Source organism: Paenibacillus xylanilyticus (assembly GCF_013359935.1).
In the GTDB taxonomy this organism is placed as follows: Bacteria; Bacillota; Bacilli; order Paenibacillales; family Paenibacillaceae; genus Paenibacillus; species Paenibacillus xylanilyticus.
Map to the genome: position 1 here is coordinate 288,358 of NZ_JABMCB010000201.1, position 230,686 is coordinate 519,043.

At 47.7% G+C, this 230,686-nt stretch carries 209 protein-coding genes, 6 tRNA genes, 2 pseudogenes, 2 riboswitches and 2 other annotated features (2 of these 221 running past the window's edge); of the genes and pseudogenes, 152 read left to right on the forward strand and 65 right to left on the reverse strand.

Going from position 1 to position 230,686, the window contains the following annotated elements; genetic code table 11:
- On the forward strand, positions 1–590 hold the 3' portion of the coding sequence (locus HP552_RS25550; RefSeq protein ID WP_175398196.1) for an AI-2E family transporter. The gene continues 487 nt to the left of window position 1, outside the view; only the last 590 of its 1,077 coding nucleotides appear in the window; its start codon lies beyond the left edge, outside the window; its stop codon occupies positions 588–590.
- 103 nt (positions 591–693) lie between these two features.
- Here the strand turns inward: HP552_RS25550 and HP552_RS25555 are convergent, their stop codons facing one another.
- Entirely contained in the window at positions 694–2,043 is a 1,350-nt protein-coding gene (locus tag HP552_RS25555; RefSeq protein ID WP_175398197.1) for a hemolysin family protein, read from the reverse strand.
- Between the two features lie 367 nt (positions 2,044–2,410).
- Here HP552_RS25555 and cls point away from each other — a divergent pair, with 367 nt between their 5' ends.
- Both cls and HP552_RS25565 read left to right on the forward strand, forming a co-directional pair.
- A complete protein-coding gene (cls, locus tag HP552_RS25560) occupies positions 2,411–3,850 on the forward strand; it encodes a cardiolipin synthase (RefSeq protein ID WP_175398198.1) in 1,440 nt (479 codons plus the stop codon).
- 345 nt (positions 3,851–4,195) lie between these two features.
- Complete coding sequence (locus tag HP552_RS25565; RefSeq protein WP_095360683.1) at positions 4,196–5,104, forward strand: YitT family protein; 909 nt, start codon at positions 4,196–4,198, stop codon at positions 5,102–5,104.
- 69 nt (positions 5,105–5,173) lie between these two features.
- Here the strand turns inward: HP552_RS25565 and ligD are convergent, their stop codons facing one another.
- The 5 genes from ligD to ku all read right to left on the reverse strand — a co-directional run bounded on the left by ligD (position 5,174) and on the right by ku (position 10,430).
- On the reverse strand, positions 5,174–6,064 hold the full coding sequence (ligD, locus tag HP552_RS25570; protein ID WP_175398199.1) for a non-homologous end-joining DNA ligase: 891 nt from the start codon (positions 6,062–6,064) through the stop codon (positions 5,174–5,176).
- Positions 6,065–6,106: 42 nt separating this feature from the next.
- Entirely contained in the window at positions 6,107–7,063 is a 957-nt protein-coding gene (locus tag HP552_RS25575; RefSeq protein ID WP_175398200.1) for an ATP-dependent DNA ligase, read from the reverse strand.
- A gap of 44 nt (positions 7,064–7,107) precedes the next feature.
- The gene (locus HP552_RS25580; protein ID WP_175398201.1) at positions 7,108–8,205 is read right to left on the reverse strand and encodes a GerAB/ArcD/ProY family transporter; all 1,098 of its coding nucleotides are present in this window, start codon (positions 8,203–8,205) and stop codon (positions 7,108–7,110) included.
- 178 nt (positions 8,206–8,383) lie between these two features.
- Positions 8,384–9,253, reverse strand: a complete 870-nt coding sequence (locus tag HP552_RS25585; protein WP_175398202.1) for a VOC family protein — start codon at positions 9,251–9,253, stop codon at positions 8,384–8,386.
- A 274-nt stretch (positions 9,254–9,527) separates the two neighbouring features.
- Complete coding sequence (ku, locus tag HP552_RS25590) at positions 9,528–10,430, reverse strand: non-homologous end joining protein Ku (protein ID WP_175398203.1); 903 nt, start codon at positions 10,428–10,430, stop codon at positions 9,528–9,530.
- Positions 10,431–10,623: 193 nt separating this feature from the next.
- Here ku and HP552_RS34715 point away from each other — a divergent pair, with 193 nt between their 5' ends.
- The 7 genes from HP552_RS34715 to HP552_RS25625 all read left to right on the forward strand — a co-directional run bounded on the left by HP552_RS34715 (position 10,624) and on the right by HP552_RS25625 (position 16,769).
- On the forward strand, positions 10,624–10,920 hold the full coding sequence (locus HP552_RS34715) for a hypothetical protein (protein WP_217506571.1): 297 nt from the start codon (positions 10,624–10,626) through the stop codon (positions 10,918–10,920).
- Positions 10,921–10,924: 4 nt separating this feature from the next.
- Complete coding sequence (locus tag HP552_RS25600; protein ID WP_127538296.1) at positions 10,925–11,101, forward strand: H-type small acid-soluble spore protein; 177 nt, start codon at positions 10,925–10,927, stop codon at positions 11,099–11,101.
- A gap of 187 nt (positions 11,102–11,288) precedes the next feature.
- Entirely contained in the window at positions 11,289–11,771 is a 483-nt protein-coding gene (gene tsaE / locus HP552_RS25605; protein WP_175398204.1) for a tRNA (adenosine(37)-N6)-threonylcarbamoyltransferase complex ATPase subunit type 1 TsaE, read from the forward strand.
- A 2-nt stretch (positions 11,772–11,773) separates the two neighbouring features.
- The gene (tsaB, locus tag HP552_RS25610; protein WP_175398421.1) at positions 11,774–12,622 is read left to right on the forward strand and encodes a tRNA (adenosine(37)-N6)-threonylcarbamoyltransferase complex dimerization subunit type 1 TsaB; all 849 of its coding nucleotides are present in this window, start codon (positions 11,774–11,776) and stop codon (positions 12,620–12,622) included.
- A gap of 28 nt (positions 12,623–12,650) precedes the next feature.
- The gene (gene rimI, locus HP552_RS25615; RefSeq protein ID WP_376768991.1) at positions 12,651–13,163 is read left to right on the forward strand and encodes a ribosomal protein S18-alanine N-acetyltransferase; all 513 of its coding nucleotides are present in this window, start codon (positions 12,651–12,653) and stop codon (positions 13,161–13,163) included.
- Positions 13,160–14,215, forward strand: a complete 1,056-nt coding sequence (gene tsaD / locus HP552_RS25620; protein ID WP_175398422.1) for a tRNA (adenosine(37)-N6)-threonylcarbamoyltransferase complex transferase subunit TsaD — start codon at positions 13,160–13,162, stop codon at positions 14,213–14,215. Before rimI ends, tsaD begins: the two co-directional genes overlap by 4 nt.
- A gap of 87 nt (positions 14,216–14,302) precedes the next feature.
- Positions 14,303–14,643 (forward strand) — a binding site (T-box leader).
- Positions 14,644–14,697: 54 nt separating this feature from the next.
- Positions 14,698–14,999: a binding site (T-box leader), on the forward strand.
- 213 nt (positions 15,000–15,212) lie between these two features.
- Complete coding sequence (locus HP552_RS25625) at positions 15,213–16,769, forward strand: 2-isopropylmalate synthase (protein ID WP_175398206.1); 1,557 nt, start codon at positions 15,213–15,215, stop codon at positions 16,767–16,769.
- 575 nt (positions 16,770–17,344) lie between these two features.
- Here HP552_RS25625 and HP552_RS25630 read toward each other — a convergent pair.
- Positions 17,345–19,300 (reverse strand): ABC-F family ATP-binding cassette domain-containing protein, encoded by a 1,956-nt coding sequence (locus HP552_RS25630; protein ID WP_175398207.1) that lies wholly within the window; start codon positions 19,298–19,300, stop codon positions 17,345–17,347.
- Positions 19,301–19,582: 282 nt separating this feature from the next.
- Here HP552_RS25630 and HP552_RS25635 point away from each other — a divergent pair, with 282 nt between their 5' ends.
- From HP552_RS25635 to HP552_RS25730, 20 genes are all read left to right on the forward strand, one after another.
- Positions 19,583–20,206 carry a 5-formyltetrahydrofolate cyclo-ligase gene (locus HP552_RS25635; RefSeq protein ID WP_175398208.1) on the forward strand — a complete coding sequence of 208 codons (624 nt, stop codon included), beginning with the start codon at positions 19,583–19,585 and terminating at the stop codon, positions 20,204–20,206.
- A 29-nt stretch (positions 20,207–20,235) separates the two neighbouring features.
- Positions 20,236–20,727 (forward strand): cyclic pyranopterin monophosphate synthase MoaC, encoded by a 492-nt coding sequence (moaC, locus tag HP552_RS25640; RefSeq protein WP_175398423.1) that lies wholly within the window; start codon positions 20,236–20,238, stop codon positions 20,725–20,727.
- A 37-nt stretch (positions 20,728–20,764) separates the two neighbouring features.
- Positions 20,765–21,250 carry a MogA/MoaB family molybdenum cofactor biosynthesis protein gene (locus HP552_RS25645; protein ID WP_024630749.1) on the forward strand — a complete coding sequence of 162 codons (486 nt, stop codon included), beginning with the start codon at positions 20,765–20,767 and terminating at the stop codon, positions 21,248–21,250.
- Between the two features lie 184 nt (positions 21,251–21,434).
- Positions 21,435–21,683, forward strand: coding sequence for a twin-arginine translocase TatA/TatE family subunit (locus HP552_RS25650; RefSeq protein ID WP_175398209.1), 249 nt, complete (start codon positions 21,435–21,437; stop codon positions 21,681–21,683).
- A 78-nt stretch (positions 21,684–21,761) separates the two neighbouring features.
- The gene (gene tatC, locus HP552_RS25655) at positions 21,762–22,544 is read left to right on the forward strand and encodes a twin-arginine translocase subunit TatC (protein WP_175398210.1); all 783 of its coding nucleotides are present in this window, start codon (positions 21,762–21,764) and stop codon (positions 22,542–22,544) included.
- A gap of 397 nt (positions 22,545–22,941) precedes the next feature.
- Positions 22,942–23,223 carry a co-chaperone GroES gene (groES, locus tag HP552_RS25660; protein WP_090918205.1) on the forward strand — a complete coding sequence of 94 codons (282 nt, stop codon included), beginning with the start codon at positions 22,942–22,944 and terminating at the stop codon, positions 23,221–23,223.
- 73 nt (positions 23,224–23,296) lie between these two features.
- Entirely contained in the window at positions 23,297–24,928 is a 1,632-nt protein-coding gene (groL, locus tag HP552_RS25665; RefSeq protein WP_175398211.1) for a chaperonin GroEL, read from the forward strand.
- A 775-nt stretch (positions 24,929–25,703) separates the two neighbouring features.
- Positions 25,704–26,192, forward strand: coding sequence for a DinB family protein (locus HP552_RS25670; protein WP_175398212.1), 489 nt, complete (start codon positions 25,704–25,706; stop codon positions 26,190–26,192).
- A 179-nt stretch (positions 26,193–26,371) separates the two neighbouring features.
- Positions 26,372–26,659 carry a hypothetical protein gene (locus tag HP552_RS25675; RefSeq protein WP_175398213.1) on the forward strand — a complete coding sequence of 96 codons (288 nt, stop codon included), beginning with the start codon at positions 26,372–26,374 and terminating at the stop codon, positions 26,657–26,659.
- 211 nt (positions 26,660–26,870) lie between these two features.
- Entirely contained in the window at positions 26,871–27,446 is a 576-nt protein-coding gene (locus tag HP552_RS25680; protein WP_175398214.1) for a GNAT family N-acetyltransferase, read from the forward strand.
- Positions 27,447–27,756: 310 nt separating this feature from the next.
- On the forward strand, positions 27,757–28,608 hold the full coding sequence (gene rhaD / locus HP552_RS25685) for a rhamnulose-1-phosphate aldolase (RefSeq protein ID WP_175398215.1): 852 nt from the start codon (positions 27,757–27,759) through the stop codon (positions 28,606–28,608).
- Positions 28,609–28,915: 307 nt separating this feature from the next.
- Positions 28,916–30,355 carry a 6-phospho-beta-glucosidase gene (locus HP552_RS25690; protein ID WP_175398216.1) on the forward strand — a complete coding sequence of 480 codons (1,440 nt, stop codon included), beginning with the start codon at positions 28,916–28,918 and terminating at the stop codon, positions 30,353–30,355.
- 364 nt (positions 30,356–30,719) lie between these two features.
- Complete coding sequence (gene licT / locus HP552_RS25695; RefSeq protein WP_175398424.1) at positions 30,720–31,550, forward strand: BglG family transcription antiterminator LicT; 831 nt, start codon at positions 30,720–30,722, stop codon at positions 31,548–31,550.
- 208 nt (positions 31,551–31,758) lie between these two features.
- Positions 31,759–33,639, forward strand: a complete 1,881-nt coding sequence (locus tag HP552_RS25700; RefSeq protein ID WP_175398217.1) for a beta-glucoside-specific PTS transporter subunit IIABC — start codon at positions 31,759–31,761, stop codon at positions 33,637–33,639.
- Positions 33,640–33,936: 297 nt separating this feature from the next.
- Positions 33,937–35,754 carry a potassium transporter KimA gene (gene kimA, locus HP552_RS25705; protein ID WP_175398425.1) on the forward strand — a complete coding sequence of 606 codons (1,818 nt, stop codon included), beginning with the start codon at positions 33,937–33,939 and terminating at the stop codon, positions 35,752–35,754.
- Between the two features lie 346 nt (positions 35,755–36,100).
- Positions 36,101–37,063, forward strand: a complete 963-nt coding sequence (locus tag HP552_RS25710) for a carbohydrate ABC transporter permease (protein WP_175398218.1) — start codon at positions 36,101–36,103, stop codon at positions 37,061–37,063.
- Positions 37,060–37,881: a carbohydrate ABC transporter permease gene (locus HP552_RS25715; protein WP_175398219.1), complete on the forward strand. Its 822-nt coding sequence runs from the start codon at positions 37,060–37,062 to the stop codon at positions 37,879–37,881. Before HP552_RS25710 ends, HP552_RS25715 begins: the two co-directional genes overlap by 4 nt.
- A gap of 273 nt (positions 37,882–38,154) precedes the next feature.
- Positions 38,155–39,519 carry an ABC transporter substrate-binding protein gene (locus tag HP552_RS25720; RefSeq protein ID WP_175398220.1) on the forward strand — a complete coding sequence of 455 codons (1,365 nt, stop codon included), beginning with the start codon at positions 38,155–38,157 and terminating at the stop codon, positions 39,517–39,519.
- A 470-nt stretch (positions 39,520–39,989) separates the two neighbouring features.
- Positions 39,990–45,548, forward strand: coding sequence for an S-layer homology domain-containing protein (locus tag HP552_RS25725; protein ID WP_175398221.1), 5,559 nt, complete (start codon positions 39,990–39,992; stop codon positions 45,546–45,548).
- 212 nt (positions 45,549–45,760) lie between these two features.
- Entirely contained in the window at positions 45,761–45,973 is a 213-nt protein-coding gene (locus tag HP552_RS25730; protein WP_095289042.1) for an immunity 17 family protein, read from the forward strand.
- Between the two features lie 178 nt (positions 45,974–46,151).
- Here HP552_RS25730 and HP552_RS25735 read toward each other — a convergent pair whose 3' ends face one another.
- Positions 46,152–48,740, reverse strand: a complete 2,589-nt coding sequence (locus HP552_RS25735; protein ID WP_175398222.1) for a glycine betaine ABC transporter substrate-binding protein — start codon at positions 48,738–48,740, stop codon at positions 46,152–46,154.
- Complete coding sequence (locus tag HP552_RS25740; RefSeq protein ID WP_175398223.1) at positions 48,706–49,935, reverse strand: quaternary amine ABC transporter ATP-binding protein; 1,230 nt, start codon at positions 49,933–49,935, stop codon at positions 48,706–48,708. Before HP552_RS25740 ends, HP552_RS25735 begins: the two co-directional genes overlap by 35 nt.
- A 493-nt stretch (positions 49,936–50,428) precedes the next feature.
- Here HP552_RS25740 and HP552_RS25745 point away from each other — a divergent pair, with 493 nt between their 5' ends.
- The gene (locus HP552_RS25745) at positions 50,429–51,004 is read left to right on the forward strand and encodes a GbsR/MarR family transcriptional regulator (protein ID WP_175398224.1); all 576 of its coding nucleotides are present in this window, start codon (positions 50,429–50,431) and stop codon (positions 51,002–51,004) included.
- Positions 51,005–51,101: 97 nt separating this feature from the next.
- Here HP552_RS25745 and HP552_RS25750 read toward each other — a convergent pair whose 3' ends face one another.
- The 5 genes from HP552_RS25750 to HP552_RS25770 all read right to left on the reverse strand — a co-directional run bounded on the left by HP552_RS25750 (position 51,102) and on the right by HP552_RS25770 (position 56,298).
- Complete coding sequence (locus HP552_RS25750; protein WP_175398225.1) at positions 51,102–52,730, reverse strand: helix-turn-helix domain-containing protein; 1,629 nt, start codon at positions 52,728–52,730, stop codon at positions 51,102–51,104.
- Between the two features lie 149 nt (positions 52,731–52,879).
- Positions 52,880–54,166, reverse strand: coding sequence for a DUF5050 domain-containing protein (locus HP552_RS25755; RefSeq protein WP_175398226.1), 1,287 nt, complete (start codon positions 54,164–54,166; stop codon positions 52,880–52,882).
- Between the two features lie 61 nt (positions 54,167–54,227).
- Positions 54,228–54,545, reverse strand: coding sequence for a MurR/RpiR family transcriptional regulator (locus tag HP552_RS25760; RefSeq protein ID WP_175398426.1), 318 nt, complete (start codon positions 54,543–54,545; stop codon positions 54,228–54,230).
- Between the two features lie 21 nt (positions 54,546–54,566).
- Entirely contained in the window at positions 54,567–55,400 is an 834-nt protein-coding gene (locus tag HP552_RS25765) for an ABC transporter permease subunit (protein ID WP_175398227.1), read from the reverse strand.
- A complete protein-coding gene (locus HP552_RS25770) occupies positions 55,393–56,298 on the reverse strand; it encodes an ABC transporter ATP-binding protein (RefSeq protein ID WP_175398228.1) in 906 nt (301 codons plus the stop codon). Before HP552_RS25770 ends, HP552_RS25765 begins: the two co-directional genes overlap by 8 nt.
- A 459-nt stretch (positions 56,299–56,757) precedes the next feature.
- Here HP552_RS25770 and HP552_RS25775 point away from each other — a divergent pair, with 459 nt between their 5' ends.
- Both HP552_RS25775 and HP552_RS25780 read left to right on the forward strand, forming a co-directional pair.
- Entirely contained in the window at positions 56,758–58,593 is a 1,836-nt protein-coding gene (locus HP552_RS25775) for an HSP90 family protein (RefSeq protein ID WP_175398229.1), read from the forward strand.
- The gene (locus tag HP552_RS25780) at positions 58,590–59,648 is read left to right on the forward strand and encodes a hypothetical protein (RefSeq protein WP_246311049.1); all 1,059 of its coding nucleotides are present in this window, start codon (positions 58,590–58,592) and stop codon (positions 59,646–59,648) included. Before HP552_RS25775 ends, HP552_RS25780 begins: the two co-directional genes overlap by 4 nt.
- Before the next feature lie 96 nt (positions 59,649–59,744).
- Here HP552_RS25780 and HP552_RS25785 read toward each other — a convergent pair whose 3' ends face one another.
- On the reverse strand, positions 59,745–61,859 hold the full coding sequence (locus HP552_RS25785) for a serine hydrolase domain-containing protein (RefSeq protein ID WP_246311050.1): 2,115 nt from the start codon (positions 61,857–61,859) through the stop codon (positions 59,745–59,747).
- Positions 61,860–62,115: 256 nt separating this feature from the next.
- The gene (locus HP552_RS25790) at positions 62,116–63,360 is read right to left on the reverse strand and encodes an MDR family MFS transporter (protein ID WP_175398231.1); all 1,245 of its coding nucleotides are present in this window, start codon (positions 63,358–63,360) and stop codon (positions 62,116–62,118) included.
- 132 nt (positions 63,361–63,492) lie between these two features.
- Between HP552_RS25790 and HP552_RS25795 the strand changes: the two genes are divergently transcribed.
- Positions 63,493–65,352, forward strand: coding sequence for an ABC transporter substrate-binding protein (locus HP552_RS25795; protein WP_175398232.1), 1,860 nt, complete (start codon positions 63,493–63,495; stop codon positions 65,350–65,352).
- A gap of 39 nt (positions 65,353–65,391) precedes the next feature.
- Here the strand turns inward: HP552_RS25795 and HP552_RS25800 are convergent, their stop codons facing one another.
- Complete coding sequence (locus tag HP552_RS25800; RefSeq protein WP_175398233.1) at positions 65,392–66,894, reverse strand: serine hydrolase; 1,503 nt, start codon at positions 66,892–66,894, stop codon at positions 65,392–65,394.
- 287 nt (positions 66,895–67,181) lie between these two features.
- On the opposite strand from HP552_RS25800, the gene HP552_RS25805 reads away from it, so the two are divergent.
- From HP552_RS25805 to HP552_RS25830, 6 genes are all read left to right on the forward strand, one after another.
- Positions 67,182–68,396, forward strand: a complete 1,215-nt coding sequence (locus HP552_RS25805) for a DUF4367 domain-containing protein (RefSeq protein WP_175398234.1) — start codon at positions 67,182–67,184, stop codon at positions 68,394–68,396.
- Positions 68,397–68,833: 437 nt separating this feature from the next.
- Positions 68,834–70,021, forward strand: a complete 1,188-nt coding sequence (gene alr / locus HP552_RS25810; protein WP_175398235.1) for an alanine racemase — start codon at positions 68,834–68,836, stop codon at positions 70,019–70,021.
- A gap of 262 nt (positions 70,022–70,283) precedes the next feature.
- Positions 70,284–70,565 (forward strand): CopG family ribbon-helix-helix protein, encoded by a 282-nt coding sequence (locus HP552_RS25815; protein WP_056699650.1) that lies wholly within the window; start codon positions 70,284–70,286, stop codon positions 70,563–70,565.
- A gap of 3 nt (positions 70,566–70,568) precedes the next feature.
- Positions 70,569–70,919 carry a type II toxin-antitoxin system PemK/MazF family toxin gene (locus HP552_RS25820; RefSeq protein ID WP_024630714.1) on the forward strand — a complete coding sequence of 117 codons (351 nt, stop codon included), beginning with the start codon at positions 70,569–70,571 and terminating at the stop codon, positions 70,917–70,919.
- A 232-nt stretch (positions 70,920–71,151) separates the two neighbouring features.
- Positions 71,152–73,341, forward strand: a complete 2,190-nt coding sequence (locus HP552_RS25825; RefSeq protein ID WP_175398236.1) for an alpha-galactosidase — start codon at positions 71,152–71,154, stop codon at positions 73,339–73,341.
- A 277-nt stretch (positions 73,342–73,618) separates the two neighbouring features.
- Entirely contained in the window at positions 73,619–75,838 is a 2,220-nt protein-coding gene (locus tag HP552_RS25830) for a Tex family protein (RefSeq protein ID WP_246311051.1), read from the forward strand.
- A 145-nt stretch (positions 75,839–75,983) separates the two neighbouring features.
- Here the strand turns inward: HP552_RS25830 and cmpA are convergent, their stop codons facing one another.
- A complete protein-coding gene (gene cmpA, locus HP552_RS25835; protein ID WP_095289070.1) occupies positions 75,984–76,127 on the reverse strand; it encodes a cortex morphogenetic protein CmpA in 144 nt (47 codons plus the stop codon).
- 216 nt (positions 76,128–76,343) lie between these two features.
- A complete protein-coding gene (locus HP552_RS25840) occupies positions 76,344–76,700 on the reverse strand; it encodes a hydrolase/acyltransferase (RefSeq protein WP_175398237.1) in 357 nt (118 codons plus the stop codon).
- Positions 76,701–76,820: 120 nt separating this feature from the next.
- On the opposite strand from HP552_RS25840, the gene HP552_RS25845 reads away from it, so the two are divergent.
- From HP552_RS25845 to HP552_RS25855, 3 genes are all read left to right on the forward strand, one after another.
- Positions 76,821–77,291: a SprT family protein gene (locus tag HP552_RS25845; RefSeq protein ID WP_175398238.1), complete on the forward strand. Its 471-nt coding sequence runs from the start codon at positions 76,821–76,823 to the stop codon at positions 77,289–77,291.
- A 149-nt stretch (positions 77,292–77,440) separates the two neighbouring features.
- Positions 77,441–77,516 (forward strand) — tRNA-Asn (locus HP552_RS25850).
- Positions 77,517–77,522: 6 nt separating this feature from the next.
- Positions 77,523–77,611, forward strand: a tRNA-Ser gene (locus HP552_RS25855).
- A gap of 216 nt (positions 77,612–77,827) precedes the next feature.
- On the opposite strand, the gene HP552_RS25860 is transcribed toward HP552_RS25855, so the two are convergent.
- Entirely contained in the window at positions 77,828–78,526 is a 699-nt protein-coding gene (locus tag HP552_RS25860; protein WP_175398239.1) for an ArsR/SmtB family transcription factor, read from the reverse strand.
- 157 nt (positions 78,527–78,683) lie between these two features.
- Between HP552_RS25860 and HP552_RS25865 the strand changes: the two genes are divergently transcribed.
- Together HP552_RS25865 and HP552_RS25870 are read left to right on the forward strand one after the other, a co-directional pair.
- Positions 78,684–79,283: a flavin reductase family protein gene (locus HP552_RS25865; protein WP_175398429.1), complete on the forward strand. Its 600-nt coding sequence runs from the start codon at positions 78,684–78,686 to the stop codon at positions 79,281–79,283.
- Between the two features lie 196 nt (positions 79,284–79,479).
- Positions 79,480–80,151: an MgtC/SapB family protein gene (locus HP552_RS25870; RefSeq protein ID WP_175398240.1), complete on the forward strand. Its 672-nt coding sequence runs from the start codon at positions 79,480–79,482 to the stop codon at positions 80,149–80,151.
- Between the two features lie 31 nt (positions 80,152–80,182).
- On the opposite strand, the gene HP552_RS25875 is transcribed toward HP552_RS25870, so the two are convergent.
- Positions 80,183–81,079, reverse strand: coding sequence for a Cof-type HAD-IIB family hydrolase (locus tag HP552_RS25875; protein WP_175398241.1), 897 nt, complete (start codon positions 81,077–81,079; stop codon positions 80,183–80,185).
- Between the two features lie 4 nt (positions 81,080–81,083).
- On the reverse strand, positions 81,084–81,860 hold the full coding sequence (locus tag HP552_RS25880; protein WP_175398242.1) for a DeoR/GlpR family DNA-binding transcription regulator: 777 nt from the start codon (positions 81,858–81,860) through the stop codon (positions 81,084–81,086).
- Positions 81,861–82,172: 312 nt separating this feature from the next.
- On the opposite strand from HP552_RS25880, the gene HP552_RS25885 reads away from it, so the two are divergent.
- The 4 genes and pseudogenes from HP552_RS25885 to HP552_RS25900 all read left to right on the forward strand — a co-directional run bounded on the left by HP552_RS25885 (position 82,173) and on the right by HP552_RS25900 (position 83,141).
- Positions 82,173–82,244 (forward strand) — tRNA-Glu (locus HP552_RS25885).
- 88 nt (positions 82,245–82,332) lie between these two features.
- Positions 82,333–82,408: transfer RNA gene (locus HP552_RS25890), tRNA-Lys, on the forward strand.
- Between the two features lie 17 nt (positions 82,409–82,425).
- Positions 82,426–82,508 (forward strand) — tRNA-Leu (locus tag HP552_RS25895).
- Between the two features lie 217 nt (positions 82,509–82,725).
- Positions 82,726–83,141, forward strand: a pseudogene (locus HP552_RS25900) (helix-turn-helix domain-containing protein).
- A gap of 89 nt (positions 83,142–83,230) precedes the next feature.
- Here the strand turns inward: HP552_RS25900 and HP552_RS25905 are convergent.
- The 6 genes from HP552_RS25905 to HP552_RS25930 all read right to left on the reverse strand — a co-directional run bounded on the left by HP552_RS25905 (position 83,231) and on the right by HP552_RS25930 (position 88,336).
- Complete coding sequence (locus HP552_RS25905; protein WP_175398243.1) at positions 83,231–84,193, reverse strand: urease accessory protein UreD; 963 nt, start codon at positions 84,191–84,193, stop codon at positions 83,231–83,233.
- Positions 84,108–84,830, reverse strand: a complete 723-nt coding sequence (ureG, locus tag HP552_RS25910) for an urease accessory protein UreG (protein WP_175398244.1) — start codon at positions 84,828–84,830, stop codon at positions 84,108–84,110. Before ureG ends, HP552_RS25905 begins: the two co-directional genes overlap by 86 nt.
- Before the next feature lie 64 nt (positions 84,831–84,894).
- The gene (locus HP552_RS25915) at positions 84,895–85,590 is read right to left on the reverse strand and encodes an urease accessory protein UreF (RefSeq protein ID WP_175398245.1); all 696 of its coding nucleotides are present in this window, start codon (positions 85,588–85,590) and stop codon (positions 84,895–84,897) included.
- Between the two features lie 320 nt (positions 85,591–85,910).
- Complete coding sequence (ureC, locus tag HP552_RS25920) at positions 85,911–87,629, reverse strand: urease subunit alpha (RefSeq protein WP_175398246.1); 1,719 nt, start codon at positions 87,627–87,629, stop codon at positions 85,911–85,913.
- The gene (locus tag HP552_RS25925) at positions 87,626–88,015 is read right to left on the reverse strand and encodes an urease subunit beta (protein ID WP_175398247.1); all 390 of its coding nucleotides are present in this window, start codon (positions 88,013–88,015) and stop codon (positions 87,626–87,628) included. Before HP552_RS25925 ends, ureC begins: the two co-directional genes overlap by 4 nt.
- An 18-nt stretch (positions 88,016–88,033) precedes the next feature.
- Positions 88,034–88,336 carry an urease subunit gamma gene (locus HP552_RS25930; protein ID WP_175398430.1) on the reverse strand — a complete coding sequence of 101 codons (303 nt, stop codon included), beginning with the start codon at positions 88,334–88,336 and terminating at the stop codon, positions 88,034–88,036.
- 260 nt (positions 88,337–88,596) lie between these two features.
- Between HP552_RS25930 and urtA the strand changes: the two genes are divergently transcribed.
- The 5 genes from urtA (at position 88,597) to urtE (ending at position 93,459) form a co-directional block, all read left to right on the forward strand.
- Entirely contained in the window at positions 88,597–89,847 is a 1,251-nt protein-coding gene (gene urtA, locus HP552_RS25935) for an urea ABC transporter substrate-binding protein (RefSeq protein ID WP_175398248.1), read from the forward strand.
- A 148-nt stretch (positions 89,848–89,995) separates the two neighbouring features.
- The gene (gene urtB, locus HP552_RS25940; protein ID WP_175398249.1) at positions 89,996–90,901 is read left to right on the forward strand and encodes an urea ABC transporter permease subunit UrtB; all 906 of its coding nucleotides are present in this window, start codon (positions 89,996–89,998) and stop codon (positions 90,899–90,901) included.
- A gap of 21 nt (positions 90,902–90,922) precedes the next feature.
- Positions 90,923–92,014, forward strand: coding sequence for an urea ABC transporter permease subunit UrtC (urtC, locus tag HP552_RS25945; protein ID WP_175398250.1), 1,092 nt, complete (start codon positions 90,923–90,925; stop codon positions 92,012–92,014).
- Positions 91,977–92,786, forward strand: a complete 810-nt coding sequence (gene urtD / locus HP552_RS25950; RefSeq protein WP_175398251.1) for an urea ABC transporter ATP-binding protein UrtD — start codon at positions 91,977–91,979, stop codon at positions 92,784–92,786. The genes urtC and urtD overlap by 38 nt, the downstream gene beginning before the upstream one ends.
- A complete protein-coding gene (urtE, locus tag HP552_RS25955) occupies positions 92,764–93,459 on the forward strand; it encodes an urea ABC transporter ATP-binding subunit UrtE (protein WP_175398252.1) in 696 nt (231 codons plus the stop codon). Before urtD ends, urtE begins: the two co-directional genes overlap by 23 nt.
- A gap of 22 nt (positions 93,460–93,481) precedes the next feature.
- On the opposite strand, the gene HP552_RS25960 is transcribed toward urtE, so the two are convergent.
- The 3 genes from HP552_RS25960 to HP552_RS25970 form a co-directional block, all read right to left on the reverse strand.
- Positions 93,482–94,135: a nitrogen regulation protein NR(II) gene (locus HP552_RS25960; RefSeq protein ID WP_175398253.1), complete on the reverse strand. Its 654-nt coding sequence runs from the start codon at positions 94,133–94,135 to the stop codon at positions 93,482–93,484.
- Between the two features lie 56 nt (positions 94,136–94,191).
- Complete coding sequence (locus HP552_RS25965; protein ID WP_175398254.1) at positions 94,192–94,395, reverse strand: XRE family transcriptional regulator; 204 nt, start codon at positions 94,393–94,395, stop codon at positions 94,192–94,194.
- Positions 94,396–94,664: 269 nt separating this feature from the next.
- Complete coding sequence (locus tag HP552_RS25970) at positions 94,665–95,366, reverse strand: urease accessory protein UreF (RefSeq protein ID WP_175398255.1); 702 nt, start codon at positions 95,364–95,366, stop codon at positions 94,665–94,667.
- Between the two features lie 424 nt (positions 95,367–95,790).
- Between HP552_RS25970 and HP552_RS25975 the strand changes: the two genes are divergently transcribed.
- A tRNA-Leu gene (locus tag HP552_RS25975) sits at positions 95,791–95,873 on the forward strand.
- Positions 95,874–96,014: 141 nt separating this feature from the next.
- On the opposite strand, the gene HP552_RS25980 is transcribed toward HP552_RS25975, so the two are convergent.
- Entirely contained in the window at positions 96,015–96,491 is a 477-nt protein-coding gene (locus HP552_RS25980; protein WP_175398256.1) for a glutathione peroxidase, read from the reverse strand.
- A 377-nt stretch (positions 96,492–96,868) separates the two neighbouring features.
- Positions 96,869–97,042: riboswitch (cyclic di-AMP (ydaO/yuaA leader) on the forward strand.
- A gap of 116 nt (positions 97,043–97,158) precedes the next feature.
- On the opposite strand from HP552_RS25980, the gene HP552_RS25985 reads away from it, so the two are divergent.
- Both HP552_RS25985 and HP552_RS25990 read left to right on the forward strand, forming a co-directional pair.
- Positions 97,159–97,557 (forward strand): hypothetical protein, encoded by a 399-nt coding sequence (locus HP552_RS25985; RefSeq protein ID WP_246311052.1) that lies wholly within the window; start codon positions 97,159–97,161, stop codon positions 97,555–97,557.
- 147 nt (positions 97,558–97,704) lie between these two features.
- Entirely contained in the window at positions 97,705–98,388 is a 684-nt protein-coding gene (locus tag HP552_RS25990) for an HAD family hydrolase (RefSeq protein WP_175398257.1), read from the forward strand.
- A 158-nt stretch (positions 98,389–98,546) separates the two neighbouring features.
- On the opposite strand, the gene HP552_RS25995 is transcribed toward HP552_RS25990, so the two are convergent.
- Entirely contained in the window at positions 98,547–99,842 is a 1,296-nt protein-coding gene (locus tag HP552_RS25995; protein ID WP_175398431.1) for an Nramp family divalent metal transporter, read from the reverse strand.
- Between the two features lie 433 nt (positions 99,843–100,275).
- Between HP552_RS25995 and HP552_RS26000 the strand changes: the two genes are divergently transcribed.
- The 16 genes from HP552_RS26000 (at position 100,276) to HP552_RS26075 (ending at position 114,618) form a co-directional block, all read left to right on the forward strand.
- On the forward strand, positions 100,276–100,695 hold the full coding sequence (locus tag HP552_RS26000) for an organic hydroperoxide resistance protein (RefSeq protein WP_175398258.1): 420 nt from the start codon (positions 100,276–100,278) through the stop codon (positions 100,693–100,695).
- Between the two features lie 205 nt (positions 100,696–100,900).
- Positions 100,901–101,146 carry a zinc ribbon domain-containing protein gene (locus tag HP552_RS26005; protein WP_024629326.1) on the forward strand — a complete coding sequence of 82 codons (246 nt, stop codon included), beginning with the start codon at positions 100,901–100,903 and terminating at the stop codon, positions 101,144–101,146.
- A 150-nt stretch (positions 101,147–101,296) separates the two neighbouring features.
- Complete coding sequence (locus HP552_RS26010) at positions 101,297–101,575, forward strand: hypothetical protein (RefSeq protein WP_175398259.1); 279 nt, start codon at positions 101,297–101,299, stop codon at positions 101,573–101,575.
- A gap of 151 nt (positions 101,576–101,726) precedes the next feature.
- Complete coding sequence (locus HP552_RS26015) at positions 101,727–102,149, forward strand: thiol-disulfide oxidoreductase DCC family protein (RefSeq protein WP_175398260.1); 423 nt, start codon at positions 101,727–101,729, stop codon at positions 102,147–102,149.
- A 97-nt stretch (positions 102,150–102,246) separates the two neighbouring features.
- Entirely contained in the window at positions 102,247–103,110 is an 864-nt protein-coding gene (locus tag HP552_RS26020; RefSeq protein ID WP_175398261.1) for a DUF6612 family protein, read from the forward strand.
- A 225-nt stretch (positions 103,111–103,335) separates the two neighbouring features.
- Positions 103,336–103,719: a VOC family protein gene (locus HP552_RS26025; protein WP_175398262.1), complete on the forward strand. Its 384-nt coding sequence runs from the start codon at positions 103,336–103,338 to the stop codon at positions 103,717–103,719.
- Between the two features lie 171 nt (positions 103,720–103,890).
- Positions 103,891–105,114 carry a P-loop NTPase family protein gene (locus tag HP552_RS26030; protein WP_175398263.1) on the forward strand — a complete coding sequence of 408 codons (1,224 nt, stop codon included), beginning with the start codon at positions 103,891–103,893 and terminating at the stop codon, positions 105,112–105,114.
- Positions 105,111–106,415, forward strand: coding sequence for a TadA family conjugal transfer-associated ATPase (locus HP552_RS26035; RefSeq protein ID WP_175398264.1), 1,305 nt, complete (start codon positions 105,111–105,113; stop codon positions 106,413–106,415). The genes HP552_RS26030 and HP552_RS26035 overlap by 4 nt, the downstream gene beginning before the upstream one ends.
- An 18-nt stretch (positions 106,416–106,433) precedes the next feature.
- On the forward strand, positions 106,434–107,198 hold the full coding sequence (locus HP552_RS26040) for a type II secretion system F family protein (RefSeq protein ID WP_175398265.1): 765 nt from the start codon (positions 106,434–106,436) through the stop codon (positions 107,196–107,198).
- A 12-nt stretch (positions 107,199–107,210) separates the two neighbouring features.
- Positions 107,211–108,080 (forward strand): type II secretion system F family protein, encoded by an 870-nt coding sequence (locus HP552_RS26045; RefSeq protein ID WP_175398266.1) that lies wholly within the window; start codon positions 107,211–107,213, stop codon positions 108,078–108,080.
- Between the two features lie 11 nt (positions 108,081–108,091).
- Positions 108,092–108,280, forward strand: coding sequence for a Flp1 family type IVb pilin (locus tag HP552_RS26050; protein ID WP_175398267.1), 189 nt, complete (start codon positions 108,092–108,094; stop codon positions 108,278–108,280).
- Positions 108,264–108,935 (forward strand): TadE/TadG family type IV pilus assembly protein, encoded by a 672-nt coding sequence (locus HP552_RS26055; RefSeq protein WP_175398268.1) that lies wholly within the window; start codon positions 108,264–108,266, stop codon positions 108,933–108,935. Before HP552_RS26050 ends, HP552_RS26055 begins: the two co-directional genes overlap by 17 nt.
- 68 nt (positions 108,936–109,003) lie before the next feature.
- Positions 109,004–111,148: a hypothetical protein gene (locus tag HP552_RS26060; protein WP_175398269.1), complete on the forward strand. Its 2,145-nt coding sequence runs from the start codon at positions 109,004–109,006 to the stop codon at positions 111,146–111,148.
- Positions 111,149–111,176: 28 nt separating this feature from the next.
- Positions 111,177–112,208: a TadE/TadG family type IV pilus assembly protein gene (locus HP552_RS26065; RefSeq protein ID WP_175398270.1), complete on the forward strand. Its 1,032-nt coding sequence runs from the start codon at positions 111,177–111,179 to the stop codon at positions 112,206–112,208.
- 16 nt (positions 112,209–112,224) lie between these two features.
- Positions 112,225–112,734, forward strand: coding sequence for an A24 family peptidase (locus HP552_RS26070; RefSeq protein WP_175398432.1), 510 nt, complete (start codon positions 112,225–112,227; stop codon positions 112,732–112,734).
- A 99-nt stretch (positions 112,735–112,833) separates the two neighbouring features.
- Positions 112,834–114,618 carry a DUF6382 domain-containing protein gene (locus HP552_RS26075; protein ID WP_175398271.1) on the forward strand — a complete coding sequence of 595 codons (1,785 nt, stop codon included), beginning with the start codon at positions 112,834–112,836 and terminating at the stop codon, positions 114,616–114,618.
- Here the strand turns inward: HP552_RS26075 and HP552_RS26080 are convergent.
- Together HP552_RS26080 and HP552_RS26085 are read right to left on the reverse strand one after the other, a co-directional pair.
- Positions 114,607–115,518, reverse strand: coding sequence for a TIGR01777 family oxidoreductase (locus HP552_RS26080; protein ID WP_175398272.1), 912 nt, complete (start codon positions 115,516–115,518; stop codon positions 114,607–114,609). The genes HP552_RS26075 and HP552_RS26080 overlap by 12 nt on opposite strands.
- Before the next feature lie 149 nt (positions 115,519–115,667).
- Positions 115,668–116,138 carry a DUF2621 domain-containing protein gene (locus HP552_RS26085; RefSeq protein WP_175398273.1) on the reverse strand — a complete coding sequence of 157 codons (471 nt, stop codon included), beginning with the start codon at positions 116,136–116,138 and terminating at the stop codon, positions 115,668–115,670.
- 167 nt (positions 116,139–116,305) lie between these two features.
- Here HP552_RS26085 and HP552_RS26090 point away from each other — a divergent pair, with 167 nt between their 5' ends.
- Positions 116,306–117,433: a deoxyribonuclease IV gene (locus tag HP552_RS26090; protein ID WP_175398433.1), complete on the forward strand. Its 1,128-nt coding sequence runs from the start codon at positions 116,306–116,308 to the stop codon at positions 117,431–117,433.
- Positions 117,434–117,455: 22 nt separating this feature from the next.
- The gene (gene purU, locus HP552_RS26095) at positions 117,456–118,349 is read left to right on the forward strand and encodes a formyltetrahydrofolate deformylase (RefSeq protein WP_175398274.1); all 894 of its coding nucleotides are present in this window, start codon (positions 117,456–117,458) and stop codon (positions 118,347–118,349) included.
- Positions 118,350–118,426: 77 nt separating this feature from the next.
- On the opposite strand, the gene HP552_RS26100 is transcribed toward purU, so the two are convergent.
- Complete coding sequence (locus tag HP552_RS26100; protein ID WP_175398275.1) at positions 118,427–118,912, reverse strand: hypothetical protein; 486 nt, start codon at positions 118,910–118,912, stop codon at positions 118,427–118,429.
- Positions 118,913–119,345: 433 nt separating this feature from the next.
- Here HP552_RS26100 and tkt point away from each other — a divergent pair, with 433 nt between their 5' ends.
- From tkt to HP552_RS26125, 5 genes are all read left to right on the forward strand, one after another.
- Complete coding sequence (gene tkt / locus HP552_RS26105; RefSeq protein WP_175398276.1) at positions 119,346–121,388, forward strand: transketolase; 2,043 nt, start codon at positions 119,346–119,348, stop codon at positions 121,386–121,388.
- A 145-nt stretch (positions 121,389–121,533) separates the two neighbouring features.
- Entirely contained in the window at positions 121,534–121,851 is a 318-nt protein-coding gene (ppnP, locus tag HP552_RS26110; RefSeq protein WP_175398277.1) for a pyrimidine/purine nucleoside phosphorylase, read from the forward strand.
- 183 nt (positions 121,852–122,034) lie between these two features.
- Positions 122,035–123,390 (forward strand): glucose-6-phosphate isomerase, encoded by a 1,356-nt coding sequence (locus HP552_RS26115; RefSeq protein ID WP_175398278.1) that lies wholly within the window; start codon positions 122,035–122,037, stop codon positions 123,388–123,390.
- Between the two features lie 168 nt (positions 123,391–123,558).
- Positions 123,559–124,191 carry a YigZ family protein gene (locus HP552_RS26120; RefSeq protein ID WP_095289361.1) on the forward strand — a complete coding sequence of 211 codons (633 nt, stop codon included), beginning with the start codon at positions 123,559–123,561 and terminating at the stop codon, positions 124,189–124,191.
- Between the two features lie 5 nt (positions 124,192–124,196).
- On the forward strand, positions 124,197–124,799 hold the full coding sequence (locus tag HP552_RS26125; protein ID WP_175398279.1) for a TetR/AcrR family transcriptional regulator: 603 nt from the start codon (positions 124,197–124,199) through the stop codon (positions 124,797–124,799).
- Between the two features lie 158 nt (positions 124,800–124,957).
- Here the strand turns inward: HP552_RS26125 and HP552_RS26130 are convergent, their stop codons facing one another.
- A complete protein-coding gene (locus tag HP552_RS26130) occupies positions 124,958–125,359 on the reverse strand; it encodes a secondary thiamine-phosphate synthase enzyme YjbQ (RefSeq protein ID WP_175398280.1) in 402 nt (133 codons plus the stop codon).
- A 404-nt stretch (positions 125,360–125,763) separates the two neighbouring features.
- On the opposite strand from HP552_RS26130, the gene cysT reads away from it, so the two are divergent.
- The 8 genes from cysT (at position 125,764) to clpP (ending at position 132,697) form a co-directional block, all read left to right on the forward strand.
- Positions 125,764–126,579 (forward strand): sulfate ABC transporter permease subunit CysT, encoded by an 816-nt coding sequence (gene cysT / locus HP552_RS26135; RefSeq protein ID WP_175398281.1) that lies wholly within the window; start codon positions 125,764–125,766, stop codon positions 126,577–126,579.
- A complete protein-coding gene (locus HP552_RS26140; RefSeq protein WP_175398282.1) occupies positions 126,576–127,373 on the forward strand; it encodes a sulfate ABC transporter permease subunit in 798 nt (265 codons plus the stop codon). Before cysT ends, HP552_RS26140 begins: the two co-directional genes overlap by 4 nt.
- A gap of 1 nt (position 127,374) precedes the next feature.
- Entirely contained in the window at positions 127,375–128,439 is a 1,065-nt protein-coding gene (locus HP552_RS26145; protein ID WP_175398283.1) for a sulfate/molybdate ABC transporter ATP-binding protein, read from the forward strand.
- Positions 128,440–128,464: 25 nt separating this feature from the next.
- On the forward strand, positions 128,465–129,529 hold the full coding sequence (locus tag HP552_RS26150; protein ID WP_175398284.1) for a sulfate ABC transporter substrate-binding protein: 1,065 nt from the start codon (positions 128,465–128,467) through the stop codon (positions 129,527–129,529).
- A 143-nt stretch (positions 129,530–129,672) separates the two neighbouring features.
- The gene (locus tag HP552_RS26155; protein WP_175398285.1) at positions 129,673–130,119 is read left to right on the forward strand and encodes a hypothetical protein; all 447 of its coding nucleotides are present in this window, start codon (positions 129,673–129,675) and stop codon (positions 130,117–130,119) included.
- A 170-nt stretch (positions 130,120–130,289) separates the two neighbouring features.
- The gene (locus HP552_RS26160; RefSeq protein ID WP_175398286.1) at positions 130,290–131,072 is read left to right on the forward strand and encodes an MBL fold metallo-hydrolase; all 783 of its coding nucleotides are present in this window, start codon (positions 130,290–130,292) and stop codon (positions 131,070–131,072) included.
- A gap of 159 nt (positions 131,073–131,231) precedes the next feature.
- On the forward strand, positions 131,232–132,098 hold the full coding sequence (locus HP552_RS26165) for an RNA polymerase sigma factor (RefSeq protein WP_175398287.1): 867 nt from the start codon (positions 131,232–131,234) through the stop codon (positions 132,096–132,098).
- 17 nt (positions 132,099–132,115) lie between these two features.
- Positions 132,116–132,697, forward strand: a complete 582-nt coding sequence (clpP, locus tag HP552_RS26170; RefSeq protein WP_175398288.1) for an ATP-dependent Clp endopeptidase proteolytic subunit ClpP — start codon at positions 132,116–132,118, stop codon at positions 132,695–132,697.
- Between the two features lie 132 nt (positions 132,698–132,829).
- Here the strand turns inward: clpP and HP552_RS26175 are convergent, their stop codons facing one another.
- On the reverse strand, positions 132,830–134,254 hold the full coding sequence (locus HP552_RS26175; RefSeq protein WP_376768988.1) for an aminotransferase-like domain-containing protein: 1,425 nt from the start codon (positions 134,252–134,254) through the stop codon (positions 132,830–132,832).
- Between the two features lie 120 nt (positions 134,255–134,374).
- On the opposite strand from HP552_RS26175, the gene HP552_RS26180 reads away from it, so the two are divergent.
- On the forward strand, positions 134,375–135,313 hold the full coding sequence (locus tag HP552_RS26180) for a DMT family transporter (protein WP_175398289.1): 939 nt from the start codon (positions 134,375–134,377) through the stop codon (positions 135,311–135,313).
- Positions 135,314–135,353: 40 nt separating this feature from the next.
- Positions 135,354–135,668, forward strand: coding sequence for a hypothetical protein (locus tag HP552_RS26185; protein ID WP_175398290.1), 315 nt, complete (start codon positions 135,354–135,356; stop codon positions 135,666–135,668).
- A gap of 157 nt (positions 135,669–135,825) precedes the next feature.
- On the opposite strand, the gene HP552_RS26190 is transcribed toward HP552_RS26185, so the two are convergent.
- Together HP552_RS26190 and lplA are read right to left on the reverse strand one after the other, a co-directional pair.
- The gene (locus HP552_RS26190) at positions 135,826–136,629 is read right to left on the reverse strand and encodes a Cof-type HAD-IIB family hydrolase (protein WP_175398291.1); all 804 of its coding nucleotides are present in this window, start codon (positions 136,627–136,629) and stop codon (positions 135,826–135,828) included.
- Positions 136,630–136,867: 238 nt separating this feature from the next.
- Positions 136,868–137,869: a lipoate--protein ligase gene (gene lplA / locus HP552_RS26195; RefSeq protein ID WP_175398292.1), complete on the reverse strand. Its 1,002-nt coding sequence runs from the start codon at positions 137,867–137,869 to the stop codon at positions 136,868–136,870.
- Between the two features lie 212 nt (positions 137,870–138,081).
- Between lplA and cobD the strand changes: the two genes are divergently transcribed.
- The 11 genes from cobD (at position 138,082) to HP552_RS26250 (ending at position 149,605) form a co-directional block, all read left to right on the forward strand.
- Positions 138,082–139,212: a threonine-phosphate decarboxylase CobD gene (cobD, locus tag HP552_RS26200; RefSeq protein ID WP_175398293.1), complete on the forward strand. Its 1,131-nt coding sequence runs from the start codon at positions 138,082–138,084 to the stop codon at positions 139,210–139,212.
- The gene (locus HP552_RS26205) at positions 139,209–140,003 is read left to right on the forward strand and encodes an adenosylcobinamide amidohydrolase (RefSeq protein ID WP_175398294.1); all 795 of its coding nucleotides are present in this window, start codon (positions 139,209–139,211) and stop codon (positions 140,001–140,003) included. The genes cobD and HP552_RS26205 overlap by 4 nt, the downstream gene beginning before the upstream one ends.
- 41 nt (positions 140,004–140,044) lie before the next feature.
- Complete coding sequence (gene cbiB, locus HP552_RS26210; RefSeq protein WP_175398435.1) at positions 140,045–141,025, forward strand: adenosylcobinamide-phosphate synthase CbiB; 981 nt, start codon at positions 140,045–140,047, stop codon at positions 141,023–141,025.
- A complete protein-coding gene (locus HP552_RS26215; protein WP_175398295.1) occupies positions 141,016–141,663 on the forward strand; it encodes a histidine phosphatase family protein in 648 nt (215 codons plus the stop codon). The genes cbiB and HP552_RS26215 overlap by 10 nt, the downstream gene beginning before the upstream one ends.
- Positions 141,664–141,834: 171 nt before the next feature.
- Positions 141,835–141,963: riboswitch (cobalamin riboswitch) on the forward strand.
- A gap of 404 nt (positions 141,964–142,367) precedes the next feature.
- Positions 142,368–143,366 carry an ABC transporter substrate-binding protein gene (locus tag HP552_RS26220; RefSeq protein ID WP_175398296.1) on the forward strand — a complete coding sequence of 333 codons (999 nt, stop codon included), beginning with the start codon at positions 142,368–142,370 and terminating at the stop codon, positions 143,364–143,366.
- Positions 143,363–144,409: a FecCD family ABC transporter permease gene (locus HP552_RS26225; RefSeq protein WP_175398297.1), complete on the forward strand. Its 1,047-nt coding sequence runs from the start codon at positions 143,363–143,365 to the stop codon at positions 144,407–144,409. The genes HP552_RS26220 and HP552_RS26225 overlap by 4 nt, the downstream gene beginning before the upstream one ends.
- Entirely contained in the window at positions 144,406–145,239 is an 834-nt protein-coding gene (locus HP552_RS26230) for an ABC transporter ATP-binding protein (RefSeq protein ID WP_246311054.1), read from the forward strand. Before HP552_RS26225 ends, HP552_RS26230 begins: the two co-directional genes overlap by 4 nt.
- A 46-nt stretch (positions 145,240–145,285) precedes the next feature.
- Positions 145,286–146,413 carry a nicotinate-nucleotide--dimethylbenzimidazole phosphoribosyltransferase gene (cobT, locus tag HP552_RS26235; protein WP_175398298.1) on the forward strand — a complete coding sequence of 376 codons (1,128 nt, stop codon included), beginning with the start codon at positions 145,286–145,288 and terminating at the stop codon, positions 146,411–146,413.
- Positions 146,410–146,970, forward strand: a complete 561-nt coding sequence (gene cobU, locus HP552_RS26240; protein ID WP_175398299.1) for a bifunctional adenosylcobinamide kinase/adenosylcobinamide-phosphate guanylyltransferase — start codon at positions 146,410–146,412, stop codon at positions 146,968–146,970. Before cobT ends, cobU begins: the two co-directional genes overlap by 4 nt.
- Positions 146,967–147,962: an adenosylcobinamide-GDP ribazoletransferase gene (cobS, locus tag HP552_RS26245; protein ID WP_281366157.1), complete on the forward strand. Its 996-nt coding sequence runs from the start codon at positions 146,967–146,969 to the stop codon at positions 147,960–147,962. Before cobU ends, cobS begins: the two co-directional genes overlap by 4 nt.
- A gap of 95 nt (positions 147,963–148,057) precedes the next feature.
- Positions 148,058–149,605 carry a cobyric acid synthase gene (locus HP552_RS26250; protein ID WP_175398438.1) on the forward strand — a complete coding sequence of 516 codons (1,548 nt, stop codon included), beginning with the start codon at positions 148,058–148,060 and terminating at the stop codon, positions 149,603–149,605.
- Between the two features lie 181 nt (positions 149,606–149,786).
- On the opposite strand, the gene HP552_RS26255 is transcribed toward HP552_RS26250, so the two are convergent.
- Positions 149,787–151,487 carry a methyl-accepting chemotaxis protein gene (locus tag HP552_RS26255; RefSeq protein WP_175398300.1) on the reverse strand — a complete coding sequence of 567 codons (1,701 nt, stop codon included), beginning with the start codon at positions 151,485–151,487 and terminating at the stop codon, positions 149,787–149,789.
- Positions 151,488–151,820: 333 nt separating this feature from the next.
- Between HP552_RS26255 and HP552_RS26260 the strand changes: the two genes are divergently transcribed.
- On the forward strand, positions 151,821–153,218 hold the full coding sequence (locus tag HP552_RS26260; protein ID WP_175398301.1) for an L-cystine transporter: 1,398 nt from the start codon (positions 151,821–151,823) through the stop codon (positions 153,216–153,218).
- Between the two features lie 227 nt (positions 153,219–153,445).
- Positions 153,446–154,129, forward strand: coding sequence for a queuosine precursor transporter (locus HP552_RS26265; protein ID WP_175398439.1), 684 nt, complete (start codon positions 153,446–153,448; stop codon positions 154,127–154,129).
- A 125-nt stretch (positions 154,130–154,254) separates the two neighbouring features.
- Here the strand turns inward: HP552_RS26265 and HP552_RS26270 are convergent, their stop codons facing one another.
- Positions 154,255–155,343, reverse strand: coding sequence for a M24 family metallopeptidase (locus HP552_RS26270; RefSeq protein ID WP_175398302.1), 1,089 nt, complete (start codon positions 155,341–155,343; stop codon positions 154,255–154,257).
- A 339-nt stretch (positions 155,344–155,682) separates the two neighbouring features.
- On the opposite strand from HP552_RS26270, the gene HP552_RS26275 reads away from it, so the two are divergent.
- On the forward strand, positions 155,683–156,888 hold the full coding sequence (locus tag HP552_RS26275; RefSeq protein ID WP_175398303.1) for a PQQ-dependent sugar dehydrogenase: 1,206 nt from the start codon (positions 155,683–155,685) through the stop codon (positions 156,886–156,888).
- A 163-nt stretch (positions 156,889–157,051) separates the two neighbouring features.
- Here the strand turns inward: HP552_RS26275 and HP552_RS26280 are convergent, their stop codons facing one another.
- Both HP552_RS26280 and HP552_RS26285 read right to left on the reverse strand, forming a co-directional pair.
- Positions 157,052–157,798: an MBL fold metallo-hydrolase gene (locus HP552_RS26280; protein WP_246311055.1), complete on the reverse strand. Its 747-nt coding sequence runs from the start codon at positions 157,796–157,798 to the stop codon at positions 157,052–157,054.
- Between the two features lie 39 nt (positions 157,799–157,837).
- The gene (locus HP552_RS26285; protein WP_175398304.1) at positions 157,838–158,335 is read right to left on the reverse strand and encodes a hypothetical protein; all 498 of its coding nucleotides are present in this window, start codon (positions 158,333–158,335) and stop codon (positions 157,838–157,840) included.
- Positions 158,336–158,471: 136 nt separating this feature from the next.
- Here HP552_RS26285 and HP552_RS26290 point away from each other — a divergent pair, with 136 nt between their 5' ends.
- Positions 158,472–159,335 carry an SDR family oxidoreductase gene (locus HP552_RS26290; protein ID WP_175398305.1) on the forward strand — a complete coding sequence of 288 codons (864 nt, stop codon included), beginning with the start codon at positions 158,472–158,474 and terminating at the stop codon, positions 159,333–159,335.
- Positions 159,336–159,422: 87 nt separating this feature from the next.
- On the opposite strand, the gene thrS is transcribed toward HP552_RS26290, so the two are convergent.
- From thrS to HP552_RS26305, 3 genes are all read right to left on the reverse strand, one after another.
- Complete coding sequence (gene thrS / locus HP552_RS26295) at positions 159,423–161,354, reverse strand: threonine--tRNA ligase (protein WP_175398306.1); 1,932 nt, start codon at positions 161,352–161,354, stop codon at positions 159,423–159,425.
- A gap of 475 nt (positions 161,355–161,829) precedes the next feature.
- On the reverse strand, positions 161,830–163,593 hold the full coding sequence (locus HP552_RS26300) for a sensor histidine kinase (protein ID WP_175398307.1): 1,764 nt from the start codon (positions 163,591–163,593) through the stop codon (positions 161,830–161,832).
- Entirely contained in the window at positions 163,590–164,351 is a 762-nt protein-coding gene (locus tag HP552_RS26305) for a response regulator transcription factor (protein WP_175398308.1), read from the reverse strand. Before HP552_RS26305 ends, HP552_RS26300 begins: the two co-directional genes overlap by 4 nt.
- A gap of 251 nt (positions 164,352–164,602) precedes the next feature.
- On the opposite strand from HP552_RS26305, the gene HP552_RS26310 reads away from it, so the two are divergent.
- The gene (locus HP552_RS26310) at positions 164,603–165,745 is read left to right on the forward strand and encodes a M23 family metallopeptidase (protein WP_312884345.1); all 1,143 of its coding nucleotides are present in this window, start codon (positions 164,603–164,605) and stop codon (positions 165,743–165,745) included.
- Positions 165,746–166,035: 290 nt separating this feature from the next.
- Here the strand turns inward: HP552_RS26310 and HP552_RS26315 are convergent, their stop codons facing one another.
- Together HP552_RS26315 and HP552_RS26320 are read right to left on the reverse strand one after the other, a co-directional pair.
- Entirely contained in the window at positions 166,036–166,698 is a 663-nt protein-coding gene (locus tag HP552_RS26315; RefSeq protein WP_175398309.1) for an MBL fold metallo-hydrolase, read from the reverse strand.
- A 324-nt stretch (positions 166,699–167,022) separates the two neighbouring features.
- Positions 167,023–168,345 (reverse strand): PepSY domain-containing protein, encoded by a 1,323-nt coding sequence (locus HP552_RS26320; RefSeq protein ID WP_175398310.1) that lies wholly within the window; start codon positions 168,343–168,345, stop codon positions 167,023–167,025.
- 299 nt (positions 168,346–168,644) lie between these two features.
- Here HP552_RS26320 and HP552_RS26325 point away from each other — a divergent pair, with 299 nt between their 5' ends.
- The gene (locus HP552_RS26325) at positions 168,645–170,783 is read left to right on the forward strand and encodes an immunoglobulin-like domain-containing protein (protein ID WP_175398311.1); all 2,139 of its coding nucleotides are present in this window, start codon (positions 168,645–168,647) and stop codon (positions 170,781–170,783) included.
- A gap of 241 nt (positions 170,784–171,024) precedes the next feature.
- A complete protein-coding gene (locus HP552_RS26330; RefSeq protein WP_175398312.1) occupies positions 171,025–171,258 on the forward strand; it encodes an XRE family transcriptional regulator in 234 nt (77 codons plus the stop codon).
- Positions 171,259–171,454: 196 nt separating this feature from the next.
- Here HP552_RS26330 and HP552_RS26335 read toward each other — a convergent pair whose 3' ends face one another.
- Positions 171,455–172,072: a stalk domain-containing protein gene (locus tag HP552_RS26335; RefSeq protein ID WP_175398313.1), complete on the reverse strand. Its 618-nt coding sequence runs from the start codon at positions 172,070–172,072 to the stop codon at positions 171,455–171,457.
- Between the two features lie 311 nt (positions 172,073–172,383).
- Between HP552_RS26335 and HP552_RS26340 the strand changes: the two genes are divergently transcribed.
- The 12 genes from HP552_RS26340 (at position 172,384) to HP552_RS26390 (ending at position 183,105) form a co-directional block, all read left to right on the forward strand.
- On the forward strand, positions 172,384–172,803 hold the full coding sequence (locus HP552_RS26340) for a VOC family protein (protein WP_175398314.1): 420 nt from the start codon (positions 172,384–172,386) through the stop codon (positions 172,801–172,803).
- A gap of 105 nt (positions 172,804–172,908) precedes the next feature.
- Positions 172,909–173,415: a GNAT family N-acetyltransferase gene (locus HP552_RS26345; protein WP_175398315.1), complete on the forward strand. Its 507-nt coding sequence runs from the start codon at positions 172,909–172,911 to the stop codon at positions 173,413–173,415.
- A 454-nt stretch (positions 173,416–173,869) separates the two neighbouring features.
- Positions 173,870–174,289 (forward strand): hypothetical protein, encoded by a 420-nt coding sequence (locus tag HP552_RS26350; protein WP_175398316.1) that lies wholly within the window; start codon positions 173,870–173,872, stop codon positions 174,287–174,289.
- Positions 174,286–175,575, forward strand: coding sequence for an ammonium transporter (locus tag HP552_RS26355; RefSeq protein ID WP_175398317.1), 1,290 nt, complete (start codon positions 174,286–174,288; stop codon positions 175,573–175,575). The genes HP552_RS26350 and HP552_RS26355 overlap by 4 nt, the downstream gene beginning before the upstream one ends.
- Before the next feature lie 148 nt (positions 175,576–175,723).
- Positions 175,724–176,665, forward strand: coding sequence for a DUF1963 domain-containing protein (locus HP552_RS26360; RefSeq protein ID WP_175398318.1), 942 nt, complete (start codon positions 175,724–175,726; stop codon positions 176,663–176,665).
- Between the two features lie 184 nt (positions 176,666–176,849).
- The gene (locus HP552_RS26365) at positions 176,850–177,308 is read left to right on the forward strand and encodes a DinB family protein (RefSeq protein ID WP_175398319.1); all 459 of its coding nucleotides are present in this window, start codon (positions 176,850–176,852) and stop codon (positions 177,306–177,308) included.
- Positions 177,309–177,609: 301 nt separating this feature from the next.
- Positions 177,610–177,744: a hypothetical protein gene (locus HP552_RS35485; RefSeq protein WP_281366158.1), complete on the forward strand. Its 135-nt coding sequence runs from the start codon at positions 177,610–177,612 to the stop codon at positions 177,742–177,744.
- Between the two features lie 84 nt (positions 177,745–177,828).
- Positions 177,829–178,560, forward strand: a complete 732-nt coding sequence (locus tag HP552_RS26370) for a response regulator transcription factor (RefSeq protein WP_175398320.1) — start codon at positions 177,829–177,831, stop codon at positions 178,558–178,560.
- A 67-nt stretch (positions 178,561–178,627) separates the two neighbouring features.
- Complete coding sequence (locus HP552_RS26375; RefSeq protein WP_175398321.1) at positions 178,628–179,764, forward strand: sensor histidine kinase; 1,137 nt, start codon at positions 178,628–178,630, stop codon at positions 179,762–179,764.
- Positions 179,765–179,888: 124 nt separating this feature from the next.
- Entirely contained in the window at positions 179,889–180,611 is a 723-nt protein-coding gene (locus HP552_RS26380; RefSeq protein ID WP_175398322.1) for a HAMP domain-containing protein, read from the forward strand.
- Positions 180,605–182,467 (forward strand): transglycosylase domain-containing protein, encoded by a 1,863-nt coding sequence (locus HP552_RS26385; RefSeq protein ID WP_175398323.1) that lies wholly within the window; start codon positions 180,605–180,607, stop codon positions 182,465–182,467. Before HP552_RS26380 ends, HP552_RS26385 begins: the two co-directional genes overlap by 7 nt.
- A gap of 92 nt (positions 182,468–182,559) precedes the next feature.
- Positions 182,560–183,105, forward strand: a complete 546-nt coding sequence (locus tag HP552_RS26390) for a DUF2569 domain-containing protein (RefSeq protein WP_175398324.1) — start codon at positions 182,560–182,562, stop codon at positions 183,103–183,105.
- A 127-nt stretch (positions 183,106–183,232) separates the two neighbouring features.
- Here the strand turns inward: HP552_RS26390 and HP552_RS26395 are convergent, their stop codons facing one another.
- The 13 genes and pseudogenes from HP552_RS26395 to HP552_RS26455 form a co-directional block, all read right to left on the reverse strand.
- Positions 183,233–183,682, reverse strand: coding sequence for a threonine/serine exporter family protein (locus HP552_RS26395; protein WP_175398325.1), 450 nt, complete (start codon positions 183,680–183,682; stop codon positions 183,233–183,235).
- Positions 183,683–183,700: 18 nt separating this feature from the next.
- Positions 183,701–184,462, reverse strand: a complete 762-nt coding sequence (locus tag HP552_RS26400) for a threonine/serine exporter family protein (RefSeq protein ID WP_312884351.1) — start codon at positions 184,460–184,462, stop codon at positions 183,701–183,703.
- Between the two features lie 271 nt (positions 184,463–184,733).
- Positions 184,734–185,039 carry a hypothetical protein gene (locus HP552_RS26405; RefSeq protein ID WP_095289295.1) on the reverse strand — a complete coding sequence of 102 codons (306 nt, stop codon included), beginning with the start codon at positions 185,037–185,039 and terminating at the stop codon, positions 184,734–184,736.
- Between the two features lie 196 nt (positions 185,040–185,235).
- On the reverse strand, positions 185,236–187,635 hold the full coding sequence (locus tag HP552_RS26410; RefSeq protein WP_175398327.1) for an Ig-like domain repeat protein: 2,400 nt from the start codon (positions 187,633–187,635) through the stop codon (positions 185,236–185,238).
- A 320-nt stretch (positions 187,636–187,955) separates the two neighbouring features.
- Positions 187,956–188,999, reverse strand: a complete 1,044-nt coding sequence (locus tag HP552_RS26415) for a S66 family peptidase (protein ID WP_175398328.1) — start codon at positions 188,997–188,999, stop codon at positions 187,956–187,958.
- Positions 189,000–189,092: 93 nt separating this feature from the next.
- Positions 189,093–190,430, reverse strand: a complete 1,338-nt coding sequence (locus HP552_RS26420) for a DUF4179 domain-containing protein (RefSeq protein ID WP_175398329.1) — start codon at positions 190,428–190,430, stop codon at positions 189,093–189,095.
- A gap of 3 nt (positions 190,431–190,433) precedes the next feature.
- Positions 190,434–190,943, reverse strand: a complete 510-nt coding sequence (locus HP552_RS26425) for an RNA polymerase sigma factor (protein ID WP_312884346.1) — start codon at positions 190,941–190,943, stop codon at positions 190,434–190,436.
- A gap of 203 nt (positions 190,944–191,146) precedes the next feature.
- Positions 191,147–191,674 carry an ankyrin repeat domain-containing protein gene (locus tag HP552_RS26430; protein WP_175398330.1) on the reverse strand — a complete coding sequence of 176 codons (528 nt, stop codon included), beginning with the start codon at positions 191,672–191,674 and terminating at the stop codon, positions 191,147–191,149.
- Positions 191,675–191,690: 16 nt separating this feature from the next.
- Positions 191,691–192,092: an NUDIX domain-containing protein gene (locus tag HP552_RS26435; RefSeq protein WP_312884352.1), complete on the reverse strand. Its 402-nt coding sequence runs from the start codon at positions 192,090–192,092 to the stop codon at positions 191,691–191,693.
- 156 nt (positions 192,093–192,248) lie between these two features.
- Positions 192,249–192,740: pseudogene (locus tag HP552_RS35160) on the reverse strand (GNAT family N-acetyltransferase); the annotation flags it as partial.
- Between the two features lie 174 nt (positions 192,741–192,914).
- Complete coding sequence (speD, locus tag HP552_RS26445; RefSeq protein WP_175398331.1) at positions 192,915–193,751, reverse strand: adenosylmethionine decarboxylase; 837 nt, start codon at positions 193,749–193,751, stop codon at positions 192,915–192,917.
- 112 nt (positions 193,752–193,863) lie between these two features.
- Positions 193,864–194,442, reverse strand: a complete 579-nt coding sequence (locus HP552_RS26450) for an SLOG family protein (protein ID WP_175398332.1) — start codon at positions 194,440–194,442, stop codon at positions 193,864–193,866.
- 57 nt (positions 194,443–194,499) lie between these two features.
- A complete protein-coding gene (locus HP552_RS26455; RefSeq protein ID WP_175398333.1) occupies positions 194,500–195,570 on the reverse strand; it encodes an RluA family pseudouridine synthase in 1,071 nt (356 codons plus the stop codon).
- Between the two features lie 189 nt (positions 195,571–195,759).
- On the opposite strand from HP552_RS26455, the gene HP552_RS26460 reads away from it, so the two are divergent.
- A complete protein-coding gene (locus tag HP552_RS26460) occupies positions 195,760–196,167 on the forward strand; it encodes a hypothetical protein (protein ID WP_175398334.1) in 408 nt (135 codons plus the stop codon).
- 242 nt (positions 196,168–196,409) lie between these two features.
- Here HP552_RS26460 and HP552_RS26465 read toward each other — a convergent pair whose 3' ends face one another.
- Positions 196,410–197,120 carry a GT-D fold domain-containing glycosyltransferase gene (locus HP552_RS26465; RefSeq protein ID WP_175398335.1) on the reverse strand — a complete coding sequence of 237 codons (711 nt, stop codon included), beginning with the start codon at positions 197,118–197,120 and terminating at the stop codon, positions 196,410–196,412.
- A gap of 251 nt (positions 197,121–197,371) precedes the next feature.
- Here HP552_RS26465 and HP552_RS26470 point away from each other — a divergent pair, with 251 nt between their 5' ends.
- The 25 genes from HP552_RS26470 to HP552_RS26590 all read left to right on the forward strand — a co-directional run bounded on the left by HP552_RS26470 (position 197,372) and on the right by HP552_RS26590 (position 225,739).
- On the forward strand, positions 197,372–198,061 hold the full coding sequence (locus HP552_RS26470; protein ID WP_175398336.1) for a glycosyltransferase: 690 nt from the start codon (positions 197,372–197,374) through the stop codon (positions 198,059–198,061).
- A gap of 18 nt (positions 198,062–198,079) precedes the next feature.
- Positions 198,080–199,069, forward strand: coding sequence for a polysaccharide biosynthesis protein (locus HP552_RS26475; RefSeq protein ID WP_175398337.1), 990 nt, complete (start codon positions 198,080–198,082; stop codon positions 199,067–199,069).
- Between the two features lie 34 nt (positions 199,070–199,103).
- Entirely contained in the window at positions 199,104–200,609 is a 1,506-nt protein-coding gene (locus tag HP552_RS26480; RefSeq protein ID WP_246311056.1) for a nucleotide sugar dehydrogenase, read from the forward strand.
- Positions 200,596–201,342, forward strand: coding sequence for a class I SAM-dependent methyltransferase (locus HP552_RS26485; protein WP_175398338.1), 747 nt, complete (start codon positions 200,596–200,598; stop codon positions 201,340–201,342). The genes HP552_RS26480 and HP552_RS26485 overlap by 14 nt, the downstream gene beginning before the upstream one ends.
- A gap of 147 nt (positions 201,343–201,489) precedes the next feature.
- Positions 201,490–202,608: a glycosyltransferase family 2 protein gene (locus tag HP552_RS26490; protein ID WP_312884347.1), complete on the forward strand. Its 1,119-nt coding sequence runs from the start codon at positions 201,490–201,492 to the stop codon at positions 202,606–202,608.
- A gap of 313 nt (positions 202,609–202,921) precedes the next feature.
- Positions 202,922–204,802, forward strand: coding sequence for a DNA helicase RecQ (gene recQ / locus HP552_RS26495; protein ID WP_175398339.1), 1,881 nt, complete (start codon positions 202,922–202,924; stop codon positions 204,800–204,802).
- A 525-nt stretch (positions 204,803–205,327) separates the two neighbouring features.
- Positions 205,328–207,370 (forward strand): B12-binding domain-containing radical SAM protein, encoded by a 2,043-nt coding sequence (locus tag HP552_RS26500; protein WP_175398340.1) that lies wholly within the window; start codon positions 205,328–205,330, stop codon positions 207,368–207,370.
- Between the two features lie 754 nt (positions 207,371–208,124).
- Positions 208,125–209,378: a threonine synthase gene (gene thrC / locus HP552_RS26505; RefSeq protein WP_175398341.1), complete on the forward strand. Its 1,254-nt coding sequence runs from the start codon at positions 208,125–208,127 to the stop codon at positions 209,376–209,378.
- A 39-nt stretch (positions 209,379–209,417) separates the two neighbouring features.
- Positions 209,418–209,921 (forward strand): hypothetical protein, encoded by a 504-nt coding sequence (locus tag HP552_RS26510; RefSeq protein ID WP_175398342.1) that lies wholly within the window; start codon positions 209,418–209,420, stop codon positions 209,919–209,921.
- 9 nt (positions 209,922–209,930) lie between these two features.
- The gene (locus HP552_RS26515) at positions 209,931–210,482 is read left to right on the forward strand and encodes a thiamine pyrophosphate-dependent enzyme (RefSeq protein ID WP_175398343.1); all 552 of its coding nucleotides are present in this window, start codon (positions 209,931–209,933) and stop codon (positions 210,480–210,482) included.
- 44 nt (positions 210,483–210,526) lie between these two features.
- Positions 210,527–211,540 (forward strand): hydroxymethylglutaryl-CoA lyase-like TIM-barrel protein, encoded by a 1,014-nt coding sequence (locus HP552_RS26520; protein WP_281366159.1) that lies wholly within the window; start codon positions 210,527–210,529, stop codon positions 211,538–211,540.
- A gap of 11 nt (positions 211,541–211,551) precedes the next feature.
- Complete coding sequence (aepX, locus tag HP552_RS26525; protein WP_175398345.1) at positions 211,552–212,454, forward strand: phosphoenolpyruvate mutase; 903 nt, start codon at positions 211,552–211,554, stop codon at positions 212,452–212,454.
- Positions 212,455–212,474: 20 nt separating this feature from the next.
- Complete coding sequence (locus HP552_RS26530) at positions 212,475–213,314, forward strand: phytanoyl-CoA dioxygenase family protein (protein WP_175398346.1); 840 nt, start codon at positions 212,475–212,477, stop codon at positions 213,312–213,314.
- A gap of 21 nt (positions 213,315–213,335) precedes the next feature.
- Complete coding sequence (locus HP552_RS26535; RefSeq protein ID WP_175398347.1) at positions 213,336–214,427, forward strand: phosphoenolpyruvate carboxykinase (ATP); 1,092 nt, start codon at positions 213,336–213,338, stop codon at positions 214,425–214,427.
- Between the two features lies 1 nt (position 214,428).
- The gene (locus HP552_RS26540) at positions 214,429–215,571 is read left to right on the forward strand and encodes a nucleotidyltransferase domain-containing protein (RefSeq protein ID WP_175398348.1); all 1,143 of its coding nucleotides are present in this window, start codon (positions 214,429–214,431) and stop codon (positions 215,569–215,571) included.
- Between the two features lie 15 nt (positions 215,572–215,586).
- Positions 215,587–215,826 carry a hypothetical protein gene (locus HP552_RS26545; protein WP_109998201.1) on the forward strand — a complete coding sequence of 80 codons (240 nt, stop codon included), beginning with the start codon at positions 215,587–215,589 and terminating at the stop codon, positions 215,824–215,826.
- Positions 215,827–215,849: 23 nt separating this feature from the next.
- Complete coding sequence (locus tag HP552_RS26550; RefSeq protein ID WP_175398349.1) at positions 215,850–216,257, forward strand: YjbQ family protein; 408 nt, start codon at positions 215,850–215,852, stop codon at positions 216,255–216,257.
- Between the two features lie 16 nt (positions 216,258–216,273).
- Entirely contained in the window at positions 216,274–217,422 is a 1,149-nt protein-coding gene (locus HP552_RS26555) for a pyridoxal-phosphate-dependent aminotransferase family protein (RefSeq protein ID WP_246311058.1), read from the forward strand.
- Complete coding sequence (locus tag HP552_RS26560; protein ID WP_175398350.1) at positions 217,415–217,684, forward strand: glutaredoxin family protein; 270 nt, start codon at positions 217,415–217,417, stop codon at positions 217,682–217,684. The genes HP552_RS26555 and HP552_RS26560 overlap by 8 nt, the downstream gene beginning before the upstream one ends.
- Positions 217,681–218,352, forward strand: a complete 672-nt coding sequence (locus HP552_RS26565; RefSeq protein WP_175398351.1) for a metallophosphoesterase family protein — start codon at positions 217,681–217,683, stop codon at positions 218,350–218,352. The genes HP552_RS26560 and HP552_RS26565 overlap by 4 nt, the downstream gene beginning before the upstream one ends.
- A gap of 16 nt (positions 218,353–218,368) precedes the next feature.
- Positions 218,369–219,598 carry an ATP-grasp domain-containing protein gene (locus HP552_RS26570; protein ID WP_175398352.1) on the forward strand — a complete coding sequence of 410 codons (1,230 nt, stop codon included), beginning with the start codon at positions 218,369–218,371 and terminating at the stop codon, positions 219,596–219,598.
- Positions 219,591–221,900: a hypothetical protein gene (locus tag HP552_RS26575; protein ID WP_175398353.1), complete on the forward strand. Its 2,310-nt coding sequence runs from the start codon at positions 219,591–219,593 to the stop codon at positions 221,898–221,900. The genes HP552_RS26570 and HP552_RS26575 overlap by 8 nt, the downstream gene beginning before the upstream one ends.
- Positions 221,901–221,994: 94 nt before the next feature.
- Positions 221,995–223,224 (forward strand): ATP-grasp domain-containing protein, encoded by a 1,230-nt coding sequence (locus HP552_RS26580; protein WP_175398354.1) that lies wholly within the window; start codon positions 221,995–221,997, stop codon positions 223,222–223,224.
- The gene (locus tag HP552_RS26585; RefSeq protein ID WP_175398355.1) at positions 223,217–224,470 is read left to right on the forward strand and encodes an MDR family MFS transporter; all 1,254 of its coding nucleotides are present in this window, start codon (positions 223,217–223,219) and stop codon (positions 224,468–224,470) included. The genes HP552_RS26580 and HP552_RS26585 overlap by 8 nt, the downstream gene beginning before the upstream one ends.
- 126 nt (positions 224,471–224,596) lie before the next feature.
- Positions 224,597–225,739, forward strand: a complete 1,143-nt coding sequence (locus HP552_RS26590; RefSeq protein WP_175398356.1) for an aminoacyl--tRNA ligase-related protein — start codon at positions 224,597–224,599, stop codon at positions 225,737–225,739.
- A 48-nt stretch (positions 225,740–225,787) separates the two neighbouring features.
- On the opposite strand, the gene HP552_RS26595 is transcribed toward HP552_RS26590, so the two are convergent.
- Positions 225,788–226,393 (reverse strand): hypothetical protein, encoded by a 606-nt coding sequence (locus HP552_RS26595; protein WP_175398357.1) that lies wholly within the window; start codon positions 226,391–226,393, stop codon positions 225,788–225,790.
- A 122-nt stretch (positions 226,394–226,515) separates the two neighbouring features.
- Here HP552_RS26595 and HP552_RS26600 point away from each other — a divergent pair, with 122 nt between their 5' ends.
- The 6 genes from HP552_RS26600 to HP552_RS26625 form a co-directional block, all read left to right on the forward strand.
- Entirely contained in the window at positions 226,516–227,082 is a 567-nt protein-coding gene (locus tag HP552_RS26600; RefSeq protein WP_175398358.1) for a histidine phosphatase family protein, read from the forward strand.
- A gap of 154 nt (positions 227,083–227,236) precedes the next feature.
- Positions 227,237–227,962 (forward strand): hypothetical protein, encoded by a 726-nt coding sequence (locus tag HP552_RS34720; protein WP_217506555.1) that lies wholly within the window; start codon positions 227,237–227,239, stop codon positions 227,960–227,962.
- A gap of 78 nt (positions 227,963–228,040) precedes the next feature.
- Positions 228,041–228,637 (forward strand): chloramphenicol phosphotransferase CPT family protein, encoded by a 597-nt coding sequence (locus HP552_RS26610; protein ID WP_175398359.1) that lies wholly within the window; start codon positions 228,041–228,043, stop codon positions 228,635–228,637.
- Between the two features lie 463 nt (positions 228,638–229,100).
- A complete protein-coding gene (locus tag HP552_RS26615; protein WP_175398360.1) occupies positions 229,101–229,379 on the forward strand; it encodes a hypothetical protein in 279 nt (92 codons plus the stop codon).
- Between the two features lie 138 nt (positions 229,380–229,517).
- A complete protein-coding gene (locus HP552_RS26620) occupies positions 229,518–230,558 on the forward strand; it encodes an ABC transporter substrate-binding protein (protein WP_175398361.1) in 1,041 nt (346 codons plus the stop codon).
- A 1-nt stretch (position 230,559) separates the two neighbouring features.
- Positions 230,560–230,686 carry the start of a (2Fe-2S)-binding protein gene (locus HP552_RS26625; RefSeq protein ID WP_175398362.1) on the forward strand. It continues 650 nt past the right edge of the window, so the window shows 127 of its 777 coding nt (coding positions 1–127); its start codon is at positions 230,560–230,562; the stop codon falls past the right edge of the window.

Consider the following 230,686-nt stretch of genomic DNA (forward strand, 5'->3'; position numbering starts at 1 on the left):
ATCTGGTCATCATTTTGGCGACATTTCCGATTATGCTGTATTACATGCTGAAGGAAGGCAGCAAGTTTGGCACCAATCTAACCCTGCTTCTGCCGAGAGGTTACCGGAAGGACGGGGAAGAGACCGTTCATGAAATAGATGAAGCGCTGAGCAATTTTATTGTAGGGCGAGTGATTGTCAATGTCGCGCTGGGAATCCTGATGTACATCGGTTTTCTTATCCTCGGATTGCCTTATGCGCTATTGCTGACGGTCGTATCCATCATATTAAATTTCATTCCTTATGTCGGTGCGATCCTGGCAGCCATACCAATTGTTATTGTAGCCTTTATTGAATCTCCATCCATGGCGATCTGGTCGCTGGTCATTATCGTGGTGGCGCAGCAGATTCAGGATAATCTGATATCTCCTTATGTCTATGGCAAGCAGCTGGATATCCATCCGCTGACAACCGTCATTTTATTGCTGGTAGGTGCTGACCTTGGCAATATCCTCGGCATGATCATTGTGATTCCGTTGTATATGATTATCAAGATCATTTTCCGCAAGATTCAGAATCGAATTGTGGAGGATAGAGCAGAGAATACGTGAAGATGAGCATATCTTTTTTGATGAAATACCAAAAGAGCACTTCCGCGAGGGAAGTGCTCTTTTATATTCCAATACGGCATTAACGTGTGATTAACTGTATCGCTTATGAACTCTTTTCGGATTCGTCATCCGTATACTCAGACATAACGAGCGGCTCTTTAGGTACAACTGCCACTTTATAGAACCGGTTTTTGTCTTTTTCCAGAAGAACAAAGGTCAGGTTCTCGAACTCATACTCATCCTGCTCGTTCATCTCCGGACGGTGGCTGTAGAGCCATCCACCAATCGTATCCCATTCATCGGCATCGAGGTTCGACATAAACATGTCGTTAACCTTGGACAGGGATACCTTACCATCCATAATGACATAGTTTTCGTTGATGACCTGGATGTCTTCCACTTCGTCCGCATCGAACTCGTCGCGGATCTCGCCGACAATCTGTTCAAGCACATCTTCAATCGTCACAATACCTGATGTTCCGCCGTATTCATCGACCAGCACGGCGATATGAACGCCATCCTTTTGCATTTTCTTGAGCAGATCCTTAACCGGAGTCGTTTCATGAACAGCAGATACGGGCTGGATCAGTGAAGAAAGATCAACAGGTTCATCGTTTCCGTAAAGCTCAAGGAAGAATTGTTTGGTATTGATGATACCGATAATATCGTCTTTGCTCTCGTTCACAACCGGGAAACGGGTGTACTGCTCTTCACGAATGATCTCCAGGTTTTCCTCGTTCGTTCTATTCACATAAAGGCAGACCATATCGGTCCGGGGTACCATGATTTCTTTGGCTAACATTTCATCAAAAGCAAAGATCCGGCTTACATAACCGAACTCAGCTTGGTTGATTTTACCACTTTCAAAGCTTTCATTAATAATGATCTGCAACTCTTCTTCGGAGTGTGCATCTTCATGTTCAGAGGCAGGTTTGATTCCGAACAGTTTCACCAGTTGGTTCGCTGAGCCGTTCAACAGCCAGATAAAAGGATACATAATTCGGTTAAACCAGATGATAGGTGTAGACGTCAGCAGTGCAACAGTCTCGGCTTTCCGGATTGCAATCGTTTTTGGAGCGAGTTCACCAACCACAACATGCAGATACGTGATGGAAGCAAACGCGATAACAAACGATAAGAACGAAGAAACCGCCTCAGGCATTTTCAAGCTTTCAAACACAGGGTGGAGAATCTTCTCTACCGTTGGTTCACCCAGCCAGCCCAGTCCCAGAGATGTGATCGTGATTCCAAGCTGGCAGGCGGACAAATAGCCATCCAGATTGGCAACGGCCTGTTTAACAGCCAGCGCACGCTTGTTCCCTTCTGCAATCATTTGGTCGATCCGGCTCGGACGAACCCGTACCAGAGCGAACTCCACTGCAACAAAAAACGCCGAAAGTCCTATCAAAAACGCAACCATTACTAAATTTATCGCATACCTCTCACTTTCCATTCACTGCTCTTCTCCTTTAGGTAATAAGTTTTTAACGAATATTATATCGAATTTAACGCCAGAAGACCACCTCCTGCGGAGCAAAAGAGGAAGACTATGGAAGGTGAAATGCTCTAAATGGCGGTGTGATGCGGTTTCTCAGACTTGATGGAGAATATGTAGATGCAAACACAGTCAGAATAGACAGCCATTTCAGCATAGCAGGCGGGCAGTAAACCCTAAGATTAGTTTGCGTATGTAAAGTTTTATCTATACGGACGTTACGAATAGGTCCAACATTGGGTATCTATGATTAGCTATATGCTTTATCGTCAAAACTGATGAAGTGAGAGAGAAAGGCAAGATTGTCATCGAGGGGGAAGCCGGAATGTTTTGGCTGGTCATTATTTTACTCGTTTTTATTTTCCAGGCAGCCACCATTATCATATTGGAGTTCAGAAATCCGTCCAAAGCGGTGGCCTGGCTGTTTATTTTGTTTTGTGTGCCTCCGATTGGTTTTATCGTGTATTACTTCGTGGCACAGGATTTCAACAAACGAAAAAAAGTACGCAAAGCCGGATCGAGAATTTTCAGGGAGATTAAGGAAACGATATGGGAGCAGGCTCATATTGTGAAGGAAGCAGCCGAAATGCCTGACAATCGCTTTATGCACCAGCAGCGGTTGTTTAATCTGCTGTCCCATCTGTCGGAGAGCCCTATCACGGGCTGCAACAGAAGCAAAGTGTTAACGAACGGGAAAGAGGCCTTCCCGGCCATGTTAAGGGAAATGGAGAAGGCGAAGCATCATCTGCATGTGGAGTTTTACATTTTTCGTGATGATGCAATCAGTACCAAGTTTCAGGAAGTGATGATTCGCAAGGCACGTGAAGGTGTAAGAGTCCGGTTTATCTGTGACGGTCTTGGCAGCCACAAAATGAGCCTGGGTTTTATCCGCAAGCTTCAGGATGCCGGGGTGGAATTCCATTATTTCCTTCCTCCGCTGATTGCCACCATTGATCGCAGGGTCAATTACCGGAATCATCGGAAAATTATCGTCGTGGATGGAAGGGTTGGATTTGTGGGCGGCATTAATGTCGGGGATGATTACCTCGGAAAATACCATAAAATGGGGTTCTGGCGGGATACGCATATGCAGCTGGAAGGTGACGCCGTTTATTTCCTGCAAAACACATTTCTTAACGACTGGAAGCTTGCTTCCGGTGAGCAGATTACCGAAACGCAGTTAAAAGAACTGTTTCCGCCTCATATATGCAGCGGGGACGAAAAAATTCAGATTCTGGCCAGTGGACCTGACCAGGAGTGGGATGCGATTCAGGAAATGTGTTTTGGAGCCATCTCGGTAGCCTGTGAACGCATTTATATTACGAGTCCTTATTTCATTCCGGATCCTGCCCTGTATGAAGCGCTGAAGACTGCTGCTGTAAGCGGGGTGGATGTGAAGATCATTATTCCCTATCAGTCTGATTCACGGCTTGTGCATCTGGCTTCCCTCTCGTATGTGGAGGAATTGCTCCGTGCTGGGGTGGAGTTTTATCAGTATCGAAAAGGATTTGTACATGCCAAAGTCATGATTGTGGATGAGCTGCTTGCCACCGTGGGGACAGCCAACATGGATATGCGCAGTTTTTTCTGCAACTTTGAACTTACAGCCGTTCTGTTTGAATCCTCCTCCATGGATCGTTTGATAGCGGATTTTGAAAAGGATTTGAAGGTGTCCAGCAAGATCGACCTTAAGGCATTTCAGGGACGTTCACGAGGGCAAAAGGGGGCAGAAATCCTTTCTCGCATGCTTTCTCCGCTGCTTTAGCCGTTTTAGGTTCGATTTCTGAAGATAAATTCACTTTTTTTGAATTTATCTTCTTTTTGCTAACTATTTTGCTCAAATTTGATCTTTTATGATATAATAAATATATAAATCATGTCTTGGCGAAGGAGGGGGGTCTGCGGGAAACAGGCTCCCTTTTGCTCTCTTTTCGAAGTGTAAACCGGAATTAAGACATATTTGAATCCATTTCATATTGCCTTTAGTTACTTATAAGAAGGGTACTTATAGAGTTAAGCGAGATCGTTTTCTACTATATGTAGGTTCCCCTTTCAGTATTTAAATGCTTTATGAAATTGATTCACATATCAATCAAACGGGGGGGATACCATGTCCAATGTAACGGTTAAAGAAATAACATCGAAGCCGGATCGGAATGTAAAAAGCTCGGTATTTACGCTTAAGCTCCTGCAACGTATTGTGATGATTCTGATCGGTGCTGCACTGATGGCTGTTTCACTTGAAATATTTCTCGTGCCCAATGGCGTAATTGATGGAGGAATCACGGGGATCTCGATTATGGTGTCAGAGCTTACGCATCTGCCGCTGGGGATTTTCCTGACTCTGCTCAACTTGCCTTTTCTGATTCTCGGCTATAAACAAATTGGTAAAACATTTGCGTTATCCACGCTGCTCGGGATCGTGGTGATGTCCATCGGGACCTCATTATTGCACCATGTGCCGGCATTGACACCGGGTGAACCATTGCTCGGAGCGGTATTTGGCGGATTGATTCTGGGTGTGGGTGTCGGGCTCGTTATCCGTTCTGGCGGATCGCTGGACGGTACGGAGATTGTAGCCATTTTGCTGAGTGAGAAATCACCGCTGTCGGTAGGACAGATTGTTCTGTTTATTAACGTCTTTATTTTCGCAGGTGCCGGATTTGTATTCGGTTGGCCGAATGCCCTGTATTCCATGATTGCCTATTACATCGCCATGAAGATGATCGATATCGTCAATGAAGGATTGGATCAGTCCAAATCGGTATGGATTATCAGTGAGAAGTACCGCGATATCGGTTCAGCGCTGACGGACCGTCTCGGTCGCGGCGTTACTTTCCTGGATGGAGAGGGCGGATTCAGCGGGGATGAGAAGAAGATCATCTTTGTTGTTATCACTCGTCTGGAAGAAGCGAAGCTGAAGTCCATCGTTGAAGATTGGGACCCGCAAGCATTTGTGGCGATCGGTAACATTCATGACGTCAAGGGCGGACGTTTCAAGAAAAAAGGTATCCATTAGCGAGTCTTACTCGATGTAACATGCATATAATAAAAAAATGGCCGGCACCCTTGGTTTGAGGGTTGCCGGCTATTTCTTTTTCAGATGCTGAGTGATCAGCTCAACAGGCTGGGGCTCAACGGATGCAATGAGATCGCCTACCTGCTGCAACCGCTCCACAATATTCATCAAATGATAGTCTTTGACCGAGACGTTGTTTCTTACTTCTTCCCAAGTGAGCGGAGTGGATACGGTACCCCCGGGTTTTGCACGTGGCGTATACGGAGCTGCCAGGGTTTTGCCGCCATAATGCTGCAGATAGTCAAAATAAATCCGGTCCCCGCGATCCTTTTTGAGTCGCTCCAAGGTGAACAGGTCAGGATGCTTCTGGGTAACATACTTGCCAACAAAATGACCAATATACCGCAGTTCATCGAAAGTAACACCCTGACGGATCGGAACGATGATCTGTATACCTGTTGCCCCAGAGGTTTTGGGTACAGATCTCAATCCCAGGGAAGTCAGCGTTTCTCCAACAATCAAGGCGGCCTGCATAATGCGGGGTTCCTCTTCAAGTGAAGGGTCCAGATCAATCATCCATTCGCATGGCAGATGGCTCCCCACGGCATGCAGAGAGGGATGAAACTCTAGGGCAGCAAGATTGCCAAGCCACAGCAACTCCGGCAGGCGATCCATCACGACATAGCGGATGCCTTCGTGCATCTCGGTGCGCACAAAATCCGGAATCGGTTCAGGTACATTTTTCTGATAAAAAAATTCACCGCCTGCGCCATGCGGATAACGAATAGTGGTTAGAAGCCGATTTCTTGTGTACGTAAGCAAAAAGGGTGCGATGGCCGCAAGCTTTTGCAAGTAGATGGCTTTGGTTACCCCTGCCTCAGGCCACAGCAGCTTGTCCGGATTGGTTACGGTAAGCTCCGTGCCTTCTATAGTAATGGTACCTTTTATCGTACGGGCCATATAAACACCTCCTCTATACAACATGAACGCGGTAATATAAATTCACACTTCGATAACGAGTTGACTGGCAAGACAATCATCACGTGAGACCTCTGCGAATGTTTGTATACTCGGGTGGCGCAGGGTCCGATGCTGAGTCAGTTCCATGTACTGCACCTTGACGCCGATTCGGGGCTCTATCCACGTAGTCTCTGCACTTCGCTCGGGCACATTGTAAAAGGGTCTTTCCTTTTGAATCAGAGGTTCAACTTCTTCTGTAAGTTTACGCCAGGTGGCGGAGTTCAGCTTGCCAGTGCCCACATGACCAATATAGACAAAATGCGGTCCATCATATACGCCAACGGCAATGGCATTAACGATGCCGCTCCGGTAGGTGACCCCGCCAATCATGGCGTAGAGATCATGCATGATTTTGACTTTCTGCCAGCGTTGATCCTTGCCGTTGATAGCATAGGTGCTTGTAAGATCTTTGCAGACAATACCTTCCATCTGGTGCTGCCTCATAACCGTGAGCAAAGAGGAGGCATCGGAGGTGTTGGTCACTTCCTGTACGTGTGGGCCCGTGTTAAGCACCTGGTGCAGGAGGCGCTGGCGCTCTGCAAGCGGCTGGTCGGTGACCCATGTTCCATCACAGAACAAAATATCAAAAACCATATACGTCACCGGAATCTGATGCACGGCTTGGGCAATTCCGTCAGGTCTGCTCATGCGGTCCCGGCGCAGTACATGGTAAAAGGAAGGTTTTCCCGTTTCCGGGTCTAGCGCAATAATTTCGCCATCCAGGATATAAGAGGGAACGCTGCACAGGTTTCGTGCGGAAACCAGCTCGGGATATTGGACAGTTCGATCATGCAGTCTGCGATTTATCAATTTGAGTTCATTGCCATCCTCGTAAGCAAGCATGCGAACGCCATCCCATTTCACCTGAGCAATCCAGTTGGGTCCGGTTGGAATGTTATCCCGGGATATAGGCTCAAACGGGGTCAAAGGTGTGAACATGTGCAGGCTCCTTTCTGTCATAATCTGCTGCGGGCTGTGGATATTTATATTTTGGATAAACGTGATTTGAATTGATGTACCAGAATGAGCAGTACAGGGAGTGCGATACCGCAGGTAAGATCCCAATCAATCCAATAGGGAATAATCACCTTGAGGTAGAAAATTTGATTTGGAGAAACCAGAACGGACATGGCCAGAATTAGAAGAGCTGACGGCAGGATAAGTGAACGGTAGCTGGATAGGCTGAACAGATGTGTAATTCCTAAGACAAAACTATAGAAGAACAGAATGCTTTTGAAAAAAACAGCGATAATCCACACGGATGCCATGAAGGCTTCAATCCGCTGCAGAAAGTTGCCTATATTAATCTTTTCCGACAGTTGAAATGAAGCGAACCAATGATGCTGTGTCATAAAGGGCCCCATCACGAGAAGACAAATGGTCAGCGTCAGTGTTAGCATCAGACCGCCAATAAGTCCTGCCAGAAGGATATCCTTCTCCAGGTGTGGCTCCTGCTTGGCGTAAGGAAACAGCATCATGAAAATACATAACTCACAGTACGGATAAGTAAGTACTGCAATGAAGCCCCGGAATGGATCAAGGAAGCCTTGGGCGAGAACAGGCTGGATATTTTCCAGTTTGAGATGAGGAAGGAGACACACCGTCAATATAAGCAGAAACAATACAACTAATGGGAGAAAAACCTCGGCACTTCTGGCTATACACTCCAGACCGCATATAAGTCCCCATACCAGAGGGCAGACAAAGAGCAGATGTACAATCCACAGTGGTGTATCGTGTAAGATCTGGGTGGACATGAAATCGCCGATTTCCCTGACGAATGTGGATGTACTGATCAGAAAATAAAACAAATAAAAACAGCTGAACAAACCCCCGATCCAAGGTCCTAATGTTCGAAGTGCATTCTCAACCAAATTCAGCCGGGGATGAAGTTTGTAGGCTGCCAGCATGATGGACAGAATCCCGATTCCCCCAGCGACGCCCAGCAACGCAGATATCCAGGCATCTTCGTGCGCGAACGAAGTGATCATGGCTGGAAATACGAGAATCTGTTCACCAATTGTACAGAGGAACAGTAAGGCGCCAAGCTGCCTTACCGTCAAACGTCCCTTTTCAACCATTTGGATTCTCCTTCGTTTGTCGAGCTGGATATTAGGTTAGGATGCGCCAATTTCACCAAATATATAATAAAAAAGCCCGGACATTGGCAATCTCATAGAAAAGAGCTGCACACTGTCCGAGCTGTCTCGGTATAACATGGGATTTATGAATTTATAAGAAAGTCATCAAATAACAGGTTTATCCGGCTGTGATCAAGCGAACACGTATATTTTGCGGGTCGGTGGTAAACCAGCTGCCATCATGTTCTTCAAGAGCGGCACCTTGCTGCCGCAATTGTTCCAGAGCTTGCTGCAATGGTTCCTGTCCGGCGTATACGATGGTAAAATAGTCGATCCCTGTGGCACGGTCCGGATTCACCGGCGCGCCTGTCCCAGCCCAGATATTCAGGCCAATGTGGTGGTGATACCCGCCGGCGGAAACAAATAGAGCTGACATACCAGCGAAATTGCCTACGACATCAAAACCGAGCACACCTGTATAGAAGCGGCGGGATTCTTCCAGGCTGCGTACATGAAAGTGTACGTGACCGATAACGGTTCCAGCAGGCAGGCCATTCCAAGGCTCATTCTCGGAGAGGTCAAACAAACTCTGCACATCCACCGGATCGCTTGACATGATGTAGTTATTGTCTGCATCCCGTCTCCAGGTATCACGCGGACGGTCTGCATAAATTTCAATTCCGTTCTGGTCCGGATCAGAAATATAGAATGCCTCACTCACCAGATGATCGCCCTGACCAATCTCAATGCCGGAGGCAGCGAGGTTGCGAAGGGCAAGACCAAGTGACTTGCGGTCAGGCAGCAGAATGGCGAAATGATACAATCCGGCGTGTGAACGAACAGGCAGAGTCACCGCATCGGTTAGCTCTTCAAGACGCACCAGGGACTGTTTGCCGTCAGCAGTCATCGTTGCCACCCCTTCGTGACGTTCCAATACTTGGAGTCCGACCACTTCCGTGTAAAATTGAATGGATCGCTCCAGGTTGCTGATTTTCAGGCTTACTTCGCCCAAATGGGTGGTGCTGGGGATTTGATATGGGGTAGTCATAAGAGTATCCTCCTAATAAATAAATGGTTTTATTCATCTCATCTAAATGACAATGAAGGTATGGTAACGTTAATGAATTCTGAATCATAAAGGCTAAACTTTATAATTATAAATAAGTTACTTTTCATAAGTTAATATAAAATATAAATTATCTTTCGTCAATTGATTTTTCAGATTGGAAAGAGGAGTCACTGTTTTGGTAATGGAAGTCTGAACAACAAAAATCCGGCTGCCAGAGCCGGACGGATCGTGCTGAACTCGATTATATTTTTCGTTATGTTTTGGATTTGGACGCGGCTCTTTTCTTTTTGGGGGGAGCTTCTGTGTCCCCTCCGACAACAGCTTGAACGGTCTTTTTGGGAGCGCGTTTTTTGGGTTTGGCTGTCGTTGTTCCAGGGTCAGCCGGAATGGGCTTGACAGCCTCGATACTGGCCTGCAGTGCAGCCATGAGATCCATGACATTTGCTTCCGGTTTGGCCGGTGCAATCTTGATTTCTTCACCTGCAACTTTGTGATTAATAAGTTCCAGCAGTTTTTCACGGTAGTCGTCTGTATATTTGCCGGGTTCAAAAGGCGTAGACAGCTGGTCAATCAGCAGTTTCGCCATCGTCAGCTCTTTATCATTGACATTTTGGGCTTCGGGCAGGTTTGGCACCTGGGAAACGGGACGAATTTCATCCGGATAGAAAATCGTTTCCATGGAAAGACAATCCTCTAGCACGCGAATTGCAGCCAGGCTGCTTTTCGAACGAATGGAAACCTTGGCTATGCCAATTTTTCCGGTATCGCGCATGGCGGTCATCAGCAGCTGATAGGCGTTTCCGCCGGCCTGGTCCGGGGACAGATAATATGTTTTCTGAAAATAGATCGGATCGATCTCGGTCAAGTCCACGAAATCCAGAATGGTGATGGTTTTGCTGGCCGAATCATTCAGTGCCTCCAGCTCGTCTTTCTCGAAGAGTACAAATTTTCCTTTTTCGTATTCATAACCTTTGGTGATTTCTTCCCATTTCACATCCACTTCACAGGAAGGACATTGTCGTACATAAGCGAGCGGACTGCCGCAGACTTTATGGATGTATCGCATGGAGATGTCTTTGTCTTCGGTAGCCGAGAACATTTTGACAGGGACATGCACGAGACCGAAGCTGATTGCACCTTTCCAGACCGTATGCATGGGTCGGCTCCTTTCCGGGGTACCTTTTTATTAGTAGTATGGGCATCTCGGTGCCGGGATAATCGTCATCAGTACGAATTCGTATGGTTCAGGCTGACTGGGGGATGATAACAGAAACATGCTTGAAAAGCAGAGGGTTTTTAAGCATGTGAAGCAGGAAGTGAACGAAATGAACAAGCCGGGAGGTGCCGAAATGAAGAACAGAAGGGATGAAGAAGAAGCACACAAGCATGCCTTTTCTCCATATCCCATTGCCGGGGCTGAGGATTCCGAAGCGTTCCATACGCCAGCTAGTGCGGTGAACTGGGAAGCGGTGACTTCTGAAAAGCTGCCACTTGACCGGGAATCATTCATGCTCGACATCGATCGGATGGTCAATGAAGGGCTAGGTGGAGGTCAGGTTACCGAGGATAACGGCTTTATTGGTGAGAGTACGACTGACACGATGATTCGTGAACCACATGATGATCCGGAAGGAGAGTATGAATAAGATGATGGATGTGAAACGCGCCAAGGCAATCTACGATTCGAAAGATACCATTGCCGTGACACTTGAAGGGGATCCGGTCTGGATCGAACATGTGGATGAGGCCAACGGAATGGCAACCGTTCAGGTGGGCAGCAATCCCGGTAATACACAGACGGTTCGTGTGGATCGCCTGGAGGAGTAGAGAGTAAACGACAGGAAGAAGGATGTTCAGGTAAAGCCGGTGCCGTCAGGTGCCGGTTTATTTGTCTTTGGGTCTGGCCGGTCTCGCTTTCGCTTCCAATCCCCGGTGTTGCGGGGGAAGAAAGGGACCGATATAATAAGGTTCAAAGTGAACTCAGGCGGCTGGACCGCCAAAGGTGGGGCGTATATTGAATCAGAAGCATGAGCAGTGGGTGTATCACTCCCATGGCATTGCAGATACAGAAGCGCTCGCGTCCGCACTTGCCGAACAGGCAACCGCCGGAATGGTAATTGCACTGGACGGTGATTTGGGCGCGGGCAAAACGGCATTTTCACAAAAGTTTGCCTGGCATTTGGGTATACGTGAAGTGGTGAACAGCCCGACGTTTACGCTAATCAAGGAATATGAAGGGCGTTTGCCTTTATATCACATGGATGTGTACCGTATTTCACTGGAAGAAGCGGACGAGCTTGGACTGGATGAATACTTCTATGGTGCCGGAGTCAGTCTGGTGGAGTGGGCCAGTATCATTCCCGAGCTGCTGCCTGAAGAGCATCTGCATGTACAGATAGAAACGACCGGTCCGGAGGATCGCACGATTACGCTGGATGGATACGGTGAGACTTATGCCGCCATATGCCGGCAGTTCAGACAGAATGGAGTCAAATGATGATGGAAGATTTACAAAAAAAGCCGCGTCAGCGGTTTTTGGCGTTGGATACGTCCACCGCGGTGATGGCTGCCTCGGTGATGGAAGATCACGCGCTGCTGGAGGAGCGTAATGAACGTGCCGAACGGAATCACTCCGTGCACGTCGTGCCTGTAATGGAACAGCTGCTGGCAGCCAGCGGCACAGAGCCAGGCAGGCTGGACGGCATTGCCGTCGGCATTGGCCCAGGCTCATACACGGGCATCCGCATTGCGGTGACCGCGGCGAAAACGCTCGCCTGGGCATGGGACATCCCCGTTGCCGGGGTGTCCAGCCTGCAGGCAATGGCCTGGGGCGGCTGGCACCGCGGCCTCACGGCCAAGGCCGAAGCTGCGGCAGAGGATGCCGCAGCAGGGGCTGGCGGAACGCCATCCGCGGACCAGGGCGGCACAGGTGCCGCCCCTGTCCACTGGATCGTTCCGCTCGTGGATGCACGGCGCGGTCAAGCCTACACCGCGCTGTTTGCCTCCGCCGGGAGCGATGCGCCCCGGCGGCTGGCGCCTGATGCCATCCGCCTGGTGGACGGATGGCTGGAAGCCCTCGCCGCCCGCATGGCGGAGGCGGCGCCGGAAGAGCGGCCCGCTGCCGTCTGGATTGTCGGCGAGACGGGCCCGCATGCGGCAGCAGCGGCTGAGCTCCGCTGCCCCGCAGGAACGGCGCTCCAGCTCGTTCCCTATGAGCTGGAAGGCCGCTGGATCGGGCGCCTCGGCGCCGAAGCGCTGCTTGCAGGGCAGCGCGATGACGTACATGCGCTGGTGCCGAATTACACCCAGCTGGCTGAAGCGGAAGCCAATCTACTGCGCAAAGGCTGAAGAAAGGGTGGCGAGCCGGATGGACGGTATGGAAGCGTACGGGCAGAATGCAGCGCTTCAGTTCAGACTCATGACATTGAATGATATCCCTGATGTTATGATTATTGAATATGAGGCTTTTACAATGCCCTGGACGGAAGAAGCATTTCGAAACGAATTGACGAATAATCATTTTGCCAAATATATGGTCATGGAACTGGACGGTACGGCCATTGGATATGCCGGAATGTGGACCATTATGGATGAGGCCCACATTACAAACATTGCTGTCAGACAGGCTTACCGTGGGCGCAAGCTAGGCGAAAAGCTTTTGGATGAGCTCATGAAGACAGCGGCATATCTTGGCATGGAGCGAATGACGCTGGAAGTCAGGGTGTCAAACCTTGTTGCCCAGCGTTTGTATGAGAAAAAAGGGTTTGAATCGGCAGGTCTTCGCAAAGGCTATTACTCCGACAATCAGGAGGATGCGATGATTATGTGGGCGAATTTGCCGCCTGCTGGCCGGAGCGGCGAAGAGGAAGGAAGCGTAACGGATTCATGAATGAACTGAGTGATAAACAACAATCAGCTCCATCCTATATTTTGGCGGTGGAGACCAGCTGTGATGAAACATCGGTTGCCGTGGTCAAGGATGGAAAAGAAGTGCTGTCCAACCTGATCTCCAGCCAGATTGAGACACATAAGGCATTTGGCGGAGTTGTGCCTGAGGTCGCTTCACGCAAGCATGTCGAAGTAATCACCCTGATGATGGAGCAAGCCATTGACCAATCCGGCATCCGCCCCAGAGATTTGAGTGCAATTGCGGTGACCCAAGGACCGGGACTGGTTGGTGCATTGCTGGTCGGTATCGTTGCAGCCAAAACGCTTGCCATGGCCTTGGGCAAACCGCTTATTGGCACACATCATATTGCCGGCCATATTTATGCCAACCGGCTTACGCATGAGCTGCAGTACCCTGCGATGGCACTTGTTGTGTCTGGCGGGCATACGGAGCTTGTGCATATGGAATCTGAAGGCAAGTTCAAACTGATCGGCCGCACACGGGATGACGCTGTAGGTGAGGCCTATGACAAGGTAGCACGAGCACTGGGGTGCCCATATCCAGGCGGCCCTCATGTGGACCGGATGGCGTCCGAAGCAGAGCAGGTTGTGCCATTACCTCGGGTATGGCTGGAAGCCGGTTCATATGATTTTAGTCTCAGTGGTTTGAAATCGGCTGTGCTGAATGCACTCAATCAGGCCAAAATGCGCGGAGAAACACTGGAGCCATCGGCCGTTGCACGCGGGTTCCAGGAAGCTGTCGTGGAGGTTCTGGTGGAGAAAGCAGTAAGAGCCGTTCGTGAATATGGATCACGCCAATTGCTGCTGTGCGGAGGTGTAGCGGCTAACCGCGGCTTGCGCTCTGCATTGCAGGAGCGTTGTGCCAAGGAGGGACTCGAATTGTTGATTCCGCCGATGGAGTATTGTACGGACAACGCAGCGATGATCGGAGCTGCCGCATATCTGAAATGGCAGCGGGGCGAAATATCGGAATTTGATGCCAAGGCAGATCCGGGATTATCCTTGGAGGCCTGGTCTGTCCAGTCCGTGTAGACAAGCATTTGAATTAAAGAGTTGACAGCCGATATGTGAAGAATGTATATTAGTTACAAATTTAAACAGGATATTGAAGTCCTGAATTAAAACGCAATGAACAGGAACAGTAGGGTACATCCGGGTCATAGAGAGCTGCGGGGTGGTGCAACGCAGTCGAAGGAAACCTGAAACTCGCCTGGAAGCGGAATGATGGAACACGGTAACTCTCTGGAGATTCCGAAGTACATCGTTACGGGTCGCCTCCGTGATTGGGCCATTGTAGGGTGAATGATCTGCATTTTGGATATGAGCTCTGCAATGACTAAGGGGACTTTTAGTCATCCTTGGGGAATAGAACCGTATGGACGCATACCGGAATCTGCCTCAGGTGAATGGAAAAGTCAACAAGAGTGGTACCGCGAAGGTTATAGCCTGTCGTCTCTTGCAATATTGCGAGAGAGGGCAGGCTTTTTTGATTGGAAAAATGGTTTTTACATACGATAAATGTAATGAACGGGAGCAGTAGAACGATGAAGCGCTCAGAGAGCTGCGGGGTGGTGCGACGCAGTGGCTGATATCGTTTGAATCTCGCCCGGGAACGGAGCTGTGGAAGCAGAAGTCCTGTGTACACGGCAACGGCTGACCTCCGTTATAGGGTGTTTCTCCAGAACAATCCTTTACACGCTTCAAACAGCGTACTAATGGTGAGACTGGAGACGACGAGGTGGATGATTCACGGCGCAGGCCGGGATCGTCAAGCAAGAGTGGTACCGCGGAGGGGAAATAACCCGCCGTCTCTTAGATGAGATGGCGGGTTATTTGTGTTTGCTGCCGGCAGCAGGGTGGGCAATGGGATTCCAATAATCATGGTTTGAAAAAGAAATGAGTCCGGCGTGCAAGTCGACGTGCACATCGGCATGGAATGCGAATGAATAAACATAGAAAACGGGAAGCGAACGCCTCGTTCCGATCCCCAAATCCAATATACAATTAAATTTGATGGAGGTTGATGAATATGACAACGAACAATAACAAACGAATGATTGAGATTTTTGATACGACACTGCGCGATGGAGAGCAGGCACCGGGAGCGAGTCTGCAGCCTGAGCAAAAAATTGAACTGGCACATCAGTTGGCTTCTCTGGGTATTGACGTCATCGAGCCTGGATTCCCGATCTCAAGTCCGGGTGAGTTCGCGGCGGTCCAGGCGATATCGAGACAGCTGCAAAACGTGGAAATTTGCGGATTTGCCCGTGCGGTCAAAGGAGACATCGATGCCGCGGTGAAGGCAACTGCTGATGCAGCACGTCGCCGAATTCACCTGTTCATCTCTTCTTCGGATATTCATATTGAGCACCAGTTGCGTCGTCCGAGGAGTGAAGTCGTCGCTACTGCACGTGAGATGGTGTCTTATGCACGCCAATTCACGGATATCGTGGAATTCACTGCCATGGATGCAGCCCGCACCAAGATGGATGATCTGATCGAGATGGTTGAGGTAGCTATTGAAGCTGGCGCCAGCATTATCAATCTGCCGGATACGGTCGGTTATGCGCTTCCGCATGAGTACGGAGAAATGTTTCGCCGTGTCCGCGAAGGGGCAAGAGGCGGCGATCAAGTGAGGTACAGTGCTCACTGTCACAATGATCTGGGACTTGCGGTGGCAAATAGCCTGGCTGCGATAGCGAATGGGGCTTCCCAAATCGAAGTAACGATTAATGGGATAGGAGAGCGTACAGGAAACTGTGCCTTGGAAGAGCTGATTATGGCACTCGAAACGCGTGGAGATGCCATCGGTGCCACGACGAATATCAAATTGAATCAGCTGTACGAAACCTCCCGCCAGATCAGCCGGGCCATGCATTTCCCGATTGCTTACAACAAACCGGTCGTTGGACGCAACGCGTTCCAGCATGAATCCGGAATCCATCAGGATGGATTGCTGAAGAATCGGAACACATATGAAATCATGGATCCTGAAGCACTGGGTATTCCGCGCAGCATGATTATTCTGGGTAAACATTCGGGTCGTCATGCGCTGAAAGACCGTGTTCGCAAATACGGATTTGAGCCTGATGAGCAGCAAATGGAGCAGCTGTACGAAGTATTCAAAGAAACTGCCGATCAACAGAAGGTGGTCAGTGACGATCAGCTGCTGCAAATGGTCAGCCAGACGATGAACATCCCTGCGCAGGATTATGAGCTGGTCGAACTGCAGGTAACGGCAGGCAGCATGACTGATCGGATGGCAGCTGTTCGAATCCGGACAGGTGCAGGCGAACAGACGTATTCTGCGGTTGGCAGTGGTCCGGTAGAAGCGGCCATCCGTGCGATCGGTCAGAGTATTTCCGATGATATTACCTTCGTGGACATGGAGATCCATGCACTGAGCGGGGGAGAAGAAGCAACGGCAGAGGCGGCTGTTGCGGTGGAACGTGCAGGGCGGGAATTCAGGGGGACTGCTACACACAATGATATCGTTATGGCGGCGGGTCTTGCCTATGTCGCGGCATGTAATGCAGCTGGGCTCAAGGCAGAGTCTTCTGAAAGTGACAAGTCGGTACACGTTTAAACAGGTTGATAGTTGATGGTTGATGGAGCTAAATAAAGAATGATGTGGTTCATTACGATTCTGAAGAGCAGACCTTATTTACAAAGGTCTGCTTTTGTCTTATTATGTGTAATAATCTATATGGGTAAAAAACGATCTGTCAAGATGTGATTATAGTTATCCACATATTCAGGATAATTTGTGGGTAACTAATGCGAAGTCAATCCAGCAAAGTTTTCGAAAATAAAAGGGTTTAGGGGATAGTGTGTAGTAATAATATCCACAAAACTGTGGATAACGTGGATAACTCGGTGGATAAATATGGTTTTTATTCAAAAATGCGATTCTACCGCTGTATAATTAACTTGAGTGGTTTGCTTGCTATCTTGCTTACCTGTGGATAAATAGGAGAAGAGTCAGCTGAAAAATATTTTTCAAAATTCGAGTAAATTTGACAAATGAAAAAAGCTGAATATAAATTCATATGTTTATTAATAAATTAACAAAAAAGCCGATCCCATCAAGGAATCGGCTTCTACTGTTTCTTTATTTTGCTTGCGTAAGTTGAATGTTCTGGAATCATAAGAAATGAGAGCTCAGGATTCCATAGCCAGGGCTTCCCAGTCTTCGTATGCCTTGGCGAGCTGAAGCTTGCGTGTTTCTGCATCATTCTGGAGATCCTGCAGTTTCATATAATCCTGATACACCTCTGGAAGGGCCATCTGGGCTTCAAGCTCCGTAATTTCTGTTTCAAGATCGGCAATCTGCTGTTCCAACGCTTCCTGTTTCCGTTGCCGGTTTCGCTCCTCGCGTTTGGCTTGCTTGTCGGCTTCGAATGAAGCGGCTCCCGACTTTTCCGTTGTTTCCTGTTCGGATTTGACAGACCGCTTGGAAGAAGCGAGCGTTGCTTCTGCAGCTTCACGTGCAATGTCCTCCAGCTCCTGCTTTTTCTCCATATAGTCATCATAGTTCCCGAGGTAATGCTCTGTTCCTCCGGGGTGCAGCTCCACGATACGTTCGGCCATTTTGTTGAGGAAATAACGGTCATGGGAGATGAACAGCAGTGTGCCTTCATAGTCCATGAGTGCCGCTTCCAGCACTTCTTTGGCGAACAAGTCGAGATGGTTCGTAGGCTCGTCGAGAATCAGCATATTGGCTTCCTTGAGCATGAGCTTGGAAAGGGAGACCCGGGCTTTCTCCCCACCGCTCAGCGATGAAATCTTTTTGAGTACATCATCTCCGCTAAACAAAAAGTTGCCAAGCACGGTGCGGATTCTCGCTTCCTCCATGCCAGGATAGGCACTCCAGAGCTCTTCCAGCACGGTATTGTTAGGATTCAGGCCCGTCTGTTCCTGATCATAATAGCCGATCTGGACTTTGGTTCCCCACTGGATCTCGCCGCTTACCGGACGCAGGCTTCCGGTGAGGCATTTTAGCATCGTGGATTTCCCGATCCCGTTGGGGCCAATCAGGGCCACCGTTTCCCCGCGCCGCAGATCAAATGACACATTTCGGAATAAGGGAGAAGCTTCGTCGTAAGCAACAGAAAGATCGTCAACACGAAGCACTTCCTTGCCGGACATGACCGCGGTCTCAAACGAGAAATGTGCCTTTTTCAAATCACCCATCGGCTTATCCAGACGTTCCATCTTGTCCAGTGCTTTGCGGCGGCTTTGAGCACGTTTCGTTGTGGAAGCACGTACAATATTTTTCTGAACAAAGTCTTCCATCTTGGCAATTTCGTCCTGCTGCTTCTCGTACTGCTTCATCTGACTCTCATACTCAGCAGCCTTCAGTTCCATATACCGGCTGTAGTTGCCTGTATATTTTTTGGAGCGATGCCGTTCGATCTCCACAATGGTAGTCACAAGCCGGTCAAGGAAATACCGGTCATGGGACACAACCAGCAATGCCCCCGAATAACCTCTCAGATAATCTTCAAGCCAGGTTAGCGTCGGGATGTCCAGATAGTTGGTAGGCTCGTCCAGCATGAGCAGATCCGGTGCCTGAAGCAGAATGCGGGCAAGAGCAAGACGTGTCTTTTGCCCACCACTCAGCGTGGCAATCGGAGTATCAGGCGAGAATTCACCAAAGCCCATCCCGTGTAAAACGCTGCGAATGCGTGTTTCCATCGCATACCCGCCGTGGTCTTTAAACCAATCGGAGCGCTGGGCGTAGCGTTCAAGCAGGTCCGCATATTTTTTCTCGTCCTCCATCTGGGCGGGATCGGCAATATCCTGCTCCATTTTGCGCAGTTCCGTCTCAGCCTGGGTGAGATGGGCGAAAACATGCATCATCTCTTCCCATATGGAACGGTCGGATTGCAGGCCGCTGTTCTGGGCGAGATAACCCAGTGTGGTTTCTTTGGATTTGAAAATTTGCCCGCCATCATAGGACATTTCGCCTGCAATGATTTTGAGCAGGGTGGATTTGCCTGCACCGTTTACACCGACGAGTCCGATGCGTTCACGCTCTAATATTTGTAGGTTCACGCCGTCCAGAATCGGATCGACACCATAACGTTTAATAATTCCGGATACTTGCAGCAGCATATAATTAAGTTCCTCCATAGGTCCTGTTCTTGATTATTCAACTACATTCCAGTTTACATGAAATACAGATCAAATGCACCGATTAGGAGAGCCCCCGCGTGTAGTCTTTTTGTTCAATCAGTGATAAACTGAAAGAAGGCATGTTATTACATGAGGATTTTGCAGAAAATCACTCATTTTAATGATTTCAACGAGATGACAACTGGTCTTAACATATAATTGTTTTTTTGTATTGACGCTTTTTTAATTACCTTCCACATCAACAGGAGGTTATTCAGGGACATGCAGGATCGGACGGAACAAAAAAGCCAGCTTCGTTCCAGACTAAGGCAGAGTCGTGATCGGATGGATGAAACGCTTCGTCAGCACGCGATGATGGAAATCAGCCTTGTAGCCAAACGTGAGTTGCGGCGGCTTCGACAAGATAAACAGAGACTGACCATTTTCAGCTACTTGTCTTATGGAAGCGAAGCACCCACGACCTTTCTGTTTGAGTATGGCTGGAAGCATGGCGACAGGATGTTCGCACCGAAAGTGCTGGCCAATCCAGTACGAATGGAATTGCGGCGGGTGAGAGGCGAGAAGGATATCGAGCCTGGCGTGTGGGGGATTCCTGAACCCAAAGACACCTGTGAAGTGCTTCACCGCGAGGACTGGCCGGACATTGATCTCGTCATTGTACCGGGTCTGGGATATGATCCTCACGGTGGGCGAATCGGTTACGGAGGCGGTTATTATGATCGCTTTGCCGAGATACTTGAAGCGGAGTGTTATACGGCGGGTAGAAGGCCGCTTCTTGCTGCATTCGTCTTGCCGGGACAGCTGCAGGATGAAATCCCGATGGACCCGCTTGATCTGCGTATGGATCTGTTGATGACAACCGAAGGTATACTACATATCGAATAAAGGGTTGTGATGTATTGAGCTCAAATGCAATGAATGGATCGGATTCGGGCGAAGGAAAGCTGACTCATTTTAACGAGCAGGGACGTGCCCGAATGGTGGATATTTCGGGAAAGGAAGTCACTGTGCGAACGGCAGTGGCCGTATCCAAGGTAACGATGAACCCCTCTACGCTTGAAGCGATACGGGAGGGCCGCATCGGAAAGGGCGATGTCCTCGCCGTAGCTCAAATTGCGGGGATCCAAGGTGCCAAGAAAACGTCCGACTGGATTCCCATGTGCCATCCGCTCGCGCTGAATGGTGTGGATATCCGTTTTGAGGACAATGGCCTGGATGAATTATCGATCCAGGTTACCGTCAAAACCGAAGGCAAAACCGGAGTCGAGATGGAGGCACTTACGGCGGCCTCGGCGGCGGCATTAACGATCTATGACATGTGCAAAGCATTGCAAAAAGACATGATTATCGGACCAACCCTGCTGCAATCCAAGAGTGGTGGTAAAAACGGTGATTTCAACCGATAAGGGACATTTATTTTCATAGAGGAGAAGGGTGATCTTTATGGTGTGGAGAACAGCAATCCTGACAGCCAGCGACAAAGGGGCCCGCGGGGAACGTGAGGATACAAGTGCACAAGTGATCCGGGAGCTTGTGGAAGAAGAACTGGGTGGGGAAATCGTGGAGTACCGCATCGTTCCGGATGAACCCGATGAGATTATTGCGGCTTTGATTGAGATGACTGACTATTTTCATGCCGACCTGGTACTGACAACCGGAGGTACGGAGCTGGCGATTCGTGATATTACGCCGGAGGCCACACGTCGGGTCATTGAACGTGAAGTTCCTGGAATGGCCGAAGCGATGAGATACAGCGTCATGGGCAAAAATCGTTCAGCGATGCTGTTCCGGGGTGTGTGCGGTATTCGTGGACGTACGCTGATTGTTAATTTGCCGGGTACGCCGAAGGGAGTGCATGAACATCTGGCAGCGATCATGGATCAGCTTCCTGAAGCACTTCTGATGGTTACAGGGCAATTCAAGCAATAACAGAACCACTCACCCAACAGCAGCGTAAAAGAAATGTTCATTCATACTCCTTAGTTGATTTTGCGGGTTATGTAAGTGGTTACATCTGTGGTATGATGGGCTTAATTCAAAATACAGCAGAGGCATCTATGAGTATATGGCCGAGTGTACGCATCTTCGAAGCTTGAAACGAGGAGGAATATCAATGTTTAGTTCCATTGGACCAACAGGTTTTATTTTGCTGGCCGTGATCGCGTTGTTGTTGTTTGGACCCAACAAGCTGCCGGAACTGGGACGTGCAGTCGGACGTACCTTCCGTGAATTCAAAGAAGGCGCACGTGACATTATCTCTGATGATGATTCGTCCACTCGCAAAGAGCAGGATAAGGACAAACCGCTGGCAGCGGAAAGTCAGCCCGCCCACAAGCCTGCGGACAAGCGCCTGCCGGAGTAGTCTTGACGGCAATGAATGAGAAATCCCTTCCTGCCGGAAGGGTTTTGTATTTTAAGCTGGCAACAATGGAGGGCAGGAATGACGCAGCAGAATGAAGAAATGACCATTGCGGAACATTTGAGCGAGCTGCGCAAGCGGCTGATCTATGTGTTGAGCGTTTTTATTTTGGGCCTGGTGGCAGGCTTTTTTGTAGCAGACCCGGTGTACCGTTATTTGACCAAAGCAGAATCGGCTCAGGGTTTTGTGCTGCATGCTTTCTCTTTCTGGGATGGAATTGGAATCTACATGAAGATTGCCGGGTTGTTTTCCTTAATTATTACATTGCCGTTTACAGTATTTCAGATTTGGAAGTTTGTCAGTCCAGGCTTGAGACCGCGTGAGCGAAAAGCCACGTTGAAGTATGTGCCTTATGTATTTCTGTTATTTCTGGTTGGACTGGCCTTTGCGTACTATGTGGTGTTTCCGATGGCACTTGCCTTTACATCTACGATTACGGAAAAGATGGGGCTTGTGGAGACGTACGGGATGAAGCAGTACTTCAGTTTCCTGTTTGGCATTGTGCTGCCGGTATCGCTGTTATTCGAGCTTCCGCTGCTCATCATGTTCCTGACAGGGTTGCGAATATTGAATCCGATCAGGCTTCGCAAAATGCGCCGGGTAGCCTATTTTGTCCTTATTTTTATCGCAGTGGTCGTGACACCGCCGGATTTCATATCCGATCTGCTCGTCATGATTCCCTTACTGCTTTTGTATGAAATCAGTGTGTTTCTGTCCGCCATTGTATATCGCAAGCAACTTGCAGCCGATGAAGCGGCAGAGTCCCGATATGTTCGTGCCAAAAATGAGCAGAGCGCAGGTTAAGAGGCATTTTCCTGTGCTCTTATTCTTATCTTCTTTTAGACAGGATGCTTACATTGTACTGAGATTTTGGTGTATTAGTTCTGGGACAGGCAGGCATATTTTGTCCAGCAATGGATACAATGGAGAAGGGCAATCTGCTGGTTCGGTTGTAGGGTTCACTTGTGGCTCTGAACCGGGGGCTATTCAACAAGGGATACAGTACTTAAGCACGTCATTTCGGTGTCCTGATGTTAATGCAGCGTAAATTCTCATATGAATTCATGAAAAGGACTTGAAATCATGCTTCAAGTTGAGTATCATAAAGTTGGTTGTTAGCACTAAACACTGTCGAGTGCTAATACATATGGCTACAACCTACAATGCAACGTTATATAATTTCAAAAGGAGGCTATTTTTCATGATCAGACCTTTAGGTGAACGCGTATTGGTAGAACCACTGGAGCAAGAGCAAACAACTTCTTTCGGGATCGTACTTCCGGACTCTGCTAAAGAAAAACCGCAAGAGGGCAAAATTATTGCCGTTGGAGCGGGTGCACTGAAAGACGGCGTACGTGTAGCTCTGGAAGTGAAAGAAGGAGACCGCGTAATCTTCTCCAAATATGCCGGAACAGAAATCAAATTCGAAGGTAAAGAATATTTGATTATGAAAGAGAGCGATATCCACGCGATTCTCGACTAATTCAAATTTAATCGGTTAACCGAACCATATAGCAATACCATTTTACACAATATACTAGGGAGGTTTTCTTACCATGGCTAAAGACATTAAATTTAGTGAAGACGCTCGTCGCTCCATGCTTCGCGGTGTGGACGCATTGGCTAACGCAGTAAAAGTAACACTCGGTCCTAAAGGCCGTAACGTGGTTCTGGAGAAAAAATTCGGAAGCCCGCTCATCACGAATGACGGTGTTACCATTGCAAAAGAAATCGAACTGGAAGATGCATTCGAAAACATGGGTGCACAACTGGTTAAAGAAGTAGCAACCAAAACCAACGATGTTGCCGGTGACGGTACGACAACAGCTACTGTACTCGCTCAAGCGCTGATCACAGAAGGTCTGAAAAACGTAACTGCAGGCGCCAGCCCAATCGGTATCCGTAAAGGGATCGACAAAGCGGTAAAAGCGGCTGTTGCTGAGCTGCAATCCATCTCCAAACCGGTTGAAACCAAACAATCCATCGCACAAGTTGCAGCAATCTCTGCAGCTGACGAAGAAGTAGGCGAACTGATCGCTGAAGCTATGGAAAAAGTGGGTAAAGACGGCGTTATCACTGTTGAAGAATCCCGTGGATTCGCAACAGAGCTGGAAGTGGTTGAAGGTATGCAATTCGACCGCGGTTACATCTCTCCATACATGATCACGGACACGGACAAAATGGAAGCTGTTCTGGACAACCCGTACATCCTGATCACAGACAAAAAAATCTCCAGCACACAGGACATCCTGCCATTGCTTGAGAAAATCGTACAACAAGGCAAACCGCTCGTACTGATCGCTGAAGATATCGAAGGCGAAGCGCTGGCGATGCTGGTTGTGAACAAACTGCGTGGTACATTCAACGCTGTAGCTGTTAAAGCTCCAGGCTTTGGTGACCGTCGTAAAGCAATGCTGCAAGATATCGCTGCCCTGACTGGTGGCCAAGTAATCACGGAAGAACTGGGTCTGGACCTGAAATCCGCTGTTGTGGAACAACTGGGTACAGCTCGTCAAATCCGTGTAACCAAAGAAAACACAATCATCGTTGACGGTGCTGGTAACAAATCCGATATCGATGCACGTGTTAGCCAAATCCGTACACAACTGGAAGAAACAACTTCCGAGTTCGACAAAGAAAAACTGCAAGAGCGTCTGGCTAAATTGTCCGGCGGCGTAGCAGTAATCAAAGTCGGTGCGGCTACTGAAACAGAATTGAAAGAACGCAAACTGCGCATCGAAGATGCCCTGAACGCAACTCGCGCTGCGGTTGAAGAAGGTATCGTATCCGGTGGTGGTACAGCGCTTATGAACGTATATCACGCGGTTGCAGGTGTAAGCCTGTCCGGCGATGAGCAAACAGGCGTGAACATTGTCCTGCGCGCTCTGGAAGCTCCAATCCGCACGATCGCGGCTAACGCTGGCGAAGAAGGTTCCGTAATCGTGGAACGTCTGAAAAAAGAACAAGTGGGCGTAGGCTTCAACGCTGCTACTGGCGAATGGGTGAACATGATTGAAGCAGGTATCGTTGACCCTGCGAAAGTAACTCGCTATGCGCTGCAAAACGCAGCTTCCGTAGCAGCTATGTTCTTGACAACTGAAGCGGTTATCGCTGACAAGCCAGAACCTGCAGGCGCTGCTGGCGCTCCTGACATGGGCGGCATGGGTGGAATGGGCGGCATGATGTAAGCAAAGGTGTAAAAACCTTGTCATACATCTAGCAACTCATATTCATGAGTAAAAGAAGATCCCAAGAGATGTGCACTTGTATAAGTGACCTCTTTTGGGATCTTTTTGTTTTGTTCCGTGACAAAAGGATGGGCAGGCTAAAAACGGGAAATCCAATTTGATGTACCTTTCATCTGATTTTCAGATTCACTTAAGGTAGCCAAGGTAAGATGAATCTTGTAAACCCCTTCTCGTGTTAAATAGATGTGTGACTGGCCCTATCGGATTGTCCTCCGGTAGGGCATTTTTTTCCTAAATTATCCTTTTGATGATATGATATAGAATGAAATAGATGGATAGAAAAAAACTATACGATGGGGGAGGGAGGCCAGCAGTGGACGCCAGGTTGCATCCGTTGTTTTAACCGATTCAGATTAACGGAATGGATCTACAAACGTATTACATTGAACAACCACCATCTCCCGTGTTAACAGCTTATATAGCGTGCTTCGGGGAATCGGGCATAACTCCTTATGCCGGTTATAACTTGACGGAAGGTGTGCCCAGCTGGGTATTACCGGATGGTTGTACGGATATCCTGATAACATACAATGCTGTCTGTGAGCAGCACTCATTTGCTTACTGTGGCAATTATACAGAGCGGAAGTTGTACGGCGAAACCCCGTTGACCGCTGCCAGAGAGCATCGAAGGAGGTTGTCCGAATTGTACAATAGACCAACCGAGCCTTCGTTTATACTGGAATCGAGAGAATATAACATAAAGGAGACTTAATCTATGAATGGAACAATGCAAATTAGGGATCACTTGTTGGACGAACTGGAGACAGGCGTAAGAACCGGAGCGTCTCTGATTCGCCTGATTCGTCCGGAAGAATGGGCTTACCGTCCTCAGGAGAATATGCGTTCACTGGTGGAGCTGGTCCACCACTGGATCCAGATCACGGCATCAGATCTTGCCATTATGCAGGAGAAGAGTGAATCGGAAGTAGGAACGATAGAGAATAGTCTATCCGGCATAGAGGATATTGAACAACTGGAAGCCACGTTGTGGCGCAATTTTGAAACGTACAAAGCGTATATCGTATCACTGAGCGAAGAGGATCTGTTGAACCGCTCCACCAAAGCCTTCTATATGGAACATGGACATGTACAGGTTAAATGGCAAATTGAGACGGTAACACATGTATTTCATCATCGTTCCCAGTTGTACAACTATCTTAAGCAACAAGGGCATGAGTTAAACTTCTTCATGTTATATGCATAATAGTGAGGCCCCGAAGGCAGACACTTTCTTGTGTCGCGCCCTCGGGGGCTTTTGTGTTATTAGTCTATACAAACTATGAAGTCTAGCAAAAATAGACGTAATTCCTCGGTCAATTTACCGTTACAATGCTAGATTTCAAACATAGAATACCGTATCAAAGCAAAAAGGAGGTGATTTCGATGGCCATCCTTTTACCACAACAGTTTTACAACCTGGCTGCAAGCGTAGGGAAATCGTATTACGAGAATCTGTTTGGAGGTACAAATGCCAGCATCACGGTCAACAATTTTGGTCCTTTTCCGGTAGACCTGGTTGTAACCCGTGTCAACGCACCCGTTATAACGTATACGATTCCTGCGGGTAACAGTCTTACGTTGTCGGTTCATTTGCTGCTCGTCGCTGCTTTGTTGACTACGGCGGCAGGTGCTTCTACAGGTACGATCCAAATCGCAACATCTGATTTCTAATTGATGCAGCATGCTTTGATGAGCTCCTTGCCCGACATGATGTGGGCAAGGGGCTTTTTTTATCTTTTAGAAGATCTTAGTTATATATATGAATATAGTCCACAGCATGCTACTCCTATATATTCCCTCGTTTTGTTTACGATGGAGGCAATTCGAGTAATTTATAGTAGAGGCATTCGGTAGGGATGCACAGAGGCAGGAGGGGTAGAATATGAATCAAACAAATGGAAGCAATATCAAGACGAGAGATACGTTTCTTGAAACGGAACGGCTCGAATTCTCTACATGGAGCGAAGAAGACCGCCCCTTGGCTTCGGCGCTATGGGGCGATCCTGAGGTGACAAAATGGATTAGCAGGAAAGGGTTTCTGAGCGAGGATGAGATTGAGGCCAGACTTGCACAGGAAATGGAAAGGCAGCAGGAAATGAAGGTACAGTACTGGCCTCTTTTTGATAAGGAAACAGGTGTGTTCGTGGGGTGCTGTGGATTGCGGCCTTACGCACCAGATGAAAAAATCTACGAACTGGGTGTCCACCTGACCAGGGATCACTGGGGAAAAGGATACGCACTGGAAGCATCTAAGGCGGTGATCCGCTATGCATTTGAGGAATTGGACGCCCATGTGCTCTTCGCAGGGCATCATCCTGAAAATAGCGTCTCTAGACGTCTGCTGCTGAAGCTCGGTTTTATATATAAGAACGATGAATTTAACGAACTGACTGGCAAAATGCATCCGTCCTACATTTTGACGAGATCAGACATGGAATCGTTGCACTTAAACGGTTGATCTTCCGTTTTTCATTGTTTTTTTATTCGATTTTCAGCTTCTATTAAGGTAGAAGGGGTAACATATTTCTTGTAAACCCCTTCTCGTGTTAGATAGATGTGTGACTGACCCTGCCGATATTCGGCGGGGTATTTTTTTGATTTATTTTTGAAACAAACAAAAAAACAAATATAAACAAAACATAATAAAGATATATTATGGTTTAATCATTGACTAGTGAAGATAATCAAAGGTATAATGAATGTGAAAAAAGGAACTTACTATGTGCGTGAGAAGTATCATCATCTTTCAAAATGAGGAGAGAATGATCATGAACGTGACCCTTACCAACGAAACGACGCAAGTGGCAGGTTGGAATATACCTTTTGTCCGTGAGATGGCAGAGATTACACAGCATATGTGGAAAAATGGCTGGGATGAGCGCAATGGCGGCAATGTCAGCTATCTGCTGGAAGAAGAGGAAGTCACGAGATATATCGATGTCAATCAGGTCATACGCCGAATCAAACCGGCATTTTCGGTACATGAATTGGCAGGCAAGTACTTCATCGTGACCGCTTCGGGCAAATATTTCAAAAACGTGCTTGCTGATCCGGAGAGCAATCTGGGTTTGCTGCGTGTATCGAATGATGGACAGGAGCTGGAAGTACTGTGGGGCCTGAAGACTGGTGCGAATCCGACAAGTGAGCTGCCCACACACTTTATGAGTCATATTGAACGTCTGAAAGTGGACCCAAACCACCGGGTAGTCATGCACAACCATGCCACTAACGTGCTGGCGATGACGTTTATCCACGAGCTGGATGAAGCGAAATTCACAAAAACCCTGTGGCAGATGTGTACAGAATGTGTGGTCGTCTTTCCGGACGGCGTAGGTATTATTCCTTGGATGGTGCCAGGGTCGAATGAGATCGGCCGTGAGACAGCGAAGAAAATGAAGGAGTATCACGCGGTCATCTGGCCGCAGCATGGGATCTTCGGGACAGGAACAACCATCGATGAGGCCTTTGGTCTCATTGAGACGATTGAGAAAGCAGCCCAGGTCTACATGCTGGTTGCGGGTCATGAGATCCGGCAGAGAATTACGGATGAACAGCTGACAACGTTGGCTCAGTCGTTCGGGGTTACCCCGCGACCAGGCATATTGGACTCGAATGTTTAGCGAAGAGACAAGTAGAGATTGCGATTCTTGTGGAAGGAGCGCTCCCCGAGAAACACCTAAGAAGCTTCTAATTGGTGAGAAAAGCATAAGGAAAACATCTATACTAATAGAATTGACAACTGCCCTAAACCTTGGTAAAGTTCTATAAAACCGCAAAATGCATTCTGGGAATGTTACCGATATGGGCATAACCTGAGCTGGCTTGTTTACGCTATATGTGTAGACAGGCTGGTTCGGGTTTTTTTGTTGCCTTGGATCGGAAGACGTGGTTGTACATTAGTTAATGGAGCTGAAAGGAGAGTTCGGTATGAGTAATTTCAAATTTCCCGAAAACTTTTTATGGGGTGGTGCGATTGCCGCCAATCAGGCGGAAGGGGCTTACCTGGAGGGTGGCAAAGGGCTGAGCATCGTGGACCTCCTGCCTTCCGGAGAAAATCGCAGAAGCATCATGAAGGGGAACGTACCGGGATTTAAGCCACAGGAAGAAGAATTTTATCCTTCACATGAAGCAATAGATTTTTACCACCGTTATCCCGAGGATATCGCGCTATTCGCTGAAATGGGGTTCAAGGCGCTCCGCGTTTCCATTGCATGGGCACGCATTTTTCCGAGTGGGGAAGACGCGGCGGCAAACGAAGCTGGGTTGCAGTTCTACGACAACCTTTTCGATGAAATGCTTAAGCACGGAATTGAACCGGTTGTTACGCTTGCCCACTTCGATGTACCAGTCAACCTCATTGAGAAGTACGGGAGCTGGAGAAACCGCAAGCTGGTGAATTTGTTCGAAACCTATGCCAAAACTGTATTTACGCGTTACAAGGGGAAGGTTAAATATTGGATGACGTTCAACGAAATCAACATGTTGTTGCATTTGCCGTTCCTGGGTGCCGGCTTGGCTTTCAAGGAAGGAGATAATGTAAAAGAAATTCAGTACCAAGCGGCTCATCATCAGCTGGTCGCAAGCGCACTAGCAGTTAAGGCCTGCCATGAGATCATTCCCGGGGCAATGATTGGCTGCATGCTAGCAGCGGGCAGCTTCTATCCGTATACCTGCAATCCGGAGGATGTGTTCCAGGGTATGGAGAAGGACCGGGAGTCTTACTTCTTCATCGACGTGCAGTCGCGAGGAGCATACCCAGGCTATGCGAAACGCTTCTTTAAGGATCATGGTCTGAACATCGTGATGGAACCGGGGGATGCTGACATTCTGAGAAATCATACCGTTGATTACATCGGATTCAGCTATTACTCCAGCCGAACGACGAGTACGGATCCGGAAGTGGTCAAAAACATGACCAGCGGTAATGTATTCGGTTCTGTTGCCAACCCTTACTTGGAGAAATCCGATTGGGGATGGACTATCGATCCGAAAGGTTTCCGCATAACAGCGAATCAACTTCATGATCGCTATCAAAAACCACTCTTCGTGGTCGAAAATGGCCTTGGCGCTAACGACGAAGTTGGGCCAAACGGAGAAATTCACGATGATTACCGTATTGATTACCTGAAGCGGCATGTTGCCGAGATGGGAGAAGCGCTGCAGGATGGCGTTGAAATTATCGGTTACACCAGCTGGGGGCCAATCGATATCGTGAGCGCATCGTCCGGCGAGATGAAAAAACGCTACGGTTATATCTACGTAGATCGCGACAACGCAGGTCATGGAGAATTGAAGCGAATCAAGAAAAAAAGTTTTCATTGGTATAAAAAAGTAATTGCATCCGGGGGTGCCGATTTGGAGGCATAAGACAATAACTTGTTCATTAGGAAGGTTCACCACGGCTGGTGGATCTTCTGAGTAACAGGGTTCCTGTGAAAGCGTTGACATATCCTTGAGTTCGCGATATACTTTACGCAATTATATCGTTTTGGGATTGTTACTACATACCATGTAGGCAAAACCTAAGCATGCAAAAGTAGGCGTCGGTTTATTTGTCGTTCGTACCGGTTGGTCAATCTCTATGGGCGTACTAACCTTGCGGCAAAAAGCTGTCCGTCTTCCGGGAATAACGTTTCAGGACGTTTATCCGTTTTGTGATGCTTCAGGTTTTTTTGCATTTCCAAAAGGCGATAGGTTGCAGTTACGAGTGGATCGTGAATGGGGGATGGAAGTGAAAATAGCCAAGGTCATTAACAACAATGTAATCAGCACATATCAGACAGACGGGGCTGAGCTTGTCGTGATGGGACGAGGAATTGCCTTCAAGAAGAAACCGGGAGACAAAGTAGACGAGACCCGCATCCAGAAGGTATTTGCCCTTAAGAACAAGCAGACTTCTGATAATTTCAAAATGCTGCTGCGTGAAGTTCCGATCGAACTGGTCGAAATTGTAGAAGAGGTCATCACCCATGCTAAGGATAACATGGGTAGAAACCTGAATGAAAATATTTACGTGTCCTTGACGGATCATATTAATTTTGCGATCGAGCGATATCGCGAAGGCGTCGAGATCAAAAATGTGATGCTATGGGAGATCAAGCAACTCTATAAGTCTGAATTTATTTTAGGATTGAACACGCTGGAACAGATCAAATCCAGACTTGGATACGAACTTCCCGAAGATGAGGCTGCCTTCATTGCGCTGCATATCGTTAATGCCGAAATGAATGAAGAAGTCGTGACCACGATGAACATGACCAAATTCATTCAGCAAATCATCAATATTGCGAAATATCATTTCAAGATGGAATTTGACGAGGAATCCCTTAGCTATTTTCGGTTCATCACCCATCTGAAGTTCTTCTCGCAAAGGGTATTAAATGGAACGCACTACGACAACAACTATGACCATATCTACGACATGATTAAAGAGAAACATCAAGAAGCAGCGGCCTGCACGGAAAAAATCCAAATGTTCGTCAAAAAGGAATACGATCACGACCTGACGAACGAGGAAAAACTGTATCTGACTGTGCACATTGAAAGAGTGGTTAATCGTTAATAAATAAATGTTGACAAATATGGTTTTATAATTATATTATGTGATTAACAGGAAGAGAATATGATTTAACTGGGATTGTTACTGGTTATGCAGGCAAAACCTAAGCCATGAAAAGGTATGCATCGTTTGTGCACCTTTCTTCAAGGCTTAGGTTTTTTGCGTGCAAAAAATCAAAGACCTGTCGCCAAAAAACATGGGGGTGCAGATTATGAGTCATGAAAAGCTGGCCAAAGAAATCGTTCAGCTGGTCGGTGGAGAGAAAAATGTCGTTTCTCTGGTGCATTGCGCAACGCGGTTGCGGTTTGTATTAAAAGACGATGCTAAAGCCGACAAGAGCAAATTGGAAAAATTGGATGGTATCATTGCCGTAAAGGAGAACGGTGGACAGTTCCAAGTTGTCGTTGGCAATACGGTACCAGAGGTATACAGCGCTATCGGAAAAGTGAGCAACATTTTGGAAGATTCCTCACCCAAGGAAAAATCGGGTAAATCCGTCAAAGGCATTGGCGGCATTATCGACGTGATTTCAAGCATCTTTGCTCCGCTTTTGGGTGTCATGGCTGGAGCCGGTATTTTGAAGGGACTTTTGCTGATCGCCAGCAATGCAGGCTGGCTTGAAACAACGGATACAAGCTATATCATCCTGTATGCTGCTGCGGATAGCCTATTTTACTTCCTGCCGATGCTGTTAGCGGTTACAACCGCGCGTAAATTTCAGGGTAACATTTTCGTTGCGCTGACCATTGCAGGCGCATTAATATATCCGACCATTATTACGTTGAAAAACGAAGGAACACCAACCGATTTCTTTGGCATTCCGGTGGTTATGATGAGTTATTCATCGACTGTTATTCCCATCATCATCTCGGTTATCGTGATGAGTTTATTGGAGAAATGGTTCAATAAAGTTATCCATCAGAGCGTGAAGAACTTCATTACGCCGCTGCTGCTCTTAGTCATCATGGTACCGCTGACGCTAATTGCATTTGGTCCATTCGGTGTGTATGTAGGTAACGCCATCGCCTCAGCTCTGGTTGCTGCATTTGGTTTCAGTCCTATGCTTGCGGGAGCCGTAATGGGTGCGGGCTGGCAATTATTCGTTATTTTCGGGGTGCACTGGGGCCTGGTGCCAATCTTCATCAACAACGTTGCAGTGCACGGCCGTGATGGCATTAAGCCTGCCGCAACAGCTTCGGTATTCGCTCAGACGGGAGCTGCTTTTGGGGTCATGCTTAGAACGAAAAACAAAAAGCTGAGAACTCTTGCAGGGTCCTCCACGTTAACTGCTTTGTTCGGAATCACTGAACCTGCGATCTATGGAGTTACGCTTCCGTTGAAACGCCCATTTATCGCGGGACTTATTGGAGGAGCGATCGGAGGCGCGATTATCGGTCAAGCGGGGACTCAAGCTTTTGCATCCGGTGCGCCGGGGTTGCTCACCCTACCGATCTTTTACGGCCCAGGCGGCCAAGGTTTCCCGGGATTGATTATCGGAATAGTCGTTTCCTTTATCGTATCGGCAGTATTAACGTATATTATGGGCTTCAAAGATCCTGTGGGTGAAGAAGAGGACAAGGGCGGTACAGCAGAGAAAACCGTTCAATTGGTACCCTCGACACCAGCAGCAGATCAACTGGTGCTTAGCCCAATCGAAGGCAAAATCGTTGATCTGACGGAAGTTCCAGACCCGGCCTTTTCATCCGGCGCTATGGGTCAGGGCGTTGCCATTGAGCCAAGCGTAGGGAGAGTGGTTGCTCCATTTGATGGTACGGTTACTGTTGCTTTCAAGAAAAAACACGCTCTGGCTGTCGTATCCGACAGTGGTGCGGAAATATTGGTTCATGTCGGTGTGGACACCGTCAAATTGGATGGGCAGCATTTTGTCTCGCATATCCAGGAAGGCGATCGGGTGAAAGCTGGAGATCTGCTGCTAGAGTTCGACATTTCACAGATCAAGGCTGCCGGGTATCCTACGGTAACACCGATCATTGTAACGAACTCGGCTAATTACCAGCAAGTGCTGCCAGTTAAAGCGGATGGAGAGGTTAACACGCAAGAACCGCTGCTGTGCCTTTACGGCTCAAAGTAAAACTAAATTTCAAAGACGTTCCCTATATTCAAACCGTTAGCAATCACCTTCAACAACCTAAATGGCCTTTGGTTCTTTGAACCGAGGGTCATTTTCTTTTTTTCGGCTAACAAACGTCGTTTTGGTTCAAAAAAGTTCAAAACGCTGATAAAGAACAGCTTTGTTATTCATTATTGAATCGTAGGATGCATTATCACACGCTGGCGATTTTCGGGTGAAATGACGTATTGTCATTGGCCCTGCGATTTTGCATAATAACAATGCTTCACAGATGAGAGATGGAAGGAAGTTATGATGATGCTTGGCAAAATGAAGAGAATCTTAATCGGCAGACCGATGAAATCGACTGAACTGGATGCAGAAAAATTGGGGAAATGGAAGGCACTCGCCATTCTGTCCTCTGATGCGCTATCCTCCGTTGCTTATGGTACGGAACAGATTTTATTGGTGCTGGCAGCAGCCGGATTTGCGGCCCTATGGTATTCTGTGCCTATCTCCATTGCTGTGCTGGGATTACTCGTCATTTTAATTTTTTCCTATCGACAGACCATATTTGCTTATCCAACAGGGGGCGGCGCTTATATTGTAGCCAAGGATAATTTGGGTACAACACCGAGCCTGATTGCCGGTGGATCTCTGCTGGTCGACTATATTTTAACGGTTGCCGTAAGCTCGTCCGCGGGGACGGATGCCATCACCTCGGCCTTTCCCGTGCTGCATGACTACAGTGTTGTGATTGCGCTAATTATGATTATCTTTCTAACCATAATGAACTTGCGGGGAGTCACGGAGTCGGCGTCAGTCCTGGCCATCCCGATTTATCTGTTTATCTTCTCGATTGCCATTTTGATTATATCAGGCGGAATTAAGTTTCTTGCTGGTGGCATGGAAGCAGCCGCGCCTGAGTTCGGAACAAGTCTGTCTCATGTGAGTATGTTTCTGCTGCTAAAAGCATTCAGTTCAGGCTGTTCGGCTCTGACTGGCGTGGAGGCAGTAAGTAATGCCATCCCGAACTTCAAACAACCTGCAGAGAAAAATGCAGCCGGAACGCTAATGCTCATGGGATGCATTCTCGGGGTTATGTTTATCGGAATCACCTTGCTGGCCTTCGGTTACGGGGTGAAGCCTGATCCCCACGCCACGGTCATTTCACAGATTGCCGAAGCGACTTTTGGCAGGGGATGGATGTACTTTATCATCCAGGGTGTGACTGCGCTGATCCTGTTCCTGGCAGCGAATACTGCCTATTCCGCATTCCCTCTGCTGTCCTTCATGATGGCCAAGGACAAATATATGCCTCATATGTTTATGGTTAGGGGAGACCGGCTGGGCTTCTCGAATGGCATTATTTTTCTGAGTGTTATGTCGGCCTTGCTTGTTGTTGGATTCAAAGGAAATACGGAAAGCCTGATCCCGCTCTACGCGGTGGGTGTGTTCATTCCATTCACGTTGTCACAGCTCGGCATGATGATTCGGTGGATCAGAGTCAAGCCGTCTGGCTGGCAGATGAAACTGTTGGTAAATACAATTGGTATGCTGACTACACTGTCAATTACATTGATCTTCATTTTCACTAAGTTCACGCAAACGTGGGTCATCTTTATCTTTTTACCGCTCGTCGTATATGCCTTCATGCGTATTCACCGCCATTACTGCAACATTGCAGATGAACTGCGCATTGATATCAAACTAGATAAGCCGGCCAAAAAAGGCAATACCATCGTCATTCCTGTAGCTGGCATCACGCGGGTCGTCATGAACACAATCAGCTACGCGCAGACCATGTCGGATCACGTAGTCGCCTTGTATATCGGGTTCGATGATGAGGCTATTCGCAAAATGGAGTTGAAGTGGGAGGAATGGAATCCTGGCGTTCGGCTGGTTGTTATTAAATCGAGATATCGCAGCATTATGGGTCCGCTGAAGAAATTCATAGATACCGTGGAATGGAAAACGGCCGAGACTGATCACATCACGATTCTAATTCCGCAATTCATCACCAAGCATTGGTGGCAAAATGTACTGCATAACCAGACCAGCTTCATGATCCGCGCCTATCTGATTAACTACAAGGACGTCATCGTGACAACGGTCCCGTATCATCTTAATCGGTAGATTGCTGCGTCTCCCCTTTGTCGACAGGTTCATTTGGACTTATTGTAGATTATTGTAAAAAAAGGATGAGGATATTACGGCATCCCTGTTAATATTTTGTTTACACAACGAACCACAGGAATACCCCGGAATGGGGGTTCTTGCGGTTTTTTTCGTTCGTTTATAAGTAATCAATCTGGCTAGGTGAATGCTCGCTCATCGGGTAAAGTCCCTTGCCACGATTAACGCTGCGTTGATTCTGAGTGAATTCTGCTGTGACATTTGAGTTTTACACTTGATCATGTGGTGTTGAAGTTCAAGCGAAGTTCACACACCGAATGCGTAGACCAAGGGGGAAGAAAATCCGATGAGTGAACTTGACAACCGGATCAGCTTGCCCGCCGCCAGACGGCGCGTATCCGATACCAAAGAGCGCCGGACAGCTTCGCTGCGAGTGCAGCGGATGCGGGAGAATTTGCTGGCCTATGGTTTCCTGGCACCATCGCTGCTTTTGTTTGCAGTGTTTCTGTTTTATCCGATGTTCAAGTCTGTATATCTGAGTCTGCACTCCACAGACCCTACCGGGCAGATCGCGGCCTATGTGGGATTGGACAATTTCAAAGCCGTGTTTCAGTCAGGACTGTTTCTGCAGGGCATGAAAGTAACGCTGCTGTTTGTCCTGTTCACCGTGCCAACCGGCATCCTGGCTGCTTTGATCCTGGCTGCATTGACCCACAACCGTTTTAAAGGCATGCGCTTGTTCCAGTTTGTATTTTCTCTGCCCGTTGTATTATCTGTCGGTTCATCGGCCGTCATCTGGAAATTTCTGTTCCACCCGACTCTGGGCATGTTGAATTATCTGCTTAGCAAGGTGGGTATCGATCCCATCCCTTGGCTGACCAGCCCGGATTGGGCGTTAATCTCTATTTCCATCATGACGATCTGGATGAATCTTGGATTCAATTACATTATCTTGTCCAGCGGACTGCAGGGCATCCCGGATGAAATTTACGAAAGTGCGAAGATTGATGGTGCAGGTCCTCTGCTTACGTTTCGTAAAATCTCCATGCCGCTGCTTTCACCAACTCTGTTTTTTGTTACGGTCGTATCGATCATTGGTGCATTTCAATCGTTTGGACAGATTAACATATTAACCCGTGGTGGTCCAATGGACAGTACCAATGTATTCGTCTATTCCATCTATCAGGAAGCCTTCGTTAATTTCCGCTTCGGAACGGGAAGTGCACAGGCACTCATCCTGTTTGCGGTCATTATGCTGCTGACCCTGATCCAGTTCAAGTGGGTGGAAAGGAAAGTACATTATCAATGAAAACACCTTGGACGAAGACGCTATTGTATGTACTGCTTACGATCTGTGCAGCGCTTGTGCTCTATCCGGTGCTGTATACCTTTTTCATGGCAGTCATGACACCTGAGGATGCGAGCGCCTATCCGCCGCATATCATTCCGCAATCGATCGATTTATCCAACTTTACCGAAGTGTTTGATATCGTTCCGATTGGTTCGTTTATCGGTAATACGTTCCTGGTTGCGGGTCTGACGATGCTCGGGCAGCTGATAACAGCCAGTATGGCTGCATATGCCTTTGCCAAAATGCAGTTTAAAGGAAAAAACATCATCTTCAGCATGTTCGTTGCAACGATGATGATCCCTTGGGAAGTCACCATGATCCCGAATTATCTGACTATACGCAGTTGGGGGTGGCTGGATAGTTACCAAGGGCTTACCGTACCGTTTCTGGCAACGGCATTTGGCACATTCCTGCTGAGGCAGTTCTTCATGCAGCTGCCGAAGGAGTTATTTGAGGCGGCGAAGATCGATGGATGCGGACATATCCGGTATTTCGTATCGCATGTCCTGCCACTTTCCCGTCCTGCACTTGGAACACTGGCCATCTATTCATTCCTGAATATGTACAACTCCTATCTGTGGCCACTGCTTGTTACAAACACCCCAGAGATGAGAACGGTACAGATCGGAATTTCGATGCTGGAATTCCAGGAGTCCACGGCATGGAACCTGGTGTTTGCCGGAACTGCACTTGTCATCTTGCCTTCCCTGTTGCTGCTGGTTTTCGGTTTGAAACAGCTTGTCCGCGGTATGGCTGCAGGCGCGCTGAAAGGCTAATTAAGTCAGGTTGGCGGTTTTGATACCAAGGAACGAACAAATAAGGCTCACTCTTAAAATAAGTTCTTTAACGGCTGCAACTAGTGAAGGGAACGAAATCGATTCTGTAGAAGCGGAGCGTTCGCCTTTGTCTCAAGATTTATACAACTAAAACTAATTCAAATAAATCTGGAGACAACAGCGATCGAAAGAACGATTCGTAACCGGAACGACTAAATTGCAGGACGTAAGTACTTAATTTTTAAAATGAGCCACAAAAAAAGGAGAGAGATTATGCGTTTGAAAAAAAGAGGGACATTTGCTTTAATGCTGGCTGCACTAATGTTGGTTATATCCGCCTGCGGCGGCAAAACAGAGACAAGCAGTCCGGCGAGTGGTGCTCAAGCGGATGCGGCAGCTGCCGAACCGACTCAACTGACATGGTGGCACTCGATGTCTGGAGCAGGAGAGAAAGCCATTAACCAGCTCGCTTCCGATTTCAATGCAAGTCACCCGGACATTCAGGTGAAAGCAATCTATCAAGGGAAGTACGATGAGAGTTTGAACAAACTGAAAGCATCCATGGGATCGGACAGCGGTCCGGACATCATTCAGGTATACGAGATCGGCAGCAAGTTTATGATCGATTCAGGCATGATTACACCAGTACAGGACTTTATCGACAAAGACAAGTTTGACCTGTCCAAACTGGAGCCGAACATCATCCGTTATTACACGATTGATGGCAAACTGAACGCGATGCCTTTTAACACTTCGAACCCGATTCTGTACTACAACAAGGACATGTTCAAGGCAGCAGGTCTCGATCCGGAGAATCCGCCGAAGACCTATGAAGAGTTTGAACAGGCTGCGAAAGCTCTGGCGAAAGACGGCAAGCCGGGTGCATCCATGGCGATCTATGGCTGGTTTATGGAGCAGTTCTTTGCGAACCAGAATGCAGATTATGTAAACAATGGTAACGGAAGAGATGCTGCAGCGACGGAATCCCTGCTGAACTCCGAAGCGGGTGTGAAAACACTGACGTGGTGGAAGAAGATGATTGATGAGAAGACCCTCTCCAATCTGGGTCGCAGCACAGACGATACAACCGCAGCATTTACGGCAGAGCAAATCGGCATGACACTGGATTCTACCGCTGGATTGCGCAAAATTGTAGAAGGCGCTGGCGACAAGTTTGAACTCGGAACAGGCTTCCTGCCTCGTCCGGCAGATGCCAAAGAAGGCGGCGTTGTAGTTGGTGGCGCAAGCTTGTACATCATGAACAACAAGTCGGAAGCACAACAGCAAGCTGCTTGGGAATTCATCAAGTACTTGGCAACACCTGAAGTACAGGCCAACTGGAGTGTTGCGACAGGATACTTCCCAATTACGACAGCAGCCTACGATCAGCAAGTATTAAAGGATAATATGGCGAAGTACCCGCAATTCCAGACAGCAGTCGACCAATTGCACGCTTCCGCTGATTCGACAGCAACATCCGGGGCCGTAATGGGCGTGTTCCCCGAAGCTCGTCAACTTGTCGAAACAGCGATCGAAACTGTATTGAATGGACAAGGTACACCGCAAGAAGCGCTGGATGCTGCAGCAAAACAAATTACAGACAAGATTGCACAGTATAACAGTACAGTGAAGAAATAAGAAAAGTGTAGTAATCCAACGGAATCATCCGTTAGGTACAGTATCGAAGTATTATATAACAACACAGCGTATGCGGCGCTCATAATGGAACGTCGCATCGTTTTGCTGTGTCTAAAAGTATGATCAAGATTCGGGTTAACACTTCTTTTAATATTAAAATGTTATCAGTTTATGTCGAGAAAAATATTTGATTGAAACAGTATGTAATAATACCTAACTTAAAATGGTCAAATGCGCATGGCTTAATGATTATTTTGAGTCATAAAGTCACGTTTTTCATTCAAACATGGTCCTATAATTGATTTTAAAACACTATTTATTAAAACTGTGTAAAGTATATGTCCTAATTTATATCAAAATACAAGAATATAGTTTACATCATAAAGGAGTTCATTTATCTTATATATGAACCAATGTACAAGCTCTTTGAACAAATGATTGCAAATTCGAAACATGGGGGTAGGAAAAGGATGTATAGTAAGCAAATAAGGAGTTGGCTCAGATTATTCTTAGCCATGGTACTGCTGATCACAGGGGCTATTCCGGTTGGGTTATTTAACAGCAAGGCAGCTGCTGCGGACGAGCCGTTGACGGTTGCTCAGGCGCAAGCCAAGAATTCTGACGGATCTACAGCGACTGTCGAAGGATATGTTGTTGGCTACTACAATAGCGGAACTTCCGTCCAATTAAGTCCTCCTTTTACTTCTGACACCAATTTTGCACTCGCAGATCGTCCGGATGAGACGGATGTGACCAAAATGATGCCAGTCCAAGTCCCTACAAATGCTCCGCTTAGTACCTTTGGATTACAAAGCAATATTTCCTTATATCATTCCAAAGTTCGCATTAATAATGGTACATTAAGCTTGTATTTTACAGTTAATGGTATTAAAAGCGCCACCTCCACCTCCACCACCTTCCAACTGATTGATGAGACACCTGAAACCAAAGCGGCAAACGTTACCGCTAGTCCCTCCTCAGGTACGGTTCCAGCTGGAACAAAGGTTACTCTTGCAACAACCACAGTTGGTGCCGCAGTCTACTACAAGCAAAATGACGACACCGACTACCTCCCATACACCGTACCCATTACAGTAAATGATGCAACTTATATTGAAACCTATGCAGCAAAAGACGGTCTAGAAAATAGTGATGTTACCAATTTCGATTATACAATCGTGGATAGTACGCCAATCTCCATCTCCAGTGCCAGGAACCAATCGGAGAACACCCCGGTTACCGTTCAAGGGATTGTGACCTACCGGGAAGAGTCTGGAGGTATGGCCAATCTGTACATCCAGGATGAGAATGCCGGAATCGTCGTTCGGGGAACGGATTCCACAGTAGAGCCGGGAGACCGTATTGAAGCGTATGGCCCACTCACTATTTATAACGGTTTGCTTCAGATAGAGAAAGACAAGGCCGGGTTCCCAGGCGGTTACATCAAAATTCTGGACAAGAATCAAGAAATTCCAGCACCGATCACTCTGACATCCAAAGACTTCATGCCGGCTGAGGGCGGAGGCAAGGGTGCAGGCGGTATTTTTGAGGGGATGCTTGTCGAAGTGAATGAAGTCACAGTGACAAGAAGCAGCAGTTCTACCTTTTATGCGACAGATGCCGATGGTGCAGAAATCACGATCTATGCGAAGAATAGTCCAACTGCACTGGCAGCAGGCAAAACATACGAAAAAGTGACAGGCGTCATGACATATCACACAAGCTATGGCCTTGAGCTGATTCCACGTACAGCAGCAGATGTTGTCGAAAATTTGCTCTCCGTAACAGCCAGTGCCCAGTCCGGTGGTATTGTCAAAGGATCAACCGTGACCTTATCCTCACCAACAGCAGGAGCTGAAATTTATTACACGGTTGATGGAACAGAACCAACCCAAACATCTATCCTTTATAGTGGCCCAATCACAGTAGACGAAGATACGGTTGTTAAAGCGATCGCCGTATCAGATGGAAACACAAGTGATGTATATAGCTTTACGTACACCGTTCTTCAGGAGCTGGACAACCTGAGAATCCACGATATTCAAGGAGCATCTCATAACTCTCTGTATGATGGTCTGGCTGTCCAAAATGTTGAAGGTATCGTGACTCATGTTGTCAATGCAAGTTCGTTCTATATGCAGGAGATTCCTGGCATGGAAGATGACGACATAAATACATCCGAGGGTATCCTTATTTATAAATCTACTCATGGCATGGCGGTAGGCAACAAAGTCAGCGTATCCGGTCAAGTGAAGGAATATGCGACAGCAGCGACCGAGCTGGCGACAACTGAAATTGTTGCTACAGCAGTTACGGTTGACGGTGAAAATCAGACGCTGCCTGAACCTGTAATCCTTGGGAAGAATGGCCGTATGATCCCTACCGTAATTGATTCCGATCAGTTCGGTGAGTTTAACCCGGATATGGATGCAATTGACTTTTACGAAAGTCTGGAAGGCATGAGAGTACAGCTTGATCAAGCCACGATTATCGGTCCGTATTCTAGTGAACCAGGACTGGCAGTCGTAGTAGATAATGGTGAAAACAATCCGTTACGAACGCCTGCAGGAGGCGTCATTCTGACAGGAGATGGTGCGGAACCATTCGAGAGCTCCCTGAATCCACAGCGGCTGTTTATCAATAAAAAGCCTTCTCAGGCCGTTAAAACGGGGGACAAACTCGCGGATTCTGTCAAAGGTGTGATGACTTACGCTAACGGCAATTATAAGGTAGCTCCGGAAGGGAATTTGCCGGCAATTATTTCGAGTGACCTTAAACAGGCAACAACGGTCATTAAGCAAGCTGATGATAAACTGACGATTGCAACCTTCAACGTGGAGAATTTCAGTCAGAAGGATGCTGCAAGAGCAGTGAAAATCGGTGGTATTGTGGTCAACAACCTTAAGAATCCTGACGTTATTGGTATCATGGAAGTACAGGATAACGATGGAGCAACCGACAGCGGAACAACTGCTGCGGATGCGAGCTTCCAGACCTTAATTGATGCAATTGCTAGTAATGGTGGTCCTACTTATAAGTACACGGATATTGCTCCGGTAAACAATCTGGATGGCGGGGCTCCGGGTGCCAACATTCGTGTAGGCTTCCTGTACAACGAGGCGCGTGTTTCCTTGAAACAAGGAAATAAGGGAGATGCTGCAACAGGAATCCAAGTGGAATCGGATGGAACGCTGTCCCTGAATCCAGGGCGTATTGATCCAACAAACGATGCATTTGCAAGCTCACGTAAACCTCTTGCAGCTGAGTTCGAATTTAATGGAGAACGAGTAGTCGTGATTGCGAATCACCTTAATTCCAAAGGTGGCGATCTGAAACCGTATGGAAGTATACAGCCTGCGACACGAAGCAGTGAAATTCAGCGTGCCAGACAGGCAGCGGCAGTGAATGGTTTTGTGAAAGAACTCTTAGATAAAGATCCTAACGTAAATATAGCTGTGCTTGGGGATTTCAATGACTTCCAGTTCTCCAAGACTTTAAATATCATCGAAGGCAGCGAATTGGACAATCTGGTGAATAAGCTCCCAGAAAATAAACGCTATTCCTACATCTATGATGGCAATTCACAAACACTGGACCACATTTTGGTGAGCAAAAATCTGTCTGAAACGGCAGCCATTGAAGTGGTGCATGTGAATGCGGATTTTGAAACAGCTGATGGACGCGTCAGTGACCATGATCCACTGCTTGCACAATTAAGCATTGGCAGCAGTGAAGAAGAGGGCGACTTCAACCTTCGTGTATTGCATACCAACGACACGCACGCGCACTTGGATAACATTCCGCGCCGCGTAACGGCGATCAAAGAAACACGCAACGAGAACACCTTGGTGCTGGATGCCGGAGACGTGTTTTCTGGAACCTTGTATTTCAATCTCTTCAATGGTCAAGCGGATCTGGAATTCATGAACATGATCGGATACGACGCAATGACCTTTGGTAACCATGAGTTCGATAAAGGCACAAACGTGCTCAAGGAATTCATTGAAAAAGCGGAGTTCCCATTTGTAAGTGCCAATATCAACTTTACGAAGGATGCCAACCTGGGCAGCTTATACAAAGATACCATCGGACAACCAGCTGAGAATGCTGAGATCTATCCGGCTATCATTACGGAAGTAGACGGCGAGAAGGTCGGAATCTTCGGCTTAACGACTACGGATACCGTATCCCTGTCCTCACCGGGAGATGATCTGAAGTTCGAGAATTACATTGCAAGTGCACAGGCAACAGTTGCCATGCTGGAGCAAGAAGGCATTAACAAAATTATTGCACTGACTCATCTGGGGTACTCGGAAGACCTGAAGCTGGCAGAAGCCGTGGAAGGCATCGACATTGTAGTGGGTGGTCACTCACATACGATTCTAAGCGAGCCAGTTGTGGTCGAAGCTCATGCTGAACCGATTCTGGTTGTCCAAACAGGAGAATATGATGTGTCCCTGGGTCAACTGGATGTCACGTTCGATGCAGAGGGTGTGTTGAAAACGTGGAATGGCAAATTGCTGAGCCTGGATGCAAAGGATTCCGCGGGTAAATATGTATATCAAGATGACCCGGCAGCAAAAGCAAAGCTGGCAGAATATGCACCACTGCTGGAAGACTTCAAGAAAGAAGTTATCGGCAAAACGAACGTATTCCTCGATGGAGAACGTGGTAACGTGCGTAAGCAGGAAACCAACCTAGGTAACCTCATGACAGACGGCATGCTGGAAAAAGTGAAATCCATCGTCAAGGAAAACGACGTGAAAGGATATGTGGCCATTCAAAACGGCGGCGGTATCCGGGCATCGTTCCAGAAAGGTGACATTACGTTGGGTGATCTGCTCACCGTTATGCCATTCGGTAACAATCTGTCTGCACTGAAAATGACAGGTAAGGAAATTACAGCTGCACTCGAAAATGGTGTAAGTGGTGTGGAAACAGCTGAAGGACGCTTCCCGCAAGTATCGGGCATGCGCTTCTACTATGATTCCACCAAACCGGGCGAGAAAATTGATTCTGCGACCAATACCGTGACGCAAGAGGGTCAACGCGTAGTGAAAGTGCAAATCAAAAATGCGGATGGTACGTACACGGATATTGATCCAAACGGAAATTATATCGTGGCAACGAACTCCTTTATGGCGAATGGGGGAGACTTCTACCGCGCCATGAGAGCAGCGAAGGATGCCAACCGCTTCTATGAACTAAATCTGGTAGACTATGAGGTCTTCCATGAGCATCTGGATCGAGTGGGTGTAGTCAATCAGACAACAGAAGGACGCAGTACGGATCTGAAAGGATCTCCGCTTCCAGGTGATGGAAACGGAAGTAATCCTGGTAATGGTGGAGGCAACAATGGCAGCAATCCGGGCAGTGGCAATAGTGGTGGAGGCACAACGACACCAACAACACCGGTAACGCCAACCAATCCGACCACTCCAACAACGCCATCAGCTCCGGGTAATGGAAATGGTGGAACGACAACACCGAATCCGGGCGTCATTCTCAAGGATATCGGCAATCACTGGGCAGCTGCTGCAATCGAGCAGGCCATTTCCCGGGGAATTGTGAACGGATATGCAGACGGTAATTTCCGTCCTAATGCTTCGGCTACACGTGCTGAATTTGCGGTAATGCTTGCGAGAGCATTCGAACTTCCAGCCAGCAGCAAAGCGTTAACGTTCAAGGATGCTGATAAAATCCCGGCGTGGGCACAATCGTTTATAGCTCAGGCGGTTGAGCAAGGCATTATCAGCGGATATACCGATGAGACATTCCGTGCATCAGGCAAAGTATCACGTGTGGAAATGACAGTCATGCTGGTAAGAGCGCTGGGACTTCCGATCGAATCCAATGCAACGTTAAGCTTCACAGATGCAAATCAAGTTCCGGCATGGGCAGTTCCTTACATTGCAGCAGCTTATGAAGCAGGATTGATTAAGGGCACAGGCAATAACAAGTTTAATCCGCTTGCGAATGCAACCCGTGCAGAAGTGGTGACGCTGCTGATGTCGGCAAGTGAGCTATAACCAGAATCCGTATTAAAGAAATGATGCTTCGCAATCAGAAACAGGTCAGGTTTGGTCAAATGCCTACAAATCTTAAAAGAGTTTAACTTCTAGCACTCGATTAAACGGCTTGCAGATCATAATCTGTAAGCCGTTTTTTTTACTATTAATTACTGTTCATTTTCACCATGAGCGAGTATAGTAAACAGGATTATATTGGAAGGGGTGATGATATGCAGGATCAACCAATCTTGCTTGCATTGGTTGCCATAATCGCAGGGATTTTCAGCATGTTGGGTGGTATGAAAAATTGGGATTGGTTCATGAGTACCTTTCAGGCAGGACTTTTCGTGAAAACGATTGGGCGACAGGCAGCAAGGGTAGTCTATGGCATTTTGGGTGTAGTACTCATTACAATTGGTGTGTTATTGTTACTTATCGGATAAGGTAGTAGTTCAGTTCAAAGTATACCTACATAGCTCCACTAGAAGTACATCTCAAATGAGATCTAGCCTTAATGAAATCAGGTTGCTCGAATTCCAGAAAAAGCAGCATATAAAAAAAGACCACCGAAAAATTCGGTGGTCTTTTTTCCAAATTGAGGTTGATTCAACTCGATCTGGTTTAATTATCTTTTAAATCTGCAATGGAATTGATGTCCATGTAGGCTGGTACAACCAGACCTGTTTTGGCACCGTCCATATTCGGACCCAGATCATCGATCTGATCCTTATATTTGTTGTAATAATCTGATGAAGTAAGTGGCAACCATGCGGCTGGCGTAGCATCTACATCACCGTTGGCGATGCCCGTCCACATTGGACCGATTTCAACTTGAAGGGAAGTTACATTGTAACCGAGTTTTTCCTTCAGAATATACTCCAGCAAGTTGGTACTTGCAATTTCGGAGTCCCAGGCCACATAACTTAGTTTGATGGATTCGCCATTCACTGGAGTCAGACCTTTGGTCCACTCAGCCACTTGGTCACTATGCTTCTCTGAATAAGCAGCAGCAGCTTGCTGAGCATCTTCTCCATTTTGAATAGCGATCATCATTTCACCCATCTCTTCAGTTGTCCAAGAGAAGCGATCCAGGAATTCATAAGCGACCGGTTTGTCTTCCTTTAACCCTTTACGGGCAATTGTATGAATTTGTTCGGCTTCACCGTAGACACCTTCCGGATCCTCCAGGTATTTCAGGTCGTATGCGTTGAACATCCAATGGGGTGTCCAGCCAGTAACGATAACCGGTTCCTTATTCTTAACAGCTTTATCCAGCGTAGCTGTCATTGCGGCTCCTGAACCTTCAACCAGTTTCCAGTTGGACAAACCGTATTTCTCAATGGCACTTGCTGTGGATCTCATAATGCCTGCACCTGGATCGATACCGATGATCTGATGGTTCACTTCATCGCCTACATTGGCATTAGCTGTTGGCGCGGAGGAAGCAGCACCGGTTTCCAGATCTTCAATCGAATTCACGTCCGTCATGTAACTAGGAACCACGAGACCTGTACGTACTCCCGTCATATTAGCACCCAGATCATCGACCTGGTCTTTATAACGATCCCAGTAGTCAGCGTGAGTTAACGGAAGCCAAGCTGCTGGCGAGGCGTCTACGTCGCCTGAGGCAACACCCGTCCACATCGGTCCGGCTTCAACCTGCAGGGCGTTTACTTTATAGCCCAGTTTGTTTTCCATCACATATTTCAGCAAATTGGTGCTGGCGATCTCGGAATCCCAAGCAACATAGCTCAGTTTGAATTCGTCGCCATTAACAGGAGTCAGACCTTTAGTCCATTCGGCAATCTGATCGGCATGTTTCTCCGCATAATCTTTGGCCGCTTGCTCTGGAGAAGTACCGCCCTGAATGGCAATCATCATTTCGCCCATTTCATCCGATGACCATTGGAAGCGGGACAGGAATTCATAAGCGACAGGATGATCTTCTTTCAACCCTTTACGTGCAATGGTGTGAATTTCTTCAGCATCACCGAAGGATTTCTGAGGATCTTCCAGATATTTCAGATCATATTTGTTGAACATCCAGTGCGGAGTCCAGCCTGTAATAATGATCGGTTGTTCAGCTTTAAGCGCTTTGTCCAGTGTCGCAGTCATGGCTGCACCAGATCCTTCAATGAGGGTCCAGTCGGATAGATTGTAATCTTCAATCGCTTTTGCAGCAGACTTCATGATCCCTGCACCTGGATCAATACCAATGATCTGGTAATTGACTTCTTCACCTACAGCGTTTGCTGCTGTGTTGCTGCCACCGGCAGAAGAACTGTTACCAGTGAAATATTGGGAAAAGCCTGCAACGAGTACAACGAGTGTAGCAGCTGCAGCAATCCATGCTTTCTGTTTGCCTGATAAACGAGAGGTCTTTTTGCGACCAGGCATGAACAGATTTTGTGTGAAACGATCGAGTACAATCGCGAGTACCACGACAGCCAGACCCGCTTCAAAACCCTTACCAATTTGAAGCTGTGTTACCGCACGGTATACTTCAGCACCAATACCCTGTGCACCGATCATGGATGCAATGACAACCATGGACAGCGACAGCATGATCGTTTGGTTGATACCCGACATGACAGTAGGCAAGGCGAGTGGAAGTTGTACTTTGAACAACTTTTGCATGGAAGTTGAACCAAACGCATCAGCAGCTTCGACCAGTTCGCCAGATACCTGTTTGATACCCAGGTGAGTCAAACGAATGGTTGGCGGAATCGCAAATATGACAGACGCGATTACACCTGGAACTACACCAAGACTAAAGAACGTAACGGCTGGCAGCAAGTAAACAAATGCAGGCATCGTCTGCATGAAATCAAGCAGAGGCGTAATAATGCGTGATGCGGTTTTGCTGTATGCGAGCCAGATTCCGACCGGTACACCAAGCAGGATGGAGATCAATCCTGATGTAATAACCAGGCCGAGTGTATCCATGGATTGAGCCCAGTATCCCAGGTTATCTACAAGCAAGAAACCGATAACCGTAAACAGGGTAAGTGGCAGCCGGCCAACAAGGAACGCCAGTACACCAAGTATGGCAATAAACAGGAGCGGATGTGGGAGCATGAACAGCCCTGAGAAAAATCCGACAACTTCCTGAATAATGATAGAAATTACATTAAATAATCCGGAGAGCGAGGAGCTCATCCAGTCAACGATGGCTTCAATCCACGACGCTAGTGGTATTTTGGGAATCATTCACGAGTTCCTCCTTTACTGCAACTTCACCGCTAAGAGCACCCAGCAGGGCACCGCGGACGATAACACCTTGCAGACGGCCATTCTCACCGACCACAGCGAGAGGCACATGGGCTGAACTTGTAATTTCAAACAATTCGTGGATCAGAGTTTCAGGTGGAACCGTTGGTCCATCTGTAATCAGAATGTCATTCAAAGTTTTGCTCTCGCGCATCGCACGGGATGCATCTTCTGCAGTGATGACACCAAGCAACTTCTTCGATCGGTCAATGACAAACAGGTTGGATATACCACGTTCGCGCATTAATTCGAGGGCAACACGAGGACCACGGTCAAGCGTAATCGTTTCAGGGCGCCGCATAACATGAGCAGCCGTGAGGACTTTGGACAAGTCCACGTCTTCGACGAAGCGGGCCACATACGAGTTGGCCGGTTGAATCATAATTTCTTCCGGAGTACCGATCTGCACGACAGCGCCGTCCTTCATGAGGGCAATACGATCGCCGATGCGCAGCGCTTCGTCCAAGTCATGGGTAATGAAAATAATGGTCTTTTTCATTTTATCCTGAAGCTCAATCAGTTCGTCCTGCATATCTCGGCGAATCAGTGGGTCAAGCGCACTGAACGCTTCATCCATTAAAAGCACTTCCGGGTCATTGGCAAGTGCACGAGCCAGACCAACACGCTGCTGCATCCCGCCACTCAGCTCATCCGGCATCTTGTCTTCCCAGCCTTTGAGCCCAACCAGTTCGAGTGAGGTTTTCGCTTTTTCCCGGCGAACGGCTTTATCAACCTTTTGGATTTCAAGTCCATACTCCACATTATCAAGAACGGTACGGTGCGGGAATAACGCAAACTTCTGAAATACCATGCTGATCGTTTTCCGGCGCACTTCGCGCAATTGTTCTTTGTTCATTTTACGTAGGTCCTTGCCATGGACGAGAATTTCTCCGGATGTCGGTTCAATCAGGCGATTGAACATACGAACCAGCGTGGATTTACCACTCCCCGAAAGTCCCATGATGACAAAAATCTCACCTTGCTTAATCTCCATGTTGACCCGGTTGACACCAACCGTTATCTGTTTTTCTTTGGCCAACTTTTCTTTTCCCCAACCTTGCTCCAGTAATTGCAGACCTTGCTCGGTTTGGGGGCCAAACAGTTTACTTACATTCTTTACTTCAAGTATGGTCATGTTTTCACCCCTTCTGATGTGTTGTGCACTTCGAACGGCTTTCAGCATCCACAAGCCCATACACTTGTGCGCCCAGCCACGAAATCCGGTAATTGTTGCTTCGCTTCCCGTCTTTCTGGGTAACGTTATAAATTGTAACAATACTTAACCAGTATAGCAACCGAATAAACAGTACATAATGTTTGTACAGTAAAAACTGTACAAAGTTTTCCGTCCGAATGCTCTATTTTACTCCTTATTATGGCTAATAAGCCGCCTTTACATTTGATATTGCTTTTCCTACAATAGAAAATGAGCTAATTTAAGCTGTTTTTGGTTAAAAGATAGTCGTAGGCAGATGCAACCGGTTAAGGTTCCATTTTCATACATTGGGTGAACGAAGCCCTCTGGCATATAGGATGTCCGGCCGGATGCTTTCCCATGTAAGCAGAATCTTGTATGGTTGCAATTATTTGTGCCAAGACTGGGAATGTTCAGAATGGAGGTTGCAAGCATGGGCTTGGACCATTTACAAGAAGAACAGCAGGCAACCGTTCTTAGAATCCGGAAACGCGTCATTGAAGCTATCGGGCGCAATATGGATCTATACGGCGTTACGCTGTCCACGGGACACTTATATGGATTGCTTTTTTTTGCAGACAAACCAATGACCCTTGACGATATGGGCCGGGAAATGGAAATGAGCAAAACAAGCATGAGTACCGGCGTACGTACACTGCTGGATCTGAAAATGGTAAATAAGGTATGGAGCAAAGGCTCACGGAAAGACCTATATGAAGTGGAGTATGACTGGCACCAGACGTTTACGGATTATTTTGCGATCAAATGGAGAAAAGCTGTGGAGAGTAACCTTCAGGTACTGCGCAAGTCAGTTGAGGAGCTAAATCGATTGATTAAAGACCTGGACGAGCATGCAGATGCCGAACTTCTTCACATTCTAAAGGAAGACAAAAATAAAGTGTTACAGGCGGAAGCATATTACAAATGGCTGGATCGACTGATCGACACCATGGAAGATGAAGAAATCTACAAACTGGTTCCGCGGGAAGAAATTCAAGACAACTCCTAGCACGAAACCAAAAGGCGCTCTCCTGAAATGGAGGCGCCTTTTTTTTGCTTGTCTATTTATAATGAAGAAAATAGATCAGACATCATTCCTAAATCGACTAGAATTGTACAATTAATCCAGTTTGAGACAGGGCAGCATGCTGTTCTGCGATATGTACAAGTTCGTCCATAATCTGGTGGCGTCCCGAAGGTGTCCAGCTCTTAGTGAGCCAACTCGAAATATCATGCACATTGCCGCCCAGTACAGCAGGCGAACGGTTCCATGAAGACGTTTGTTTCATACGTCTGAGCAGTTTTTCACTGGCTGGATGCATCGAGAGGCGGTGGATAAACAGGTGGTCTGTGTCCAGTAAAGGAATGCGCTCCGCAGGGTAATCGACCCACTGGTGTTCTGGCGGAGCAATCTGTGCAGGCTTCAGCATTAATTCATTGTACAACAAATGACTCAGGGGGTGATTGATCGTCCCCTGAAGCCGGATCATTGGCGGCTTAACCTCGACAAGTGTAACTCGTTCATGATCGAAAAACTGCTGTAGACGTCGGGCTACATCCAGCGTTCTGAATGCGAGCTGTTTGAGATTGGCCAAAGCCTGTTTTTCCCGTCCAACCAGTTCGGCAATACGGACATGATGCTGCTTCCAGTCCTGGACGTGCTCAAGGAGAATGGTTGGAGCAATGCTTTTCAGCTTATCGTAATAGGGTGCATGGTATGAGTCAGCAATAATCAGATCGGGCCTCGATTGACGCAGCTTGTTCCATTGCAATGTGAGCTCACGCTGCTGTTCACTCTCGCTTGGTTCCTGATCATTGAATCCGTTTATACTCGCTATCGCTTCCACCCCAAGAGAGGACAAATGGTTCTCCAGACCGAGGATGGATGCCGTAGCTATCCGTAATTGATCTCTCTTTATATATACACTGGGCGCAATGCCCACGGCTTGTTTGAATTTGCGGTTAAAATAATACTCGTTACCGTAACCTACGGATTCAGCGACATCTTTGATTGAGCGATGCTCCTGCTGCAGCTGTTTTTTGGCTTCGTCAATTCGCAGGCGATTCAGGTAATCTGTAGGTGACATGTCTTTGGCCTTCTTGAAGCTGCGGGAATATGAGCTCGGTGTAAGTCCGGCGATTTTGGCCAAATGGTCCATACTGATTCCTTCACCCATGTGTCGGTGCATATACATAATGCTTCGCTCCAGTGCAGGATCGACCTTCTCCTGGTTGACTTCTAGGCGACTCTCGGAAATGTACTGCAGCAATTCGTGAAGCTGGGTGTGTATGTTAATAAAATGTTCCTGCTGAACGCCCTGATAGGCTGTGTATAATTGTTCAAAGCGCGACACCATCTGCTGTTCATGGCGAACAGGCATTGGACCTGTTGACCATTGGAATGGTAAACCGGGCTCGGATGCCATGGTCCATTCACCCCGTACTTTCTGCAAACTTACCGTGTTTATGCTTAAGAGGATACATTCCGTAATTTCGGAGCGTGAGGCGGCCTCAATGGTTGTACCTTTTTCCAGAACAAATAATTGGTTGGTGTGAGCTGTGTGGACTTCATCATTCAGTACCAGAATACCTTCTCCTTGCAAAATAAGACACAGCATAGGCCGGGAAACCGTCATGCCATGCACACGGAAATTCTCCCCACGGCGCACACGGCACATGGAAGAGAGGAGTGGTAGAGTTGAGGTTTCAGCAATGAAGGGAAGCTGTTCATTCATACGGACCATCCTTTGTCTCATTTTTTTAATGATAACAATTATCATTCTCATATGGAAGATATTTTTGAAAAATAGTTGTGAACATAAAAAAGAGGTTACCGAGAGCCACAGGGCTTCAGGGTAATCCTCTTTATGTTTATTAAAACAGTTTAGTTTGGTGTTACCAATAGGATATCGTCCAGGAATACGTCGCTTAACACGTGGTTGCCTGTTCCATTTGCCTGAATATGATACAGGCGATAGAGATCATTCGCGTTGACATAGAACATGCCTGGTACGCCATCTCTAAAATGGAAGCTGTCCCATTCGTCGCCAACCAGTTTGGTCACTTTGAGCGCCGAACTTACGGAGTAGAGACCGTTGTTGCTGGAGATGTAAACAAGTGTTGCCGTACCATTGGTCAGCTGGTTCGAAACGTAATTGACGTTGCTCAAATTCAGATTCGCTGTTTTGGAAACCTTATTGCCGGAGACCGTTTTGGCGTACGCTTTTTTATCTGCATCAATGATGACGGCCTTGTCTGTGCCAAGTGCACTTATTTCTCTGATGCTCTTGCTGTGGAGCTGGAGTGTTTTGCCCGAGGTCGTAAGGGCAAAAGCTTTGCCTGTCGCATAGTTGTAATCCTTGTTACTGTCCAAACTGATGCCTTTGTTGTATACATAAAACGAGTTACTCCAGCCCCCGGAATAGACCGCATTGACATCCAGTTTTGCTTTTGGATTAACCGCGGTGGCCTTTCCTGTACTGTAGTTCACTTTGTACATCACCACTGCATTGGTGGAGTAGTAAGTTTCATAAGGATTGGTGTTGACCATCAGCTGCAGAGCATTTTTTGCCGGATTCATAAAGTAAGTGCTCTCTACTGCGCCTGCGGCAATCCGCTGCACCGCTCCGCTGCCATTGGTCGCTTTGGAGACAATCCAAGTGTTACCGTTAACGAGCGAGTTATAATATACACGACCATTTATGACAGCAAGCAGTGGGAAATCCGTATCCGCTTTGTCTGCAATCTTTTTGACGGAAGAGGGTGCACCATCACCATTTGCACGATAGATCGAACCTTTGGCATCCATATAATAAATGAACCCGTTGTCCGTATCGTAACGCAGAATGTTTGTTGCAAACGTCTCGGCGGTATCACGCGACCCGTCATTCGGCACCCGAAGCAATGTTGTGGAAGTTTCGGATGAAGTGTAGTAAAGGTGTGACCCTGCTGCAACAAGGTCAACGCCCTGGAAATCAAGCAAAACTTCTGTGGTACTGCTGCCATCACCGGATACTTTGTACAATACGCCGTCAGAGTCGTAATACACGGTGGATTGACTGAGGGAAGCTGCATGTGCGGCGGTTCCTCCACCCAGCATGGCTGCAGTGATCAGTGTAAACAATAGAAATGTACTAATTGTGCGCTGCATGCCTGTAAACCATTTGTTCATAAAACCATCGACACCCTTCATCAATATGTATGTAGTTCATTCCTTAAGTTATATCGGTAAACTAGGGAAAAAATGTTATATCACAGACAGACCAAAACCTCAGCCTGATTATAAAGGGAAGGAACGGAATCAATCGCTGCAGCACATCTCCTTGTTCGGTGAATGAATGATGCAGAGGAGGGATCGGGGCAGGAGCCCGTTGGTAATCGAGGGCAAGCTTTAACTGAAAGTCTGGGTACCCTTTGGTACCCAGCTTTTTGCATAAACGAACAATGGTTAATAAGCTTGTATAGGTGGCTTGAGCCAGTTCATGAGCAGTAGAATCAAAAACGACTTCGGGATTGCTAAGAATATAGTCTACCGTCCATTTGGGAGGAATATGATCCCACTTGTGCCATGGTCAGATCTGACTCTCAGCCAACTGCTGGCGGCTGTTCCATAGCGTAACCAAACGAAGCAGTACGAAGCTGATGAGCAGAAGTGCGGCCCCGATCAGAAGAAGCACCAATGGGCTGATGAGCAGCATGCCGCTGGCCTGACCAGCAATGAGTGCCAGCAGTGGAATAACGACTAGACCTCCGAGCTGATATGCTTCCTGAAATCCACGGACTTTGGCCGAGATCAACACATTGAACAGAATAACCATAAGACTGCATGTCGGAACAACCCACAGTACGAGAATGACCCAATTCAGATTGGGAAACATCATTGCTTCGAACATGGGGTACATCAGGATGTTGGCAATGATCCCATAAATGAGAAAGGTAATCCAGGACAGTATGATCGAAGGAATCAGAGCAGCAAGTACCTTGCCTTTGAACAGGGTATCCATGCTGATTGGTGTGAATAGAAGGCCTTCGAGTGTTTTGCGTTCCTTTTCACCCGCGAAGCTGTTAGCCGTCAGAATGCTGGAAGCCATCACTGGAATAATGAGAAACAGCGGTGCAAACATGTATAAGGCCAGATAATAGACGATGCGATGGTTATCCGTAGGCATGGAAGCCAGCTCCGGAATCTGTCCCGAACTGCTCAATGTATCCAGACTGTCGAGCAGGAACCCGAGATTTCCAATGGAACGAAGTTCAACTCTGGAGGCCATCCACATGAGTACGGCAGGCATGATCACCCCAACAATGAGTGGAACAATCAACATGGGGAGCCAGAGCTGGATGCTGGCTGTGATGGCCCGGATATCTTTGCGCACAAGTGCTTTTATCGCTTGACGGTTATTCATGATGGTGTGCCTCCCTAATGGCAAAATAGATGCTCTCCAGATCACTGCCGATAATGCGTGCCTGATAAACTTGTCCATGCGTGGTTAATTTCCTTAACAGCATGGGAATTTCATTACGGGACTGGAGCTGAAATACCGCTTTGTCAGCGGAAATGATCTCCGGATTGAATCCTGCTACCACACTCCACCCTTCAGGCATGGCGACTTCCACCTCGAGTCGTGGTGTGGTGAGGTACCGGTTCACGATTTCCTGCTCGGATCCTTCTTCAACCTTTCGACCCTTTTCCATAAAAATATAACGATCACATACGGCCGAGAGCTGGGACAGTACGTGGGATGAGACCAGAATCGTCATCTTCTCCTCCTGGTTCAACCGACGAATAATGCGCAGTACCATCTGGATTCCATCTGGGTCAAGTCCATTGGTGGGTTCATCCAGAAACAAAATGGACGGGCGATGAAGCAGGACTCTCGCAAGGCCCAGTCGTTTCTTCATGCCTGTGCTGTAGGTGCCCACTTTCCGGTGCTGATACGCCTGCAATTCGAACAGTTCCACAAGCTCATCAATTCGTTTATTGTGATGCTGTACACCAAAAGCCTCGGCGAAGAAAATCAGGTTGTCGCGTCCGCTCATATTTTCATACAATCCGCTCTGTTCGGTGAGTGTACCGCACATCGCCAGCACCTTCTCCGCTTGGACGGAGGGATTCAACCCGTTGATCATTACGGACCCGCTGGAAGCCCCGAGAACGCCGTTCATAATCCGGATCAGTGTGGTTTTGCCCGATCCATTGGGACCAATCAGCCCGGTAACACTGCCTGGTTGAATTGTGAAGCTGACATCACTCAGCGCCTGATGCCCCTTGAACTGCTTGGATATGCTGTGAACTTCAATCATATGCCTTCACCATCCGTTCTGAATTTGAAGATATTACGTCGGGCCGGACAAAATCGTTCAAATGAATCGAAAAAAAGATAAATATTCAGTCTAAAGACCCAGGAGGGAGAGGGCATTTCTACCCTAAAGTCCGGCAAAATCGGGTCTCAGGTTTGTTTTCAGTCTCTCTTGTTCATTGTATTGTGATAAAAAGGATGCAATATCCCGTTTCATTGCCAACCATAACTTGGTAATCAAACAGGAAGGCCTTATTCGTATGATGTATGCCTGAATATTCATCTAACGCCGGTCTTGGTTACCACCAGGGCCGGCTTGACGTTGCAAGTTTACGTTTCCAAGCGATGAAGTGCCAATGTTTTAGAAGTACATAACTACTATTTTTTAATTCGTCTAACACATCATATATACGTATACTGTATTGGCGATCCGATGTGTTTAGACTAGAGGAAGGTGAACGAAATGGCAGCATCCAATGAGTACCGTTTTCAGGTGAACCTGAGTGGTATGATCCAGATTTTATCGAATCATCTCTATAGCAGTCCCAAAGTATTCCTGCGTGAGCTAATGCAAAATGCGACCGATGCCATCACGGCACGAAGCGAAGCAGAGCCCGGATTTCAGGGAGAAGTGCGCGTGGAGCTGACTGGTGCAGGTGAGCAGTTAACGATGATGGTGGAGGACAATGGCATCGGATTGACCGAAGCGGATATACACGAATTTTTGGCGATGATCGGACAATCCTCGAAGCGTGGACAGCAAGCCCTGCTGGACGGTGAGACTTCATTTATCGGCCGATTTGGGATCGGCTTGCTGTCCTGCTTCATGGTGAGCAATGAAATTGTCATGCTGACCCAATCCGCGAAGGGTGGGCCTTCGATGGAGTGGAGGGGCAAGCCTGATGGCACCTACACCATTCGGCAGCTCGAGACACAGTTATCTCCGGGGACGAAAGTGTATTTGCGCTGTACGCCAGAGGCCGCTCATTATTTTGAACCGGAATATGTAAAAGAAGCCTTGTTCTATTATGGGGCCTTATTGCCTTATCCAGTGACACTTCAGAGCGGAGGAGTACAGGACATCGTCAATGCCGAGTCGCCTGCGTGGCTGACGCAGCCGGAACTTGCCAAAGGGCGCAAAGCGGAAGTGCTTGCCTTTGGTGGACGCCTGCTCGGGGAGACGTTTGAAGATTTCATTCCGCTGACAACAGCTTCAGGTCGTACCGGCGGGATTGCATTTGTCCTCCCACATGCCGTAAACCTGAATGCCAAGCGATCCCACCGGGTCTATCTGAAGCGAATGCTGATCTCGGAGAAGGCAGAGAATATTTTGCCGGAGTGGGCGTTCTTCGTGAAGTGCCTGATCTGGACAGATGAGCTTCAGCCGACAGCTTCGAGGGAACATTTTTATGAGAATGAAAAGCTGGAAGAAGTACGCACGGAACTTGGCGATGCACTTCGTCAAGGGCTGGCTGACATGGCAGAGAATCAGACGGAACGTCTAAAGAAACTGATTCGCCTGCATGCACTCTCGATGAAGGCACTGGCTGTGCAGGATCAGGCGTTTTACGCGATGATTCACCGCTGGCTGCCATTTGAGAGCACTCGGGGGCACCGGGAACTCGGGGAGTTAATGGATGAAGGAGAGACGTTATACTTCACCACGACAGTGGATGAGTATCGCCAGATTCACCATGTGGCCTCTGCACAATCCCTGTTGGTTATTAATGGCGGGTACATCTATGACAACGAATTAATGGCTGCGCTGCCGCTTGCGGTAAGGAATGTACATACCGAGCGATTGCAGCCGGATCAGGTTTCGCTCAGCTTTACCGATGTACCGCCAGCTGAACGCAATCAATATTATGACGCTTTACGTCTGGCTGATGCTGCACTTCAGCGTTTCCGCTGCCGGGCTGAGGTGAAAGGGTTCAAGCCGGAAGACCTGCCGGTCCTATTCACCCTATCGCAGGAATCTTCTACGCTTCGTGCATTGGAAAAAGCGAGTGAGGAGAGTACAGACCTGTTCTCTTCCGTACTTGGCTCGTTATCCGCTGGAATCAGCTCTGCTGGATACTCAACCTTGTATCTGAACGTGAATAATCCAATCATTCAGCGGGTGTTAACGACGCCAGATTCCCAAATGACGCCGATTGCCATCGAAATGCTCTATGTGAACGCCCTGATGATGGGGCATTATGCCATGAACCGACAGGAGCTTGAGGTGCTGAATCAGGGTATCGTTCGTTTTATTGATTGGGGTTTACGCGCAAATACGGATCGCAAGGGGGATGCATGATGAATACAGAGATGGATTTTGAGGATTTGATGGATGAGGCTTATGGCTTGCCTAACGGAACTGCGAAGCTGGGCATGCTTGAAGAAGCGGCCCGAGTGGCTGACGTAAACGGCATGGAGGAAGAAGCATACGAAGCACGATCCGAGATTGTGGAGACAGCCACGTTCTGTGGATATCCGATGAAAGCTCTTATTGCTTTTTCCTGGCAGCTGGGCAAGTTTGATCAAGAGCCGGAGCGTTATGATGAAGAGACACTAATGTGGTCATACAAATGGATCTTGGGCGAACTCTCCAGTTTTCCCGAGGTTTCTCGCGATAAGATGATGGAGCTGCTGGAGGACTTTGGACGGCGTTTCAAATCCTTTGGATACAGTGAGCGTTCCTACTGGTATTATCGCTTCCGCATATCCATGGATCTGGGGGACTTGGAGGAAGCGGGGAGCAGCTATGCCAAGTTCAAAACGATGGACCGCGACTTTATGAGTGATTGTGAAGCTTGTGAACAGGATGAAATCATGCGCTACTGGATCCTTGTGGGAGACGATGGGAAGGTCCTGGAAGCGGCCAAGCCAATCTTGAAGGGACGGATGAGCTGTGCAGAGATTCCGCACCTGACTTTATCTGAAGTGCTGATGCCGCTTTATCGGCTTGGACGGATTGAGGAAGCGGACAAGCATCAGCAGAAGGGTTACCGGTTGATTAAGGGTCAAAATGATTTTGTACAGAGCTTTGCAGAACAGATGGATTATCTGGCACGAACCAATCCGTCGAAGGGAATCGATGTGTTGGAAGAAAGTTTGGTACTGGCAGTGGATCATGAGGACCCTTTTGCCAAAATGATGTTCTACGCCAGAGCAGCCCAATTGCTGCGCCGCTGGGCGGACGAATCGCCAGAATACCGATTGCGCCTTCCTGCTTCCTTCCCGTATGAAGGGGATCCCGGAGACCTGCGCACATTGGCTGATTATTTTGCGGACCATGCCAATGCAGCTGCAGCCAAGTATGATCAGCGTAATGGCAATCACCATGTTTCTTCAATGTTGATCGGAGTATAGCTAAAACAGGATAAGAAACAGGCTTGTTCGAAGAAGGAGATACTCCTTCCGAACAAGCCTGTTTAACGTGTCTGCATATGAGTTATGCAGCTGTAATTATGGTGTCTCCGTATTGGCAGATGAAGGCTGCTCCTCAACAGCTTCATCAACATTGGAGGTTTCTGGTTGAGGCTGCTGAGCCATAAGTTCAGACACAATCTTATCTGTTGGTTGCGTAAACAGTTGATACATGATGGCTGCCTCTTCTTGACGAATAAGCGGTTTGTGAGCGAGGACATCCACAGAGCCATCCTCCAATACTTTCACTTCGGGTCCGTGGATACCGAGCTTAACCATCATCTGGATTGCGGGTACAGCCCATTTATCCGAATGGCCAGCAAGTTTCACATCCTGGAACAGCTCATTTGGATATTGCAGCTGCAGTGATCTCCAGATCATAACCATGGCTTCCTGGCGGGTAATAACTTGATCCGGCTTGAACTGTTTCGAATCCGCACCTGTGATCATGCCGGATTCATAACCGAGCTGGATGTAGCCTGCTGCTGCATGATTGGCCCAGTCCGTATCAGCTGGCGGTGTTGTTTTGCTTGGCTTGAGTCCGCTCATTTTCAGAACGTCTTCAATGAATTCAGCACGTGTAACGGCTGACTTGGGTTGAAAAGCTTCGCTTGCATCATTTTCATAGTGACCAAGCGACTGTAATCCATAGATGGCCTCGGCATAAGGGCTCTCCGGACGAACATCCCGGAATCCCTGAGGCTGCTGTCCTTTTTTCTCATATCCCAGCGGATTGAGGTAAGGCTCCTTCATATAAATCGTTCCGTCTGCATTCTCCTTAAAGGCTGTGAATTGACCAGTTAACCCATCCTTGAACAGGTTCTCATCCACTTGAATCAGGGGGCGTTGGCCCAGGAAGGCATCCGAAATACTCAGTTGGCCCAATTCTGTGCCGCCTTTCAGAGAGCTAACAATCGTGCTAAGTCTTAGATCGGCGTACAGCCCAGCAAAGCGCTGCAGCTCATCTGTAGATTGGGGTGTGAACTCATTGAATTCGACCGGCTCCGCATATTGTGGGAAGAAGGTCTGGATGAAAGCCGGGTAGAACAGATTGCGAAGAGCTCCCGCCTGGTTGTACGTAAGGAAGACGCCTGTATTTTGCTCAGGGATGAGGAAGAGATAAGAGCTGAAACCGACCAGGTCGCCTGCTTTGGTAATAATTTCGGGACTGCTGCCTGCACCAGGCAGCTGGAATGCAGCTTCAAATCCATACGTTGTATCCGGAAGTACCGGATGGATGGAAGAGCGATATTGCTCCATGCTTTTGACAGTGGATTCCTTCAGAATACGCTCATTGTCCTTCACACCATCATTCAGGAAAGCGATCATGAAATCCCCAATGTCTTCTGCTGTGGACAACATGCCTCCTTGCGGCATCGGCGTTGGGGAGAGGGTGTACAGATCAAGCGGATTATGTAACGCGTCATAGCCTGTTGCAAGCTGGTCCTTGAACTTGTCACTCAGCACAAAACTGCTGTTATCCATACCCAGTGGTTTGAAAATGTGCTGCTGCATGTATGTTTCAAATGGTTCGCCGCTGACATTTTCTACAATCATACCGAGCAGCAGAAAAGAGAAGTTGTCGTACATGTAGGCGCTGCCAGGTTCTCTAACGACAGGAGGCATGTGCTGCTGTGCATATTCCTCCATGGTGACCGTTTTGTTGAAATCAGCGTGGATGTCTTCCTGCTGGGGATCGCGAATCTCGAATCCGGTGGTGTGTGTAAGCAGGTTTTCCACAGTGACGGGTTTGTCGAAAGGATTATCGAATTCAAGTCCCTTTACATAGGTCTGAAAATCCGCTTGCAAATCAACCTTGCCCTGCTCTACCAATTGCATAACGGCTGCTGCCGTAAATGTTTTGGAGACCGAGGCTACGCGAAAAGCAGTACTCTTCGGATCGACAGGTGTTTTGTCCTCTTGATCGGCATAGCCATAGCCTTTTTCCGCGAGTACTTTGCCATCCTTGACCACAACAACGGAAGCGCCAACATACTGGGCCTTGGCTTCGGGAGAATCGAAAAACGTATCGAGAAATGCTGATGCTGATTCGTTCGTCAGCGCTTTGGTTTGTCCTTTTTCACTGACCGGGGCTGCTGCGGTTTCCGCATGAACCGCTGGTGCCCAGAGACTTAACGACAAGATGAAGGCCATGAAAGCTCCTGTTAGCGAGGTGGTTCTGAAGCGGGTCCTTCGATTGGGTAGATGCATGTAAACACTCCTTAACGTAAATTTTGGAAAAAAGCCTGATCACTGTGTATTACTTCCTATTGGCAAAGTAGGTTTCACAAAAGTGGATTGCGATGTGTTTTTCATTCCATCCAGATTGCAAACAGAAGCGAATTAGAAAAGGGAACAAAGCCGTATAGCAAAAGGGAAGCCAAAAGGCTTCCCTTTCTCTGTCATCAGCTCATGATGCACATGGCAAGGACTCACTGGGCCCCGTTAAGGGCTTGAGCGATTGTCGGAAAAATATGAGTGCAGAGGCACCAATGATGACATACAGGCCTGCCATAGCATATGAAGGCAGAAAAGCTCCAATCGTTAATCCCAGGCTGCCAAGCAGGGCAGCTGCATTATAACTCATGCCATCTGCGGCCATATAAGCCGCCCGATTCGAATCGGGAATCATCCCGGCAAGAAGAACCTGGCGTACCGGCGAATACATGAGTTCGCCAATCGTCAACAGAACAGCAGACCCGATTAGGAGAAGAGCCCAGTTGCTGAATGCTAATACGGCAAACCCGGCCGTGTAGAGGCACATGCCGACTGTCATGATGGATCTGGACTGGAAACGTGCCATCCATTTCGAGAATGGGATAGCGACCAAGGCGACCATTACCGTGTTGATGGCCATGATTAGACTGAACATGTGCAATCCTGAAATATCCCAATGGAGCAGTTGGGCACTGAATTCACTTTTGAGACGGACAGCGATGTATTTATCCATTTGGAACTCGAGAGAGACGGCCAGCACCGATGCAGTGAAAAAGACCATGAACCGTTTGTCCCTGAGTACACTTCCATAGGTCTTCAGCATGTTTTTTCTGATCGGGGTGGCGACCTGACTGGAGTCCGTTCTTTCCATGCTTTCCTGAATGAAAAACATTAGGATGAACAACGTGATCAAGCTCTCTGCAAATACCAGACTGAACAGGACGAATCGGAAGGAGTCGAATAATAATCCGCCCATCAAAGCTCCAAACGTAACAGCTACATTGGTCGTCCAATACTGTAATCCGTATACATAATGTCGCTCATGTTCACTGCTTACGTCCACGATCATCGCACCTGCGATCGGAATGGTGATGCCGGAGCTTAGACTGCTAAGAAAAAACATGACGCAAGTCAGTTCTACCGAATTCAGCCAGGGTGAATTCGCTGCAGCCAGCCAGAACAAGGCGAATACTTGCGCACATTGAGCAATAACCATCATTTTTTTGCGTCCAATCCGATCTGACCAGTACCCTGCGCCCAAGCCAGCGATCATGGAGGAAACAATATTGACTGTCAACAGCAGGCCAGCCCAACCTGCCCCCATCTGTACGCTCAGATAAATCGCCATAAAAGGGATGATGGATTTCTGTGTCAGGTCCGTAAAAAAATCAGTGATAATACGAATTTTGATATTGCGGTGCAAATCGGCATATTTCATCAGATGCAATTCTTCCTTCCCGTTGGTCATGTGGATGTTACTGAGTATAATGGAGGAAAACCTGAAGAAAAACTGTAGAAGCGTGTGAAAGGATTTCGTATTTTAGCAAGGGTAGAAGGGCAGGGGGATTCAGTGGAAGTAGCAGACCATTATATTCAATTGCGTATGACCTTTTCGAACGTTCATGATGAGGAGGAATTGCATACGACAATTGGTGAACTGGCACAACATTTGTGCTGCACCATGCGCAATATGAATCTGATTATGAACAAGTTCATGGATAACAACTGGATACAATGGAATCCGAAGCGCGGCAGGGGCAAAAAGTCTGTACTCGTCTTTTGTGTACCCCTCCTTGAGGTAGCCAGAGAGAGGTTTGATCGCCTTCTGCAAGGCAACAGGCTGGAAGAAGCATATGAATTGGCCGCCAGACTGCCGTTTTCGTTACGGGAAATGTTGATGCAAGGATTACAGGACCAGTTTGGTCTTCGTTCAGACCAGGGTGCTATGGGAAGGATTGACACGCTGCGGATACCACAGAACTTTCCGTTTGAGACATTGGATCCGACCCAGGCTGCCATGTGGGGAGAAGTGGGCATTGTAGCTGAGGTTTTTGATCGATTGGTACGTTACAATGCTGAGCGTCAGATGTGTGAGCCGAGTCTTGCCGTGGCATGGGAGAGCAACCCGGAAGGGACGGAGTGGACATTTTATTTGCACAAAGGCGTTCTTTTTCATCATGGCAGGGTACTCGAAGCAGACGATGTAAAGTTCACGTTTGAACGAATTATTTTGGATATCGACAATCCCTGCCGGCCGCTGTTTGGCACGATTGCGAAAATAGAGACGTTTGATGCTCTGACCGTACGTTTTGTGCTGCATAACCCAAATTTCATGTTTCCGGATCTGATGAGCAGCATGTGTGCATCAATTTTGCCCCGGGATGTGGAGCCCGACCGGATGCATCCCATTGGAACAGGACCTTATCGTTTAACGCGTAATCACCCCAGACTGCTGGTTCTGGACGTATTCCCTTCCTATTTCAGAGGGCGTGCCTACATTGATCGGGTTGAGGTGTGGCAGCTTCCGCAGTCCGGACTGATGGAGTCGGTAATCAAGCAGGACTTGTTTCCGGATGGACAGCCTCATGCAGTTCAGCATGAAGTTCAGGGCGGAGTCTATATGACATTTAATATGCGAAAAGAAGGTCCGCAGCAGGATATATATTTTCGCCGGGCTGTGCAGCAGCTGTTGAATCAGCAGGAGATGATGGATGCGTTTCCGGGTACGGGCACACAGCCTGCATATAGTCTGGTACGGGAGCATTTTTGGGAACCAACGGATGCAGAAATTGTGGGCTGCTCTATACAACAGAAGCGACCGGAGACGTTGGAGTCCAACACGAGAACCTCGTTGATCAGAGCTGAAGAGCTGTTGAAACGAAGCAGCTATGCAGGCCAAACGCTGCGGTTATGGGTGGAGGATGGAAAGAAGATGGAGACGGACATGCTCTGGTTCGTTCAACGTTGTGAACAGATCGGATTGCATGTAACCGTAGTGCCAGGTGATCCGGTTAGTGCGGTGTATCATGATGAATTCGGATCATGTGATCTCGTATACACAGGAGAGGTATTCGATGAGCATGCCATGCTGGGCCTGTTGACCATGTATACTTTTCAGAATACGCTGTTCCTTGTTGCCATGGATGATGTTTGGAAAAGGGAATTGGATCAGGAGTGCAGGCGCATCGTAGGAATTCAGGATGGTGGCGAGCGATTGGGAGCATTGCTGGAGTTGGAAGCCAGACTTGTTGACGAGGCTTTGCTGCTTCCCGCATACAGTTTCAGGGAAGAACACGCCCATCATCCCTCACTCCGTGATTACAAGGTTGTCGGATTTGGGATGCCGGATTTGCGCCGGTTGTGGGTGAAACGCAAACCGGACGCCAAGAATGAGGAAACGAGTTATCCGGCTTACATCCCGCTGTGGTAAGGTGAGCCACAGGCGGGATGAGCCTTGAAGAGCGAACGGTTATTCTGTGCTTTTCTTAGTAAACTCAATAGGTTTCGTACCTGGTTCCATTAGAAATGGAATGGAAATGGAACGAGCTTTATTCTGTTCATCCATCTGAAAAGTGAACGTGATCTTCAGTCCAAACAGAACAAGCAGGACAGAGAAGGTGTCATTTCCGGTGTATTCCATAGGCATTTCCATGTCATTGAAAATAGCCTCTAATCCATCCTCTTTTTGTTGAATGGACATCTCTCCGTAGCCAGAATGATTGTAAATGCCTACATAAGTAGTTATAGGCCGGTCAAGGGGTTCGGCTTTCACTTCATCCTCTTTTTCCTCCGTGCTGGCTGCTGGTTTCGCTTGCGGATCTAAGGTATCTTGAGTTTCCGTTAATTCAGACTCAGGCGATTCCTCACCCCCCATCAATTTGGCCAATTTACCGCTCCAATCCACGGGTTCCTTACCAAGGAGACGATCCATGATGTTGAACGTAACGGTATATGGAATGATGCTCCCATTGGTATTACATAGCACTACGATCCCAATCTCTTCCTCTGGCATAAAGGCAACCTGCGAACTAAAGCCATCAATGGCGCCGCCATGATGAATCAGCTGATGGCCGCGGTAAGGTTCGATGAACCAGCCCAGTCCGTAAGTGCTGACAGGCAATTCTGGGCCTTGAAAGGGAGAATCACACGGCATCTGGGGACTGTACAATTCTTCCATTTGTTCCTTGGAAACCAATTGTTGCCCATCATGCTGTCCCTGATTCAATTGCAATCGCAGCCAGGCGATCATGTCTTCCAGATTGCTGTTGATGGAACCTGCCGGACCCACGGCATCGATGTTTCGATAAGGAATTCGTAGATGTTCGCCGTCTTTTTCCATATATGGAGCGGCAAAATCAGGCTGAAGCTGCATTTGATCCACCGAGAACAGGCTGGACTTCATCCCCAGCGGCCCAAACAGGTGATCCTGAACGAGCTTCTCCCAGGAAGTTTCCTTCAACTTACCGACCAAGTAGCCTGCTGTCATGTACATCAGGTTTTGATATTGCCACTTATTCCTGAAATCCTCATTCGGTTCAAGATACTGTAGAGCGTTTACGAGTTCCTCTCTGGTCCGTGCAGAGTTGTACCATATCATCTCATGTCTGGGGAGTCCCGAACGATGGCATAACATATCGCGAATGGTCAGGCGCTCTGTGGCCACAGGGTCGAACATTTTAAAATCTTCCATATATGTTTTAACTGGCGTATCCCATTTCAGCAGTTCCTGATCGACAAGCATGGCAGCTGTTGTTGCTGTAAAAGCTTTGGTACTGGATCCGATGGCAAACAGGGTATGTGGAGTCACTTCAAGTTTGGAGTCCAGATCGCGGTACCCGTAGCCTTTTTGCCAAATGACTTCATCCTTGTGAATGACAGCGACCGCTGCGCCAACACCTTTCCATAATTGCAGCTGCTCAGCTACAAATTCATCCAATCCGTCCAGCGATGAGTGAAGTTTTGTTATGGTCATTAATTTCCCTCCAATGTAAATGTGAAATAAGTTCAAAAGAAAACACAAATCGTATGTAATGTCGTGCATGAGATTGTTCCATATCAACTATGCCTTTTTTGGATAAAGTTAACATCCGACCCGAGACTGATTTGTCTGGCAGCACTTGTCCTAACAAGGGGATTGAAAGCTTGTCAAACCAGTCCGCATAAATCGAACAAGTCCCTCATAGACATGTACTAATCAAGTAGGGGTTCTGCTGTACGCACAATCCTGAAGTGAAAACATGTGCTAAAGGGGATGATGTCATGCGCCGAATATCATGGATGCTTGCCATGGTATTGGTCTTATCGGCCTTACTTGCCGCCTGCGGGAAGAAGGATGCGGCAGCCGTGGTCAAAGATCTGAACGAAGTCGTAGGAGAGATGGAAAGTTACCAGGGAGCAGGTGTCATGACACTGCACACCGGAGATACGCCGCAGCAGTATAAGGTCGAGGTGTGGCATCAGAAGCCTTCATATTACCGAATTGCTCTTACCAATGCCAAAAAGGATGTTACCCAGATTGTACTGCGGAACGATGAGGGCGTATTCGTCCTGACACCAAGCCAGAACAAAAGCTTCCGCTTCCAGAGCAACTGGCCGGATAACCAGGGTCAGGTCTATCTCTATGAGACGCTGATTCGCAGCATTACAGGCGATACAACCCGTCAGTTTGCGGATGAAAAGGAAAGTTATGTATTTGATGTAGCTGCCAATTACAATACGCATGCGCTGGTCAGACAGAAAATCTGGCTGAACAAAAGTGATTATGCGCCCAAGCAGGTGGAGGTATCCGACTCCAACGCAAACGTAGTGGTTGATGTCAAATTTGATAGCTTCAAATTCGGTGCCGAATTCGGCAAGGATGCATTTGATATGCAGCGGAACATGACAGCTGGGACAGAAGGAAACAGCGGAACGGATACAGGCAGTAATCCGGCTGAACAGGCAGGGGAGAATGGCACCAAGGAGCCGGCAAGCTCTGAGACTGACCCGGGCCAAGAACCTGCTACTGGTTCCAGTGAAGGAGTCAGTGACGGACAAACTGGTGTGAACGAGAACAACGAACAGCAAGAAGCTCAAGATCAGGCCAGTGCCGATCCGGGTACAGAGGAGCCTACCATGACGGAACCGGAAGGGTCAGACAGTTTTGGCGTGATTGAACCGACATACGCTCCGGAAGGGGTCAAGCTGAAAGACGATCAGATTGTAGAGGAGTCCGGCGATTATTCTGTCATGCTCCGCTACGAAGGAACGTATAATTATACGATTTTTGAAGCCAGACCACAGGACAGAGCTGTTTCCCTCGCCCCATCTCGCGTTGTGGATCTCGGATTCACGCTGGGAATGCTGAGCGGAGATGCATTACAGACGCTGACATGGATGACGGATGGAATCGAATACAGAATAACAAGTGCCGATCTGCCTGAGAGTGAAATGGTCCAGATTGCAACATCCATGCAGGAGCAGTCAGGCAAATGATGTTAAAGGTATAGTAGACAGGGCATTAGGAATGATAAAGAGCATCGGGGACTTGTTCTCCGGTGCTTTTCAATGTACACAGATAGGTTCCTGCAGCATAGTATGAGAATAAAAGCTTCCTATGCCGTAATGTTTACAGCCTCAGAAGGTGAGCAGAGACTGGGCAGGTTGACCCAATAATACAAAACACGCTTCTATGCGGGAGGAACCGGGTAAGTAATCGGTATAGGCAGATAGGACATGACGTGAAGATGCATTTAGTATTCATGTTGTATCGCTTATCAGCCTGTTTCTTCATCCGTCTCCGGCTTCGAAATCATGTTTGGCACGTGTTTGGAGTAGCTGTTCTTCTGTTCATTTGACAGTCACATGCTTGAGCATTACGATGGAGTCTGATATGTGAGCCGGATTAAGATGACTAGAGAAGGTGACAGAACGTGCAAGGACAATATCGGCCAACCCAAGCGGAAATCAACTTGGATCATTTGAGAAACAACGTGGATGCTTTCCGCTCAGCCCTGCCGCAAGGCATGAAGTTTCTAGCTTGTGTCAAGGCCAACGCCTATGGACATGGTGCTGTGGAGACGGCCAGAGAACTGGAACGAATCGGAGTGGATTATCTGAGTGTCGCTTTTCTGGATGAGGCGATTGAACTGCGGCAAAACGGAATCAAGGCTCCGATCTTGGTATTGGGTTATACACCGCCTGAAGGCATTGCTGTGGCCAGGGAACATGATGTGACCATAACCCTGTTCAGCAGGGAAGTGCTTGAAGCGATTCGAGATCTGGATACAGGATCTTCCCATAATAAACTGAAGGTTCATATCAAAATCGACAGCGGTATGGGACGGCTGGGTCTGCTTCCCGGTGAGGAAGCTCTCGCTTTCATACAGGAAGTGGCAGCCATGGAGCAGGTCCTGCTCGAAGGCATGTTTACCCATTATGCCAAGGCGGATGAAGAAGACAAGACCTATACACTGGAGCAGTATCGACGGTTTCGAAGCGTGGTTGAAGCGCTGCGGGATCAGGGATGTGTCATCCCGATTATACATACGGCGAACAGTGCCGCTGCCATTGATACACCGGAATTATCCTATAACATGGTTCGAGTGGGCATCAGTCTGTATGGGCTGTACCCTTCAGCCGAGGTGAATCATCAGGTAGTGAAGCTGATCCCGGTATTGACACTGAAGACGAAGGCGGTTCTGGTCAAAACGCTGCCGCCTCATTGGGGCGTCAGCTACGGAACCCGTTATGTGACTCAAGGGAACGAACGAATTGCGACCCTGCCTATCGGCTATGCAGACGGATTTTCAAGAATGCTGACAGGTAAAGCTCAAGTGCTTGTACGTGGCCGCCGTGTTCCCGTCGTCGGTACGATCTGCATGGATCAGTGTATGGTGTCGCTGCAATCTTTCGCTGAAGAGGCGGAAGAAATTCAAGCCGGCGAAGAGGTTGTTCTCATCGGTCACCATTCTGATGGTGTCATCACCGCAGATGAAGTGGCTACCCAGCTTGGTACGATTGCCTACGAGGTGATCTGCATGATGGCCCACCGGATTCCGCGAATTTATTTCCGGAACGGTGTGGAAGTCGTCAAGGTTAATCCTCTTTTGACATCCTGACAGGTCAACTGGACGCTATTTCCATTAAACTTTTTTTCGGAACAGAAGGAAAACTGTCGGAGCATCTCGAATGTTGTTATATTGACGAGGATGAAAAATCCTGAAAAGAGATGTTTGGTCTGTACGAATATTGCCCCCCATGTTTATAATGGAGTACAGCATACTTGATATACTCGGGGCATATATATTCCTTTGTATAAAAGTTCTGGAAAAACGTAATACTGGTTCACAATGGCGAAAGGTTTGTGGGGGTGGAAGATAGGTGGCCAACTTGCAGAACACCAAGCGGATTATGATCAGTTTGCCTGATCATCTCCTGCAGGAAGTGGATGGCATCGTAGCGCTGGAGAATTCCAACCGCAGCGAATTGATTAGGCAGGCCATGAAGCTGTATTTGACGGAGCGGAAGAAACGTTACATCCGTGAGTCCATGCAGCGCGGGTACATGGAGATGGCAAAAATTAATCTAACCATGGCATCCGAGGCCTTTCACGCGGAGGAAGATGCGGACAGCACTCTGGACCGCTTAGTTAGCGGGGTGTAGACATTGATCGTAAAACGCGGTGACGTTTTTTTTGCGGATCTTTCTCCCGTTGTCGGTTCCGAGCAAGGTGGAGTCAGGCCGGTGCTGGTCATCCAGAATGACATCGGTAACCGGTTCAGTCCAACTTGTATCGTGGCGGCTATTACCGCCCAGATTCAGAAGGCAAAGCTTCCGACGCATGTAGAGATTGATGCTGCAGCACATGGCTTTGACCGGGACTCGGTTATCTTGCTCGAGCAAATACGGACGATTGACAAACAAAGACTGACTGACAAGATTACCCATCTGGACGAGGAGACCATGAAATTGGTCAATGAGGCGTTGCAGATCAGTCTGGGTTTGATCGATTTTTAGGGTGCAAGGCAGTCCGTTTGGGCTGCCCGCCATCCGCCCGTAACGGGATGTTCCTTGCGGGGAACACACAATTACAGACAACAGATCATAGGAGCGTATTGCAGCCCAAGGGCAGCGGTACGCTCTTTTGATTAAACAAAAAATGAAAGCGTAGAACATTGGCAGGCTTTTCGTTATAATGGAACCTGAGAAACCGTTTACGCCATGACGTATATAGAGGTGGAGGAGACATATGAGCATTTATATTAACCAGGAGAAATTACAATTTCATTTACAGACCCGCAAGGCGAGTTATGTATTCCTGGTGCTGCCTTCGGGATATTTGGTACAGCTGTATTATGGCAAGAAATTACGCGACACGGACCTGAGCTGGCTGCATGTTCGGACCGAGCGTGCTTCCTTCAGCCCGAATCCGGTACCGGAAGATCGGACGATTTCATTTGATACATTGCCACTGGAACTGCCAGTCTATGGAACAAGTGATTTCCGTAACCCTGCAGTTCAGCTTCAACTTGAGAATGGTTCAAGCGTTTCGGAATTCACATATGTTGGCCACCGATTGGAAAAAGGAAAACCTGCCCTTCAGGGTTTGCCGGCAACCTACGTGGAAGCTGCAGATGAAGCGGATACGCTGGTGATCGAGATGGAAGACCGCGTGGCAGGAGTCCGCATTGAGCTCTCCTATACAGCTTATTCGTCCTTCAACGCCATTACGCGGTCCATGCGTATCATAAATGAGAGCGCTGCCTCGGTGAACGTGGCGCGCGCACTAAGCACATCCGTAGACTTCCCGCATGCCGATTATGAGCTGCTGCAGCTATCGGGTGCATGGACGCGGGAACGCGATATTGTCCGTCGCCCTCTTGCTTCCGGCCTGCAAGGCGTGGAGAGCCGTCGTGGTTCAAGCAGCCACCAACAGAACCCGTTTATCGCGCTGATGACTCCTGGTACGGATGAAGATCAGGGAGAAGTGTACGGCTTCAGTCTCGTTTACAGCGGAAGCTTCACAGCCCAAGCGGAAGTGGATCAGTTCCACACTACGCGTGTATCACTTGGCATTAACCCGTTTGAGTTCAGCTGGAAGCTTGAATCCGGAGAAGCTTTCCAGACGCCTGAGACGGTCATGGTATATTCTGATGCAGGACTGGACGGCATGTCCCAGTCTTATCATGAACTGTATCGCGAACGGCTTGCCCGCGGCAAGTTCCGCAATGCGGAGCGCCCGGTACTGGTGAACAACTGGGAAGCAACGTATTTTGGCTTTAATGCAGACAAGATTGAACAGATTGCGCGTGCAGGACAGAAACTCGGTATTGAGCTGTTTGTGTTGGATGACGGCTGGTTCGGACATCGCGACAGCGACAACTCCTCGCTGGGTGACTGGATTGTGGACAAGAACAAGCTGCCTCAAGGTCTTGATGACCTGGCGAGCCGGGTAACCGGACTCGACATGCAGTTTGGACTGTGGTTCGAGCCTGAGATGATCTCGCCGGACAGTGAATTGTACCGCAAGCATCCGGACTGGTGCCTGCACGTGCCTGACCGTCGCCGGACAGAGGGCAGACAGCAGCTGGTGCTGGATTTCTCCCGTCAGGATGTCCGGGATGAAATCGTACGCATGCTGAGTGACGTGTTGGGATCTGCACCGATCTCTTATGTGAAGTGGGATATGAACCGAAATATGACGGAAGTGGGTTCTGCGCTGCTGCCAGCGGATAGACAGCGTGAGACGGCACACCGCTACATGCTTGGATTGTATGAAGTGATGGAACGAATTACATCCTCATTCCCTAATATTCTGTTTGAGAGCTGTTCTGGTGGCGGCGGCCGCTTCGATCCGGGAATGCTGTATTACATGCCACAAACGTGGACAAGCGACAATACGGATGCCGTGTCCCGTTTGCGTATCCAGTACGGAACGAGTCTGGTATACCCGGTAAGTTCCATGGGATCACATATCTCTGCAGTACCGAATCATCAAGTGAACCGAATCACTTCGCTGGAGACTCGCGGACATGTTGCCATGTCAGGCAACTTCGGATATGAGCTTGATCTGACTCGGTTCACTGAGGAAGAGAACGCTATTGTAAAGGCTCAGGTGGAGCTGTACAAAGAGATTCGGAATACCATTCAGTATGGAACGTTCCGTCGTTTGCTCAGTCCGTTTGAGGGGAACGAAACGGCATGGATGTTTATTGCACCGGACGGCAGCGAAGCGGTTGTATTCTATTTCCGTGTGTTGTCTGAACCGAATGCGCCGCTTCAACGTCTCAAGCTGAAAGGACTAGATCCGGATGCGGATTACCGTCTGAAAGGCAGCACCGAGACGTATACAGGGGATGCATTGATGTATGGCGGAATTTCTGTAGGCCGTGCATCAGGTGATTATCTGAGCGAGATGTTCCGATTTGAACGGGTATAGTTAATTCAGCGTTTAATGCAGTGCTTTTCGGGGAAGACCGGGATACGTCGGGGTGACGTTTTTCGGTCTTTTCTCATGGGTTAGGCGAAGTTATGAAGCAGGATCTGGATTGTAAGAACTTGTAACCGGGATGAATGCTGGAAAACTGAACGGAATTTTGTGATAATATAGGGAAGAGCAATCTGCTTGAATGCAGGTTTGATACTGTGATTACTGCAGCATAGCTGCCCTGAACATGCTTGATCTGAAACGATTCAGGAAGGAAAGAGGGATTTATTTGTCTGAACAGGGAACGGTTCTGGAACCCAATGAAGAAACAATAAAGGCGGAACGCCAGGAAAGAATCATCAAACAGGTAGCCAAGGAACTGTCACTGTCCTTGAAGCAGGTGCGCACGACGTCGGAGCTTTTGGACGAAGGCAATACGATTCCGTTTATCGCCCGCTACCGTAAAGAAATGACAGGAGAGCTGGATGAGAACCAGCTGCGGTCCATCGAGGAACGCATCGTATACTTGCGTAATCTAGAGGATCGCAAAGTGGAAGTCATCCGTATTATAGAAGAACAAGGCAAGCTGACTAAAGAACTGAAACAGTCCATTACCCAAGCGGTCAAGCTTCAGGAAGTGGAAGACCTGTACCGTCCATATCGTCAGAAGCGGAAAACGCGTGCCAGTGTCGCCAAAGAAAAAGGGCTTGAGCCGCTGGCTGTATGGATTTGGAGCCAACCTAAACAGGGAAATGCTCTGGAAGAAGCCTCGCGTTACATCAATGCTGAACTCGGAGTCGAGGATGCTGAATCAGCTCTCCAGGGAGCCAAAGATATCCTGGCCGAGAATATTGCGGATGACGCAGCGATACGTGCATGGATTCGCCGGTACACATTGGATCACGGCATGCTGACTTCGGAAGCGAAGGATGCTGAGCAGGAATCTGTATACGAGAACTATTATGACTATCGTGAATTGGCCAAAAAGATGCCTCCGCACCGGATACTCGCCATTAACCGCGGGGAGCGTGAGAACATTCTGAAAGTGGGTCTCGATGTACAGCCAGAGCCTGCCCACCGTCATATGGAAGGTCAGATTATCAAAGGAGCATCTGCGGTACAGGATATATTGCGCGCTGTGATTGAAGATGCCTATAAGCGCCTTATTGCTCCGTCGATTGAGCGTGAGGTTCGAGCTGAACTGACGGAAAAGGGTGAAAGCCAGGCGATCTCGGTATTTTCTGCCAATCTGCGCAATCTGCTGCTTCAGCCGCCAATTCACGGCAAACGTGTGCTTGGTGTCGATCCAGCCTACCGTACGGGCTGTAAACTGGCCGTAGTGGATGACACAGGTAAACTGCTGGAAGTGGCTGTCACTTATCCGACACCGCCGCATAACAAGAAACGTGAAGCGGCTGAAGTGTTCCATCGGATGATCAAGCAGTACGACATCGGCCTTATCGTTATCGGTAACGGGACGGCTTCGCGTGAAACGGAACAGTTTGTGGCCGAGATCATTCAGGAAAATGGTGATGAGAGTCTCGTGTACCTGATTGTCAATGAAGCCGGAGCAAGTGTGTATTCCGCCTCCAAGCTGGCACAGGAGGAATTTCCGGATCTGGACGTGGCGGAACGCAGCGCAGCTTCCATCGCCCGTCGTGTACAGGATCCGCTGGCTGAACTGGTCAAAATTGATCCCAAAGCCATTGGTGTAGGCCAATACCAGCATGACGTTTCCCAGAAGATTCTGGAGGAAAGTCTGAAAGCAGTCGTAGAATCTGCGGTTAACCATGTCGGCGTGGATGTTAACACGGCTTCGCCGTCCCTTCTGTCCTATGTTGCCGGCGTGAATGCCACCATTGCCAAAAATATTGTGAAGTACCGCGAAGAGAACGGACGGTTCACGAACCGTCGTCAATTGCAGAAGGTACCTCGCCTGGGTGCCAAAACCTATGAGCAATGCGTAGGTTTCATGCGGATTGGTGAAGGCGAAAATCCGCTGGATCGTACGCCGATTCACCCGGAATCCTATAAGGTCGTCGATCAGCTGTTCAAGGAACTCCAGGTTGAACTGGACAAGCTGGGAAGCAAGGAACTATCCGTGCTTCTCTCGGAGCAGCAGCCTGAACAACTGGCTGTCAAACTGGACGTGGGTGTGCCTACACTTCGCGACATTCTGGATAGCTTACAGCGTCCTGGACGTGACCCGCGTGAAGAAATGCCTCTGCCTATTTTCCGTACGGATGTGCTGAAAATTGAGGATCTGGTCGAAGGCATGGAACTGCAGGGTACCGTTCGCAACGTTATTGATTTTGGGGCTTTTGTGGATATCGGAATCAAAAGTGATGGGCTTGTCCATATTTCACAACTGAGTAACGGTTATGTCAAGCATCCGATGGATGTAGTTTCTGTTGGTGATAATGTAACGGTATGGGTTATGAATGTGGATACCAAAAAAGGCCGGGTCGGCCTGACGATGAAAAAGCCTGCCTCGCAGCAGTCTTCCTAATCCAAAGATCGGAGAACAGCCTTCCCTGTAATGGGAAGGCTGTTTGTTGTCGGCTTTAATGGTATTGTCGTCCGTTCCATATTCTTCGAATGAGTTATTGAAGGGAGAGAGACTTGTATGTGGACATAAAGAGTGAGGTCAGGTTCTAGAGTTCACGATCCGCGCTGCGCGGTGTGCCATTGGCAGGTTTGTTCCGGTAAAAAAACCAGCATTCGTTCAGCAGCTTGATCTGTCTGCTGTCCTTTTTGTGAAATGCACGCATCAGTTGATTGCAAAGCCATTGAGGCAAGGGTATCTCCTCCTCTTGCATAATTCATCTGTACGTTAGCATATGTGGCAACAGCCTGGACTGTGCGGATTAACCCGTGGTGAGCCAGGAAAAATCAATATCCAGCCTCGTCATTCGACGATGTCGGTTCAGAATATGATAAAAAGCGCAAAATCCCGTTTAGGAAAATGCGCTTTCAAGTTCGGTTATTCAGGTGAAAAGATGAGGAATAATGAATCAGAGCGATTCCATTTCTTCTTCGTACCATTGTTCCAATTGGGCCTGAAGCGCCCGAATTTCAGTGAGTAAGGAAATCAACGGATAGTGAGTCTCACGCAGTGCGGCGAAACTTTGCTCCAGCGCATTGATATAATCCAGCCCGCCGATGATGCTCAGCTGCTCGTTCAGAAGATCAAGATTGTCACATTCAGCGATGGCCCAGGGCAGCACAGGTACATCTGCTGCGGTAAGTTTATCAATCTCTTTGTGCAGGCGCAGGTTGAGTGCACTGAGCTGATAGGCGTAATCGGCAGGCATTTCCACAAACTGCAGTTGATGTTCCTGCTGCAGGATGACATAGCGCATTGTAGGCATAACGAGTAATAATCTCCCCTCATACATTCTACTTGACAGTGTAGCCTACGAAACGGTTAAAATTCAAGTATTATACCGGAAATTGAAACGGTCCGAGGGGTGTGAAAGGAGGGGAAACGGTTGGATAATGCCGAATTGCAGCGGTGGATTGAGCAGGTATCTCTGGAGCATTTCGGGGTTCCGTTCACCCACGAGGCGCTGTTTAACCGACGTCTGACGACAACCGGCGGGCGATATATGCTTAAGAGTCATCGAATTGAGATTAATCCACATCAGCTTGAAGCGTACGGGCGGGATGATGTCGAGAAAATCATCAAGCATGAATTGTGTCACTACCATCTCCATATTCGTGGACGAGGTTATCGCCACAGGGACCCGGAATTCAAGGCACTTTTGCAAAAGGTAGGGGGTTCGCGGTTCTGTCAGTCCCTTCCGGACGGCAAGGGCAGGAAGCCGCTGCCATATCGTTACAAGCTTGTATGCAAGAGCTGTGGTACGGAATATTTGCGCAAACGGAAAATGGATCCCAAGCGTTACAGATGCGGCAGGTGCGCCGGCAAGCTGGGTCTTCATCATATTACTAACGAGTAGCTACTTATATAAACAGATCCTGCTGAAGATGGGGATAATGCACCTCATGGATTGGCGTTTTTCCGGGTATTTACAGTTGGGAAGAAAGTGTAGACAAGGCTGTTGACTTGGCTTATTAATCATGATAAATTAAGTTTATTCGAGATTATTCCCTGATAGCTCAGTTGGTAGAGCACTCGACTGTTAATCGAGTTGTCACAGGTTCGAGTCCTGTTCGGGGAGCCATTTCTTGGAGAGATACCCAAGTGGCTATAAGGGGACCCTCTGCTAAGGGGTTAGACTGCGTAAGCGGTGCGAGGGTTCGAATCCCTCTCTCTCCGTTTTGATATACTTCACTGCAAGGGATGAGAACCCTAGAGGTTCGTCGGAGCATAGGCTTCGATAGCGATACATCGCAGTCTCGAACGAAGTGAGAGTATCCCTCTCTCTCCGTTTTGATTTACACGAATAGAATCCCCTTCACGATGAATCGTCTAACGAGTCATCGTGAAGGGGATTTTTTTCTTTTTCTCATTTGGTGATCGTCACCGCTTCATCTACAGTGAGATTCCCAAGACCTCGTATAAACCCTTCTTGCCGGCTTCCGTAACTTCAACCGAACGGCTGCCTGGTTTCTTGCGTGTCCAGTTCAGCTGAGTGAGCCTGCGTTCCAATTGTTCTCCCAGCAGTCCGGATATGTGATGACGTCGTTCGCTCCAGTCCAGACATTTACGGGCAATGGCCCGCCGGGACCCCGGTTTCACCTGAAGTTCAATTCCGAATGAAGTGAACCATTGAACTCCTTTCTCCGTAATGTGATAATCCTTGGCCTGGTCTTCTTCTGGCTCTACGAGGTATCCTTCTCGCAATAAGGCATCGCACAAAGAGACCCCAAGCTTTCCAGCCAGATGACCATAACAGGTACGAGCAAAACTCAGGTGCTGCAGCTGATTGGACTGTTTGAGAGACCGCACCTGAACAGGAGGGGCGATACTGCCCATCGTTTCAATCAGAAAAGCAATCTCCTGGCCTGCCAAACGATAGTAGCGGTGTCTTCCTTGCCGTTCAACGACAAGCAGTCCGCCTTCAACGAGTTTGGCAAGGTGATTACTCGCCGTTTGGGGTGTGACACCAGCCATATAGGCAAGCTCACCCGCTGGCAGTGCCTGTCCACCCAGCAGTGCTTCGAGAAAAACAGCGCGACTCGGATCAGCAATTAATGAGGCGATAACAGATATATTTGGATATGCATTCATACTTCGATGATACTTGAACTATTGGCGTATTACAATCAGGACAGGCTTTCGCAGGGGTAGAGCTCTCCATGGTGAAGGCCCGAATGAAGGAGACAGGAGATGGAGTATACACATGAATCAGAAAAATATGAGAGAACGATCTTCCGAAGGATCGGAAATGGATCAACACGAAACGATTAACCCAAGCATTTTATACTATGGAACACCAGTCTTGATACTGAGCACGCTGAACGAAGATGGGTCAACCAACCTGTCTCCATTGTCCTCTTCCTGGGCACTCGGAGATTGTCTTGTCATTGGCTTGGGCATTCAGGGGAAAGCGTATGAGAATTTAAGAAGACACCCTGAATGTGTAGTTAATTTGCCGGATGCGTCCATGTGGAGGAAAGTAGAATCTTTGGGACGGTATACGGGTACATATCCGGTTCCAGAGGAGAAGAAACAAATGGGTTACGAATTTTGTTCCGAAAAATTTAAAGCAGCGGGCCTAACCGCACAAGACTCGACTCTGGTTCAACCTCAGAAAATAGCGGAGTGTCCGCTTCAGATCGAGGCATCGGTGCAGCATATCCGCACGCCGGAGCATACGCCTTATATGGCTGTTGTTGAGGTAAAAGCACTGAAGGTACATGCACAACAGAAGCTTATATCTGGACCGAATAAAATTGATCCGGCGAAGTGGGATCCGCTAATTTATAATTTTCGCCATTACTTTGGTTTGGGGGAGAGACAAGGGGAGAACTTCCGTGCTGAATAGGATCGGGGTAAAAGAAAGAATAGAAACATCCTATGTAATGCAGAATGTACAAGTGGAGGCCATGCAGGTCTTCACTTTTTTATGTGCCATTTTGAATCGGAAGCAAGCCGGCATAATTCATTATTTTATTGGACAAGGAATGGGTAAATAGTAAAGAAAGATGCATGTAAGCATATACATAAGAGAGGTGATGAGTATGGAAATGGAATATCTAATGCGAGTTCTCATAGCGGGGATTTGCGGAGTACTTATCGGGTATGAACGTAAAAACCGGATGAAAGAAGCGGGGATACGGACTCATTTTGTGGTTGCTGTAGGTGCAGCACTTATGATGATTGTTTCGAAATATGGATTTCAGGATCAGGCCGGCTGGGACAATCTGTCGCTGGACCCTTCCCGAATTGCGGCCCAGGTCGTTAGTGGGGTGGGCTTCATCGGAGCCGGGATGATCTTCACGCAGCGTCACACGGTCCGGGGATTGACGACAGCCGCGGGCATCTGGGCAACGGCGGGAATGGGACTGGCTGTAGGTGCTGGGCTTTACTGGACGGGAGCGGGTGTAACCCTGCTGATTGTCCTCGCTCAGATGCTGCTGCATCGGCCCACACGCTGGCTTGTTTCGGCGAGAACAGAAACGCTGACCATTCATCTGGGACAGGAATCAGAGAGCCTGAAGGCCATATTGGCACTGCTGGGGCAGGAGAAAATTTCGGTCATCGGATTCAAAACGGAACGGCAAACAAGCGCAGACTCGGGTGAGGAGACTGTGCTTGAGTTCACCGTGCAGATGCCCGGTTCGTACCGGGGAGAGCAATTGATCGTTATATTGCAGGGTGTGCCACATGTAAAAACAGTAGAATTGAAGTGAAATAATCACCATTCCCTGGCAGCAGCAGGGGTTATTGACCGCCTTCAACCATGCTTTCAGGTCGGGAAACCGGTTTTCCATCCAGTACACAGTGAATGGCATGAGCGACACCATGCTCCACATTGGTCAAAGTTATAGCCTTGGCAAGTGCCTGGATTTCCGGTTCGGCATTCCCCATGGCGATGCCGAGGCCTGCCATTTTCAACATGGAAACATCATTGAAATTGTCACCGATGGCTGCTGTATCTTCCATAGGTATGTTGAGATGAGCCGCCAGTTTGGTCAAGGCATTGCCTTTGGATACATCGGGATGCTGCATCTCGAAATTGTGTTCAGAGGATACTACCATGGCGACATCGGATCTAGAAGCAAAGTACGCTCTTCCTTCCTGCAGTTGATCTGGGTCGAGTGAGAAGGCCATGATATTGTAGATATGGGCTTCCGCAGGAATCTCCTGATGGGAATGGACACGATGGTAGTCTTTCTTGTCATAGTGCTTTTTAACGGCGCGAATCAGGCGCTCTACATCCTCGCCAGGGCTTGTGCCCAGAATCCGGTCCATCTCGGCGAGCATGGCTTCGTGGCTGCTAATGGGAGCGTAGATCCCCTGCTGGGTAGATGCTTCATAATAGCACTCATGATCTTCCAGCCATTGCATAACGGATGCTGCTGTCTCACGTTCAAGCGGAAGATGATACAGACGTTTCCCGTCGGCATCATGAATGGTAGCTCCGTTTGACCCGATGACAGGTGTATTAATCCCGCCTTCCTGGCAAATACCCACAACGTCAGAGTAGACGCGTCCTGTTGCAATCGTAACCTTTAACCCTTCTTGCTGGGCCCGCTGAATGGCAGCTGCATTTTCCGGACTGATCTGACTGTCTCTGTTCAATAGTGTTCCGTCCAAATCCGTGGCAAATAATTTCATATATTTACAACTCCTTATCTTCTGTTGGTTCAGGAATGAGAATCTCGACCTGTTGTTCAGCTAGAAAGTTACGCCAATCGTCTGAAGGCCATTGATCGGTAATCAGTACATCCACCAGTGACCAGTCGGCAAAACGATAGCCATACCGTTTATCAAACTTGGAACGGTCAGCGAGCACGATGACCTCCTTGGCAGCCTGCATCATTTTTTGCTTAATCTTGCCTTCTTCTTCGGAAGCGCTGAATCCATCCATCGTAATCCCGCCAATTCCGATAAAAGCTTTATCCACATAGTAATGGGAGAGCGTCTCTATAACCGAGGCTCCATAGACATAACGCTGTTCCTTGTCGACTTTACCGCCGAGTAAACGAATATGGACAGCCGAGTGATTGGAGAGAAGATCAGCAGAATGAATGGAGTTGGTGATGACCGTGCAGGATTTTCCATCCAGATGTTCAGCACAGGCCTGCACCGTGGTGGACGAATCCAGAATGATGTTCTCGCCTTGGCGCACCATGGCTGCAGCGAGTTTCCCAATGGCCCGTTTTTCTTCCGAAACATAGAGCAGGCGATCCTTGTAGGAGATATATTCACGTGGAGGAGAGGGGAGGATCGCCCCACCGCGTGTGCGGATAATGGCATCCTGTTCTTCCAGCTTGATTAGATCCCTGCGAGCCGTATCCCGCGAGACGTCAAAGAGGGAGACGATCTCGTCGGCCGAGATTCGGTTATGTTTGCGAAGATGTTCGATAATCAGCTGCATTCGTTCTTCTTGAAACAAACATGCCGCCTCCTTGCTAATGATTGACCGTGTAATAACTGATATTCTAATTATAAGTATTTGTAATTGTATTTGCAATATTGTAAGTGAATATAAGTTTTTATAAGTAGTTTGTTCTTTCTTTTACAAAATGTCAGCATTCTGATGACATTGGTATGATAGCCGATATAAGGGGGGGGCTATATAGCAGCCAATCAAGGTCATTGTTTTTGAAAAAAGCTCATAAAGAAAAATTTCAAAAAAAGTGTTGCACTATTTTATTTTATTGTGGTATACTCATTCTTGTCGCCAAGAAAGACAACTTGTTAATAAGGCCCGTTGGTCAAGGGGTTAAGACACCTCCCTTTCACGGAGGTAACAGGGGTTCGAATCCCCTACGGGTCATATCTTCACCACCTTTTTATAAGGAAACCTCGCAAGTCATTGTTCTTAAAACAAGAGATGATATGGCACATCGGTGAAGTTACAGCAAGAGCCATTAGCTCAGTTGGTAGAGCACCTGACTTTTAATCAGGGTGTCGAAGGTTCGAGCCCTTCATGGCTCACCATTTTTACATTTGAATATGCGGTCGTGGTGGAATGGCAGACACGCTATCTTGAGGGGGTAGTGGGCGTACGCCCGTGGAGGTTCGAGTCCTCTCGACCGCATTACATGAACAACATCGAAAATAGACTCTCATGGTTATCCATGAGGGTCTATTTTTGTATTCTGCTATATGCCGAGATGCCGAGTGAAATGCACCCTGGCGATTAAGGGGCTGAGGATTCATAGACGTTGTGGTATAATTATCTATATTGTGTTGCTCGAGGATAGGTTATGTTTAAGATGAAATTTTAGATTATTACGGTTGGAAGGCGGTCCTGTATGCAGTCGATATATGAGCGAATTGAACACCTGATTGCCGAACGAGGGATGACGAAGAAAGCGTTCTGTCAACAACTGAAGATTAGCACCGGAAATTTGGGTGATTGGAAACGCGGGAAGTCTATTCCGAGTACGAATAAACTGATTGAGATCGCTTCGTTTTTTGATGTGAGTCTGGATTGGCTCATGATCGGGCGTCCATCCAAGGAAGCGATGGTGCGGGAAAAACGGGAAGATTATTTTTTGACGTGTTGCGGCAATTGGATTGCCAGGAGAGTGAATTATCGACTGTGGAACAGTCTTTTATTAGTGAATATATTGAATTTACCCGCTATCGCAAGTCCAAGGAGAGCAGAAATGCTGATGACTATCGGTACAAGGAAGATCATAAACCTGAATCAGATGAATCGGTCTAATGCAAAACCTCTGAACAACCCGGATATATATTCCGGAGCTGCTCAGAGGTTTTTTCATTGTTCCCATTGTGCCTAGTACCATGCACAGTTCATTTGCGGAATGCAAGAATCTCACTGCCTAATAAATCGGGTCGAATCGTATTCCAGATCTGCAGGCATTGTTCCTGAAGTTCCCAGGCAGCCATGCCGAGCAGACGAACTCCTATTCCTCCACTGGCGAGCAAGCTGGCACCGGCAAGCATTCGGCCGTCTGGAGGCAAGGCAGACCTGATGCGTTCCAGTTCTGCAGCTCCGAGCCCGGGGGCGATCATCCAGAGTGCGGCAGTATGGGTGAAACCCAGCAATGCAGCTGATTGTTTTGGAGCATCGCTCTCCGGCTCCATGCCGAATCGATCCCACACTGCCAGCTGATCACCTTGCCATATCTCGGTTAAATTTCGATATTTGTTGAACTGGAACGATTCACCTCGGTGAATCCGTCCAGCTGACCAGACGTCTGCATAAGCGAGAATGGCCTGCTCTTCCAGATGGAAGGTGGCGGTGAGTGAAGAGGAACTGCCTTTGAATGGAATAACGCATTCCGGAAAATATTCAAGCACAGCCCCCTTTTGGATCTGGAAGTGATGATTAACCGACGAGGGAAGCGAAGGCGTGGGATGGAGCCGTGTAGCTGACGTGCTGCTCAGCATCACATGGGTGCCTTCGTCCAAATGCCACTTGGAATGATAATGGTCTCCGTTAAGAACACCGGGGGAGACGTCGGATGTGTAGATGCATAAACCACCCCCGCCGCCCGGAGGGCGAAAGGATCGACTAAATCGGAGAGGGGCGCTATAAAAACGATCCGTCATGACCGTGCGTCCCCCTTGAAGAGCGAATGTGGCTTGAAGCTCGCTGCGTCGCATCACGGCTCCTTCAGCATGAGTGCCCGCCTTAGTCGTGGTTCCTTCCAATACGGAAGATGAATTAATGGGTGTGAGCTGAGCCGTGGTCATGGCTGTGTGAATGCTGATGCGCAGCGGCAGCATCGTCATCCATGTATTGATGTTCAAGCCAGTGCACGATCTCGGATACGCCTTCACCGCTCATCAGGTTCGACATTACATATGGGCGTCCTTCCCGTACGCGCTCGGTATCATCCTTCATGACTTGCAGGCTTGCGCCAACATAAGGGGCGAGGTCGGTCTTGTTGATCAGCAGAAGATCTGAGCGTGTGATTCCGGGACCGCCTTTGCGGGGCAGTTTTTCCCCTTGGGCAACGTCAATGATGTAAATGAAGACATCAGCGAGTTCCGGGCTGAATGCAGCAGAGAGGTTATCGCCGCCACTCTCGATGAAGATGAGTTGCAGATCGGGAAAACGTTCGACTAATTCATCCACAGCTTCGAAATTCATCGAAGCATCCTCACGAATGGCCGTATGTGGGCATCCGCCTGTCTCTACGCCGATAATGCGTTCAGGTGCAAGGGCATTTTGACGCAGCAAGATCTCGGCATCTTCCTTGGTATAAATGTCGTTGGTAATGACTGCCAGACTATAACGGGTACGCAGTGCCTTGGAAAGCTTCTCCACGAGAGCGGTTTTACCTGAGCCTACCGGGCCTCCAATGCCGATTCGCATAGGTCTGCTGCGATCGAATGCCTTACGTTCCCACTCCGGATGATGCGTATGATTAGCTCCTCCACACATAACAAATTCCTCCTTGGTTATCTTCTTTATTTTAAAAGAAAGTCGATATTGATCATGATTGCTGTTAGGACATAAATAGACGGGCAGGTAAGCTTTCATGCCGCATGGCATAGATTTCCTGGGCAATACCGAAACTGTGCATGTCTTCCGGGTCGTGGTCCCGAATCCGAATCCATTCGGACTCGATATCGTTTAACAGTTTTTGTATGAGCATCTGGGCCTCGGTCTGCCCGATCGGCAGGAGACGCAAAGCACTGTTTACATAAGCATTCACAGAGGTATACAAATGTCCGGTAACCGCCTCGTCCAATCCAATCTCCAACTGATAGTTGATATACCCATGAATGGTGGTTATGCCGCAAAAAGCACCGTGTTCCAGCACGGCTTCGTCAATGAGTGAGAAGTCCATCCAAGGGTAGAGAGAACGGGCGAGTTTCAGAAGTCGCTTGCCCATCTTGTGTCCGCTTTCCCTGATTTCGCGGGGGGTACGCTGGGCATGCACTCGCTTGTCATAGAGCGCAAGTAGGGCTGCATTCCGTTCCTCCAATGCGTGGTAGACTCCTTTAATAGCGAGCCCGTCAAGCCGAACAAGACTGGAATGAAGCTGGCTGCGAATAAATTGTTCGAGCTCGGCGGTTGTTCGAATGGTACCGTCATGAGTGTATGCTTCCAGGCCAAACGAGTGGGAGAACCCGCCAATGGGCAGGGCAGAGTCGAGCAGTTGAACATAACGAAGCAGCTTCGTACCGCTATGCATCATGACGAGTGTCCTCCCTTTTTTTTTTTTCTATCTTATTTCCCTCTTCCCAATCAAAATCTAATATAAAAATAATTTGAGAATATAGGATGGACATAAGTTAACACGATAACGAAGAGGCAGGACGAACCTGAAGAAGCGGAGCTGAAAGCTTTCTGCAAGAAAGCTGCATCGAAAGCATTGACTTCGCCTTTATCACAAGATCTACCTCTATCAAAAAGGGTTCAAAGAAATCTGGGGATAACAGCGATCGGAAGGTTGTTCTGCCAGCGTAGTGGCAAGTGTAACAGTCCTTGTATATTCTTGTTATTTTATATTAGATCTCAAAACATGAAATAACGCTGTGCCATTGGCAGCTCCTCTGCAGGTTCACAGGTGAGCAATACTCCATCAGCGCGAACCTCATAGGTTTCGGGGTCCACTTCAATATGAGGTGTCACGTCGTTGTGAATCATGTCCTTTTTGCTCACCGAGCGGCAACCTTTGACGGGTTCCACCCGCTTGTTCAGTCCAAGCGTTTCCTTGATGCCGGCATCAGCCGCAGCCTGGGAGACAAAAGTGATGGATCCTTTGGCGATCGCGCCACCATATGATCCGAACATCGGTCTGCCGAACACGGGTTGAGGTGTCGGGATCGAAGCGTTTGGGTCACCCATTTGGGCGAAGGTAATCATGCCGCCTTTGATCACCATTTCGGGTTTAACCCCAAAATAGGCTGGGTTCCAGACGATCAGATCAGCTAGCTTGCCCACTTCCACAGAGCCGACGAGGTGGCCGATTCCGTGAGCGATGGCTGGATTGATGGTGTATTTGGCGACATATCTCTTGATCCGATCGTTGTCGGATGGTGAGCCTGGCTTTAATTCCAGCTTGCCGCGCTGTTTCTTCATTTTGTCCGCAGTCTGCCACGTACGAATAATGACTTCGCCTACCCGGCCCATCGCCTGGGAGTCCGAACTGATAATACTGAACACACCGAGATCGTGCAAAATGTCTTCAGCTGCAATCGTCTCGGGACGAATCCGGGAATCAGCAAAAGCAACATCCTCAGGGATTGCCGGATCCAGATGATGACACACCATCAACATGTCGAGATGTTCTTCAACCGTATTTCGCGTATATGGGCGTGTCGGGTTGGTAGAAGAGGGGATCACGTATGATTCGCCAGCAGCTCGGATGATATCCGGTGCATGTCCACCCCCGGCACCTTCGGTATGATAGGTGTGTATGGTGCGGCCGTTAATGGCAGCGAGTGTATTCTCCAAAAATCCCGTCTCATTCAAGGTATCGGTATGAATGGCTACCTGGATATCATGTTCTCCGGCGGCAGTCAGGCAGGCATCTATGGCGCTTGGTGTTGTGCCCCAATCTTCATGCAACTTCAAGCCGATCACGCCAGCTTCAATCTGTTCAATGAGCGGGGCTGTGGTCGAACTGTTGCCTTTGCCAAGATATCCGATATTCATGGGGAAAGCCTCAGCGGACTCCAGCATGCGGTGAATATGCCAGGCTCCGGGTGTGCAGGTGGTTGCTTTCGTACCTGTTGCAGGTCCTGTGCCTCCGCCAATCATGGTCGTTACGCCTGAAGACAATGCCGTTTGAATCTGCTGTGGGCAAATAAAATGAATATGGGTATCAATCCCGCCGGCAGTTACGATCATGCCTTCGCCGGCAATGATTTCCGTGGAAGCGCCGATTACAAGCAGGGGGTCAACCCCATCCATGGTATCCGGATTGCCGGATTTGCCGATGGCACAGATGATTCCGTCGCGGATACCGATATCCGCTTTTACAATACCCCAATGATCAATAATAATGGCGTTGGTAATCACAGTGTCCGGTGTGCCATGGCTGCGAAGAGCCGATGCGGACTGGCCCATGCCATCCCGAATGACTTTTCCGCCTCCGAATTTGCTCTCATCTCCATATACAGCGTAATCGTGCTCAATCTCTGCCCAGAGCTCCGTATCTGCCAGCCTTACGGCATCCCCGGTGGTGGGTCCGAACATGGAAGCGTATTGTTCGCGAGACATGCGTTTCATGATGGATCGCCTCCGTCCTGTACAGGAGGTGGTGCGAATGCCTTCAGGAAAGTTTCAAGCTTCTGCGGATCTGGCGGCTGGTCAGCCGATCCTTCCGTTAATCCGTTAAATCCATGAATCTGACGTTTGCCGCCAAACGTGGTCAGTTCAACCGGCTTCTCCTCGCCGGGCTCGAAACGAACTGCGGTACCTGCCGGGATATGCAGACGATGTCCGAAAGCCGCCGTACGGTCGAAGTCGAGCGCAGCATTCACTTCATAGAAATGAACATGAGAGCCGACCTGTACAGGGCGATCTCCGCGATTCAAAACAATGAGTCGTATCGTTTGGCGATCAGGATGACAGACAATCTCATCCTGTTTTAATCGATATTCACCTGGGATCATGGCAATCTCCTGCCTTTCTCAGCGTATGGGTTCATGCACGGTAACCAGTTTTGTCCCATCAGGAAATGTGGCTTCCACCTGCACTTCCGGGATCATATCCGGTACCCCTGCCATGCAGTCGTCACGTGTAAGAATAGTACCGCCATATCTCATCAATTCCGCTACGCTCATTCCGTCTCGTGCTCGTTCCATGAGCTCGGAGGTTAACAAGGCGATAGCTTCGGGGACATTTAGTTTAAGTCCGCGTCCTCTGCGTTCGCGCGCGAGATTGGCGGCTACAGTAATCAGCAGTTTTTCTTTTTCCTGCTCCGTCCAGTGCAAGGGCAATCCGACCTTTCCCATAAGAGTATATAGCTTTATGGATCGTGTTATATGTTAAATATACTCACACAGGGTGAATCCTTTGTCAATACGGTTTGAAACATATTAGCAGCATGCATGAAACGAGTAGGCGTGAAATAAAATTATGTAAGCATTATTGACATGGAGAGTCGGACACTCCATAATTTGGATCAACGAACATTTCGGGATTAAATGTCCTTAATGTTCGTCAATAGACTAAAAAAAGGGAGTGTAGGCTATTGAAGAAGAGGTCGGTCAAATTATGGGGTATTTTGCTCGGTGCGGTCATTGCTTTGACGGGATGTGTAGAAGGGGGAACACCACCTGAAACTTCAGGTTCCGGTGGAACGGGAGAGACTGCTGCATCCAATGAGACAATCAAGGTAGGCATTCTTCATTCCTTAAGCGGAACGATGGCGATCAGCGAGGTGTCTGTCAAGGATGCCGAGATGCTTGCGATCGAAGAGATCAATGCAGCTGGTGGTGTCCTGGGTAAACAGATCGAGCCTGTCGTTGAAGACGGCGCTTCGGATTGGCCGACTTTTGCGGAAAAGGCCGGAAAATTGCTTCAGCAGGATAAGGTAGCCGCTGTATTTGGCGGGTGGACCTCGGCGAGTCGGAAGGCCATGCTCCCGGTGTTCGAACAGAATCAAGGTCTCTTATTTTATCCGGTGCAATATGAAGGACTGGAGTCATCTCCCAACATTTTTTATACAGGAGCAACAACGAATCAACAAATCGTGCCGTCAGTAACCTGGTTGCTGGAGAACAGAGGCAAGAAATTTTATCTGCTTGGCTCGGACTATGTTTTCCCGAAAACAGCCAATCAGGTCATCAAAGCTCAATTGGCAGCTGAAGGTGGAGAGGTGGTTGGTGAAGAATATACGCCGCTGGGCCATACTGATTACAGTACCATCATTAGCAAAATCAAGGCTGCTAAGCCGGATGTAGTTTACAACACACTTAACGGAGACAGTAATGTAGCCTTTTTCAAACAACTGAAGGATGCGGGCATCACTTCGGAGCAGATGACGACGCTGTCGGTAAGTGTGGCGGAAGAGGAGATTCGGGGAATTGGTGCTGATGTGTTAAAAGGGCATCTGGCTTCATGGAACTACTATCAGACAACAGATACTCCTGAAAACAAAACATTTGTTGAGAAATATAAAGAAAAATATGGTGCGGACCGGGTAACGGCTGACCCGATTGAAGCGGGATACGTAGCAGTGTATCTGTGGAAAGCAGCTGTCGAAAAAGCGGGATCAACCGATGTGGAGAAGGTTAAAGAGGCGGCAAAAGGACTGGAGTTTGATGCTCCGGAAGGAAAAGTGACCGTAGACGGAGAGAATCAGCATATCTACAAAACCGTCCGGATCGGGGAAGTGCAGGAAGATGGTCAGTTCAAGGAATTGTGGAACTCCGGTTCACCTGTCAAACCAGACCCTTATTTGAAAACCTACGAATGGGGAGCTTCTCTTAGCAGTCAATGACACGATGCTTCATGTCCAAACTTCTGAACTCAAGGATGAGGGTGGGACAACACACCCTCTCACAACGTTACATTAAAGCGTTAATGCGAGTTTCTGTGATATTTATATCTGTAATGAGAGGCTTTCGGCATGGGAAAGGGGGATGGCAATGGATATGTTTGTTCTGCAAATGTTCAATGGGCTCAGCATCAGTTCGATCCTGCTGCTGATTGCGCTGGGGCTCGCGGTAACGTTTGGTCTCATGAATGTCATCAATATGGCTCACGGTGAGTTGATTATGATTGGTGCCTATGCAACATATGTGACGCAAAATCTGTTCATTTCGTATGCTCCGGCAGCGTGGTTTGAAGTGTACTTTATCGTGGCTCTGCCGATCGCGTTTGGTGTGGCGGCACTTGTCGGCTGGCTGCTTGAAGTGGTATTGATTCGACATTTGTATGGAAGGCCTCTGGACAGTCTGCTGGCTACATGGGGAGTGGGGATGATGCTGCAGCAACTGGCACGTACCATTTTCGGGGCGCCAAACGTTGGTGTGTCCAGCCCATCCTGGCTTAATGGTGGTCTTGCAATCTCTGACGGCATTATATTTCCGTATAAACGACTCTTTATCATCGTACTCGTTGCAGTGGTTCTGCTGTGTATGTATCTGTATATATACCGCACTTCTTCCGGGAGACGGATGAGGGCTGTCATGCAGAATCGGAGCATGGCGGGCTGTCTTGGGATTTCTACCCGACGGGTGGATGGCATGACCTTTGCTATCGGATCGGGAATCGCAGGGGTTGCGGGCTGTGCTCTGACGTTAATCGGGCCGATTGGTCCTTCGCTCGGAACCTATTATATTGTAGATGCATTTATGGTCGTGGTTCTCGGAGGGGTTGGCAAACTGGTAGGAACGGTCTGTGGCGCACTTGGGATTGGCATGTTCAATACGTTATTCGAAACCTACACATCTGCTTCAATTGGGAAAGTGCTGGTGTTTGTATGTATCGTTGCTTTTCTGCAATGGAAGCCGCGCGGGCTGGTTGCCATGCGGACGCGCAGTCTCGATTAACACGAAAAAGGGGGTTATCTGATGTCGGCACTTCTGAAGTCAGGCAGTTTGAAAACGAGAATCATATGGGCGGTCGTGCTTATCCTGATGTGTCTTGCCCCATTAATCTCTACGGAATTTCGGCTTAGTTTGCTGGCCAAATTCCTCGCACTTGCCATTTTGGCGATAGGACTTGATCTGATCTGGGGTTATGGTGGGGTTCTTAGTCTGGGACATGGGGTGTTCTTTGGGCTTGGAGGTTACGCCATGGCCATGTATCTGAAGCTGCAGGCCAGTGGTACTTCCCTGCCTGATTTCATGGGATGGAGTGGTCTGACGGGTCTGCCCTGGTTCTGGGAACCGTTCCGGTCGTTTCCGGTGGCGCTATTTCTGGGCATTGCCCTTCCGGCGTTACTAGCTTTTGTTTTAGGTTGGTTTACGTTCCGTAACCGGATTACCGGTGTGTATTTCACCATTTTGACTCAAGCGCTTGTGCTCATCACGGTCACCTTGTTTATCGGCAAACAAGAGTGGACTGGTGGTACGAATGGTATAACCGGATATAACTCGATCTTCGGTTTCACGCTGCATTCTGCAGGGACAACGATTGCGCTGTACTATATCACACTTGCGATCCTGGTGCTCACATATCTGCTGTGCAGGAAACTGGTGAACAGCCGGTTTGGTCAGGTGTTGGAAGCTTCACGGGACGGAGAAAACCGGGTACGTTTCCTTGGATATGATCCAGCAGGATACAAAACGCTAACGTTTGCCCTTTCCGGGGCACTTGCGGGGATAGCAGGTATGCTTTTTGTTCTGCAGGTTGGTATTATCTCGCCTTCCATGATGGGGATTGTCCCCTCCATTGAAATGGTATTGTGGGTTGCCTTGGGCGGTCGCGGCACACTGATTGGAGCTGTGATCGGGGCGGTTGTGCTTAACGCTGCCAAAACGGGGATAAGTGAGGCGTACCCTGAAGGTTGGCTGTTTGTTCTGGGCGGGCTGTTTGTAACAGTTGTTTTATTTATGCCTAACGGACTTGTCGGAGTTTATCGTAATGTCATTCGATTGCTGAAGCGGAGAGGAGAGGTTGTGCATGTCCCAGTCAGTCAGGAAAAACCTGAAGTCTACTGAGGCCGCATCTGTGTTGCTGGCTGAGGATATTACCGTGGCTTTTGGCGGATTCGTTGCAGTTAAAGGCATGAACTTGAAGCTGCATGCGCATGATCTGCATTTTCTGATCGGCCCCAATGGTGCGGGGAAAACGACAATGCTGGATGTGATTTGCGGAAAAACAAAACCTCTCTCCGGCACTGTGCGGCTGAATGATGGCACGGAGCTGACACGTTTGAAAGAGCACCAGATCGTCCGGAAAGGCGTGGGGCGCAAATTCCAGGCGCCGTCCATCTTCGGAGGGCTGACTGTACAGGAAAATCTGGCTTTGGCAGCGGAAAGTCAGCGTTCCCCTCTACGGACTCTTCGAATTCCGCGGTATGGGAAAATAAGTGCTGCGATGGAAAGGGTTATTCAGCAGATCGGATTACAGGATCGTGTGTATACACGAGCGGGAGCACTCTCTCATGGAGAGAAGCAGTGGCTCGAAATTGGCATGCTGCTGCTTCAGGAACCACGTGTGTTGCTGCTGGACGAACCGGTTGCGGGAATGACCGATGAAGAGACGCATAAAACGGGCCGTTTGTTACAGGACATTGCACAGGAACGTTCGGTTGTGGTTGTGGAGCATGACATGGAGTTTGTCCGTGAGTATGCGGCAAAGGTGACGGTGATGCATGAAGGCAAGCTGCTGAAGGAAGGGACCATGGCGGAGGTACAGGAAGATCCTCGGGTAGCTGAAGTCTACTTGGGCAAAAGGAGGGATGATCATGCTGTCATTGCAACGAATTGAATCTGGTTACGGAGAAAGCAATGTGCTGCGTGGTGTGAATCTCGATGTGCAGGCTGGACAGGTGGTATGTCTGATGGGCCGTAACGGTGTCGGCAAAACAACACTGATGAAAACACTGATGGGGCTGCTCAAAACCCGGAAGGGGAACATTCAGTGGAAAGGGCGGGATATATCCACTTTGGACCCGGCAAAACGGGCCAAGGCCGGCATTGGATATGTTCCTCAGGGGCGCGAGATTTTCCCGCAGCTCACAGTAAAGGAGAATCTGCTGCTCGGTCTTGAGACAGCCGCACCGGGAGTGAAGGTGTTCCCTGAGGATGTGCTCGCGATGTTCCCGGTCCTTGCCACCATGTATGGACGTCAGGGTGGAGATTTGAGTGGTGGCCAGCAGCAGCAGCTTGCCTTTGCGCGAGCGCTTGCCTCGCGGCCCGGTTTGTTATTGCTGGATGAACCAACCGAAGGCATACAGCCTTCAATTGTTGAGGATATCCGGCAGGTCATCCTGCAAATCAAGGCAAAAGGCGACATTTCGGTGCTGCTCGTTGAACAGAGCATCGACTTTGTGCGCGGTGCTGCGGATTATATTTACGTCATGGACAAAGGTGCAATTGCATTGCAAGGTTCACCGAAGGAACTGGATATGTCTCAATTTGAACACCATCTGTCGGTATAAACCAGAGTGTGTCTGGTCCCGGTCATGATCGTTTGTCCAAAATATTGGAGTACTTAGGGTATAGGCGTCGAATGCAGTCTGGACAGATGTCGTGCGTAAATTCGGCGTGCGTGTGTTTCTCCAGGTAACTTTCAACTGAATTCCAGATGTCTTGTTCATCCTTGATTTGTTTGCAGACCGCGCATATGGGAAGCAGTCCGCGTAGTGTGCGCACCTCTGACAGAGCTTGCTTCAGTTGCTGTTCGATCTGCTTCTGCTCCGTGATGTCTGTGTGCGCAATCAGGGCAAGTTCTATTGGAAGCGAAGGATCTGACTGGGGCAAAGGCGTTAGTTCTAGACGGAACCACCTTATGTCCAAGTTCGCAAATTGCAAGGATATGTCGTATGTATGGCAATGGTCAAAGGAGTGCTGAATCTTCTCAAAATGCTGGATGATTGCCTCGATTCTCGTTCTCTCCTCATAAGCTGCCCATGTCTGAAGCAGATGAAGATAATGAAACGTTTCGGAAGACAAACGGTAGATGTCTGATCTATTCTGTTCCGAATACAATTGCCCAAGTCCATTTTGCCATGCGGTATTGCAGCTGCGGATTCTCCAGTTGCGGTCGACGATAATGAGTTGATGTCGTATGGACTGGAAGGACAATCTTTCCAGGTCAGTCGTAAAGTAGCTCATGAATGGGCCCTCCTTGGCAATCAGTTAAAGGATAGGGGCGGCATGGTAATGGCGTGTCATCGCAGTTCATCCGGAATTTGCAATAGATCTGCGACCTGGTTTCGGAACCGGGTTGCTTTTCGTGTGCCATGAATGAGGTTGGATAAACGGTACGGCGGGATGCCATGCTGTTCACAAAAGGTTTTTTGATCCATCTGAAGCTCAGTCAGGCGTCGTTTGATGGCCCATCCGAACGGAGTCACGGGTTTCTTTTTGTTCAAAAGGGTTCACCCCTTATCGAAGTATTCAACCCGCCTCCGGTTGTGTGAAATAATGGAAGATACGAGCTGTGTATCTTATTATATACGTAATTACGTCATGTAACAATTATAAAATGATGAATTTTAGTGTCTTTGTGTCATTTAATGACGTAAAAACGTGTATAAGACTAGGGGGAATGACAAAAAAAGCACGTCAGCAAGGAGGTTGCTGCGTGCTTTTTTATCGTCCGAGGAAGTGTGAGGAAGCGAGTGTCTTGGGGTGAACGGGGTTAGGCCCGGTAGGCATGAAGCCCTGCGCCAAGCATATGGAAGCTGGGGAACAACGACTTCATGGACATTGAGGTTGGCTGTGCCGGTCCATCCGCAGCAGAGGCGCTAACGGTATTCCATTCATGCTCCAGGTCTGCGGCCAGGCGAACCAGCAGTTCCTGCGTAGTATCATTATCCAGAGGGAGGACTTTAGATGCTTCGGATATACATGCACTCATGGCTGAGTGCAAATAACCCATGACCGCTTCCTCGACGGGGATTTCGAGGTGGTGGTTGATCCAAGCGTGAACAGTGGAGAGGCAGCCTACAGACTCGTATTTGGCAAGGGTGTGTTCGAGCTGGCTGAATTCAATCCAGGGATGAAGAGCCCGGGCCAGCTTGATCAGTCTTTTGCCCATGGCGGTGGCTTGATCCCTTAGATCAGCAGGAGTTCGCTGAACGTGAACCAATTTGTCAATGAGAGCCGTTCGCCATGTGTCGTTATGATCTGTTGCACTGTAGATGCCCTTGATTGCCATACCTTCAAGTCGAACAATGCTGGGGTGCAGCTGGCAGCGCATAAAGGATTCCAGATCTGCAGCATTTCGAATACTACCTTCAGAGATATGCACATCCATACCAAAGGAATGGGTAAACCCTCCGACCTGGATGGAGGAATCAAGCAGTTTGACATAATCGAGCAGCTTATTCCCACGGTTCACGGTCTTTCGCCTCCTACGTTCGTTAAATGTTATATTAAATAACATTTATACTCCTTTTTGGTTCCTCTTATGCTTTTAAATCCGAATTATATGATATATATATTCACATAAATATCCGTATTTTGTCAATAAAATCTTTGGAATTCAGTTAAAACAATTTAAATGTTAACATACATAACTTTTTAGGTAATGTAAATGTAGGGAAAGGGATGGGGACTCGAGAGATCATCTTATTGGGATGCTAAATTACATGAATATAGATGGAAAATGATTTGAAATTTAATGTATGCAATCGGTAAGCGATCATGACGATAAGAACCGGTATTTGGAGAAAAAACACAGGAGAATGACACTTTTTAGAAAGTGCTTTACTTTTATATCATAACCCTGTATAATCATTTTTGTTGCCGATTATTTACGACATGCGGTCGTGGTGGAATGGCAGACACGCTATCTTGAGGGGGTAGTGGGCGTATGCCCGTGGAGGTTCGAGTCCTCTCGACCGCATCATAAAGTACGATAAGAAGAGGTTTTCCGATGGAGGAAAGCCTCTTTTTTTGCGTTTGTAGATAGCGTAAAAAAAGGCCATTCCCAGTAGAACCTGACATTCTATGGTTCTGTGCTGATGATGGCCGCAGTGTGGTGCCTTTATTTCAACAACTTCTCGATATCTGCCTGAATTTGGTCAGGAGTCGTTTTTGGAGCGTAACGCTTCACGACACGTCCGTCCTGATCGACAAGGAATTTGGTAAAGTTCCATTTGATGGCTTTGGAGCCGAGCAGTCCCGGTGCTTCTGTAGTCAGATGTTGGAAGAGAGGATGAGCGCTTGAGCCGTTTACGTCGATTTTCTCAAACATGGGAAAGCTTACACCGTAATTCATCTGGCAAAACTCGGCAATATCATCGGATGATCCTTTTTCCTGGGCGAACTGGTTACTCGGAAATCCCAATACTTCAAATTGACGGTCTTTGAATTTGTCGTAGAGTTCCTGCAAACCTTCAAATTGCGGGGTCAGTCCGCATTTGCTCGCCGTATTTACAATCAGCAGCACCTTATTGCGATATTCGGACATTTCCACTTCCTGTCCCCGAAGGGTGTTGACTTTGTAGTCATAAACGGTCATGATGTGTCGCCTCCATATAATAATAGTTGAGTTCATTATTCGTATACTTATATTATATTGTTTACAATTAGATAATGCAAAATTAATAAAAAGATATTCGCCCTTTATTGGATGTTTAAATGATCCTTAAATTCCAGACATTTTTCATAAAGACGAGAATTAGTGAGCTTGATCGAGATGGATGGAGAATGGGGATGTTGTAAGCGCTATTATTAATAAGTAATGGCATAAATTCGTCAATTCGATGATCTGTACAGACTTTACATCAACATGGCGCGGGTGTATGATTCATATCGTAATTTCTATTTCAATTAAACTTAACATGAAAAACGAAACAAACGATAATATCGCTCTGATCAATACACGAAACTGGAACGATGTTTTAATCGCTGAGTTTCCATTCATTCATGGGTGGGAAACGGGGGAACCAATCGGAATGGCTGTGCAATGCAGCTGGTCCATGGGGTGAATTTTTCGGTGCAAGCCGGAAATAGGGCGACTCTCGCGCCCGAATCCGTCAGCTAACCTCGTAAGCGTTAAAGGGAGAGGCAACAAGCCGTACGCATATTCATGGCGTCTTCGTCATGGGTTATTTAAGAAGCGTTCGGGGAGGCCTTGGTCCCCCACGCTTCTTTTTTGTTGTCTTTTCACGCCAAGGGAGGAACGAATGATGGATAATGAGATGATTTTAGTAACTGCACCGAATGAAGCGGGGCGCAAGTTTATCAAGCTTTTGATGTACAAAAAAATGCCGTTTGCCGTTCTGACCAACAGTGCTGGGGAAGAGCGGAAACTCCGGAGAATCGGAGTGGAGAACGTGATCCGCATGAATACAGCGGAAGCGCAGAAATGGTTTCTGCCGCAGTCCAGCGTAGGCAACGTTTTTATTTTTGAGAACAGTCTGAACCTGACCTGCCGGTATTTGCAGATCTGCCGTTCATGGACCTCGAAATCGCTATGCGTGATCACCGAACAGAGCCATCCCAAAGGGATTTACCGTGGAATGGGAGCAGACCGGATTGTATATTCCCTCAATGGAGAGGTTGGCTTTTTGCTCAATGGTTAATGTGATGACTGCCGATTGATCCGGTGTGAGGTGCCTGTTATAATTGAATTTATGGAAAAATGGAATTCTGAGGAGACTCATGCATGATGATGGGTCTTCTTTTTTATTGATCAAGGTTGCGTTCATGGCTAACAAGGAGGAATAGGCGTGCCGGATGTACGTGGATTAAAGTGGTTGTTTTTTGATGTAGGAGACACGTTGGTAGACGAATGGGAGCCGGTAGATGATATTATCGGGCAGTTCGTAAGAGAAGCCTGTTCACTTGGATATCCGGTGAAGATTGAGATGGTGCGAGAGATATTCGCCTCCTGTTACCGTAAATATGAGCAGTGGCCCATGAAGGTAGCGATTCGGACATTAATTAGTGATGAACGTCATAGGGAGCAGATTCAGGAGAAGCTGAAGTTCCGAAAGGAGCTGGAGAAGCCTTTCGCTGCTGCTGATGCTGTGCTGAAGGAGTTGTCACGCCATTATCGGATTGGCATTATTGCCAACCAGAGCCCGGGGACAGCTGAGCGACTGGAGAGCTATGGTTTGCGCAGGTACGTCGATGTACTGGCCTGTTCGGCAGAAGAAGGCGTATCCAAGCCGGACCCGGAGCTGTATGCAGTGGCCCTGAAACAGGCTGGATGCGAGCCCGGGGAAGCTGTAATGATTGGAGACCGGATTGATAACGATATCATTCCTGCCAAGAAGCTGGGGATGCGAACAATTCGGATCCTGCAGGGTTATGGACGGTTTCAGCCTGAACTGGAGGGTCAGGAGCACGCGGACTGGACGATCGAAAGTTTGGAACAGCTAATTCCTTTACTCGTGCCTAATGAAGAATAGCGGGTAAAGTATATTTATAGAAGCCTTGCGAGCGTCATCAAATTGTGGACAAGGCAAATGTACGGCATTATAAAAGGCTGATCGCTTCAAGTATAGCTACTTGAGGAGATCAGCCTTTTTGAGTTGACATCCGGCTACCGGGACCCTGTTCCCTCTTATTAGAACAGCATAATGGTCTGGATGATCAGATAGACATTTAGGATAACGATCACGGCAGCGATGATCCAGGAGATGATTTTGAGCCACAGTTTGTTGGCGAATGCCCCCATGCTTTTTTTGTCACTTGTGAACATCACGAGTGGAATGACCGCAAATGGCAGCTGCAACGATAGGATCACCTGGCTCAATATCAGCAATTCTTCCGTTCCGTGCTCACCGGCGATGGCGGTCACAATAACAGCAGGGATGATGGCAATCAACCGGGTCACCAAGCGGCGCAGCCAAGCCGGAATCCGAATGTTCAGGAAACCTTCCATGACAATCTGTCCGGAGAGTGTGCCTGTTAGTGTAGAGTTCTGACCTGACGCCAGCAGGGCGACACCAAACAGGATGCTTGCAATGGTCGTGCCCAGCAGTGGTGTAAGCAGGTGGTAAGCATCTGTGATCTCAGCAACCTGAGTCATGCCTGCACTATGAAATACAGCTGCGGACACGATGAGTATGGCTGCGTTAATAAACAGGGCCAGCGTCAACGCGATGGTTGAATCCATGGTGGAGTACCGGATGGCCTCTCTTTTTCCCTGAGGCGTCTGTTCGATCTGACGAGTCTGTACGATGGAAGAATGCAAATACAGATTATGCGGCATGACCGTTGCTCCGATAATACCGATGGCGATATAGAGCATCGCCGGATTTTGCAGTATCTCGGCACTTGGTACAAATCCGGTGAGTACTCCGCCCATATCCGGTTTGGCAAGGAACAGATCAATCCCGAAGCACAGGGCAATGGTTGCCATCAGCACGATAACCAACGTTTCCAATGCGCGAAAGCCCTTATTTTGCAGCAAAAGGATAAGCAGGACATCCACGGCCGTAATAATGACGCCGTATAACATGGGGATGTTGAACAGCAGCTTCAGCGCGATGGCTGAACCGATGACCTCGGCCAGATCGGTAGCTGCAATGGCCAGTTCACACAAAACCCATAACATCATAACAACCGGCATACTGAACCGCTCGCGGCAAGCCTGAGCCAGATCCCGTCCTGTAACAATACCGAGCTTGCCAGCGAGTGACTGCAGTACCACTGCCATAAGATTTGAGATCAAAATGACGGATAAAAGGGTATAGCCGAATTGTGAACCACCGGCAATATCTGTTGCCCAGTTACCCGGGTCCATATAACCAACAGCGACCAGATAACCGGGGCCGACAAAGGCGAGAAATTTTTTCCACCAGGCGGCGTTTTTCGGAACCTTCATGGAGCTGTGGGCTTCCCCGAGTGAAGGAGCCATGCCTGCCGCAGCCAACGGCTCAGCCGAAGCAGAGTTGAATGGATTTTTTTTGCTCATGCTTAATCACCTGACTTTTTAATATTGATTGTATTGATATTCCGAGGATGAAGGCGGGAAGCTTTCATTTGATATGTCTGAAAATATATGTCGTTACTTACATTGTACTCATTCAATAATTTTTGTCTAGTGCAACTTTTATGTAGATGGACAAAATAAACTGAAAAGGGAAACGGCCTTTAGTATATTACCCAACCTAGGGAAGTTTACAAATTTATGCCCCAAATAATATATGACGATATCGAGATGGAAGGCAGATGCATGAAAAGGGCACGGATGCAGAAACTGATTGTAACCAGCAAACGTTTCAAAATGAGCCAGAAGTTTAAATTGAAGTGTAGGCAGCAAAAATATTGGAGTGAAGGAGAGATTTCTAATGGAAGCTTTATATACAGCAACAGCAACAGTCAAAGGTGGACGTACGGGTTCAGTGACATCATCGGATGGTGTGCTCAAACACGATCTCAAAATGCCAAAAGAGCTGGGCGGCTCCGGTGGAGAAGGTACGAACCCTGAGCAGCTCTTTGCAGCGGGATATGGTGCATGTTACGAAAGTGCTCTTGCAAACGTAGCGCGCAAGGCTGGCGTAAAACTGGAAGATGTGGTTGTAACAAGTAATGTATCCATTGGAAAAGACCCTGCAGATGATGGATTTCAGCTGTCGGTTCGTCTGGATGTAAGCATGCCGGGTGTCGACCACAGTCAGGCAGAGGATCTGGCTCGCAAAGCTCATGATTTTTGCCCGTATTCCAAAGCCACACGTGGCAACATCGACGTTGTATTAAACGTTGTCTAAACCTGTACTCGCTGGAGTAAAAAGCAAGATATATTAAGCAGGCTATCATGGGATACCTGTATACGGTACAAGCCCTGCTGGCAAACGGCAGGGTTTTGTATTTTATATTTCAAATGAAATGCAGGAGATTGCAGGTCAGATCGCGTACTCTTTTACATAATTATACTCTTGCTCCATGCCAGGCATCTGAAAAGGGGGAACGCAAATGAGTATTGAAGAGATGATTGAGCGAAGGTTTGTATGTACGAAATGTCGGGGAACAGATTGCAATATCAAGGAAGTGTCCATGTCGGGAGCCGGCCTTAGCAAAATGTTCGACATTCAGCATAATCACTATTTGTTTGTAGCCTGTTCTTCCTGTGGTTATGTGGAGGTATTCGACCCGGATGTGTTAAAGGGTAAAAAACAGGGTCAGGTGGGAACGATTTTGGATATTTTATTCGGCGGATAGAGTGGCATAACTTGGTCAGCTTGGAATCAATTCATAAAAGCAGCACAGTTCGTCCCGCCCTGAGTTGACATCGAACAAAAATTTCTTTAATATGACTTAGTACTGAGAAGTGTCATGCAGGAAACAAATTTGAATTGACAGGTGATATCCATGTCTTATAGACCAAGTATTGCAAAATTGCAAGTAGCTAGCAAAAACGAAAAAGACGGATTGTATGAATTTACAATGAAGCTGGTAGATGGCACACAGTGCCGCGTATTCTACTCCAAATCTCCGGAATGGAAGATGACAGCGATCAGCCGTCTGCAGAAAACGCCTTGTCCGGTATGCCGCAAAGATTTTATTTGCAAATGCATGGATCAATGGGCAGGTGACCTGCATCAACAAATGATTGAAGACGAGTGGATGGAAAAGGCGATTGCTGAGTAATTGCCGAACAGATACGAGCGTAGGCTTAAAGCCTGCGCTCTTTTTCTATTCTATTTTATGTTTAACATGTATAATTTTCTGCGAGTGCCGAACGTGAAGGGTAAAAATGGGTAAGTTAACCTAACAGCCATAATAAGAGGAGGTCTCGATTATGACATCAATTCGAGCGGATCAGCATCTGGGACACCCGATTGTACTCGTGGACGGGGTTTGTCACTTCTGTCAGGGATTAACCAAATGGATTATCAAACGTGATCCGGAAGGGAAATATCATTTTGCATCACTTCAATCTGATGCAGCCAAGGATTTGCTGAAAAAAGGGAATCTTTCGACAGACAGCATGGATACCTTTGTACTCATTGAAGATGGCCAGTATTATACACGTTCAACAGCTGCGCTGAGATTGGCCAAAGGATTGAAATTCCCATATCCATTATTATATGTTTTCATCATTGTGCCCAAATTCATTCGTAATGCGGTATATAACTGGGTAGCTCGCAATCGTTACCGGTGGTTTGGGAAGGACGAGGCATGCATGCTGCCAACACCAGAGATCAAGAATCGATTTTTATAAATAGCTATGGTACAGCACATTGTATCCGCAAATATGATTAATAAAGGAAACATTTGGGTAATGAGTACGGATCATATTTATTTGGGAGGAAAAACATTTGAAGAAGTGGACTACACTCATTATCGGGGCATTATTGGCAGTAAGCATGACAGCGTGCGGAAGCGATGCAGATAACAGCACTGCAACGCCGCCGGCGGGTAACGAAACGACAAACGAGGGCAATACACCAACGTTAGAGGAAACAAAGATTCCTACACTGGAAGAATTGATTACCAAAACCAGCGAAGCTGCCAAAGAAATGAAAAGCTTCTCAAGCGATGCAACCATTGATCAAAATCTGAAACTGGAAGCTGGCGAACAGTCGCAGGATCAACAGGTTAAAACATCGCTGAAGATGGATATCATCAAGGATCCGATGATGATCTATCAGGAAATGAACATGGAAATGTCTGGTCAGGAGGCCCAAAACGTGAAGCAGTATATCACTGCCGATACGATCTATTCGCAGGTGGGAGAGCAATGGGTTAAAATTCCTGATGATCAAACGAAACAGCTGATTGAGCAAATGCAGGCAAGCATGAACCCGGAAGGTGAACTGGAGCAATTCAACAAGATTGCGGAAGACACCGAAATTACCGAAGAGGGCGACAATTATGTCATTAACGCTGACGTATCCGGGGATAACGTGAAGGAATTGGCTCAATCCGTAATGGAGCAGAACGGATCGGACGCCCAAACGCAAGCGATGCTTGAACAAATGAATATTACGAGCATGCAGATGAAATATATGGTGAACAAGGAGTCTTATCTGCCTGTTGGTACGGATGTAAACATGGTTATGGAGATGGAGCAGAAAGGACAAAAAATTACGATGGACATGAAAATGACCAGTACCTTCTCCAACCATAACCAGGTAGAAGCGATTGAAATTCCGCAGGAAGCATTGGATAGCGCGAAATAGGGAGTGGTAAGACTAATAGAAATGATCCATTTGCCATCAATGTAACTTCATGTATAAGTTGAAGACATCTTTGATACGAGTATGTGTAAACCCAGGGGGTTGCCATCTTGAATCAGGGGTGTTTTCTTTTTCTCCAACAACTGGTCAGGGAGCATGATGTTATAGTATAGTCGTGGAAGCGATTAAACAATGTGATGTCATATGAAGTGGAAGGAGATTCAAGCAATGATTGAGTATGCTCATATACACCATGTTAGCCTGGCTGTACGTGATCTGGAAGTTGCCAAGCAATTTTATTCGGGATTGCTCGGTATGCAGGAGATTGAACGTCCACCGTTCCGCTCAACAGGTACGTGGTATGCGATTGGCAGTCAGCAGCTGCATCTGCTTCAGCACCCTCAGGGACATACGCTGCGTGAGGCAGGAATTGATACAACGGATGGTCATTTTGCCATCTGGGTGAAAAGTCATAAAGACACGATAGCCTGGCTGGAACAGCAGGGGATTGAGTACGAAGCGAGACCGGAAAGTGTTGCCGGGTTTGCGCAGATCTTTATCCTGGATCCAGACCGTAACATCATTGAATTTGCTGCACCTTATCATTCATGAGGATGCCGATAGTATTGTTAATTGTATAAATCTCTTGCTCGTCCAGAAATTGTATGCTATATTATCCATACATTCATAGCACTTGACGGAAGCACCGTCCATATTCTGCATTTCATGCGGATAGTGGACGGTGCTTTTTTTTGTGCTTATGTACAGGGAGGGAAGGAGAAATTGATTGTACTGAAGGCCGTACTTGCTTCAAAAGACAGAGAGTACATCAGTGCCTGGCTTGATTTTGTACAGGGGAGTCCGTTTGGTGCAACGATGCGATTTACCGCCTTTTCACAGTGGGAATCGTTTCAGGAGTATATGCATGAACATGAAGGACAGGAACTGCCGGATCTGGTTATTGCAGAACCTGAGTTTCTGAATCCCTGGCTGGAGAGTATGGGTGGAGAGCCAGGTGTTCCTTGGCTGCTGCTCAGTGAAGGTCACGAGGATGTGGAGGAAGATAAGCGATTGATGAAGTATCAACCTCTGCCCACATTGTTGGATGCGGTTCTGAATGCAAGCCGGCAGCCGCGTCGCAAAAAGGTACATCGTCTAGGACAGCAAACCATCTCCATTGGAGTGGTGTCAGCTTCTGGAGGAAGCGGAAAGACCGCTGTTGCACTGCATATGGCGAAGCAGCTGGGGCTGGCCGGATACGCTGTGCTTTATCTCAATCTGGAGACGCTGGATAGCGTGCTGCCATTTCTGGAGAAGGGATTAAAACGCAGTGTACAGCGTATGCCAGATGCAGAAACGGGGTTGTCCCGACTGTTGTACGACCTTAAGGTCAGCAGAAAGGGATCAGGCAAGCAAGGGCAGACACAAACTTCTTCCAAAGGGATCGATGGTTACGTACTCCGGCATGAAGGGCTGAAGGCAGATGTCTTCTGGCCATTATCAAACCGGAAGGAATTGCTGCAAATGTCGTGTGAAGATACGACGGGACTTATTCAATACTTATCCATTGCTGGGCAGTATGACGTGCTTATACTGGATGGAGATTCTGATTGGGATGGCCGTAGTGAAGGCATTTTGGAAGCAGCAGATGCATTGGTATGGCTGGTTGAAGATGATCTGTCAGCCATGCACCGATGGGGACAGTGGATGCTGCATGCGGAGCGAACAAAGCCGGATCTGCATCAAAGTGTGCTGGATCGTGCCTGCTTTGTTGTGAATAAATACCGGGATAGTGTAGTTAATGCTTTACCACGACCTGATCTGCAGCTGAATGCGGTGCTGCCTTATATCCCTTCCTGGAAGCAGCTTAGCCAGGAGGAAGTGATGCTAAGTTCTCCCATATTTCAGCGCGAAATAAAGAGGCTGTGTGCCATGCTTGTACAGGATGGAGAAGAAGATCTGAAACAGACGGGTCGCATCCACAATGGGGATGGGTGGGCATTATGAGCGATGTATCCAATAGAATGATGGACCGTGAAGAACAATTCCAGAACATGCGTCGGGAAGTCAGGGCAGGCCTGGATTTAACGTCTGCTGCCGGAGACAAGGAACTGTGGCAGGGGATTGAGCGAAAGGTACTGTCTGATCCGATGCTGGATGATCTGACTTCTGGAGAACGGCACACATTGGTGCAGCGGCTATTTGATTCGTTTCGGGGGTTGGATATTCTTCAGCCGCTTGTGGATCATCCTGATATCACGGAGATTATGATTAACAGTCACCGGGAGATCTTTGTCGAGCAGGAAGGTGAAGTGAGCCAAATCCAGCTTGAATTTGAATCCAGAGAACGGCTGGAGGATATTATCCAGATGATTGTATCCGGGGTGAATCGAATTGTGAATGAGTCCTCCCCGATTGTGGACGCACGGTTAAAGGATGGTTCCAGGGTCAATATTGTGCTGCCGCCGATTGCGCTAAAAGGTCCTACCATGACGATCCGTAAGTTTCCGAGTGAGCCGATGAAAATGTTGGACCTGATCGATAAAGGTGCATTGCATGAGGAAGCCGCAGAGTTGCTTCAGCAGCTGGTACGCAGCAAATACAACATCTTTATCGGTGGCGGAACCGGGTCGGGGAAAACGACTTTTCTGAATGCATTATCCCAGTTTATCCCTGCGGATGAACGGATCATTACGATTGAAGACTCAGCCGAGCTGCAGATCGTCACCGTACCGAATCTGGTATCGCTGGAAACACGGAATGCCAATACCGAGGGCAAGGGTGAAATCTCCATTCGGGATCTGATCAAGTCTTCACTGCGGATGCGTCCAAATCGTATCGTGATTGGTGAGGTGCGGGGTGCGGAGGCTTTGGATATGCTGCAGGCTATGAATACTGGACATGATGGAAGCTTATCCACAGGTCACGCAAATAATATTACGGACATGATCAGCAGATTGGAAACGATGGTGCTCAGTGGAGCGGAACTTCCAATTGCGGTTGTGCGGCAGCAGATCAGCTCAGCCATTGATATCTTTGTCCATTTATCCCGGCTGAGAGACCGTTCAAGACGGGTGACGGAGATCAGTGAAGTCATCGGCATGCAGGACGGAGAAGTGCTGCTGAATCCACTCTTTCGTTTTCAGGAGAGGGAAGAACGGGAAGGCAAGATCATTGGCGGATTGGTACAGGTCGGAAAGCTGAAGCAGGTTGAGAAAATCCAAATGGCCGGGCTGGGAGATTGGCTGAATGAATACATAGGACGATACTACACAGAATTACCAGAATCAGATAACAACCAGAATTAAAGCTATTGGAAGGTGATCATGTTGGGTGAATCCAGACAGGCATTAACGGATTACACCGTATACACGCTATCCCGGAGACAACGAATTGTCTGCATGCTGATTAGTGGAGTGCTATTTTTCGGTGTCGGTATTTTGTTCTATCATCACTGGCTGGCTGGAATTGTTTTGGCTGCGGGGTGCATATGGGTGCCAAAACACTGGACAAAGGTACTGCTGGAACGAAGAAGAATGACTCTGAGCTTGCATTTTAAACAAGCGTTATATGCGCTATCTTCCGCATTGGCTGCGGGGAAGTCGGTCGAAAATGGTTTTAAGGAATCGGTTGAGGATCTCCGGATGCTCAATCCCGAAGCGGATACCGATCTAATCCGTGAGTTCACAATTCTGCGGACACGGATGGAGTATGGTCAACCCATTGAGGAGGCGCTTCAGGACTTTTCGGACCGGGCCAGTATCGAGGATATTACGAATTTTGCCGATGTATTCATCACCTGCAAACGGACGGGTGGAGATCTGGTTGAGGTGGTTCGCCGAACCTCTGCTGTAATTGGCGAGAAGCTGGACATTCAACAGGATATTATGGTCGCGGTGGCTCAGAAAAGGTTTGAGTCCAAGGCGATGTTCGCCGCTCCGTTTATATTTCTAATCTTTTTAAATTTGACGGCCAAGGATTTTATGGAGCCGCTGTACAGCGGGATGGGGTATCTGATCTCCAGTGGGGCCTTGGCAGTACTTGCCTGCTGTTATCTGTGGATTACACGCATTATGGATATCAAAGTATAAGGAGCTGATTCGATGCTGCTTCCCGTTATATTCGCCGGGTTGCTCGGAGCGGGATGGCTGGTGCTGGATCGAACGCGAGGACAGACCTACCGACATCTGCGCAAACTTCAGATGGAAGGATTGCGTCTGAACAGGCTGCATGGTCCCTTTCTGTTTTTACTGGACAGATTCGAGGCAGGCCGCAGATTGCCTGTGCTGATGTTCCGCATGCAGCATGCCATTCAGAAAATGTACGGCATACAGCACAGTGGAGAGAAAACGATGCTCTATAGTGCTGAAATGTTGACTTATGCTTGGCTGATGCTGCTTGTGGGCTGTCTGCTATCCCTTGTTGGTGATATGGGTCTCGGAGGCATGGCAGGCGGGCTTGCCCTTGGTGCTGCACTGCCTTTTGCACTCTACAAGGATCTTCATACCAAGGTGCAGCGAAGGGATCAGGATATTCTCATGGAGCTGCCCGAGTTGTTAAACCGGATTGTATTGCTGGTAGGTGCCGGAGAAACCGTACAAAGGGCTATCGTTCACTGTGTTGCCAGTCAGGGTGACCGCGACCACCCGCTGTACAACGAGCTGCGAAAGACCGTTGGCGATTGGAATAATGGTTACTCGTTTCAACAATCGTTTGAACAGTTCAGCCGCCGGTGCGGTGTACAGGAAGTCACGATCTTCACAACGACGGTGCTGCTGAACTTCCGGCGTGGGGGAGGTGACTTTGTACTTGCGCTGCGGGATCTGTCACATGTGTTGTGGGAGAAACGCAAGGCTGTCAGTCGGGCAAAGGGAGAACAGGCTTCTTCCAAACTGGTGTTTCCGATGGTTTTGATCTTTTTTACGATTGTGGTCATGATCGGAGCACCTGCTTTTATGATGATGAATATGTAGGGGGAATTGGGATGCAGGAATTGATGAAAAGCAAGGCAAGTGCATTTTGGAAGGAAGAGGACGGGCTAGGAACGCTGGAGCTGATTCTGATTATTGGCGTCATTATCATTATTGCTTTGATTTTCAAGGATCAAATTAAAACCTTGGTCACTCGGTTACTTGGTCAAGTTAGTAAGAAGAGTGATGAATTTTTTGAGTAAAAGGTTCAAAAAGGAGGATGGGAGCTTCACAATTGAAGCTTCCCTGGTCTTCCCGGTGGTGCTGTTTATTCTCGTGTTAATTCTGTTTTTCTCCATGTACATGTACCAAAAGACCTTTTTAAACCAACATGCATATGCAGCATCGGAACGTGCCGCCTACAGTTGGGATAACAGTCACAAGCAGGCCACGACAGGTGAAGTTGTGGCAGGTGAACATGACAATCTGTACTGGAGACTAACGGATGACCGAATGCTCGGAGCCTTGTTTGGGTGGGCCGGCGCGGATAATCAGATTAGTGTTCCGGTGCCAGCAGGGGATGGAGAGAATCTCACCGAGAAGAAATTATCCCAAGCAGTACAAGGCATGCCGAGTGGCATGCGTGGAACAATTGAGTATCAGAATTCTCTGGTGCAGCGAAAAGTTACGACCCAGCTGGAGCAGGTTATAACTTTACCGCTGCCATCTTTTTTGTTTGATTCAGGTAACAATGTTCTGACGCAAGGATCATCCGCAGTTGTAGAGCCGACAGAATTTATCCGAACGGTGGATCTGATCCGTTATTATGCTGCCAAGTTTAAGGGGAATGGTGGAACCGCAGCAGGTACAGCAGCTGAAGCAGGGCAGGTTCTACAGCATTTTGGCAAAAAACAATAAGCAGAGAAAGGAGGAGAGCAGCGCTGTTCAGAAAAAAGAATGGTGAATCTGGAGCTGTAACCCTGTTCTTGATTTTAATCCTGGCTGGGATCTATATGTTTGTGGCTGTGTTCATTGATTATGCACGGATAGCCGCTTTTAAAGTACAAGCAGAACGCATGACACACGCGGCGATGAGATCGGTGATGTCTGCATATGATACTTCGCTGCGGGAGTATGGCTTGTTCGGGTATGGGGACAGCGGTGGTGAAGCTATTATGGCCAAGGTGCTGAATGATAGTGTGAAGCCGCCCATGGTGAAGGACGGGTTTCCAATTTTGGATATCCAGTGGGATACAACTACCCTGAGCATGGAGCGCGAACTGGGCAGATATGACATTTTCAATCGCCAGATCCAGGAGGATATGAAATATCGGGCTCCGGTTGATTTCACACTAGAAGTGGTCAATCGCTTCAAACCAATGTCGGAGGAAATGAAAGAAGCTGCACATACCGTAGACTTGCTCAAAAAATTGCAGAAGCTGTATGACAAGCGCGAGGAATTGCTGGATGAGGCGATAGCCAATCAGACGGATGCAGCCAATAAATTGAAGGATCTTCCGGCTTTGATTATGAGCCCCCCTTCGCCTGCCATTTACGATGAGATGATGGAAGAAACACCAGAGACTGCTGCCGAGATCGCGGCACGGTATACGGATTATTTGAGCAAAAAACAAGCAGACGAGGGACTGCCATTCAACCAGCAGCAATATATCCTGGAGCTCGCTCGTTACAGGACAGGTGTAGGTCATGTGGTGACAGGCATAAGCACGGTCCTGCAACCGGCACAACAGGCTCATCAGTCGAAACTGGAGGAAGCTCAGTCCAAAATTGAAGAAGCGCGCAAAATCAACGAGGAAATGAAACGGGTCATCGCTGAGGGAGAGAATCGTCCACAGAATGCGAGTTATGAAAAAGTAGGGAATTCGACCCTTCCCGGACAAAGTCCACCATCTACCGGATCGGGCAGCGAAGCGAAAAATACACGCTCGCTTGCTTCCGAGCTAGTCAGGGCTGACTCGTTGTTCGACCAGTTGAATGAACGGATTCGTTCGCAAACTTCAGATTTTAATAATGTGAGAAAAGACAGTGTCGAACTAAACACACAGCTTCGCAATGTCACTGGTCAGAGTGGTGTTCCGGTTAAGCCAGCGGTTAGACAGGCCAGTCAGGTCACGGAACGATACATGGACACTTATGTACGAAGCGGTCCGTCCAATGTCATCCTTCTCAGTAAACAGCTGCTGGAGGATGGTCGGGGATCTGATGCCCAGCGCAAGGCTAATGACAAAGAGTCCAAGGGGAAATTGAAAGACATGCAGCGAATTTTGTCACAGATTGAAAGGGGGCACTCCGGATCAACGGAAGCATTCAAGCAATTAGAGCAGTATTACAATGCAAATATTGCACTTAACCAGGCAAGCCGTGAGGAAGCCAAGAAGGCAGAAATTGCAGGCGACCCGTACGATGCTGGCGGTGACTCCATGAACGGAATGGACAGTTTGTTTGGCGGAATGTCTGGTCTTCTGGATCGTCTTGGGGATGAATTGTTTCAGAATGAGTATGCACTCGCCTATTTCAATTCGATGGAATTTGGGCAATTGCTGGATTGGACTGAAGGGAACGGGGATTCAAATGAAGTCTTCAAATTGGAGAATCAGGAACTGGAGTATATCATCTACGGTTTTCATAATGCTTCAGGTAATATTGCCGCTGCATATGCAGAGATTTTTGGCATGCGTTTAGCAATTCGAACGGCAGAGGGCTTGATTGAAAACAGTAAGCTCGGCAATCCGCTTCTGGTGTTATCTGCAGCAATTTTATATGGGATTACACACGCCATAGCGGATATGGTGAAACTCGCCAAAGAGGGTAGTGTGGAGCTGTCCAGATATATCAAGGTCAAGCTTACATACAGGGACCACCTAAGATTATTCTTGTTAATGCATAGTAACAATGAACGCAAGATGTCCAGAATGTTGGCTTTGATCCGAATGAATACAGGCGTGAATCCGGATGAAAAACAAACATATGCTTCAGGTAACATCCGCAGCAGTATCAAATTGTGGTTTTTACCCGGAGTTGTGAAAAGTATAGGTGCGATTATGGGTAATGCAGACCAGGTTGAAGATGGGCGATTATTCATAGATCGGAAGACGGATTATTCCTATTGAATAATGCAGTTTTTTCAATGGAGGGATTATGGGGAAGCAGCATCAGCAGAAAAAGGAATGTGCACGATTGCGGATTTGGTTAGGAGAGTTGCGCAAACGGGGAAGATTAAAATCCCTGCATGAGCAGGCATGCTCTCCGAGAAAGGAACAAGGCAGCATCGTATTGGAAGCTTCACTCGTTCTGCCTGTGTTTCTGTTCTTTGTCATGTTTCTGATCTATATCGTGCAAATGACATTGATCTCGACAGCCTTGCAGATCACAGCAGGTGAAGCTGTGAAGCAGCTCTCCACCAAGATATACCCGGTCTCCCTTGTGTTCACTCCCTCAGATTCGGCTGGCGGCGGAGAGACGGGCAGTGACTGGAAAATACCTGAGTTATCCCTGACCGAGTGGGCTGAAGAGTACGCCTCATCGCTTCCGGAACCGTTAAGTCATTGGGTGCGTGCGGCTGCCGCCAGCGGTGAACAACCTTTGCAGGAGATTAAGACATCCGTTACGGAGACTGTACTTGATCCAGCCGTGAAACCTTTGCTTCAACCATTTATTGATCCGGTATTGCTGGATATGGAGCGTGTACATGTTAATGGTATATCTGTGCCGGATCTCAAAAACAAAACCAATCCGTATTTCAGGTTGGAATTAAGTTATGAACTGCCGATCAAAGTGCCCTTCCTCGGCAAACCATTGCGGATTCAGGCTGCAGCCGCTGAGCGCGTATGGATCGGGGATACGGGGGAGGGCTCGAACAGCGGTGAGGGAAATGGGGACGCCTCAGGTTCAGTAACCGTGTTATCCAAGCCGGAGCCGGCATACATAGGGAACAATGCAACAATCAAGGTTAAGTTAGAGCCTGGGGCCACTGCGAACTTAACGATATTTTACAAGTCGGGGGAGAGCACGGCTAAACATATCGGCTGGGCGACAGCAGACGAGAATGGTGTAATTGAGTGGAACTGGTTTGTAGGTACACGTACAACGGAAGGCACATGGACATTTGTAGTGGAAACCGCTGATGGAGTCAAGACAGAAACCGAGTTTAATGTGGCTTCCAGAAAATGAGGATATATAAGGGGTGATGGAGGTGGATTGGTTCTATATAGCCTGTGGTTTATACGTGATGGCTGCCTTTGTAACAGATGTGCGATCCATGAAAATTCCGAATCGGCTGACCTTGCCTGTGACCGCCTTAGGTGTGTTGGCCCATGGCATTTGGGGAGGTTGGGAAGGGTTATTGTTTTCTGCTGCCGGATTCGCAGCCTGTTTCGGCATTTTGTTTCTAATGTACGCTATCGGGGCAGTAGGTGCAGGAGATGTGAAACTGTTTGGCGGGATTGGGGCTTGGGTGGGGCTTTCTTTTGGCATCCACGTTATTGTGTATTCTGTTTTATATGCCGGGGCAATTGGATTAATTATTCTTTTGTTCCGCAGGGATTCAGCCAAACGGATTCGTCACATGGCAGGTGGGCTTGCAGGTTTTTTCATGATGGGTTCGCTCAAACTGGTTAGCAAGGAGAAAACGTTGAAATTCCCGTTTATGCTCGCTGTATTACCAGGCTTTATCAGTGCCTGCGTCTATATGATTTAATAAAAATATATCAGATATGTAAGATGAATATGAATATAAATATGAATTTCACACCCTAACGGTAAGTGCAGAAAATATCAATGGAAAGAGAGGATTGGCATGTATGGATTAACGAAAGATTTTATTCGAAACGGCGGCGCATTTATGGTTTTGGAAAAAGCGGAAGGGCTGCGGATAGACGAGTTAAGCCGTGTACAGACTGGCATGATGTCCTCCAATCATATTCCACGGTTGCTGCCTCTTCACATACGTGAGATGGATCGGAATGTCAGTCTTCAGTATGATATTTCCGGATATAAAATGTTGTCGCAGGTTTTGAAAACAGGCAAAATCCAGCTGCATGTGCTGTACGGTCTGTTGTTTCAACTCGCAGATACTTTCACGGAATGCCGTCAATACATGCTGGAACCTCGTAAATTAATGCTGCAGGAGGAGAGTATATTTTTAAAAGGATCACTGGAGCAAGGAGAGCTGGGCATGGTTTATGTGCCTGTCCAGGACTCGTCGTCTGCAGACTCGACTCCGGGACAATTCCGCGAGCTGGTAATCAGACTGATGGCTCATGTGCAGGAATTGCAGGGGGAAGGAATTCAGCGAGTCCTGCAATTATGTGATAACGAACGGTGGGATATTGGACAACTGCGCGATTTATTGCTGGAGCTATATGCGAATGAGCAAGAAGGCTCAGGTAGTTCTTCATTCCTGTCATCACGTGTCATTGAAACAAGAGAAAACGGGAGTGTAAACGAACGACTTGCTCACGTTGAACCAGTGGATGTTCTTCCTCAAGTGCCACGTTCGTTTAGGCAGAGTGACCTTTCAAAGATCGAGCAAGGAACAATGCGGGACGAACAGTCCAATCTTCGTCAGCCCTCGGCCGCGTTACCAGAACAGGAAGAGGTGAAAGGTAACAAGGTAATCTCAAGCTTTCTAAATACACGTCCCTCTAGGGAAGCTTCACCACCATTTGCAGGCAGCGTAGATCCATCATTGCACCAGTCTAGCGGAATTCCTTATGAGGAAGACATGGAAATGGATCCGAAGACCGGAACGTCTAAAGTGACATATATCATCCTTATTTGCATGGTCAGCATAGCCTTGGTCTGGAGATTCGCATACATGGAGCAGCCCGGGCAGACACCAATGATCATATCCACCGTTTTAAGTCTTGCATTACTTGCGGTTGCAGGCTGGGCATGGGTTACTAAAGGGGAATTCAACTTATCAAAAGCCGTACAGCTTAAGAAGATTGATCAAGCTACTTTTCTGGGGTTGGGTAAAAACAAAAATAAAAACGAAGAGGAAGCAGAGGGGATGTATCAGGAAAGCTGGCGCTGGAATGCTTCTGATCCGAAGGTAGAAAACAATCCGCCTGAACATGGGTATGCAGGTACAACTCTGAATTCCCGCTTTCAACAGTTACATACAGAATCAGAATTTGTACCCATGACTCAATATTCCAATTATGCCGCTGCATCAACAGCTGATTTAAACCAAAACGATCTTGGAACGGAGGCTACCGTAAATTTGCAAAGCATCTCCGTCGAAGCAGGGAAGGATGCATCTCCAGCATCTCCAGCCTTCTATCTGGAGCGCAGATCGGCAGCAGGTGATCAGAATGAACGGATGGATGTACGTGGAGCTTCTTTTGTGATAGGCAGATCGGCAGAGATGGTTCAGTGGGTGGATGCGACAACGGGTGTGTCCCGGGCTCATGTGGAACTCAGCCGGAACAAATCCGGCTATGTTATTAAGGACCTTGGCTCCGTGAATGGAACCATTCTTCAGGGCAAACCGCTGGCACCTTATAAAGAATATCCACTGGAAGATGGGGACACATTTACTTTGGCCGAATCCGTTTATACCTATCGTTCAGTCGGATAAACCGCGATGTTTCAAATCTTCCAGGGCATCGGTGAGGGTTGGAAAGGTGAATTGAAAACCATAATCCAGTGCCTTCTGAGGGATGACACGCTGCCCCTGAAGCAGTACAACAGAGAGTTCTCCAACCACGGTTTTAATCAGGAATCCGGGGACCGGGAACCAGTGTGGTCGGTGATATACTTTGCCAACCGTGCGTCCAAACTCGTCATTGGTCACGGGATTCGGAGCGGAGGCGTTCACCGGACCCGAGATTTCCTTATTATGAATCGTAAAATCAATAAGCCTAACAATATCCAATATGTGTATCCAGGTCGTCCACTGTTTGCCACTTCCAATTCTGCCGCCTACTCCAAGCATATAGGGCAGCTTCATTAACGGAAAAGCTCCTCTTTTATGACCAAGAACCAGGCTTACACGAATTTTGACAAGTCTCACATTGTTGATGGCATCCGCAGCGATCTCCCATTGCTCAGCAACACGAGATGGAAAGTTCATAGATTTTTGCGGACAGCTCTCATCAAATGTATCTGTTTGGGAGGTTCCGTAGATGGCCATGGCTGATGCCTGAACAACAACTTCCGGTTTATGTTCCAGCTTATCTAACAGCCGGGCTACCTTGGATACAGTCGTTACCCTGGATTCCACAATCTCGAGCTTGGCTCTGGTCGTCCAGCGCTGATTCAGTGTTTCTCCGGCAAGGTTGACCAACGCATCCAATCCCTCCAGTAAGTGAGGCATCTCCTCTAGCTGTTCCCAATTTATATATGTAAGGCGTTCGCCGGGATCATGAAGATCAGGCAGTTTGCGCGTAATAACCTGAACCTGATGTCCTGCTTGCAGCCAGTAATCTACAAGTGCACTTCCTACAAATCCTGTTCCTCCACAAATGGCAATCTTCATGTTTCTGCCCTCCCTGTATTGTGATATTTCATAAATTGGATCAACAAACAGCCCCGGCGGTAAGCAATGCCTGACTGGGAATGACTTACCTGATGGAGCTTGTGTGTTGGACAATGAGTGGACTATTCTATCCACGTTTTGAATTTTCCTTATTTATTCATTAAATGTTTGTAAGGCGAATAATCAATTTTGTTTTTCTCCAGAAATTTAACCAGAAACTTATTATCACGCTTGGGTGTGGCTATAATGTATCCTTTAATACAATGATCTCTGGACACCTCGGTTGCTTTGTTTTCAACAGCGATTTTACCAATCTCTGCAGCAATGGAATGTTTGGCGATATCGCGAAACGGTCCCGGTACGGGCTCTACGAGTTGATCCAGGAAAGCCTTGGCCTCATCCGTCCATAAGTGGCGGCTCGTTTCCACCCAATAATTTTGCCAATCCAGTTTGGACTTGCCGTCTGCTTTTGGGAGCACTTTCAAAAACTTGCGCATCATAAAAAATCCGCCGACACACATGCTGCCAAGCAAAAGAAAGGTCCAGAATGCAATCGTATTCATAAACCAATTGCTGGGGGAACTGCTGGCCAACGTCATAGCGTAGGATTCGAAAATCATTGCGGAGTCACCTCGGTTCATTGATTTTCACGGAAAGACGGATTCCGCCCACCATGTTCCAAATTAGCTGTAAAAAATAGCCTGTATCCCGAATTATAGCGCATTTCTAGATTTATTTCGATAATCGCGTTAGAATAAGGGATAATTCAGAAAAAGGGGGATCAATGATGCTGAAAATCGGCTCCCACGTGTCCTTTTCGGACAAGGGATTATTGAGTGCAACGAAGGAAGCGTCCTCGTACGGTTCCAGTTCGTTTATGATATATACAGGTGCTCCGCAGAATACGCGCCGCAAGCCTATTGAGTCCATGTATATTGAGGAAGGCAAGCTTGCCATGCAGGAGGGCGGAATGGAAGATATTGTTGTCCATGCGCCATACATTATTAACCTTGGTTCTTACAAAGAAAACACGTATGAGCTGGCTGTGAGCTTCCTTCAGGAAGAAATTCGCCGGACACATGCCATTGGCGTCAAAAATATCGTGCTGCATCCAGGCGCTTTTACGGACAAGGATGCTCATTATGGCATTGGACGGATTGCCGAAGGATTGAATGAAGTGCTCGACGGTGTTAAAGAGACCGATGTCAAAATCGCGCTTGAAACGATGGCTGGCAAAGGAACCGAAATGGGCCGCAGCTTCGAAGAGATCGCACAGATCATGGAGAAAGTAACACACAACGAACGCCTTGCCGTATGTATGGACACATGCCATATTCATGATGCAGGCTATGATATTGTGAATGATCTGGACGGTGTGCTTGAACAATTTGATCGCACGGTAGGGCTTGACCGCATCACAGTAATGCATATTAATGATAGTAAGAACCCTGTAGGTGCACGTAAGGACCGCCACACACCCATTGGATCGGGCTGGATTGGTTTTGAAGCCATTAATCGTATCGTCCACCACGAGGCACTTCAGGGACGTCCGTTTATTCTGGAAACACCTTGGATTGGCAAGGAAGCCAAGACACAGCGTCCAATGTATGAAGTAGAGATAGCATTGCTTCGTGGAGATGTGACTGGTCGATTTGGTCCGGAATTCCTGACGGAAGTGGAACAGCTGCAGCATTTTTTCAAAGGAAAAGAGATTGACTCCCGTTCCTATATTCTCGATATTTGGACACTGCTCAAGAATGATGCCAAAGCCAAAAAAGCTGATCCACGTGAACCGCTGGAGCGGTTGTATGATCTGGTGGCTGAAGCCGCGTTGTTCCCGCATTTGAACGAAGAGCAACTGAATCAACGCTTGATCGCCTGGCTTGCAGGAAAAGAACTGCTGGTCACGGCTTAATTGAAGGAGGAAGAATAGCCCGATGGAGATTCACGCTAAACAAGTACGTCCTGATTCCAAAAACCGCGCCGATCGGGCGCGGATGCTTATTTCCTGTCCGGACGGTCCAGGAATTGTTGCTGCAGTATCCCATTTCTTGCACCAGCATGGTGCAAACATCGTCCAGTCGGACCAGTACACCATGGACCCGGCTGGGGGCATGTTTTTCATGCGCATTGAATTCGATTTGCCACAATTGACAGCAAGTCTAGCCAAGTTGGAAGCTGATTTTGCGGAAGTGGCAGAACGATTCAAGATGGAGTGGTCTCTCTCTGCGGTCAGCCGCAAGAAGAAACTCGCTATCTTTGTATCCAAGGAAGATCACTGTCTCGTTGAATTGCTGTGGCAATGGCAGGCAGGGGACCTGGATGCTGACATCGCTCTCGTGGTGAGCAATCATTTGGATATGAAGGACTACGTGGAATCATTCGGTATTCCGTATCATCATATTCCGGTTACTGCCGATACGAAGAAGGAAGCGGAGCAGCGTCAGCTGGACGTCATTGGTAATGATATCGATGTGATTATTCTTGCACGTTATATGCAGATTATTTCCCCGATGTTTATTGAGCATTACCGCAACCGGATTATTAACATCCATCATTCGTTCCTGCCAGCATTTGTTGGCGGCAAACCGTATGCCCAGGCATACAACCGTGGTGTTAAAATTATTGGGGCAACAGCTCATTATGTGACTGAGGAACTGGACGGCGGACCGATTATTGAGCAGGACGTTCAGCGTGTAAGTCATGGAGATGATGTAACCGAATTGAAACGGATCGGGCGTACCATTGAACGCGTCGTACTTGCACGTGCGGTGAAATGGCATGTCGAAGACCGCATTCTGGTTCATGAGAATAAAACCGTTGTATTTTAATCTTTCACTTTAATACTGTGCAAGGTTGATTCGGGACTACACGAATCTGCTATGCATATAAGAGAAAAGGCGATTACCTACTCGTTAGCCGAATGGGGGTCGCCTTTTTGCCGTTTCCATATTCGTCCGCACACACCAAGGAGAATACCAAACAAGAGATGTCCCATTACCCAAAGAGATATCGCTCTGAAGTCTAATAGTCCGGGAACACGGGAGGATAACTGGGAGAGAGGTATATACAGCAGAGAAGAAACGGCACCGATTAGAATTCCTCGAAGCAACGGATGTCCCGAACGCTGAATCCAGCAAAAATAGAAGATGCCAATAATTATGGAAACGCCAAGATGAAGGGTGAATTCAATCCATTCAGGTAATGTTGGCGGAAGCCAGGGGACAAAGTCGACATTCAGCAGCAGGGTATAAACCTTTTCGCCGGTGTAAGCCTGAATCGCTTTAAGAAAAAATCCAAGGAATAAGCCGCTAATCACGCCTGTTAAAGACCCCGATATCCAGGGTAATGGATGATTTAGCGACTTTTGCTGCAGCGAATAATGTTCCGGCACGAGACAAGCCTCCTTTTATCCTGAAGTAACACAGACATAGAGTTTTCGAATCAGATGAAGGACTATTATATTGTCAGATATATTGTCAGAAAAAAACTTCGAGCTCTAGAAAGTGTATGGTTTTCCGGTTAAAGGTTATACTTCTTCCGATGGATTTGCGAGGCTTGCCAAGTCGGAACTGGGCCGAAATGCTCTGCAGAACAATATTATTCAGCACTGGAATAAGCCCGTCTCACCCACAAACAACCGAATTTTCCGGAACTTCTAAAAGAAGGTTATGGAAAAGCTTCACGCCAAGTGATACAATACAAAAGTGAATAAGTCAAAATGAAACATTCAAGCGGATTCACTTAAGTTATATACGGTTTGCTTGTATGATGAGAGGGATTCGCTTGCGCACCCGACTTATCTAAAGACATGAGGAGGACAAACCATGACTGACAAGAACGAAGCGATTCAAAAGGACGAGAACAACACAATCGACAACCTGTCGATCACAACTGTACGTACTCTGGCAATTGATGCAATCGAGAAAGCAAAATCTGGACACCCGGGAATGCCTATGGGCTCCGCTCCAATGGGTTACCAACTTTTTGCAAAAACGATGACACATAACCCGGACCACCCAACTTGGGTTAACCGGGACCGTTTTGTGCTGTCTGCAGGACATGGTTCCATGTTGCTGTACAGCTTGCTGCACCTGAGCGGCTACGATCTTCCTATGGAAGAATTGAAACAATTCCGCCAATGGGGAAGCAAAACTCCGGGTCACCCGGAATTCGGACATACTGCTGGCGTTGACGCAACGACTGGCCCACTGGGTCAAGGGATTGCAATGGCTGTAGGTATGGCAATGGCTGAAGCTCAACTGGGCGCGACATACAACAAGGATAAGTTCAACGTAATCGACCACTACACTTATGCAATCTGTGGTGACGGTGACCTGATGGAAGGTGTATCCCACGAAGCAGCTTCGCTGGCTGGACGCCTGCACCTGGGTAAACTGATCATGTTGTTTGACTCCAATGACATCACCCTTGATGGTGAATTGAATCTGTCTTCTTCCGAGAGCATCGCAAAACGCTTCGAAGCTTATGGCTGGCAAGTATTGCGTGTAGAAGATGGTAACGATCTGCCTGCAATCGAAAAAGCAATTCAAGAAGGTCAAGCGGACACGCTGCGTCCTACACTGATCGAAGTGAAAACCGTAATCGGTTATGGTAGCCCGAACAAACAAGGTAAAGGCGGCCATGGCGGTACTCACGGATCCCCACTGGGTGCAGACGAAGCGAAATTGACCAAAGAATTTTACAAATGGGTTTACGAGGAAGATTTCCACGTACCTGCTGAAGTTCGCGATCACTTTGCTCAAGTCAAAGACCGTGGTATCTCTGCAAACAAAGCTTGGGACGAGAAATTTGCCGAGTACAAAAAAGCATTCCCTGAGCTGGCAGCTCAGTTCGAAACAGCAATCAACGGTGACCTTCCAGAAGGTTGGGACCGCGACCTGCCTAAATATGCTGCAACAGACAAAGCACTTTCCACTCGTGTTGCTTCCGGTAACGCACTGAACGGTCTGGCGCATAATGTGCCTCATCTGACTGGTGGATCTGCTGACTTGGAAAGCTCCACAATGACACATCTGAACAACATTGGAAACTTTACTCCAGAAGATTATTCTGGCCGCAACATCTACTTCGGTATCCGTGAATTCGGTATGGCGGGTGCAATGAACGGTATGGCACTGCACAGCGGTGTGAAAGTATTCGGTGGTACATTCTTCGTATTTACCGACTACCTGCGTCCGGCTGTTCGTCTGGCTTCCCTGATGGGTCTGCCTGTGACATACGTATTGACTCACGATAGTATCGCAGTTGGTGAAGATGGTCCTACGCACGAACCAATTGAGCAATTGGCTTCCCTGCGTATCATTCCTAACCTGACGGTCATCCGTCCGGCTGACGGTAATGAAACATCTGCAGCATGGGCTTATGCGCTTGAGAACAAGAGCAACCCGGTTGCACTGGTACTCACTCGTCAAAACCTGCCGATCCTGGAAGGAACAGTAGAAGGCTCCCGTGAGAACGTAAAACGCGGTGCTTATGTTGTTTCCGATGCAAAAGACGGCAAAGCTGTAGCACAAATCATCGCTACAGGTTCCGAAGTACAACTGGCTGTCAAAGCTCAAGCTGCACTGGCTGAACAAGGTATCCAGGTTCGTGTAATCAGCATGCCGAGCTGGGATCTGTTCGAGAAACAGGACAAAGCTTACAAAGAATCCGTCCTGCTTCCGGATGTTAAAGCTCGTCTGGCGATTGAAATGGCTTATCCAATGGGCTGGGAGAAATATGTTGGCGATCAAGGCGACATTCTCGGAATCAGCACATTTGGTGCATCAGCGCCTGGCGACCGTGTTATCGAAGAGTATGGCTTCACAGTTGATAACGTGGTTAGCCGCGTAAAAGCATTGCTGTAATAGCTTGATAAGCGCTGCTATGGATGGGATGGCGTGATCTGTCCTGTTCATGGCAGCAAAGTTATTTCCGGCAGAGAAAGGATGAGTATTCATCCTGATCTGTTTTGCCTTTTGTTTTCATTAACTTCAGGGGGAGCGGGTACGCATGTCACAGTTTGATCAAGTCAGTGTAGTGAAAGAGGCCAACATTTATTATGATGGCCAGGTAACCAGCAGAACGGTTATTTTGGGGGATGGCAGCAAAGTGACTCTGGGCATCATGCTTCCAGGCAGCTATGAGTTCGGTACGGATTCCCGTGAAATTATGGAGATTCTGTCCGGCGATCTGAGAGTATTGCTTCCCGGAGAAGAAGAGTGGCAAGAGATTCAAGGTCAAGCTACGTTCCACGTGCCTGCCGAATCCAAATTCAAACTGGAGATACGCAGCGTTACCGACTACTGCTGCTCGTACCCGGCGGAATAATACAAGAAGGGTAGCCAAAACCGCAATCAGCGGATTTGGTTTACCCTTTTTGCTTCTGGAATTGAAGTGACAAAGTTCAAGCTGCAAGCTTGTCAGCCCCGTGGATTTGAAGTATTCTTATGCTAAGTTGTTTGAATGGAAAACGGAAAAAATAAGCTACCGATATCAGGAGGTTTTTAGATCATGGCAAAAAAAGTGAAGTTTGATTACAGCACTGCCTTGCAATTTGTGAACCAGCATGAAGTGGACTATTTCGCTGAACCGATTCGTTTGGCTCACGAGCAGCTCCATAACGGAACAGGAACAGGATCGGACTACCTGGGCTGGATTGACCTGCCAACCGCTTATGACAAAGAAGAATTCTCCCGTATTCAAAAAGCGGCTGCCAAAATCCAAAGTGATTCCGAAGTGCTGATCGTTATCGGTATCGGTGGTTCATACCTGGGTGCACGTGCAGCAATCGAAATGCTAACACACTCTTTCTATAACAACCTGCCAAAAGAGAAACGCAAAACACCTGAAATCTATTTTGCAGGAAACAATATCAGCTCCACGTATGTAACTCATTTGCTGGATCTGGTGGAAGGCAAAGACTTCTCCGTAAACGTGATCTCCAAATCGGGTACGACAACCGAGCCGGCCATTGCTTTCCGTATCTTCCGTGCAGCACTGGAGAAAAAATACGGTAAAGAAGAAGCCCGCAAACGTATCTATGCTACGACGGACAAAGAGCGCGGCGCACTGAAAAAACTGGCGAACGAAGAAGGATATGAGTCTTTCGTTATTCCGGATGATGTAGGTGGACGTTACTCTGTTCTGACAGCAGTAGGTTTGCTGCCGATCGCTACAGCTGGCATCAGCATCGAAGAAATGATGCAAGGTGCGGCTGATGCATCCAAGGAATACAGCAACCCGAACGTAGCTGAAAATGAAGCATACCAATATGCAGCTGTTCGTAACGCGTTGTATCGCAAAGGTAAAGGCACAGAGATTCTCGTAAACTACGAGCCGTCCCTGCACTTTGTATCCGAGTGGTGGAAACAGCTTTACGGAGAGAGCGAAGGTAAAGATTTCAAAGGAATCTATCCTGCATCTGTAGACTTCTCAACAGATTTGCACTCCATGGGTCAATTCATCCAGGAAGGCAGCCGGAACATCTTTGAAACGGTCATTCAGGTAGCTGAAGTGTCCGATCATATCTCGATCGAATCCGACCCGGATGATCTGGATGGTCTGAACTTCCTTGAAGGCAAAACGATGGACTTTGTAAACAAAAAAGCGTTCCAAGGCACTCTGCTTGCACATACAGATGGTCAAGTACCAAACCTGATTGTGAATATTCCGGATATGTCTCCATATTCTTTCGGATATCTGGTATACTTCTTTGAAAAAGCATGCGGCATCAGCGGATATCTGCTGGGCGTCAATCCATTTGACCAACCAGGGGTAGAAGCTTATAAGAAAAATATGTTCGCATTGCTGGGCAAACCAGGCTTTGAAGAAGAGAAAGCAGCGCTTGAAGCGAGACTTTCTGAATAATTCATGGTTTGACTCATATAGTTAAATAAAGCGTGTGTAATGACACCCGGGCTTCATTGTGAGGTAGAATGCAATGTACCCCGGATGTTTAAACCAAGGCAGTTCATCCGCGTCCGCGCGGGGAACTGCTTTCTTGTAAAATGGATTAAATCGGAAAGTTGGATTGAAATGCTTGAACGTTACCGCACGGTTCGAGGACCGGGCAATCTGGAAATTGTCATCAAGAAGTCGCGATTTATTGGTCATATTATGCCAGTTACAACGGAAGAAGAAGCGGTTGCTTTTATCGATGAAATCAAGAAAAAGCATTGGAATGCCACTCATAATTGCTCCGCTTACATGATTGGGGAGAGAGATGAGATCCAGAAGCAATCCGATGATGGAGAGCCAAGCGGAACTGCCGGGAAACCCATTCTGGAAGTCATCAAAAATCAGCAGCTTAAAAATGTGGCTATTGTGGTTACGCGTTATTTTGGGGGAATCATGCTTGGAGCAGGCGGTTTAATCCGTGCCTATACGGATGGCGCTGTAGCAGCAATTGAAGCTGGAGAAGCCATTACCAAAGTGCTTCATCGTGAAGTGTTTGTAGAACTGGATTACACATGGCTGGGTAAAGTGGAGAATGAATTAAGAAGCCGGGAAGTCCGTACAGGTGAAACTGGATTCACCGATAAGGTTACGTTGACTTGTCTTCCGCCGGATAGTGAAACCGAGGCATTTATCGCCTGGATCACGGATTTGACGCAAGGGCAATCCCGGATCACGGAGGGACAGCGGCTTTATTTTATTGAAGGGGAATAAAATATATGGCTAGAAGAGCAGTCGAACAAGAGTTGTCGAGGGAGCGGATCCTGGAGGCGGCGAGGCATCTTTTTATTACCAAAGGATACCGCGCCATTTCGATGCGAAGCATCGGCCAGCATCTGGGCTATAGTCATGGGTCGCTGTATTATCATTTTAAGGAAAAGGCAGAATTGTTCTATGCCATCGTGGTAGAAGATTTTAACCATCTGGGACATTTGCTGCTGCAAGCGATGGTCAGGCCAGTCATGGGCGGTATAAGCAAGGTAGAGCACATCATGCTGGAATTTATTCGTTTCGGTCTGGAGAATCCGTATCAATACGAGATTATGTTCATGATTCGGGACGAGGAGTTGTTGTCCTATTGTCGTACGGAGCAGGGAAGATGCTTTGAATTGTTCGCTTCGATTGTTAGGCAGTACATGAATGAAGAAGGCTGTACGGATGAGGATATTCAATGTGTGCCGCGCACGCTGTTTTTGTCTATGCATGGATTCATATCGTATTATATTCAGGATCGTGTAACGTTTGCTGAGATTGAACCGTCGGCGCTATCTCATGTCAAAGTGCTATGCCGCAATCTACAACACCAGCCTGGCGTCCAATAAAAGGCGCTTTTGTCGCACTCCTATACTTCAGGGCGGTGAATTGTCATAACATTAATTCTTTATAACGTTGTCTCGCGAAAGTTTAATTGCGCGGAAGACCAAGACAGGCGGATCATAGCCCTAAACCAGGGTAGACCGCCTGTTTGTGTTTTGCTGAACTACCCTTCCATGATCTTGATAAAATACTCTCGCTCGCGAGGTCCGTCGAATTCACTAAAATAAATCCCCTGCCATCTGCCCAACAATAATCTGCCTTCATGAATGATCACTGTTTGTGATGGTCCGGTTGTAATCGATTTCAGGTGAGAAGCCGTATTCCCCTCGGCATGTCGATATTGGGGATGTTCCCAAGGGTATACTTCATCCAGACGAAGCAGCACATCATGCTTAACATCCGGGTCAAAATTTTCATTGATGGCGATGCCTGCAGTTGTATGGGGACAATAGACAAGTACAGTTCCGCTTTGCACACCGCTGCTCTGGACAATCTGCGCCACTTCCCTCGTAATATCCTTGATCTCATCCCGTTTGGAAGTTGATAAATGCTTCGTATATAACATTCTTGCACCACTCCTTCTACATGTGTTATGTCCTCTAGATTGTACCTTAACCACTCCATATCAAACAAACCAAGTTAAAGGCGAATATAAGATTTACGCAATGACAGCGATCGAGAAATGGTACTGCAATCCGTGCAGGTTTGAGTGAAATTTTACCGTCCGACTTATTTTGACTTATTATTGTGTAATCTTCCTACATTCATCTTAGATAAGCCCCATTTATATACAATAAAAGCATTGACGATTAGCACTGCAAACTGGTAAAGTATCAGATAAGCAAAAAAACCAAGTAGACTAATGGGAATAATATTAAAGTGATATAATTCAACTCAGGGAAATGAATGTACCAAAGCAGGGAGACTGCCGACCGGATATGGAACCGGAGGCTGGGAGGGAATGCAGCAATGAATACCGTTCTTCGTCACAAGGGATGGACTTGGGGATTCCGCAGTACTGTATTGCTATACTTTATCGTACTCATTGTGCTTCCGATTATCGGTGTGTACGTCAATTCCTTCTCCGAAGGATGGAGCAATTTTGCCGAAAGCATTATGGATCCGATTGCATGGAAAGCTGTATTGCTGACGGTTCGGCTGGCTATAGTTGCAACACTGATTAACGTAGTTCTGGGCACGATGATTGCCTGGGTGCTTACGCGTTATCGTTTCTTAGGAAGATCGTTTCTGAACAGTCTCGTAGATCTGCCTTTCGCACTTCCGACTGCGGTTGGTGGACTGATGATTATGCTGCTGCTGGGTCCGGTCAGTGCCGTGGGCAAACTGGCTGAAACCATGGGTTTTGAGATTGTGTTTCATCAGCCGGCGATTGTCATTGCGATGACCTTTGTAACGTTTCCATTTGTGATTCGTGCGGTGCAGCCTTTGCTTGAAGAGATCGACCCTTCCGAGGAAGAGGCCTCCTACACCATGGGGGCATCAAAGGCTCGTACGTTCAGGCAGGTGATTCTGCCATCGATGGCTCCGGGTATGATCAGCGGTGGTATGCTCGCTTTCTCCAGAGCCCTTGCAGAATTCGGTGCAGTTGTACTGGTGGCGGGCAATATACCGGGCAGAACGCTGACGGCTTCCGTGTTTATCTACGGCGAAATTGAAAGTGATAACCCTACGGGTGCAGCGGCTGTATCCGTGCTGCTCCTGACGCTCTCTTTCCTGATCCTCTGGCTGATTAATCTGGTGCAGATGCGGGGGAGAAGACGATGAGGCGGTTATTGATCGGACTGACGTTTGCGGTATTTATTGTACTTCTGATTATTCCTCTGGGACGCATTTTTATCGGAGCATTTGAAGATGGTGCAGGAGGTTTCCTGGATGGGCTGATGCGCCCTGAGGCGCTGCACGCCTTGATGATGACTGGACTTGTTGTGCTGGTCGTCACGCTGTTAAATACATTGTTCGGCATTATGATGGCAATTTACCTTGTACGTGCTGGTTGGCTTAGCGACCGGATCAAAGGGTTGCTTAACAGCATTGTGGACCTGCCTTATGCGGTGTCGCCTGTCATTGGTGGGTTAATGATTGTATTGCTGCTGGGGCCGAACAGCATCATGGGTGCTTTTTTTGAAGGAATAGGATTCAATGTGGTCTATGCCTTCCCTGGCATGGTCATTGCAACGTTGTTTGTCACCTTTCCGCTGATGGTCAGGGAGGTTATGCCTGTCCTGCAGGAACTCGGTTCACAGCAGGAAGAGGCTGCGTCTACACTTGGCGCTTATGGATGGAGAACGTTCTGGAGCGTTACCTGGCCATCCATCCGCTGGGCTGTTGTATACGGACTTGTCCTTACCGTGGCGCGGTCGCTCGGGGAGTTCGGTGCAGTGCTTGTGGTGTCCGGCAATATTATGAACAAAACGCAGACGGCAACAACGCTTGTTTATCAGGATGTTGAGAATTTTAATGTCTCTGCCGCAAATGGTGTGGCATTGGTACTGGTTACCTTCTCCGTTGGGCTGCTGCTCATGATGGAATGGGCCAAAAAGCGAAAGGAAGTGCATTGAGATGCATGTGGAAGTCCGTGATCTGAACAAACATTTCGGTCAATTTCATGCGGTAAAAGATGTCTCGTTCGATATTGCCAAAGGCCATCTGATCGGTTTGCTGGGACCCAGCGGAGGCGGGAAAACGTCCATTCTGCGCATGCTCGCTGGTCTGGAAAGCCCCGGCTCAGGGGAAATTCGCTTTCACGGTAAGGTCGTGAATCATCTGCCTCCGCAGGAGCGGGGAATTGGATTTGTATTTCAGAACTATGCACTGTTTAAACATATGACTGTATTTGATAATATCGCCTTCGGACTCAAGGTCAAAAAAACACCCAAAGCCCAGATTCGTGAACGGGTCATGGAGCTTGTTGAACTGACCGGGCTGAAAGGTTTTGAACATCGCTATCCGCATCAACTGTCCGGTGGACAGCGTCAGCGTGTAGCCTTTGCACGGGCTTTGGCTCCAGAACCGCAGCTGCTGCTGCTGGATGAACCTTTTGCGGCCATTGACGCCAAGATTCGCCAAGAGCTGCGTTCGTGGTTGAGAGAGTTGATCGAGCGGGTCGGAATCACTTCGATATTTGTAACCCATGACCAGGATGAAGCGATCGAAGTCGCCGACGAGATTATGATTATCAGTCAAGGCCGGCTCGAGCAAAAAGGAACACCGTGGGATATCTACAAAAATCCGCAGACGCCATTTGTAGCAACCTTTATCGGAGAATCTACCGTTGTGGAGGATGCCTCACAGCTGAAAGGGTTTGAACATGCGGTAGAGGGAGAACATACACGTGCGCTGATTCGTCCGGAGTATATCGAGATTGGTCTGAAAAACGAATTCTCGATGCTATCCGCTACCGAGAAGGGCATTGTGAAGCATCTTCACTTCCGTGGTAGTGAGTGGATGGTTGAAGTCGAGGTACAGGGTCACAAGCTGATCACATACCGTTCTCTTGAGAAAACAACGCTGGAGATCGGTCAGCAAATTCGGGTGCTTGTGCACCGGGCTTACCTGTTTAATGACACGGATAGCTGGGTTGTCGAGAATCGTTTGAAGGAAGATCCAATGCCGGTCATGATCTAAAATGCGCCCGAAAGAGAGGCTGCCCATGCAGACGATGAAGAAGAAAAGAATCCCCCCCTTATATGCTGTCCTTATGCTTCTGCTCGTCTGCATGACCGTAGGATGCAGCAACCAGGAAGCGGAAGGCGAACAGAATGGACCCTCTGCAGGTGAACAATCCAATACGCTGGTCATTGGTGCATACAGTGTTGCCAAAGACGCTGTGGGAGAGCTGCTGCCGAAGTTCAAGAAGGAATGGAAAGCCCAAACCGGACAAACGGTTAACTTCCAGGAATCCTATGAAGCCTCTGGTACCCAGGCAAGAGCTATTGTTGGTGGGTTCGAGGCCGATGTAGCACTGCTCGCCATGGAAAGTGATATCGACAAACTGGTCAAGGCCGATCTGGTGACCTCCGATTGGAAACAGGCTCCGAATGACGGCATGATTACCCGCTCCATCGTTGTTCTCGGAACAAGAGATGGCAATCCGCTTGGTATTCGTGATTTTGAAGATTTGACCAAGCCGGGAGTCAAGGTACTGTATCCCAATCCCAAAACGTCAGGCGGAGCCCAGTGGGATATCAATGCGATCTATGGAGCAGGATTGAAGCTGTCAGAAGCAAATGGCCAGAAGGACCCTGCCGCTGCCAAGGCTTTTCTGGAGAAGGTGCATAAGAATGTGGAGTCACTGGACAAGAGCGGCCGATCTTCCATGGCAGCATTTGAGTATGGTGTCGGTGATGTCATCGTCACTTATGAGAATGAATTGCTTGCCCGCATTGCCCAGGGTGTAAAGTATGATATCGTTGTACCGAAAAATACGATTCTGATTGAAAATCCGGCGGTCGTGGTGGATAAATATGCGGATAAACACGGGAATCGCGAATTGGCTGAAGCTTTTGTGGATTATCTGCGAACACCTGAAGCTCAGCGTATTTTTGCCAAGCATGGCTTTCGTTCGGTAGATCCTGAAGTGTTTGCGGAGACCGAATCCACGTTTCCAACGCCTGAAGGCCTGTTTGATATCAACTACCTGGGTGGTTGGGACGAAGTGCGCAGTACATTGTATTCCAAACGCGGAGTTTGGTATCAGGTGCTCGCGGGATTGTGATTGGTGGCGTGTTATCCAAGGATTGACATGAGGCCTTCATTTCGCTGAATATAGTAGAGATGAAGGCTTTTTGCTGTAAATGGAAATCATAGAGTAGTGTGCAGATCACGTGTCTGGAGGGTCTTGCAGAAAGGTGTGAGATAATGAGTACAGAGATCAAATTATCCCAGAGTACGGCAATTCGGTTGGAACAAGCCCGTGGTAAGGGCATGTCTGACGCTGCGATCCTGAGGGCTATACAGGCCAAGGACGTGGCAGCTTTTGACGCGGTATCCGAAGAGGATTACAAATACGATGAATTTTTCTCGTATGCGGACGAGCACGGCGAGAACCTGGAAGCAGCAGTTCAAGATGGCTATCGGATTACATTTAACACCCGTGGCGGACTCGGAATCTGGGTGGAGAAGGCGTTTGGTTTACAACCGGACCGTGATTTCACGGTCGGTGAGGGCATTGTAACCGGATTGAAGTTGAACCCGGAGCAGGCAGAAGTGCTGGCGAAGCGTCTTGCCTCGAATTGGGTCATTACGGATTCGAAGGATGTGCCTGAGGGTCAGGAACTGACACTTAAATTGCGTGCCTTGGTCTAGGCGACAAGCGGACCGAACGGAAGTTACATACGCTGACTACATGGAGTCAGAGATCAGGCTTTCCCTGGTGCAGGATTTGAACTGCTTAGGGAAGGCTTTTTTTTGCAAAAGCAAAGGGTGAGGATTACAATTTAGGAAACCAAGTTTGGATGAGAGAGGGGATCACCATATTGAATCAGCTGACATTCTTAGGAACCGGGGATGCCATGGGCGTGCCGCGTGTCTACTGTGATTGCGCAGTCTGCACAGAGGCCCGCCTAACCGGGATCAACCGGCGTAAACGCTCTTCTGTTCTGATCCATTCAGATGGCGAAGGGGTATCGTTTATGATTGACTGCGGACCAGACTGGAGATCACAGATGGAGGACCAAGGATTGCGTATGGTGGATACGTTATTAGTGACACATGCGCATTTTGACCATATTGGAGGTTTGCCGGAATGGGCGGATGCCTGCCGCTGGCTGGGGGTTAAGGGTAAACTGTACGCACCGCGTGAAGTGATCGCAACCATTCAGAGTCAATTTCCTTGGCTGAGCCGGCACATGGACTTTCTGGAAACGGATGATGATATCCAGCTTGGCGGATGGAACGTGCATTCCTGGAAGGTCTGTCACGGTAAAAACGGTTATTCCTATGCGTATCGTCTAGAACGGGAAGGGTATAGCTGGGCATATTGTTCGGATGCCATTGATCTGAAGGAGACAGAGAAAGAGCCACTGTACGGGCTGAATCTTTTGGTGCTGGGAACGAGCTTTGTCCATGAGCTTGCGGAGTTTTCCACACGTTCCGTGTATGATATGCGGGAGGCGCAGGAGCTGCTGCGGGAAGTGAAACCAGAGCGCACTTATTTTACCCATATGTCTCATGACGTGGATGTACAGCAAAACTACAATTTGGACTCAGGTATTACGCTGGCGCTTGCAGGCATGAAGGTACCACTTGGGACAATATAAATTGAAATTCGTATAGATCAACTGAAAAATAAATTCAGAAGAGCGTATCCTTTGCAGGAGGTTCTTCGTTTACATAGTGTAAGACCATAAGAGTAAGTTGTCGAAGAGTAAGTCATTGAAGCAAGATCAATCAGGAACCAACAAAGGGGGGCCCCCAACATGGCCTTTGTGAAGTCCGTGGATTGCAGAATCAACAGACCACATGATAACAGTAAACAGGTTGAACCATATATCCAGCCCGGTAATCAAGCCGACTGCACGCTGGAACAAAATATTGAAAATGCGCTGCCGAGCCTGCTGGGTTCCCTGTACGCCTATTGTCTGTCTTTGACAGGTTCAGTCTGGGAAACAGAGGATCTGGTTCAGGATACCTGTGTGAAAGTACTGTCGTCTTCGGCAATGCAGACCTTCGGTACAAAACAGGAGATGAACTGGGAAGCTTACCTGATCCGGATCGCACGCAACACGTGGATTGACGTGATCCGAAAGCGGGAGAAATTGGCTTCCAAACTGGATAGCATGAAACCGTTAATGCAGGAGTTTGCAGAGGAAGAGCGATTTGAGGAGATTGAGTCTGCCATACGAATCCTTGTCCATGAGCTGCCACCGTGGCAGCGAGCGATATATATATTACGCGATGTAATGAGTTATACGACGGCAGAGACTGCGGAGATGCTGGATACATCGGAAGGAGCGGTCAAAGCTGCGCTAAATCGGGCCCGCTCTGCCCTGGATCGTGTGAGACGCAGTCGCCAGGAAATGGAGACCGAAGAAGCGAGTGGAGCAGGTGAAGATTCACAAAACGCGGAGCAGCTGCGAAGTTATTTGATGGCTTTTCGTAGTGGAGATACCGCGCGTCTGATTGATCTGTGCCTGAGCCGCACCGATGACCCAATGGCAGTGGCAGGAACCATCCTGCAGCAGTCTTTGCCGTCTCAATCGATGCAGCCAATGTATGGGTATTCATACTCCAGCGTGAACTCGATGTCATATGGAGGAGGGTACGCTATCAACATGGTTGCTTAAACCGGGAGGCAAAAGGCATGAACCATGTACCTTATGTAGTTGAACAAACAGCCCGCGGCGAGCGGAGCTATGATATTTATTCACGATTGTTAAAAGATCGGATCATTATGGTATCCGGAGAGATTGAGGACCAGATGGCGAATGCCATCGTGGCACAGTTATTGTTTCTGACCGCAGAGGACCCGGAAAAGGATATTCAGATGTATATCAACAGTCCTGGTGGATCCGTAACTGCCGGATTTTCGATCTATGACACGATGCAATTTGTGAAGCCGGACATTTCAACGATCTGCACAGGCATGGCCGCGAGCTTCGGTACGATTTTGCTGGTCGGTGGAACCAAAGGGAAACGACTGGCTCTGCCAAACAGTGAGATCATGATCCATCAACCGCACGGGGGTACGCGCGGGCAGGCATCGGATATGCTGATTCACGCAAACCGGATCATTCAGCACCGTCAGCGGCTCAATAAGCTGCTAGCAGACCATACAGGACAATCGCTGGAGCGGATTGAGCGAGATTCGGATCGGGACTATTTCTTGACCGCAGAGGAAGCGGTAGAGTATGGATTGGTGGATAAAGTGATATCTAGCACCTGAGTAAGCAAGCTTTGCAATTTCACAAAATAGGAACGAATAATGGAGCCCGGAAGGTCATTTGACTTCCGGGTTCTTGGTTCGTTTACTGTAACTTCTCTTTAATTACCGCAATCAGTGAAAACGTAGTGGGGCCTAATCATTCCTTTTAGCGAGCTCGACGAGTCTGTGCATACCTTCACGGATCTGCTGTTCGTGTGCATAGGAGAAGGACAAGCGCAGCTTGCGGCTGGCGGAAGCATCCGAAGGATCAAATACCGTTCCCGGTACAAAAGCGACGGAATGCTCCATACACTGGTGAAGCAATCGGCCCGTATCAACGTCTTCCGGAAGCTCCACCCAGATATTGAGTCCACCCTCAGGCTGGGTCCAAGTCCAGTCCGTTTCCTGCAGGCACTGTTCCATAACTTCCATTCGTAATTGTATGGCGGTGCGCAGCTTGGATAAGTGCTGATGCATGCGCGGAGATTGAAAATAACGGAGAAAGAGCTTCTGGTTCAAAAGGGGTGATCCGTTATCCGCCAATGCTTTTACCGCCTGTAATCCAGGCATAAACCGGGGGCGGCACATAATTGCCGCAATTCGCAGACCAGGTACAACATACTTGCTGTAGCTGCGAATGTAGAGTGTATGTCCTGTCGTGTCGTACGTAAAGATCGGTGCCGGAGGTTTATCTTTAAAATAAATATCATAAGTGCTGTCGTCCTCGACGAGAAAACATCCATATTGTTCCGCCAGTTCAGGCAGTTGTTTCCGCTGTTCGGTTGGAATATTAATGCCGGTTGGATTCTGAAAGGTAGGCGTCATGTAAAAAAGGCGCGGCTTCTCCGTCTTCATCAGATGCTCAATCTGCTCCAGATCATAACCCTCCGGATGTATATCCGTAAAGATCAGGCGTGCACCCTGTTTGCGGAAAATTTCCATGGCAGGTCCGTAGGTTGGTCTTTCCATCAGAACCCGGTCACCCGGTCTGACCAAACTACGGGAGATCAGATCGATGGCCTGCTGTGCGCCCGAGGTGATGAGCACTTCTTCTGCCGAGATATAAAATCGTTCTTTCAGCGTCAGATGGCTTGCCAGCGCACTACGGAGTTCCAAATCACCCTGAATGGTAGAGTATGTACCGAGCAGGCGGGGATACTGATCCAGCAAATCACGCATGAGTTCTCCCCAGTATCGGTTGGGCAGCAGGGCCGGGTCGATCAGTGACTTGGAAAACTGGTATTCCGCTTCAAGAGACTGCACGCGAGCGAGTGAATCCCAATGCAGCCAGGCGGAGACAGCAGGGTCATCTGCCTGATCTGCTACAGGCGAAGGGTCGGCAGGGCTGACATAGTAACCGGACTTGTCCTTGACGTACACAATCCCGCGTTCCTTTAACTCCTGATATGCTTTGAAAACCGTAAGCCGATGTACACCGAGCTGTTCGGACAGGCTTCGCACAGACGGAAGTTTTTCATGTTCGGCCCACTCTCCCGCCTCGATACGTACCACAAGATAATGAACCACCTGCTCATATAGTTTGAGGCTGTTATCTGTCATCAACATGGCTTTGCCCACCCGACTCACGCTCCTTTTGGACTCTATTGTAACAGGAAATGAGAGTGTTCTGTTCTGTTTTATTCATTCTGTTCTGTAGACAGTGCTATATGATGGAGAACAGATGAAGGAGGGGCTAGCATGGTTGCAGCAGCATTTACGGTAATGTGTCTTATTTTTGGAACAACGTTTCTGGCGATTAAAATTGGAGTGGAGGCAGGCATGCCGCCTTTTCTATCGGCCGGATTGCGCTTTATTATTGCAGGGGCCTTGATGTTTGCATGGATGTGGATGAAAGGAAAGGTAAACCTGTCGCTGCTGTGGCGAAAAGAAATGCTCCTGACCGGAGCAGGACTGACCTTTGGCACGTTTGCGACCTTATACTGGGCGGAGCAATATGTAAGTTCTGGCGTAGGGGCCATCCTGTCGGCAACAGGACCGCTGATGATTATGGTGATGCAGACCGCTTTGTTACGGCAAAAAACATCTGCCCGCATGATTGCAGGCTGTCTGATCGGTTTCGGGGGAGTGGTTCTTGTCGTTTTACCGGGTGTAACCATTGGTGGAAGCTCACTGTGGCTATGGGGCTGTATCGCCGTTCTTGTTGGAGAAGTATGTTATTCTGCAGGTGCGCTCTACTCCAAAAAGGTGATAAACCAGTTCAAGGAAGCGAGTCCTGTGGCAATTAACGCGGTGCAGATGATGTACGGAGGCTTGTTGTTATCGGGACTCTCTGCCGTAACGGAATCGTGGAGCACAGCTGCGCTTGATTGGTCTCCGGCCGTTTTGTCCCTGATCTATTTGACGGTGATCGGTTCAATGGTTGGACATAGCCTGTTCTACTGGATTATGTCCCGTACCAACCCGTTGTTCCCGGCAACCTGGTTGTATATTTCCCCTCCGATTGCGGTCGGCCTTGGAGCAGTGGTTTATAATGAACATGTAAGCTGGATCACCTGGATCGGTGTTGTGCTTATTGTTTCAGGCTTGCTGGCGATGAATGAGAAAGTGATGAGCTGGCTGAAAAAAGGAAAACAATCCAATTCCTTGGTGCATACTTCCAAACCTGTGGTAAAATAGGCATTACTATTTTTACATAGGAATGAGGCGAGGAATAAAGTTGAATAGACAGAGACTCGGTGCGATATTTCTGTTTGCGGGAATTTTCCTTTATGGCATTATTCATATTGCAGCTGTTATACATGTCCCGTTAGTAACCGTCTGGGCGACCAGATGGGGGCGTTATTTGGAAGCTGTGTCCGAGACAGGTGGCCTCATTGGATTGGTTGTGGCGATCTTATTGTTTGTTGCAGGCGTGGTAATTCTGTTGACTGTTCTCATGGCTGATTTCCCCAAAGGGAAAATGATGCAAGAGATAAGGGAGCGGAACCGTGAGTTTGAGGAACGGTACGGAAACAACATACGAAATTCATAACTTAATTCAATGTTGAATGACTTCCACATATGGGGGGCATCCCGATATCAATAGAGATGAATTTTAGGATATCAACAAAAAAACAGCCTCTGGTTCAGCGAATTTATTCGCTGCCCAAGGCTGTTTTTTGCTTACAATATTACCTATCGTTCTCGTATTACTCCGCGTTCAGCACAAATTTCTCAATGACCTGCTTCACGCCGTCTTCGTTGTTGCTTGCCGTAATGTAATCTGCCAGCTCTTTGAGGGCAGGGATCGCATTACCCATTGCTACGCCAAGGCCTGCGACTTCCAACATCTCATGGTCATTCCAGGAATCCCCGATCGCAATGCACTCGCTCAGTTGGTGGCCAAAGTGATCCGCCAAGAAGGTGAGTGCATGGCCTTTCGTTCCCTCGCGATGCATGATTTCGAGGAAGTATGGTTTAGACTTGGTGATATGCACTTCAGATCCGAGAAGCTCACGCAGATCAGCTGCCACCTCATCGAGATAATCCGGCTCATCAATGATGAGCAATTTCGGTGTTTTTTGCTCAATGACCTTAATGAAATCCGGTTCGATATGGTACTGAGTACCATTCAGTTTGGCATAGTCACGCAGCTTGTCATTTTCTTCACGGGCATACAGCTTATCATCAATGTACGTTTGCAGATGCAAATTATGCTCCAGGCAATAGTCGAACAACTTACGGGAAGCGTCCTGTGGAACATAGCGCTCGTAGAGTACTTTTTCATCCAGCAAGTTTTTCACCAAGGCGCCTTGATACGTAATGATTGGCACGTTCAGCTTCGTTTGGCGAGCGAGTGCCTGTGCAGAAGCATAGGCACGTCCTGTTGCTAGGGTAACGACTACACCATGGGCAACCGCTTGTTCCAGGGCAGTTTGTGTTGCTGGGGTTACTTCCTTGTTGTCGTTGATGAGGGTATCATCGATGTCGATTGCGATTAATTTGTAGGTCATCTGAGTTTCTCTCCTTTTATCTGTATCTATAATATGAACGAATGGATATGAATTACACGAGACCACTCCAAATGCAGAATCATCTTTCGATCGCTGTTATCCCCGGATTTCTTGAATCCTTTATACAATGGGGAAATCTGGGGATAAAGGCGAACGCTTCGCTTCTTAAGATTGATTCTACTTTTTCCGTTAAAGTGTAATCCTGGAATACGTTCTAAAATTATGCTCACATCTAAGTCTATTCTTCGAGGAAAACGAGGCCGATAAAGTCCTCAAGCTCCAGATTGCCGAAGTAGTGTTTCACATCAAGGCCTTCAAGCGCTGTACGCACTTCGGATTCCTCATAACGCTTGCCACGCAGCATGTCTTCGATATCCGCCACATCACCTACGCCGAAGAAGTCACCGAAGATTTTGATATTCTCGATTCGTCCGTCCTTGATGTTCATGCGCAGATCAATAATGCCGACCGGAAATTTGCGGGTATGCTTCACATTGCTCTCCGGCGACAAACCATAGTTCCAATCCCAGTTGCTGTAACGCTCGGCGGAGATTTCCTTGATCTTGTCCCAATCTTTCTCCGTGAGTTCATATTGGGGAACATCCTGCGGCTCCATGCGGAAAATGTGACGTAACAGCTCGTCCCGGAATTGCTCAATGGTCAGGTTGCTGTCAATTAGATCCCGAATGTTGGCTACCCGGCTGCGTACGGATTTGGTGCTCTTGGATTTGAACTTCTCCGGATTTACGTTCAGGGATGCCTGCACGTGGTCCAGATTCAGGTCAAACATCAATGTCCCGTGACTGAACATGCGTCCGCGCGTGGAGAACTGGGCGTTACCCGAGATTTTCTTTTCTCCGACCTGAAGATCGTTGCGTCCAGTCAGTTCGGCATTGACACCAAGCTCCTGCAAAGCTTCCACAACAGGTTGAGTGAACTTGCGGAAGTTGTGGAAGGATTGGCCGTCATCCTTGGTAATAAAACTGAAATTGAGGTTGCCCAGATCGTGGTAGACGGCTCCGCCACCCGAGAGGCGACGTACGACCTGCACGCCGTTATCCTGAACATATTCGATGTTAATCTCTTCAATGGTATTCTGATGTTTTCCGATAATAATGGACGGGCGGTTGATGTAAAACAGCAGATAGCTGTCATCCATCGGCAGATGCTTCAGAATGTATTCCTCAATCGCGAGGTTTACAGAAGGATCTGTAATGCCCTGGTTATCAACAAACAGCATGGTCATTCCTCCATTAATGTATGTGAGGGACGATTATCCCTTATGTAGTGTTACGCCTGCGAATCAAAATTCCTCTTCTATTGTAAACGAATTGTCGATTGGACACAAAGGAATTGAAGCAGGGAGCGCATCGCTCAGACAAATCAGGATTGACCCATCACAGTCACGCCATCCATAATAAAAATGACATGCAGAAAGGATGACGGACAAAAATGAGCGGTTTCATTGAAGTTTTCGGACATGGCGGTGACGTGGAGACTGCTGCGTCAAGGTTTGGCGGGAATCCTGGGGATTTCCTCGATTTTAGTGCAAATATTAATCCTCTGGGTCCGCCCAAGGAAGTACTGAAGGCGTTGGAGCAGGGATTGCAAACAGTACTGCGTTACCCTGATCCCGCACACCGGGCTTTTAAATCATTGCTCGGCGAGCGTCTTGGCCTGTCAGAGGAGTACATATCTGTAGGCAATGGTGCTGCAGAAAGCATGGCTCTGATCTTGCTGGGGCTCTCACCCCGGAAGGTGGGCACAGTGGAACCCGGATTTTCGGAATACCGTTCCTTGTCCCGGCAATTCGGGGCAGAAGTACATCATGTCCTGGGACGGGAAGAACTTGAATGGCGAGCGTTGCCTGAGGATATCGAAAAACTGATGGAACAGGTGGATCTGCTATTCCTTGGACAGCCCAATAACCCTAATGGTGTGCAGTATCCCGTAGAAGTACTGCACCGGCTGGCTCGTCATGCAGAGAAGACGGATACCGTCCTGGTGATCGATGAGGCATTTATGGATTTTATCCCTGAAGCACGGCGACAATCCCTGGCTTCCCCATTACAGGAATATCCACAGGTCATCATCATTCGCTCGATGACCAAGTTTTATGCCATACCTGGCCTTCGGCTGGGCTACGCGATGGGGCGTCCGGATCTGATTCGTGCGATGACGGAGAAACAGGTGACCTGGAGTGTCAATGGACTGGCACTGATCGCGGGAGAAGCTTGTCTGTGCAGTGGGGAAGCCTTTGAACGGGATACACTGGAACAGGTTTCGCTTGAACGAGAGAAGTTGACGTCCGACCTGGAGACTTGTGGATTTGACGTGACACGCGGAGAAGCGAATTTCATACTGGCCCGTGTGCCGCAGCCGTGGACAGCGGCAACCATGCAGGCGGCTCTTGGGAAACGCGGTATTCTGATTCGCAGTTGTGCCATGTACCCGGGACTTGAAGAAAGACATATCCGTTTGGCGGTCAAGGACACGACGTCGAATCTTCGTCTGGTGAACGAAATTAAAGGTATCATCGGACAAACGATTCCGGGAATGACGGCAGGGGGGGCGGAGCAATGACGCTGCCATTTTTCCAGTACTATACCCATGCGAAAGCAGATCAAGACGAATATCGTTCTGCTGCATGGCCGGGGCTAACCATCCGTGCGCATGAGCGTCATATTCGAGCATCCATCCCTAATCGGGTAAACGCCATTTCCAGTGCGGTGTACGGCGGTGGGATGATTGAACTGGATCGCATATTCAATATTTATGTGGACAAGCATTATCGTTGTGATGACCCACAGCGTGATATTACAGACTTCCTGATGGGATGGGAGGAGCGTACAGCTGCATGTGCCGGATTACTGACAGCGGTTAAGCTTGCGCACACTTCCGTTCAGGAATATATGGGCGATGAAGCAGGGATCTTGTGCTGTACCACAGCCGGGGTTTCAAATGCTGCGCGTGCTGGTTCTGCAAGATCGGTGTTTGATGCGGCGGGGAACATAACTAAACCGGGTGAAGTTTCTGGCCTGCCCTATACGCCCGGAACGATTAATATCATGTTATGGATGAACGGCTACATGACACCCGGAGCAATGGTTAATGCCATTCAGACAGCCGTGGAAGCCAAAACGGCAGCGCTCGCGGATTATGGCGTGATGGATGCCGAGAACGGGCTAACGGCAACCGGAACGACAACGGATGCGATTGTGCTCGCCACAAGTCAGGTGGAGGAGAAACCACTGATCTCTTACGCCGGAACGGCTACGATGATTGGGGCAGCGATTGGGCGGCTGGTGTATGACTCCATTACTGAAAGTTTGCAAGCCGGCCAGATTTGGAAAGAGAGGAACTGCAAGCGATGATATCTCTGAGTCAATTGGCGGGCTGGCCGATCTGGACTGGAATGACAGGGGCCTGGATTATTTTGGCGGCATACATACTGGATCGCTTCATTGGAGACCCGCGCTGGATTCCCCACCCGGTGATCGGCATGGGAAAGGGGATTTCTGCACTGGAGCGGGGGATCAGAAAACGAGTGAGCAGTGATCAGTGCCTTAAACGGGCTGGGGTCCTGTTTCCTATAGTCATTGCGGGTGGTTCCTTTGCGCTTACTTGGGGAGTGGTATACATACTTGGACTCATTCATCCCTTGGTTGCAGCTGCAGCTGAAGTGGTACTGATTGCCACCACCATTGCGTCCAAAGGACTGAAAGATGCAGGCATGGAAGTGTATCGTCATCTGAGTCAAAAGGATTGGCCTGCGGCGAGACGTTCACTCGGCATGATCGTAGGGCGTGATACAGCTCATCTGGATGAACCGGAGGTGGTACGGGGTACGGTGGAGACGGTAGCGGAAAATATTGTGGATGCCATCGTTTCTCCGCTATTCTATGCCCTGATTGGCGGTGCTCCGCTGGCGATGGCTTATCGGGCCGTGAATACGCTGGATTCCATGGTCGGCTATAAAAATGAAAAATATATGCATCTCGGCTGGGCATCCGCGCGTCTGGATGACTGGGCGAACTGGATTCCCGCACGGATTACCGCCTTGCTGCTGATAACGGGAGCATGGTTCATGAGGCTGGATGCAAAAGGCGCAGCACGCATGGTACGCCGGGATGCCAGATTGCACCCCAGCCCAAACAGCGGATTTCCGGAGTCGGCGGTTGCGGGAGCTCTGGGCATCAGGCTTGGCGGACACAACGTTTACCATGGCGTGGCTTCTTTTCGAGCCTATATGGGCGAGCAGACCCGGCTGATGGAAGCAGAGGATATCGTGCGCACCACACGTTTGATGTTTTGGTCGGCGGGGGCCTTTGTGCTGTTATGCTGGCTGACAGCACTCGTAATCTGGGCAGCAGGAGGCGCACTGTGGTGGAATTAAACTGTGAACAGCATGGAACTGAAATACGGGATATTGTGTTTATCCGTCATGGTACAACGTCTTGGAATGTTGAAAAAAGATATCTCGGACATACCGATATCGGTCTTCTGCCGGATGCAGAGAGGGAACTGGCACCGCTTCGCGAGTCCATTAGCCCCATCCGATGGGACACACTGTATAGCAGTGATCTGCTGCGCTGCCGGCAGACCCTGGAACGAATCGCACCGATGCAAGCAGGACAAGCACAGCTTGATCCACGTCTGCGTGAGATTGATTTTGGGCAATGGGACGGGCTGACTTACGATCAGCTCAAGGACAATCCGCACTACCGGGATTGGATAGATGCACCGCAGGATGTGACGCCACCGGGCGGCGAGCCTTGGCAGGCTTTTACTGCGAGGATTGACTCCTTTCTGACGGATTGCCTGTTGTCCGCTTCGCCAGAGGTATATTCCGGAGAAAATATGGTTCCGGCGATAGCCGTGGTTACCCATGGCGGCGTAATTCGTTATGCGGTATCACGTCTCATACCGGAACTGGGATTCTGGGACACACAGGTTATTCCGGGGCAAGCGATTAAGGTTCGGCTGGAAAAAAGCAAAAACAGCTGGGTATCAAGCAGGGTGTCTTTTCCATGAATCGGGTTGTAAGGATGTGCAATATAACCTATAATCACAACAGAAGTGTGACTTCAGCATGGATACATCTTTGGTTATGCACATAAGTGCTAACGGATGCGATATGCTCACTTGAATGGTTACAATATCAGCGACCACGGGTCCCGTGTGCATGCATCAAATGTCATCGAGTTTATACGAGCGATGAACGGCACAATGGGTGAAATAGGGAAGCCGGTGTGAATCCGGCACGGTCCCGCCACTGTAAATCAGGATGAGCAGTCCTGTAAGTCAGGTTACCTGCCCTGGACGTACAAACCGGTGTTCCTTCGAGGAAAGGACAGCGTTTCGGGCAGTTCTATGCGCATGTACAGTGGTTACGCTGAAGATGTGCAGATCGCCATATGCGAGACGTCATCCCTGATCCTGGCGTAAGGATCGGGGATTTTTTTGTTCATATAGGATGAACCGAAATATTCACACGTAACGAAGAGTGCAGAACCAATCTGGAGAAGCGTAGCGCTCGCCTTTATCCCCGGATTTTCACGTTAATAAGAGAGAATCAAAAAAAAATCTGGGGATAACAGCGATCGGAAGATGGTACTGCAATCGTAGTGGCCTAGTGTGGTTTTCTAGGGTCATTTTATTTAGGAACACAAATTCAGGGGGAAACGGGTAAGGAGCACTACTTAAGAGAGAACATAGAGAAGGGGAGAATGAACAACATGAATATCAAAAATTGGAAAAACGTAGCGTCACTGCTGAGTGCAGCGGCACTCGCACTGGCTTTGGCCGGATGTGGCAACGCAACAACTAACGAGGGCACAGGTGCTTCACAGCAGCCGGCACAGGAGCAATCCCAAGGCCAGGAGCAGACGGATCTCAAAACACAATATCCACTGACGGTAACCGATGCGACGGGTGAATCCTTTACGTTTGAGCAAGCGCCAGCCAAAATCGTATCCGTATCCCCGGCAGAAACCGAAACGCTGTTCGCACTCGGGCTGGACGAGCAGATTGTAGGGGTATCCGACTATGATGATTATCCTGAAGCCGCAACAACCAAAGCGAAAATGGGCGGCGTCTCGAAGCCAAACGAAGAGTCTATCATTGCTGCTGAAGCAGACATCGTATTTACAGGTATCTCAATGAGCGAAGATGCCGTGAAAAAGCTGCGTGAACTGGGTATCACCATTTTTAAAACCGATCCCAAATCGGTAGACGATGTAATGAACAACATCGAAACGTTTGGCAAAATCACGGATCATCAGGAGCAGGCACAGGAGCTCATCACCAAGATGAAACAGGATGTGGCGGACGTAACTGAAGCGGTGAAGGCTGTTAAGCCGGAAGAGAAGAAAAATGTTTACGTTGAATTCTCCCCAGGTTGGACGGTAGGTAAAGGTGAGTTCATGGACGAACTGATCACTGTTGCCGGTGGGATCAACGTTGCTTCCGACCTGGAAGGTTGGAATGAAATTAACGAAGAGAACATTATTGCTTCCAATCCGGATGTGATTTTGTACGCGAACGATGTCATTGATGAAAACTCCAAAACATTGGATCAAATCATCAAAGAGCGCAGCGGCTGGGATCAAATTACAGCTGTGAAAGACGACGCAGTCATTGGCCTGGATGCCAACCTGCTGAGCCGTCCGGGACCACGCGTAACGGAAGGTTTGAAAGCTGTAGCCAAAGCGATCTATCCTGATCTGTTCCAATGAGTAAAAAGCTGGCAGTGTACGGAACAGCCGGAATTCTGCTGCTTGTGCTGACCGTGCTGATCTGTACGGGCATCGGTTCGGTGGCTCTGCCTGTCCGTGACATTGCAGGCATTCTGCTTCATCACATGCCATGGATCGGAGACTGGATCACGCCCGACTGGAGTACGTCAGCCGAGCAGATTATATGGAAGGTTCGTTTCCCGCGCGTGCTGCTTGCCGTGCTTGTGGGTGCATCGCTGGCAATCGCCGGAGCGGGATTTCAAGGGGTTCTTCGTAACCCGCTGGCAGATCCGTTTACCCTGGGCGTATCGTCCGGTGCATCGGTGGGGGCAGCTTTTCTGATTTTCTTCGGATTGCAGTACGCGCTGATCGGAATCTGGACCTTGCCGCTTGTTGCGTTTCTGACGGGCGTACTCACGTTGTGGTTTGTACTTGCCCTGGCTCGTGAAGGGCGCAAAATACCGACGCACAGCCTGATTCTGGCTGGTGTGGTGATGCAAAGTTTTCTGGGAGCGGTGGTCTCCTTCCTGTCGACCATGTCGAAACAGACGATTAATGAAATTATATACTGGACGATGGGAAGTCTGGCTCTGCGTGGGTGGTCGTATACGGCCATCCTTTTCCCGTATTTTCTGCTGGGCCTGATTTTCCTCTGGAGCCGTGCACGTTCATTGAATGTCCTTGCTCTGGGGGAACGGCAGGCTGCGCATATTGGGGTTGGAGTCGATCGGCTGAAGTTGTCCGTGCTTGCTGTGGGAACACTTCTTACCGCAGGAGCGGTCTCCGTATCCGGCGTTATTGGATTCGTTGGATTGGTGATTCCGCATATTCTTCGGCTGCTTGTGGGGCCTGACTATCGATTGCTGGTACCCTTGTCCGCCATTGGTGGAGCCATCTTCATGGTATGGGCTGATACGATTGCCCGCTCCTTGCTGGCACCGACCGAAATTCCGCTGGGTGTGGTGACGGCCTTTGTCGGTGCGCCTTTCTTCGCGTATTTGCTGCATCGGAACAAAAAGCTGCGAAAAGGGGTGATGCCATGAGTACGAGCATGGGTACAACCATGGATACAAGTGTTACCCCAGGAAAGCCGCTGATCGAGGTCGCGGGTGCAGATAAAATGTACGGTGACCACCGAGCCCTGCATGATGTGGACTGGCGTGTCACGGAAGGGGAATGGTGGGGTGTCGTTGGTCCAAACGGAAGCGGGAAATCAACGCTGCTCCAGCTCATCGCCGGAACGGAACAGCCCAATGCAGGCAGCATCCGGATTGCAGGGCGGGAGATTACCTCTTACAGTCGCAAAGACCTGTCACGTATGATTGCGGTATTGCAGCAGGACGGTCTGCCTGCCATTTCCTATCCCGTCAGGGATGTTGTGGAGATGGGGCGTTATCCTTATCAGAATTGGCTGGGCAGGGAAACCTCCGATGGGGCGGCAGTGGTAGACCGGGTCCTGGAAGAACTGGGCTTAACCGAAATGGCCGACAGGCCGCTGGATGCACTCAGCGGAGGACAGAGACAGCGGGTGGCACTCGCCAAAGTCATGGCACAGGAACCCAAGCTGTTATTGCTGGATGAACCGACGACTTTTCTGGATATCCGATATCAATTGCAATTCATGGAGCTGTTATCTTCCTGGCGCCAAAAAAACAAGATCACGATTGTGGCTGTGCTGCACGATCTGAACCTGGCTGCGCAATTTTGTGACCACATTCTGGCTCTTCGTGAGGGTATGTGTGTAAGCAGTGGGACACCGCAGTCGTTGATGACGGAAGAAAACATTCGGGATATTTTCCGGGTGAACCCAGCCATGGTGAATCATCCCGATCATGGTCTGCCGCAATTATTGCTGCGGCGGGAACAAGAATGAACGAAAAGGGGCAACCCCATATTTTGATGAAGGAAGTGCTGGCGGTATGAATAATGAACAGGTGTTGGAACAGTTAATTGGTCGGATCGTGGGTCCCAATGAAGAAGTTGCTGCAGAAGCCTCGGCGCATGTGGATGCATTGACAAAACCGCCCGGCAGTCTGGGCAAACTGGAACAGCTGGTTATTCGTCTTGCGGGGATAACCGGAGAGGCCCGGCCGTCCCTGGATCGCAGAGCTGTTATCGTTATGGCTGCCGATCATGGCGTGGTTGCGGAAGGCATCAGCGTTTTCCCGGCAGAAGTAACGCCGCAGATGGTCCATAACTTTCTCGCTGGAGGAGCGGCAGTCAATGTTCTGGCTCGTCATGCAGGCGCAGATGTCATCTGTGTGGACATTGGTGTGAATGCCGATCTGGAACATCCGGATCTGGTCTCCCGCAAAGTACGCAAAGGAACTGCCAACATGGCTCAAGGTGCAGCCATGAGTCGTGATGAAGCAATCCAGGCCATTCTTGCCGGGGCTGAGGTTGTGGCTGCTGAGGTTGCCAAGGGAACCAAGTTGTTCGTAACCGGGGAAATGGGAATCGGTAATACCACAGCGAGTGCTGCGGTCATGTGTGCCTTAACCGGGACAGCACCTGCTTCAGCGGTTGGCCGCGGAACCGGTATCGACGATGCAGGTCTGCAGCGCAAGGCTGCCGTGGTCAGCCGGGCACTGAGCGTGAATGCACCGGATGCAGACGATGCATTGGACGTGCTCGGCAAAGTGGGCGGATTGGAGATTGCCGGACTGACAGGTGTCATTCTCGCAGCTGCAGCCCATGGCTGCCCTGTTGTTGTGGATGGATTTATCTCCACTGCAGCGGCGCTGATTGCAAGACAGCTTGCTCCGGTCAGTGTGGAGTATATGATCGCTTCCCATACTTCACATGAAAGTGGACATGCCGCACTTCTGCGCGAACTTGGACTCAAACCGATGCTGGATCTGGACATGCGGCTGGGTGAGGGAACCGGAGGCGTGCTCAGCCTTCATTTAATTGATGCAGCTTGTCGTATATTGAACGAGATGGCCACATTCGCAAGTGCTGGCGTATCGGACGGCTCGAATGAGACTGGACGTACGGATGACTCATCGACAGCTGCCTCGGAGGTTCGGGGAGAGGTATCTCCATGAGTGTGCTTGTAACGGGCGGGGCGAGGAGCGGCAAAAGCTCCTTCGCCGAGCGTCTCTGCATGCAGCGTTCCTCCGAAGCCTGGTATGTGGCAACCGCGCAGGCATATGACGATGAGATGCGCGAGCGGATCCGCCTGCATCAGAACCAACGGGATGAAGCAGGGTACCTGTGGCACACGGTGGAGGAACCGCTGGCATTGTCTGAACTCATCACACGTATGGGAGAATCCCACACAGGAACGTCTGCTCCAACCATTTTGGTGGATTGTCTGACACTCTGGTTAACGAATGTACTGCTTACACATGAGCATGAGCCTGAACAGGTTGTTTTGGAACATATGAATGCACTGGTATCTGCCATAAAGTCCTATCCCGGACTGCTTGTACTGGTTACGAATGAAGTGGGTGACGGTATCGTACCTGAGTATGCATTAGGCAGAAGGTATCGGGATCTGGCGGGGATATTGAATCAGCGGATCGCAGCCATTTGCCGCGAGGTGTTTCTAGTGACTGTAGGGATTGCCATTGAGCTGAAAAGTAAGGAGTATCGCTTATGAGTATTGACGGAAACGACAGCCAGCATGACCGGGAGTACACGAACGGTGAGGACAACATGAATCAGGTGAATCAGGTGAATCAGGCTCCAGCTCATGATACAGGTAAGGTAGGTAGTCTTGATCAAAAACATGCGGCTGCGGCCGCTTTTCAATTTTTGTCCCGTTTCCCGGTAAAAATGCAGATCGACTTCGTCCCGCCATTGCTGCGGGAGAGCGTGGTGTATTACCCGCTGGTCGGGGCGGCTATAGGTTTATGTGTCTGGCTCAGTGGCGCGATTACAGGTGCACTGCTGCCATCGTTTCCGGCGGCCGTGTTGACCTTGACCCTGTGGGTATGGCTCACTGGCGGGCTGCATCTGGATGGCTGGATGGATACAGCGGATGGTCTGCTCAGCTATCGTACCCGCGAGCGGATGCTGGAGATTATGAAAGACAGCCGCGTCGGAGCAATGGGCGTGATCGCCTGCGTGCTGCTGCTTATGATGAAAGCGGCATTAATCGCTGATTTTATTGCACATGGCAGCTGGCTGTATGGAGCACTGCTGATTTTGCCTATGATCTGGAGCCGCTGGTTCATGGTATACGCCATTTCGGCTTGGCCGAATGCCCGGGGAGACGATGGACTTGCAGTCCTGTTCAAGGGCCTTGGTGAACGAAAGGAAGTCCAGCGAGCACGAAGCTCCGCGATTGGGTTGACGATCCTGGCGGCCGTCATTACACTTGCCGCCGTGTGGATCTTCGAGCCGGACACCAGCATGGTTGGAGAGCTGGCTATAGAGAGTGGACTGGGGACATTACCTTGGTGGCTGTACCCTATTGCGGCTGTGATTTTTGTACCGCTGGCTGCCTATCTCATCGGCAGGTTCGTTGCCGGACGCATCAGCGAAAGGCTGGGCGGGCTTACAGGAGATACATACGGTGCAATGAATGAGCTGCTGGAAGCCGCACTGCTGACGGTGTTAAGTCTGCTGCAGGGATTGTTTTTGCTATAGGGAACGAACGGAACGAGTATGTGGAGCATAACGCTGAGAGATGAGTGAGGTGAAGGAACGTGCAGGATACGCCTGTAGGGCAAGCGGCAGTATTGATGCTGCAAGGCACGGCATCGGATGTGGGGAAGAGCGTCATTACAACGGCGCTATGCCGGATATTCAAGCAGGACGGCTTCAGACCTGCCCCGTTTAAATCACAGAATATGGCACTGAACTCCTACGTAACCGAAGATGGCAAGGAGATTGGCAGAGCTCAGGGAGCGCAGGCCGAAGCGTGCGGTATTGAAGCGACAACGGATATGAACCCAATTTTGATCAAGCCTGTGCGGGATATGCACTCGCAGATTGTGGTGCACGGTGTGCCTTTTGCCCAGATGAGTGCTTCGGACTATCGTCAGCATTTCCTGCCGGAAGCCAAGAAGACAGTCATGGATGCGCTGAACCGGCTGCGCGAGACGTATGATATGGTGCTGATGGAAGGTGCAGGCAGTCCAGCCGAGATCAACCTGAAGGATCGGGACATCGTCAATATGAATCTGGCAGGCTGGGCGGATGCGCCAGTCATTCTCATCTCGGATATTGATCGCGGAGGTGTGTTTGCTTCCATTGTAGGTACACTTGAACTGTTGGAGCCGCATGAGGTCCAGCGTGTAAAAGGATTTATCATTAACAAATTCCGCGGCGATCTGTCCCTGCTGCAGCCTGGACTGGATTGGCTGGAAGAGCGGACAGGCATCCCCGTATTGGGTGTACTGCCTTACATAAGAGATATTCAAATTGAAGCCGAAGATTCCGTAGTGCTGGACTCCATGCGCCATGGTAAATTAGGGAAACAGGAGCTGGATCTTGCTGTTATTCGTTATCCGCGGATCTCGAATTTTACGGATTTTGACTCGCTTTCCCGCGAACCGGATGTCAATGTGAGGTATGTGACTTCGCCGGAGGAACTGGGACAGCCGGATGCCATTTTGCTGCCGGGTACGAAGGATACGATTGGTGATCTGGAATTCCTGAGAGCGTCGGGTCTGGAGCAGGCCATTGCCAGTCAGACCGAACGCGATCATGTGCAGCTTGTGGGCATTTGCGGTGGATACCAGATGCTTGGGAAGCATCTGAAGGACCCATTTGCAGTGGAGGCCAATCAGGTTCAGGAAGCCCGAGGTCTGGGTTGGCTGCCGCTGTCTACGACTTTTCTGCAGCATAAGCAGACAGTAAGAGCTTCAGGGCGTGTACAGCAGCAGCATCCTATTCGTCTACATGGTGAGCGGGATTCAGTTGAATTCATGCCTGTGAACGGGTACGAGATTCATATGGGCGTGACCGAATGTCATGATCCGAAGCAAGTGTCTGGACTGTTTGAGATCGCACATCCCGGTGGCCAGCCATTTCAGGAAGGATGGGGGACGGTAGATGGAAAAGTATGGGGAACCTACTTGCATGGTCTGTTTGAAAGTGACCAGTTTCGCCGTTCATGGCTTAATGGCCTTCGGGAAAAGAAAGGACTCGTTCCGCTTCAGGAAACCTATAGTGCTCATGAACGGAAGGAAATGGAGTTTGACCGGGTAGCGGAATCTCTGCGCTCTGCACTGGACATGAAGCGGGTATACGAAATTATGGGTGTCCAGGCCCCGTATCAACCGTAAATGAAAGACGTATAGGGACGTACTATGACCGCAATTTTAATAAGTAACAGAATACCCCCATGTATAACCACAGTACCGGAAACCGGTATGCTGTTATGCATGGGGGTATTTGAATGCCTTTGGTTTAATTGTGGTTCACATGTGGGAATGATGGTTTAATGTTATACCTGGCTGGCTTATTTTAATTGATTTTGAACTTCTTCATGGCAGACTGGAGCTCCATGGCTTGTTCATGCAGATGGCGGACGGTATCCGAGTGGGAATCCATCTCACTCAGCTGATGCTCGGCAGTCGAAGCGATCTGCTGCATGCTTTCCCGCGATCTGGAGGTAATCTGTGCCGTTTCTTCAACGGATGCACTGACTTCCTCTGCACCTGCAGAGACTTCCTCTGTCGAAGCCGATACGGTCTGGATGGTCAGATTGACGTTTTGGATTAATTCGTTAAGCTGCTGGAAAGCTGTTCCTGCCTGCTGAACCACATGGGTACCTGACCCAATTTCCTCTGTTACCCGGTTCATGGCACTCACCGAACGTTCAGCATCCTCACGAATGGTTCCGAGATAATCGGCAATTTCCTCCGTAGCTGTCTTGGATTGCTCCGCCAGTTTGCGTACTTCACCTGCTACAACAGCAAACCCGCGGCCATGCTCCCCAGCACGTGCTGCTTCAATGGAAGCATTAAGTGACAGCATGTTGATCTGTTTTGTGATCTCAAAAATGGATGTAACAATGGTTCCTATCGCGATCGAACGTTCGTTCATCGTTTCAACATAACGCAGCGACTCGCTTGCGGTCTGACCAACGCGTTCCATCTGTTGAACAGCATCCTGCGCCAGACGGTTACCGTTGACGGCTTCATTCGCTGCTTCACCGATCTGTTCCGATACTTCGGCAGAGGAAGAAGCGATATGCATAATGCCCTGTGTAATTTCTTCCATAGCGCGTGCATTCTCGGCAGCGCTCGACGCGATGGTTATACTGCCTTTCTCGGCGTCTTCCGCAGAGCGGCTGGAGTTTTTGACCATACCGGACATCGACTCAACCCGTTTTAACAGATCATCGGAGCCTTCAACCACTTCATTGGAGGTGGACAATGCGCGGCTGATCATTTCTTTCAAATTGAGGGTCATGCTCTGGAAACTTGCTGCGAGTTGTGCGATCTCGTCCTTACCCTTAATCTGAAGTTCGGCAGTCAGATCGCCTTGGGAAATCTTTTTACTATGTTGTACAAGCTGGATGATTGGTTTGGTTACTCTTTTGATCATGCTGGTGGAGATGAGCCAGCCAAGCACAAAGACCAATGCTGTGATACCCAGGCATAACCAGAAGATCTGGACATTTTTATCCTGAATAAACTGGGCATCCATACTTACGGCCATGATCATGTTACTGCCAGCGATCGGAATAAAGGCTGCTTTATGTACGCCGAAGGAATCGGAATAGACTTCACTGATGACCATTTCTTTTGTCTCGACAGCCGTATTCATCGCGGACTGGACACTGATTTCATCTCCGGCCAACATTTCTGAGGCAGCATTCGCAATGACAACGGTGGCTTTACCTTCCTCGATGGATACAACGTAAGACGCATCGAGATTATGTTCTTTTGCTTTTTCAGCCAAATAGGATTCGACAGTCAGTGCGGCACCTTCAGCACCTGCCCCGCCACTTTGCACCTGCAAGATCTTGGAGGCTGAAATGTTTTTGTATATATCCTGAATAGACGTGTTTAGGACTTTGTCGAACTGCGGGAGCACGTAACTCTGCATGATATTCATGGACACAGCATAGAAACTGATACTAAACAACAGGGAGGCCACCAGCAGAACGAGGAACAGCGTGCCTCTGATTTTGCCGGCCACCGTACGATTACGAAACATAGGATCATCCTTTCACGTCATGTTCATTAACATTTGTCGCTTTTCCGTCCCTTAAGACTATGTACCAACGAAGAAAGGCCTAATTTTCACGTTGAGAAATCTTGGGAATAAGCGGATATACCTATATTACAAAATTAACCGGGGGTTGAATACAATAATTTTCATTAAACGGTGAATTTTTTTCAGAAATCCATGAATTTATTACATGCTTATTACATAATATCAATTAATACCTACCAGAATAGTTTGTTATATGATATATTGTTCAATATCGCTTCAAGCGAGTAGAAAAACCGATCTATCGGTATGCACATTTTGAGGAGGATTTACGAAATGGATACTTTTCTAGTCATTCTGAACGTAGTGATTATGCTCGTTCTTCTTGGCGTCCTGTATTGGATGCAAAAGAAACATATTTCCTTTACGAAGCGAGTATTCGCGGGTCTGGGAATCGGGGTTGTGTACGGCGTCATTCTTCAACTGATTTACTCTTCTAATTCCGACATTGTTACCAAGTCTGTTGATTGGTTTAATCTTGTCGGTTCGGGATATGTTCGATTGTTACAGATGGTCGTAATTCCACTGATCATGGTTTCCATTATTTCGGCTATCATGAATTTGAAAGGCAAGCAAAACCTCGGCAAAATGAGCTTTTCCATCATTGCGATTTTGCTCATTACGACTGCCATTGCCGCAAGTGTAAGTATCGTAACAAGTCTGAGCTTCAACCTGACTTCGATTGAGATCGAAGGTGGAGACAGAGAGCTCGCACAGGTACAGAAGGTCGAGGAACGTCTCGTTGATGTACAGGATCAGACGATTCCTCAGCAGGTGCTGGAATTTATTCCTTCGAATCCATTTGCAGACATGACCGGGGAACGCCGTTCGTCCACACTTGCTGTCGTTATATTCTCGGCGTTTATCGGTGTAGCAGTCCTTGGACTGGATCGCAAAAAGCCACAGCAGGCTGAAACATTCCGAAGCATGGTGAATGCGGTATATGCTGTAGTCATGCGGATTGTAACGTTGGTGCTCAGGCTGACGCCATATGGTATTCTGGCGCTCATTACGAAAGTAACGGCGACAACGAATCCGGAAGAGATCCTGAAGCTGATCAAGTTCGTCATTGCTTCCTACGTTGCGTTGATTGTGATGTTTATCATCCACCTGATTATTATCGCACTGTTTGGTTTCAATCCGCTGACGTATGTGAAAAAGGTTTTGCCAACGCTGGTATTTGCCTTCACTTCCCGTTCAAGTGCGGCTACAATCCCGCTTAACGTGGAGACACAGACGAAGAAACTTGGCGTATCGGATGGTATTGCGAACCTGTCGGCAAGCTTTGGGGCTACTATTGGTCAAAACGGCTGCGCCGGGATCTATCCGGCCATGCTGGCGGTCATGATTGCTCCTACGGTCGGCATCGATCCGATGAGCTGGGATTTCATCATTACCCTGATCCTGGTTGTCATGATCAGTTCCTTCGGTGTAGCTGGTGTAGGTGGCGGGGCAACCTTCGCTTCCCTGATCGTGTTGTCCACGATGAATCTGCCGGTTGCACTGGTAGGCCTGCTGATCTCGGTTGAGCCGCTGATCGACATGGGTCGTACGGCGCTGAACGTGAACGATTCAATGACGGCTGGTCTCGTATCCAGTAAAATTCTGAAAGAGAATGATCAGGATACATTCAATGATCAAAGCCGTGATCTGGATTCTGCGGTTCAAGCGTAACCCGGAATCAAATAAGCATATGGCTTATGAGCAGCAACAAGCCAGAATTAGCCGCCCTACGGGTTAACCCGTAGGGCGGCTTTTTGTATAAGACCAACAGATTGACGTTATTTAGTGCTGTTCAAAGGAAGGGAAATGTGATAGAGTATTCATGTTTTGGCCCGGTGCCAGACCGCGGTTCGTAACCATCCCGCGTAATCAAAACTAGGAAGGCAGTGTATGTGTTTATGTTTAATTTGGGTTGGGGAGCGCTTTTCGTTCTCGTAACGTATGGTTTTTTCCTATTGTGTTACCGCCTGTTCGGTAAAAAGGGTCTGTATGCCTGGATCGGTGTGGCTACGGTGATAGCCAACATTCAGGTGACCAAAACGATAGATATTATGGGGATCGTACTGACGCTCGGCAACACGATGTATGTCAGCATGTATCTGACCAGTGATCTTCTCAATGAGAAGTACGGATCGGGTGAAGCGCGGAAGGCCGTATGGTTCGGATTTTTCACGCTGATCATGACGACGGTATTGATGCAGATGGTCATATTCTTTGAACCGGCACCAACGGACTTTGCTCAGGATTCCATGAAAACGTTGTTCGGTCTGCTGCCACGTCTGGCACTCGGAAGTCTGACAGCTTATTTCATTAGCCAATTCCTGGATGTGCGACTGTTCAGCATGCTGCGGAAGATGGCACCTGGACGCAATCAGTTATGGATCCGCACGAACGGCAGCTCGATCGTCAGTTCCTTTGTGGATACATTGGTGTTCTGCACGATTGCATTTGCTTTCATCTATCCATGGGATGTCTGGCTCGAAATCTTCCTGACAACGTACATTATCAAATTCGTGTTGACCGCGGTGGGTACGCCGTTTCTGTATGCAGCGCGCAATTTTAAAATCAAGGATGAAGCCTAGTCAGGTTTAGTCTGCATTCGTAATCATAAGCAGTTGACTGCAATAAAAAAGCTTGATAACGAAAATGACCCGCACAGCCACATGTTATGGCTAAGCGGGTCATTTTTAATTTCATACATGTAAGATTAATCCGTCAAAATTTGCAGCTCTTTTGGATAGGAAGTCAGCACCTCGACGCCGTTTTCTGTTACGAGAACATCGTCTTCAATTCGAACTCCGCCTGCACCCGTATAGATCCCTGGTTCAATTGTGAACACGGTGCCTTCCTGCAGAGTATCCATGTTCTGTCCGTGCAGAGAAGGGTACTCATGCACATCAATGCCCATCCCATGCCCCACGCGGTGCAGGAAACGCTCGCCGTATCCGGCGTCTTCCGTCACTTGACGTGCTGCACGGTCAATATCGGCACAAGCCACGCCTGGCTTCACCGCACGGATGGCAGCTTCGTTTGCGGCAAGCACCGTGTTATAAATGGTCTTCAATTCAGGTGAAATGTCACCAAACGCAAATGTACGCGTAATATCAGATGCATACCCTGCAGCGTATACGCCCATATCGAACATCAACAAGTCGCCATGCTGCAGTTTGCGTTCACCCGGTGTACCATGCGGCAGACCTGTCTTGGGTCCGGTAAGCACCATGGTATCGAAGGAAGGGCCATCTGCACCCAGTTTCTTCATCTGATATTCCATTTCAGCTACCAGTTCAATCTCGGTAACACCTGTGCGTACATGAGACAGTCCCTGGCGAAGGGTCTCTTCAATGAGATGAATGGCATGGCGGATGCGGGCGACTTCGTCCGGTGTCTTCTTCACGCGCAGAGTGCGGAGCAGAGGACCGACATCTTCAAAGTTGACAGCACCTAGAGCAGCAGTCAGCTGCTCGTAACGCGCAACGGTGACGTATTCTTTTTCAAGGCCCATCCGGCCCAGACGTCCCTGATAACGTTCGAACAATGCATAGGGATTGTCGGTATCGGAATGAGTCGCGATATTGGTTACCGAGGAGGCCGCCGCAGCAGCTTCAGCATCCAGGGCAGGAACAATCAGCAAAGGTTCTTCGCCACGGGCGAGAACAAGACCGAGAAAACGTTCATGCGGGTTGCTTGCAAAACCGGTTAAATAGTAGATATGTTTCGGATCTGTAATCAGCATGGCGTCCAATCCTTGTGCAGACAGATCAGCTTCCAGACGGGATAAAGGGCTTTGATTCATGAGTGTATACGTCCACCTTTCAGTTCGTTCTATCCTTCTATTATAGAAGAATATTGAAAAATGCCAAAGGGGAAGGGCATGAGACCTGTATCGAATGCCGCCAATTTTCGGTTTAGGCGAGCGGAGGGAGGGGTAAATACAGGGCGAAACGACGTTGAGATAGTTAGCCGATCCCGATATAAGATACAGATACCGATGCAAATGCAAATACCGAACTGATACTGAGATCAGTTATCCTTGAACATACCGCAGCAGCATTTGGCAGATTCGAATTTGTTTATTGAATGTATGCCCAAACAATGCTCCATTACACTCCATCCAATAGAAGGAGATGAAAAGATGAATAACCGACTAAGTGTTCCGCTATACGCTTCGCTGTTAAGTATGTCTCTGCTGGCGGCCTGTACATCAGGCGATCCATCCACAGAATCTCAGCAGGTGTCACAAGGGCAAGGGATGGGTCAGGGACAGGCAGCGAGTGGAGGCAAAAACAATTCGAATACCGATGAGGGAGGTACGCAGGAAAATGCGGTCATCCCGTATCAGGCCTCGGTTTTGGTGACTGGACTGAATGCACCGTGGGAACTGGTGAGTGTGCCGGATGGACGGATGTTTGTTACGGAGCGTCCCGGAACCATTCGTGTTATTAAGGATGGAGAATTGCAAACTGAACCGCTCATTGCGTTTGAGGCTCCGTTCAATGAAGAGGGCGAAGGGGGATTGCTGGGCTTGGCTGCTGATCCGGACTTTGAGAATAACGGTTATCTCTACGCCTACCATTCCTATCTTGAAGGAGACGGGATTGCGAATCGGATATTGCGTTTGAAGGTGAATGAGAATGAAGCTGTGATCGACAAGGAGCTGCTGGGCAACATTCCAGGCGGGACGAATCATAACGGAGGCCGGATCAAAATTGGCCCGGACAACATGCTCTATATTACGACAGGTGAACGTTATGAACCGGAACTGGCACAGGACCAGGGCAGCTTGGGTGGCAAAATATTGCGGATTGGTCTCGATGGATCGATCCCTGAAGACAACCCGTGGCCGAACTCCCCCGTATACAGCATGGGACATCGGAATGCGCAGGGTCTCGCATGGAATCCGGATAACAAGTACCTTTATGCCACCGAGCATGGCCAGCGTAACTATGATGAGATTAACCGGATCGAAGCAGGTGAGAACTATGGCTGGCCTGAAGTTGAAGGGGACGAGGATGACAATACTACCTATCTGGCCCCAATTGCTCATAGTGGTGACGATACATGGGCACCATCGGGTTTAGCTTTTATAGAGGAAGGACCGTGGGCGGGTTCACTGCTTGCGGCTAACCTGAGAGGCGAGCAATTGCTGCATATTGTTCTGTCCGAGGATGGTACACAAGTGGAGAAGGTAGAATCTGTTTTTGAAGAGGAGTGGGGACGCATTCGTAACGTTACTGGCGGAGAAGACGGGAAGTTATATATCCTGACGAACAATCGGGACGGACGCGGAACGCCGCGGGATGGGGATGACCAACTCATTGTGCTTACGCCAGAGAGCTGAGCTGTGTGTGGGGATTTTTAATATTGAAGCTGTACCCATGCGTTTAATAGAACGCAGCCCGTTCGTTAAAATAGATAAAAGGGGCGTCCCGCCATGTCTATGGCTTTGGGACTGCCCCTTGATTTCTTTTATTATGAAAGCAGCATCAAATCATTGCCGTCAATTAATCCGCGCTCTCCGCAAGTTTGGCGATATGTTCAGCTGGTTCCTTCGTGTATTCTCCGCCATGGTAACAGAGCACTTTGTTCAGTTTCAGGCCGATCAGCCTTTTCAAACTTCTCAGCGCTTCGGGCATGTCCGGTGTTGCAGGTGGCGCAGGTCCAACCAGCTCATCGTCCACGACACGAAGTGCGTCAGCGGCAAGCAGGAATTGTGATTCACGGAAGTACAGGCAGATATGTCCTGGCGTGTGTCCCGGTGTATGGATGACCTGAATTCCGCCTTGAAGAGGCAGCATGTCCCCATCTTCCAGAATTCTGCTGATTTCAATCTCAGGCAGCTGGGAAAGGAGCTGATTGGCTTGCGCAAGCACTGGTGCGGGCAGCAGGGCTCTGCGTTCAGCTGTGAACTTTATCAAAGGCTTTTCACCTTTAATATAGGGAACTTCATCCGCATGTGCCCAGACCTCGAGTCCAGGTATCGCATCCAGAAGGGCGCCCAGATTACCGATATGGTCAATGTCCTGATGTGTCAAAATGATGCGTTTGACATCAGCCAGCTGTACGCCTTCCTGCTCCAGTGCGGACTCCAGACCGGCAAATTGGCCAATCATGCCTGTGTCCACGAGGGTGATGCCGTCTTCATCGCGAAGCATGACAGGGTAGATGGGGTTGTCTCCCGAAGGTGTGGGAATGCTGAGATGCAGCACCGTTAGGTCAGTCGTCTGATGATTCATAGGTTTCCGGATCAAGTCCGGTCCACCTCCTTTTAAATGATTTGGTAGGCCATTTTATTCAGGACGAAGATATTTTAAGTGTTTTCTGTACCTCTTGATTGTATCCAGCATGGCTTCAAAAGTTTGTTCTTCCTTCATGTCTTCCTTGACGATGGAGGCAAACGTAAAGTTTTCATGAATGAGCCTGTTCCTCGCCTGGAAGACCTGACTGAGAGCATGAGCCATGTTTTCCTTTCCGGATTTAAGAGTGATTTGTTGTTTGGTTAATTCAGCCTGGATCATCTCCATATTGGAGCGTGCACGGTAAGCAGGAATTTTCATCAGCTCGGTCGAATTAAAGCTTTTTTGATAGACGTTTTGATACAGCTGATTTAACATTTGTTCCATAATGGAGCATAACTCAATGACGAGTGAGGCGTATCTGCGATTTTTTCGTTGATCCGATTGTGATGAATCGAGTTTCTGTCCAATATCATGATACTCTTGTTCCAGTACTGCGATTTCAAGCTTTGCTTCTTTTTTGATCTTTTTAAAATCTTCTTTGGTCAGCATGCCTGTCCTCCCATCTAAACCGAGATATGATTACTCCATTATCTCATATTGTTACACGGAGTGCCTCTTTTCCATGGGGGCAGGATTGTGACTGTTATTCCATATTCGAACCCCAGGTTCAGAAGGGAAGGATCTGATGTCCATGAAAACAGCGATTGTAACAGGAGCAAATTCCGGCATGGGGCTCGCAACCACCATTCAACTTGCAAGGCAAGGGTACAGGGTCATTATGGCCTGTCGCAGCGAGAAGCGTGGACAGCAGGCCCTGCAGGATGCTTTGCGCGATTCCGGTTCTAACGCGATTGAACTGATACTGTGTGATTTGGGTTCAATCAAGAGCATCCGCCAATTTGCCCAAGCCTTCCGGGAACGATACAACACGCTAGATGTCCTGGTGAATAATGCTGGTGTGGTGATGCTGAAAAGACAGGTGACCTCGGATGGATTTGAACAGAGCATTGGCATTAACCATCTGGGTCATTTCCTGCTCACATTGCTCTTAATAGAGCCTTTGAAAGCTGCGGAGCAGGGACGAATCGTGAACGTGTCATCCGGTGCGTACAAAGCAGGCAAGATCCACTTTGACGACCCGCATCTGCACAAAGGCTATAATCCGATCAAAAGCTATGCGCAGTCCAAGCTCGCCAACGTGCTGTTCACCCGTGCTCTTGCCCGTAGAGTGGCGAGCAGCCGAGTCACGGTGAACTGCCTGCATCCAGGTGCGGTGGGCACAAGCATTGGTGTGGATCGCCATACCGGCTTTGGCACGCGTATCATGGCTTTTGTTGGCAAGCTTCCATTTTTCCTGTCTCCCGAGGACGGGGCACAAACGGCAATCTATCTGGCGACAAGTCCAGAGGTAGAGAAGTTGACAGGACGCTACTTTTATCAAAAGAAAGAGCAGAAGCTAAAAGCACATGCGATGGACGATGCTGTGGCTGAACGTTTCTGGACATGGAGCGAGCAGCAGGTTGGACTGAAGCCTGATGAGAAATTGTAATGGGCCATAGCTGAAGTGCAGCACTGTGCTTCACTTCGGCAAATGACCCAAAATGGCGATTCACGTCAAGTCCAATGACGGATACCGTCAGGCTTTTGCTTTCACGGTCTGCTGTATCTGCCGGATAAATGCCTCAATGCTCTGGATGCCTTGATCTCCCTGACCGTATGTGCGGACAGAGGCGGATAAGGCATTTTTCTCATTTTCACCAAGTACGAGCGAGTAAGGCACTTTCTCCATCTGTGCGTCACGGATTTTGTACCCGAGCTTCTCGCTGCGCAGATCTGTTTCGACCCGGATTCCGGCTGCTCGTAGCTGACTCTGCACCTGCAGAGCATAGTCCACATAGTGATCGGAAACAGGCAGCAGCTTCACCTGCACCGGGGCAAGCCAGAGCGGAAATGCTCCTGCATAGTGTTCAGTCAGAATGCCAATGAAGCGATCGATTGAGCCATAGATGGCGCGATGAATCACGACAGGACGGTGTTTCAGGCTGTCCTCGCCAACATAAGTGAGATCGAATTTCTCCGGCATTTGAAAATCAAGCTGAATTGTTCCGCACTGCCAGCTGCGTTTTAGCGCATCAAGAATATGGAAGTCAATTTTCGGTCCGTAAAAGGCACCGTCTCCTTCATTAATGCGGTATTTCACACCGCGCCGATCCAGCACATTTTGCAGTGCACGTTCTGCCTGATCCCACAGTTCCTCCGATCCCATGGAATCTTCGGGACGAGTGGACAGCTCAATTGTGTATTCGAATCCAAAGATATCGTACATGCGCCCAATCAGGGATATTGCCTGGTTGATCTCATCCTCAATCTGTTCTGGCATGACATAGAGGTGAGCATCGTCCTGACAAAATGTCCGCACCCGCATCATGCCATTCAGTGCGCCCGAGAATTCATGGCGATGGACTTGACCGAATTCCATCATGCGGATGGGAAGCTCGCGATAGGAATGAAGTGTATTTTTGAAAATGAGCATATGACCTGGGCAGTTCATTGGCTTCAGTGCAAATGTAGCGTCGTCTACCTCTGAGAAATACATATTGTCCTTATAGTGCTCCCAATGACCGGATTGCTCCCACAGGCGATTGTTCATCATTAGAGGAGTGCGAACCTCCTGGTAACCTTCCTGCAGCTGCAGCTCGCGTGAGAATTGCTCCAGCTCTGTACGAATAGTCATGCCTTTGGGAAGATAGAAGGGCATGCCCGGTGCTTCCTCCGAAAACATGAACAGATCCAGTTCTTTGCCCAGTTTGCGGTGATCCCGTTTCTTCGCTTCCTCCAGCAGATGTAGATGTTCGTCCAGCTGGGGTTTGCTTGGGAAGGCAGTACCATAGATTCGCTGCAGCATTTTATTATCCGAATTGCCCCGCCAGTAGGCCCCTGCAACATTTAGCAGCTTGAAGGCTTTAATCCGTCCAGTGGATGGAAGATGGGGACCCCTGCACAGATCGAAAAACTCCCCTTGATCATAGATCGACAGTTCCGCATCCTGCGGCAAATCACGAATCAGCTCAAGTTTATAGGGGTCCTGAATCTCTTCGAACAGGCGAAGGGCTTCCTCACGGCTAACCACCCGGCGGCTAATCTTCACATTTTCCTGCACAATCTTGTTCATTTCCCGCTCGATGGCAGCCAGGTCACTAATGGACAAGGCATGCTCCAGATCCACATCGTAATAAAAGCCGTCTTCGATAACGGGGCCGATCCCCAGTTTAACTTGCTCCGCACCATAAATGCGTTTCAATGCCTGTGCAAGGACATGCGCTGTACTGTGGCGATAACGCTTCAAGCCTTCCTCGCTGTCCAGTGTAACGATGACAAGTTCACAGTTCCGTTCCAGTGCCATATCGAGATCCACGTTTACGCCGTCCACAATGCCTCCGATAGCCTGCTTGCCCAAGCTAGTGCTGATGGACGAGGCGACTTCTCCGACAGTAATGCCTGACTCGTAAGAACGAACTGCTTCGCCTTGAAGGCGAATTTCAATGGGGTTACCTTGTTGATTACTCATGCGAACCACTCTCCAATGTTTAAGTTTGAAGCGCAAAAAACACCCGTCCCGGAAAAGGGACGAGTGCGCTCAGCTCGTGGTTCCACCCTAATTTGGTTATGAATACCTCCTGTCGGCCAGCCGCCGAAAACAGAAAACATCATAACCCTCATTGGGATCCGTTATCGTGGATCAGACGGTGAGCTCTACTGACAACCAAGTTGGACGTCCATGGGAAGTCTGACCGGCTGGGGTTCGAGGCCACGGCTGCAGAGGGGTAATTCCGGTCCGTTCGCTGAAGAAGGTTTCACCAATCCCTTCTCTCTCTGGGCAGCACGCAAACGAAATCATGTCTCTGGTCATCGCCATATATACAAAGTTAATGTCATTCAAATTGGATTGAAAATGAACTCAAGGTCCATATCAATATATTGGAACAGGTGTTATTGAGTGTCGATTATATAGACTGAAAATGAAAAGGTCAAGCGGATATTTTTTAGACTTTGTCAGAATGACGGTCCCATATTAGGCGAATGACGGTTCCCTTCCCCAAAGCGGATTGAACCTCAATCCGGCCCTTCATGGCTTCAATCAGCCCTTTGGTTACCGCCATGCCGAGACCTGATCCGACATCGGATGTAGCGGTATCCGTGCCGCGATAGTATCGTTCGAACAGCTTCCATACGGTCTCCGGGTCCATCCCTCGTCCATCATCGGCAAATTGGACACAGAAATCACCTGTCTGCTCACCTGATTGTACACTTACGACGAGGGTAGTATTCGGTGGATTATGCAGCAGGGCGTTGGCGGTGAGATTATCCACGATTCGTTCAAATGATGGAATATGCACATGACCGTTCACCGGAACTGGGGCAGGTTGAAACGTGATGCGACCTCCCCCATAAGCAGGGTTGCGTTCGGCGCGGTGAACAAGATCCTCCAGTAGCGTATTTACGTCTGTTTGTTCCACGGGCGGCTGGTATCCACCGCTGCGCAGCCGATATGTCATGGCCAGATCGTTCACCAGCCGGTCCATGTACATGGACTTATCCAGCATAATGCCTGCGAATTCCCTCACTTCATCAGATGTCCAGTTGTATTTCTCTGCTTCAAGCATGTGCGCATAACCCTGAATGGAGGACAGAGGTGTCTTGAGGTCATGTGTGATTCCGGCGATCCATTCCTCGCGTAAGGACTCGGTCTGCTTGCGGAGTTCTTCATCACGTTTGAGTGTACTCGACAACGTCTGGATGGATCGCAATACTTCCGCATAGACCCGATATTTTTGACGCCATTTTCCGTTTCCCTTCTGGCTGCGTGGCTTGCCTCGAGGACCTGTCGGTTCCTCGTAGTGCCCGCGTTCGAGCCGCTGCAGCCATTGGAGCATATGCAGCATGGGATAGCCAAAACGGTTGGCATACCAGAGCGCAAGCAGCACAAGCAGGGTGATGATGGATATCAGAAGTGCAATTAGTGCAGGGCCGAATATAAAACGATAAGGGTTCTCATTTACCACAGCCGGGTTGCGGGCAAGCGGAACACTCAGCATCCAGGTAGACTGGTTCTGTTCATCATAGATGGTCACTGTAGTCATTCCATACCTGGTAGGGTATCGCGTACGCAAAATCAGGTCCTGAATGCTGTAGCTGTCTGGCGTGCCCATGGCGGGTTCATTGAACGAAGCAAGCACGCGTCCCTGTTGATCCAAAATTAGCAGATATGCGTCCGCCGAGCGAATAACTTCCTGCAGCTCTGATTGAAGCACAAGCTTGTCATTTGCATAACTACCGCCGCTGAAGGTTTGCTCCAGCATCGTTACGGCCTGATTGCTCTCCCCATATAACAGGGTGAAGTTGATTCCGTTTCTTTCCCGGATCAGCATGTAGAGTTGATAGGGGAAGGGCTTTCTCCCTTCCCAATAGGATATAAGCTCTCCGGGGTTATAGTGGTTCGGGACATCGGAAGGAGTGTGAAAAGCATCCACCACATGGCCTTGTTCATCGAGAACCTGAAGCCAACCGTTGTTCTCTTCTACACGCTTAAGCAGCTCTGGGTCATATCGAACCGTGCCATCGGGCAAAATCTCTGCCGTACTGATCAGTTGTTCGAGCCCCACAGAAGCAAAATCTTCAACAAGGCTGGCCTCATTCAGCTGCTGGATGACCCAATAGGCGATACCTCCGCCGAGCACCAAAATCAGGATTACAGCTCCGGCAAGTAGGCCGATGAAGCGTGTCATCAATCTGCGCCGTATACTCATTCGCCGGACTCCATATCGGACGGAATGAGTTTATATCCCAGACCGCGGACATTCACCAGCAGCTCAGGTCTCGAGGGATCGGCCTCAATGCGCTCACGAATCCGGTGGATATGAACCATGACGGTGTTGTCGTCGCTGATGGATTCCGATCCCCAGACCCGCTCATACAATTCGGATTTGGTGAAGATTCGATTGGGGTGTTTGCAGAAAAAGAGCAGCAGCTGATAAACCAGCGCCGGACAGCTGACCACCTGACCTTCTACCCGGAGTTCACCGGCTTGCTCCAATACTTGAAAACGACCGTAATCATAGACGCCTTCCTGCGGTGTAGCGGATGACGGAGTTACGTCATGGAGTGAGGGCAATCTGTTCGCTGCGGTCTGTTTAGGCAAATAACGTTTCAGCAGTGATTTAATCCGGGCGACCACTTCCAATGGATTAAAAGGTTTGACTACATAATCATCTCCGCCAACCGCGAAGCCGGTCAGTTTGTCATAATCGGTTGTTTTGGCGGTTAAAAAAAGAATGGGGGCATCCGTCAATTGACGCAGAAAAGGACAGATTTCCAGCCCGCTTCTGCCAGGAAGCATGACGTCCAGCACGATGCAATGATAGGTTTTGTTTTCGCATGCGCTAATCGCATCTTCTCCCGTGGTGACCGTGTCAATGTCTATGAACTGCTCTTTGAGCAGTACCGTTTTTAACATATGTAAAATCGCCTGTTCATCATCCACAAGCAGGATTGAAACTTCATTCATGACGTAAAAGATCCTCCCTGATTTTTAGGTGTAAATTGACCGTTCGTATGATCATTTCTATTGGTCTATCAGGTTTATCATACCATTCAGAAGGGCTGTGCAGTGTGCGGGCAACCTTAACAGAATCTTAATTATGAAGCGCAGACCTCCTCAGAGTTATGGTAGACGTAAGATGAGGTTAGGCGAAGGATAAGATTGATTCTGTACACTTAACTGGAAAGATATCGTTCTACAAGAAGGAGTGCAGGGAAGTGAACAGATTCAATAAGAAGAGTGACCAGCAGGATATGACGTTAATGCAGGGAAAGTACACTACGAAATCAGGATATGCTGTGCATGAAAAACTAAGGAGCAGGAGAGGCTGGCAGCTGCTTGTAGCAGCCATTGGATCGTGTGTAATACTATCTGCCTGCGGGAATTCGGAATCATCCAGCCAGGCGGAGCAACCATCGGCAGAACAAACAGCGGATGCAGCTCCAGCGGGAGCGGACACCAATCAGGAAGAGACTACGGCTGCCAAGGAGGGCGCGATGATTACACCTGACAATTTTATTGATACCTTAATGCATGGTTCGAAGGAGGACATATATAATCAGATGAGTCCGGAGCTCAAAGACACGTTAACACTGGAACAGTTCAAGGCGTCTGCGGACAGCTTCCTGGAAGGGGTCAATTCTTGGGATCCGGTTGTGGAAGTCAACCTGAATAACCTGTCTGAGCATTCCTGGAGAGATGAGACGGGAACCAAGGGGATTCAAGCTTATTTTACCGAAGAACATCAGATTGCCGGCCTATTGATCCAACCCCTTGAAAGGCATGAGGAGACGGACAAGAAGCTTACCAAAACCGAATTTCAGTTTCCTGTGAAGGGCGAATGGTTTGTGTTCTGGGGAGGAAACGATGTGATGTCCAACTATCATTATGCGCATGAAACGCAGCGTTACGCATTGGACATCGTTCGAACGCAGGAAAATTCAAGTTATCAAGGGGAGGCCACGGCGAACGAAAACTATTACGCTTTTGGTGAGCCGCTCTATGCTGCTGCTGATGGGAAGGTCGTCGAGATCAAAAACGACATTCCCGATAACACGCCTGGAGTGATGAATGCCGAAGAACCAGCAGGAAATTTTGTGGTCATTGATCATGGCAGTGGGGAATACAGCATCACGGCACATATCAAGGAAGGCAGTGTAGCGGTCAAAAAAGGGGATAAAGTCAAGCAAGGTGATCTGATTGGTGAGCTTGGAAATTCCGGTAACTCCAGTGAAGCCCACCTGCACTTTCAAGTCTCGGACGGACCTGATCTATTCACTTCCCGTTCGCTCCAAATCCGTTGGGCAGATCCGAGTCAGGTGCTAACGCGAGGAAATGTTTTTCAGGGACTTCCTGAATAGCCAAGTAAGTTTTATTGGCTGGATACATGGATGCGGTTAGCCAAGAGTTGAAATTGGAAGCATAAGTTAATTTTGAGTCCTGATAGAACGCAAAATGATCATTCAATTAGACAGTCGGCGAATTTCGTCGGCTGTCTTTGCGTTTAGCCAACGGTAGGTTAGTTTATAAGACGATCTCAACGTACCGAGAAACTTACATTAAAAAGTACATCTCTGTGCTAATCCAAATGGAACTAGAAACGAAGAAACGACAGCGTCTTGTAGAGAGATTGTCGTTTTTCACTAAAACTCTAAACTTGTATAATTTCTGCTATCTGTTCTTTTACTTGTACATCACATAATCCACCGTGATAACAAACGATGGATATAAGATCGAGATCGACGTACTTGTTCAGCGAGAGCCGTGCTGTATTCATATCAGGTGTAGTCGGTGCATGAATACCCCCTAGTTTTCCGTTTACACTGTACATGGAATCCCCAGCAATAAGAGTTTTACTTTCCCTCAGGTAAAAACTGAGATTGCCTGGTGTATGTCCAGGGGTGTGGATGACGCGGATTCCCCCGCAAAACGGTAGTTCCTGACCATCTGTTAAGGTTTTGTGTACCTTGCCCTTTGGAGGATTGACCAAATGACCATCTTTCAAGAGAGGCAGCTCCCCCTGAATATAAGGCTTATCCAATTCGTGTGCATAAACCCTAAATTCGCTACCACACGCCTGCATAATTTCTGGAAGATTTCCTATATGATCGAGATCCTGATGACTCAATATTACAGCTTTTAATTTGTCTAACGAGACACCAGCCTTCTTCATTGCCATACGTAAATCCTCGAATTGACCTGGAAAACCCGTATCTATTAGAATAGTCATTTCTTGGTCCTTAAGAAGAATGGGGTGTATGACATTCCCTTGGTAGTCCAGACGAAGCATTTCGATTCCCTTTGCGATTTCCATAAAGATTAGTCCTCCGTAGAATGAATTTTTAAATAAAGTATCTTCTTTCTGTAAACGATCCAGATCCGTATAAAGATACGGGGAATGATGCCATCACTTACTACTTTTATGGATTTAAATGCGTAGTAGGTGACACGCCTTAGTAAGTACTCCAAAAGATGATGGGACAGTATGAGATTTTCTCAAGTGAAGAACCGTTTGAGTAGGAGAAACGCAATGTTAAGCCTATCATCAATTAAAAAAGAAGTGGTGACCCAAGATTGGCAAGCAAAATCAAAGCAGCCCGCAGCGAAGGTATTCGCGGGGCTGCCATGTCTGTTGTGGTTAAAAGTTATAATCAATGCCTTCTCCAGCGCCTGTGCGGGCGTTTACGTATACGTGAGAAACACCTGCGATCCCTGTGACGGGAAATGTGTATACAAGCTTATTGTTGTGGATCTCCAGCTTTGGCTTACCCGAGACGTTTACTTTTGGGCCAAGCTTCGAGTAGGCTTGCTCCGCTGTCAGCTTCGGGTGAATGGGGAAGGTTTTATTGTAATGGGAAAAATAATTAGACGCATCAAAGCTCTTCAACACACCGGTATGGCGATCAAATTGCCATACGACTTTCATCTGCGGAATGGAAACTTGCTCCCGAACCGGAATATACGTGAGATAAATGGAGGTTTCTTTTATCTCTTTGGCTACTAATGTCAGACGTTCGTCAGACCAGCGAGCCATCCAGGTGTCCGCAACCGCAACAGCCTGCTTTAAGTCCATGGATTGCTCCACAGCTTCTTCTTTGGGGATCGAGCCGTGGCTTGTCACTTGGAGCACGTGTCCGCTTTTACTCAGTGTTGCAATATAGGAGCTGGTTTGTTTTCCATCGGTGTCCGATAACTTGAAATCCATGACTTCTCCGAATTGGGGGCTGCTCCCGCCGGAGACCATGTGGACGATTTGCTTACCTGCCCCTTTATTCCAAGCCTCGCCCATGAAGATTTTCGCTTTGGCAGCAAGCTCCGTAGCCTTATAAGTGGTTTCACCGGCGAAAACGGTTCCTGGCTTCGGAGGTATGTAAGGATTCTGGTTATACAGGAACTCGTTAAAGGCCTTATTGCCGTACGTGGAGACCGAGTCAAGTTGAGACAAGGCCACTTCCATCGCGGTCGATATCTGTTGTATATCTGATAAAGAGGAATTAACAGCTTTCTCTCTCATCTGATCGAGATACGGCAGGGCGGTCCTCGCGAATGTTCTCATACGCTGAATTTGTTCTAATTGATCCGGGTTGAGCGACCTTCCCTTCTCGCTGGCGGGATAGGCCAAGTAGCGGCTGCCTTCCGTGATAAACGACTCATATGACCAAGATTGAAAGTTCATTGTAACGGATCCGATCCTTACATATTGTAAGATAAAATTGGCATTTTCAATGGCAGATTGAAGTGCTGCTTGCCGATCTGCAATCGTAGATGCCGCAAGGGACTCCGCAAGCGCATAGTCAAAATCGCGCAAGTAGAAAGATTGCATATGTGACCAGTACTGCGTATTGCGCTGTTGCTGCTGCTCCCATTGCCGATTATTCTGATGCTCTGTATAACTGAAATACGTGCCCGCTAATGTCGTCAAGCAAAGCAAGCCAATGATGGATTTGGTGCGAACGTTCATGTCTTTTAAAGCTCCCGTCTTTGTCTTCAGAATGCTTATCCACTTTAACAAAGATGAGAACACAGTTTAATGAGTAAATATTGCCAATTCAAAATGGCTACCTGTTAGGCTAATTCTGCACGTGGTATCTAGTGATTCACTCATATTGGACAATGAATGGAGGGTCTATGTACGAGCTGACTTATAAAAATCGGCTTGATCTACAAAAGAAAAGCAGGGCAACCGATATATATATGCTGCACCTAATCTTCACTTGCAACGGAAGAGTGGCATTATAACATCTCATGGAGGTCATCTGCTTGAAATTGCACAAAAAAGCGTCTTTATTTTTATCTGTTCTTCTGTTATCACCTATGGTATTGCCAACGACGAGTATCTACAATTTTAATGGGTCGGGAAACATTGCCTTTGCGGCTGAACCACAGGCTAATTCAATCTATATTATAGGACCAGGTGTATTTTCACCTAATCGTGAGTTACAACTGACTGCGAACGGTATGATGAGCGATAGCAGCATTACAGATATCAGTTCAACGGCTACTTGGAATTCTGACAACGAAGCAGTTGCTACTGTATCCCCAGGAGGAATTGTGACGGGGGTAACGGTGGGTACAGCCAATATTACTGCATCACGTGATGGGAAAGTTTCTAGTACGTTCCCTGTCACAGTAACTTGGGCAACATACCAAAAGTTACAAGATACCAAGGATGCATTAGAACTACCATTTACCGGTGGTCAAACTGAGGATAATGTTACTTCAAAAATCAATTTACCTACTCAAATGGAGAATGTATTTTTGTCATGGTCTTCATCTGAACCAACGATTATTGCAAACGACGGTAACGTCAAACGTCCTCCATATGTGGGTGGAGATAAGCAGGTTACGCTTACGGCTACACTTCGAGCTGGAAGTGAAGCTCCAGTAACGAAGGAGTTTATCCTTAACGTTGTTAAAGCAGAACCTGCACCAGAGGATAAGCTTCGTGAAGCTTTAGATGAGTTGCGGATTACTTATTATTATGGAGACACGGCCGAAGGGGTTAGAAGTTCAGAGGTAGGCTTACCTATTGGAGGGAAATATGGATCGTCCATATCTTGGGTATCAAGCGACCCTTCCATCATTAGTTCCGGCGGTAGAGTGTATCGGACGCTAGATGATATGGATCATGTAGTTAAATTGACTGGAAGAGTATATGTGGATGGTGTTTTTGAAACTCGTGATTTCTTCGTTAATGTTAGGTATATAAATAGAGATAAAATGATTACTTCGTTCGCTCTTGATGAGCATGTTGGAGTTATAGATGAAGATAACAAGACAATTACGTTCGATATACCTCGGGGTGCATCTGACAAATCCATGATTGTTACGTATACTGCAAAAGGATTACAGGTTCTCGATAATGGTATTATGATGACTAGTGGAGTATATAAACTATATCCATTCTTCGTTAAAAATTACAGTGTCACTGTTACAGATGAAATGCTGAATCCTGTACACTACAAGTTGGTATTTACAGGCGAATCTACAACACCAGGACCGACGCCAGTGCCATCACCAACGCCAGCACCAGTGCCAACGCCAACGCCAGTGCCATCACCAGTGCCAACGCCAACGCCATCACCAACGCCAACGCCAGCACCAACGCCATCACCAGTGCCGACGCCAGCGCCATCACCAGCGCCGACGCCAACGCCATCACCATTGCCAGCACCTTCACCAACGCCAACACCAGTGCCGTCACCGACGCCAACACCAGTGCCGTCACCGATACCGGCACCTACACCAACGCCGGTACCTACACCGACGACAACCGATAGTGGTTTTAACAAAGATATATTTAAGCCTGGAACTAGTGCTACTCAAATTCTAGAATCAAAAATTAACGATGCTTTAAAAAATCAAGGTAACGTGTTTAAACCGATTGATATTAAAAATCATTGGGCCGAACAAACCATTGATATTTTCACTAAGTTGAACATTATTAAAGGCTATGAAGACAAGACGATCCGACCTAATCAGGACATGTCCCGCGGAGAGTTCGTAGGAATACTGTCCCGCATTTTTGATGTTGGTGGAACCAAGCAAGTTGCTCTAAAAGATATTAAAGGTCATTGGGCCGAAGACGCCATTGTGCAGTTTACGCAAGCGGGTATTATTCGTGGAAACGGCAATGGAACATTCAAACCAAACAAGGCAATTACACGTGAAGAGATGGCCGTGATTCTATCCAAGATCGTTGATTTTCAAGGGGTAACCCAAAACAAGATGGATAATTCCAATCCGATTCAAATGGTAGCACAAGCGGGTGTTATTCAAGGTAATGGGAATGGGGACCTCAATGCTAAGGGCACAGCCTCAAGAGCGGAAGCATTGCAACTCATCCTTAACACCTTAAAGCTAAACTCCAAAATTAAAACGATGCTTGAACTTTTATAATTAAATTAAGAAGGACAAAAGGCGCCTCGATTAGTAGGCGCTTTTTTGTATTCTTCAATTAACGAGCAGGATAGCGTATCGCCTTTTATTTGATTGCTAGTCGTCGATGGAACTCGCCCAACCAATTGGGCGTACACATAGGGAACTTCATCGTTTGACTACCTTTATTTATATAGTATATTCATGCTGGCAATGGATAACGCTTAAGGTTAAATATATGTTACGCGGGAGGTATCGTTTCTTGAAATTTGAACTAGGGCGTTGCTTACTGAATGAACGTTTGAAGGAATCCGGAAAGTCAGCGGAATGGCTGGCAAAAGACTTACTTTTTAAACCGGAACGAGTTTACGACTTTATTGAAAACAAAAGAGTGATGCCACTCAAAATTGCCATATCGATCGCCGATTCCATTGGTTGTGATGTTCGTGACTTGTATGAATTAATTCCGAACGATAATGAAGTACAGGGAGTTTAATCGAATAAGTGGCAGGTCGCATTAAAGCTACAAATGTGATTCATGAACCTAACGAAAAAAACAGGGTCAATATAACAAAAAGGCAGCTGCTCAATGTATGAACTGCACCTCATATGTTAGACATAACTAACCATGGGGTGCAGTTCATTAGTTATATCCGGCTGCTATTTATAGCAAAGTATTGTGGATCAATTTATTATTTAATCTTAATACGATAATAGTAGTCTTCGGTCATTTGCTTGATAACGTCCTCACGCTTCATTTTAACGCTGTATGGAAGACGGTTTTTATCACCGATGATGAAATCCTTATATGTACCAGCTTTGGTATTAAGCAATTTCGTTTCACTTGTTAGCACCGTATGGTCTTTAGTGAGCGTTTCCATCACGATGACCGGTGGTCTTGATACGTCTTTGGTCAGCGTATAGGTAAAGTCCAGATTGATGCCGCCTAGGAAGGACTTGCTATCCATGGAAGTAATATAATCATAGTTTGCCTCTGTGGTCAGGATTTCAACTGCATCGTTCTTAACAAGAGGGTAATCTTCTTCCGGATTTTTAATGGAAATCGTATTGTTTGCTCCATCCCACTTTACTTCATAACCAAGTGACTCACCGACCAGCCGAAGCGGTACATAGGTTTTTCCATTATAGGAAATTGGAGCTTCTGAAGGCGTCCCGATCACTCGGCCCTCCAAGAGCATCATAATTTGCGGAGACAACTGGGCAGTAATCTGACTTCCCGCTGCCCAAACAGTAGTAGGAATAAGCAGTCCAGCTGCCAGGATCAGGCTCGCTTTCCATCGTTTCTTCATATGTATCCTCCTTGTTACATGTAGTAATATCTTATATTTTGGAGGGACGGTCATAGGAGTAGAAGAGACTTTTTCCCTAATTACGCTGAGAAAAACCGCGAACAGGACTAGTTAATGTCGAATGAAGGCGGAAAATTGTATCAATATTCTAATTTTGTACAAATGTTATTTACAATAATTAGAAACATATGTTCTAATGGTGGTATTCCTTTTCTAACTGGAGTATTTCTTCGTGTGACACAGAACGGGATTGTGTTTGTTGTCCGTGTTGGATAATAAATGTATTCAAGTCATTAAAGGAGGCAAATAGGATGAATAATAAATTATTAAGGGTAGGAACTACGTATATCCCGGTTTCAAATGTAGAACTTTCTTCTCAATGGTATGTAGACAAATTGGAGGCAGAGTTAAACTACAAAGACGAAGACAAAGCCATTCTTAATTTTGCCAACCAGAGTATTTTCCTTATCAGATCTAAAGAAGATCAAAGCTCCAATTTTATTGATGTAAACGGAGTTGAGCGTTTTTCTATCACTTTTGAAGTGAATGGAATACAGGCTCTAGAAGCAATACATAAAGATTTTAGTGATAAACATATTAGAGTGGGGGCAGTTGAAAACAGAGGTCATTCCGGAAGGAATTTTGTTTTCTTTGATTTGGATGGTAATCAATTTGATGTATGGAGTGAACTAAGTCCAATTTTCAAAGAGAAATACCTTCCTTCGCAATAGAGAAGACTGCTCACATAGGAATGTTTGGGGGATGACGCCTGCTTCCCTTCTCCGTTATAATATTCGTCATACTGGAGTTTGATCTGGAACAATGGGGGAGTAGACATGAAGCTGGATGGTGTACAGATTGAATATGCATCTCGGGATGACTTGCCAAGGATTGTGGAAATTTATAACTCCACAATTGAGAGCCGGATGGTGACAGCAGATCTGGAGCCGGTGACGGTAGAGCAGCGCATTCCGTGGTTTGAAGAGCATTCGCCGGACCATCGTCCGCTCTGGGTGATGAGGCATGAAGGACAAGTTGTGGCCTGGGCCAGCTTGAGCTCATTTTACGGGCGTCCTGCATACAACGGTACAGTGGAAGTGAGTGTGTACGTTGATCAGCAATGCCGGGGAATCGGGGCTGGAGGACGCTTGCTGAACACGATTTTTGCTGCATGTCCTGCGCTGGGAATTACGACGATCCTGGGATTTGTCTTTGGACATAATGAACCAAGTCTTGGTTTGCTGCGTAAGCATGGCTTCGAGCAATGGGGGTACTATCCGGAAGTGGCTGTGTTGGACGGCGTAAACCGGGATTTGGCGATTCTGGGCAAAAAAATAACGTAAATTTGCTGTAACTAGGCCATGAGCTATGATCAGGAATCAATTGCTAATGAACCCTACTAACTGAAAACCTCCAATTCACGTTGACGTGGATTGGAGGTTTTTTTATGTTCTATTGAGGATGTGAACCGTTCTTAAAACCCCAAGCTTCTGCAGGATCTCCCTGATTTGTCCGAGATGGCGCTCTTCGTGATAGCTTGTAAAATCAATCCACTGAGCAATCCGGTGCCGAAACGAAATGCGGAAACTTGAACTTAAGCATAGAGGATTGGAATGGAAATTGCGAATGTGAGCAAATGGACATTGTTAAACGAACTTATTAAAACAGAAATAAAGCCGTTCATCAGGAACGACCTGTTTAGAAAAACAGCGATCTCCAAAAAAAGATTGACGGGTAGACCACGGCAAACTATAATCGGTAACAAGTAACTTGATATGTGAGGAGTCCTGACATGATATGTTAGTAATCGACGAGGTGTATCACCATACAGCATTGCAAATATCATCGTCCGATTTATTGTACCTTATCGAACGGCTGAAGGTCAAAAAAGAAAATGAGATTGAAACTCTCAAACATAAAATTGAACAATTTGAGCAAAAGAAGCGTGCGGAAGAAGTGGCCTATCAATCTATGTCGACGGTACGCAAGTGGTTTGCAGGACGTCCTGCTTCTCATCACCAGGCGGTGGAGTATATGGTTCAGGTGAAGGAACGTTTTCGCAAGATGGAGCAGATCCGCCGCCGCATTCGTGAGTTGGATCGGATCGTTGAACGAATTGAGCACCCTCACAGCAAGGAAAGGGACGAGATCGAGCTTCCGCCCGATACGATCCGTGAGATCAGACAGCTTAGTGAAACGGAGGATGTACAAGCATGACTTTGGAGACGTTAAGCTCCGGGATCGATACGGTCTGGGTTGTACTGAGCGCGGCCATGATATTATTGATGGAGGGTGGATTCGCCCTGCTGGAGGCCGGGTTTGTACGCTATAAAAATAGTGTGAACATTATTATGAAGGTTTTTGCCGACATTACGATAGGCACATTACTGTTTTATGCCGTCGGATTCGGCTTGATGTACGGTTCTGATGCCGGAGGTTTTGCCGGGGTTACGGGATTTTTCCTGAATGGCGATTTGTCTCATATCGATGTGCCTGTATCGCTTGAAACGTTTTGGCTGTTCCAGGCTGCGTTCACGATTGCTGTAATATCCATCGTGTCAGGTGCTGTGGCTGAACGGATCAACTTCCGGGCCTATCTTTTGTACATCATCTTGATGACTGCGATTATATACCCAATTGGTGGTCACTGGGCATGGGGCGGCGGCTGGCTCAGTAAGCTGGGCATGCAGGATTTTGCCGGATCGGCTGTCATTCATGCGCTCGGCGGGTTCTCGGCCTTGGCTGCAGCGATCATTATCGGTCCACGCAAAGGCAAATACACTCCACATGGCGTAAGTGCGATTGCCCTTCCGAGCAACCTGCCGCTTGCCTCTGTAGGTGCATTTCTGCTGTGGTTTGGCTGGTTCGGTTTCAATGCAGGGAGCACGCTGAGTGCCACCGATGCTAGAATTGGTCATATTGCATTAGTCACCATGTTATCGGCTGCCTCGGGTGGAGCGGTTACGCTGTTATACACGCTGTTCCGCTTCAAGCGTTCAGATGCGCCATCGGTCATTAATGGGTCCCTTGCTGGTCTGGTCGGCATTACCGCAGGCTGTGCTTTTGTAGGCGATGTTGCTGCGATATTTATCGGGGCGGTTTCCGGACTGCTCATGATGGCAGCAACGAATTGGCTTGACCGTCGTCAGATCGATGATCCGGTCGGTGCTTTCCCGGTCCATGCTGCATCCGGGATGTGGGGCACGATTGCCGTAGGGCTGTTTGCCACAGATGGTGGATTATTCATGGGTGGCGGATGGAGGCTGCTCGGTGTTCAGGCACTTGGGCTCGCTGCGCTTGTCATCTGGGGCTTTGTCATGACATGGCTCGGACTGAAGCTCATTGGCAAAATGGTTCCGGTTCGTTCCACGGAAGAAGAGGAAGAACTGGGACTGGATATTAGCTACCATGGTGTGATGGCTGCGCATCAGGCTCATGAGTTTCTTGATGGCGAAGAGCACATTCGGGCATTCCAGCGTGATCCGTCCGATCGGATTCGTTAAGAAAGGTAGGGGTTAAGAGACCGACAGATGCTTCTGTGGGTCTCTTTTTTTAACCTCAAGCAGGGAAAGAAGTCGGGACGGAAGAATATACAGGTGTGAACGTGAATATGTCTCACCATAGATGTATTGGCTGAAGGAGAGGATCTGAATGATTAAACCTGAACAATGTGAACGTCTGACCAGAAAAGCCCGCAAGACGCTTGAGGAGTATGGATTGGGCACTGCCGCTGATTTATTGGTGTCCTCAAGCCGCTGGGGGATCCGGCTTGATGTATCGACACTCGATGAATACCGCCGAACGGGAAATTCACGTGTGGGAGGGAATCCGGACCTGCCTGAGCACATCCAATGGCCCCTGACACAGGAGGGTGTGCCGATGACTTTTCTTGCCCAACTGAATCTCGTGGACTTGCTTCCTTATACCCCGAATGATGGACGCGTGAGCTTGCCTGAGCGAGGGATGCTGTACTTTTTCATCGGAGTGGATGAGCCAGCTTATAATATTGAACACCATGTGATCTATGAACCCGATTCTCATAACTTGACTAGACGTGAGCCTGACGGTGATACCGCTCTGGAAACAGAATTGGTTGCACATGCCGTAACGGTACTGCCTAATCTGGAGTTTCCTACATACGCTTACGTTGATGCCCAGGCGCTGAATGCATTATCTGTACAGCAGACGGGCGAGAACGACACTGCAGACCCGGAAGGTGGGCTGTATGAACGATATCTTGAATTTGAATCGGACTGGAATCACCCGAGTACCCAAAACTGGGGTGGCATGTTTGGATACCCTGACGGTCAACACCCGGATGCAGAGCATCAAGCCCTGTTACAGATCGTGCTCGGAGAGGAATACGAGTATGATGAACAAAAGTGTGAAAACAAACTGACCGCACATTATGGTGGAGATCCGGAACGTACACGGCAGGAACTTGATAATACCTTGCTGCTTCTGAAAATAGATACTCACGATGCCATCGGCTTTCAATGGTGGGACTGCGGGGAACTGCAATTCTTCATTCGTAAATCTGACTTGTTTGCCGGAAGGTTCGATCAAACGTATTGTTCGTTATACTCGAGTTAAGGCCCGGTTTGAACGTATATAAGCAACAAAACGTCCCTGATTCCGTCAATATGATGGAGGAGGGACTTTTTTTGTTCGTGAATGTTGGTTTTGGTGCATAGCTTGTTTATATATAGGGGGTATGATCTTGGTTGAAATACGATCATATGTTCTGTATAATGGGATGAAAAGGAAGTGATATCGGGTGATTCAATCCGCATTTAAACATATTGATGTGGCTGTGACGTCATTGATAGATATCTGTGATCAGCTGTCCGAACAGGATTTGACGTTGACTCCAATTGAGGGCGAGCCCCCGGTTGGTGAACTGCTCTCTCATCTGTCGATGATCTGTCGTGCGGATGTGTACATATCGGAAGGGGCATCGGAAGAGGAGATGGCTTCGTTTTACGAAGAAAATCAACCCCAAACCCTAAGTGAGATCAAGCAGGCACTGATTGAGAATCAGATGTATCTGTATCAACGGTACAGGCAGTTCAATACAGAGGAACTGCTTAAGGTGACTGATTCCTACTGGGGAGCATCCTATAGTCGTCTGGAGTGGCTGCTCGAGATTATGGGGCATGTTTATCATGACAGAGGACAATTGTATACGATGCTAACCTTAACGGGAAGAGAGACGAAGGTCCCATTGCTTAAATAGTTAACATATTGATATTCTCGGTGCTGCCTGAAGGAGTATCGATCTGATAGAATACATAGAAGCGTACAATCCGGTTCAGGCAAAGGTTAAAGGAGCAACTGACTGACGATACTATTCGTTAACAACGGAGGCTCAGGGTTGAAACAGAATCTTACATATCATGCGTTAATAGAAATGCTTCAGAACGTTCCTGAGTTGCATCAGGCAACGGAGATCGAGCCTATTTTGAAGGGATAAAGAAGCTGGGATTCGCTGCCCAAAGCTGGGCCTATTTGCATCTGAGACGAGCATCCCATATTCGATGGGACAGATCCAGGGTTACTTTGGTGGTGGCGAGCCCGACGAGCTGTTCTGGAGGTTGTATTCTCTGTACACTGCAATGGCACTTGTGTCTTCCATGCTGGATTCAGTAGGTGAAGCCGGAAGAGACGGATGATATGGTGGACAAGATTGAGCTTGTCCGGGAAGATCATGATGATTTTCGCAGATTCATTCCCCGGTGGTATAATTTGAAGAATCAATGATTCATGGAATCGAAAGGAATAATGCCGTGGCACAGCCAGCTACCATTCTGCTTGTGGATGACGAGCAGGATATTATTAAACTGATGGAGATTTATTTTGGCAATGAAGGTTACCGGGTTCTTACGGCGAGTGACGGGATCGAGGCGCTTGAACAATTGAAGCGAGAGCCGATCGATCTGATTATCCTGGATGTCATGATGCCGAATATGGATGGGATTGAAGCTTGCATGAAGATTAGGGAAGAGCAGAAGATGCCGATCATTATGCTCTCCGCCAAAAGCATGGATATCGATAAAATAACGGGGCTGAGCATCGGTGCAGATGACTATGTGACCAAGCCGTTTAATCCCCTTGAACTCGTCGCCAGGGCCAAATCCCAGCTTCGCAGGTACCATACGTTTAATGAAGGGCGGGAGCAAAAGGAGCATGAGTGGGTTATCGATGATCTCGTCATTAATACCGATACGCATGAAGTCTGGGTGGATGAGCAGCCTGTTCGTCTGACTCCCCGTGAGTTTGCCGTGCTGGAGCTGCTTGCACGTCATCAAGGCTCTGTTTTAAGCATGGAGCAGATTTACAGACAGGTGTGGAAAGAAGAATTTATGGAATCGAATAATACGGTGATGGTTCATATCCGGAAGATTCGGGAGAAGATCGAAATCGACAGCAAACATCCGAAATTTATTCAAACGGTGTGGGGCGTAGGCTATAAAATGATTAAACCATAACAATAATACATTAACACAACGCCACAATAGATAAGCAGTTAAAGCGTATTCGCAGGGAGTCATGAAGATGAATTCAAAGTTAATTCATACGGTCCGTTGGAAATTTATCTATGCATTTCTGCTGAGTGGGGTTCTGACGGCGGCTATTCTGTATGGTGGCGGCAAGGTTGTGCAATCCATCTTGGCAGCCCAGACTTATCCCAATTACTCCATTCCGGCCAGGGCAGTCCGGTGGCTGATTAACCATATTGGTTCTGTTCCGCTGATGATTTTGATCGGCGTACTTGCTTTTGTGCTGTTCTTTTTCCTGTTTACACGCAGGGTGATGCTGGTCCTGGACGAGATTACGGCTGGAATTCAGGAAGTGGCCAAAGGCGAATTGGCTCATCGGATCGAGGTGAAGACCTCGGATGAATTTGGTGTTGTTGCTTCCAGCATCAATCAGATGGCCGAGCAATTGCAGCAGTCACTGCAGGAAGAGCGAAATGCGGTAGCTGCCAAAAATGATCTGATCACGGGGATCTCTCACGATCTGAGAACGCCGCTGACTTCCATTCTTGGTTTTCTGGAGTACATCGAGAAGGACAGGTATCAGGACGAGATTGAGATGCGTTATTACGTCAGCATTGCATATGAGAAGTCATTAACATTAAGGAAGCTGATCGACGATTTGTTTGAATATACACGAGTCAGTGGTGGAAGCCTCCCATTGTCTCTGACACCTCTCAATCTGAATCCGTTCCTGATGCAGCTGGCCGAAGAGTTTGCTCCAATGCTGGAAGAAGCGGGCATGACGTACAAATTCATTGGCGGTCAAGAGCCGCTGTGGATTATGGCAGCTCCGGGTGAGCTTGTCCGTGCGTACGAGAATCTGTTCAGCAATGCGATCCGGTATGGGGCGCAGGGAAAAGTGGTGGAAATTGCACTGTCCCTTGATCAGGGAGAAGCCGTGGTACGTATCAGTAATTATGGTGAACCCATTCCGGCACAGGATCTGCCCCGTTTATTTGAAAGGTTCTATCGGGTCGACAAATCCCGCTCACGCGACACGGGTGGAACGGGGCTTGGCCTGGCCATTGCAAAATCCATGATAGAATTGCATCATGGCAGTATAGCTGCATACAGCGAGAACGGCAGAACGGATTTTGTGACCCGTTTCCCGCTGGCTCCTGCTTCCGTTCACCATGATGCGGAGGAATGGTAACAGGTAACAGAAGCGGCGTTTGTTAAGAAAATGATAAGGAGTTGACCACTTCCTTATTAAGAAGTATTCGGTAAGCTTAACCTCAATCCACAGAGGATCTACACAATGGAGGAGGAGACCGAATATGAGAGGTTCATTACGTACAGTCAGATCAAGATACATATACATTTGTGGAGCAAGTGCGCTGCTTAGCGCCGTGCTCCTGTTTGTCGTTTCCCACATGTCACGTTTTGCTTACCATCACATCTGGTCTGAATCGACATGGGTGACTCGTTTCATCCACTGGGGAATCAACCATGTCGGAACAAGGCCGCTCGTGATATTAATCGGAGGAGCCTTGTTTGCCTTGTTTTTCTGGATTCGTTCCCAAAAAATCTCGGATGATATGAACCGGATTGCAGCAGGAACACAAGAGTTGGCCTTCGGACAGGTGCCGGCTCCGATTGAGGTGTTAAATGGTGGAGAGCTGAGGCAGATTGCCGTCAATCTGAATGAAATTGCGCATCGCATGCACGCGGGGAAGTTACGGGATCATGAATGTTTGGCACAACTGTCCGGGAATATTCCAAGTCTGAGTCAGCTTTCTGAAGAGATGCCGGAAGGAGAACGATTGGAGTGGGGTTCCATGCAAGCTGATCTGCCGATCAAGCTCACGCTGTACGGCGTTCGTTCAGCTCTGGAGGAGATTATGGGAGGACACTGTCGGGACCAAGCGGAGAATCAGCATTGGGTTAGGCTGGCCTATGAACAGACATTGCTGTTACAGCATGCGCTTGAGTCCGTGCATCTGAAATCACAGGAATATCCTGTTTCAGGAGAGCAGGCAGGCAAGGAGCAGGAATGTTGAGATTTCGAATTAAGCAGGGAATCTATCGAGTATTTGATGTATCGGTGGTTATCGTTGTTTTATTCGTCATGGGTTGTATCTATATCGTTACTTACGGCGAAGCTGTGCTCCGCAATAATCCGGAGGTGATAACAAAAGTCTCTTCGACGGTTATTAAAGATGCGGCGGGAGCTGAAATTACAAGATTTCGTACGCAGTCCAAAGGGTTCACAGAATATGCGGACCTGGAGGACATGCCGGATTTGTTGGTACAGGCGTTCTTGGCTACGGAAGATCGCCGCTTTTATGATCATGACGGGTTGGATTATATCGGTATTGGCCGGGCCGTCGCGCAGGATGTCATTCACATGGATTGGAGTCAGGGAGGAAGCTCCATTACACAGCAGTTAGCCAGAAACCTATATTTAAACGGAGAGAAAACGCTGGTACGCAAGGTGAATGAAATGTCGATTGCCCTTTCCCTTGAAAAGAGATTTAACAAGGATGAACTGCTGGAGATGTATCTGAATCATATCTATATGGGACGTCAGCAGTATGGTGTGAAAGCAGCTGCCTGGCGCTACTTCGGCAATGAAGATCTGCATCAGCTTGAACTATGGCAGATTGCTACCTTGGCGGGAATTCCAAAGGGACCTTCCATATACAATCCGGTGGATGATTATGAACGGTCCAAGCAAAGGCGATCCGTCATCCTTACGCTGATGCATGAACAGGGACTTGTTACCAAAGGGCAAATGCTGGAAGCGCGCCAGGTAGACTATACGCCGCCTGCAGCAGGCATGTCTGCTGCAGGCGAATATAATAAGCCGGATTATATATCTGCGGTCGATGCCGTGATACAGGAAGCCGCTCGTCTCACGGGCAAGCGTGAAACAGAGATTCAATCCGCCGGTTGGACTATTCACACTGGTCTCGACAGTCAGGCACAGCTTGCCATGGAGGAGACATTCCGTGAAACTTCGCGGTTTACGGACGATCGTGAGGACCAACAAGTACAGGCGAGTATGGTCATTGTGGATCAGCATAATGGTGAAGTGAAAGCGATGATGGGTGGACGTGACCCTGTGACAGGTGGCATCAACCGGGCAATCAAGGATGCCAGGCAGCCCGGTTCGGCATTTAAGCCTATTATTGCGTACGGCCCGGCTCTGGAATCCGGACGCTTCAGCCCGGAAAGCATGTTACCTGACAAACGAATATCCTATGGCAGCTATCAACCTAGCAATTTGGGAGGACAGTACAGAGGTTCAGTCAGCATGTCGCTGGCACTTCAGAAGTCCATTAATGCCCCGGCAGTATGGCTGCTTAAACAGACAGGGCTGGAAGCAGCACATGTGTTTGCCGGCAGGTTAGGAATTGAACTGGGTCAGGAAGATCTCAACCTCTCGATTGCACTGGGAGGCGTACATAAGGGGATATCCCCGCTCAAAATGGCCCAGGCCTATTCCGTATTTGCCAATGATGGCAAGTACAATACGGCACATCTGATTCGTGAGATTACGGACGCAGATGGACAGATCATTTATGCGCATAAACCGGAAAACAAGCAAGTGATTGCATCCAGTACAGCGAATGCCATGACGAAGATGTTGCGAAATGTGGTCAGCCAGGGAACAGGCAGTCGGGCGCAGCTGAGCCATGATCAGGTAGCGGGAAAAACGGGGACGACACAGGCAGCTGTGCCTGGAGTCGGGAGAGACGGTAATCGGGATCTGTGGTTTGTCGGATACACGAGCAAGTGGACTGCAGCCGTCTGGATGGGGTTTGACCATACGGATGCGGAACATTACATGCGCTCGGGCAGTGGAAACGCGGCAGATATGTTCGCAACGGTAATGAGACGTGCGGCACAATAGGGCCGGAGATGTTCTGTTTTTTCAACGCTGGCAATACAAAATATGGATTATAAGGTATAATGTACGTTTTACTTGTTTGAAAGGAGGATGAGATGGGAGATAGAGAAAGAATGACCCAGGTCGATACAAGTTCACTGTTTTCTGAACCGGGAGCCAGAGTGGAGCTGCCTGGGATTTCCGGATTGGGTGGATGGCTCATTTTAATTCAGATTGGCTTATTTGCTTCGCTGCTGCTTCTGATCGTGGATTTGTCCCAGGTCGCTGTTATTATGGATCCGGCAAAATGGGGACTGATCAGCGATACGGAAAAGGATCTGTATTATCAAGTCATGAACCCTCTCCTGTGGTTTGGCATCATAAGTAACGTCATTCTTCTGATCATTGTCATTGTAAATCTGGTTCTGTTGTATATGAAAAAAAGGCAGTTTCCCCGCATGATGATCACGCTGTACATTGCTAACGTGCTTGCCGGGATCGGAACATGGATCATGATTGGACAGGCCGAGATTCCAGGAGCGCTAAACGGGTTTGATACCACACCAGCACGGAATTTAACCATACGATCCATACTGACATGCTGTATCTTTATTCCGTATTTTCTGAAATCAGTGCGGGTGAAGAATACGTTCGTAAAGTAATAGGATTAGCAAAAGACATACAGCCCCAAACAATGGCATGCTAAAAGGCCCGTTATGGTTCAGGTTTATCCTGCACGTAACGGGCTTTCTTAGTGAACGTCTGATGTATGAAAAGGAACGTAATTCATTATGATTTTGCCCTTAACGCCCCAGGCAAGCGGCGTATCATCTGATTCAGAACTTCAGACAACACCAGCCCGACAGCGATGGCCCCGGATAACATTAACGCCTTGGCAGCCATCTCCATGGCTGCACTGTAGTCATTTTGCACAAAGCTGCGCATGGCGTTGTACGCGAGACCACCAGGGACCAGTGGAATGATGCCAGCGACGCTGAAGATAATGACCGGTGCCCGGAACAGGCGGGAGAACATCTGGCTGATGACACCCACCGCAATGGTAGCTGCAAGCGTAGCGGGAACGGCATCTGCCGCGTATTCGAGCACAACATAAATGAGCCAGCCAATCATGCCAACGAAACCGCCGTGAAGCAACATGCGGCGGGGTGCATTAAATATAATTCCAAACGCAGCCGAAGCGACAAAGCTGGTCAGAGCCTGTTCTATAAAATGAAGCATAACCTGCATTCCTCCGTCTTACGTAAAAAGTGAAAATACAACCGCAATGCCTGTACCAATGGCAAACGCAGTCAGAAACGCCTCGGCTCCCTTGGATAACCCGGACACCAGATGTCCGGCCATCAGGTCACGCACAGCGTTGGTAATCAGGAGTCCTGGCACCAGCGGCATGACCGAGCCGATAATGATTTTGTCGCGTTCATGTCCTGCCCCGATGGCGACAAGTAGAAAGGCCAGCAAACCAATGACAAAGGCTGCGCTCAGCTCCGCGAAAAACTTGACCAGCACAAGTCGGTGGAAAACAATGACTGCGGCATAACCGATACCCCCGCAGATCACGGCAGGCAGGAAGTCGTCCCAGCCCCCGCCGAACATAATGGTAAAACAGCCGCTCGAAAGTGCCGCAGCAAGGAGTTTTACACGTGCAGAATAGGAAGAGGGCTTGCCTTCAATCTGCAATAACAGGTCGTGCGCTTCCTGGACGGTTAATTCCCCTTGTCCTATGCGACGGGAGACGGCATTTACCTCGGACACCTTATCCAGATCCGTTGTGCGCTCAGAGATGCGGATCAGCTTGGCCGGTTCGGTCGCATCCACCGAGAAAAAGATGCCTGTCGGCACAACATAGCTATGTGAATGGGGGAGCCCCAGGGCGGCGGCCATCCGTTTCATCGTATCTTCCACACGGTAGGTTTCACCACCGCTTTGCAGCATGATTTTACCTGCCAACAAGCAGATGGCAATCACGCGGGACTGTTCTGTCGTATTCTTTTCAGTGATCTCCGTCCCCGTCTGAGCTGGGGGTGGAGGATCATGAGGGATGTATTTCAACGGGATCCTGCTCCGTTTCATATGAGATAAGGCCTGGGCCGACACCATTGTATCATATTTCACACGTTAACACGGAAACATACCGCATGAGCACATAAAGTCGTACACCGTTTACTCCATTCATTTTTGAAAAAAAAGCTTGTTCCAGCGCCAAAAAGGCCACGTTCCCAATACCTGAAGGGTACAGGAGCGAAGCCTTTGGCATGATATACGCTCCAGGTCACATTAACAGGGTAATGACCAGCAGCTCATACAGCACGAGGGGCAGAATGGTCGGTCCAAACAACGCGCGTGGCTCAGGATATCCATGCATCGGCGTAACCTGAAGATACAGAATTCCCCGATCTGCGCTGATGATGACCCCTTCCCATACCTGACCATCGATATTTTGGACCTGTACTTTCTGGCCCACATACTGCCGGGCTGTATGATGAAGCATATTCCGCACACTTTGTACGGATTGGAGCATCGGTTGATTGGCCTGATAAACGACGCGTGCGGACGGTGTGGATGTGGATTCAGACATGGTGCACAACCCTTCCTCGAAATAAGTTCTTACTTCAAGGTATGCATCTGCCTACAAAAGGTGATTACACCAATGACATCTGAAGTGTTCCACTATCTTGCGCCGGAGAAAAAACCGCTAACGATAATTCGCTAGCGGTCAAGTGATTATACAATAGAAATAAGAGTTATCCAGAATATATGTCTACAATGAAGTATTACTTCAATTTCTCTAATGACTCTTTAATAGCTGGACTCAGACTGTAAGTCTTTAAAATGGTTTCGATTGCTTCTGCTCGTGTTGCTCCGCTGTTCGGGTCAAACGTCTGCTCATTTTTACCCTCGAAGATTCCCAAAGCAGCTGCCTTCTTGATGGCATCTGCACCAAATGCTCCATCCAAATCGGTAAATTGTACATTGGATGTATCGATGTTTAGGATGAGTGAATTCAACACGCGTGTGATGATCAGGGCCATCTCCTGACGAGAAATGGTTTGTTCCGGACGGAGCGTACCGTCCTCGTATCCGTTCAGTACTCCAACAGCTACCAGCTTTTTGAGGTTATTGGTGGACCAGCGATTATTAATGTCACTGAATCCTGCGAAATCCTCTTCATTAAGTGTTACTTTACGTGATGCCATATCTACAAAAGCACGATCAATCATTGCTGCAAATTCAGCACGAGTGATTTGTTCATCTGGCTCAAATCCGCCATTAGGATATCCTTTGATAACGCCCAGTTTGGTCAGTTTTTCAATGGACGGAAACGCCCAGTGTTGTTGAACATCACCAAAATGTAGTGTTACGAAGGCATCACCTTTGCTGATGATCTCAGCCGTCTTAGCCTCCACACCAGCGATTACATTGCTATCTGCATTAACAACCCGGGTTCTGAAAATATCGTTAGGGTCTTGGTAATCCTCGGATTTTTCTGGTGTACTTGGTTGCTCCGATACTGGAGTTTCTGGTGTAGTTGTATTTTTCGGTTTTGGATCAACAGGCACCGTTGGCGTTGTTACTGTACCAGTCGATGAACCGGATGTTGTGCTATTGTCACTGCTAGGAACGGATGGCGGACTGGATGGCGTTGTACCACCACCACCACCACTATCAGTACCATTTCCATTTCCATTGCTTCCTTTGACAACTTGGACCATAACTTCAGAGGTACTATCAGCTACACCGTGTCTGGCATCACCGAAATATTTAGCGGTAATGGGGTGATCTCCGACACTTAGATCGCTTGTTGTGAAATATGCTTTTGCCACACCGTTAGCCACACCATCCGGCCACATGGCAAGTGTAGCTAATTCGGTATCTCCATCCATAAGGACTACGGATCCAGCAATATCCCGGGATATTTGCGGGTTTGTTTCTGTCTTAACGTAAAAAGTCACCGGGTTTCCAAATTGGGATGGATTCAGGTAACTCGTAACCTTCGTTACCGTTGGATGTTCTGATGGAGACGTTGCCGTAGTTGATATCGTTTGAGTTAGCGGGGCTGAGGTACTGCCCTTAAATTGACTGTCCCCACTATACTCCGCAGTAATCTGATGGTCACCAGCACTAAGGTTTCTTACTGAGAAAAATGCTAGATCAGGTTTAGTCACGTCAGTGCCTAGTGTGGCGGTACCTAATACTGTATCGCCTTCCTTAAATGTTATCGTGCCTGTCGGAGTTTCGTAAGTATCCATATAATTTCTACTTACTGTCGCCATAAACGACACAGGCTCTCCTTCTGAGGCCGGGTTACGCGTGCTTTCAATATTAACGGACGTATTAACTAGATTTTCACTACCGTCTGGAGGGGATGTACTTTCACCATTTGGCGGTGTTGGTGTACTTGCACCACTTCCCTCTACAACTTGGATCATAATCTCAGAGGTACTATCAGCTACACCGTGTCTTGTGTCACCGTAATATTTAGCGGTAATGGGGTGATTTCCGATACTTAGATCACTTGTTGTATATGATGCTCTTGAGTGACCGTTAGAAACCCCTTTTGGCGACATCGGAAGCGTAGTTAATTCAGTCTCACCATCCATGAGGACTACGGTGCCTGAAATATCTTTGTATATTTGTGGATCTGTTTTTGTACTTACGTCAAAAGTCACCGAGTTTCCAAATTGAGATGGATTCAGGTAACTGGTAACCACCGTTACACTTGGATGTTCTGAAGGAGATGCAGCTGCAGGGGATACCGTCTGTGTAATTGGATCAGAAATACTGCCGCTATAATTGCTGTCCCCACTGTACTCAGCTGTAATTTGATGTTCTCCAGCACTAAGGCTTTTCACGGAAATAAGCGCTTTACTAGGAATCGAATCATTTACTACATTTGCACTACCAATGAGGTTATCTCCATCCTTGAATGTTACCGTACCTGTTGAATCAGCATAAACATTAGACGTTCCCTTCTTGATTACCGCCATAAACGTAACAGGATCAGTTTCTGAGGCCGGGTTACGTGTGCTCTGAATAGTAATGGAAGTACTAACAAGTGATGCACTTTCGCCTGGAGGAGTTGTGCCTTCTTCTGCGTAAACAGCAGTGGCAGAAGTAAACATCAAGGCGGTTACTAGCAAAGCGCTGACCTTTTTCTTGAACTTAAAGAACATATGCATGACTTCCCCTTCAAAATTTTAGTAGTGATCTGTGATCATGGAGGAGTACAGGGTCACAGAAACAACAAAAATAATATCGTCAGATTTTGTCGAAACTTTAATGTTTTTGTCGAAATATCACATAACAATCTGTATTCAACCTTTTTTTTGGCCAACTGGGCCGTACCTGGTTACTTCTACTTAAATATAAAAATAAGGCCATTGACGGCATGGAGTATGCGGTCAATGACCTGTGCTGATGTGGATTCAGATAAGGTGTACATTCCTTGCTCGAAATAAGTTCTTTCAGATCAGCATCAGCCCACAAAAAATGATTACACAAACGACATCTGAAGTGTCCCGCGTCCGGCCTGATAACCAACTCTGCCCAGTGCTCCATTCACAAAAGTGAGCTGCGGCGGAATGTGACCGAGGTCCACATCGTACAATACAGGGACATCCAGATCACCCAGTGCCGAGGACAGGGCATCGGTGAAGTTGAAATCTCCGGTATCTGAGTAACCCGCTGGTCTGCCGAACAAGAAGCCTTGCACTCCCGCAAACCAGCCGGCCTGCCTCATCTGCCACAAATGGCGATAGATATCCCCAGCATTCATCTCACAGCTCTCCATATACCAGATCGTGCCCTCATCTGCACAATACTGATCCAGGTACGATGCAACCGGAGCGTAGGGGGTTCCGATCAGGCAGGTGATCGTATCCATGCAGCCGCCAATGAGTCGCCCCGAGAACGTAACAGGGGAGTTCGCATCATCGGGTTGACCGAGTTGTTTCCAGCGGGAAGGGGTATCCAGGTTAAATCCGGGTAACTCTATTTTCCAGGCCGATTGGTAATGAGTGGAGGAGGATTGCGTGAGTTGCCCTCCTTGCCCAGTCTGTAATACATCCATCCAGCGGGCGGTCACAGGATCAAGCTTGTTGGATCTGAGGTCCACGTAATTGGTGCCATGTGCTGTAGCTGTGCCTGTGAGCAGGGTATAGGCGAATAAAAAGGTGCTGATGTCCGAATAGCCCAAGACCCATTTCGGTGGTAACGTCCGAAGAGCTTCCCAATCCAGCAGGGGCAGGATATCCATCAGGAACTCCCCGCCCCACGGCGGGATGATGGCTTGAATCCCCGGATCATGGAAAAAGGCATTCATCTCTTCGGCACGGTTCTCTTTGGACGAACTTACACATTTCATATTTTGCCGCAGCCAGCGGCTCTCCTGAACGTGGAAACCAAGCTGTTTCATATTGCGCTTGCTCTCCTCTAAATAATGATGCAGGGATTGCTCCACACCACTGGACGGTGCAGCCACCCCAATAATGTCTCCCGGAGCAAGCGGCTGAGGATAGCGGATTGAACGGGTATTCATGTGTAAGCCTCCGTTTCTGGTGAAATATTACCCTAAACTTATATGTTTCTATTATATGGAATACTTCTGTTTATCACAGTCACTATTTAGCGATTAATTGTCTAACGGAATCTCAAGGGAAAAAGGTGCTTTGACTTTCATCGGATACGTGCTCAACTTCATTTGCAGATCGCCTTTCATTTTGGCTCCGTTTTCGACAGTAGAGTGGACGCTTGTAATCCCTGAAGAATCCACATCTTCAGTACGCCAACTGGAGGATGGAACTTCATAAGTCTTGCCGACCTCATCCTTTATTTCCGTAAAAGCCAGAGTGAACCCGCCATTGATGTCTGGAACAGAGAACTCCAGAATCCGGTCTTTGCCCACAACCTCGCTTCCCATAAACTTTATAGTAGAAGGACCTCCCGTTATGCGGCCGGATTCCAAATTAAGGGTGAAATCCAGTTCATCTTTTTCCAATCCGGAAAGGCCAGAACCCTGTAAAGTCAGCTTCTTCGGAATGGAGAAATACATACTCTCAAAGTAGATGGAACGTTCGTCATCGCCACCCATCGTTGTGTCTGTTCTCCATGCACGCCCTTGCTCATCAACCAATTGAAGATCGCTAAGCCCAAATACCTTTTTGGTATTCTTCGGATCGAATGTCACATCAAGCACGAGACGAGTCGGGTAAAGCGTAGCCTGTTTCACCTCAATACGCTGTCCATCTACCGTTAAGGTTTGATTCACTGGCAGGACTTTTTTCATGCCTTTGGTTAAATTCTTGTCTACCGGTAATGTCACCTTCCACTCACCAGACTGTGCTTTATCTCTGGGTTTGAACACTACACTCAACTCTTCAGGAGGCGAAGCTTCATCGGTAAAGATAACATCAATATAATTTTCATAGATATTCATGTCAGAAATCTCTCCAGGAGAAAAATAACTAAATGCGACAGGAAGATTTTTACCATTCTCATCAAGCAAATCGATATCATACTCACCCTTCTCGAGAGCTTTCATGCCTTTCATTGTATAAAAAATAACCATGCGTGACTCGTCGGTGATAATACCGTCAATGGTCACGGAAGCACCGTCATGTTCATCGGTGATACCAACCTTTTGCAGCAGGGACTGATCAATCGCCATCTGTAAGCCTTTATCCTGGCGAATCATACTGACGATACCTTCCATCCCAGGCCATTGTTCCACAAAGGACGCGAAGGCGGGGGAAACGCGGATACATCCGGTAAACAGCAGGATAATGGCCGCTGTCGAGATGGAGCTCATGTACCAGCGCACCCGCGATCTGCGCCTGCGGGCAGCTTGGCGGATTCCGGTCTGCACAGACTGATGCACAGCAGCGTCCGGTACCGGGATGGCATTGTATTCCACTTTGCGTCCATTCAGACGTTGTTCCAGTTCTTCAAATGCCTTCTGTTCATCGGTCATGATTCATGCATCTCCTTTCGATTCTAGTTGATCACGGAGCTGTCCAAGCGTCCGGTGAAGTCGGGATTTCACTGTACCGGTGGGGATTTCGAGAATCTCAGCGGTTTCAGTCAAGGAGAAACCTTCGAAATAGCTCAGAATGATAATCTGCTTGCAATCCCGGTCCAGTGCAGAGACAGCGGCGGCAAGATCCGGGTCCGCGGGTCGATCCCAACTGCTCGGCTCATGCATCTCCGTGACGGGGCTATACCGATTCTTGCGTTTGCGTTCGTCTGCACAGTAGTTAAGCAGGATGCGGATTAGCCAGGTGCCGAAGTATGAGGGCTCTTTAAGTTTTTTTAGTTTGCGGTATGCTCTATAGGTAGTCTCCTGTATGGCTTCCAGCGCATCGCCTTCGTTGTGGAGATAGGCGTAAGCGATCCGATATAGTCGGCTCTGATGCATCTCCATCAAGGCCGCAAAAGCCTCGGCATCCCCTTTTTGTGCGGCAACGGTGAGCTCTGTAGGGGTCACATGGGGCCTCCTTTCATGGCTGCGTTTCGTATTAGACCGTGTAAGAGGCCGATCGGTTCTTGTTTTTCAAAAAAATATGTATGCAATTGCCCAATTTCTCGTGCAGAGGCATTTAAACGAATACCAAACAACCGTCAGGACGTCTCTTGTACTCCAAGAAAATCCTGACGGTTGTCCATGTTGTTTCACAATGTATTCATTCATTATTGCTGTTTCGCCGCAGCCGCTTCTTGCAGGCAAGAAGCTGTAGAAGTGTTGCCACGTTCAAGTGCAATCTCCAGTGCGGTCTGACCCGCCGAATTCAGCGCGTTCGGGTCGGCATCATGCTGGAGCAGCAGGTGGATCAGTTCAGCCTGATCCGTATGGAATGCTGCGGAGTGGAGTGCATTCTGCCCATCACTATCCAGAATAGTCGTGGATGCTCCATGTTCCAGCAACAGGCGGATCACCTCGGGAGAACGCTCTCCTGCAAGCGATGCATGGAGTGCCGTGTTGGAAGGAATAAAAGAAATCCTGGAATGGGAAATGGCGTTTACTTCGGCTCCATGCTCCAGAAGAACACGTACCACGTCTGCTTGTCCATAATGTGAGGCATATCCCAGCGGGGTGAGCCCATCTTCATTTTCTGTGTTTGCCAGCTCGGGTAGGGAAGCAAGCAGAGATTGCGTATTCGCCACGTCTCCATGCTGTGCTGCCTGAAATAGTGCCTGAATTGATTCGGATTGTTTCATACGAATAACCTCCATTCTAATCCTCAAAATAAAGTCGCTTGGCTGCTTCTAGACCGGGAACGGCAAAACAGGCAAGGGGAGAAGGCAGATCATCCAGCGGGAACCAGCCGATCTCGCCAATCGCTCCGCCTTCTTCCAGGTTCCGGGCGATGCCGGAGATTATCTGGGCCGAGTAGAGGACCGATATCCAATGCTCGTCTCGTTCCGGGCGAATCGTCTCTGCAGTGCAGAGCAGGTTGTCGATGGCAACGTCCAAATCGACTTCTTCCTTAATCTCCCGAATGACCGCCGTCTCCAGTGATTCGTAAGGATCGACTTTCCCCCCAGGAATACTCCACGTGTATTGTTCCGGCTCACGATTGCGCCACACCAGAAGTACTTCGTTGCGTTCATTCAGGATGACGGCCCCTACACCAATCCGAGGTTGATCGGAAGCAGCTGCAACTGTTAGCGTAGACGCTGCGTATTCGGATTTCTGTTTCGCTGATGTTGATGTGGATTGAAACGACAGCGGAAGTCCGGTCCGAGCTGCCCACTCCTCAGCCAAAATGCTCATCGAAATCAGGTCATAATGAGTTCCGTCCCGCAATACAGCGGACCGCTGCCGACCTTCCTCCCGGAATCCGGCTTTCAGATACGCCCGTCTGGCGGCTTCATTGTATTCGATCACTTCCAGCGCAATCCGGTTCAGGTTCAGCTCGTGAAAGCCATACCGAATAATGAGAGCGAGCGCATCACTCCCGTATCCCTGCCCACGATCCTTATCTTCACCAATCCCGATGGCAAGACGAGCCGAACGGTTATTCCATTCAATTCGGTATAGAGCGGTAAAACCAATAAATCGATTGTCCTCCAGCGTTCGCAGCGCAAATTCAAACCCATTGTCTCTTCGGACAGCAGATGAACCTGTCTCATCCGGGGTTAGCGGAACCGCAATGTCTGTATCCAGGTTGCGCAAATATTCGTAATTGTCCGTGTAACGTGCCAGACGCATGCAATCTTCCGGGCATGGGGCGGCGAGCCGGACTTTGGAGCCGTGAAAAGCATTGAAATGACGTGGAGCCATGCTGCGTGCACCTCTTTTGATTTATCATTTATTTTTTGGTTGTGTGATCTGAAAATGTCTCGTACTGTCATTATACTATGGATATCGGCCATCTGCCGAAAGACAGCAAAAAGGCTCTGCCGACCAGAGTGTCAGCAAAGCCCTGTTGATGGGGCACAAAGCCCGGTTATTATACTACAATGAATTGGTATCCTGTACAGAAGGGCGGTTTATATTTTTACCATAATAAATCTCGTCCATCTCCAGCTTCAGCCACTCCGTAATTTCATGCTGTTCAGCTTTGCTCAATTTCTCCTTGGTATAACCAAAGAGATAGTTGTCGAGATCAAACGCCTTCAGCTTGCATTTTGTATGGAAAATATTTTCCTGATACACGTTCACATCAATCATGTCGAAGCCGTTCTTGATCTCATCCGGAATATAATTCTGGATCGAACCGATCTCGTGGTCAATAAACAGCTTGCGTCCGCTCGTATCCCGCGTGAAGCCGCGTACCCGATAATCCATGATCATGATATCCGTATCAAACGAATGAATCAGATAATTCAGCGCCTTGAGCGGTGAGATTTCCCCACACGTAGAGACGTCGATATCCGCACGGAAGGTACTGATCCCTTCACTCGGGTGGAATTCGGGATACGTATGCACGGTGATATGGCTTTTGTCGAGCTGCATAACGACGTTGTCCGGGAGCGGGCCCGGGGATTCCTCGAAGGATTCCTCAGGTACCTCCACAATCGGTCCTTCCGAGACGAGCATCGTCACACTTGCTCCTTGGGGCACATAATCCTGCTGGGCAATATTCAGCACATGGGCACCGATGATATCAGCTACATTTTTCAGAATTTTGCTCAACCGGTCTGCATTGTACTGTTCATCGATATATTCAATATAAGCTTCCCGTTCTTCTTTGGTTTTGGTATAGCAGATATCGTACATGTTGAAGCTCAGCGACTTGGTCAGGTTGTTGAATCCATGCAGTTGAATGCGCTGCTCTGGCGTTAATGTCATGGCTGCAGTTCCCCTTTATCCATACGACATGGTAATCGCAGTTTTAATACTACTTATACCCAACCTGCCTCGAAAAAAAACATAAGTCCGGATTCAGCTTAATTAGCCGCCGTCAGAACGACGAGTCTTCATATTCACTTACACTGTTCATCCGCTCATCTTCGGCAATCGACTGAATATCCTCTGAAGTGACGCTGATGATGGTGTAATCCTCATTTTGCTGTTTTTTCACGGCTTTTTCCTTCATAAAACGGGGACTGCCTTCCGCGGCGTCTTCATCGTAAACCAGCAGGATACCATCACTTTTGCGCAGCAGCAGGTCATCCCGGGCAGTAAATTGCCATGGGCCGATATAAGGCTGCCGGCTTACCGCTCCGTAGTAATCCACACCCTGGAGAATGGTGCGATAATATTCCTGTTTATCTTCCTTCCACTGTTCCTCGGGGTTCTGAAAAGCCGTAATAATAGACAGCTTCAGATGTGGATACGTCTTCTTCAGCTCAAGTACCACTTCGCAGGCCCACAGGTCCACGCCATATTGCCCAGGCGTCAGCACCCATTCCAGCCCATCCTCCACAAGCGGCGTGAGGCGGGAGGAAATGGCCTTTTTGATGAAAGGAATTCCTTCATGTTTCTGTCCGAAAATCTGCAGTTCATGTGCACGATATCCGGTAATCAACAGGTTTTTCAATGTGGGTTCCTCCTTTCAGCAGGGCTTGTCTTCCTGAATCGATCCAAGAAACAAGGATTACTTCGCCGGCTGCGCATCCGTGCGGAAAGGGTACAGGAATTGTTTCGGTATCTCAGTCTCGAATTTCATGAGTTCATCCGTTGTGGGATGAATGAACGATAGCACGCGTGCATGGAGTCCAAGACGTCCAAGTGTTTTGGTGCGTGAACCATATTTTTTGTCACCTGCAATCGGATGACCGAGATCCTCCATGTGCACACGAATCTGGTTTTTGCGGCCGGTCTCCAGACGAACCTCGAGCAGGGAGAATTCACGATTGGATTGCAGTCGTTTGTAGTGTGTAATGGCATGCTGTCCATCATTGGGGCGTGGACTGGAATACATCTTCATGGTTTTGCTTTCCTTCAGCCACGAGGAGATGGTGCCCACGGGCTTGGCTACCTGGCCTTCGACGAGCGCCACGTAAACACGCTCCTGCACCTTATCTTTCCAATTGTCCTGCAGGTGATGCTTCACTTCCTCACTCTTTGCAAACATCATGACACCGGATGTATCGCGGTCGAGTCTGTGCACAACAAAAATCCGGTTCCGCGAATCCGTGCGGCGTACATGTTCGGTCAGCTGACGATACGCGGTAAGCTCATCACTGCGATCGGCCGCAATGGACAGCAGTCCGGCTTCCTTGCGAATAACAATGATATCATCGTCTTCATGCAGAATCGTAACTCCTGTCAGAGTAGGGGCGGCTACGGCGCCTTCCTTGCTGATCGATACGATCTGCCCCGGCGTCAGCGCATGGTTGAACTTGGTAACCACCTTCTGATCGACGGAAACTTGTCCGCGGCCCAAAATGGATTTGACGGCATTCCGGCCTGATTTCAAATGCTCGAGCAGGAAGTTCAACAGTTCATCCGGTTCCGTTACTTTATATTGGCGGAGTGGCTCCTGCTTGCGGTAATGGGCATTGCCTGCGCGTTTGGGTGAACCGCCTGAATGCTTGGGCTTGGCAGCCCCTGCAGACTTGGTTGAAAAATCTCGTTCTGGCTTCTGGGAGCGTGCTGCCGAAGCACCAGCTTGCCCTTTACCCTTGGCCGAAGGACGGCCTGTTGATCGTTTGCGTTTATTCATGAATACTAATCTCCTTCTGAACAGCCTGTACCGCTTGTGTGCATACGATCCGTTCATTTCGTTATGCAGTTCAATATACCATTAACCGGGGGCAAATAAAAATAGGTGGATCGAATCTGTTATGCATCCAAGCGAGCGAGAATCGAGTTTCATAGAATAACGTATCCCATAGCATTGGAGGTGTTACTCATGGGTGTATTCCTGGATATGAGAACTTCGATGAACTCGGGAACTGTAGGACAGCCCGGTTTATCCCTGGGTCCATCCCCGGATGCGTTCGGATCGATTGGCCTTCAGACCCTTGGTGTTCCGAATCCCATTATCACCTTGAATGGCACGGTTGGCGTAACCGGAGAACTTGGAGATACATTCGTTGTGGAAATCGTACGCGGTCACTTTTACGATCCATTCTTTGTAATCTATCGGGCTGAAGGCACGATTGGGCAGAACGGCGGGGCTGAATTCCACACGTTTACAGCACAGGATCTGTCACCGCCACCTGCTCTGGAAAGTGTATATACTTCGTTTATTTCCGGGGTGTCTACGGCAGTACGTACCGGACCAGAAATGTTCTATGGCATTGCAGCAACGACATAGATTTATTGGCATTCATTCATCCGAAAGCAGAGCGTCAGAAGAATGATTTACTGAACCAGCAGAGTTTGCGACATACCCGGAACAGACAAGTGTTGAGAAACAGGTTTGGCGCTCCAGGAAGGATTCCTCCGATTCAGATGTACAATGAGAAGCAAAAATCCCGGCTCCATGAGTCCGGGATTTTTGCTGTAGGTGCGTATGAGGTTAACATGTTGATCCGTCAGGTGCCATGCTCCTCCAGATCAGTTGGCACGGCCTTTGAGAATGATGTTATTGGCTTTGCCAAAGTCAATGGCGACTTTCCCGGCCAGTGCAGCTGTACGTTCAGCAAGCACAACCGCATTGACCCCACAGCAGAAGAGAGCCACATCGAAGGCATCCCGATTCGTTTGAATCCACTGAAGGGTTTCGTTCATTTGATCCCAGCTGTCAAAAGGCAGTGTGGCTGCAATATTCAGATGATAGGGCTCCTGAACAAGCATATTATGCAGCGCCTCAAGCTCACGGGTAACTAGCAGGACCCGTTTGCCTGCGAGCATTCCCCAGAAGCGTGGCATCTGGGCCAGTTCCCGATTCACACATGCATGGCAAGTGAGGGGGGGAGAGATGCCGAAATGCGCGAACAGCATATCGGTCAGCGGCCGTTTGAGGTGATCCGGGGCTTTAATTGAACTGTCACCGTAGGGAAGAACCCCTACGATATCCGCCCGCTGCAAGGAAGCGGCCACCTCATCCCGAAGCTGCAGGTTGGGAAGACGAAGCCCTTTTTGACCCAGATTCGCCTTGATGGCCCATCGCTCGAGCAGAACCTGCTCCGTCGTCCAGACGGTCTCCTGGGACATGACAATATTTTCGCCATCGCCCACACGGACAAGAGAGAAGGGACGCTGTTCTCTTAGCGCCGCTTCGAGTTGATCTAACACACCATCGATTTCAAGATAGTTCGAATTCATAGCAGCATGCGGACCTCCTTTGAAAATTCAGGTTTCTCTATTCTATGTTCGTGCTTTGCTAGCGTGTTGTACGTTCAACCCGAAGAACCAATCTTGGGATGTATATCAATCTATTTATATAAGAACCAGTGCAAGCGTCCGTACCGGTTCTATCTTCCTTTCATACGCTATAGAGTCGACTGCCAAAAACTATGAAAGCGATCCGAGCTCCTGTGAACGAAGATTGGCAGATTCGGATGAGGAGGAATGTGATGTCCAGGAAAGTCGTGATTGAAATCAATTTCAACAACTATGGGATGGACCCGCAGCGATTGACGAGAGAATGGCTGGAGCGGCGAATGGGTATTTTTCGCACCTTTACATTGCACTGTCTTATAGCACAAACGAATCAGGATTTCCTGACGGTGGTGAAGCTGTCCAAAGAGTCGGGAGAACTGATGCAGGAGATTCTGGCGGAACAGGAGCCGCTGCCTGCCAACATTCGTTTTGGGACGAATATCGAGAGCGTGCGGGCGATTTTGGCATTTGCCGAAGGAGCAGAGCACATTTATATTGCCCGTCTGGATTCGGATGATCTGTACCACCGGACCTTTGTACAGCAGCTCTATGATGTGCAGCCACAGCCGCAGACGATGGCACTGATCAACCAGAACGGATATCTGTGGGACAGCGTCAATAACGAGATGGCACCGACGTTTCATCGTTCTCCGCAATTTTATGTCTACTTATACAAAACGGCCGAGTACGCAGCAGGATACCGCGTGAAGCTACCAGGCAGAGGTACACATGGCAATGTCATTGACTTGCCCCATGAGCTGCTTGCTTCCCGGAATTATGTCAATATTGTTCATTCAAACAACACTTCGGTTAAAAAGGTACCGCCAAAAGACCGGTTAAGCCGGGACGAGATGGCACAGGTCTTACGCGAATTCATGATCTGATCAGGGAGGGATTCATCCATGATTAAAGGACAAACAATTCTGATCACTGGAGGAACAGGCTCCTGGGGTCAAAAGCTGACTGAGGTGCTGTTGGAACAGGACCCGGCCGAGATTCGCATCCTGTCCCGTAATGAATACGCCCAGATTACCATGGAGCGGGATTTCGGCCATGATGCGCGTCTGCGTTTTCTCATCGGGGATATTCGGGATTACCGGGCAGTGGAGGATGCGTGCAGGGGAGTGAATGTCCTCTTTCATCTGGCTGCACTGAAACATGTTCCGGTATGCGAGGACCAGCCGGACGAAGCATTTAAAACAAATGTCATCGGCACGCAGAATATTATTCGGGCTGCAATTCGCATGCAGATTCCCAAAGTCATCGATGTCTCGACCGATAAGGCGGTTGATCCGATTAATGTCTACGGTATGACGAAGGCTCTGGGTGAAAAAATGATGATCCGTGCCAATTGGCTGAGTGAACGTACCCGGTTTGTCTGCATCCGGGGTGGCAATGTGCTGGGTACAAGCGGCAGTGTGGTGCCATTATTTCGGCGACAGATTGATGAGGGCAAGATGCTGACAATTACCGATAAGGGTATGACCCGCTTTTTCCTGACCCGTACGGAAGCCATTCACTTGCTGCTTAAGGCGGCTGAGGCTGCGGTGGGCGGAGAGACGTTTGTGATGAAAATGAAAGCCTGCAAAATGACGGATCTGGCATCGGTCATGCTGGAACAGGCCGGACGCCCGGCAGGCGATTACAAGATAACAGGGATACGTCCAGGCGAGAAATTGCATGAAGTGCTGATCTCGCCCTTCGAGGCGCCGCGCACATACAAGTATGATGAACAATATTATGTAATTCTGCCGCTGGAACCGGACAAGCGCCTGGCAGATCCGTACAGCAGCCTGCCACGCGTGACCTTCTCGGAATACCGTTCGGACAGTGCCATGATGAACCGGCAAGCGATTGACCAGTTTTTGCGTGCAGGCGGCTATATCGACTAATCAAAGGGAGGCGGAGCGTTTGGAGGTGGAACATATGCAAGACAGGATAAACAGCCGCTCCCTGAAAGCCGTCGTGATTGGTCTCGGCTATGTCGGACTGCCCATGGCGGTGGAGATGGCACAGGCGGGTTATCGTGTTCATGGGATCGATATTGATGAATTCAAGGTGGCGAGGTTGCGCAAGGGTGATTCGTATGTCATCGGGATCGAAGATGAGGCCATACAAACGCTAACCGAAGCCGGCTTGTTTGCAGCAGGTACAGATTACGCCGCAGTAGCGCAGACAAATGTCATTGTCATCTGTGTACCCACGCCGCTGACGATGGATCACCAGCCGGATATTTCCTATATTGCGGCGGCGGTGGATGGCATGACTCCTTATTTGCAGGAGGGAAGCCTGGTTATTTTGGAGAGCACGACATACCCCGGCACAACCGAGGAGCGCGTGAAGCAGCCGATCGAAGCAGCCACGGGCTGGGCTGCAGGCGAGCAGTTTTATGTCTGTTATTCTCCCGAACGGGTGGATCCAGGCAGTGTCAACTACGGTGTGAAAAACACCCCTAAAATTATCGGAGGCTCGACCCCTGCCTGCCTATCCTATGGTAAAGCGTTCTACGGCTCGTTCCTGAGCGAGATCGTTCCGGTCAGTTCAACGACCGTGGCTGAAACGGCAAAGTTGTTCGAGAACACGTTTCGCAGTGTGAACATTGCGCTGGTAAATGAGCTGACTCCTGCCTGTGAACAAATGGGCGTGAGCATCTGGGAAGTGCTGAATGCGGCTGCGACCAAGCCGTTTGGGTATATGCCGTTCTATCCCGGTCCAGGCATCGGCGGACACTGCATTCCTATAGATCCGATCTATCTGTCCTGGGCTGCAAGCCGTCAGGGCTCGGATCTGCAATTCATCACGCTGGCGGACGCGACCAATCGGAAAATGCCGGAGCGTGTGGCCCAGCGTGCAGCAGCACTGCTGGAACAGAGCGGAACACCGATTCAGGGGGCACGCATAGTACTGGCAGGCATGGCTTACAAAAAGGATATCGACGACCTGCGCGAATCGCCAGCCCTGGATGTCTTCCGGCTGCTGAGCGCAGCAGGTGCAGAGGTCGTTTTCACGGATCCGATGGTGCCGGTCTTCCGCAAGGATGACGGTACAGTGCTTCAGTCCCAGCCAGCAGTACCGGGCTTGTGGACGTGGGCCGATCTGGTGATCATCACAACCGACCACTCGGGCTTCAATTATCAGGAGATGGCGGACCATGCGAAGCTTATTTTTGATACACGCAATGCAACTGCCGGATGCCACGGGGGGAACATTGTGGTGCTTGGGCAGCCTAATCGACGTGATGCAGCAGCTGTGCAAAGTGTCCAGGAAGTGAATGATGTGCTACTGGAACAAGAGGAACAACATGAACAGGTGACGCAGAACGTAGAGCAAGCTCATGAGGTAGCAAAAGAAGAAGAAGAAGAAGTAGAAGTAGAAGAAGTAGAAGAAGTCAAATATCAAGAGAAATCGGGGGATACCCATGGCGAATCATGATCGGGTGAGCGAACGTTATTATGGCGAGATCAACTCGGAAGAATCCCATGAAGCGACCCGGACCCGCATCCACTGGATGTGCCGCGAAGCCACAGGCAAACGAATTCTGGATGTGGGGTGCAGTCAGGGTATCACCTCCATTTTGCTGGCGAGGGAAGGGTTTCGTGTCACAGGAGTTGATCTGGAGGAAGAGAGTATCCGGTATGCACAAGGAGAGCTTGCCAAAGAATCCAAACCTGTCCGGAACAATGTGGAATTTCGCATGTTGGACATTACGCAGTGGAAAGTAAAAACCCTCTTCGACACGGTGCTGCTCGGAGAAGTGCTGGAGCATTTTGCCCATCCGGAGACGTTATTGATCCAAATTCATCGGCTGCTGCAGGAGGAAGGAACCCTGATTGTGACCGTACCCTACGGATATCATCCGTTCTATGATCACAAGCAAACCTTCTATGCAGGAAACCTGGCGATGTGTCTGATGCCGTATTTTGAAGTCTTGAAACTGGAAGTTCATCATAAATATTTATGTTGTGTGGCCCGCAAGCGGCGGAAAACGCAGCTGCATATGTCGCCAACCTTGAAACAAGTGACGGAGTGGATGCAGCTGGATCATGTACATTTTGCTGAGGTTGAGCAGAATCACCTTCGATTGATGAAACTGCGCAAGAAAGCGCTGGACCAAGCGGTGGAGCAGGTGAAACGGCTTCGTCGTCAGGAGAATGTTGAAGGGTAACGGGATAAGGGAGATGCACCATGTGAGAAATGGGAGTGTGGGCAGTTTGTGCGATGAGTCAGTGGGGAGTTAGGGCAAACCATGTGTAGGAAAAAATAGCAAAGCTTGTAGACTGCAATATGCGTATGACAGGAAGGGGCTCGGAACGTGATCACCATCAGTCTGTGCATGATTGTGAAGAACGAGGAACGCACGCTTGCGCGCTGTCTGGGCTCGGTAGCCGGAATCGCAGACGAGATTGTCGTTGTTGATACCGGTTCATCGGACCGAACAATGGACATTGCTGCGCAATATACCGACCGGGTCTACACGTATGAGTGGACAGATGATTTTGCGGCGGCGCGAAACTACTCATTCGACAAGGCCACTCAGGAGTATATCCTGTGGCTGGATGCGGATGATGTTCTGCTGCCTGCGGAAAGGGCGAAGCTGGAGCAGTTGAAGCAGCAGCTGCCGTCCGAGGGGGAGACGGCAGCTGTGATCTTGAACTATACGCTGGCCGAGGGGCCGGAGGGAAGTCCGCTCGTGACGGACCGACGATTGCGCCTGGTCAAGCGGGATGCCGGGTGCCGCTGGCATGGCCGGCTGCACGAGCAGCTCAGCTTCCCGCCGAGCGGGGTCATTTCGGCAGATATTGCCGTCACGCACCGCCGCGAGGCGGGCCATCATTCGGCGCGAAATGTGCGCATCCTGCGCAAATGGATCGCCGAAGAGGGCGCAGCCCAGGGTCGCCTGCTGTTCTATTATGCAGGCGAATGTTTTGACCACCAGCGCTATGCGGCGGCGGCCCGGGGGTACGCAAAGCTGCTGGAGCAGCCCAGCGGCTATCGTGAGGATCGGCTCATTGCCTGTGCACGGCTGGCGGAATGTTACGAGCGGCTTGGTCAGCCGGGACGTAAACTGGGCGCACTGCTGCAGTCGTTCCAGTATGACCTGCCGTATGCGGATTTCTGCTGTGCGATCGCGGCCTGCTTTCATGAACGACAGGAGTTGGTCCCTGCGATCTACTGGTATTTGCAGGCAGTGGACGTGAGCAGCCGCGACACGGGTCTGCGTCCGGTTCCCGAGGCATGCCGCACCTGGCTGCCGCATGCTCGCCTATCCCTGTGTTATGCCCATCTGGGCAACTGGGAGCAGGCCATGATGCATAATAGGAAAGCCCGGGAGTACCTGCCAAACGATCCCAGCCTGCTTGATAATCGGCAGAAGCTGGAAGTCATTTTACGTAAAGAGATGCGGAACCGGAAAGAGCAGAATGAAGGATAGCCTCGAAAGTAGAGAGATAAATCTAGGTACTCATTTTGCAATCAACGCTTATTTAATGATATCGCTTGTCCAAACAGGGATGAGCGGTTGTTTTTATTTTGATGAAGAAAGCTTCAAACGTTTTACAATAAAACGCGGTTGCTCATTCGGGGCTGGCCCGTTAAACTAAAGGGAGCGGCGTTTTGCTTGACGGACAAGTCATGAGAACGCCATTTTGTTGTCAAGGATGCGGCAATGGTGCCGTGTTCGGATGTCAGAATCGGATGGGACCAAGCTGGTGGAGGAACACCAGTGACAAGTAAGGAGTCTTTACATGAGTGTGCAAGCACCTACTTTAGAAGAAGCGCAGGGTCTCCTGCAAAAATATTATGGCTACCCCGACTTTCGCGAGGGTCAGAAAAAGATCGTGTCCAGCCTGCTTGAATACGAAGATACGCTGGGCATCATGCCTACCGGGGGCGGGAAGTCGATCTGTTATCAGATTCCTGCTCTGTTATATCCGGGGCTGACGCTGGTCGTCTCCCCGCTCATCTCGTTAATGAAGGATCAGGTCGATGCGCTCACGACCGCCGGCATTGCTGCCGCTTATATCAATAGTACGTTAAGCGGCAAAGAAGTGAATGATCGCATCCGCGCGGCGCAGCGCGGTGAGCTGAAGCTGCTCTATGTCGCGCCGGAGCGACTGGAGCTGGACTGGTTCCGCGATGAGATGGGGCAGCTGCCCATCTCCTGCGTTGCCGTGGATGAGGCCCACTGTGTGTCGCAGTGGGGGCATGATTTTCGGACAAGCTACCTGGCGGTAGCGCCGTTTGTGGACAGTTTGCCGGAGCGGCCGGTGGTTGCGGCCTTCACGGCGACGGCGACGCCCGAGGTCATGGGCGATATTCTGCGGCTGCTGCGTTTGCAGGACCCGCAGACCTATGTGACCGGACTTGGGCGGGATAATCTGGCGTTTAGCGTGCTGCGCGGTGAGAGCAAAAAGGACTTTGTCCTGAACTACGCGCGCGAGCATGCCAGCGAGCCAGGTATTGTATACGCCGCGACCCGTAAGGACGTGGACGATCTGCATCAGCGTTTGCTGCATGCCGGATTGCCCGCAGGACGGTACCATGCCGGGATGACGGATGATGAACGGGCCCAGAGCCAGGAAGCTTTTTTGTACGATGATATCCGGGTGATGGTGGCGACCAATGCATTTGGGATGGGGATCGATAAATCCAACGTGCGTTATGTGCTGCATTACAGCATGCCGAAGAACATGGAGGCGTATGTGCAGGAAGCCGGACGTGCGGGACGGGACGGAGAGCCAAGTCAATGCATTCTGCTGTTTGGGGCACAGGACATTATTACTCAGAAGTTCCTGATCGAGCAGAACCCGATGGAGGGCGATCGCAAACAGAACGATTACCGGAAGCTGCAGCAGATGGTCGATTACTGTTACACGACGCGTTGTCTGCGCAGTGCGCAGCTGGACTACTTCGGGGAGATACATGAGGACAACCCATGCGGCATTTGCAGTTCCTGTACGGACGACCGCGAGCTGGTGGATATGACAATTGATGCGCAGAAAATATTCAGCTGCATTCACCGCATGCGCGAACGGTACGGCGTATCCCTGGTGGCTTCGGTGCTCAAGGGCTCGCGTGCCAAAAAAGTGCTGGAATACGGCTTCGATTCCCTGCCGACCTACGGCGTGATGGGCAACCGCACGGAACGGGAAATTGCGGAGATCATCAACGTGATGGTATCGGAAGGCTATCTGATGTTGTCCGAGGGACAGTACCCGGTTGTGCGTTTGCAGCCTCTGGCGGTGGAAGTGCTCAAAGGCCAGCGTGAAGTGATGCAGCGGGTAGTGCGGAAGACGGCGGCAACGGCTTCGGGTACGAACTACGGTGGACGTCGTGGACGCGATGCGATGCCATCGGCGGTCAACGAGACAGTATTCGAGCAGCTGCGCCTGATCCGGCGCGATTTGGCGGCGAAGGAGCATGTGCCATCGTACATCATTTTCAATGATGCAACGCTTCGCGAGATGAGTGTGGTATGTCCGCAGACGGAACGTGACATGCTGAGTATCAAAGGGGTCGGTGAGGTCAAGTACCGCAAGTATGGGCTGCCTTTCCTGGAGTTCTTCCAGAAGCAATCGGGCGAAGAAGTGGATACGGATGATGATGCGTTTTACGAGTTTGAGTGAGAGCAAGAGGGAAATGATGAGGAGTGAGAGTGATTATCGGGTGCTGGCTTCGTGCTCTCGGTAAAGTGGCGTTTGATATGGATTATGACTCGTGTATTGCGAATCGTGGATCCTGGATGGAACTTGAATGCGGTCTTTTTCAGGTTAAAGTTGGGGCGGAGTGTCTCTGTATGGTGGACGAAATAAGCTGAATTGTCTTTCAAAAGGTGGACATTGCTGTTGGAGAAAGCAATTGTTGGCTCGCACAGGATATGGAGTCGATGAGTGATCCTAGGCCTATATATAGTAGATCAGAGGTTGGCGGAAGCGGATGTCTTTTTGAAAAGGATGTCCACCCTTTGAAAGACAAAAGTAGGATATGTCCATGAGACGTGGAATGGATATATATATAGATATAACAAGAACAGTATCCAAGACTGGGTGTTGACAATAGGTTTACATGAACAGCATCAGGGGATGGATGGCTGTGAAGCTTTACTTTTACCAAAAAATATGGTCTGGGTGTCCAGGCAAAGGTTGTGAACCATGAAGGTTATTCTTTCTACTTTGAATGCAAAGTACATCCATACCTCGCTGGCGTTGCGGTGTCTGAAGGCGTACAGTGAGAAGGATTTTGATATTGAGCTGGCGGAGTATACAATCAAGGACCCGGTCATGAATATTGTGTCCGATCTGTACCAGCGCGGCGCGGACGTGATTGGGTTCTCGTGTTACATCTGGAACATTGAAGAGACAATCAAGGTCATTGATAATCTGAAAAAGGTTATGCCTGACGTGAAAATTTTGCTGGGCGGGCCGGAAGTGTCCTATGACACGGAATATTGGATGAACCGGATTCCCAATGTCGATTTCATCGTCATGGGTGAAGGGGAAGAGACGCTGCATCAGCTCCTGACGGAGCTGGAGGGGAGCAAGAAGTTCCATTTTGTGTATGGACTCGCGTATCGCAAAGGGGAAGAGGTCATTCTCATGCCAGGACGACCGAAGGCGGATCTGAACGATCTTCCGTCACCGCACCGTTTTGAAGAGGATATTCCGGATCTCGGGAAACGCGTTGTTTATTTTGAAACCAGTCGGGGCTGTCCGTTCAGCTGTCAGTTCTGTCTGTCCAGTATTGAGGTCGGCGTACGTTATTACGATATTGAGCGGACGAAGTCGGACATTCTGTACCTGATTGAGAAGGGTGCGAAGCTGATCAAGTTTGTGGACCGGACATTCAATATCAAGCGCGATTACGCGATGGAGATGTTCAAATTCCTGATCGAGAATCATCAGGGGACGGTGTTCCAGTTCGAAATTACGGCGGACATCATGCGCCCTGAAGTACTCGATTATCTGGCAGAGAATGCGCCGCCGGGCACATTCCGGTTCGAGATCGGGGTACAGTCCACGAATGATCCGACGAATGAACTGGTGAAACGCCGTCAGAACTTTGCCAAGCTGAGCCGTACGGTGAACAAGGTCAAAGCCAGCGGCAAAATCGACCAGCATCTGGATCTCATCGCCGGACTGCCGGAGGAAGATTATAATACGTTCCGCAAGACGTTCAACGATGTGTTTGCTTTGGGGCCGGAAGAGCTTCAGCTCGGATTCCTCAAAATGCTGCGCGGTACCGGCCTGCGTCTGGATGCGGAAAAGTACAACTACACGTATATGGATCACGCGCCGTATGAAATTCTGGGCAGTGACGTGCTGCCGTTCAGCGACATCGTGCGCCTGAAACGGCTGGAGGATGTGCTGGAGAAATACTGGAACGCACACCGGATGGACCATACGCTCAAGTATCTGATGGAGCAGGAGTTCAACTCGCCGTTTGATTTCTTCCAGGCGTTCGGGGATTATTGGGAGGGTCAGGGATGGCAGAAGATCGGTCACCAGCTGGAGGATCTGTTCACCCGTCTGCACAGCTTCCTGGAATCGCGCAACACGCCGCATATGGATATCGTGCTCGGCCTGATGAAGCTGGACTATTTCCTCGGCCACAAGTACAAACCACGCAAAATCTGGTGGGAAGACGCGCTGGAGAAGGATCAGTGGGCGCTGTATATGAAAACGCTGGCTGAACGTCCGGAAGACGTTCGTCTGCCACGTGTTGCCGGTGCCTCAGGCTCGGCATGGCTGGAAAGCAGCGGCACGAGTGCGATTGCCGCTGCTGGGAATTCGACTGCTGCCGGGGAAGACTCTGCCGCGGATGCGGCGGGTGTGATCGGCAGCAGTGCCGGGGCTGCAGCGTCGCTCCCTGCGGGCGACGCAATTGGGTCCGCCGCGGATGGAGCGGCGGACGGTGTGGACGGCAACGCCTCGCGTGCGCTGCCGATGACCTCGGCCATGACCGCACAGACGGTCATGGGAGCCCGTGCTTTCGCCGACCTTGGTCTCGGCGAAAAGGAACTGCAGAAGCACGCTGTACTGGACGTGCTTCCGTTCCGGCTTGAGCGTGTGCTAGCTGGCGCCAGCCCGCTTGCCGCGAAAGGCCGGACGCTGCTGGTCGTGGTATACCAGCAGCATGAAGGGCAGCAGGCGCAGTATTACACGCTGCCGCTGGGAGAAGAAGCCGCTGCCATGTAGATGCAGCGGCAAGGAGGAAGCTGCATAGGCCGATTGGCGGCATGCAGCGGGAGAAGCGTCACGGCTTTGCGATCGTGGCGCTTACCCATGAGGTAAAGCACCCATTGGGTGCTTTACCTCATCCCTACGCGGCTTGCCACTACACAAGCCGCGCCCCGCTCTACCTTTTACCAAATTTATATGTTTCAAAAGCATCGGAAGGTCGTCTAATTCCCCATCTGGGAAGAAGAAGGCCTTTCTTTTTTGTTTTGGAGATTCCTCTGAGCGAGTAACGGTGGCCTCATTCTCGTTCTACATGACCAGATATTGATCCATTCGTTCGCTGCTCTTTAGCTCGTTCATAGCCTCTGTTCCTTTTACCAGTTGGTGTTTATAGCTGGCCTTCCTCCTCCTTATACAAGGTTTTTTTAATTTGATTTAACTTATATCGTTGTTCTGAAATAGTTCATTCCTTTTTATAATTCGCTCAAAATTTGTCATTATTTAGAATAATATGTGATAAAAACTATCTTTTTCTTTTAAATTTAAAATATGAAAAAAAGTGCTTTTCAAGAGTAACGTCTTAGTGTAACATAGTGGAAAATAAAACCTTTTTTTGAATATTAAACAAGAATTAAGTCTAAATGACGAAGTTTATGCAATGGAACAGAAACTATCATTTTTTTGTAAAACCATCTTTAAATAACCTACTAGGACTACATGAAGTCAGAATAAGAGGGGGATAGGATAGACCCGGGAAGTCTATCGATAAAACATGAAGTATATCTGTATAAATTGTGAGACGGAGTATAGCGAATTCCGTTATACATGTACCTGCAATGGGATGCTGGATATTCAACAAGACTTTAGTGCAGTCGATACGGACGAATTAAAACATCTTTTTCATCAACGTTTGTCTGACCGCCGGTCCATATATGCCAGTGGTGTATGGAGGTATAAGGAGCTTATTTTTCCGGATGTGGAAGAAGAGATGGTTGTTTCGAAATATGAAGGGAATACAGGGTTGTACAGTCCGGAAACCGTGGAGCGATATGTGGGGGCAAGATCCGTATGGTTAAAAGCGCAAAGTGAAAACCCAAGTGGTTCCTTCAAAGATAATGGCATGACGGTTGCGGTTACCCATGGTAAATCCATGGGATACAGCAGATTCACTTGTACCTCCACAGGAAATACATCCTCTTCATTAGCGATGTATGCAGCAATCGCACAAACAAAGTCCTATGTTTTTGTGCCTAATAAAAATATTTCTTTAAATAAAGTACTGCAGACCTTGGCGTATGGTGCGAATATTTTCTCCTTCGAAGGTACATATGATAACGGAATAAAATTTTTAGAAGAACATAGTGAATCACTGGGCCTATATATCTGTAATTCGATTAACCCATTTCGGATTGAAGGTCAGAAAAGCATTGTGTATGAACTTGCACAAGACCTGAATTGGGAACTGCCAGATTGGATTGTGGTGCCAGGTGGAGCTCTGAGTAATGTATCGGCTTTAGGAAAAGGTCTTTCCGATCTGTTCGCCTTGGGTTTTATTGATAAATTGCCTAGAGTTGCTGTTATTCAGGCAGAAGGAGCCAGCCCCTTCTATAAGATGATTACTGCACAAAAACAAGTGCTTGAACCTGAGCCGCACCCATACACCTTAGCTTCAGCCCTTAATATTGGTGACCCACCAAGTTGGCGTAAAGCGATGCGTACGCTCAAGGAGACCAACGGTGCAGCCATGTCTGTCACGGATGAGGAAATTTTAAATGCTAAGGCCGTGGTAGATGCTTCTGGAATCGGTTGTGAACCTGCTTCAGCAGCAACGGTAGCCGGTGTCAAAAAGTTAATTCAAGCTAACATAATCGATAAGGACGAAACGGTTGCATGTATCTTGACAGGCCATATTTTGAAGGATACAGACGCGCTTCGTATGTATCACATTGAAAAGGACCACCCCTATTCCAATAAAATTATTTCATCTTCTCTTTCTATGGAAAGCATTATTGAGAAAGTAAGATAACGGTTTATACAAACTAACGTAGAGATGGAGATATTGTGAATGAGTAATGAAGCGTTAAGCATCACAAATGAATTATATGAACATGGCTACAATGCGTATACTGGAGTGCCATGTTCATTATTAAAGGGACTATTTAGGATTTTAGAAGATAAGGAGTATGTTGAAAAGAAAGAGATTGTCTATATGCCCGCAATTCGGGAGGATTCTGCATTAGGTGTTGCCGTAGGCATGCATTTAGGTGGCAGGAAATGTGCAATTTTAATGCAAAATTCAGGTCTGGGCTATTCGATGAATGTCCTGACATCCTTATATTCAATCTATCAAATTCCGGCTTTGTTAATCATCAGCTGGAGAGGGGCCTTTGAGAATGATGCAGTCGAACATGATCTCATTGGCGAGAGGCTTCTTCATGTGCTAGATGCTATTAAAATACCTTATGTGGAATTTGACAAAGAACATAGTGCAGCTTCTGTTAAAGCTTGTACTGAGCTTATTGAAAAGAATAGCATGCCGGTTGCTTTGTTGATTAAAGAGGCGATTTAAGGAGGCCATATGAGGAAAATAGAAGTTATAGAAAAATTGATTACAGATTATCCAGATGCTCATATCATATCAACTTGTGGATACATTACGCGAGATTTGTATAATGCCAGTGATAGGCCAGAACACTTTTATATGGTTGGTTCAATGGGAATGGCGGCACCTATTGCCTTGGGATTGGCCAAAACAAATCCTCAAAACACATTTATTGTTCTGGATGGGGATGGGTCGTTTGTAATGAATTTTGGTATTACGCTTATGATTGCCGAGCACAAACCCTCCAATCTTATCCATATTGTTTTAGATAACGAAATGCATGAAAGTACAGGGGGACAACACACTGTTCCCATCTCAAACTCAAAAGCAATCATGGAGAATATAGGGTATAACAAGGTGCATGTTATTGAAACTCTGGATCAATTCCCGGAGATCGTGGAAGAAGGCCCCGTTATGATTCATTGCAAGGTAGAAGCTAATTCAGGGAAAATTGGAAAACGTGTAGAGTGGACACCACAAGAAATTGTAAAACGCTTTACGTCTACCTTGGCTGTGAGTGTCTCTTGATTTGTACCTGTGAAACGGAGGTTTGAAACATTAGCCAAATATCGTTGCTAGATTGCACATTGAGAGATGGCGGAAATCTGAACATGTGGATGTTTACACCTGAAGAGATTAAACTGCTGATCCATCAATTGGATCATGCGGGCGTTGAGATTATAGAAATTGGATATCGCGGCGGATCGGGGAGCAATCGATCCACTCAGGTTGGAAGCGTTGCCAAGTGTGATGCTGAATTGATTCTTTCCCTTCCGCAACAACTTAGGTATTCACAGTATGCTGTCATGGTAATTCCTGAAGTCTGTGCACTTCGTCAACTTGAAGACTTGCGGGACTCATGTGTGACTTGGATTCGTATTGCTGCATACCCCCAACATGTGCAAAATGCATTAACCTATGTCTCTGTATTGAAAGACTGGGGATTTAAAGTTTGTTTGAACTTGATGTCAGCGAGTTATATTGGTGCTGGTGAATTAGCCATGATTGCCCAAGAGGCCGAACACGCAGGCGCTGACGTCTTTTATTTTGCAGATTCTTACGGTGCTTTTCATCCTGACGATATTACAACCATTGTAAATACATTAAAGAATAAGACAGAGATACCGCTTGGGTTTCATGGACATAACAATCTTGGGTTGTCTTTTGCTAATACGCTGAGAGCTATGGATTTAGGGGTGTCTTATATTGACACATCCATATGCGGAATGGCTAGAGGGGCAGGTAATCTGGCTACTGAGCAATTCGCAGCGGTCATGAATAAGTGGAAGCGGTATGAAGTGGAATATGATTTAACGCCCATATTACAGCTTTCCGAGTATTTCCTTGAGAAGGTATTAACGGTGCCGATGAAAATTGCCCAGCCGGAAATAATCTGTGGACTAAATAACTTACATTACTATTACTATCAGCACATTGATCGTGTCAGCAAAACGAATGGTCTTGATCCCATGTACCTTGGCTACCGAGTTGGTCAGCTAATGCCGCTTGGAGTCGACGCGGATATTGTGGAAAAGATAGGAGAAATAATTCAGTTGGAACAAGGAAGTACCATTCCCAAAAAGTGAGGAGATTTATTGTGAAAGCACAAAAACTCAGAAGTTTGTTTGCCGGTGATCAAATTATCCAAATCGTTGGAGCGCATGATGGATTAAGTGCAAAGCTGGTAGAGGAAGCGGGTTTTGACGGAATATGGGCAAGTGGTCTGGAAATTTCCGCAGTAAATGCTGTGCCGGATGCGAATATCCTCACGATGACGCAATATTTACAAGCCGCTGCTTCAATGGATGCTGTAACCAACATTCCGGTGATCGCAGATTGTGATTCGGGTTATGGAAATGTAAATAATGTGATGCATTTGGTACGTGAATACGAACGTAATGGTATTGCTGCTGTCTGCATGGAAGATAAATTGTTTCCCAAGTTAAATAGTTTTGCTGGGGGAGAACAAAAGCTCGCTACCATTGAAGAGTTTTCCGGAAAAATACGAGCTGCTAAGGATACACAGCGCAACCCTGATTTTATGGTAATTGCTCGAATTGAAGCACTCATTGCGGGTGCTGGAATGGATGAGGCTGTAGCAAGAGCGGAGGCTTATGAAGAATCAGGAGCAGACGCTATATTAATTCATTCCAAGAAAAATGATCCCTCTGAAATTTTACATTTTTTAAGTCTCTATTCCAATAGATTACCCATCATCCTGGTACCCACAACCTATCCTCAGATTAGTGCCTCAGAGCTGCAAGAGTATGGAGTAAAAATGGTTATTTATGCAAATCATGGACTCAGAACTTCCATCCACGCGATCAGACAAACATTCCAGCAGATCAAATTGGCAGGGAATACCTTACAGATCGAAGATAAAATCGCATCGGTTCAAGATGTTTTTAAATTGCAAGGGCTTCAAGAAATGCTTGATGCCGAAGACTACTATACAGAACAAAGATATAAAAAGGTGGAAGTGCCGGTTATAAGTAAATAACGATAAAGGAGCTGTTTGCCTTGTTAACCACTGATCAGCTGCAATCCTATCATAAGGACGGATTCATTTTATTGAAGAATGTAATATCAGCCGAGGATCTAGATAGGTTAAGATCGGCAATAGAATTGGTTTATCAAAAAGTTAACAGTGATCCTTTACAGTTCAAGACCAGGTATACCCAAAAGGATGAGGACTACGATACATGGGGTGTTGCGGACATCTTATCTCCGGAACTTCGTCACCCTTCTTTTGACGAGTTGTTTGCTAATCCGAAAATGATGTCTTCTATATCTCAAATCATTGGTGATCAACTTCGATTTTGGACAATGCATTCTTTCTGGGCTCCTCAAAAAGTGGATTACAATCTTGTTTGGCATCGTGATCAGCAAGATCCCTATGATTTTGATCAACAGGGACAAACTACGTTTCTGCTAGCCAATCTTTCTTTATATGAAGATGAAGCTTTTAAAGCAGTCCCTGGTACGCATATCAGAGCATTGAATGAACAAGAACTGCAAGCGATTTTAAACAGAGAATCGTCCCCCCTCCCTAATGAAGTCACACTGTATTGTGAACCTGGTGATCTCGTACTATTTAATGCTTTAATACTTCACCGTGGATCTACTAAAGCGGGTAGTGAAAGACGAACTGTCCATTTTAGCTTGCAAGCCAAGGACGAAGCGAAGGGCGGATATACGTCACGTCCTTGGATGAAGGATAAAGCATATAGAGAAAGTCTTCACCCTGTAACCCAAGAACTCATTACTTCCTTAATTGAATGGGAAGATTCGCATCCGATAAAGAAATCGTTGGCCGGAATGCGAAGAGCCTATAGAGATCATAATCACATTACCAAGTAATTTCTAAATATCTGAATAGAGGTGTTTGAGATCAAAACGATTACACTTCATTTTCTGAATTCAAACGTTGTTATGTTGGTTGAAGATGGAGTTCAAATAGACAGGGTGATTGACTTCTTCAGCACACATTTTGTTATCCATGAACCACTGGATGATACTTCTTCGTGTATAGCAACCATTCGTATACAAAAGGGAGCAGCAGATCCTGCAAATTATGCTGATAATCAGGGTTGGGAATCTGTATATATTCGAAAAAGTGCATCTGCATTTTTTACGATTCCGGCTGTGCGTCAGCAAATTGGAGAAAAAGAGTATTTATTCTGCGAGCATACAAATACGCTCTTAACGTTTGATGCTCCTAATAAATTCATTGACATTACAAGTGGCGACATAACCTCTGAAGCATTTAATTTGATTTTAATTGAGCTGATTAGAGATGTCGTGATTAAGAATGAAGAAAATGAAGGAACCGTAATTCTTCATGCTTCGTGTGCTTTCCGTAATGGCTTAGCCTACTTGATTACAGGGCCGAAAGGCTCTGGCAAAACAACGACAATCATGGAGTTGGTACATCGGTTCGGCTATCAATTAATGAGCGGAGACAAGACGTTTCTATTTGAAAAAAATGGTGTTCTGATGGCGAGTGGTTGGCCAGATTACCCCCATATCGGCATAGGAACACTTACCAAATACCCGGAAGTGATCAAGAAAGTAAATATAAACATGAATGCGGAAGAAATTAAGGATATTTGGTCGCCTAAACATAAGGTAGCCGTTGATCCCCAGCTATTCAGAGAACTAATGCCATCATCTGAACCAGGAGTACAATGCCCGGTGGCGTATATTTTTTATCCAACCGTTTCATCTTCTCCCCATTGCTTCATTGAATCGTTATCCAATCATCAAGATAGAATAGGAGAAAATATTGAAACGATACCCGAGAACAGCGACAGTTCCTGGAATCATTATATAGAAGTTAATCATGACAAGCTTCAATTATCTGTCAGCAAAATTACAGAAATGTTAGAGCAAGTGCAAGCGTTCCGAATCATCGGTTCAGGGGTACTGCCGGAACATGAGAGTATTTCATTACCACTGCATTTAGGAGGATAAAATGAACGAAAATATACAGCTTCAAGATCATGAAAGGCTTCTACTGCTCTGCTCACGTATTGAGATGACAGTAGAAAACGAAGAAGAAGCTAAAGTAATTATTGATAAGGGATTTGATATCGATACATTGGTTTCTTTGGCGAATCGTCACAAGGTGCTTCAGCTGATCGGCGGCCACTTACTTCGATTGGATCAATCAGGAAAAATTAAAAACATGTATAAGCGATTATTCAATTCCTACTATATCAGTAACAAACATCGTAATGAATTGATGTTTGCCGAAGGGTTGCAGGTCTTAAAGGCATTTGATCAAGAATCGATCAAAGCGATCCCCCTCAAAGGCTTTGTGCTTCTTCCAAAAGTATATAAAGATATGGGTCTTCGAATTTGTAATGATTTGGACTTCTTGATTGATTTATCGGATCGAAACAAAGTTTCTCAGGTGCTTAAATCACTTGGGTATGTGATTGGTGATTATGATTGGTCCAGTAACACGATAAACCAAGTATCGAGACAAGAGGAAATGCTTTGGAAAATGCATATTGGCAACATTTATCCGCATGTAAAACTTTCTGAGGACCCGATCGTAAGGCATATCGATATCGATTTTTCTTACGATGTTGATCTAAAGAAAAATTATCAAGCATCAAAAGAATTACTGGAGAATGCAGTACAAACTAATTTAGAAGATACACCTGCTTATTTACTTGAAGAAATGGATTTTTTGATTCATATCGCCATCCATTTATATAAAGAAGCAACCAACGTTCAATGGGTACTACTGCATGCCGATTTAAATTTGATTAAGTTTTGTGATTTGCGAGAATGTACGCTGAACCTGTTGGAAAGCGGGCGATTGGATTGGAATTTACTCGCAAAACGAGCCAAGGACCTGCTTGCAACTGAAGCGTTGTTCTACTCTTTTTACTATTTAGATTACTTGTATGATGAACATTATTCAGACGAGCTCCAACCGATTTTAAATATTAGAGATGAAACATTTCTCGAAAAGTACGGAGAGCTGGATTATGGTAGCGCCGTGAAATGGAAGAAATCATTTGTCGAGCGCTTTTTCTCCCTTTCGAATGCGGATGAATTAGAAGGAACCTCAAGACTGGAACAATTTAAAGAAAAAATGACATGAAAAGTAGGTGGAATTATGGATAATGAGTTGAAGCAAAAAGTAATCGAGATTGTCATGACAGTGACAAAGCTCGAAAAAACACCTGCGGAGCAAGAGATTTTGCCGATTGATTCCTTTGCATCCGTAGCCATTATTGTTAAATTGGAGGATGATTTTAGCATCATGTTTGAAGACAAGGATCTAGTTCTTGATAACTTTTTATCAATCGGCTCCATTGTCAACATGGTGACTGAAAAGAAATCATTAGTTAGCTAAATTTACGAACGTAGGAGCGCGCGATGTTAAAAGAAATAAAAATATCTTCGAAAGGCTCTGATCATTCCTATGATATTACAGAGCAAATTGAATGCTGCCTGGGAGACATGGAAAAAGGCAGTGGGATCGTACATGTATGTGCAGTTGGAAGTACGATTGGCTTAACCGTCATGCGTTATGAGCCCGGTGCGGTTCTAGATCTGTTACAGATGTTAAATGAAATAGCCCCCCATGAAAAAAAATATGAATACCAACATTTTCGTACGACTGGTGATATGAATGGAAGTTCCCACATCAAGAGTTCCATTTTAGGAACAAGTCTTTCGCTTCCTGTAAGCAATTATAAATTAGCAATGTCTCCCACCCATCGTGTTGTCTTATTTGATTTTGATTTGCAGGAAGCAACCCGTACCCTTTTTATTGATTTATAGAGAGGAAAATATAACTATGAAACTTCGTATGGCAACTCCGGGACCGACGCAGGTTCCCAATGAAATTTTAATGGCTGGTGCAAAGGAAGTCATTCATCATCGTTCACCACAAATGCAGACATTGATTGAGGAAATTAATCAGGAGCTTCCCAAATGGTTTCGGACACAAAACGATGTTTACATTTTACTTTCATCAGGGACCGGGGCGATGGAGGCGGCAATTTCTAATAGCTTAAATATTGGCGACAAGGCAATCGTAGTGTCCAATGGGTATTTCGGTGAGCGATTTGTAGATATTTGCCGCATTCAGGGTGTCGAAGTGGTAGAGATCCGCACTCCATGGGGAACATCTGCCTCAATGGAATCCATTGCGGCAACGTACGAACTGCACCCGGATGCAAAGGCCATCTTAGTAGTCTATAGTGAGACTTCTACAGGAGTTAAGAACGATATCCAAAGTATTGGGCAGTATTTTAAGGATAAAGATACGCTCGTTATTGTGGATGCAATCAGTGGTTTGTTATCTCATGCGCTAGAGATGGACGAGTGGGGGCTGGATATCGTACTCGCTGCATCACATAAAGGATTTATGATGCCACCTGGACTCGCTTTTGTTAGTGTGTCCGCAAAAGCATGGAATGTCATTGATCGGGTGAAGCCGCGCAGTTATTATTTCTCTTTTGCACGTTATCGCAAATTTTATCCGATGGCTCCTTCAAGCCCTGGTGTATCTCTGCTTCAAGCTCTGCAGGTATCTTTACAATTATTAAATCATGAAGGTTACGATGCTTGTGTACGGAGGCATCAAGGGATTGCTAAGGCGGTAGGAGCTGCACTTGAAGCATTAGGTTTTGAATTGTTCGTTCAGGATCCGAAGGTAAGAAGTAATACGGTTACCGTTGCTAAAGCACCTGGTGGTATGTCAGCAAAAATGTTACTTCAAATCCTCAGTAACAAATTTGGGCTTACCGTAACAGGCGGACAAGGTGAATTAAAAGATACCGGTATTCGAATTGGTCATGTCGGTGCAGTTGATGTAATCGACATAATGGGTATTTTCGGTGCTATTGAAATGAGTTTAAGCGAAATGGGCTATACCTTTGATCGAGGAAGTAGTCTGCAAGCCATTCAAAATTCATTAGCGGAGGAATCAGTCTATGTTTAAGTTATACCAAAGAGAAAAATGTCCCTATTGTAAGCCTGTGAGGGAACTGTTAACCGACCTGGGTGTTTCTTACATCAATATCAATGTTACGAAAGAAAGATCCGAAAGAACAGAACTGATTGAGCTTACGGGTGTACCTTTTGTCCCGGCTCTGCATGATGGAGATCATATTCTTGCGGGCCGCTTAGAAGATAACCAGCATATTCTTGAATACATTCAACAGCATTTTTCCAAAGTAGAACAGGACGTTAGTGCGAAATGAAGATTGCTTTAATTGGCGATATTCATAGTCGGTTTGCTCAAGCGGAACAAGTGGTAACCAAAATACGTACAGATCAAACTGAAGCGGAAATCATATGTATGGGTGATGTTTTTGAAGTGGAGAAAAAACCCGTATATTCAGCGGATGAAACTGCGATAGAACCGATGCCATTATCCGACTATGTTATGGATTCAACGCATCCATTTATCCATACACTTAATACGTTTCCAGGCGTTATCGGTAATCAGGAAGAAAAACTGATGAAGCTCATGCCTTCAACGCAAATACCTGAAAATATCGCTATCTTTTTAGGTTATCCAAGAGAAATTACCAAAGGGGATCTGCTCTTTATCCATGGTCATCAGCTGTCATGGGTAGAGAGGGACCCCGATGTGTTCCATCCATTAATTGAAAATGCAATGTTAACTTATCGGCTTTGTTTTTATGGTCATAATCATGATCAAAGATTATTTGGTGTCAATCAGGTCGATGGAGAGATGCTTTATGAAGAAATCCCCATTCAGTTGGGGAGTCCGATACCTTTGGACAAGTATGAAAAATACCTTATTAATGTTGGAGATATAAAGAGCACACCTTCAAAATGGGCGATTTATTGTAGTGATGCGGATACCATAACCTTTTATGAGTTATCCCCTGCCAAAGTATAGAGAGGAGTATCTCATTGTGGCTATTTTAATAATCAATCGAAGAGATCATGCCATCACACCCTATGAAAGCTGGTTAATCTCAACAAAACAAAAACTAGTGATGTTGTCTTCCTCCGAATACCAGTTAAGTTATAATCACGTTGTAAATAACTATGAACACATGGAATGGTTCGATCATTTTTCGGTCAATGGTAATGTCGAGAAGCGAGCTATTGCTCTACATAAAATATACAAGTTCACTGCCATTATTGCTATTTCTGAATCAGATCTGATTCGTGCAGCGGAATTACGGGACTATTTAGGCATTCCAGGCCAAACGATGGAGAGTGCTTTAGCATTTCGCAATAAAGTGATGATGAAAGACAAACTAAAACATTCAGACATTCAGCTGTCGCCTTATTGCAAGGTAACTTCTAGTCTGGACGTATTGAAGTTTGTTGCATCTCATTCCTATCCAATCGTAGTGAAGAAAGTAGACGGGACAGGCTCCAAAGAAGTAGCGATCATTCATACAGAATCAGAACTGGAGCACAGATTAGAAGAAGGCTTCAAGGGAGAATGGATCGCGGAGAAATTTGTATCGGGACGAATTTATCATATTGATGGTCTTGCCATGAAGGGGGAGCTTTTATTTTGCTGGCCTTCTGTATACATTAATTCTTGTCTCGCTTATATGGATGCGAAACCATCAGGAAGTTACATTCTAGAAGCTGATAATCCACTTGTTAAGCGGTTGAATGAGATGGTAAACCAGATTTTATCCTATCTACCATGCCCGGAGATTATTGCATTCCACGCGGAGGTTTTCCACACAGAGGATGATGAATTAATATTGTGTGAGATTGCCAGTCGTGTAGGTGGTTCGAAGATCGGTATAACATTAAAAACGGCCTTTAATATTGATTTAATGAAAACATGGGTTCAAATGCAATGTGGTATCCCGATATCCTGGGAATCCGTTGAGAGAGAGCCGCGGACGATCAGTGGTAATGTGCTTGTCCATCCAGGGAAAGGTACGTTTTTAGGCCCCCCAGAAACGGAGTATCCGGATGAGATAATCGATTTTGAGCTTCTTGCATCCTCTAACCAACACTTTAACTATGGTCGTAACTGCAATGATTGTCTGGCTTCCTTTGTATTAATTGCCAATAGTGAACAGGATATAGAAGAACGATTACTGGCAGCAGTGGATTGGTTTCAAACGTCAATGAAATGGGACAATGGAGAAATCATTCAACATGCATAATCCTTCTGTCATATTTCGTTCATTGCCATCTAAAGATCAGCTGCGCTTATTTGTTAAAGATCGGATTGGAACAGTGGGTTCACTAAAGGTGGTGCCTGTTTTCGAAGAAAATCAAGAAAGCATCTTTGCTTTTCTGGAAAAAGAAGATTGCGCACATCTATTCTCGGAAAGCCCATACATACCCGTTGCTTCTGAGATCCATTGTACAGACTCCATCGAAGAATTGATTGCACAGCATAATGCTGCTCTGCCCTCTACCTGCCGCGAAGTTTGTCTGTGGGTGGAGAGTTCAACGTGGGGGGTGGAAGAATCCCTTTTTGCGTTATTATATGCTATTTATTTTAGCAAGAAAGTGGTAAGCCTGAATAGCTTGGATGAGTTCACCCAAAATAAAGGGCTAAGTGTCAGAGGCCACGATGACTCTTGGTTTTTTATTATGCCTTACTCACTCCTAGATGGAGAAAGTAATCTTAAACTAGCTCATTTTGCAAAGCCCATGGGATTTCTTCCTTTTACCGATTACACTACTTTAAGTTTATATTTGTTGAAGCGTATCGTGCTAGAGGACAAGTTAAATAGCAGTATTCGGATGAATTCTGTGCTGGCCAATCGGATTAAACTCCGAGAGGATGAGGCCATACAGGCCGTCGCGGGTCAGATGGAAACCCATTACCTACCTCGAGATCATTGTTCCCTGGAAAGCACATCAGACTTCATGTTCCGACAAAGCAGGCTGCTCGAGTTTAACTACATGTCACATTGTCGCGAATGTGCGATCGTAATGAATGATTATTTGTTTTGTAGTGTGCAGGCAGGTGAACCCGATAATGATAACAACACTGAAGAATGCAATAAATTTGCACCACGCTGCCTGCTGCACACAGACCAATGCTGTATCGAAAATCGCAAACGGCTTTCCATCAAGGACCTGTATGCCAAATTTCTGTTTTTGAATGGCTGCAACCTTGGTGACGGAGCACAGAGCTTTATTCCATACCGTCATACGATCGTTAGAAACCTTATAGAAGGGCATGCACTAAGCGTCATTACAACACCAAGTATTAAAATCGGTGATGTTTCTGAGAATATTCTGGCCCATAATATATCGAAATACGGGTATACCGAAGGGGTCAAAACACAGTTTATCAATGAATTCCTTAGGTATAGCGGTATTGAAAACAACTATTACTATCAAATTGGAGATCCCAACTTGATCTATGGGGGTCTTAAAGTCAAGAAGACTTGTGTGTCCATGACTGATGCATCAAAGGTCGAAGTCACCCTGTCTGATATAGCTCAAGAAACATATGCTGAGGTTGATATTCAGGTGGAAGAATCGAGTTTGCATGGGTTGGATATTGCGAAAATATCCCTTATGGACTCTGATCATAGACAAATACCTTTACATCAGAAGAAACTTTACTTCGCTTTTATTAAAAGTGATGATTCCAGTGTGAAATTGCTTTTGTTCTCAAACCAACCGTTTGAAAGTGATGAGATTCATGTGGTCATAACCGTACAAAATCATGTGGAAGAAGCGATGAAGCGAATTGAAATCTATCAAGATAGCCTGGACTTTTTTAGGGAATGTGTTTCCATAGGCAGCCAATTAAAAGGGAAAATAGAGGATGTCTATAACTACTGGAAGTCCATCCCTTATTTATATCGTCGATATCGCTACTGCTTACAATCGAGGAGCAAGCTGGAAAATACGCTTCGCAAATTGGAACAGAAATATTTGAATTTGAGTCATGAAATATATAGTCAGATGGTTTCCTATACAAGGAGCAAGAGGGATATATTTTTTGAAAAGATAAGCGAAAAGCGTACGAATATCACTGCGCTTGCCTTTACTTCTACTTGTTATGATTGTGGTTATGCAAGTGCAAGATTTGAATCTTCGATTATGACAGGTCCAGGGAAGTCAGTGAAACGAATAAGTTATAAATGTTTTCAGTGTGGATGCATTTCTGATTTTCCTGAGGCTGCATTGTCGATCAAAGGGAATCCATATCTCCGTTTTGGGAGAGAGGGTTTAGAGGCGAAATTGTATGAGATAAGTAATCAGCAAAATGTGCCTCTCGAAATAAACATTGCAGGGATTAGCATTGATAGCGAACTTATTGATGTGGAGATTGATCAGGATAAATTGGAAATTCAGCCGGGGGAAAGTTCATCCATATTTATTAAGTTGAAGCCAAGCTCGGAATTAAAGCAAGGCGTTTACTTGTTCTCTTTTTACATCTTGGTAAACAGCCAATTCTATTACTTATCCAAAACATTTGGATATGAAGAAAAGTAATAAATACAATTAGTGAGCAGGCAGTCACTCCAATATAAGTGGCGTATTAGAATTCATATTGGATTGCAATTATTAGTGAAATGGAGTGGAGCTTGTGCGAACGGTTATCATAAATAGGTTTTCTCCGAATACAGTCAATTACGAAGAGTGGCTCAGTGGTATTAATAGTGAATTCATAATCTTTTCGAAGCATAAACATATCGAGCATTTTGGTGATTTCTTCGATGAGAAAATTGGATATGAGAATGTCGATACTGACGAAAGAGTCTATTCCGCAATTGTGCAGCTTCATCAAACAAAGAAAATTGATTGGATCATTGCTGCTCACGAATTTGATTTATTGAAAGCTGGACAGCTTAGAGAATATCTAAATATTAAAGGGCAAACTGCGGAAAGTGCACTTGCTTTCAGGGATAAAGTTGTTATGAAAGAGAAGGTTTCCGAAGTAGCTAATGTACCTGCGTTCGTAAGAATAAATCATGTATTTGATTTAATAGAGTTCAAAAAGAAACATGGTCTTCCTATTGTGATCAAGCCGGTGGATAGCGCGGCTTCTGTAGGTGTAAAAATCGTCCGTGATGAAACCGATTTTGAGCGTCTTCTAGCTAACGGTCTCGACAAGAATCTGGAGGCTGAATGTTTTGTTGATGGAGACATGTATCATATCGATGGATTATACGAAAAAAATAAAATTTTATTGTATAGCCCTTCCCGCTATATCAATGGATGCCTAGCTTTTCAGGATAATAACTATTTGGGCTCCGTGATGTTAGATAAAGAAGACTTGCTATATGAAAGACTTCAGCAAACATTGCTATCCGTATTAAATGCACTCCCCGTACCCGACCATCCTATTGCATTTCATGCAGAGTTTTTTCATACTGCTAATGATCAAATATTATTATGTGAAGTCGCCTGTCGTGTGGGTGGAGGGGAAATTAATGAAGGTGTAAAGTTTGCGACCGGAATTGATATATTACAAGAATCTATAAGATCCCAATGCGGTCAAACCATTAAATTAAACCAGACCTCGAATAGACTAACGGGTTGGATGTTAGTACCTCCTCAAAACGGGAAGTTGTTATCTGTAGATTCTAATCTGCCCTTTGAATGGGTACTAAAGTGCACCATTAAAGAAGAAAACATCGGAAAATCATTTAATGGTGCCGAATCAAGCGTAGATGCCATTGCTTCACTATTAATATATGGAGATAGTCAGACAGAGATAGAAGATCGACTGCATATGTTGTATTTATGGTTCCAGGAAAACACCGTGTGGGAATACCGCACTGAACCCGTCATCATAGGAAATTCTCATGAGTGAATTTTTTCAATTGCATCGAAATGTAAGACTGAGGGTTATTATTATTTTTTTTAGTACCCTCACATCCAACATGATCTTTCCTTTTATGTCTATCTATTTCGCCAGATTTATTGGAATTAGTGCAACAAGTTTAATTCTCTCCATTGCCATTTTGTGTAACATGACTGCAGGTATGTTGGGAGGATATTTCTCGGACCGAATAGGACGTAAGAAATTGATGATTTTATCAGAGGGATTACGTGTAATCACGTACCTCATGTTATTGTTATCAAACTTACCCGGTAACGCTTTTCCTTATATAACCATCGTATTTTTTGTGATGAATAGCATATGCTCCGGTTTATATGGTCCCGCCTCAGAAGCCATGCTCCTTGATGTAACTAATTCAGCACAGAGAAAATTAATGTACAGTATATTATATTGGGCAACCAACCTGTCCATAGCTTTGGGGGGCACGCTTGGAGCGTTACTATTCAATAACCATTTATTCTTTTTATTCATGTTGTTATTATTCTCTTCCATATGCTCGTTCATCATTACTTACAAATTTATTGTAGAAACAAACATGCCCCAAGAGGAGCAAAACAAAAAGAAAAATGTATTTAAGGATCTATTTGTTAATTATAGGACTGTAATGAAAGATTCTCTGTTTATCCTTTTCATCCTAGCTAGTATGTTGTTATTTTCGATTGAAAGCCATTTGGCAAATTTTATAGCCATTCGCTTAGAAAATAACATTCAGGATTTTGTACTGTCACCTCTAAATTGGACGTTAGATGGAATACAGGTTTACGGTTATTTGAGAACAGAGAACACGATACTTGTCATTATTCTTTCAATTATTTTCACGCAATTCATAAAAACATGGCCTGAAAAAAGAACGATGTTTATAGGGTTTTTGATGTATATTTTTGGTTATGTCATTTTATCATACAGCAATCAAGCGTGGATTTTATTCGGGATAATGGTAATAGCGGTTTTAGGTGAAGTGCTTTTTGTGCCTATTTATGAATCCCTTCTAGGAGATCTTGCCCCTGATCATTTGCGAGGTTCTTATTTGGCACTTAACAAAATTGCCACTAAAGGTGCTAGTTTGATTGGTGCAATAGGGGTTTATTTAGCACATGTTTTATCACCAATAGGCATTACCATTTTTGTTGGTTTATCTGGCGTGATCGCGATCCTATTGTTATATATGATTATGCCCGCAATTTATGAGCGTCGTAAACAAATCAATGAAATATAGTATGTATTGAATTAGGAGCAGGACTTCCCTAGATCATTCTGAGAGTCCTGCTTGATTTTGTTTTGATTCATTATGTTACACTCTTCAATGCTTTGTATAGTTTCAATCCGAAGGAGGTAATTAGTCATGTCTATACAGGTTCCTGTTACAGGGGTGCTAAATGAAAAACAAGCACACGCACTCACTTTAAAATTGGCCTATAGTATGGAGGGAATAAGTGCATGTACATACGACGAAATCAATAGAGAGATCATTATTGAAAGTGAGAACGAATCCAAAACGGAATATTTGCTTGATATTGTCCACAAAATGATCCTTGAAGAAAAAGAAATAAGAGCAATGGGATCTCGCTTGATTAAAACGCAAAATCAACAAAAGCGAACCTATCCTAAAATTGATCAAACTGAGATAGCGAATTATTTTGATTTAAATGGAACAATGAAAAAAGAACTCGCAGTAGAACTGTATTCCATATTTGATTTGATTTTTCAAAGCATCAGCCAAAACTACAACGCAAAAAACAGAAAATATTCAGCTCTTATTCAACGTGAGGTAATGGATGTATGTAAATATGTAAATTACTTCCCTCAAAATGCATACTTTGTAGCTGAATTGCCTCATGACTATTACGCACTCAAACAAGTTAAAATTGAAAATGATATTCAAAATTCCGTTAGGTTAAATGAATTTATGCTTTCGCCTGCTGTATGTTTTCATTGTTACCAGGAGCTAAAAAATCAAAAAATAAAAGATTCGATCGTTTTTACGGCTGAAGGAAGCTGTTTTAGACACGAAGCAGCCTGGAGAGTTGGCCAACATCGAATGAACGAATTTTCAATGAGAGAAATTATTTATTTTGGACAACCAGAGTTTGTTTGCCAAATACGTAATGATATTTTAGAGGAGATCTGGGATCTGTTCAATGAATTAGGTTTTTGCGGTAGAATAGAAACTGCGCACGACCCGTTTTATTTCCCTCAGGATTCCCCACGAGCACAACATCAGATGCTTGCAGATATGAAATACGAATTAGTTGTGGAGATTCCCAATTCAGATATTTCCTTTTCCATCGCCTCATTTAATAATGTCAAAGATACGTTATGTAGGGAATTTGATATAACGTCCTCAATGGATAAAAAACACCTGCACTCTGGTTGTGCAGCATTTGGTATTGATCGTTGGGTCTACGCCTTAATGTCCACTTTTGGGTTGGATCTCCAATGTTACCCGCAAAAAATCCGTGAATATTACAGGAGATCAACACTGTGAATTTACATTAGCGTGTATTAAATTGATATAAAATTGGTGTTTATAAACTTAATTTAGGTTGTATTTCTCCATAACTGAGTCTCGGAATGCTTCGTATTCTGATAATTCTTGAGAAGTGAAGGATTGTTGCCAATTAGTTTGATTATTTTCTTCTAAGCTGAACTTCCCTAAGTTATCATTGATTAACCCATACTTACCATAGGAGTTTCTCAGCAAAAAAAGAACACTGTTATCACCCTTCTGCAGTTCTACATAGTCATTAGCTGTATATTTGACGTCTCCTGCCAGGCTGACGGGTTCAATGATCGTCAATTCGTTCTGATTAGAAGAAAAATCATCGGGTTTTTTCAATATCTTCTCAATCTTAATGTTTGTATTGGTGTGAAAGGACTGCATGATTCCATCATCAAATGCAGTAACGACATGCTCTCGATCTCTAAAGTTTTCTGTGGCATAACCAATGACGATCAGTTTAGCAAATGCATCCAGCTTGTCTATTTCATGAAGGGTTAAGGAATTGGGCGAGAGGTTGACCACTTGATGAATGGGCTCATCCGGTTTCGAATGACCATTCACATAAGCAATTGTAACAACAGAGACAGCCAGTACAAATAATATAGAGATTAAAACATACTTCTTTTTAGAAAGAGACATGATCTCGTCCTCTCTTTTATATTTAATTTCCTTGCGAGATATTGCTTCATTTCTACTATACACATATCTGAAAATTATTGTAAATTGAATTAGATAAGTCAGAAGAATTCAAGGAGGGGCATATGAAGACCATCGTTTATATGGTTAGGCATGCGGAGTCACCTTATACGGAAGGAACGGAAAGGACGAGGGGACTTACCTTGAAGGGCAAAGTAAATGCAGCCAAAATAACAGAAATATTAAAGGACGAAGGAATACATACCATCATCTCAAGTCCGTATGCCCGAGCTTTCCTAACCTTGGAGGGGCTGGCAACAGCTCTGGAATTAGATATTCGGATTATGGAGGACCTTCGGGAAAGGCATTTTTCAGATGATATGATTACGCATGAAGAACTTATGCCTGCTTCGAAGAGGATGTTTGAAGATCCCGATTATGCATTACCAGGAGGGGAGTCTAACACGGTTTGCCAGAATAGAGCTGTGGACGTGTTCAAACAGATTTTAGAAGAATATAAGGGGACAAAAGTAGCTATTGGCACGCACGGACATGTAATGACGTTGATGATGAATTACTTTGATGCAAGTTACGGCTTCGATTTTACGAATCAAACCAGCAAACCGGACATCTATAAACTCCAATTTGAAGAGATGGAATTAGAGAAAGTAACAAGGGTATGGGAAGAATAGGGTACAAGGGAATGCGTGAGAACGCTTGAACGTACATTTGTGTGCAGGTAATGTGGATATTTATTTATATTGAAAGTATTGGTTCCAATGACGTTACAAAACGTATTCCATGAAAACGTGGTAATTGGGCTGAACTGAGAAAGGGGTGGTATGGATGAATCAACAGGAATTCGGCCGTTATTTATTAGCGATGGGCGGAGAAGAATTTGAGCCAGAAGATGATGAAGAGGTTGAAGCAGACCATCTCTACGGATTTTTTCAGTGGTTTATGCCATCGGGAGCAGGCGTTGAACGCGTGTTTGAGCCGATTCCAGACGGCCAGCGTTTCTTGGACAGAATACGTCCGATCTATGAAATGCTGAATCCCGAGGACTTCACCGGCGAATATGTGCCAGGTTATTTCAACGGTGGACATGAGGATGCTTCCGAGGCAGCGCTACGTGGTCTGGGGGAGGAGTTAATTCAAAGATTGAAGGGCCTGTTCTCCATGGTACCGGAGGATGACGAAGTGGCGGACGTAGCTAGGAAAGCAATACACGATTTGGCAAGTCTGACGGAGGTCGTTGTGTTACCGCCAGGTGAAATTGGCAAGTTAGAGCAAAGAGCAATTCAAGGTACGGATGAAGAGGATAGTGAGGTCGTTTACGTAGCGCTTGGAGACCTCCTTCGCTCACGTAGCGATTACAACGAAAATATCGAGCTATTGAGCGAAGCATACTATTCTATCGCTTGCGATTATTGGGTAGCCTATTACTTGCAATGGCCTCGTTATCACGGTTTGCAAGAGGCGGAAGACTGCCTGTATCCTTACTTTGAGTTATATCGCTATGGCTATAATCTGCATTGGACTCAGAGTAAGCTATTTATCGGCAGAAGATAAAGATTGAAAGATCCGATTTTAGTAATACAAGAACGTGCTCTAAAAGATAAGCCAATTTAAAAGATAAGGGTGATTGATGTGGAACGAGGACTCATTATATTTTTGAACGGTACGTCAAGTTCGGGGAAGACCAGCATTGCGGTGGAAATGAAAAAGCAGGGAGACATTCCGTTACATCATTTGTCTGTAGATCAATTTTTCCAAAATTATGACCAGTTTATCGACAATACATATCCAGATATGAAACCAGCAAGAGAATTAGAAGCGAATGTGATGACAGATATCCTTTTCGATCCGATTGTCTCATTGTACTATTCAACCATTAAACTGTTTTCGGAGATGGGTTTGAATGTCATCGTGGATACGGTCATCACCAATGACAAGTGGTTTAACGGTTTTTATGATTTGCTTTCAGATTATCCGATAATGTTTGTAGGCGTACATTGCTCCAAAGAAGAGCTCACCAGAAGAGAGCAGAGCAGGGGAGATCGCGCAATTGGACTTGCTCATTCCCAATTCGACTATATATACTCCTATGATGAATATGATCTGGAAGTGAATACGGAAGAACTAAGTTCAGCAGCATGTGCGGAAAAAATATTAGATTATATGAAGTCTGGTCAGGAATACTCGGCATTTAAAAAGTTAAGCAGAAAAGAGGTTAAAACATCGTAAAAGAATTGAATTCAAGACCAAGGCTGGTAAGCTGGCATTTTGATGATGAGGTGAGATCGGATCAACCGGGAGAATGGAATTGGATAGAGATCACAATGGTTTTCACAGACGGTTCCAGAAGGTGGAGCATCTTATATACACCAGAACGTCTACTAAATAACTTGTCACGACCGGACATTGACCCACCAGGTCTTCATATGCAGCAGCTGATTGTTGTTAGAAGCTATGAAGTGAATGACATTGAGAGAGTCCTAAACGTTTTTGATGAGGAAGATGAATTGATCGAGGCCTCAAGGGAATATCCAGAGTAGCTTCGAAATGATGAGCTCTATATCAGATGTGTTAATACATGTTTCAGGTTTCGAAAAGAAGAAGGGAAGGTTGTCTGATTCTCTATGGAATAGAGAATGGCCTTCCTTTTTTTTTGTACAGGTTGAAATGGCTGCAGAGGGGAGGCAACACTATGAATCCAGAAGATCATATTCAACAAATGTTACAGGCCGTTATTGAAAAAACACAATCTATCATGAACGATAGTCATAAGCAATCCTTCGGCTCTTTGGAATATCTCTGGGAGCACATTATAGAGTATCGGGATGAACGTCAATACATGTCAAACGAGTGGCATATCCGTACACCGCGCTGGCTTGGAGAGTATGGGAATACGCCGGAGGAAGAAGAACTTCTTTCAGACATCTACCGACTGCAAGCGTATATTGCTGAAAATGTAAAGGGCGGATAAGCGGCACATGATGTCGCATTAGTCCGGCTGAAATGTCGCAAAAGTACATGGTAACGCGATGCGGAGATCGTTTATACTCTCTTTATGTTTCGATAATGAAAATCATTATCAATAATATACATAAGGGGGATTTACAAAATGAATCAAGGAACAAAGGGGCAAATGGCAGGTAGTAAGGGCTATGCTGCTCACAAATCACGATTACTCATGGGCTTAATGCTGGTCCTCATTCTTGTCCTGACGGCTTGCGGTGCCGGAGCAGGTACAGATAGCGGCAAACCGTCTGCAGCAACGCCAGCAGAGACACCTGCGAATGAAGAAACCCAGACTGCTGGAGCTTACCCTGTTACGATCACGCACATGAAGGGTGAGCTGACGCTAAAGGAGAAGCCAAAGACCATTGCTGTACTTGATGTCAAATTTCTGGATCAATTGTTAGCGGTTGGCGAGCAGGCAGCAGGTAGTGTTATCGCTGGAGGGAATACCACATTTCCAGAATACTTAAGCGATCAGCTGGGGGACGTACAGGTTCTAGGTACAAGGGACGAGCCCAATCTGGAAGCGATTGTAGCATTGGATCCGGATCTGATATTGATGACTGATTTCCAAGAGAAAGAGTATGAAAATGTTAGTAAAATTGCACCCACAATCGTACTCGACTTCTACGAGGATTGGCGCGATACGTTAGCCACGGTCGCTAAGATTACAGATAAGCAGGACGAGGCAGAGACGGTACGTAAAGCTTATGAGGAAAAAGTCGCAGGTCTGAAGACAAAGCTGTCCGAGAAAATGGGAGATGAAACGGTAGCACTTATTCGTCCGAGAAAGGAAGGCATTCGTGTTCATGGTCTTGAGCATCGGACAGGCGGCATTCTGTATGAGGATTTGGGCTTAAAGGCTCCTGCACTTGTTCAGGAGATCAAAGATGACACCTCTGTTGAAATTTCGATGGAGAAAGTTCCTGATATTGGAGCGGATCGCTATTTCCTGCTGTCTGATGAACTGTTTGCTGCAGAGGCTGAGGTTTTGGAGAGCAGCCCGGTATGGAAATCTCTTGATCCCGTCAAAAATAACCGTGCATATGATGTGAATGCAACACTCTGGATCGCTTACTATGGACCATTAGCCATTAATATTATTGTAGACCAGGCATCGGAAGCCCTGCTCGGATCGAATTAATATGGATCAGTATCTCTCCACTGACTTATGGAAACAAACGGCTGAAGAACATTCGATATGGCTAGGTAAGCCGCCTGAACATAGTGTCCGTACCATTGCTCTGAGCCAGTTACATGAAGAAGCGGCAT

Excerpts from the sequence above, each read along its gene's own strand:
- HP552_RS25555 (WP_175398197.1), bottom strand. The coding sequence starts at position 2,043 with ATGGAAAGTGAGAGGTATGCGATAAATTTAGTAATGGTTGCGTTTTTG.
- cls (WP_175398198.1), top strand. The coding sequence starts at position 2,411 with ATGTTTTGGCTGGTCATTATTTTACTCGTTTTTATTTTCCAGGCAGCC.
- HP552_RS25565 (WP_095360683.1), top strand. The coding sequence starts at position 4,196 with ATGTCCAATGTAACGGTTAAAGAAATAACATCGAAGCCGGATCGGAAT.
- ligD (WP_175398199.1), bottom strand. The coding sequence starts at position 6,064 with ATGGCCCGTACGATAAAAGGTACCATTACTATAGAAGGCACGGAGCTT.
- HP552_RS25575 (WP_175398200.1), bottom strand. The coding sequence starts at position 7,063 with ATGTTCACACCTTTGACCCCGTTTGAGCCTATATCCCGGGATAACATT.
- HP552_RS25580 (WP_175398201.1), bottom strand. The coding sequence starts at position 8,205 with ATGGTTGAAAAGGGACGTTTGACGGTAAGGCAGCTTGGCGCCTTACTG.
- HP552_RS25585 (WP_175398202.1), bottom strand. The coding sequence starts at position 9,253 with ATGACTACCCCATATCAAATCCCCAGCACCACCCATTTGGGCGAAGTA.
- ku (WP_175398203.1), bottom strand. The coding sequence starts at position 10,430 with ATGCATACGGTCTGGAAAGGTGCAATCAGCTTCGGTCTCGTGCATGTC.
- HP552_RS34715 (WP_217506571.1), top strand. The coding sequence starts at position 10,624 with ATGAAGAACAGAAGGGATGAAGAAGAAGCACACAAGCATGCCTTTTCT.
- HP552_RS25600 (WP_127538296.1), top strand. The coding sequence starts at position 10,925 with ATGGATGTGAAACGCGCCAAGGCAATCTACGATTCGAAAGATACCATT.
- tsaB (WP_175398421.1), top strand. The coding sequence starts at position 11,774 with ATGGAAGATTTACAAAAAAAGCCGCGTCAGCGGTTTTTGGCGTTGGAT.
- rimI (WP_376768991.1), top strand. The coding sequence starts at position 12,651 with ATGGAAGCGTACGGGCAGAATGCAGCGCTTCAGTTCAGACTCATGACA.
- tsaD (WP_175398422.1), top strand. The coding sequence starts at position 13,160 with ATGAATGAACTGAGTGATAAACAACAATCAGCTCCATCCTATATTTTG.
- HP552_RS25625 (WP_175398206.1), top strand. The coding sequence starts at position 15,213 with ATGACAACGAACAATAACAAACGAATGATTGAGATTTTTGATACGACA.
- HP552_RS25630 (WP_175398207.1), bottom strand. The coding sequence starts at position 19,300 with ATGCTGCTGCAAGTATCCGGAATTATTAAACGTTATGGTGTCGATCCG.
- HP552_RS25635 (WP_175398208.1), top strand. The coding sequence starts at position 19,583 with ATGCAGGATCGGACGGAACAAAAAAGCCAGCTTCGTTCCAGACTAAGG.
- moaC (WP_175398423.1), top strand. The coding sequence starts at position 20,236 with ATGAATGGATCGGATTCGGGCGAAGGAAAGCTGACTCATTTTAACGAG.
- HP552_RS25645 (WP_024630749.1), top strand. The coding sequence starts at position 20,765 with ATGGTGTGGAGAACAGCAATCCTGACAGCCAGCGACAAAGGGGCCCGC.
- HP552_RS25650 (WP_175398209.1), top strand. The coding sequence starts at position 21,435 with ATGTTTAGTTCCATTGGACCAACAGGTTTTATTTTGCTGGCCGTGATC.
- tatC (WP_175398210.1), top strand. The coding sequence starts at position 21,762 with ATGACGCAGCAGAATGAAGAAATGACCATTGCGGAACATTTGAGCGAG.
- groES (WP_090918205.1), top strand. The coding sequence starts at position 22,942 with ATGATCAGACCTTTAGGTGAACGCGTATTGGTAGAACCACTGGAGCAA.
- groL (WP_175398211.1), top strand. The coding sequence starts at position 23,297 with ATGGCTAAAGACATTAAATTTAGTGAAGACGCTCGTCGCTCCATGCTT.
- HP552_RS25670 (WP_175398212.1), top strand. The coding sequence starts at position 25,704 with ATGAATGGAACAATGCAAATTAGGGATCACTTGTTGGACGAACTGGAG.
- HP552_RS25675 (WP_175398213.1), top strand. The coding sequence starts at position 26,372 with ATGGCCATCCTTTTACCACAACAGTTTTACAACCTGGCTGCAAGCGTA.
- HP552_RS25680 (WP_175398214.1), top strand. The coding sequence starts at position 26,871 with ATGAATCAAACAAATGGAAGCAATATCAAGACGAGAGATACGTTTCTT.
- rhaD (WP_175398215.1), top strand. The coding sequence starts at position 27,757 with ATGAACGTGACCCTTACCAACGAAACGACGCAAGTGGCAGGTTGGAAT.
- HP552_RS25690 (WP_175398216.1), top strand. The coding sequence starts at position 28,916 with ATGAGTAATTTCAAATTTCCCGAAAACTTTTTATGGGGTGGTGCGATT.
- HP552_RS25700 (WP_175398217.1), top strand. The coding sequence starts at position 31,759 with ATGAGTCATGAAAAGCTGGCCAAAGAAATCGTTCAGCTGGTCGGTGGA.
- kimA (WP_175398425.1), top strand. The coding sequence starts at position 33,937 with ATGCTTGGCAAAATGAAGAGAATCTTAATCGGCAGACCGATGAAATCG.
- HP552_RS25710 (WP_175398218.1), top strand. The coding sequence starts at position 36,101 with ATGAGTGAACTTGACAACCGGATCAGCTTGCCCGCCGCCAGACGGCGC.
- HP552_RS25715 (WP_175398219.1), top strand. The coding sequence starts at position 37,060 with ATGAAAACACCTTGGACGAAGACGCTATTGTATGTACTGCTTACGATC.
- HP552_RS25720 (WP_175398220.1), top strand. The coding sequence starts at position 38,155 with ATGCGTTTGAAAAAAAGAGGGACATTTGCTTTAATGCTGGCTGCACTA.
- HP552_RS25725 (WP_175398221.1), top strand. The coding sequence starts at position 39,990 with ATGTATAGTAAGCAAATAAGGAGTTGGCTCAGATTATTCTTAGCCATG.
- HP552_RS25730 (WP_095289042.1), top strand. The coding sequence starts at position 45,761 with ATGCAGGATCAACCAATCTTGCTTGCATTGGTTGCCATAATCGCAGGG.
- HP552_RS25735 (WP_175398222.1), bottom strand. The coding sequence starts at position 48,740 with ATGATTCCCAAAATACCACTAGCGTCGTGGATTGAAGCCATCGTTGAC.
- HP552_RS25740 (WP_175398223.1), bottom strand. The coding sequence starts at position 49,935 with ATGACCATACTTGAAGTAAAGAATGTAAGTAAACTGTTTGGCCCCCAA.
- HP552_RS25745 (WP_175398224.1), top strand. The coding sequence starts at position 50,429 with ATGGGCTTGGACCATTTACAAGAAGAACAGCAGGCAACCGTTCTTAGA.
- HP552_RS25750 (WP_175398225.1), bottom strand. The coding sequence starts at position 52,730 with ATGAATGAACAGCTTCCCTTCATTGCTGAAACCTCAACTCTACCACTC.
- HP552_RS25755 (WP_175398226.1), bottom strand. The coding sequence starts at position 54,166 with ATGAACAAATGGTTTACAGGCATGCAGCGCACAATTAGTACATTTCTA.
- HP552_RS25765 (WP_175398227.1), bottom strand. The coding sequence starts at position 55,400 with ATGAATAACCGTCAAGCGATAAAAGCACTTGTGCGCAAAGATATCCGG.
- HP552_RS25770 (WP_175398228.1), bottom strand. The coding sequence starts at position 56,298 with ATGATTGAAGTTCACAGCATATCCAAGCAGTTCAAGGGGCATCAGGCG.
- HP552_RS25775 (WP_175398229.1), top strand. The coding sequence starts at position 56,758 with ATGGCAGCATCCAATGAGTACCGTTTTCAGGTGAACCTGAGTGGTATG.
- HP552_RS25780 (WP_246311049.1), top strand. The coding sequence starts at position 58,590 with ATGATGAATACAGAGATGGATTTTGAGGATTTGATGGATGAGGCTTAT.
- HP552_RS25785 (WP_246311050.1), bottom strand. The coding sequence starts at position 61,859 with ATGGCCTTCATCTTGTCGTTAAGTCTCTGGGCACCAGCGGTTCATGCG.
- HP552_RS25790 (WP_175398231.1), bottom strand. The coding sequence starts at position 63,360 with ATGAAATATGCCGATTTGCACCGCAATATCAAAATTCGTATTATCACT.
- HP552_RS25800 (WP_175398233.1), bottom strand. The coding sequence starts at position 66,894 with ATGACCATAACAAAACTTCACTCATCGCTGGACGGATTGGATGAATTT.
- HP552_RS25805 (WP_175398234.1), top strand. The coding sequence starts at position 67,182 with ATGCGCCGAATATCATGGATGCTTGCCATGGTATTGGTCTTATCGGCC.
- HP552_RS25825 (WP_175398236.1), top strand. The coding sequence starts at position 71,152 with ATGAGCATTTATATTAACCAGGAGAAATTACAATTTCATTTACAGACC.
- HP552_RS25840 (WP_175398237.1), bottom strand. The coding sequence starts at position 76,700 with ATGCCTACAATGCGCTATGTCATCCTGCAGCAGGAACATCAACTGCAG.
- HP552_RS25860 (WP_175398239.1), bottom strand. The coding sequence starts at position 78,526 with ATGAATGCATATCCAAATATATCTGTTATCGCCTCATTAATTGCTGAT.
- HP552_RS25865 (WP_175398429.1), top strand. The coding sequence starts at position 78,684 with ATGGATCAACACGAAACGATTAACCCAAGCATTTTATACTATGGAACA.
- HP552_RS25870 (WP_175398240.1), top strand. The coding sequence starts at position 79,480 with ATGGAAATGGAATATCTAATGCGAGTTCTCATAGCGGGGATTTGCGGA.
- HP552_RS25875 (WP_175398241.1), bottom strand. The coding sequence starts at position 81,079 with ATGAAATTATTTGCCACGGATTTGGACGGAACACTATTGAACAGAGAC.
- ureG (WP_175398244.1), bottom strand. The coding sequence starts at position 84,830 with ATGTGTGGAGGAGCTAATCATACGCATCATCCGGAGTGGGAACGTAAG.
- HP552_RS25915 (WP_175398245.1), bottom strand. The coding sequence starts at position 85,590 with ATGATGCATAGCGGTACGAAGCTGCTTCGTTATGTTCAACTGCTCGAC.
- ureC (WP_175398246.1), bottom strand. The coding sequence starts at position 87,629 with ATGAAACGCATGTCTCGCGAACAATACGCTTCCATGTTCGGACCCACC.
- HP552_RS25925 (WP_175398247.1), bottom strand. The coding sequence starts at position 88,015 with ATGATCCCAGGTGAATATCGATTAAAACAGGATGAGATTGTCTGTCAT.
- urtB (WP_175398249.1), top strand. The coding sequence starts at position 89,996 with ATGGATATGTTTGTTCTGCAAATGTTCAATGGGCTCAGCATCAGTTCG.
- urtC (WP_175398250.1), top strand. The coding sequence starts at position 90,923 with ATGTCGGCACTTCTGAAGTCAGGCAGTTTGAAAACGAGAATCATATGG.
- urtD (WP_175398251.1), top strand. The coding sequence starts at position 91,977 with ATGTCCCAGTCAGTCAGGAAAAACCTGAAGTCTACTGAGGCCGCATCT.
- urtE (WP_175398252.1), top strand. The coding sequence starts at position 92,764 with ATGCTGTCATTGCAACGAATTGAATCTGGTTACGGAGAAAGCAATGTG.
- HP552_RS25960 (WP_175398253.1), bottom strand. The coding sequence starts at position 94,135 with ATGAGCTACTTTACGACTGACCTGGAAAGATTGTCCTTCCAGTCCATA.
- HP552_RS25980 (WP_175398256.1), bottom strand. The coding sequence starts at position 96,491 with ATGACCGTTTATGACTACAAAGTCAACACCCTTCGGGGACAGGAAGTG.
- HP552_RS25985 (WP_246311052.1), top strand. The coding sequence starts at position 97,159 with ATGATGGATAATGAGATGATTTTAGTAACTGCACCGAATGAAGCGGGG.
- HP552_RS25995 (WP_175398431.1), bottom strand. The coding sequence starts at position 99,842 with ATGGCTCCTTCACTCGGGGAAGCCCACAGCTCCATGAAGGTTCCGAAA.
- HP552_RS26000 (WP_175398258.1), top strand. The coding sequence starts at position 100,276 with ATGGAAGCTTTATATACAGCAACAGCAACAGTCAAAGGTGGACGTACG.
- HP552_RS26005 (WP_024629326.1), top strand. The coding sequence starts at position 100,901 with ATGAGTATTGAAGAGATGATTGAGCGAAGGTTTGTATGTACGAAATGT.
- HP552_RS26010 (WP_175398259.1), top strand. The coding sequence starts at position 101,297 with ATGTCTTATAGACCAAGTATTGCAAAATTGCAAGTAGCTAGCAAAAAC.
- HP552_RS26015 (WP_175398260.1), top strand. The coding sequence starts at position 101,727 with ATGACATCAATTCGAGCGGATCAGCATCTGGGACACCCGATTGTACTC.
- HP552_RS26025 (WP_175398262.1), top strand. The coding sequence starts at position 103,336 with ATGATTGAGTATGCTCATATACACCATGTTAGCCTGGCTGTACGTGAT.
- HP552_RS26035 (WP_175398264.1), top strand. The coding sequence starts at position 105,111 with ATGAGCGATGTATCCAATAGAATGATGGACCGTGAAGAACAATTCCAG.
- HP552_RS26040 (WP_175398265.1), top strand. The coding sequence starts at position 106,434 with ATGTTGGGTGAATCCAGACAGGCATTAACGGATTACACCGTATACACG.
- HP552_RS26045 (WP_175398266.1), top strand. The coding sequence starts at position 107,211 with ATGCTGCTTCCCGTTATATTCGCCGGGTTGCTCGGAGCGGGATGGCTG.
- HP552_RS26050 (WP_175398267.1), top strand. The coding sequence starts at position 108,092 with ATGCAGGAATTGATGAAAAGCAAGGCAAGTGCATTTTGGAAGGAAGAG.
- HP552_RS26055 (WP_175398268.1), top strand. The coding sequence starts at position 108,264 with ATGAATTTTTTGAGTAAAAGGTTCAAAAAGGAGGATGGGAGCTTCACA.
- HP552_RS26065 (WP_175398270.1), top strand. The coding sequence starts at position 111,177 with ATGGGGAAGCAGCATCAGCAGAAAAAGGAATGTGCACGATTGCGGATT.
- HP552_RS26070 (WP_175398432.1), top strand. The coding sequence starts at position 112,225 with ATGGAGGTGGATTGGTTCTATATAGCCTGTGGTTTATACGTGATGGCT.
- HP552_RS26075 (WP_175398271.1), top strand. The coding sequence starts at position 112,834 with ATGTATGGATTAACGAAAGATTTTATTCGAAACGGCGGCGCATTTATG.
- HP552_RS26080 (WP_175398272.1), bottom strand. The coding sequence starts at position 115,518 with ATGAAGATTGCCATTTGTGGAGGAACAGGATTTGTAGGAAGTGCACTT.
- HP552_RS26085 (WP_175398273.1), bottom strand. The coding sequence starts at position 116,138 with ATGATTTTCGAATCCTACGCTATGACGTTGGCCAGCAGTTCCCCCAGC.
- HP552_RS26090 (WP_175398433.1), top strand. The coding sequence starts at position 116,306 with ATGCTGAAAATCGGCTCCCACGTGTCCTTTTCGGACAAGGGATTATTG.
- purU (WP_175398274.1), top strand. The coding sequence starts at position 117,456 with ATGGAGATTCACGCTAAACAAGTACGTCCTGATTCCAAAAACCGCGCC.
- tkt (WP_175398276.1), top strand. The coding sequence starts at position 119,346 with ATGACTGACAAGAACGAAGCGATTCAAAAGGACGAGAACAACACAATC.
- ppnP (WP_175398277.1), top strand. The coding sequence starts at position 121,534 with ATGTCACAGTTTGATCAAGTCAGTGTAGTGAAAGAGGCCAACATTTAT.
- HP552_RS26115 (WP_175398278.1), top strand. The coding sequence starts at position 122,035 with ATGGCAAAAAAAGTGAAGTTTGATTACAGCACTGCCTTGCAATTTGTG.
- HP552_RS26120 (WP_095289361.1), top strand. The coding sequence starts at position 123,559 with ATGCTTGAACGTTACCGCACGGTTCGAGGACCGGGCAATCTGGAAATT.
- HP552_RS26125 (WP_175398279.1), top strand. The coding sequence starts at position 124,197 with ATGGCTAGAAGAGCAGTCGAACAAGAGTTGTCGAGGGAGCGGATCCTG.
- HP552_RS26130 (WP_175398280.1), bottom strand. The coding sequence starts at position 125,359 with ATGTTATATACGAAGCATTTATCAACTTCCAAACGGGATGAGATCAAG.
- cysT (WP_175398281.1), top strand. The coding sequence starts at position 125,764 with ATGAATACCGTTCTTCGTCACAAGGGATGGACTTGGGGATTCCGCAGT.
- HP552_RS26140 (WP_175398282.1), top strand. The coding sequence starts at position 126,576 with ATGAGGCGGTTATTGATCGGACTGACGTTTGCGGTATTTATTGTACTT.
- HP552_RS26145 (WP_175398283.1), top strand. The coding sequence starts at position 127,375 with ATGCATGTGGAAGTCCGTGATCTGAACAAACATTTCGGTCAATTTCAT.
- HP552_RS26150 (WP_175398284.1), top strand. The coding sequence starts at position 128,465 with ATGCAGACGATGAAGAAGAAAAGAATCCCCCCCTTATATGCTGTCCTT.
- HP552_RS26155 (WP_175398285.1), top strand. The coding sequence starts at position 129,673 with ATGAGTACAGAGATCAAATTATCCCAGAGTACGGCAATTCGGTTGGAA.
- HP552_RS26165 (WP_175398287.1), top strand. The coding sequence starts at position 131,232 with ATGGCCTTTGTGAAGTCCGTGGATTGCAGAATCAACAGACCACATGAT.
- clpP (WP_175398288.1), top strand. The coding sequence starts at position 132,116 with ATGAACCATGTACCTTATGTAGTTGAACAAACAGCCCGCGGCGAGCGG.
- HP552_RS26180 (WP_175398289.1), top strand. The coding sequence starts at position 134,375 with ATGGTTGCAGCAGCATTTACGGTAATGTGTCTTATTTTTGGAACAACG.
- HP552_RS26190 (WP_175398291.1), bottom strand. The coding sequence starts at position 136,629 with ATGACCTACAAATTAATCGCAATCGACATCGATGATACCCTCATCAAC.
- lplA (WP_175398292.1), bottom strand. The coding sequence starts at position 137,869 with ATGCTGTTTGTTGATAACCAGGGCATTACAGATCCTTCTGTAAACCTC.
- cobD (WP_175398293.1), top strand. The coding sequence starts at position 138,082 with ATGAGCGGTTTCATTGAAGTTTTCGGACATGGCGGTGACGTGGAGACT.
- HP552_RS26205 (WP_175398294.1), top strand. The coding sequence starts at position 139,209 with ATGACGCTGCCATTTTTCCAGTACTATACCCATGCGAAAGCAGATCAA.
- cbiB (WP_175398435.1), top strand. The coding sequence starts at position 140,045 with ATGACAGGGGCCTGGATTATTTTGGCGGCATACATACTGGATCGCTTC.
- HP552_RS26220 (WP_175398296.1), top strand. The coding sequence starts at position 142,368 with ATGAATATCAAAAATTGGAAAAACGTAGCGTCACTGCTGAGTGCAGCG.
- HP552_RS26225 (WP_175398297.1), top strand. The coding sequence starts at position 143,363 with ATGAGTAAAAAGCTGGCAGTGTACGGAACAGCCGGAATTCTGCTGCTT.
- HP552_RS26230 (WP_246311054.1), top strand. The coding sequence starts at position 144,406 with ATGAGTACGAGCATGGGTACAACCATGGATACAAGTGTTACCCCAGGA.
- cobT (WP_175398298.1), top strand. The coding sequence starts at position 145,286 with ATGAATAATGAACAGGTGTTGGAACAGTTAATTGGTCGGATCGTGGGT.
- cobU (WP_175398299.1), top strand. The coding sequence starts at position 146,410 with ATGAGTGTGCTTGTAACGGGCGGGGCGAGGAGCGGCAAAAGCTCCTTC.
- cobS (WP_281366157.1), top strand. The coding sequence starts at position 146,967 with ATGAGTATTGACGGAAACGACAGCCAGCATGACCGGGAGTACACGAAC.
- HP552_RS26250 (WP_175398438.1), top strand. The coding sequence starts at position 148,058 with ATGCTGCAAGGCACGGCATCGGATGTGGGGAAGAGCGTCATTACAACG.
- HP552_RS26255 (WP_175398300.1), bottom strand. The coding sequence starts at position 151,487 with ATGTTTCGTAATCGTACGGTGGCCGGCAAAATCAGAGGCACGCTGTTC.
- HP552_RS26260 (WP_175398301.1), top strand. The coding sequence starts at position 151,821 with ATGGATACTTTTCTAGTCATTCTGAACGTAGTGATTATGCTCGTTCTT.
- HP552_RS26265 (WP_175398439.1), top strand. The coding sequence starts at position 153,446 with ATGTTTAATTTGGGTTGGGGAGCGCTTTTCGTTCTCGTAACGTATGGT.
- HP552_RS26270 (WP_175398302.1), bottom strand. The coding sequence starts at position 155,343 with ATGAATCAAAGCCCTTTATCCCGTCTGGAAGCTGATCTGTCTGCACAA.
- HP552_RS26275 (WP_175398303.1), top strand. The coding sequence starts at position 155,683 with ATGAATAACCGACTAAGTGTTCCGCTATACGCTTCGCTGTTAAGTATG.
- HP552_RS26285 (WP_175398304.1), bottom strand. The coding sequence starts at position 158,335 with ATGCTGACCAAAGAAGATTTTAAAAAGATCAAAAAAGAAGCAAAGCTT.
- HP552_RS26290 (WP_175398305.1), top strand. The coding sequence starts at position 158,472 with ATGTCCATGAAAACAGCGATTGTAACAGGAGCAAATTCCGGCATGGGG.
- thrS (WP_175398306.1), bottom strand. The coding sequence starts at position 161,354 with ATGAGTAATCAACAAGGTAACCCCATTGAAATTCGCCTTCAAGGCGAA.
- HP552_RS26300 (WP_175398307.1), bottom strand. The coding sequence starts at position 163,593 with ATGAGTATACGGCGCAGATTGATGACACGCTTCATCGGCCTACTTGCC.
- HP552_RS26305 (WP_175398308.1), bottom strand. The coding sequence starts at position 164,351 with ATGAATGAAGTTTCAATCCTGCTTGTGGATGATGAACAGGCGATTTTA.
- HP552_RS26315 (WP_175398309.1), bottom strand. The coding sequence starts at position 166,698 with ATGGAAATCGCAAAGGGAATCGAAATGCTTCGTCTGGACTACCAAGGG.
- HP552_RS26320 (WP_175398310.1), bottom strand. The coding sequence starts at position 168,345 with ATGAACGTTCGCACCAAATCCATCATTGGCTTGCTTTGCTTGACGACA.
- HP552_RS26335 (WP_175398313.1), bottom strand. The coding sequence starts at position 172,072 with ATGAAGAAACGATGGAAAGCGAGCCTGATCCTGGCAGCTGGACTGCTT.
- HP552_RS26340 (WP_175398314.1), top strand. The coding sequence starts at position 172,384 with ATGAATAATAAATTATTAAGGGTAGGAACTACGTATATCCCGGTTTCA.
- HP552_RS26345 (WP_175398315.1), top strand. The coding sequence starts at position 172,909 with ATGAAGCTGGATGGTGTACAGATTGAATATGCATCTCGGGATGACTTG.
- HP552_RS26350 (WP_175398316.1), top strand. The coding sequence starts at position 173,870 with ATGTTAGTAATCGACGAGGTGTATCACCATACAGCATTGCAAATATCA.
- HP552_RS26355 (WP_175398317.1), top strand. The coding sequence starts at position 174,286 with ATGACTTTGGAGACGTTAAGCTCCGGGATCGATACGGTCTGGGTTGTA.
- HP552_RS26360 (WP_175398318.1), top strand. The coding sequence starts at position 175,724 with ATGATTAAACCTGAACAATGTGAACGTCTGACCAGAAAAGCCCGCAAG.
- HP552_RS35485 (WP_281366158.1), top strand. The coding sequence starts at position 177,610 with ATGGGACAGATCCAGGGTTACTTTGGTGGTGGCGAGCCCGACGAGCTG.
- HP552_RS26370 (WP_175398320.1), top strand. The coding sequence starts at position 177,829 with ATGATTCATGGAATCGAAAGGAATAATGCCGTGGCACAGCCAGCTACC.
- HP552_RS26375 (WP_175398321.1), top strand. The coding sequence starts at position 178,628 with ATGAATTCAAAGTTAATTCATACGGTCCGTTGGAAATTTATCTATGCA.
- HP552_RS26380 (WP_175398322.1), top strand. The coding sequence starts at position 179,889 with ATGAGAGGTTCATTACGTACAGTCAGATCAAGATACATATACATTTGT.
- HP552_RS26385 (WP_175398323.1), top strand. The coding sequence starts at position 180,605 with ATGTTGAGATTTCGAATTAAGCAGGGAATCTATCGAGTATTTGATGTA.
- HP552_RS26390 (WP_175398324.1), top strand. The coding sequence starts at position 182,560 with ATGGGAGATAGAGAAAGAATGACCCAGGTCGATACAAGTTCACTGTTT.
- HP552_RS26395 (WP_175398325.1), bottom strand. The coding sequence starts at position 183,682 with ATGCTTCATTTTATAGAACAGGCTCTGACCAGCTTTGTCGCTTCGGCT.
- HP552_RS26405 (WP_095289295.1), bottom strand. The coding sequence starts at position 185,039 with ATGTCTGAATCCACATCCACACCGTCCGCACGCGTCGTTTATCAGGCC.
- HP552_RS26410 (WP_175398327.1), bottom strand. The coding sequence starts at position 187,635 with ATGTTCTTTAAGTTCAAGAAAAAGGTCAGCGCTTTGCTAGTAACCGCC.
- HP552_RS26415 (WP_175398328.1), bottom strand. The coding sequence starts at position 188,999 with ATGAATACCCGTTCAATCCGCTATCCTCAGCCGCTTGCTCCGGGAGAC.
- HP552_RS26420 (WP_175398329.1), bottom strand. The coding sequence starts at position 190,430 with ATGACCGATGAACAGAAGGCATTTGAAGAACTGGAACAACGTCTGAAT.
- HP552_RS26430 (WP_175398330.1), bottom strand. The coding sequence starts at position 191,674 with ATGAAACAATCCGAATCAATTCAGGCACTATTTCAGGCAGCACAGCAT.
- speD (WP_175398331.1), bottom strand. The coding sequence starts at position 193,751 with ATGACATTAACGCCAGAGCAGCGCATTCAACTGCATGGATTCAACAAC.
- HP552_RS26455 (WP_175398333.1), bottom strand. The coding sequence starts at position 195,570 with ATGAATAAACGCAAACGATCAACAGGCCGTCCTTCGGCCAAGGGTAAA.
- HP552_RS26460 (WP_175398334.1), top strand. The coding sequence starts at position 195,760 with ATGGGTGTATTCCTGGATATGAGAACTTCGATGAACTCGGGAACTGTA.
- HP552_RS26465 (WP_175398335.1), bottom strand. The coding sequence starts at position 197,120 with ATGAATTCGAACTATCTTGAAATCGATGGTGTGTTAGATCAACTCGAA.
- HP552_RS26470 (WP_175398336.1), top strand. The coding sequence starts at position 197,372 with ATGTCCAGGAAAGTCGTGATTGAAATCAATTTCAACAACTATGGGATG.
- HP552_RS26475 (WP_175398337.1), top strand. The coding sequence starts at position 198,080 with ATGATTAAAGGACAAACAATTCTGATCACTGGAGGAACAGGCTCCTGG.
- HP552_RS26480 (WP_246311056.1), top strand. The coding sequence starts at position 199,104 with ATGCAAGACAGGATAAACAGCCGCTCCCTGAAAGCCGTCGTGATTGGT.
- HP552_RS26485 (WP_175398338.1), top strand. The coding sequence starts at position 200,596 with ATGGCGAATCATGATCGGGTGAGCGAACGTTATTATGGCGAGATCAAC.
- recQ (WP_175398339.1), top strand. The coding sequence starts at position 202,922 with ATGAGTGTGCAAGCACCTACTTTAGAAGAAGCGCAGGGTCTCCTGCAA.
- HP552_RS26500 (WP_175398340.1), top strand. The coding sequence starts at position 205,328 with ATGAAGGTTATTCTTTCTACTTTGAATGCAAAGTACATCCATACCTCG.
- thrC (WP_175398341.1), top strand. The coding sequence starts at position 208,125 with ATGAAGTATATCTGTATAAATTGTGAGACGGAGTATAGCGAATTCCGT.
- HP552_RS26510 (WP_175398342.1), top strand. The coding sequence starts at position 209,418 with ATGAGTAATGAAGCGTTAAGCATCACAAATGAATTATATGAACATGGC.
- HP552_RS26515 (WP_175398343.1), top strand. The coding sequence starts at position 209,931 with ATGAGGAAAATAGAAGTTATAGAAAAATTGATTACAGATTATCCAGAT.
- HP552_RS26540 (WP_175398348.1), top strand. The coding sequence starts at position 214,429 with ATGAACGAAAATATACAGCTTCAAGATCATGAAAGGCTTCTACTGCTC.
- HP552_RS26545 (WP_109998201.1), top strand. The coding sequence starts at position 215,587 with ATGGATAATGAGTTGAAGCAAAAAGTAATCGAGATTGTCATGACAGTG.
- HP552_RS26550 (WP_175398349.1), top strand. The coding sequence starts at position 215,850 with ATGTTAAAAGAAATAAAAATATCTTCGAAAGGCTCTGATCATTCCTAT.
- HP552_RS26555 (WP_246311058.1), top strand. The coding sequence starts at position 216,274 with ATGAAACTTCGTATGGCAACTCCGGGACCGACGCAGGTTCCCAATGAA.
- HP552_RS26560 (WP_175398350.1), top strand. The coding sequence starts at position 217,415 with ATGTTTAAGTTATACCAAAGAGAAAAATGTCCCTATTGTAAGCCTGTG.
- HP552_RS26565 (WP_175398351.1), top strand. The coding sequence starts at position 217,681 with ATGAAGATTGCTTTAATTGGCGATATTCATAGTCGGTTTGCTCAAGCG.
- HP552_RS26575 (WP_175398353.1), top strand. The coding sequence starts at position 219,591 with ATGCATAATCCTTCTGTCATATTTCGTTCATTGCCATCTAAAGATCAG.
- HP552_RS26585 (WP_175398355.1), top strand. The coding sequence starts at position 223,217 with ATGAGTGAATTTTTTCAATTGCATCGAAATGTAAGACTGAGGGTTATT.
- HP552_RS26590 (WP_175398356.1), top strand. The coding sequence starts at position 224,597 with ATGTCTATACAGGTTCCTGTTACAGGGGTGCTAAATGAAAAACAAGCA.
- HP552_RS26595 (WP_175398357.1), bottom strand. The coding sequence starts at position 226,393 with ATGTCTCTTTCTAAAAAGAAGTATGTTTTAATCTCTATATTATTTGTA.
- HP552_RS26600 (WP_175398358.1), top strand. The coding sequence starts at position 226,516 with ATGAAGACCATCGTTTATATGGTTAGGCATGCGGAGTCACCTTATACG.
- HP552_RS34720 (WP_217506555.1), top strand. The coding sequence starts at position 227,237 with ATGAATCAACAGGAATTCGGCCGTTATTTATTAGCGATGGGCGGAGAA.
- HP552_RS26615 (WP_175398360.1), top strand. The coding sequence starts at position 229,101 with ATGAATCCAGAAGATCATATTCAACAAATGTTACAGGCCGTTATTGAA.
- HP552_RS26620 (WP_175398361.1), top strand. The coding sequence starts at position 229,518 with ATGAATCAAGGAACAAAGGGGCAAATGGCAGGTAGTAAGGGCTATGCT.